Source organism: Paractinoplanes hotanensis, assembly GCF_023717965.1.
Classification (GTDB): domain Bacteria; phylum Actinomycetota; class Actinomycetes; order Mycobacteriales; family Micromonosporaceae; genus Actinoplanes; species Actinoplanes polyasparticus.
In genome coordinates this window covers 1-214,145 of the sequence record NZ_JAMQOL010000037.1, presented here as the reverse complement: position 1 = coordinate 214,145, position 214,145 = coordinate 1, and the positions used below count along the sequence as shown (strand labels likewise).

The following is a 214,145-nucleotide window of genomic DNA, read 5'->3' as shown; positions in this document are numbered from 1 at the left end:
CCATGCGGGCTGCCCATTCATTGCGCCCGCCCTTCACGCGGGCTCCACAGGTCAGGAGTTCACCATGGTCGACCAGGCACCGGGACACGATCATCGCGTCGTCGTGGGCGTCGACAGTTCCGCCGGCTCGGCTGAAGCGCTGCGCTGGGCACTGGCGTATGCACGGCTGACCGGCGGCTCCGTCGAAGCTGTCACGGCGTGGCAGGTGCCGCCCATGTACGCCTACGCCTACGGATGGACACCAACCGGCATCGATGACGCCGGCATCATCCGGTACGCCGAGAAGAGTCTGGCTGAAACAGTGGCACAGGTGCGGGGCAAGGATGACCACCCTGTTCCACTCACCACCCGGGTCCTGGAAGGCCCCGCGGCGCAGGTCCTGCTGGATGCCGGCAAGGGTGCGGAACTGATGGTCCTCGGCAGCCACGGTCACGGCGCCTTCTCCGGAATGCTGCTCGGGTCGGTCAGCCAGCACTGTGTCCAGCACGCCACCTGCCCCACCGTCGTCATCCCGAAATAGGCGAGGCCCGACAGCCGGCTGTCGCACAGAATCGAGATATCCCGTGACTGGGATCCGCGTTCAGTTCGCCCGGTGGCTGTACCAGCACGGCCGCCCCAATCGGCTGGCCCGCATCCTGAATCGGATATCTGCCCTCCAGTTCCGTAGTGGGAGACTGGCGCCACGCAACTGGGTGACGTTGGAGGTTCCCGGACGCCGCAGCGGCAAGCCCGTGACCTTCCCCCTCGTCGTCGCCGACCATGGGGGCGAGCGCTACCTCGTGTCGATGCTGGGGGTTCACGCGAACTGGGTGGCCAACGTGCGAGCCGCAGGCGGTCACGCCGTCATCCATCACGGGAGACGCGAGGACGTCCTGCTCACAGATGTCGAGACCGATGCACGCGCCCCGATTCTGCGCCGCTATCTCGCTCTGGCACCCGGCGCCCGGCCGCATATGGCCGTCGACCCGCGAGCGCCGCTGCCCGACTTCCACCGGGTGGCCGCCCAATTCCCGGTCTTCCACGTCACCCACGATCCGTTGCAAGAGACGGAACAGCCCGCGGCGGTACGCACGGGAAGCCGGCTGCTCGGCGCCGGCCTGATAGTTGTCGGTGCGGCGGTGGCGGCCGTGGCGGTGCTGGGACCACTGGTGTCGGGTGTGCTGCGTTACCGCACCTCCCCGACCAGCCTGCATCAGATCATCGGCGGTGATGCGGCCGCGCTTGGCGTCGTCGCCCCGATCACGGTCGCCGTCGGGGTCCTGGCGTTGCGTGGGCATCCGGCCGGCGTGCAATACCTGTCCAGCCCCACCGCCTTCTGGCTGGTCAAATTCATGGACCTGGGTATCGTCGTCCCCGCGCCGCGCCGGCTCGTCCGTGGTGGGCGCGGGTGCTGCGGGCGCGCCGGCTCGTCGCCGAGCGCTGACGATGTCGCCGCCGAAACCCACTCACACCCCACCCGCCGACGTGACGCTGTACTGGCTACCGCTCGGCGCCGGCGGCCACTGCATCCGCCTCAACGGGCGCATCTTCGAAGCCCTGCAAGCACGTCACCAGCATCGACCCGTACGCGACCTCTACCACTCCGCGCTCCAGGTACGGCTGGGCGCGCAACGCTTCGTCATCGAGATGACCCCGGTGCCGGGCGGCCCCGCCACGGATCACGGAGTCGTCCGCGAAGGCCCGGTCGGTTCCCGGCTTCTCGGACGTTCACCGCTGTTCCGGTACGAGGTGAGGAGGTGGCGCGACGGCACCATCCCCGACCTGGCCGAGGCCGTCACCGGCCCGCACGTCGTCAGCGCCGACGCCACCCGGGCACGGGAGGTGTTGCGCCTGGCCCCGCTCGTTCCCGCGCTCGTCTGGGGCCGCGACGAAAGCCGTACCGGCGAGATGTGGAAGTCCAACTCCCTGACCGCCTGGCTCCTCGCCGGCAGTGGTCACCGGATGGAGGCCGTCGGCCCGCCCGCCCACGGCCGCGCACCCGGATGGCACGCCGGCCTGGCGGTAGCCGCCCGGCGCAACGCTGCCGCAATACTCCCGACCTGTCCCGGGTGACCGTCACGACTGGTGACCGCTGAACCATCGGTTGCGGCGTCAGGGCAGGTCTCCCTCGCCTCACAGCGCGGCCACCAGGCAGACCAGCGCTGCGGTGAGCAGGACGCCACCCACGCCGAGCCCGTTCACCGCGCTCACGGGACGTGCTCGGGACCTCGCCACCGGCACGGCCACCAGCGCGGCGATCGTGACGAGAGCGCCGACCAGGTAGATGAGCGGAAATTCGAGCAGCGCCGCGACGGGGAACAGGTGGAGGCCGACCACGAGCGCGATCCACACCGGAACCAGGTCCCGACGGCCCCGAACGTGCAGGACGACCGCGCCGGCCCCAGCCAGGAGCACCTCGAGCCCGACGACGATGCCGAACGACCTGCTGGTGTCCTCGTCGAACGCCGTCGTGGCATCCCGGTTCAACCAGGTCAGCACGGCTCCGGCGACCATGGTCAGCAGGGCCGTGACGGACCCCGTGAGCAGCCAGGGCCGCCAGGTCGCCGGCGGGTGCTCCTGAGCCCAGCCGAACCACCCCGAGGCGAAGAACCCGAAGATGGCGGCTGTCGCGGGGACATCACGAACCGCCTCCGTCAGCATGCCGCCGCCTGGCGGCATCCGGCGTCAGACGGGTACATCGAAGGGCGCTTCCGGCCTGAGCGGCGCGGGGCGCCTGCCATCTCAACGGTCATGCGACACGCCTCCTCGGGCGATAGAACTCAAGGGTGGCCTCAAGAGCCTCGTCGACGGGGGTAGGTGCGATGCCGAAGGTGGACTCGAACGCCGAGGAATCGACCACGAAGGGCCGGTCGGACTGATATCGGGTCTCGCGCACCATCGGTGAGAACACCCCGACGGCGTTCATGGCTGAGCCCGCCGACGCTCTCGTCGTGGAGGCGGCGCTGGCCGACCTGGCCCGCATCGACGCGGACAAGGCCGCCGCGGCTCGGGCCGGTTTCGACTCGTTGACCTGGGGCGAAGGGCTCGCCGCTGTGACCGGGCATGCTCTGGCCGACTTCCTGTGGTAACAGCTGCCGACGAAATGGAGGTGCGACCTCGACGAGAAACAGCGGGTCGCTGCTGCTCTCGGCGAGTTGTTCCACCGGTTGGGCCGCACCCGGTACGCCGACATGTGCGGCTCGGCCGCCACTGCCGACATCCTGGCCGTCTGCGAACACGACGGCGGCACGGCCGGATTCAAGGCCTACCGGTCCGCGCTGGCGGCCACCGGACTGCAAACACCCGACCTGCGCGGCGTGCCCGAGTGGGGATCGGTCATGGGCAGCGACGAGGCCAGTGCCTACGCGTCGGCGTCGCTGGCGCTGAAACACGCCATCGACAACGGCGAGCTGCGACCCGGCCAGCCGGGCTGGCGCAAAGCCGCCGACCAGATCACTCGCGCCTTCCTAAACAGTTCCCGCGACGACCTCACCGGCAGCACCTGGCTGCAATGGGTGTACACCGAACGGCTGCAGAACTGGGCCGAAGGCCGCGGCGCCGAACACCGGAGTCTCGCCACGGCGATCACCAACCAGCCCGTGGCCACCGCGCAGAAAGCCGGATGTACGGCGGTGGTCGCCGGCTGGGACGGCCACGCCCGAGGAGTCCTCACCGTCGCGGACGCAGTCAAACCCACCAGCCGGGCCGCAATCACCGCCCTCCGCGAACTCGGACTGACCCCGGTACTGCTCACCGGTGACCACGACAACTGCACCGGATAATATCTGCATCTGCGGTTTAAGCAGTGCAATCTCCTCCCGTTCGGAGAACGACTGGTAGCGGCTGGAGGGCTCGGCCAGGCTCAACGCCGGCATGCCGCCGCACGCCAACGACGAGAGTCCGACACCGAGACCGCCTCAGCCATTACAGACACCGCGGCTATCCACTCAGGGTAAGCGCGGTGGCAGTACTAAGCCGCTTCGATTGCCGGCGGCTCGACCACGGTCAGCAGCCGACCTCCGACCTGCCGCGCGTACTCGTCGTCGATGTCTCGCTTCAGGGTGCGTAACCGGTCGGGGTGGCGTTCATCGATGAGGCGGCAGATCTCCAGCAACGGACCCAGCTCCAGCGCTGGCTGCGGCACACCCTCGAACTCCTGGTGCGGGTGCGGTCTGTCGTCGCCGGTCGGCCAGGGCGCGGCCGTGACGTTGCCGGCCATGCGGTGCAGGCTGCGAACTCGGAGGATGAAGCCCTCCCAGGCCGACAGCATCTTGATGCGCAGCAGCCCGACCAGGTCATCGCGCAGGGTCCGCAGGTCGCGCCAGGCCGAGTCGTAGGCCCCGATCAGTCGGTCGGCCTGATAGGCGAACAGGCGGTACCGGCGCCGTTGCCAGTTCAACCGGCGACGGGCGGCGGAGATCTTGTCGGCGACGTCGTCGTCGGCCAGCATCTTGACCACTATCGTGCCCAGCGCGAGCAGCAGGATTAGCAGGATCACCGACGGCTGCGGATAGCCGTTCGGGGGTGCCGTGCTGTATTTCGCCCGCAGGGCCGACCAAATGGCGATCACGCTGAGCACGAAGAGCACGAACAGCACCGGCAGAAGCCACCAGACCAACCGGAGGAACCAACGGCCGATGGCGCCCAGCCCTCGCAGCAGCCGACGCCCCCGGCTGACCTTCTCGCCCTCGCCGATCGGCTCGGGCTTGCGGAACGCGGCGGCCTTCCACGCCCGCAGGGGACGCAGCAGCAGGTCGGCCGAGGCCGCGATCACGATGGCCAGGACCAGGCCGGGGACGACCGCGACGAGGGTCTCCAACATCGCGTAGACCTTTGCCATGCCCCCGGACGTGGCGTCACCGGTCTGTGAGGTGAGGAACCGGAAGACCTGGCTGAAGTACCAGACGTCGAAGAAGCCGATGCCGATCACCGTCGGCCAGCGCACCAGCCGCAGCCAGCGGGGTCGGCGAGGCTCGGTGCTTTCGTCGGCCGACCGTTCCGCCTCGGCGACCTTCGCCGCGGCGGCTTCGACCTGTCCCTCGGCCAGGGTCGTCCGCATCCGGTTGAGGTGGCGCTCGGCCTTGTCGTACCTCGAGGTGGCCGCGTGCCGGCGGACGACGAGCCGAGGATCGGACCGGACGGTCTCGTAGCCGTCGCGGACGGCCACCAGCAGCGACCGCATCTCCGTCGCATCGACCTCGTCAGCCGACCGCTCGCCCTGCTCGGCCTGCCGCGCGACGAGTTCCCGCACGCCGCAGACGCATCCAGAGGGGCAGTGCGAGAACAGATCACGCGACTCGCCCCGCGACATTTCACTCATCGGATCTCCGAATCAGGTGTAGACGAGGATTTCGACGCGCCGGTTGCAGGCCATCGCTACCCGGTCCGGCTGGCCGTTGCGGTATTCGGGCTGACAGCGGGGGCTGTCGGAGGCGTAGCCCTTGGTCGTGACGTTGCCGAAGTCGCGGGCGCGCAGCTTGTCGGCGATCGTCTCGGCCCGCTGACGCGACAGCTTCCGGTTGTGTTCCGGCGTGCCGGTCGAGTCGGTGTGGCCCCGCACCTCGATCCGCTTCGCGCGCAACTGGCCGAGATTGGCGTAGACGTCCTGCAGCGCGTCCTGGGCTCGGTCGGCTAGGACCCACTTGTCGACGTCGAACAACAGAGACGCCGGCACGGTGACGGTCACCGGGTTGTCCTTCACCACCGTGATGGTGGGCATGGGTACGTCGTTGTCCGCGCTGGTCTCCGCGCCGTCGACCTCCATGATCTCGGGCTTGGCCGAGTCGGGCGCCGGGCAGGTCGCCTGGGTGGCCTCGCAGAGCCGTTGCCAGAGCGACGCTATCCAGGTGCGTTGCGGGGTCTTGATGTCCGTCCAACCGGCCGAGGAGTTTCCGACGCCGAGGAACTTCACGGTGAACGACTTGTCCAGCTTCGGAAGCTCGGGGGCGCAGGCCTTGACCACCTTGTCGAGGTCCGACGGATCGCCGATCGAGGCGGCCCGCAGGTCGGCGCAGCCGGTGTTGCTCAGGCCGTCGGTGGCCAGATAGATCGACTTGGGCCCGGGCCACTTGCGTACGTAGTCGGCGCCTTCGGCGAGAGCTCGTAGAACGTCGGACTGCGGCTTCGACGGGGTAGCCTTCATCGCCTCGGACATGTCGTCGGTCAAGCACTTCCGGGTGTCGTCGAAGTCGATCTTCGTACGTTGCGGGTCGCGGCTCTTGGCCGGCGTGATCACCTCGGTGCGCCAGTCGACGGCCCCGCCGAACAGGCCGATGGCGACCAGATCGCCGCCGTTGGCCGGCAGGTGCTCACCCAGCTCGGCTCCCCAGTCGCCCCGCCGGGTCGGCTCGGGACGGGTGAAGGCCGACGCCGACCCGTCGGCAAGGAGCACCGTCACGCTGCCCGGCTTGGAGGCTTGCACCGGCTTCTTGAGCAGCTCGGTGCAGCGGTCGACGGCTTGTGGATCGTCCTCGCCGAGGAAGAAGCCGAGATCACAACCGCCGGTGGCGAGGGCCGAGGTCAGCAGGACCACCAGTCCGGCTCGGGTACGCCCGTTCATCCGACCTGCTCCTGAGGGGTGTCGAAGAGGGAGTCGCCGCCGGCCGGCGGAGGCACGATGCCGAGAAGCTCGTGGGTCTTGCGCAGGGCGCTGTCAGTCGCGTAGGCGAAGTCGAGCAGGTCCATCCGCTCGGTGCCCACCGTCACCTGAGCGACCACGTCGACGAGTTTCTCGGCCTCCTCCTTGCGGTCCTTGCGGAGCGTGAAGAGAGTGGCCGAGGTCTGCGCGGGCTGCTGCGCCATGTGCACCGCGTACGGGGTGTTCCACTTGTCCAGGCCGTCCTCGATGAACTTGCTCCACACGTCGCGCAGCTCACCCAGGCGCAGCGCGGCCTGCTCGCTGTGCTCATAGCGGGCGTCGAGCTTGACCTGCTCGTCGATCATCTGGCGTTGCAGGTCACGAACGGCTTCCGGCATGTCGACCCGGACCCGGGTGCCGGCCTGCAGCGACGTGCCCTGCTCGTCCGGCACGCCGACCAGCGCTTGCCGGACGGCTGCCTCGATCTCGGCCGCGACCTGGGGCTCGGCCGCGCCGGGGCGAAAGATCGGATGTCTCCGCGCCTCCGGGCGAGCAGCCGCCTTGACCTCGGCGACTAGGTCGGGCAGCCGGTGGGTGAGCACGGAGTCAAGGTCCTCACCGGTCTGCTGGCCGGTGGCGCACAGGCAGACCTCGACGGTGACGGTGAAATCGTACGCGTCACCCTTGGCCGGCGTGGTGAAGACGATCGTTTCCATCCGGCTCGTCGTGCGGGTCACCGGCAGGATCAGGCGGTGCTCAACGGTTCTCTCCTCGCCGATCAGGCCTCGAAGGACCTTCCCGAGCCAGCGCCGCACCCGCCCCCGGCGGGGCTGCGAAGGGTCGGCGGAGTGGTAAGCGGTCATCGGTGCGTCTCCTCGGTCGGGCCGGAACGCCTGCGGCGTTCGTCGCGGAAGGTCCAGATCCGCTGGTGGAAGTCGAGATGTTTGGCGATGTCGGTGCTCTGCGAGCGCAGGTCCTGCTCCAACCGGTCGACCAGCGCGACCAGGGATCTGGCGCTGTCGTTGCCGCGTAGCTCCGTGGCCTGATCGAGCCAGCGGCGCAGTCCGTGCCACGAGGCCTCGTCGCGGTGCTTGGCGTCGAGCGCGTTGCGCCACAGCTTGAGCACGGCGTCATAGGTGCGTTCCTGCACGGCCGAGAGTTCGACGAGCAGAGGCCACGGTCCGGAACCGTCCTTGCGGGCCAGCTCCAGCAGCCCGCGGGCCGCGGCCCTGCGCCAGCGCCAGCTCGGCACTCCGGCCCAGCCGGCCAGCGCCTGGATCACCTTCTCCTGGGCACCCGCGGTGAAGACGTCGATCACCGCCCGCTGCACGATGTTGGCCAGCCCTTGCTCGGCCTGCTCGGCCGCCCGCCGGTGACCGTCGATCCGGGACACCCGGGCCCCGGCGATCTCCCGCATGCGGGAGAGCGCCTCGTCCGGATCCTTGGCCCCCAAGAACGTGCCGTACGCGGCGACGGCCGCCGCCAGCAGCGCGACGTTGTTGCTACGGGCCCAGCCCTGCACCTGACCCCGGACCCGCTTGGCGAAGCGGCCGTCGGCCGCCACGGCGAGCGCCTCGAGCTCCATGGCGCAGCTCTCGCGCGAGCGGAACCGGCCGTCGAGCGCCCACACCTGCAGGACCTCACGCATGACGACGTCGAAGTCGTAGCAGGCCAGCTGCGCGACGGCCTGCGCCGCTTTCACCCGCACCCGCTTGTGAGGGTGCAGACCAAGGTTGTAGAGCCAGGGAAGCAGGACGTCCCGCTCGCCGACGTGCTCCTCCCAGACCACCCGCAGCAGCGGGACCGCGAGCCGGGGATGCGACAGCCGTACGATCCGGCCGGAGCCCTCGCTCGGCGCCTCGTCGAACTTGATCGACTCAGCCCACCGCTGCGCGCCGGTGAACCACTCGACCTTTGGCCCTTCGCTCTGGACACCGCTCGGCTTGTGCATCTCGGCCAGCCGAAGCGCCTCCCGGGCCACCGTGCCGGCGGCCAGGTCGGCCATGACCGTGGCCGCCACCAGCAGGATGCGGTTCCAGAGCTCGCTCTCCTGCAACTCCTTCTGGGCGGTGGCCACGTGGTCGAACGGCTCGCCGGAGAGCAACTCGCTGTCGGGCAGGCCGCGTTCGACCCCGTCGAGCACCTCGACGGCCAGCAAGGTGGCCTCGCGCGGGCTGCGGCAGCGCCGCACGCTGCGGCGCACCTCGTCGAGCCCTGCGATCCGGTCGACCTGCCAGGCCGGCAGGCGCCCGATGTGGCTGCGGAACACCGCTTCCGGGTCGGGTGCTGCATAGGCGACGCTCAGTTCGTCGCGCAGCACCGCCGAGCCCGTCGGCGTCTGCACGCTGACCACGATCAGGACGCTGTCGCGGTCGCGGAACGTTTTGCCCATCGCCCCGAACCACGCCACGTCCGGCGCCGGGGCATCAGTGGGGAGGGTGAGGATCAGGGTCTTGCGCCTGGGCACGGTGTTCTCGGTGACAGCGGCGAGCCCGCTCTCCGCGGCCAGGATGTGGACGTTGCCGTCCGCCTTGATGCCGCGCTCGCGCAGGTATCTGATCGCGACCGCGATCGCGGTGGTGGTGCGGCCCTGACCGGCCGGTCCGACCAGGCACAACACCGAAGCCACACGAAGCATCTCGCCCAGGCGGGGCGCCGACGTGGTCTCGACATAGGAGCTCTCGAGCCGACGCAGGACGGTGCCGGGAACAGGACCGTGCAGGGGAACGGCGGACGGTTCGCCGCCGTAGAAGTTCATCTGGTCGGCCTGGAACGACCGGGCGTGGCTGCCGGTCGACAAGGCCATGATCGAGGCGAAGCCACGCCGCCGATCGCTACGTGCGGCGTCCTCGTCGGCCGGTCGGGGTTCGGGGTCGGCGTCCTCGAACGTGTTGGCCTCTCCGGGCGGTTCCGGGCCCGCCGTCTCCCGGTCGGCCGGCGGATCGCCCGGCTCGGCCGTTGTGTCGTCCTTGGCCTCCGTGTCGACCACGGGGTCGGACTTCGAGGGCTCGCTGCGCGGGGCCTCCGGGTCGGTCTCCGGCGTGCTCATTCGTCCTCGAATTCCCCGTGGACGTTCATTTCGTAGGCCTGGAAACTCTTTGCATGCTCACCGGTCTGGTGATTGGAGAAGCTCACTCCGCCGGGTGCCGGTCGGGTAGTCGGCGGCTCGACCGGCTCGTCCCGGCCGTAGTCCGCGTAGTCCTTGTCGTCCGGGGTCAGGCTCTCATCGCCACGCATGATCTTCTCCTTCAAGACCTGCAACTCCCTTGTTGGTTTGCTGCCGTAGAGCAGCTCGTCGATGGCGGTCTGGTGCCGCTCGTATACCGCCAGGGCGTCGTGCGACCGCCCGGCCCGCACCAGGGCAAGCATGTGCAAGCCGGTGAGGTCCGCGTCTTCGGCGCCGTACTCGTCGGTGCTGAGCCGCGCGAGATCGGGTAGCAGCTGCCGGTGCCGGCCGCACCGCAGCGCGGCACGGATCCGGAGCAGGGTCACCGACCGGTGCTCCTGCTGCAGCGAGCTGGTGATCGCCTCCAGCCGGCTGTCGGCCAGCGGGTTGCCGCCGCGCAGTCCGGTCGCATGGCGCCACTGCGTCAGCGCACGCTCGGCCAGCCGGGCGGCGGTTCCGGGATCTTTGTCCTCACACGCCTCGGCCTGCGCCTTGAGCCGGGCGAAGCGGTGCCGGTCGACCTGCTCCGGCGCAACCGTCAGCTCGTAGCCGACTCCGCGGACGGTGCGGATCAGCTTGTCACCGCCCGGAGTCGTGGCACGCAACGCCGTGCGCAAACCGCGGACGTACCCCTGGATCTGGTCTTGCGGGTCGACCGGCAACTCGTTCTCGTGCCATAGGCACCGCATCAGCCGGCTGTATTCCACGACGTGCAGATCGTGCGCGAGAATGGCCAGGCAGAGGCGCTGCCGACGGTCACCGAGCTGCACCTTCACCTCGCCGGCCCGCACCTTGATTTCACCAAGAACGGTGATGTCGATCGACATTCGGAAAACCTCCGGATCAGGCCGGTTGAGATTCGGAATCGTGGCGGATCGTCTTCCTCATCGAAAGCAGCACCCCACCGATGAGGAGAAAGAAATGACTGACGGAAAGACTCTGGAGCCGGAATTCCGCAGCGGCTGCGAGGGCGGCAGCACGTGCGTCGAAGTGGCGTTCGTGATCCTGGTCCGCGACTCGAAGAACCCGGACGGCCCGGTTCTCGGGTTTACCGAGGCCGAATGGCGCGATTTCACCGCCGGTGTCAAACGCGGTGAATTCGACCTCGGCTGAGCGCCGGGGAGCCGGGGCGGGCCCGCCAGCCCGCCCCGGCACCCGCCCGGTCGCGGCGACGTCATGCGGATTGCCGCATCTCGTCGGCCAACCGGTGAAGAAAGCCCCGCGCCTCGTCGTCGCGAACCGCGTTTCGTCCGAGCGACTCCCAGCGGCGGCGATAGGCCGCGACATCGGCCCCGACCAGAACCTGGAGGTTGCCGTGCACCATCTCGACGTTGACGAACTCCTCGCGCTCGGGGCTGCCGGGCTCGTAGATGGTGAAGGCGTGCGAATGCGGCACGACGGCCTGGTCGGCCAGCGGCAGCAGACCCACCTCGACGTTGCTGAGCGTGCTCAGCGAGCCGATCCGGTCGAGCTGCGCGGCCAGGAGCGACATCGAGCCCGGGCGCCACCGCAGCGCCCCTTCGGTGATCATGAACTCGAAGCTGCGCGTCTCGTCGAACAGAAGCAGCTGCCGATCGAGCCGGGCCTTGATGGCGGCGTACAGCTCGTCGGGCTCGTAGGGCCGTTCCTCGAACATCCGGAAGACGAGTCGGGCGTACTCGGCGGTCTGCATCAAGCCGGGCACCACCGAGGGCTGGAAGATCAGGATTCGCCGGGCCTCGCGCTCGGTCTGCTCGATCTGGTCCTGGATGTGCGGCCGGCCGGCCAGGTCGGCCCGCCAGCGGAGCACGTTGGTGTGCGTCGCCTGGGTCAGGGCCAGGAGGTATTCGCGCAGGTCGTCCGAGGCCTCGACGGCCTCGGCCCACGCCCGCACCTCGGGCAGCGACGGCACCGTGACGCCCGACTCCACCCGGGACACCTTCGACTGGCTGATGTCGATGCGCTGGGCAAGCTGCCGGCCGGACAGGCCGGAGATCGAGCGGGCCTGCCTCAGCTCGTCGGCGAGCCGCTGCCGGCTCTCGCCGAGCGTCCAGGCGAGGAACGGCCCGCTCATGAAACCTCCGAAGAAAGGAATGAAGATCAAATTTCTCGGCGCGCTGATGCCATGCGATCCAAAGATCGACTCACCACTGAGGAGTGATTCACTGTGAACCACTTTGATGCAGGCTGTCAATCCGCTCTCGAGCCCAATTTAGTGATCATGTGGCGCCGCTCGGGTCCGGCCGGATCGGGTGAAGCGAATCCGATCTTGATCAGCGAGAAGATGACTATTCAGGTCGGTCATGTCCGGGCGGGAGCGCCGGACGCCTTCGATGATCGAATGCGTCCGGCAACCGCGGTTCCCACAACGGGCGAACCTCGTCGGCTGCGCCTGAGTTCCACTCGCATTTCCATCTGGGCCGCCGTCATCACCGCAATGGGGGCGATTGTGGCCGGCGCATTCACACTCTTTGATTGATCGACCGAGAGGGCGGGGGCCGCCGATCATCCGCGTGACGACGGCCCCTCATCGTGACGACAATTCGGCATAGCGACATGGTGGGTGCAGACTCCGCATCCGGGTACCAGATGTCCGTCCACTAGCGACATCATTTCGCGCCGAAAGGCTGACTGTTCGGCGGAGTTACGAATCGCACGGCGGCGGCCGGCGCACCGACAGGCCTCGTGCCGCCGACCGCTCGACGGGCGATCGCGAACGATCCCCCTAGCCCGATCGGGCGGCGGTACGGGCACGAAACCTGCGCTCGGCGACCAGTTCGGACAACAGCTGTCGGCGTTCTCCGGCGGGATCGCGTCGCCGTCATCGTAGGTTCGGTGGCGTGGCGAGCCTGCGGCTGAAGGCCGTGTGTTGCCGCCATCCGACCCGTGGCTATTCGGCCTCGATGGCGGTCGGACGTCGCTGAAGGAGCTCAGAGCGTTCGGCGTCCGGAAGCATCATCGACTCGGCCAGCATGGCGACGAGCGCATCCACGTGAGCCCGATCTATGTCGGCCGGGAACGCCCACCGGATGTTCTCCTCGCGGGTGATGAGGTCGATCGTCGAACGTCCGTCCTTGTCCTGGGCGCCCTGACTCGGACGTAGCGCACCTGATCGATCGGGATGTCCTGGCGGATCTCGCCTTGCTCGAGAAACGCGCCCGCCTTGGTGACGATGATCCGGCGACCAGCCCCTTCGGCGCCATCTTGTCCTTCGACCCTCCCAGGATGATGCGTGACCGCGCCGATCTTGGCGTGGTAACTCACCTAACTCTTCACGAACTCGCCGTGGCGGGCTCTGCCCCGTGGCGCCCGCCGGGCGAGGTCGTGTCGGTCTGCGAGAACCCGCAGGTGATGCAGGCAGCGGTGCGAGCGGCAACGACAACGCCGCTCCTCTGTCTCTCCGGTAATCCGGCGAGCGTCGGCACGCGGTTGCTGCATCGCCTGATCGAGTTGGGCAATCCTGTCCGCTATCACGGTGACTTCGACTGGCCCGGCGTGTCGATCGCGGGGCGTGTCATGAAGCAAGGTGCCGCTGCCTGGCGGATGTCCGCCCAGGACTACATCACAGCTGTTGCCGCGCTCGACGCCGACCACGCCATCGCGCTGACCGGCCGGTCCGTGCCGACACCATGGGACCCGGGCCTGGCTGCAGCCATGGCCGCGCACGGTCTGACCGTTCACGAAGAGTTCGTACTCTCCGATCTCCTGGGAGACCTCCAGGGCCAGTGATCCACCTCCCTACCGGGGCCGGCCGCAGCACTTCTTGTATTTGCGTCCGGAGCCGCACCAGCAGGCGGCGTTGCGTTCCGGCGGCCAGCTGATCGTCAGGTGGTCGGGTGCGGTCTCGCAGTAGCGCCGTTTGGTGTTCGCGTCCGTCGGTGAACCGCCATGCTGCCGGGCGAACTCGATGAGATCGTCGACCTGGGCGGCGACGACGGTGATCGATGGCACCCCGCCGTCGCGTACCTCGCGCCACCGGTGTTCGGCGGCGTCGTAGTACTCGTCTTCCGGTTGTTCGTAGACGCCGGGCCACTGCTGCTGCGCGAGTCGACGTTGGTCGCGTTGGAAGGTGAGCATGCGGGTCTGCCGGGGGATGTAGCCGGAGTTCATCAGGTCGAGAACGTCCTCCGCAGTCGTCGGCTCCTCCGGATCCTGCAGCTCGAGAACGAGGGTGTCGAGCAGGTCGGCAGAGTGTCCGAGCTGCTGACGCAAATGTTGCCGGTTGCGCAGCATGATGGTGGTGCCGATGGTGAGCAACTGGTCACGGCGGCGCAGTGCGTCGAGTTGCTCCTCGGTGAGGCGGGCGGCGGCGCGGTCGTACCAGCGGACGGCCTGGTCGAGGTCGCCATGAGCGGCGAGAAGTTCCGCGGCGAGTTCGCACTGCCGTTCGCCCAAGGCGGGATCTTTCGCTGCGGCATTCAGTTCGGCGTACGCCATCTCGGTGTCGCCTGCCCGCAGGTGCAGGTCGGCCAGTTGAATGCGGGCGTCGCACCCGTATTCGCCGCCGCTCTGGATGAGGTCGTCGAGGATGGCGCGGGCACGGTCCGAGCGCCCGGCCCGCTGCCAAGTGTCGGCGGCCTCCAGCAGGATTTCCGAGCGTTCCTCCGGGTAAGTGTCGGCGTCGGTTTCGAGCTCTTCTGCCAGCTTCGTGTCGGCACGGGCCATGTCGCGGATGGTACTGGCCGAAGAGTGCCAATCAACACCGGCGGTCGCCCGACCGGGTAAGACCGCAGTCGGCCGACCGGGGTTCCAGTGGGGCGGCAACACCGGCGATCTGATGCTGCTGCTGGGATGGGCCTCCGAAGACCTGCCGCGGCGTTAGGGCGCCAGCGCGGCGGCCGAGCGGGCACAAGAGGTGCAGGTGCAGGTGCAGATGGGCATTGGCGAGAAGGTGTAACGGCACCCGGTGGGGCGCGGCTACTGCACATGCCGCGTCCCGCTTGGCCGTCTCTGACGAGCCCAAATGATTGATGATCGTCGTTATGGCCGTGGCGCTGCGGGAAGCGGCTGTGAATGCGGATACCGGTGCATCCATGCTGTGGCCTGGGTGGATCATGTGGTGGTGGACTCAACCGGGGGACAGCTGCTGGCCGGATTGCTGTTGATCGTTGTTGTCTTCGCCGCTGTCGGCCTGGGAATCGCTTTGCTGCTCTGGGCGCCGATGAACGACCCGGCGTCGCCGGGGACACCGTCTCGACGGCTGTCAGCGTTCAGCGGGCTGGTTCGTGCTGGTGGGCGAGGTTTCCGCCGCCGCGTCCAGCGGGCGATGGGGTTCGTGTCACGGTGGCGCCTGCCAGGAACGGCGGTCGGGCGACTGAAGCACACCGTCGGACATCCGGCCCGGCTGGTGGTGCTGGGGTTCGCAGCGGCGGTGCTGGTCGGATCGCTGCTGCTGATGCTGCCGTTCGCCACGGAGAGTGGTCGGGCGGCCGAGCCGATCACCGCGTTGTTCACGGCGACCTCAGCGGTGTGCGTGACCGGCTTGGTGATCGAGGACACGGGCACGTACTGGTCGGGGTTCGGCGAGGCGGTGATTCTGGGGCTGATCCAGATCGGCGGGTTCGGGATCATGACCTTGGCGTCGTTGCTGGGCCTGTTGGTGGCTCGCCGGCTGAGGATGCGGTTGCAGTTGAGCGCGCAGGCCGAGACGAAGACGATGGGCGTCGGCGACGTGCGCCGGGTGGTCCTCGGCGTCCTGCGGATCAGTGTGCTGGTCGAGTTGGTCGTGGCGGTGCTGTTGACGTGGCGGTTCGCCGACGGATACGGCTACGGCTGGGGGCGGGCGACCTATCTTGGGGTGTTCCATGCGGTGTCGGCTTTCAACAACGCCGGTTTCGGCCTGTTCCCGGACAGCCTGATGCGGTTCACCACCGACCCGTTGATCTGCCTGCCCATCTCCGCGGCGGTGATCATCGGCGGGCTCGGGTTCCCGGTGCTGTTCGAGCTGCGCCGTGAGTTGCGCACGCCGAGGAAGTGGTCGCTCCACACCAAGATTACCGTCGGGATGACGGTAATGCTGTTGGCGGCCGGTTGGGTGGCGATCAGCGCCGCCGAGTGGACCAACCCCGACACGATGGGTCCGCTGAGCCTGGGCGGGAAGCTGCTGGCGGGGTTCGTCGCGGCGGTGATGCCGCGTACCGCCGGGTTCAACAGCTTGGACGTGGGACAGATGAACGACGTCACCTTGCTGATCCACAACGTGCTGATGTTCATCGGCGGTGGCAGCGCCGGCACCGCCGGTGGTATCAAGGTCACCACCTTCGCGCTGCTCGGCTTCGTCATGCTGGCCGAGATCCGCGGTGAGCCGAGCGTGCACGCCCTCGGCCGGCGGCTGCCCGCCGGGGTGCAGCGGCAGGCGTTGACGATCGCCCTGCTCGGGGTGGCTGCCGTCGCCTCCTCCACCCTCGCCCTGCTGGCCCTGACCCCGCTGAAACTGGACCAGGTGTTGTTCGAGGTCACCTCGGCATTCGGTACCGTCGGGCTGTCGACCGGTATCACCGCCGACGTCGGGACCGCGGGCCATGTCATTCTGAGCGTGCTGATGTTCATCGGCCGGCTCGGCCCGATCACCTCGGTCACCGCGCTGGCGCTGCGGGAACGGACCCGCCGCTACGAACGACCCGAGGAGCGACCCATCGTTGGCTAGAAAACCTGCTGACAGCAACCGCATCGTGGTGCTCGGCCTCGGCCGGTTCGGCAGCTCACTGGCCCTTGAGCTGGCGCGCCAGGGATGGGAAGTCGTCGGTATCGACGCTGACGCCTCGGTGATGCAGTCCTACGCCGACCAGCTCTCCCACGCCGCCGTCGCCAACACCACCGACGAGCTGGCCCTGCGCCAGCTCGGGGTGCACGAGATGGCCCACGCCGTGGTCGGCATCGGTACCGACCTGGAAGCCAGCGTTCTCACCACCTCGCTGCTGGCCGACTTCGGCGTGCCGAACATCTGGGCCAAGGCCGTCAACCGGCAACACGCCCGCATCCTCGAACGCGTCGGGGCGCACCATGTCGTGCTGCCCGAACACGAGATGGGTGAACGGGTGGCTCACCTGGTGACTGGCCACATCCTGAACTTCATCGAGTTTGAGGACGACTACGCCATCGTCAAGACCCGCGCTCCGGACGAGACCTTCGACCGGACCCTCGCTGACGCTGCTCTCCGCACGAAGTACGGCATCACCGTCGTGTCGATCAAACGACCCGGTGAGGACTTCACCTACGCCACGGCCGACACCACCGTCTACGCTGGCGACATCCTCATCGTCGCCGGCAAGACCCGCCAGGTCGAGGCCTTCGCCAGCCTGAGTTGAGGGTGCCCCGGCAACGGCGCCGGCGTGGCCGGCCACTGGGCCGGAGCGGGCGGGCCGGACGCCCCGCCCGCTCCGTTCTTGGGTGGCCGTGATGTGTTCGTCGTGTGCGGGACCGCGGCTGTGGGCCGCCTGGGGTCAGGGGCCGCCGGTCACGTCGCGGCGCCGGAACATCGTCACCGCGGTCCAGGTGAGAAGGCCGGTCAGGAGGGCGAGCACCAGGATCGCGACCGCGCTGATCCGTTCCAACGGGTATCTTCCGATGTGTTCGAACGGTGACAGCCGCACCAGGCTGCCGGGCAGGTCGAGGACTGGGGCGAAGTATCCCGCGACCAGTCCCCAGGCGGGCGCCACCCAGATCACCGGCAACCATCGGGGAACTGCCGCGTACAACAGGGCAGCGGCGCTCAGGACGAGCCAGACCGCCGGGGTGAAGGCCAGATGGCCAAGCAGTACGTCCCCGGCCAGGCCGGCGTCGCCGGTGCTCGCAGCCGTTCCGATGCCCATGCCGAGTCCGGCGACCAACAGCAGCCAGGGCACACCGGCGGCTACCACGGCGACGTGGCCGCCCAGCCACGCCGGGCGGCTCACCCCGGTAGCCAGCACAGGTTCGGTACGACCTTCGTTCTCCTCGGTGCGCAACAGGTGGGCAGCGAGCACCGCGTAGACCGCGACCGCCAAAGCCATGGTCAACGCCATGACGCCGAGGTATCCGGCCAGCATGTTGTCCCGGCCCCCCATGACCGCCACCATCTGTTCGGGGGCGTCGGCGAATCCGTCGATCAAGGGCTGGGTGAACGAGCCGTAGGCCAGCCCGGCGACGAGCAAGGCCGCGCTCCAGCCGATCAGATTCGCCCTGTGCAGCCGTAGGGCCAGCGTGAACGGCCCGGCCAGCCAGCCGGCGGCCCGCGGCGGTCCCGGCCGGGGTGGCACCAGCCCGGCGCCGAGGTCCCGGCGCCCGGACAACGTGTACGCCGCCGCGGTGGCCGCCGCCGCGAATGCCAGCGAGAGGCCCAGCGGCCACCACCGGTCGAGGACGTACGGCGCGGTCTGCTGCGACCAGCCGATCGGTGACAGCCAGGACAGCCAGGACGGGCCGCTGCCCTGCACGGCTGCCATGTCGCCCAGGCCACGCAGCACGAACGCCGCACCGAGCAGAGCGCCGGCGGTGCCGGAAGCGGCACGCGGATACTCCGAGAGCTGGACAGTCACCGCCGCGATGCCGGCGAAGACCACTCCGACCGCACCGACCGACGCGCCGAACAGCAGCGACCCCGCGGTGTCGTAACCCCGGCCGGCCATCACCGCGCCGATCAGCACCGCAACGACTACCGACATCACGGCGCCGAAGATCAGCGCGGCGGTGAGCTGGGCGTGTCGCCCGACCACGTTCGCGCGTACCAGTTCGGCGCGGCCGGAACGCTCCTCGGCGCGGGTGTGCCGCACCACGGTCAGAAGCCCCATCAGACCTGCACCGATCGCCACGTACAGGCCGTACTGTCCGGCCAGGAACCGTTCGACAGTGAGGTCGTCAAATCCGAAACCAGGACCGCCGAACAAGGCCCCGGCGGGGCTTCCGGTGAAGGCGGTCAGCCCCTCGAGATCGGATGGGCTGCTTACCATGCTGTCCAGCGCAGTGGCGAAGTAGGTCATCAGGAGCGTCAGGCCCAGCGTCCAGGCGGGCAGGCGGATCCGGTCCCGGCGCAGCATGAACCGCAGCAGGGTGCCGGTCCCGGCCAGAGTCGCCCCCCGAGGGCGCGGCGTCGTGGTCGGCCGGCTCAGCACCGTCGTGGTCATCACGCCACCTCCGTCGCGCCACTGTGGACCAGCTGGTCACCGTAGTGGCGCAGCAGCAGCTGCTCCAGTGTTGGCGGCCGGACCGTCAACGCGTGCACGTCGAGCTCACCCAACCGGCGAACGGCGGCGGCCAGGTGGTCGCCGTCGACCTCGAACTGGACATGGCCGTCCGTGGACTCCAGGCCGTGCACCCCGGGGAGGGTGGCGAGGGCGTCCGCGGGCCGGTCGGTGACCGCGTCGACCGTGGTGCGGGTGAGGTGGCGCAGGTCGGTCAGTGAGCCGGTCTCGACGATCCGTCCTTGCCGGATGATGGAGATCCGGTCGGCCAGGACTTCGACCTGCGCGAGGACGTGGCTGGACAGCAGCACAGTGCGCCCGGACTCCTTGGCCTCCCGGATGCATTCCTGGAACACCGCCTCCATCAGCGGGTCCAGCCCGGCGGTGGGCTCGTCGAGCAGGAGCAGTTCCACGTCGACGGCCAGGGCGGCGATCAGAGCCACCTTCTGCCGGTTGCCCTTGGAATACGTGCGGCCCTTCTTGCTCGGGTCGAGGTCGAAACGCTGGCACAGCTCGTCGCGGCGCACCGGGTCGGCGCCGCCGCGCAGCCGGGCGAACAGGTCGATCGCCTCACCGCCGGTGAGGTTGGGCCACAGCACCACGTCGCCGGGTACGTAGGCGAGCCGGCGGTGCAGGGCGACCGCGTCCGCCCACGGGTCGCCGCCCAGCAGCCGGGCCTGGCCGGCGTCGGCGCGCAGCAGTCCGAGCAGGATGCGGATGGTGGTGGACTTACCGGCGCCGTTGGGGCCGAGGAAGCCGTGCACTGTGCCCGGTTCGACGCTCAGGTCGAGCCCGTCGAGCGCGTTGACATGGCCGAAGGACTTCTCGAGGTGGTGGATGTCGATTGCAGCAGTCATCGTCGTAGACCTCGTTCGAGGTAAGGCCCAGCCAAGGCCGGGGTCTGATGTCGTCGATCGCGGTGGAACTCACGCGAGGAAAGGGTCACGCCGGGGCGTGATGGCTAGCGCGCAGCGTTGTCTGCGTCGCCGGCCGGCGGATCCGGGACGTACATCAGGTACTCGTCGAGCATCGACCGGTCGACCAGGAGCCCTTCGGTGAACAGCTCCAGGGCGGGCAGCGCCAGGTCGTCCATGTAGCGGCGGAAGAGCTGCGGGAACTCCTCGGGTTCGGCGTTCGCGCCGTGCAGGGTGAACCACAGCAGCATGCTGCCGGTGTTCTGGTAGGACAGGTATCGGGCGCGGGCCGCCCGGTCGCGGCCGGGCCGGACGACGCCGGCGGCCTCACCCGCGGCCAGGTACTCCTCGGCGTCGGCGGTCATCTGCTCGATCAGCTTCGCGGCCAGGTCCCCGCCCGCCTGCATGCTGCGTAGCAGGTACTGCACCATCGGCGCGTACTGCTCGACCATGGCCATCTGGGCCAGCAGCATTGTGCCGCTGCCGTCGGTCAGCGCCTTCGTCTTTTCCGCGCGCACGGTGGCCAGCACCTGGTCGTCGCAGGCCCGACGCAGTCCGTCCTTGGAGCCGAAGTGGTGCACCACCAGACCTGCAGTCACACCCGCGTCGACAGCGATGGCACGCAGGCCGACCCCGAAGCCGTCCCGGGCGAAGCGGGCGATGGCGGCGTCACGGATGCGGCTCACGGTGGCCGACTCGCCACCCCGAGCTTCCCGCTCCACGCCCTCTGACGTCACGAACACAGATTAAACACGTGTTCAATGCGTCCGCAAGAGGCTGCGCCACGCGCCCGTTTTATTCGCCAAAGGCAGGTATCAAGCTACGTGCATCGGCTGCCCGACGGATCGGACACGCAGCATCGACGACCGAGTCGACAGCCATGCCGCGGTTGAGCACATGTCTGTTGCCTTGGCGGTGCACTGCACGCCGCATCGCAGGTGCATAGGGCGTGGCATCGGTGACGAGGCTGGCGCAGCCGAAATCCCGGGGAGTGGTGGGGGAGGGTCAAGGGGGACAGCCGCGGACAGCTACCGCCCCTTGCACCGCAGCTCGGATGATCGATGACCGCCGCGCACGCGTCTGCCGCCAACGCCGGCGTGGCCGGCACGGTCCCCGCGACAACCAGCGTGGTCGCCACACCGATCGCCATCCACCGCCGAAGTCTCCTCATTGACTCTCCACTTTCCTTCAGGGGCTTCGGAACGGACCCGATGGGGACGCCGGAACAGCCGACGTTGACGACGGTGCGCATGATGGGAGCCCGCCCCTCGATTCCGGGACGCCGGCCGTCGCACGGGACGAAGAGGAAGGCCGACACGTCCGGGACTTGAACGACGACGACAGGCGGTAGAAAACGTTGGCGACAGCCATCAACAAGCCCTCCGCGACAGTGATCTCGTTCGACACGCGCGCCGATGACGTACGGTTCCCGAACGCCCTCCGCCGGAGGCATGGGAATCCCGGCGACGCCGTTCGGGTGCCCGCGCACGGGGCGCGACCATGGCCGGCGTCCGGATCCGTTGTCGGGCCTGCCGTGTCGACGATGTCGTCTTCAGCGACGTCGACACCATGACAGCGCTCAAGACCCCTGACGCCGGGATCGAAGCCGCCCGCACCACGCTGGTCGAACTGGGCAAGGCGGTGGTGCGCGGCCGGGTCGACGCCGGGGAGCCGCTGCTGGCGCCCGCGTTCGTGCAGGCGGCCAAGAACCTGGTCGAACGGCGGCTCATCGCCCCGGCCCTGTCGGCGGTGACGCCGGCCCGGCACCTGAGCGCCTCGGTCCGTACGTTTCAGCGCGCGTTCGTCCTATCTGTTCTATGGAGGATTTGTTGAAAGCCACCACGCGGATCTCGGCGGCACGAGCTTTCGGGCAGTTCCGGCGTGATCCCCTCGCGCTGTTCGCGCAGATCGCCGACCAGCCCGACGGTGTCGCCCTGAGTTCGGTGGCCGGGCGGCGCCTGTTGTTCATCACCCATCCCGACCACGTGGCTCGGGTATTGCGGGACAACCATCGTCAGTACAGCAAGGACGCGCCGGTCTATCGGGCCGCCCGGCCCTTCCTCGGTGACGGGCTTACCGTCGCCGCCGGTGGAGAGGACTGGATGCGACGGCGTCGGCTTGTGCAGCCGGCCTTTCATCGCGACACCCTCGGCGCTGCCGCCGCCATCGCCGTGGACTGTGTCGGCGACCTGGTGACGGCGTGGTCCGAGCCGGCGCGCCGGAACGAGGTCGTGGACGTGGCGCCCGCGATGACGGATCTGACGATGCGGATCTCCTGTCGCCACCTCTTCGGGATGGATCTGACCAGCGGCGCCTCCGAGGTCGCGGCCGATCTGCGGATGGTGTGCGACTTCGTGGTGGGCTTTCTGGCTCGGCCGTTCCCGCCGCCGGGTGTGCCGACGCGCCGCAACCGCGAGTTCAGGGCCGCGATGGGACGCATCCGGGCCTTCATCGGGGAACTGGTCGCGCATCCGGCGACCGACCTGGTCGCGGCGCTCGACGCCGAGGCGCGGAGCGGCGGTTCCACGCCGGAGCAGGTGGGCGACGAGTTGCTCGGCCTGTTCTTCGCGGGACATGAGACGCTCGCGCACACGCTGACCTGGTGCTGGTCGTTGCTTGTTACGCATCCGGAGGTGGCGGAACGGCTGCATGGAGAGGTGACGCGGGTGCTGAGCGGGCGCCCGGCCTCAGCGGACGACCTGCCCGAGCTGAGCTGGACGAGGGCGGTCGTGGACGAGGCGATGCGGCTCTACCCGGTGGTCTGGATCATGATGCGCCGGGCCCTCGGACGCGACGAGATCGACGGCCATGAGGTGCGCGCGGGAGACCTGATCGCCTGGAGCCCGTATGTCGGCAACCGCCACCCGCAGGTGTGGCGCAGGCCCAGTGAGTTCCTGCCGGAACGCTGGCATTCTGCCGGTGACCGCGGACCGGACTGGGCCCGGCACTCGGTGGCGCCGTTCGGTCTTGGGCCGCGGGCCTGTCTGGGCTCGGGCGCAGCGGTGATGCAGGCCTGCCTGATCCTGGCGACACTGGTCCAGGCATACCACCTGGAACCCGTCGGCGACGGGCCCCCGCGGCCGAATCCCTCCCTCACACTGCATGCCGCGGGTGGGTTCCCGGCTCGGCTGCGGCGCCGATGAGCCGGTTTCTGGCCGGTGAGTTCCGTCCGCTGCAGGGCGAGCACACCGAGACCGGGCTCAGGGTCGTCGGCCACCTGCCCGTGGAACTGGACGGTCTGTTCACCCAGATCGGTCCCGCGCCGGCCGGTTCTCCGCGGCGTGCCTGGGGCGGCCACTATCCGTGGTTCATGCAGGACGGACTGGTGTGCGGGGTTCGCTTGCAGGACGGTCGGGCGAGGTGGTTCCGCAACCGCTGGATCCGGTCACGCCGGGCGGCCAAGTCACTGGGGATGAGTCCGGCCGAGGGGCCGCGGCACTTCCCGCACGACTCGGTGAACACCAACATCGTCGCCCATCACGGTCTGCTCCTGGCCCTGGTCGAGTCGGGCTGCCTGCCGGTCGAACTCAGCGCGACCCTCGACACGGTGCGGTACACCGATCTCGGCGGGCAGCTCCCGCGGGGCTTCGCGGCGCACCCGAAGATCGACGTGTCCACCGGTGACATGCACCTGCTGGCGTACTCGCCGGTGCGGACCTGGGCTGAGCACATCGTCATCACGGCGTCCGGGCGGGTGTCCAAGATGGACCGGGTGGACCTGGGCGGGCGACCACTGGTGCACGACATCGCTCTTACGCCCGGACACGTCGTCTTCTTCGACACGCCCGTACGCTTCCATCTGAGTTCGGGGCTGGCGGGTGGCTTCCCGTACCGCTGGCGCGATTCCCACCAGGCCCGCATCGGCGTGCTGCCGCGCGGCGGGGGCCCCGTACGCTGGGTTGCCGTCGACCAGTGCTTCCTCTACCACTTGGTCGGCGCCGAGGAGACGCCGGGCGGCGGTCTGGCCGTGCGCGGCATCCGGTACGAGCGGCTGTTCGACCGGCGGAACAGCGACCCGCTGGCGGGCCCGGCGACGTTGTGGGAGTGGCGGATCGAGCCCGGCCGCGACTTCGCCCACGGCCAGGAGATCGACGACCAGCCGCAGGAACTGCCGCGTAGCGACCCGCGCCGGCAGGGGCTGGCGAGTCGCTACTACTACGCGGTCACCAACGAGCCCGGCAACGACAAGCACGGACTGCTCAAGTACGACTTCCAGCGGGGCGCCGCCGAGCACCGACGCCTGGAGAGTGACCACGTGCCGGGCGAGACGGTGTTCGTGCCGTCGGCAAGCTCGGTGGCCGAGGACCACGGATGGCTGCTGCTTTTTCGGTACGACGCCGCACGTGACGCCAGCGACCTGGTCGTCCTGGACGCCCGTGACATCGCGGGCTCGCCGGTCGCCGTCGTCCAGCTGCCGGTCCGCGTGCCGGTCGGGGCGCACAGCAACTGGATCACAGCCGGCGAGCTGCCCGGACCGGAGAACCCATGAGCGAGCTCCGCACCTTCCTCACCTTCGTCGCGGGTATCCGGCGGCGCAAGCTGACGTTCGCCCGCGACGGGTACCTGCGGGGTGACCTCAACGCGCGCCTGCACCTGGCGGTCGGCCGCGAGGACCCGTACGCCCTCTATGACCGCGTCCGGGCCGCCGGACCCCTCGTGCGTACGCGGTCCGGCGATTGGGTCACTGCCGACCATCAGGTCTGTGACACCGTGCTCCGGCACCGCGCGTTCGGCGTGCGACCGAGCAAACTCACCGTGGACGACGCCCTCGCCGACCAGTTCGAGGTGTCGTTCCTCGGGATGGACCCACCCGACCACACTCGGCTACGCCGCCTCGTCCAGCCGTTCCTCGGGCCGGCTCAGGTGACCGGCTATGCGCCGCTGATCGAACGCGCCACCGACCGGCTGCTCGATGAGGCCGGGCCGGGCAACACGATCGACCTGATGGCCGCCGTCGCCGGTCCGTTGCCGATGGCCGTGATGATGGAGATGTTCGGCGTTCCGGCCGACCGGCGCGACGCGTTCAGCCGCAGCGCCGCCGTAGTCGGCAGCGCGATCGACGGCATACATTCCCTCACCCACGCGGCCCGGTTGCGTGACGCCTCCCTCGAATTGGAGCGACTGTTCACCGACCTGTTCGCCCTGCGCTCGCGGGAGCCCGCCGACGATCTGATCAGCCACCTCGTCGTCCAGCCGCCGGGCCGCATCGAACCGGCCGAGTTGCTGCCGCTGGTCAACCTGTTACTGGTGGCGGGGTTCGAAACCACAGTCAATCTGATCGGCAACGCGGTCCTCGCCCTGATGGTGCACCCCGGCTGTTGGGACGCCCTGTGCGCCGACCCAAGGGGCGAGGCGGACGCCGTCATCGATGAGACCCTGCGCTATGACCCGCCAGTCCAGCGGGCCGGACGGCTCGCGCTGGAGGACGTCGAGGTCGCCGGCCGGCACGTCGGAGCCGGCGAGTACATATTCCTGCTCCTGGGTGGCGCCAACCGTGACCCGGTGGCCTTCCCGAATCCCGCCCGCTTCGATCCCGGCCGGCCAAGGACCACAGCCCATCTCGCGTTCGCCAGCGGCATCCACTACTGCGTCGGACAGCCACTGGCCCGGCTGGAAGCCACCACCGTCCTGCGCAGGCTGGCCGAGCGACTGCCCGGCATGAATCTCGCCCGCCCGGTACGCCGCCGCACCTCCGGGATGGTCCGCGGCCCACGCGAACTTTGGATCCGGCGCCACACGTGAGCAGCCGCATGGCTCGCAGTAAAGCCGCCCAGGCGCCAGGCGCCAGGGCGGCTTCAGCTGAAGGCGATCAGCAGTTCGTGGCTCCCGGGCTGACCCGAGTCCACTTGCAACTGTCGAGAACGGCGCCGCTCGGGGTGTAGAGCTTGGCGGTGTCGCCGGGGTTGTTCCAGATGTAGTTGCCCGAACCCCAGTAACGGTCCCAGCTGTTCGGCGCACCTGAGGAACCCCGGCCGGTGTGCACGACGATGGACGACTTGGGTGCGACCACCGTTGACACCGCGAACTTGTAGGTCTTGCCCGCCGCGTCCTTCACGCTGAAGTTGCGTAGCTGCTGCGGCTTGGTCGTCGAGTTGGTCAGCTTGAACCACTCCGCGTTCAGGCTGGCCGCGCTGCGGGTATCGCTACCCGGCGAGTCGTACTGGATCCGGGAGAAGTAGAACACCGGCAGAGCGGCCTGAGCGGGACTGACGACACCGAAGACAGCGGCCGGTACGGTGGCCATGACCAGAGCGAGAAGTCGCTTCACGGAGAACCTTTCTACGGTGAATGTGCTCGTACAGGTGTAATGGATCTGAGTTGTGGTCGGGCACCCGCCGTCCGGTGATTGTTGTCGGCCGATTGGGTGTCGCTACAGTCCAGCCGCCCGAGCCTCTATTGCATGTGTTGGATGCAGGGTGTGGGCGCGGGCGAAGGCCGAAGCCGAATCCTTCGATACGAGCTTTGGCCATATCTATTCCTCATCGGCAATCTAATACGCCAGGACCCGGACGTACCCTCAAATCAAGCTTTCCCGTCGCTGCTTCACCGGGGGCAGCCGCGCGTCCTGCTGGGCCTGCACCGCCACTCGTCCCCGTTACCCCGGGGCAGCGAGAGCTACGAGATGTTGCGGCTGCTCGCCGCCGGCCGGGATTCAGGCGGTGATGTCGTGGAACTGCGGCGCGGCGGTGGCGACCGAACTGATGAAGGTCGTCCACGCCCGGGTGTGGGCCTGGTCCTTGTGGGCCTGGTGCTTGTCCCGGCTTTCCCAGATCTCCAGCAGGCGCAGGTTGCCGGGCTCGTCGATCTTCCAGGAGAGCTGGTATTCGAGGCAGCCGTCCTCGGCCTTGGAGGCCTTCTGGAAGGTGGCGCCGGCCTCCTCGATGTCGCCGATGCGGGAGGGGTCGACGGTGATGCCGCCGTGCACGATGATCATTTGTTGCTCCTTTGTTCGAACGAACTGCGCAGGGCGGGGAGGACTTTCCGGCCGATCAGTTGGAGGGCGGCGGCCGGGTCGGGGCCGACCGGCGGGCCGAAGGAGATGTGCCGGACGCCCGCGTCGATCAGCGCCGCGCACTGGTCGATCACGTCGTCGACGCCGCCCACGATGCCCAGCTGCAGCATCGATTCGGTGACCGAGGCGATCGCTTCCTCCTCGTGGCCGGCCAGCATGAGTTCCTGAGTGTGCGCGAACTCGGCCGGGTCGAGCCCGTTGGCGGTGAGCGCGTCGGTCGAGAGCGAGCCGCTGTAGAGGGCGATGTGCCGGGCCAGCAGGCGCCGGGCGGTACGCCGGTCGTCGGAGATCGAGGCCCACACGCAGGCGGCCACGTCCAGGTCGTCGAGGGTGCGGCCGGTCTTCGCGGCGCCCGCCGACAACTGGTCGATCACCCCGTACACGTGGCGTGGGGGGAGGCAGAGCGGGAGCGCGCCGTCGGCGATGCGGCCGGTGAGATCGAGCATTCTCGGGCCCATGGCGCCGATGTAGATGGGTGTGGGCCGCCACGATCGCAGGACGGCCTGGGGCGTCCAGCCGTCGGCGACGCCGGGCACGTCCGCCGGGCTGCGACCGTTGACGAGCTCGCGGATGGCGAGCACGGCCTTGCGCGTACGGACGACGGGTTTCTCGGGATTGAGGCCGCCCCAGCGGAAGAAAATGTCGGAGCCGGCGCCGATCCCGAGCAGGAACCGGTCGCCGGAGAGCTCTTGGAGGCCGGAGGCGAACATGGCGATCTGCGCGGGGTGCAGCGACACCGGGTCGATCACGCCGGAGCCGAACCGGATGCGGCGGGTTCTGAGCGCGATCGCGGCCAGGGTCACCAGGCCCGGTTCGCCGAAGATGTCGTTGCCGGTCCAGACCTGGTCGAAGCCGGCCTCCTCGACCAGCAGAGCCTTGTCGACGACGGACAGCACGCCGTGGCCGCCGATGCGGGCGCTGAACACGATGGGTCTCATTGTTCCCCCTCGACGATCGGCTCGATCCTGATGTGCAGGTTCTCGGGCGGGTCGGGACAGGCCAGCAGGGGCCGGCCGCGCAGGTAGGCGTCCGGCTGGTCGGTGTCGAGCCGGCCGAGTACCGCCGGGATGACGGAGGCGATGGCGAAGTAGCAGAACCGTCTTCCCTCCGGGACGGTCACGCCGGTCGGGGACAGCTCGAACGAGTCGCCGACGGCCAGACCGCACGCTGAGTAGTTCATGCCCTCGACCGTGCAGCGCACCCTCACGGCAGGGCCTCCAGCCGCAGCACCACGCCCTCGGACGCGTCGGGGCAGCAGAGGTACGGCTTGCGCACCAGCCAGTCGTCGGCCGGGATGGGGTTCTGCCGCATTCCCAGCACCGGTAGCACGCCCATCAGCGCCAGCGGGCAGAACGGTTTGCCGCCGGTCGACAGTCCCGGCCCGTCCACGTCGACGGCGTCACCGACCTTGATGCCGCAGCGAGGAGCGTCGGCGCGCTCGACCACGATCCGTACGCGCGGGCAGGCCGGCAACAGGTTGTCAGCCACCGATCGGCTCCCCGCCGGTGACCCACAGCGTCTGCCCGGTCAGCGCGGGCGACCGGACGAGCGTCAGCACGGCCGCGGCCACCTCGGCGGGGGTGGGGAAGGTGGGCAGGGCCATCCGCTCCAGCAGCCGGGCCGAGAGGGCGACCTGCGCGGGGGTCAGTTCGTCGTCCTCGTCAGGATCGACGACCCGGCCCGGCGCCACCACGTTGGCAGTGATCCCGTGCCGGCCCTCCTCGAGGGCGAGGTAGCGGGTGAGTACGGTGGCCGCGGCCTTGGCCGCGCCGTAGGCGCCCAGACCCGGGGCCGGCCGGGACATCAGCGCCCCGGAGATGTAGACGATCCGGCCCCAGCCGCGGTCGCGCATGCCGGGGACGACCTGCGCGCAGAGCGCGGCGTGGGCCTGTACGCCGGACAGTTGGGCGGTGAGGTCGGTCGTGGTCGTCCCGGCCACGGGCGCGGACGTCCGCAGGGCCGGGTGCGCCGCGTTCACCAGCACCGCGACCGGCCCCACCTCGTCGCCGAGCCGGGACACCGCGGCTGGGTCGCCCAGGTCGGCCCCGACGGTCACGTGGTCGCCGGTCAGTCCGGCGACCACCTTCTCGGCCACCTCGGGCCGGCTGCGGTAGTGCACCGCGATCCGGAACCCCTCGTCGGCCAGCGCGATCGCGACGGCCCGGCCGATCGGGCCGGTACCGCCGGCTATCAGAGCGACCGCGGTCATCGGAGCACCGCCGCCAGGAACGCCTGCGTGCGCTCGTGCCGCGGTGTCACCAGCACGTCCTCGGGCGTCCCCTGCTCGACGATCCGGCCGTCGTCCATGAAGATCACCCGGTCGCTGACCTCGCGGGCGAAGCCCATCTCGTGGGTGACCACGACGACCGTGATCCCGCCGGTGGTGGCCAGGTCCTTTATCACCGCGAGGACCTCGCCGACGAGCTCCGGGTCGAGCGCGCTGGTCGGCTCGTCGAAGAGCATGACCTGCGGCCGCATGGCCATGGCGCGGGCGATCGCCACGCGCTGCTGCTGCCCGCCGGAGAGCTTCGACGGGTACGCGGACGCCTTGTCGGCCAGACCCACCCGGGCCAGCAGCTCCCGGCCGTACTCGCGGGCCGCGCGCGCGTCCTGCTTCTTCACCTTGATCGGGGCGAACGCGACGTTGTCCAGCACCGTCATGTGCGGGAAGAGGTTGAACTGCTGGAAGACCATGCCGATGCCGAGCCGCTGCCGGCACGCCTCGGACTCGCGTAGCTCGTGCAACCGCCCCCGGTGCTCGCGGTAGCCGACCAGCTCGCCGCCGACCTCGATGCTGCCGGCGTTGATGTCCTCGAGGTGGTTGATCGTGCGCAGCAGCGTGCTCTTGCCGGACCCGGACGGCCCGATCACGCAGACCGTCTCGCCCTGGCGCACCTGCAGGTCGACGCCGCGCAGCACCTGGTGCGAGCCGTACCACTTGTCGACGCCGCGAATGTCGATCATGACCTCGGTCAGCGCATCGGTCATCGTTCGGCCGCCCTTCGCTCCAGGAAGAATTGCGCGATCGAGTAGACCGAGATCACCAGCAGGTACCAGATGGTGGCGACGATCAGCATCTCGATCGTGCGGAAGTTGATGCCGGAGATGCCCTCGACGACCGTCAGCAGGTCGCCGCCGGCGATGACGGAGACAATGGCCGAGGCCTTGAGCATCCCGATCGACTCGTTGCCGAGCGGTGGGATGATCACCCGCAGGGCCTGCGGCAGCACGATGTGGCGCAAGGTCTGTGCCCGGTTGAGCCCGAGGGCCTTGGCCGTCTCGTGCTGGCCCCTGCCGACCGCGAGCAGCCCGCTGCGCACGATCTCGGCCATGTATCCCGATCCCGCCAGCGACAGGCCGATCACCGAGGCCACGAACGGGGTCACCACCTGGCCGACCGGAGCGGACCAGAACACCACGCCGGTGAACGGGATGCCGAGCGTGAAGCTCTTGAAGAACAGGCCGAGGTTGCCGACCACGATGAGCAGCACGATCAGCGGGACGCCGCGGAAGAAGAACACCCAGGCGGCCGCGACGCCGGCGATGACCCGGCTGGGCGACATCCGCATCACGCCGATGACGACCGCGAGCACGAGCGCGATCACCATGCCGATGGCCGTCATCTCCAGGGTCAGCAGCAGGCCCTTGAGCACGGTCTTCGCGAAGAGGTACTGGCCTACGACGCTCCACTCGAAGTTCGGGTTGGTCGCGAAGCTGTAGGCGGCGCCGAGCACCAGCAGCACGACCACGGCGGCGCCGGTCATCCGGCCCCAATGGCGGACAGGGACGACGTCCCGCTTCGGCGCCGCGCGGGTCGCGGTGGTGGTCTGAGTCATCGGCTCTCACCCATCGCCACGAGCGTTTGGCCCACGGAGGTCCAGCGGCTGCGCCAGGTCGAGGCGTGGGCGGTGACGCCAGTGCTGTCGCGTACCAGCCGCTCGAACGGAAAGCTCTCGTACACCACCTGGGAGCCGAGGATCTCGCCGCAGCGGTCGAGGACCACGCGGGTGAATTCCTGCGCCATGGGGGCGTCGCCCCGGGCCATCGTCAGCTCGTCGGGCGTCGTTCCCTCGGTGAAGATCTGCTCGTCGATCGCCCGCATGCCGTCGAGTACGAGCGAGCGCGCGGCCCGCACGTACGACACGGCCTCGCCCAGCAGGGTCAGCTGCCGCTCGGTCGCCTTGCGGTCGCGCAGGTGGCCGGTGGCGAGGTCCACGGCGTGCTGCGCGATGCCCACCGAGATGCCGGCCATGCTGTAGAAGGGCAACTCGACGTGCTTGTTGAGCGGCTCGGCGTCCGCGGTCGGCGCGAAGAACCGGTCGAACGAGTGGTCGGCCGGGACGAAGACGTCATCGACCGTGTAACCCTGGCTGCTGGAGCCGCGCAGCCCGATGACGTGCCAGTCGTCGAGCAGCGACACCTGCTCCTTCGGGAGCCAGACACCCAGCGTGAGCACGCTGCCGTCCGGCTTGCGCACCGGTTCGCCGTCGCGCTGCACTTCGACGCCGGCCACGATCCGGTCGGCCGAGCGGATGCCGCTGCCGAACTTCCACCGGCCGGTGACCCGGTATCCGCCCGGCACCTCGACCGCCTTGCCCTTGGGGTGGAACGAGCCGCACGTGGGCAGGTCGAGCTCGGGATACAGCTCGGCGAACGCGGCGTCGCCCAGCCGGCCGGCGTAGAAGCCGGTAGCGGCCAGCACGGCAACGTTCCACGCGATGCCGGCGTCGGCGGTGGCGACCGCCTCGACCATGCGGGTCTGGTCGGTCAGGCTCATCTCCGGACCGCCGCGGCGGCGCGAGAAGCCCACCCGGTACGCGCCGGCCGCCCGCAGCGCCTCGCGCATCCGGTCGGTGAGGAACGCTTGCGCCTGGGTGGCATCGGCCTGCTCACGGACGACCGGCGTGAGCGCACGGACGTTGGCCAGGATGTCGGCGGCGGTACGAGGCTCGCGCAACGCCGGCAGCTCGTCGGCCGATGCGGTGACGGACGTGGGGGTGGCAACCATGGTGACTCCGATCAGAGGTGGGGTAGGACGTGGCGGCCGAGCAGCGCCACGGCCTCGACGAGCGAGCCGCCCAGCGGCTGGCCGAACGACAGATGGCGGACGCCCGAGGCTTTCAGCTCCAGGCAGCGGTCGATGACGTCGTGGACGTCGCCGGCGATGCCCAGGCGCAGCATGTCGTCGTCGACCGCGGCCGTGGCGGCGTCCAGGTCGCCCGCCGTGACCAGCGACTGGACGTGCTTGAAGCGCTCGAGGTCGAAGCCGGCGGCGGCCAGGGAGTCCTGCGCCAGCGAGCCCGAGTAGGCCGCGATCTTGGCAGCGAGCCGGGCCCGGCCGGCGTCCCGATCGTCGTCGATCGAGACCCAGAGGCAGCAGGCGAGGTCGAAGTCGGGCTTCGACGCCGTGTCGCCGACCCGGGCGGCGAACCAGTCGATCTGGGTGGGGGGCAGGCAGAGCGCGAGGACGCCGTCGGCCTCGCGCCCGGCCAGGGCCAGCATCTTGGGACCCATGGCGCCGAGGTAGATCGGTGTGGGCGCCGGCCCGTCCTTCAGCGCGGCCCGCTCGTGCCAGCCGTCCGGTACGCCGCCGGTGAGCAGGGTGCGGACCGCCCGCAACCCCTCACGCGTACGTCGTACCGGCGCCGCCAACTGCAGGCCGGCCCAGCGCAGGAACACCTCGGAGCCCGCGCCCAGGCCCAGCAGGTACCGGCCGCCGGAGAAGTCCTGCAGTCCCGCGGCGATCATGGCGATCTCCGCGGGGTGCAGGCTCACCGGGTTGAGCACACTCGAGCCCACCCGGATCCGGCTGGTCGCGGCCAGGGCCACCGTCACCGGCACGATCCCGGAGCGGCGCAGCAGGTCGTTGCCCGTCCAGATCTGGTCGAATCCGAGTTCCTCGGCGGCCACGGCACAGTCCCGGAACACCTTCGCCGGGGTGCCGCTGCCCAGCCGTACGCTGAATCGCATTTGTCTATGGCCTCAGGAAGCGGCCTTCTCGCCGATCGCGGTCCTGGAGACCGGATTGGCGACCAGCTCGCTGCTGGTGATCGCGGCCGAGGACATGTCGTACTTCGCCATGATCTTGTCGTAGGTGCCGTCGGCGACGATCTTCTGCATCGCGCCCAGCACCGCCTTGGTGAGGCCGGGCTGGGCCTTCCCGATCGCGATCGTGGTGTACTGCGCCGGGAACTCGCCGGCCGGCACCTCGACGATGCCGAAGGTGGAGCCGCTCTTCTTGAGCACAGCCTCCTGACTGGTGGTCGAGTCCATCCAGGCGTCGACCGTGCCGGCCCGGACCGCGCTGATCGCGGCCGTGGCGCCGGAGTACTCAGCCAGCTTGATCGGGTTGCTCGAGCAGGAAGCGGCGCTGACCTTCTTGACCGTGTCGGACTGGATCGAGCCGACCGGCAGGCCCACCCTCTTGCCGCACATGCCGGCCAGGGCGGTCACGCCGGAGGTCTTGTCACTCAGCATGAGCAACGCCATCGTCGACTTGTAGAAGGGCACCAGGTCGACGACGCCCTTCTCCCGCTCCTCGGTGGCCGAGACCTGGCCCCACAGGGCGTCGACGCTGCCGGACTGCACGCCCGGCAGCTGGGCCGGCCACTGCATGTTCTTCCAGACCATCTTGACGCCGAGCACCGGTGCGATGGCAGCGGCCAGATCGGGGGCGATGCCGACCGGGGTCGAGGTGTCGGTGGTGGTGACACTGATGACCGGCGGGGTCTCCCAGAGCGCGCCGAGGCTGATCTGCTGGGACGACTTGACGCCGTCGGGCAGTTCTGCGGCGAGCGTGCTGTCGACCGCGGCCGACGGGACGTCGGCGGCCGGGGCCGCTGCGTCGTCGGTGGGTGTCGAACATCCGCCCAGTAAGGCGGCGGCGAGAGCTATCAGGCAGAGACGCGAACGGGAGAGACGCATGGGCATCCAATCAATAAATAGCTCGATATATACGTCTTCTGATGAGTGGGTTGGTGCGCCTGATCGCCGTCGCGGCGTTCAGACAGGGAGGGTGGTGAGGATGAGGGCGCAGCCCTCGGCGGTGCAGGCCTCGGCGACGGCGTCGTTGCTGTGCGCCGGGGCCAGGACGATGACGGTGTACTCGTGTCCGTAGCGCTCGATGAAGTAGGCGGCGTCCCCCGGACGGGTGGCCGCCTCGCCGGGCCGGGGGCGGAGGTGGGCCAGCCGCCGGGCCGGGGCAGCGCCCGCGTCCCGCAGGATCTCCGCGATCCCGTCGAGAAGGCCGCGCGGGGCGGGCATGCCGACCGCGATGCCGAGCCGGCGGCCGACCGGCCGATGCGCGGCGCGGACCCGGTCCAGGATCGTCACGCGACCTCCAGGCGGCGGAACGCCGAGCCGTGGAATATCAGCGGGTCGACGGCGTTGTCCTGCCAGAGCTGATGCACCTCGAGCAGCACGACGCGGTGGTCGCCGGCCGGGATCTCGCCGAAGACCGAGCAGTCCAGCCAGAGGGGCGAGCCGGCGAAGAGTAGCGCACCCTCGCTCGTGCGCTCGATCGGGTCGTCGCCGAAGCGGGCGCCCCGATCGCGGCCGGCCAGGCGCCGGCAGAGCTCGGCCTGGTCGGCGCTGAGCAGCGAGACGCCGACTCGGCGGCTGTGGCGCAGCCGCGGCCAGGTCGTGGACTCGTTGCGCACCGAGAAGAGCACCAGCGGTGGGTCGAGCGAGACGCCGACCGTGAACGACGAGGCCACCAGGACAGCGGGCTGGCCGCCGGCGTCCGCGGCCAGCGCCACGACGCCCGAGGGAAACCGGCCGAACGCCGAGCGGATCAGGTCGGTGTCGCCGCGATGGGACGTGAGAGTCATGCGGCACCACTGGAGGTGACCTGCTCGACGTACGCGTGGGCGTGCGGCAGGAGGCGGTCGCGCAGCTCCTCGAACAGCGGCAGGCTCCGGCGGGCCGGCCAGTCGTCGGGCAGCAGCGAATCGGGCAGGCCGGGATCGACGTACGGAATCGGCCGCCAGCTGTCCAGCCCGCGGATCGCGACCGCGAAGGCGCGCTGTGGCGTCGGGTCCTTCACCGCCGCCTGCACGTCGTCGGCGTGCACAGCGAGGAAGTCGTCATGCAACGCCCGGATCGCGTCGAGGTCCCACCAGAGCGCGACCGCGACCGGGGCCGGTTTGTCGCCGCGAATCTCGTCGGCCAGAAAGACCGTGGCCCGCGCGTTGAGCCCGAGGTCGGCAAGGATCTCCTCGACCTCGTCGACCAGGAAGCCCGGGCAGATCCACAACGCCGGTGAGACCGAGCCGCAGCCGATCCAGGACAGCCGGCGGCGCAGCTGGTGGCGCAGGTCGCGTTGCTCCTCGGGAACCGAGTAGGAGATCAGACACCAGCGGCCGTCGTGGGTCATGAACCGCGGGCGGTAGAGACGCTGCTCGCCGCGCTCGATCATCGGCACCGCGTCCGCAGACAGTCGGTAGCCGGTGACCTTCCCACGAGCGTCGGGGATGAGCAGGCCTTTGGCCTTGAGCCGGCTCAAGGCGTTGCGCGTGCGGGGGTCGGGGACGTCGATGGCGCGCATCAGCGTGATGAGATCGGCGACGGCGATCCAGCCGCCGAGGCGGCGCAGCGAGGTCGCGACGATCGTGCGCAGCAGAGACGTCGTGCTTCCGGGTGCCGCATCGAGGTCGTCCAGTTGCGGCCTCATACCACAAAATCCCTGTTCACAGCTCCTCCACCGGATCGGGGGTGACCTGGAGCATATCGTGAACGTGACGATCGGCAAGATGGTGATATGTAAATTTGCGATTTCTGGCAGCCGGGCGACCGCCGCGAGCGGGTGTGGGTCGGTTGAGGATGTTCGGGCCCACGCCCAGCAGGCGCGGTGAGCGGGTGGAGCTACACCCCTGTGGTGGCTGCCTCGGCGGCGTCGATCGCCGACTTGAAGTCGGGGCCGGCCCCGATCTGGGCGAGCAGCACGTTTGCCGCGTTGTAACAGTTGAAGCTCTCGATTTTTCCGTCACGGAGATGCCAGAGATCTGCCGTCGGCACGTCGATACGGCTACCGGTCGGCGGGATGTCGCCGATCGGAGTCGGGAACTTGCCGAGATGCGTTCCCTGAATTCGCAGTTCGACGGCAACAACGTCACCGAACGCGTGCACTTCGAGGAGCTCACGGTGGACGTCGGGGAAAACGCCGGCGAAGCCCGCCAGCGCCTGAGGAATCTGGTCCCCGCGGAAGGTCAGTGAATTCGGCATGTCGTTGAACGTGCCGTCTTCGGTGAACAAGGCGCGAAAGCCATCTCCGTCGAGGACGCTTCCTTCCGACAGCCGGTATGCCTCGCGAACAACCTCTTCGTTGGTTTTCACTTCTGCTCTCCCTTGGTCCTTGGTGCTGCTACGACGGGGTCTCACTGGTGCGCGCCTCAACCAAGCTAACAGGTTTTTGACCGTATGGTCAATAACGTAGGCTTGGTCACATGCCCCGTCCCCGCAAGTTCCTCGAGAGCGATGTCGTCAGCAGCGCCAGTGAGGTGTTCGCCGTGCACGGCCTGGCCGCTGCGACGCTGGATGACCTGGTGCGGGCGACCGGCCTGGGGAAGCAGAGCTTGTACAACGCGTTCGGCGGGAAGCGTGAATTGTTTTTGCGGGCGCTCTCCGAGGATCGGGAGGAGGCGACGCGCGCCGTTTCGGAAGCGCTCGGGCACGATGACGCTTCGCCGCTGGAACGAATTCGGGGTCACCTGCTCCGGATGGCGATCGAGTTCAGCAGCAGCGATCGGCGGGTCTCGCTGGCCACGCGTGCGCTGGTCGAATCGACCGGTGCGGAGGATCCACTTTCGACGGCCACGAAGACCGGCATCGAACAGCTCGCCGGTGTCTATGCCCAATGTCTGGAACACGCGCGGGAGAACGGGGATCTCCCGGAAGACGCGAACGTGCAATCACTGGCGGTCTACTTCGTCGCCGTCACCCGGGGGATGGAGTTGCTCGGCCGCGCCGGCATCGGCCGCGGCGTTCTCACCGCGGTCGCGCTCGACGCGCTTCGCGTGCTCCACGGTCAGCGGATGGAAGAGGCCAACGATTTCCCCGGGCGTCTCTAAAGGCGCGCTCCGGACCGGCTCGTCCCACTCGATGTGGTGGTCGTAGACCCACTGGCTCGGGTCGTTGCCGGTCCGGGCCATCCGTTTCATGGCCAGGCTCATGATCAGGTCGCGGGGTAGCCGGGCAATCGGGCCGAGCGCCTTCCAGCCGCCGGTTCGCTGGCCCTGCTCGACGACGCGCTCCACCCGCGCCCGGCGCCGCTGCTCGTAGGCGGCGAACGCCGACTCGATGGTGCCGGAGTCGCGCAGACTCTGGGCCGGCACCACCGCGTTCGAGCAAGCCGGCAAGTGGCCCGGTGTCAGAGGCGCGTCAGCGCCATGACCGTTCGGTGTCAGCGCGGCGGGCGATCGTTTCTTCGTGGCCGGCCATCGACCACATCCACATTCGCGGTAAGCGCCCCGTCAGCGGGGACGAACCTCAGGAGAGCATGATGCAGACGTTCGAAACCCCGGCTCCGATCGCCGCCGTCCTGGACATCCCCGCGGGAGGCGTCCGGTTCGCCGCCGCCGACCGTGCCGACACCACAGTCGAAATCGCGCCCTTGGACGCCTCGAGGAGCCGCGACGTGAGGGCTGCTGAGCAGACCACCGTCGAATACCGCGACGGCGTTCTGCACATCGAGACCCCGGCCCAGAACCAGATCCTCGGCCGGTCCGGATCCATCGCGGTGACGGTGCACCTTCCCGCCGGCTCACGGGTCGAGGCCAAGGCGGCCGCCGCCGAGTTCCGCGCCACCGGGCGGCTCGGCGACGTCGTCTTCGACGGCGCGCACGGCACGATCGAGCTCGACGAGGCCGCGAGCGTACGCCTCACCGCTCACGCCGGCGACATCTCGGTCGGTCGTTTGGACGGCCCGGCGCAGATCAGCAACCAGAAGGGCGACATCCGCATCGCCGAGGCGGTGAGCGGCACGGTCGTGTTGCGTACCGAGCACGGCACGATCTCAGTCGGTGTGGCTCCCGGGGTCTCGGCCACGTTGGACGCCGGTACTTCCTCCGGCCGGATCCGCAACACCCTGCAGAACACCGGAGGCGCCACCGCTCCAGTCGACATCCGCGCCACCACCGGCTACGGCGACATCACCGCCCACAGTCTCCCGGCAAAGCCGTAAGACCTTGACCGCCACCCATCCGTCTGTTCGATCGAAGGAGCAAACATGTCCGTCACGGTCACCGAAGAGCGCAGCGGCTTCCGCGAAGCGGGGCTGGGCGGCTCGGGAAGGATTCCCGGTCTCGTAGCCCTGGTCAGCCGGGGCGACGAGACCCACGTCGGCTGCCGGACCTCCACCCTCTACCAGGCCATCGACGACTGATGAGGTGGGTCAGGCGGCTCCGGCGGGTGACGGCTTCGGAGCTCCGGCGAGCAGCAGGGCCGTCGCCTCGTTCGGTGGCACCGGCCGCGAGAACAGGTAGCCCTGACCGAGCCGGCAGCCCAGGGCGACCAGATCGGCGTGCTGCTCCGGCGTCTCGATGCCCTCGGCGACCACGGTCAGGTTCAGCGACTCCGCGATGGCCAGCACCGCGCGGACGATGCCCCGGTCGGTAGCGGTGTCCGGCAGGCCGGCCACGAACGAGCGGTCGATCTTGACGGTTTCGACCGGGAGCCGCTTGAGGTGGCTGAGGCTCGAGTACGAGATGCCGAAGTCGTCGAGCGCGAAGTGGACGCCGGCCGCGCGTAGGCGGGTGGCGAACTCGTTGACGTCGATGCGGATGGCGCTGTGTTCGGTGGTCTCCAGCCACACGTCCGCCGGATCGGCGCCGCTTTCCTCGATCACCTTCAGCGTACGGGCGGCAGCATCCGCCTGGTGCAGTTGCACCGGCGACAGATTGACGCTGATGCCCAGCCGCTCCCCGGAGAGCAGCCGCCGCCACTCGGCGAGCTGGCGGCACGCCTGGCCGAGCACCCACTCGCCGATGTCGGTGATGGCGCCGCTCTCCTCGGCGAGCGGGATGAACTCGTCCGGCGGCACCAGGCCGCGCACCGGGTGGTGCCACCGGCAGAGCGCCTCGAACCCGATGATCCGGCTGTTGCTCAGCTCGACTATCGGCTGGTAGTGCACGGCGAGCTGGCCGCGGGCGGACGCGAAGGCGAGGTCGGAGCGGAGCTGGAGCCGGTCCAGGCTGCGGCGGGAGGCCGCGTCGTCGAACACCTCGGCGCGGCCTCGTCCGGCGTGCTTGGCCGCGTACATGGCGGCGTCCGCGTCGCGCAGCATGGTGGCCGGGTCGGCGTGACCGCGGACGCCGAGCACGCCGCCCACGCTGGCCGAGATCTCGACCCGCTCGTCGAGCAGCGCGAACGGGACCTCCATCGCCGCCACGACCCGGTCGCCGACGGCACGGACGTCGTCCAGGTCGGCGACGCCGTCGAGCAGGACGACGAACTCGTCGCCGCCGAACCGGGCCAGCAGGTCGCCTTGGCGCATGCAGCCGCGCAGCCGGTCGGCCGCCTGCACCAGCAGCTGGTCGCCGGCGTCGTGGCCGAGCCGGTCGTTGACGTCCTTGAACTTGTCGAGGTCGCAGAAGAGCAGGCCCACGTGGTCGGCGGCGCCCACCCGGGCGAGCGCCGCGTTGAGCCGGTCCGCGGTGAGCGTGCGGTTGGCCAGGCCGGTCAGGGGATCGTGGGTGGCGCGCCGGCGCAGCTCGTCCTCGAGGCGGCGGCGCCGGTCGATGACCCGCGACGACAGCACGACGGTGTTGTCGGCCGCTACCGGGCGCAGGGCGCTCTCCACCCACACCCACCGGTCCTCGCCGGTGAACAGGCGGTACTCGATCGTCGGGGTGTGGACCGGGCCGGTCAGGGCGGCGGCGACCGCTACCCGGTCGCTGGGGTGCGCCAAGGCGGTGACCGGGGTCCCGAGCAGCCGGCCCGGCGGCAGCGCCAGCTCGCGCTCGTACGACGGCGACGCGTACACGAAGCGGCCGGAGTCGTCGACCACCGCGATGAGGTCGCTGATCGAATCGGTGATCAGGCGCAGGGAGTTCTCGCTGGCCCGCAGCGCCAGGTACAGCTCGGCGTTGTTCATCGCGACATCGACGTACGTGCCAAAGAGGGTGCCGGCCTCGGCCGCCTCCGAGCGGAACGGCACGCCGTCGTACCGGAAGGCGTACAGCACAGCGGCGGGGATGCCCTCCCGCATCACCGGAACGGCGAGCACCGAACCGCCCACCGGGAACCCGTCGTGCACTCCGGCGTACGTTTCGCCGACGCTCAGGGTCTCCCAGCCCCACAGCTTCCCGGACGGCAGCGAGTGGCCCACGGGCAGGACATCGAGACGGGTCGCCGCGCTGAGCGTCGCGACGCCGTCCTCGATCGTCACCACACCGCCCTCGAGGCCGTCCACCAGGATGGGGAGGAGCCGCGCGGATTCCTCGAACAGGGTCGGCAGGTCGAGGCAGCTCGTGAGGCGGTGGCCGAGCCGGGCGAGGGTCTCCACCGTCGCGCTGCGGCGGCGAGCCTGCACCGCGAGCCGGAGCCGGGACGCCACCGACCGCAGGACCGGCAGGTCGGCGGACGGGAAGCCGTCGGGGCGGGACCGGAACATCATCAGCAGCTCGTCAGCCGTACCGTCCTCCCCGGCCGGCACCCAGACGGCCGAGGCGGGCGCCAGGCCGGCGATCGAAGGCGGGAAGTCGGCTTCGGGGTCCAGAGCGGCGCCCGTACGCGCGATCGCCTGCCCGGCCGCGATGGCCTCCGCCGCGGCGCCGGCGAGCGGCCAGCCGTCCGTGTAGGCGGCGTCGTCCTCGGGGATGCCGCACGTGCCGGTGAGCTGGAGCCGGCCGGCCACGACCCGCGCCGACACGGTGACGTCGGCCGCGTAGACCTGCGACAGCACGGCGAGCGTCTGCTCCACGAGCTCCGTCGGCGAGGACGGCTGCCCCAGCACAGTGAGCACCCGGATCAGCCGCGAGGTCTGCCGGTACGCGTCGGCCGCGGCCGCGGTGGCGCCCGCCAGCTTCTCCCTGAGCCTCTCGCCGGCCTCGTCGGGTGCGATCTTGTCCATCGATACCCCGCTCAGAGGGCCAGAGCGGTGATGGTGGCGTTGTGGTACCCGGAGACGCCGACGGACCGGGCGAACTCCCCGTACGTGTAGAAGCCGAACGTGGCGACCGGACCGGCGGCCTTGTGCAGCCGGGCCGCCTCCTCGCCCTCGCGGTCGCGCAGCAGGTCCAGCCGCGCGATGCAGCTGAACGTCAGCATCACGGCCGGTTCGTCGATGTCGCCCAGCGCGTCCTCGACCACGTTCTCGATGACGTCGAGCAGGCCATCCTGGTCGGCGGAGACGATCTGCACGGCGCAGTACTCCGGGAGCGGGGTGAAGGTCCGCACGGCGCCCTGCTCGTCCAGCAGCGCGCCCCGGACGACCTGCGTGCCGTCCGGCTCGATCAGGCCGAACGAATGCGCGGTGCGCCAGTCGGAGCGGGCGCCCACCGGTGCCGTGGTGTCCTGCACGAGCCCCTCCTGGTATACGTCGGCGGCCGGGCGCCCGTCGATCTCGTGCACCAACTGGCCCTCGACGCGGGTGACCAGCATGGGCAGGCCCTGGGGCTGCCAGCCGTGCCCGGACACCACGCGCAGCGGCTGCTCCGAGCCGATCCAGACCGCGACCGCGCCGTTGGCGACCACCTCACCGCCGTGAAACACCGACGAGCCGGCGAACGTACGGTCGTCCCCGGCCGCACCGCCGACCACCGGGACCTGAGCGCCGGTGACCCGGTAGAGCCCGTTCAGCAGTCCCTGCATGTCGCCCGCCATGCCGTCGGCCAGCAGCAACAGCGCGCCGTACGGGGTGGGCTCCGAGCCCGCGGCGTCGCGAGCCCGGCGGGCCAGATCGCGGCCGGCCGCGGTGGTGTCACTGCTGATGCCGCCGACCACTGCCGAGCCGAAACGGTACCGGCCCCCACCGAGGATCATCACGCTGACCGCGGGTCCCGGCGGGATGAACTCGCCCTCGGAGAACTGCCCACTGGTCGTAGCGCCGACCAGTGGCGTCTCTCCGGTGACGGCACGGACGCCGTCGAGCAGCGCGGCCAGGTCGTACCGGATCGAGGCGTACACGATCACCAGGTCGGCGGCGGCGCCGTCGAGCCCGGCCAGGGCGGCACGGGCGGCGGCGGTTCCCGCAGCGGTGGCGTCTTCGTGGCTGCTCCGGCCCGACCCGAACGGCATTCTCGTCATATCGGGGAAATCGGCCGCCGGTGGTCCGACCTTAAGACTCGGACGGTCCGACCTCAGCTCATGTCACCACGTGACCGCCCTCGCTCGCCGGCCGGGCCCGCGCAAACAGCGAAAGGGCCCCGCCGCGTGGTGCGGCGGGGCCCTGGCGTCCGGTTGTCAGGAAGTGATGGACACCGGCTCGCCGTCGTCCGACTGGGCGGCGGCCACCTTCGCCACTGCTTCCAGGGGCTCCATCGGGGCCGCCACGGGGTAGGGCTTGGCGATGAGGTCGTCGAGGGCGTCGTTGAAGCGGGTCAGCGGGTCCGGCTCGTCGGGGCCGAGCAGGTAGTGGCGCAGGGCCTCGCGGCGTTCGGCCATCGGGTCGACTGGCTCCGCCCGCTGCAACTTCTGGACCAGGTCGGACAGGCCTTCGGCCTTGGAGCCGAGCAGGTATGCGCCGCCGGCCACCGTCTGGGCGGTGCGGAACGCGGACTCGTCCTGGTTGTAGATGTTGGTCACGACGTACGGTTTGCCGCTGCCCACGAAGTCGGAGACCACGGCCGAGATGTCGGCGATCATCATGTCGGCCTCGTTGAAGCACGAGTACAGATCGGGGCGGGGACCGGTCACCGTGCGGTGGGCCCACCAGCCGGCTGCGTCCCAGTGCGCCCGCTGCCAGTCCTGTTCGGCTTTCAGCAGTTTCGCGTGCCGTTCCGGGTCGGGGGTGCCGTTGTCGCGGGCCGTCTGGGCCGAGTCCGGGCCCTGGGAGCCGGACAGCTGGTCGATCAGGCGCTGCAGCTCGGTCAGCCGGCCCTTGCTGGCGGTGCGCTCGGCGGCGTTGGCGGCGACGATCTTGGTCCAGGCGGGGTCGGCGGCCCGGAGTTTGTTCGCCGTCTCCAGCATGTCGATGATCTGCTGGTTGATCTGGCGGGTGATCTTGTCCTGGTAGCCGGTCAGCGGGTGGGGCTTGTAGATGACCCGCACGTTCGGCGACAGCGCCAGCAGCGTCTTGACGATCTTGACGCCCATCACCGGTACGGAGCTGAGCGCCAGGTCGTTGCTCCAGCCCTCCCAGGTCGGGGCGTACAGGACCGTGAAGATCCGCCGGTCCTGGCGCGGCGGTTCCAGGGCGGCGAGCTGTGGGCGGCCGACTTCGACGATCGAGGCGTCCGAGACGGCCCCTCCCGCCCGGCGGTACCGGTCGCGACCGGCCCGGCCGGCGACCCACACTTCGTCGTAGACCCGGCTGGCCGGGTTGGTGCTGGCGACCTTGTCGCTGTCGCCGTGCCCGACGAAGATGTGCCGGATGCCGTTGTGGCGGAGCATGTGGAGGTTGTTGCCGACGTTGCCCACGTACATGACGACCTTGAGATCCGGCAGGTCGAGGTCCATCACTTCGGGCCCGCGGGGCATGCTGATGATCGGCAGGTCCGTCGGACCGATCCGGGGGACGTGTTTGTGCTCGCGGACCAGGATCATCGCCTTGTGCCGCAGCTCGGCCAGCGTGGTGAGCCAGGAGTCGACCTGGTAGCTGGTGCCGCTGGCCTCGCCGAGGCTGAAGTAGAGCATGACCTCGGGCTGGTAGGCCCGCACCTGCCGCAACACCTCCGCGCGCACCTCGTCCCGGTCGCCGAGGACCCGGTTGCGGCGGTAATGGACCGCGACGACGGCCAGCATCCCCAGCGTGTAGAGGGCCGATACGGCGAGGCCGAGTACGGCGAAGTAGTTCGTACCGGCCGCTGCGTCGATCACCACGCCCACCGCCAGCGGGATGGCTACCTGCGTCAGCGGGGTCGGCGCCCCGAGTCGCAGCCAGGCCGGGGGCGCGTCCGGGATCCGCAGCCGGGAGAGATCCAGGTTGCGGGTCGAGTGCGGCAGCTGGCGCCGTTGGTTCAGCAAGCGCAGCAGAGCGGTGAAGACGCCCCGCAGCAGGTACAGGGACGGTATCGCCAAGGTCAGAAGGCCCAGCTGGGCGACATCGTATTCGCCGGAGCGGGCGATCAGCACCAGGACTGCCGCGTCGCGGATGATCGAGCGAGGCACCGTGCCGAGGTGGACGCGCCGCAGCGCGATGGTCAGCGGCGTTCGCTGGATACCCCACAGTTCGGCGACGAGGACGGCCACGAGGCCGGCCGCGAACACGATCGGCCACGGTACGAAGGCGCCCACGTAGAGCACGGGGTACGAGATGCCGAACAGGACGTACCGGACCAACGTGTCCGGTCGGCTGATGTCCAATTTCGCCGCGACGTTCACAGCGACCCTCTCACTTGGTGGTCGTCACGGCCGCGGGGGCGGCACGCCGTACGTCGATGATGTGGCCGGTCATGCTGGAGATCAGCACGTCCACGGAGGTGCTCGCCACCTCGTCGGCGGTGAGCATGGAGGCGGCCGGTTCGTCGCCGAAGGCCTGCCGTCGCATCGGGGTGCCGGTGCGTTCGGGATTGATGCAGTTGACCCGGACGCCGACGTCCGACCACTCGTCGGCCAGGGCCTGGACGAGGTTGACCGTGGCGGCCTTGGTCGACGAGTAGAGGCTGTAGCCGGCCCGGCCCCGCGTGTAGGAGCTCGAGGTGTACAGCAGCAGTCCGCCCTGCGACTCGGCCAGGTACGGCGCGGACGCCCGGGCGATGTGGACCGGGCCCAGGTAGTTGACCCGCAGGGCTTCCTCGATCACCGCGTCGTCGGTGTCGGCCAGCTTGCCGATCCGGAGCACGCCGGCGGTGTTGACCACATAGTCGATCCGCCCGGTCTCCGCGTTGGCCTGCTTCAGCGCCTCGGCCACGTCCCCCGCGTTCTCGACGTGGGTGCCGGTGGTCGAGCGGCTGAACGACAGCACGGTGGCGCCGTGGGCGGCCGCGAGGTCACCGGTTGCCTTCCCGATGCCGTAGCTGCCGCCGAAGACGACCATCGTCCTGCCGGTGAGCAGCTCGGCCCGCTCCGCGCCGGAGATCTCGGCCGGCATCGGGTTGGAGTTGAGCTGGAAGAGCTTGTCGGCGAGGTGGATGTCGATCGGGTGCGTGATCTTCAGGTTGTTCTCGTCGCCCGGGACCACGTGGATCGGCACGTCCGGCAGGTAACGCCGCACCACGCCGCAGTCGTCGGTGGCGGTGAAGTCCGGGTCGACGGCGGCCAGGTCGTACGCCCTGCGCAGGGTCGACATCCGGAAGCCCTGGGGGGTCTGACCGCGGCGCAGCCGGGACCGGTCGGGGATGTCCGAGATGACCTCCTCGCCGTCGATGTCGTCCACCGAGATGATCGTGTCCGCCGATGGGATCGCCACGTCGATGGCCTCGAACCGGTCGAGAGCGCGCACGCTGTCGGCGATGATGCGCTGCGACACCAGAGGCCGTACGGCGTCATGGATGATCATCTTGCATTCGGCGCCGCCCATGGCCGCGATGGCCTTCCGGGTGGTCTCGCTGCGGGTCCGCCCGCCGGCGATCACACCGCTGACCTTGGTGAAGCCGGCCCGCGCGACGATCGCCTCGACCTCGTCGAGGTAACCGGGGGCCATCAGGATCAGCACTTTGTCGATGACGGGCGATTTCTCGAAGGCGGCCAGGGTGTGTTCCACCACCGTCTTGCCGGCGATTTTCACGAGCTGCTTGGGCATCTTGAGGCCGAGCCGCTCCCCGACGCCGCCCGCGAGCACGACGGCGACTGTCGGCATGACACTTGACGTGACTGTCACTACCACCGGATCTCCTGTGATGGACGCCCCGATGAACCAGCCCGGGTTGACCATGATTCGGATGAATGCCGGGCGACGTTAACAGCAGGGCAACCGCAGGCACAACGTGCGTTCGGCTGGAGGACACCCGACATGCATCTGCGCCATGCTCCGCCATAACGGACACGTCATTGCGAGGACTCCTGGCGTTAACAGAGGCGTGGCAGGCGTTGACGTGGCCCGATGTACGAAATTGTCTATCTAAGGGGATTTTCGACCGGTACGAACCCGCCGAAATGGGCACCCTCGTCGACCCGGGTAAACCCGCGAACATTGGCTGGCAACGTTGTCCACCCCATCCGTTAAGGTGTCGCGCATGAAGGCGTTAGTGCTCTCCGGCGGGGCAGGGACCCGGCTGCGGCCGATCACCTACACGTCGGCCAAGCAGCTCGTTCCGGTCGCGAACAAACCGGTGTTGTTCTATGGCCTGGAGGCGATCGCCGAGGCGGGAATCACCGACGTCGGGATCATCGTCGGTGACACGGCCGACGAGATCCGGCAGGCGGTCGGCGACGGGTCCGCCTTCGGGCTCGACGTCACCTACATCCCGCAGAGCGCACCGCTCGGCCTGGCGCACGCCGTTCTCATCGCCCGCGAATTCCTCGGCGACGAAGACTTCGTCATGTACCTGGGCGACAACTTCATCGTCGGTGGCATCCGCGACCTCGTGGAGCGGTTCCACCACGAGGCGGCGGACGCCCAGATCCTGCTGACCCGGGTCGCCGACCCGACGTCCTTCGGCGTGGCCGAGCTCGACGCCGCCGGCCAGGTGATCGGGCTGGAGGAGAAGCCGGCCTACCCGAAGAGCGACCTGGCCCTGGTCGGTGTCTATCTGTTCCGGGCCTCCGTGCACGAGGCCGTCCGTTCGATCGAGCCCTCCCGCCGCGGCGAGCTGGAGATCACGCATGCGATCCAGTGGCTCATCGACTCGGGCCTGGACGTGCGTTCCACCCTGATTCACGGTTATTGGAAAGACACCGGAAACGTCACCGACATGCTCGAGGTCAATCGGACCGTGCTGGAAACGCTCGACCGTGCCATTGACGGGGATGTCGACGGCGCGAGCGAGATCATCGGACGCGTCCGGATCGACCCCGGCGCCAAGGTGTCGGGCAGCCGGATCGTCGGTCCCGCGATCATCGGCGCCGGCAGTATCATCAGCGATTCGTACGTCGGTCCGTTCACGTCGATCTCGGATAATTGCCGGATCGAGGACAGCGAGGTCGAATACTCGATCGTGCTGAGCGACTCTTTGATCAGCGGGGTGCGCCGGATCGAGGCGTCCCTGATCGGCCGCAACGTCGAAGTTACTCCCGCGCCCCGGGTGCCCGACGCCCACCGGCTCGTTGTCGGCGACTACAGCAAGGTGCAGATCTCCTCATGACGACCCGGATTCTTGTGACCGGCGGGGCCGGTTTCATCGGCTCGCACTACGTCCGCACCGTGCTGGGAGCGGACGGTCCCGGCGAGGTGGAGATAACGGTCCTCGACCTCCTCACGTACGCCGGTAATCCCGCCAACCTCGACGAGGTGCGCGACCACCCGGGCTTCCGCTTCGTGCGGGGCGACATCTGCGACCCCGTCCTGGTCGCCCGGCTGATGGCCGAGCACGACCAGGTCGTGCACTTCGCGGCCGAGTCGCACGTCGACCGGTCGATCGACGGCGGCGCCGAGTTCATCCGGACCAACGTGGTCGGCACGCACACGCTGATCGACGCCGCGTACCGGGCGGGGATCGCGACGTTCGTCCACATCTCGACCGACGAGGTGTACGGCTCGATCGACGAGGGGTCCTGGCCCGAGAGCCATCCGCTGGCGCCCAACTCGCCGTACTCGGCGGCCAAGGCGTCCAGCGACCTTGTGGCGCTGTCCTATCACCGCACCCACGGTCTCGACGTACGGGTGACCCGCTGCTCCAACAACTACGGGCATCACCACTTCCCGGAGAAGGTCATCCCGCTGTTCATCACCAACCTGCTCGACGGGCGGAAGGTGCCGCTCTACGGCGACGGCGGCAACGTGCGCGACTGGCTGCACGTCGACGACCACGTCCGGGGCATCGAGCTGGTCCGCACCAAGGGCCGCCCCGGCGAGATCTACAACATCGGCGGCGGCACCGAGCTGTCGAACAAGGAGCTCACCCAGCAGCTGCTCGACGCGTGCGGCGCGGGCTGGGACAGCGTCGAGTACGTGACCGACCGCAAGGGCCACGACCGCCGCTACTCGGTCGACTGCACCAAGATCAGTGAAGAGCTCGGCTACCGTCCCCGCAAGGACTTCCCGACCGGCCTGGCCGAGACCGTCGAGTGGTACCGCGAGAACCGTGCCTGGTGGGAACCGCTGAAGGGCCGGGCCACGCTGTGACCTCCTGGTTGATCACCGGTGGCTCCGGGATGCTCGCGCAGGACCTGCTGTCCCGCCTGCACGCCGCCGGCCTCGACGCGGTGGCGCTGGCCCGCGGCGAGCTCGACGTGACCGACCCGGTCGCGGTGACGGTCGCCCTCGAGCGGCACCACCCCTCGGTCGTGGTCAACTGCGCCGCGTGGACGGCCGTCGACGACGCCGAGGAGCAGGAGACCACCGCTCTCGCCGTGAACGGCGCCGGCCCCCGGAACCTCGCGGTGGCCTGCCGCGAGACCGGAGCGGTGCTGCTGCACCTCTCGACCGACTACGTCTTCGCCGGGGACGCGACCTCGCCGTACGCGGAGGACGCGCCGACCGCACCGAGCAGCGCGTACGGACGCACCAAGCTGGCCGGCGAGCAAGCCGTGCTCGAAGTGCTTCCGGAAGCCGGTTATGTCGTACGCACCGCGTGGCTGTACGGTGCGGGCGGCGGCAATTTTGTCGCGACCATGCTCAAGCTCGAGGCCTCGCGGGACACCCTCGACGTCGTGGATGACCAGCGCGGCCAGCCCACCTGGACGGTCGACCTGGCCGACCAGCTGTTCCGGCTCGGCTCGGCGGCGCTCGCCGGCTCCGCGCCGGCCGGGGTCTACCACGGGACGAGCTCGGGCGAGGTCACCTGGTTCGGGCTCACCCAGCAGATCTTCCGGCTGATCGGCGCGGATCCGGGCCGGGTGCGTCCCACCACCAGCGAGGCCTTCCGCCGGCCGGCGGCCCGCCCGGCGTACAGCGTGCTGGGCCACGATCGCTGGGCGGCGGCCGGCCTCGAGCCGATCCGCCCCTGGGGTGACGCCCTCGCCGAGGCCGTTCCGCACCTGCTCGCCACCTCTCACGCTCGTTGAACGGGGCTCCCAAGATGCCGCTGAAGGTCAGCGTGGTCGTACCGGTCTATAACCCCGGCCCGTACATCGAGGACTGCATTCAGTCGCTGGTCTCCCAGAGCCTGCCCAAGGACGAGTACGAGGTCTGGTTCGTCGACGACGGATCGACCGACGAGACCCCGGCCCGGCTCGACGAGCTCGCGCTCGAGCAGCCGAACGTCCACGTGATCCACCAGGAACCGTCCGGGTGGTCCGGCAAGCCGCGCAACGTCGGGATCGACGCCGCCCAGGGCGAATACATCATGTTCGTCGACAACGACGACTACCTCGGCGCCGAGGCGCTGGAGCGGATGTACGACTACGGCGTCGCCAACGGCGCCGATGTGGTCGTCGGCAAGATGGCGGGCAAGGGGCGGCCGGTGCCGCGGGACCTCTTCCGTAAGAACCGCCCCCGGGCCGGCGTGCAGAACGCGCCGCTCATCGACAGCCTTACCCCGCACAAGATGCTGCGGCGCGAGTTCCTGGCCAAGACAGGCCTGCGCTTCCGCGAGGGCCGTCGCCGGCTGGAGGACCACGTCTTCGTCACGGAGGCCTACCTCCGGGCCGAGAACGTGTCCGTCCTGAGCGACTACGTGTGCTACTACCACGTGAAGCGCGACGACGCCTCGAACGCGGGCTTCCGGCCCATCGAGCCGGTCGGGTACTTCGGCAACCTGCGTGAGGCCCTCGACATCGTCGATCAGCACACCGAGCCCGGCCCGCTGCAGGACGGACTGTTCCGCCGCTGGCTGCGCAACGAGATCGTGGAGCGGCTGCGCGCTCAGCGGCTGCTCAACATGGACCCGGAATACCGGCGCGAGATGTTCCGCGAGATGCGCTCGGTCGCCGTCGACCGCTTCGGCCCCGGCGTGGCGGCCGGCCTGTCGCCGATCCAGCAGGTCGTGGCCGGACTGCTGGTCGCGGACCGGCTCGAGGACGTCGAGACGCTGGCCGGGTGGGAAGCCACGGTCAAGCCGATCGCCGAGCTGCGGACCGTGGCCTGGCGGGACGGCGCGCTGCGGGTCGCCTTCACCGTCGAGTACGCCGCCGGGGACGAGCGCCTGACGTTCGTCCAGGCCGGTTCCGATGTCGCGCTCGCGCTGCCGATTCCGCAGGGCAGCCGCGAGGCGGTCCCGCTGCTCGAGGCCGGCATCTCCGCCCAGTCCGAGAAGTCGAAGGTCGACCTCGTCATCCGTGAGCGCTCGACCGCCGCCGAGTTCTTCCAACCGATGGAGTTCGAACGGGTTCGTGTGCCGGCCGCGGATCCCGCCGAGGTCCGGCTGCGGATCGACGCCACCGCCACCGTTGATCCGCGTACGGCGGCTGGTGGGGGCCCGGTCGGCTCCGGGATCTGGGACTTCTACGTCCGGTACAGCCTCAGCGGCTGGGCCAAGGAGATCCGGCTCGGATCCGTCCGCGAGCCCGCCGCCGACAGCGGCCGGCGGCTCGGCATCGTCGACGGGGTGACCGTTCTTCCCTACTGGACGGACCCCCACCAGAATCTCTCGATCGACGTCAACGGGGCCACGAACCGCCTCAAGCACGACCTGTCGGTGGTGCGGGCCGCCGACGTGACGGTCGAGCCGGGCCGCCTGCGCCTCTCGCTTCCGGTCTACTCCGCCGGGGACTCCGCGGGTAGCTCGGTGCGGTTGACCGACGCGGCGACGGGTGCCGTGCACAACTTCGGCGCCGCGATCAGCCCCGCCGAGGGCGGCTCGGTCCTGGAGTCGACATTCGGCGGGCAGTCGATCGCCGCCGGCCGGTACAAGCTCGCGGTCGGCCTCGGGCAGAGGTCCACCGCCCTGCGACTGGGGCTGGTGGTCGACGGCCGGGGTGCGATCTCGGTCCAGTCCGTCGAGGAGATCGCCCGCCAGGTGGCCGCCAAGCCGCCACCGCGCAAGCGGCCCTTTGTACGCCGGGCTCTGCGAAAGATCAAGAAAGCCCTCGGGGCGTAGGGGAGAGGGAAGAGATCGGGATGCGGGAACTCGACATCGTAGGCGCGTGGGTGTTCGAACCGAAGGTGTTCGGCGACGAGCGCGGCAGCTTCCACGAGTGGTTCAAGGCGCCGGCGTTCAGCGAGTCGCTGGGCCACCGGTTCGACCTGGCCCAGGCCAACTGCTCGGTCTCCCGCCGCGGCACAGTGCGCGGCCTGCACTACGCCGACGTGCCCCCCGGGCAGGCGAAATACGTCAAGTGTGTGCGGGGCGCGGTGCTCGACGTGATCGTCGACATCCGGGTCGGTTCCCCGACGTACAAGAAGTGGGAGATCGTCCGCCTGGACGACACCAACCACCACTCGGTGTATCTGGCTGAGGGTCTGGGCCACGGTTTCATGGCCCTGACCGACGACGCCACGGTCGTCTACCTCTGTTCGGAGGGGTACGCGCCGGAGCGCGAGCACGGGATCAACCCCCTGGACCCGGAACTCGCGATCCCGTGGCCGGACGGCCTGGAGCCGGTGCTGTCGGGCAAGGACGCGATCGCGCCCAGCCTGGCCGAGGCCGAGGCCGCCGGTCTGCTGCCGAATTGGGAAGACTGCCAAAGCTTTTACGCCGAGCTCCGCAAGGGCTGACTACTCATACAAGGAGTCCAGTTGAAACGGCACGAGTTCCTGCGCGAACTGCACAAGGTCAGCGCCAACCGCAACTACCTGGAAATCGGCGTCAACGACGGCCGCAGCCTGAGCCTGTCCCGGGTGCCGAGCATCGCGATCGACCCCGCCTTCAAGGTCGTCACGGAGCTGAAGTGCGACGTCCACCTGGTGAAGGCCACCAGCGACGCCTTCTTCGCCCGCAAGAACCCCTTGGGGCACCTCAAGAGCGGACGCCACCCGTTACGCAACATGCGCCGGGGCCGCTCCCTCACCGGTTACTGGCGGGGGACCACGCTCGACCTGTCGTTCATCGACGGCATGCACCTCTTCGAGTACGCGTTCCGCGACTTCATCAACGTGGAGAAGCACTCGGACTGGTCCAGCGTGATCGTCCTGGACGACATGCTGCCGCGCAGTGTGGACGAGGCCGCGCGCGACCGGCACACCGACGCCTGGACCGGCGACGTCTACAAGATCATCGAGGTGCTCGCGCGGTACCGGCCCGACCTGGTGACCGTGCTGGTGGACACCGAGCCCACCGGCCAGCTGCTGGTCTTCGGCGCGGACCCGGGCAACACCGTGCTCAAGGACAAGTACGACGAGATCATGGCCGAGTACCTCGTGGAGGACCCGCAGAAGGTGCCCGAGGCCATCCTGGAGCGGTCCGCGGCCGTGTCGCCGCAGAGCCTGCTCCAGGCGGGCTTCTGGGATCAGATGGTCAAGGCCCGCAACCGGGGCCAGAGCCGCTCCCGTGCCTGGGAGCCGATGCGCCGCGCTCTGGAGCAGGTCGGCATCAGCCGCTGACGGTCGCAGCCGTGGCCGCCGGTCCGGACCGGCGGCCCGGCCCGCAGGATCGAAGCAGGATCGGGACAGTGCCCGGGCGGCTCACAGGATGATTCCGCCGCTGTACCAGATGCCCAGTAGGAAGAGAGCGAGCGGCAGTGTCGGCCGCAGCAGCCCGGCCGGCGCCGCGGCCAGGTGCCGCCGCGGACGTCGCTCGTCGCCGGGCAGCCAGGCGAGGATGGTGCCGGAGTGGCGCATCAGCCCGATCGCAGCCGCGACCCAGATGACCGTGTAGTAGACCAGTCGCAGCGGGGTCAGCTCCACGAAACCGATCAGCGCCCACACCGCCGTGATGAGGAACAAGGCCAGCATGCCGGTTTCCAGCACTTCGCGCCGCACGGCCCGCCGGCCGAGGCCGTACGCGAGGGTGAGGGCGATGACGGCCAGCGCGACGGCAATTCCGGCGCGGAGACGCAGCAGGAAATCGGCGCTGCCCGGCAGCTCCGGGTAGTCCGGATTCTTGATCACCCGGGGTTGCGGCGACTGGGACGGCAGGGTCGGCACGACGAATCGGCAGTTGTACCGGAGCAGGAGTCCGAGATCCGCCGGTACCGAAGTCGCCGGGGCCGGCGTCGCGATCCCGGGGGTGGTAGGTGTGGTGCGGACACCGGGCATCATCGATGGAAGCGGTCGAGTCAGCACAGGTCCGCAGCGCGTCAGCGGGCGGGCCGGGGTGTACGTGATCAGCGGCCCCGGATTGGGGATCATTCGAGGTTCCTGCGAGTGCACCCGGTATTCGCTGGACGGCGCGACGCCCGCCGTGAAAGCCGCCGACAGGGCGAACACGGCAGCCGCCGCGACCAGGCACTCCAGGAAGATCTTGGCGGGGCGTGGTGCGTCGAAGGCGTCGGCCGCGCGCGGCACCGCCGGGGTCGGCAGTGCTTCATCCGGTGCTCGCTCGCCCGGATGGACCAGCGATCTCGCCAGTGCTCGAAGCCGGTCGTCGTTCCCGTCGCGGTAGTCGACCCACTGGATGCGGCGCAGTTCGTCGGCCCCCTCCGGTAGCCGTATGCCGCAGACCAGCACGGCGATCGAGCGGCCCGAGCGAAGGGCCTCGGCGGCCTGCTCCCAGGTGGTGGCGTTGCTGATCACCACGAGGCGCAGGTCCGCGTTCCCTTCACCGTTCGCGGACCGGGCGCCCGCCGACCGGAAAATCGCCGAGATCGGCTCGGCGACGTTGGCGTCCGCCGGGGCGTAGTCCATGGCTACGGTACGGATCGGCGCGGCGGTCGCTTGCCGGCGCGGCTCCACCCCGGTGTCGAAGCGGGTCGCCAGCCGCCGCGGTCCCTCGCCGGGTGGCAGCCAGCGCAGCACCGCCGGCGAGCGGTACAGCACCAGCAGGGCCGCCACGTTCAGCGCCAGCAACGGCAGGCACATGAGGACGTACGGCTCGGTGAAGTCGCCGCTCGGTGACGCTCGGGCGATGCTGGTTCCGCCGCTGTTGACCACGGCGACCAGCGATGTCAGCACAGTCCACGCGTAGAGGAGAAGGACCGGGGTGCCGTACAGGGGCAGCAGCAGTGAGATCATCCGGGCCCGGCCGCGGCAGAAGGCGCGCAACGGCTGCACCAGCCAGCCCGCATAGATCAGGCAGGCGGCCCCCATGACCGCCGCGGCCGGGCGGTGCCGGTCGGGAACCGGATAGTCCAGGTCGACCGCGACGGCCGCGAACAGGCCGGCCACGGCCAGCGCGGTAAGGCACAGGGCGGCGGCGACCACAAGGACGCTTGCCGGCCACGCCGTGACCCGCCGCCGGGGCGCCGGGAGGGCGGGTCCGCCGGCCAGCGCCGCTGCCAGCAGGGTGGCGCCCTGGTCGAAGCGCCGGCGCAGGTCGAACCGGGACGCTCCGATCAGTTCGGCCGGCAGCCGGGTGCCGCGGACCTCCGCGACGTACACCGGGATGTTCCGGTCGCGGGCCCGGCGCCATTCCCGCGTCACGTAGGGGGAGGCGACCGAGTCGGCGGAGGCGACGAGCACCAGGGCCGCGGCCTCGTCGATGGCCTCGTCGATGGTGGCGGCCCAGTCCGTGCCGGGCACCAGCCGCTGTACGTCGAACCAGGCGTCGATGCCGTGCCCGTGCAGGGCGGCGGTGAGTTGCCGCGCAGCGTGGAACTGCCGCCGGGAGTAGCTGACGAAGACCTGACCGGTCTCCGTGCGAGGGGCCATTCGTCCATTGTGGGCCGCAGTGTCCAGCGGTCCCTGCGGCGGGACCGGAGCGCTGAGAAACGGTCGGAGTCGGTCGGGTTCCGCCGTGCGGGTTCGCCGGGACGCGATGATCGACGTGGATGAGCGGGAACGGGCGGCTGAACGGGGGAACGATGGCACACGTGGCTTCAGGCGTTGCGCCGGGTGGTTATGGCGTCGTCGTTCGGCTGCTCGTTTCGCTCCGGCGGCCCGCCAGCAGGGTGCGGATGCCATCGGCTTCGTACATGTCGTGCTCGATGTAGAGGTGCAGCGCACGCTCGAAGAACGCGAGGGCGGAGGCCTTGTCGCCCTGGCGCTCGAGCGTGTGGCCGAGACCGGTGTACGCCCGGGCCCGCTGCTCGGCCATCCCGCTGTCGCCGGCGATGGCCAGTGCTGCCTCGAAGTGGGCGACCGACGAGTCGAGCCGGCCGGCCGCGTGCGCCGCCTCGCCGAGCCCGTTGAGGATGTCGGCCTCGGAGACGCGGTCGCCGGCCTCGCGTTTGATCGTCAAGGCTTGCTCGTGATGGTCGATGGCGCGATCAGGCTCGCCGCGGCGGGTGTACACCAGGCCGAGGGCGTCCAGCACGTCCGCTTCGATGCTGCGGTTGCCGAGCCGGCGGCCCAGGGCCAGCGCTTCCCGGCAGTGTCCCTCGGCCTGGTCGAGCCGGCCGCTCCGCGCCTCGATGGTCGCCATGTTGCTCAGCGCCTTGGCGGCGCCGTGGAGGTCGCCGACCTCCACGTGGACCGCGAGTCCCCGGGTCAGGAAGTCGATCGCCTCGTCGAAGTTGCCGAGCGTCCCCTCGCTGTATCCGAGGTTGTCCAGGGCCCGGGCCTCGCCGATCCGGTCGTCGGCCTCCCGGTACAGGGCGAGCGACTTCTCGTAGTGAACCTTCGCCGCGGCCGGGCCGCGGTGGTAGAACTCGACGTTCGCCCGGTTGATGACCGCGTGGGCCTGACCGCGGATGTCGTTGACGCTCCGGAACAGCTCGGCCGATCGTTGCAGGCGATCCGCCGCCGGTTCGGCCCGGCCGATGTTGGTGTAGGCGACGCCCATGGCGTTCAGGGCGTAGGCCTCGGCGCGGGAGTCACCGACCGACCGGGCGGCTGCGGCCGCACGGTCGTTCATGGTGAGCAGGTCGCGGTAGCTGGTGTTCAGGAGGTGGCGGAACAGCACCTCCGCGAGGCGGCTGGTGTGGGTCGGCCATCCGTGGTCGGCGGCGTACGCGGCCACGGCCATCAGCGTGGAATGTTCGGCGCTCAGCCACGCCGAGGCGGCATCCGGGCCGGACAGGGCGGGCGCCGGTGTGGTCGTCCCCGGGGCCTGGGGCCGGCGGTCGGCGCCCGTGGGATACAGGATCGTCATCGCGGCCACGGCGGTGGCCAGGTAGTGGTCGAGCAGACGGGTCAGGGCCGCCCGGCGCGCGGCCGGACGTTCCTGTTCGTGGGCACGCTCGGCCGCGTGGATGCGGATGAGGTCGTGCTGGGTGTACCGGTCGTCGCCCGCGAGCGTGATCAGGTGGTCGTCGTACAGCTGCCGCAGCCCGGTGCGGACCGTGTCCAGGTCGCCGCCGGTCAGCGCGGCCGCCGCGTACGCGTCGAAGTCCTCCGCCGGGTGCAGCGCCACCAGCCGGAGCAGCCGCTGCCGGTCGGCGTCCAGGTTCTGATAGGACCGGTCGAGGGCGAGGGTCACGCCGTCGTCCAGGCGCCCGGCTCGGCGACGCTCGTCGAGCCATTCCGCGTGGTCGGCCAGCGACCAGCCCGGTTTCGCCCGTACCTGCGCCGCGACCAGGCCGAGCGCGAGCGGCAGCCGTCCACAGAGCTCCGTGATGCGGGCCGCGGCGTCCGGGTCTTCGCGTACGGCCGTCGTGCCGGCCTTATCGGTCAGGAACCGCAGCGCCTCCGGCCGGCCGAACACGTCGAGGGTCAACGCGACGGCCGGGCTCAGCGCGTCGAGACTGCGGCGGCTCGTGACCAGGACCGAACAGCCTGGGGCGGTCGGCAGCAGTGGCCGGACCTGGTCGGCGTCGACTGCGTTGTCCAGCACGATCAGCGTACGGGCGCCGGCGAGCCGCTCGTTGTAGAGCCGCCGGCAGGCCTCGAGGTCGTGGGGCATGTTCGAGCCGGACACCCCGAGCAGCCGCAGAAAGCCGTCCAGCACCGCGACCGGGTCGGCGGGCGGGTGGCCGGGGTCGGGGTCGAAACCACGCAGGCTGACGAAGAGGGTCCGGTCGTGCGGAAGCAGGTGGGCAGCCCGTACGGCCAGTTGGGTCTTCCCGACTCCGGCCATGCCCTGGATTGCGGCGATCACGACCGGGCCGTCCGGGGTGAGCGCGTCCCGCAGGTGGCGCAACTCGGCCGTACGGCCGGTGAACAGCGGCAGCTCCGGCGGCAGGGTGCCGTACGCGCGTACCTGGGCCGCCGCCCGCCGCTGACCGGCGACCGCCTGCAGCGCCTGCTGCCATCGCGCCAGGTATCCGGGATCGGGGTGCAGCACCTGGACGATCGACGTCACCAGGTCCGCGCTGAGCCGGCGTCGCCCGGGCCGGAAGCAGTCGCCCACGGTGGTCCGGCCGACCAGCTCGCTGCTCGGCCGGCCGGTCCGGCGCCAGGCGGCGTTGACCAGGGTGGTGATCCGCGCGTACGACGGATCGCCGGCCCAGATCTTGAGCGCGAAGAGCCGTTCGGCCAGTTCGTCCACCGTCATCGCGACACCGGGGTCGGGGGGTTCCAGGCCGTCGCCGCGCGGCGACGGCGCGTCCGCGGCCAGAGCGCGAGTCACGGCCCGGTGCAACGTCGCCAGGCTGGGCACGCGCGCGCCGCCGGCATTCGCCACCATTTCCCGGTGCAGGGCTGACACATTGCCACCCCAATGGGTCAGCCGATCGAGCAGCGCGGCATCGACGACGAACTCAACGCGATCCAACAGTGGCAATCCCATGATCGACCTGGCCGGGCGGCTCGAACGAAACTCTTTCACAACAGTGCCGGGCGCGCGTACCCGGCAGCGTTCCTCGCGATGAGAGCATGATCACCGGTGTTGGCCTCTTCCCCGGAAGATCCTCCCTGGTGAACTGTGGTCCGCGACGACGCATGACAGGAGCTCGCAATCATGGGCGATGCCCCGGCTGGTGGCTATGTACAGCTGCTCACCCCTGACGGCGAACATGCCGGCAGCGTTACCACCGAGCAGGGCGTCACGTACTCGGTCGGGTTCACCGACGAGGAGTATCGCGATCTCTACCGCGACCTGGTGACGGTGCGCCGGCTCGACGCCGAGGGGGTCGCTCTGCAGCGGCAGGGCGAGCTGGGCCTGTGGGTGAGCCTGCTGGGGCAGGAGGCCGCGCAGGTCGGGTCCGGCCGGGCGCTGCGGCCGCACGACATGGCGTTCCCCAGTTATCGCGAGCACGGCGTGCTCTATGCCCGCGGCCTCGACCCGATCATGCCGTTCAGCCTGTTCCGGGGCATCGATCAGGGCGGCTGGGAGGTCGGCGAGCACCGGTTCAACAACTACACGCTCGTGATCGGGGCGCAGACCCTGCACGCCACCGGCTATGCGATGGGTGTCCGGCTGGACGGCAAGGCCGGCGGGCCGGACGGTGAGGCGGTGATCGCCTACTTCGGCGACGGCGCGACCAGCCAGGGCGAGGTCAACGAGGCGTTCGTCTGGTCGTCGGTGTTCGGCGCGCCCGTCGTCTTCTTCTGCCAGAACAACCAGTGGGCGATCTCGCTTCCGCTCGAGCGCCAGACCCGCAACCCGATCCACCGGCGGGCTGACGGTTTCGGCTTCCCCGGCGTACGGGTCGACGGCAACGACGTCCTGGCCAGCTATGCGGTGACCCGCGCGGCCTTGGACGACGCGCGGCAGGGCCGGGGGCCGACGCTGATCGAGGCCTACACGTACCGGATGGGCGGGCACAGCACCTCCGACGACCCGAGCCGTTACCGGACGGCCGGCGAGGTGGAAGCGTGGAAAGCCAAGGACCCGATCAGCCGGATGAAGGCGTTCCTGGGCAAGCAGCAGCTGGCTGACGACGACTTCTTCGGCCAGGTCGACGCCGACGCCGGCAAGATCGCCCTCGACCTGCGCGAACGCGTCATGAGCCTGCCCGACCCGCAGCCGGTCACCATGTTCGACAACGTGTACCCGGAAGGCTCGCCCGAGACGGACCGGCAGCGCGCCGGGTTCACCGGCTACCACGACTCGTTCCGGGGCTGAGCCGCCCGGCGCGGCGGTAGCGCTGGGTACACGCCGATCTCGCCCGACTCCGGCCCGCCAACGACTACCGCTACGCTTGCCCGCTGACCGGCTTGGGCTGGTCGGCGCCGGCTGGCTGGGGCTTGCCTGCGCCGACGGACCGCGGTTTGCCGGCCAGGAGCAGGCCCAGCAGCGCGCCGAGCGTGCAGAGGGCCGCCGTGATCAGGAAGATCTCCCGGTATTCGGTCTGCAGGGCGGCCTTGAGCGCGTCCTCGTAGGCGGCGAGCCGGGCTTGGTACTCGGCCGGCTCGACGCCGAACGGCAACGGGGTGTCGAGGTTCGCGGTCAGTTCCTGGAAGCGGTGCAGGCCCCACGCGGTGAGGGCGGCCACGCCGAGCAGCATGCCGACCATCCGGGCGACGACCGCTGCGGCGGAGGCGATGCCGTGGCGGTCGGGGGGTGTCACGCGAAGCACGGCGGCGGTGAGCGGGGCGATGACCAGGCCCAGGCCCAGGCCGGCAATGGCGAGGTCGGTGTCCAGACGGGGCAGGATTCCCGCGTGTCGGGCGGCGAGGACCTCGGCCGGCCAGTAGGCGATCAGCGCGTACCCGCAAGCGGCCGTGAGAAGGCCGATCAGGGTGACCAGACGCTCGCCCAGGCGGGTGAGTATCAGGCCGCCGAGAACGGCGCCGATCGGCAGCGCGATCAGGAAGCGGGTCAGCAGCAGTGTGCCGCCGAACGCGTCCCGGCCCAGCAGGGTCTGGGCGACCAGCTGGACGTCGACCAGCGTCACCATCAGCGCGGCGCCGGTGCAGAAACTCGCGCCGAGCGCGGCGAGAAAAGGCGTCAGGTGTACGCCGGTCGGGTCGAACAGCTTGGTGCGGGCTCGCCTTTCCCACAGGGCGAAAAGCACGAGTACGGCCACCGCCGCGCCCAGGGTGGGCAGGCCCCACGACGGCAGCACCGCGCGGTCGGGTTCCGGGTTGTAGAGGCCGACGACGAGCAGGGCCAGGCCTGCGGCGAGCAGGATGCCGCCGAGGACGTCGACCGGGCGGCGGTGTGGCCGGGCGGTGGTCTCGCGGGGAAGCGCGAACAGAACGGCGACGGCGGCCAGCGCGGCCAGCGGGATGTTGATCCAGAAGATGCCGCGCCAGCCGATCAGGGCGGCGGTCGCGCCACCGTAGAGCGGGCCCAGGACACTGCCGAGTTCCTGGGCGGCGCCGACCGTGCCCAGGGCTACCGCGCGGCGGTGCTGTTCCGTCCACAGGTCGCCGGCCAGGGCCATGGTCACCGGCAGCAGCGCGCCGCCGGCCAGGCCCTGCAGCACGCGGCCGGCCACCAGCCACTGGATCGACTCGCCGGAGGCCGCGGTGATCGCCGAGCCCGCGGCGAAGCCGGCCAGGCAGGCGACGATGACGGCACGGCGGCCGAGCCGGTCGGAGAGCGAACCGAGCAGCGGCATTCCGGCCACGTACCCGAGCAGGAAGCCGGTCACGATCGGTGTGGCGCGCTCGAGGTGGTTGAGCGGTATGTGCAGGTCGCCGAGAATGTCGGTCAGGACCGTGACCACGACGTACGCGTCGAGGGCGGCGAGCAGGACGGTGGCGCCCCCGACACCGATCGCCAGGTTACGGCGCACTGATCGTTACCGGGGCGTCGAACTCCTTGAACGTGACCGTGACAGTGCCCCCGGACAGGGTGAACGTCGCCTTGAGCAGCCGCCTGTCGGCGTCGGCGATCCACAGCTCGGCCGGGATGTTGTTGGTCATGCCGGGGATCAGCCCGGCCAGGTCGGCGCCGGTCGTGGTGGCCGCGATGCGCCAGGCGTCCTTGCCGTCGACCGGCTCCGACGCCTCGGTGGTGGCGCCGGTCGCCGATCCGAGCACCTTGGCGATGCCGCGGTCGGGGTCGAGGATGGCCGACGGGTCGTAGACCGAGGAGGCCAGCGTGAGCGGCAGCGTCTGGTAGCCGCCGGTCGGTCCCTTCAGGTGGATCTTGTCGCCGACGATCACGAACTCGAGCTCGACCGGCGTGCCGGACTGCTCGACCTGCGCGGTGCCCTTCGCGCTGCCTTCCTTGGTCAGCGTGCCCTCGGCCCGGCGCAGGCTGAGCCCGGCGATCTCACCGTCGGCCTCGATCAGGAACTGCGTGGTCTTGATCTCGCGCATGGCGGCGGCCGAGTCTTTCACCAACGTGTCGCCGGGCGGCAGGTTCTCGCTGCTCTCAGCCTTGTCGGGGGTGCACGCGACGAGCGCGAACAGAACGGCGGACAGCGCGAGGACCGGGCGGAGTCGGGACATACCGCGAATGCTAGACGGGCGCGCAAATCTACGATCGTCGGGAATCTCGTGCAGGAGGCGCCTCGATCATCAACACCAGCTCGGTGAACTACGCCAGCCCAAGCCGACGCTGCTGCCGTACGCCACCACCAAGGGCGCGATCGCCAACTTCACGGCGGGTCTGGCGCAGTTGCTCGGCGATCGGGGTATCTGGGTGAACGCCGTCGCCCCGGGCCCGATCTGGACGCCGCTGATCCCGTCCACCATGCCGCCGGAGCAGGTCGAGGAGTTCGGCAAGAACACCCCGTTGGGCCGGCCGGGTGAGCCGAAGGAGTTGGCTCCGGTGTACGTCCTGCTCGCCTCGGACGAGGCCAGCTACATCATCCTCCGAAGGGGAGCCGCACCGGCAAGCGGATGAGTTGAACGTGCTCCGTGGAGCCTTCCCGCACCGTGTCAATCGGTTCGCAGGTGGATCGCGTCGCCCGCGCCGGAATCGCTTCGGTGCTGGAGGGTGGAGATGAGGGCCAAGGTGGATTCGGCGCCCTGGTTCAGGTTGGGCCCGTGCAGGGTCAGTCCGTCGTAGCCGCCACCGGTTGCCGGGTCCCACATGGCGTAGCCGATGTCGTTGGCGCCGAGGAACCAGTCGACGGAGCGGCGTACTCCGGTGTGCCAGGTCTCCTCGCCGGTGATCGCCGCGGCGGTGGCGCAGGCGTCGGCCAGCGCGGCCACTTCGATCGGTTGCTGGTCGTGCCGCAGCCGGGGGCCGCCCGACTGCCAGCCTGACGACGGGAGCACCGAGAGGTGGTTGTCGCGGGTCTGGATGTTCAGCAGCCAGGCCAGCATCCGCAGGCCGGCGGCCAGGATCGGTGGGTCGTCGAGGAGGTCGCCGGCGACGACGAGGGCTTCGGCGAGGGCGGCGTTGGCGTAGGTGAGCCGTTGCTCCGGCCACGGCCAGCCCGGGTCGGGTCCGGGACGGCCGATGACGGCGGCGGCATCGGCGAGAAGAGCGATGGCCGGCTGGTTGCCGGGGTCGGCGCGGACCACTTCGGCGGCGCCGAGCGCGGCGAAGGCCATGGAACGGGGGGCGGTGGCCCGGCACCAGGCACTCTGGTTGAAGGCGAGGAGGGCCTCCTGGCGGATCCACGGTGCCGGGCAGCGGGCGGCGGCGGTGCCGAGACCCCACAGCGCGCGCCCCCACCAGTCCCCGAGGGCGGGCTGGTCCGTCCAGTTCCGGTGGAACGTGAGCCGGTTGTGGAAGGCCCCCTGGGCGTCCTGGGCGTGGGTGAGGAAAGTCAGATAACACTCCGCGAGGCGGAAAACCTCGGCCGAGGGGGCGGGCTCGCGGCTCGTGACCACGAGGCCGCGGGCGACGTCGTCGGTGCAGTAGCCGTGCTCGCGTCGGGCTGTGGCGTTGCGTGCGTGCTCGAAGAGACCGGTGTCGTCGGTGAGCCGGGCCAGATGCGCGAAGGTGGGGGCCGGAGCGGTCCGGCCGGTTCTCGGCGCGACGATGGCTGTCCTGACGGTCACGGGCCGGCCACGGAGACCGGGCCGGCGGTGACGGAGACCAGCTTCGCGGCCACGTCGTGATACTGCTCTGCGACGGCCGGCCATCGTAACGCCGGTCCGCCGTGACCGTTGCGCTCGAGCAGAGTGGCGGCCAGCGTGGGCTTGGTGATTATCCGCCGGATGGCAGCCGCCAGGGCGACCGGTTTCCGGTGCGGTACGAGCAGACCGGGCCCGTCGGTGAGCAGTTCCACCGCGTGCGGGAAAGCGGTTGCGACGACCGGGATCCGGGCCGCGACCGCCTCGACGAGGACACCCGAGGTGACCTGTTCGGTGGAGTCGTAGGGCAGCACCACGACATCGGCGGAGCGGACGAGCGCTGCCAGCGCCGCGTCGTCGAGATAGGCCGGCTCGTAGCGCACCCGGTGCGCGATGCCGAGGGTCGCGCCGAGCTGGTGCAGGCCCGCCCGGTAGGCCTCGCCGTGCAGCTCGACCACCTTGGGGTGGGTGCGGCCGGCCACGGTGTAGACGGGCGCCGGCTCGAGGTCGTTCAGCAGCGCGAGGCCGCGTAGCGCCCACTCGATGCCCTTGCCCGGGCCCAGCAGGCCCCAGGTCAGCAGGTGAGGCTGGGCGGGCCGGGGTTCCGCGGCGCCCGCGTAGTCGGAGGCGCCGTGCGGGATCACAGAGACCTTGGTGGCGTCGACGGTATAGCCGGTGAGCAGCCGGTCGTACGCGGACTTGGTGATGGCGACGACCGCGCCGGCTGCCGCCACGATTTCCTCGAGCAATGACTTCTGGCTCGGCGTGGGGCGGGACAGCACGGTGTGCAGGACAACGAGGCTCGGCACGGTGAGCCGGCGCATCACCGAGAGGACCTCTCCACCGTCGCGGCCGGGGTAGATGCCGTACTCGTGCTGGATGACGGCGACGTCGAAGGTGTTGAGCACCTCGGCGGCCTCGCGCCAGCCGGCGGGTGTCGTCGCCGCCCAGGTGTGCACCACACCGGGTGTGGGTGTCAGGTCGTCGCCGCGGGCCGTGACGCGCACGACGCCGCCGGATATGCCGGTCGTGCCCAGGTGGGCGGCCAGCGCGGAGTTGAAGGTCGCCAGGCCGCAGCGAGTCGGCGGGTGAGTGCTGAGGAATCCATACCTTATGGTCATGTGCCGTACCTTTCGGTCATCGGCCCGCAGCGGTTTGTCCCGGACCGGGTCGAGAGAACGGACCGGGTCAGCGACTGCTCGGGGAAAGGTGAGCGATGACCTGCGTGCCGCAGATCATGGATTCCACCGTCGACAGACCGAACGGCTCGTCGAGTCGAGCCGGCCCCCAGGGGGGCCGGCATTCACGCGGGCTCGGAACCGGCCAACTCGGCCAACCCGGCCGGATCGAGGTGGAGGGTGGCCAGCAAGCCGCCGTGCCGGGACGGGTCGATGCGGTCGGGTAGCTCCCGGTCGACGAAGTCGGCCCGGGCGTGCTGACCACGCTCACGAAGAACGGCGAGCACAACTGCCTTGGAGATGGTCATTGTCTGCTTCCTGAAGGTGCCTGCGGCGCGCGATGAGGCCGCCGGGTTCCGGAGCGACAGGTGCAGCGTACGCCTGCCGACGAGACCGGGCCGTGTTCGGTGACTTACGACGCTCGCGGGGGCGATGCGATGGAGTGGCATACCGGAAAGAGGCGGCCCCGCATCGCCCGGAAGGCCCGGGTGTCCACCTCATGGCTGGTGCTGTTCGATGACCTGGGCGGCGGTTTCGGTCAGGGACGTGCCGGTCTTGGCGGCCCGGTCGCACAGAACCGGGTAGCCGTGGCCGGGGCCCGCCCCGTCGGCGGACAGGACGGCGATGGCCCGCTGGATCATGGTCCGTACGGCGACGGCGCTGATGAGACCCGCGGTCAGCTCCCGGGCGCCGGCGTCAAGCGCGTCGTGGTCCCAGTGATCGGTGGTGTCCGGGTCGTATGCCGCCCACACCGCGGTGGTCAGCGTCGACAGAGCGCCGGCCCGGCGGCTGTAGAGGTTGAGCGCCGCGATGGTCGTGCCGGAGCCGGCGAACAGCGGGATCGACAGGGACGTCGTGAGGCCGAACCGGGCGGCGGTGTCGCGGAAGCCCGGCCAGGTCACTGTGGCGGCGATGTCCGGTACGGCAGCCGGGTAGTGCGCCTCGAGGGCTTCGAGGCAGGGGCCGGCCTTGTCCTCGTACTGTGCCTGGTCGACGGCGACCGCGAGGTCGTCGCTGGCGGCGACGGTGGCGTAGGCGCCCGCGTCGCGGCTGGTCACCGAGCAGCAGTCGACCGCGGTGATCAGCTTCGCGGCCAGTTGAGCGACCACGATGAGGTCGGTCCCGATGCGGAAGCTGTGGTCGGGTGTGCCGGCCAACGCCAGCAACCGGTCCTGGAGCAGGCCGGTCGGCTGCGCATGCCCAAGCGGCGAGGCCACAAAAGTTCTCCTTGTCGGAGCGGAGGAAGCGCGCTGCTGGACCGCGCAGCCGGCGCGTCGTCCTCGTGCACCGTCGCCGGCCGTGCATACCACGACGATCACCACGTAAACGCCCGTCGACGACGGGCCCGCGGCGGGTGATGGCGCGGGCGATCAGCCGGCGTCTGATCGAGGAGAAGGGGCTCCTCCGGCTCAGCAGTTGTCCGTTTCCGCCGAACGTGCACAGGGAGGCGCCGTCTGACGGCTGCTGTCGAGGACTCGGGAGAGCCGTATGAGCGCATCAGCGAAGACACCGCGGGCAGGCAGCCGCCTCAACGACCTGGGCGTGGGTGCCAAGGTCATCCTGGCGGTGGCCGTGGTCGCCCTCGTCGCTGTGGTGACGGCCGGCGTCGCCTGGGCCCGGCTCGGATCGCTCGACGATCGGATCCAGAACCTGCGGACCACCAACATCGCGCGGCTGGACGCGCTGGTCACGTTGCAGGACGGCATGTCGGACATGTACCGGGGGCTCTTCCTCTACCAGGGCGCCCAGACAGCCGCCGAGCGGACCACCCACAAGGACTCCGTCAAGGCCGGGCAGGCGGCCGTGGATGCCGCCGGTGACCAGTACGTCTCCGCCCCCGACCCGTCGACCACGTGGAAGACGCAGACGCAGGCGTTCGGGGGCGCCTGGGCCAAGTACAAAGCGCTGGTGAACCTGCTGCTGTTCAAGGAGGCCCCGCCGCCGGGGGTCGAACTTCCCACCGCGCAGGCCGAGCAGTATGCCCTGTGGGGCGATGCTGAGAAGACGATGAACACCGCCGTCGACCAACTCATGACCCTGGAGCGATCGCAGGCGGCGCAGAACAGCACCGCAGCCCATGACGAGGCTGACGGCGCCGGGCGCACCATCCTGATCCTCGTGCTCGTCGGCGTCGCGCTCTCCGTCGCGATGGCGATGATGATCGGCCGGAACATCTCCCGCCGCCTGGCCGGCGTTCGTGACGTGCTCGATGCCGTCGCCGACGGCGATCTGACCAGGAACGCGACCACCGCCGGGCGCGACGAGGTCGGGATGATGGCGGGGGCGGTGAACCGAGCCACGACCTCGATCCGGCAGACCGTCGCGGCGCTCGCGGACTCCTCACGCCTGCTGGCCGAGTCGTCGCACCAGTTGTCGGCGTCCGCGGAGGCGATCGCCGGCAACGCTCACGAGACCTCTACCCAGACCGGCCTGCTCGCCACCGCCTCCGAGGGCGTCTCACGCAGCGTGCAGACAGTGGCGGCCGGCACCGAGGAGATGGGTTCGGCGATCCGGGAGATCTCTCAATCGGCCAACGACGCGGCCGGTGTCGCGTCGCAGGCGGTCACCGAGGCTGCCGCCACCAACGCGACCGTCGCCAAACTCGGCGAGTCCTCGGCCGAGATCGGCAACGTGGTCCGGGTGATCACCGCGATCGCCGAGCAGACCAATCTGCTCGCGCTCAACGCGACCATCGAGTCGGCCCGGGCGGGCGAGGCCGGCAAGGGCTTCGCCGTGGTGGCCAACGAGGTCAAGGACCTGGCCCAGGAGACGGCGAAGGCCACCGGCGACATCTCGCAACGGGTGGAGGCGATTCAGGCCGACACGGACGGCGCGGTCGCCGCGATCGGGCGGATCTCGTCGATCATCGCGCAGATCAACGACTATCAGACGACCATCGCTTCCGCCGTGGAGGAGCAGACCGCCACCACCAACGAGATGAGCCGGTCCATCGGCGAGGCCTCGACCGGGTCGAGCAGCATCGCGGACAACATCGCCGGTGTCGCCGCTGCCGCCCGGACGACAACCGCCGCGGTCGCCGAAACCCAGCGATCGGCTCAGGATCTGGCCCGGATGTCGAGCGAGCTCGAGTCCGTCGTGGCCCGGTTCCGGGTATAGAGAACGCGGCCGCGAGGTCCGCGAGCCGTCAGACCACGGCACCCCGGGGCGCGACCTCGATCGCAGCGACGCCCCGGCCGTAGAGCACGACGAGCCGCTCGCCGTGCTTCGCGCGCAATGCTCCGGAATCCTCGGCCAGGGTCGAGATCACGTGTTCCACCAGCTCGTCCTCGCCGGAGATGCCGGGTTCGTTGCACGTTATGTCCATCCGGTCGCCGCCGACCAGCCGTACGCGTAGCACCGTAGTCGCCATGTCCTGACGCTACTCGTCTCGCGCCGCCGGCCTGCCGGCGCGGAGCACGCGCCACCACCGAGGTCAGCATCGACAGCGCCGAGGACGGCGCCGTTGTGGCCCGCAGCTGGTACACACAATCGCCGCCGCGTGGGGGCTGTGCCCACGCGCAGCGGCAAGGTGGTGTGGGCCACCCTGGCGCAACTGTTCATCGCGGCTTTCATCCTTTGGTGAGCGGCGGTCGCCAAACCCTTGAGATAGCGTTGGCGTGGTGGGAAGTTCCTTCCCGGTCCAGCTGCCCCGGTCCCCGGTAGCGCCAAATACGGCAACAAGGCCTGGGAGCAGCTATGGGCGTCGGCAACTGTCCTCGAAACGACCATCTATGATGCGGCCGGGTGGCCGCGCCGCGCGAGTCGCCCTCACTCTGTGACCGCCGCGGGTGGCGGAATGCAGAAGCACCCGATCACTTCCCCGTATTTGCTCACCGCCGTCGCTGAGGGGCACAGCCCGCGAGTATCCGTGACGGGTGACGCCGGCATGGCGGTGGTCGAGATGGCGGTGCACGGTCGGTGGTCGCCGCACCTGGGTCAACAGGTTTCCGCCGCGCTGCGTATGTGCCTGGCCGGTCCGCCGACCCCTATCGTCGTCGCTTTGCACGACTTGGACGATCCCGCCGGGGCGAGTCTTTCGTTCTGGCTGGCGTTGTGGCGACAGGCCCGGCTCGACACCGTGCCGGTGCACGTGGCGTTCAGTGTCGCGAGCACGACCGTGCTGAGCCGGCGCCTGCGCTATCTGCGAGGACCGCAGCCACGCGTCTACTCCACCGTGGCCGAGGCGCGCGCGGCATTCGCCGCGCGGAGGTACCGCACCGATCGTCTGCAGGCCTGGCTGGAGCCCCGACCGGCGTCGGTCGAGGCCGCCCGCACCCTCGTCACGCGGGCCTGCGACGACTGGGACCGGCCGAAGCTGCTGCAGGACGCCTGCCTGATCGCCTCCGAACTGGCCACCAACGCGGTCGAACACGCCCGCACCGATTTCATCGTCACCGTGGCGCGCAGCGATACCCGACTGCACCTGTCGATTCACGACTGTGTCAGCAGGTTTCCGGCCGCGAGCGAACTGAGGCTCGCCGACCAGCCGGCCGAGCTCGGTGAACGAGGCCGGGGCCTGCGGCTCGTACACGCGACAGCCGCCGTGTGGGGAGCGGTGCCGACACGGGACGGCAAGGTGGTCTGGGCCGCCGTGGCGTGAGCGCGTACTCGTCGCAGCTCGGGCGTGGCTGTCAGACCGGTTCGGGCTTGACCAGCTCGGACGGATCGAGGTGGAGCGTGGCCAGGAGACCCCCGTGCACAGTGGGGTCGATGTCGTCGGGTAGCTCGCGGTCGACGAAGTCGGCCCTGGCGTGCTGGCCACGCTCGCGGAGGACGGCGAGGACGGTTGCCTTCGAAATAGTCATCTGTCTGTTCCCCTGACGGATAGGGCCGCCGAGGTCCGGAGCGACAGTCACCACAGTACGCCCCGTACCGGGAAGGTAGCGGCGTAGCCCACGGCCGCGCGGGTATCTGGAATCCAGTGGCAGGTCAACGTCGGGTGTCAACGGTCGGCGGCTTCTGGTAGACGCTGCGTCACCGCGTCGGGTGGCTGGACCATCTTGTCCGGGCAGGCATCCGGTACGACCGGGCCGGCGGCGGCCGGCCGGCTGCCGCGGTGACGTACTACTCGTTCTTTGCCTCGTTCGTCTTGGGACTGCTGGCCGTCCGGGTACTCGTGGACCTTCTGGTGCTGGTCGGGCTGGGGCTGCTGGTGGCCCTCGGGGCTGGAACTGCTCAAGACGCTCGGTGGTCTCTACGTGCGGGGCTCACCGAGGCCAACCCGGCCTATCTGCTCGTCGCGGGTTCGGTGGGGCTGCTGGTCTTCCTGAATGCGATCAACCAGCTGTTCCTGTTCGCCGCCGCGCTGACAGCGACCAGCACCGCCGGCCACCCGTTCGACCTCGCAGTCGAGGACGAGGGCAACAGCGGGACCGCGGACGATTGTCGTGCCTCCGTGCAGGGGCGTCCGGTCGAATCCGGCCCAGGTGCCCAACGGCCGTAACGCAGACCGGCCGCCTCGCCCGCAGGGGCGGAGGCGGCCGCCGGTTCAACTGTTCGGCCGTCAGCGGCCCAGCACGCCGGAGAACTTGCGGGCCACGCCACCCCACATCTGGCCTGGACGCTGTTGTTCGCCCTGCTGTGCCCCCATCGCGATCATCGTGCCGGTCAACGCCGGGATGGCCCACTGCAGAAGGCGTTGCTGCTTCAGCGTCGCCGCGACGTCGTCCGGCGTGTTCTGAGCCGGCTCGGAGCCTCCCTCGGCCGGCACCCGGCCGGCCCGGGCGATCCGCGCGCCGAGCAGCCCGCTGTACGCGGTGGTGCCCACGGCCGCGACGGTCACCGCGGTCTTGATGACCGTGTTCGCGGTGACCCCGGACTGGCCGGCCGCCCGGCCCCGGTTGGCGATGAGCAGGCCCAGCCCGCCGGCCAGATGGGCGGCGATCGCGGCGGCCGACACGGGGGCCCACCGGGCCCAGCCGCTGGACGCGATCCGCGTACGGTCGCCCGCGTCGGCGACGTCCTGCGAGGCGCCGTTGAGGCCGACCGCGCCCATCAGCGAACCGCCCATCCAGACTGCGGCGCCGACGTCGTGCAGGGTTCGGATCGTGGTGTGACGGTTGTTCATCCGGTACTCCTTGATTGGTGTGTCATCGGCGGCAGCCGACCGGGCATGGTTGCGAGTGGCATCGGCCACGTGTGCGTATGCGGTGAGGACGCGAGGCGGAAGAGGATCAGCACCCGCGCTGAGTCGTTGCCGGCTGCCGCTCGATGACCGCGTACTTTCGCAGCGGTGCGGAGCCAGGCGTTCCGGACCTGAAGTCTGGGGGCCGCCTCGAGCTGCCCGCACCACCCTGGGTGCCCTCGCCGGACCGGTGCAAACGTCGGTGGCGCCGGTGCTATCGCGGCGACTTCCGCGCGGCGACGGCTTCGCGGATCTCGTCCGCTTCGCGGCGGGCCGCACCGGCGTCGTGGGCCAGGTCGGGGTCGGTATCCGGTTGCGGCACGCAGAGCAGGAGCGCTTTCGGCCGTACGGTGACCAGCAGTTCCCGGCCGGGGTCGATGAGGTCGCCGTCGAGCTGGCGGGGCTGGATCCGGTTGCTGCGGATCTGCACGCGGGTGGCGGTGAAGGTCTCCATCCGGGCGACGGTTTTCCGGCGGCGCAGGAGACCCCAGCCGAGCGACACCCAGTGCCGCAGTGTCCGGGGGCTCAGGACGGCGACGTCGAGCAGCCCGTCGTCGGGGCGGGCATCGTTGAGCAGTCGCATGCCACCCTGCAGACGACCGACATTGCCGACGATCACGGTGCGGGGGCGGCGGGTGAACGAAGGCTGGTCGTCGAGGGTGATGCGGGTCCGCATGGGACGGTCGCGCAGGTGCTTGGCCGCTCCCGCCGCGTAGGCGAGCCAGCCGACGTGTTTCTTCGCCGTGCTGTTGGTCCCGTCGAGCATGTGGGCGTCGAAGCCCATGCCGGCCATCACGGCGAAGCTCTGCTCGCCGACGACGCCGACGTCGATGCGGCGCCGTCCGCCCTGCAGGACGACCTCGACGGCGGTCGCGACGTCGCCGGTGAGGCCCAGGTTGGTGGCCAGCAGGTTGCCGGTGCCGGCGGGCAGGACGGCCAGGGCGACGTCGGTCCCGGCGAGGGCGGTCACGCAGGCCATCACCGTGCCGTCGCCGCCGCAGGCGAAGACGAGCTGGGCGCCGTCCCGGGCGGCCTGAACGGATTGCCCGGCGCCGGGGTCCTCGGCCGTGGTCTCCAGCCAGATCGGCTCGGGCCATCCGGCGGCGCCCAGGGCGCCGGTGATGGTGTCGCGCAGTTCGTCGAGGTCGGGCACTTTGGTCGGGTTGACGACGACGGCTGTCCGCAGAACGCCGGATTGCAGCGGCCGGGACGAGGTCGGTGCACGCATGGCGGTGTGTCCTCGCGGTCGGTGGAACTGGCGGGAAACAGCGAGCGCCGCCGCCCCGGAAATCGGGGCAGCGGCGCCGGCCGGTGCGATCAGGAGTTGTCGGCGGCGCGGGTTCCGGCCTTGGCCAGACCGCGGCTCACCATGTAGCCGATGGTCAGCATGGTGATGTAGAGCCAGGCCCGGTCGGCGCGGAAGTAGTCGCCGCTGCTGCCGTTGTCGCCGTTGCCGTTGCCGTCGGCCACCAGCGAGGCGATCAGAATCGCCACCGTGATGACCGCGTACGCGATGAACTCGGTGGTCTTGAAAGCGGCCTTGGTCTCGGCCGGCCGGCGACGCTTCTCCCCGTTGACCGAGGTGACGTCGTTCCGGGAAGTTTCCAGATTGGGACTGGTCAAGAGAATCTCCAAAGGCCAGGACCGCGGACCAGAACGTCGTTGAGCGACGGGATGCGGCTGGCGGAAGTAGTGGGCCGGTTGGACCGGCCGGTCAACGACGGTAATTCGTCGCTGTCGATGAGGGGATACCCGGGCGGGCCGGGTTCAAACGGTCATCCAGCTGCGCGCCGGCGCCACGGTCGGTTCAGGGCAACCGAGGCGGCCGATCGGGGTGATTCGACGCTGACGGTCAGGTCGCGCTCCAGGGGAGTTGCTCCTCGTCGTGGACGACGAGGCTGTCGGTGCCGGTAGCGATCATGACGAGCCGGGTCTGCGGCGAGGCGTGCTGCATGAGGATCGGCGCGCCGGGAAGGTTGCGGTGTATCTGCTCCAGAAAATGGCAGAGCGCGGCGCCCGCGAACGTGACCCCGGCGAAGTCCAGGATCACGGCGCCCGGAGCCAGCCTGCTCAGCTGAGTGGTGGTAGCGGCCAGGGCCGGTCTGGCGTCGATGTCGAGCGCGCCGATGAGACGCACCCAGACGGCACGGTTGCCGCGCGCAACGACGGTGACGACGCACGCGCTGTTCTGTGGCGCCACGATCACACCTCGGTGAGAATTGATCGATTCCTGCGGCCGGCACAGCCGTTGCCCGGGTCGATCGCGTGCCGTAGCTGTCGCAGCGAGCGAGCGATCAGCCGTGAGACGTGCATCTGGGAGATCCCGACCTGGCCGGCGATCTCGGCCTGGGTCTGATTGCCGTAGAAGTGCAGGATCAGAATCGTCCGATCCCGCCGGTCGAGGAGGGACATCGCGAGCTCGAGCGCGGCCCGGGCCTCGACCAGCTCGTACTCGTGGTCGTCGCCACCCAGGGTGTCGCCGAGTTCGAGGCGGTCGTCTCGGCCGACCGGTTCGGACAACGACACCGCGTTGTAGGCGAGGCCGCCTTCGAGACCTTCCAGCACCTGCTCCTCGGTGGTGCCCAGGTGCGTGGCGATATCGGCCACGGTCGGGGACCGGCCCAATTTCTGCGTCAGCTCGTTCTGAGTCGCGCTGATCCGGAGTCGCATCTCTTGGAGGCGGCGTGGCACCCGCACGGCCCAGGCCCGGTCGCGGAAGTAGCGTCTGATTTCGCCGAGGATGGTCGGGATCGCGAAGCCGGCGAAGACGACCCCGCGGTTCGGATCGAACCTGTCCACCGCTTTGATCAGACCCACGGTGGCGGTCTGGACCAGGTCGTCGATGGGCTGCCCGTAGTGGCGGTAACGGGAGGCGAGCCGTACGGCCATGGGCAGCCAGGCCTCGATGGCCTGGCCACGCAACGCCGGCCGCGAGGGATGCTCGAGCGGAAGAAGGGATAGCGCCGTCAGTAGATCGGACGGCGAACAGTCAGGCGGGCGGGTGACGCCCGAGGCGTAGCCGCCGTAAGCACCAGGCATGAGGTTCCCTCGTTGAGGAGAGTCGTCGATGCCGAAGTCTGGGGCAGCCGCCCCCTTACGGAGGCTCGCGTGCCTCAGTGTAGACCCGTTTGCGCGCTTCAGCCCCCGGAGCAGGATGCCGGTGTCCGGGCTCCCACGGTCCGGGGGAGACGCGGACGATCCCTCGGGGCGGTCAGCCTGTGTGCTCGACCCCGGCCAGCAGTTCGGGCGTGTGCCGGTTGTCGGCCGGGTCGGCCGCGGCGCTCAGCGCGGTGTCGGCCGACACCTGGCTCGCATCCGGCGGAACGACCAGCAGATCGAAACGGTCGTTCCCGAAGTCACTCATGACGGTGATCAGGCCGGACGGCTGAGAGGTGAACCAGCCGAGCCGCACCGCCCGGCCATCCACCGGGACCCGGCGCGGATGCGGCTCGTCCCACTCGGCGGTGTTCAGCAGCACGTGCGTGACCTCACCGCGCAGGCCGGCCAGGGCCTTGACCAGAGCGGGAAGCTCCGCGACCGCGTCGGTCGACCGGGGCCACCAGGCGCCGTCGAGGACGGTGGTCCGGGAGGGTTCGGGGTCCATGCGCAGGCGTACTGCGTCGTCCGGTGCTCGTGGGGTGCGGGTCATGGTGGCTCTGGTCATCGGGGTGCCCTCCTGTTGGCGACATCCGCGCCATCAAAGGGCGGGCGCGTTGCGCTCGTCGGAGGAGACGTCGAGAAGCCGGTGTGTCTCCACAGTACGCGCCCGGTTCCCGGCAACGCGTACCGTGGAAGTTGACCGGTGCGCAATCATCGGTGCCGGCTCCGGCCGGCGCGCGCGGCCGAAGGCCGTGTGCCTCACGGCCTCAGTGAGCCTCGTCCTCGCCTGTTCCGCGGGTCGGACCCGCGCCTGCGGTGGTCCCGGACGACGGGATAGACAGTGACACCTCTGGAACATCGGCCCGATTCGGCGCCCGGTCCTCGAACGGGGCTCGAGCCGGTCGGCGACCACGACCTGCTGCTCGACCGCAGCTCGTGGCCCGGTCCGGGCGACCTCGGCGCGCAGTTGCGGGTTCTGCTGCCCGCTCTCGACCAGATCCGCGGCCCGGTGGGGCGTCTGCTGCTCGGCGCCGCGGGCTGGACGGCCCGTCCGCATCAGGTGGTGCTGGCCGATCGCACGGTCAGCCTCGGCTATCTTGCTGATCAGCCGTCGTCGATGATCACCGTTCGCTGCCTCGACGGCGGCACCTTCACCATGCGGGTCGCGCCGTCCGGCCCGGTAACCCGGTTTATCGCCCCGCTGGGCGGGTAGTTTCTTCGTATTGCACCTACCGCCTTCGGCGGAGATGTATCCGGCCGTCCAGACTCCGCGGCCTCATCGTCAGTTTCATGCTTGCCGGCTTCTCGACGTCGTCGTGCCGGTGAGCAGGTTCTTAGGAGTCGCGCGATGAGCGCATCAGTGATTCAGCGGCCGAAGACGGCCGGTAGTGATTTTTCCGTTCTGAACCGGCAGATCGTCGAGGCCGGGTTGCTCGAACGGCGCCCTGCCTACTACGCCGTACGAGCGTGTGTCGTGTCCGCGCTGTTCGCGGGCGCCTGGGTGTTGTTCTTCCTGCTCGGCTCGTCGTGGTGGAACATCGCGGTGGCCGGGCTGCTGGGACTGGTCTTCTCGCAGGCGGCCCTGCTGGCCCACGACGTGGCCCACAGGCAGGTGTTCCGCACGAAACGGCCCAGTGAGATCGCGGGCAGAATCGTGGCCAACGTCGCGGTCGGGATGAGTTACGGCTGGTGGATGGACAAGCACACCCGCCATCACAACAACCCGAACCACGACGAGCTGGACCCGGACGTACAACCCGAGGTGCTCATCTGGGCCACCGAGTCGGCGTGGGGCCGGCGCGGGGTGAAGGGCTTCGTCACCCGGCACCAGGCCGGGCTGTTTTTCCCCCTGCTGACGCTGCTCAGCATCGACCTGCGCATCTCCAGCATCAAGGCGCTGCGACGGCCGGGCATGAAGCGCCGCGGGCTGGAAGCAAGTTTGATGGCGCTGCACCTGGTCGCCTACGTGGCCGCGCTGCTGCTGGTGCTGTCCCCGCTGCAGGCGCTGGTGTTCTTCCTGGTGCACCACGCGGTGTTCGGGGTGTACCTGGGGATGACCTTCGCACCGAATCACAAAGGCATGCCCCACCCGGACGGCAACGAGGACTACCTGCGCAAGCAGGTGCTGACCTCGCGCAACGTCAAAGGTGGCCGGCTGACCGACGTGGCCCTCGGCGGGTTGAACTATCAGATCGAGCATCACCTGTTCCCGGCGATGCCCACCCCGAATCTGCCCAAGGCGCAGCCGATCGTCCGGGCGTACTGCGAACGGGCCGGGGTCTCGTACGAGGAGACCAGCCTGATCATGTCGTATCGGCAGGCCCTGCGTCATCTGCACGCCGTTGGAGCCCCGCTGCGAGCGACGCGCCGTGAACGGCGAGTTGACGTCGACAGTTACACGCCGGCGTCCCGCTGACGTCGGCTCGTGAACTTTGCTCGGTAGCTGGTCGGTCCTGCGGGCCACCGTCCGAGGGGGACCGGTCGGCCCGCAGGACCACCGCCAGCGCTGTGCGGCTTGATGCATCCGTCCCCGGACGGGGGATTCGGGTGGTTTCGCCGAACGCGTGGACGCGGCCCTGGCGGGCCCCGGACCCAGTTTCAGCGAATTGGAGATCGCGTCCCTGCTCCGGCGGACCATCGGCAACCTGTCGCAGGCGTGAGCCGGCACCGCAACGTGGGAAAGAGGCTGCTATCACTGATATCCGACTCAGGGACATGCGCGCTAGGCGGCCGGGGCGCCTCGGCGTTCCGGACCGTCGCGCGGCCCTGGCCGCACCCGGCGAAGCGGACGGCTTCGTCAGCCGGCTGGAACATGCCGGCGGCCGGCAGTTGCACCTACGCCGTCGGCTCGGCGACCCGGCCGCGACGCCCTGGGTGATGCTGCATGGCCTCGCGGTGTCGCACCGCTACCTGATGCCCACCGCACGCCGTCTGGGACCGGGCTCGGTGTCCGTGCCGGACCTGGCCGGCTTCGGGCTTTCCGGCAAGCCGGCGACCGTGCTGAACGTCGGTGAGCACGCCGAGGCGGTTGCCGGACTGATGGACACGCTCGGCATCGACCGGGCCGCGGTTCTCGGCAATTCCTTCGGCTGCCAGGTCGCCGCCGAGCTGGCCGTGCGCCGCCCGGACCTCGTCGGCGCGCTCATCCTGGTCGGACCCACCACCGACCCGGCGGCAGCCACCGTCTGGGGGCAGACCAGGCGGCTGTTACGCGATCTGATCCACGAGGACGTGCGGCAGGCGCCCATTCTCGCCCGGGACATCCGAGAGGCGGGGGCTCGGCGCATCCTCACCACGCTCGGCTACGCGGTCGCCGACGACATCTACGGCAAGCTGCCGGCGATCCAGGCGCCGGCCCTGCTCCTGCGCGGCAGCCGGGATCCGATCGCACCGCAGTCATGGCTCGAACGCATGGCCGAACGCCTGGCCCGGGTGTCGGTGGTGACCATCGACGGCGCCGCCCACAACGTCGTCACGACGGCCGGCGCCGAGACGGCCGCCGCGGTCCGCGGTTTCGTCGAATCCCATGGCGGCGGCGCGACGTCGGCGCCGAAGCCGCCCGCCTGAACGGTCAGCGACCGCTCAGGTCCGGGAGGCCCGGCAGGTCGGTCACGATGGTCTCGGCGACCTCGCTGAGGCGGCGGTTGTTCCGGCGTGCGAAGTCACGGATCAGGGTGAACCCGTCGTCCGGGCTCACGCCGCGCGCCTGGGCGACGATGCCTTTCGCCTGCTCGATGACGATGCGGCTGTTGAGAGCGCCTTGCAACTGGCCGGTGAGCACCTCGCCGCGGTGAATAGCGCGTTCCTGCAGGAGGCCGATGACGGCGACGTCGGCCAGGGACTGCACGATGTGGGCGTCCGCCTCGTCCAGTTCCGTGGAGCGGCCGAACACGCCCATCGCACCGATCACCTCCTTGCGCAGGCGCAGCGGGAAGGCATGCACCGACTCGAAGCCGGCCTGGGTGGCACGTGGTGCGAACTCGGGCCACATCTGCGTCGCCTCGGCCAGGTTCACATTGGTCACCGGCCGGGCTGTGCGGAAGGCGTCGAGGCACGGACCGTCGCCGTACTGCAGCTGGAACAACTCCATGAGCCGGGCGCTCTCGTCGGAGGCGGCCATGAAGGTCAACCGATTGCGATGGTCCGCGAGCATCAACCCGGCCTCACCGGTGTCGAACAGGCCGGCCACCCGTCGAGTGAGCATCTGCAGAAACTCCACGACGTCGAACTCGTCGACGAGCGTGTCGGCGACATCGACGAACAGCGTCGCGAGCCGCTCGGCGGAAACGGTGGTCACAGCGGTCTACCGCCTTTCTCCGAATACCGGACCGACGGCGGTCACGACTGGCCGCTATCGAACGAAACCCTACGCGCCACGACGTCGCGCGCCACCTCTCCCAATGCCCTGTCCTCGGCATACGCATACGCGCGGAGCCGGGCCAAAGCATCGGCCAGGGAGACGCCCAACTGCACGGCCACCATCCCCTGTGCCTGGAACAACTCGGCCCGCTGCCCCACCACCTCGTCGTCCAGCCCGTCAGCGGCCGCACCGGGCGCCGCCCGGGCCTGACCGTCGAGCAGCGTCGTCACCGCTATGTCGGCGAAGGTCAACGCGTTCCGGAACTCATCGGCCGTCAGAGAGCCCACCTCATCCCGGAAGACGTCGAGGGCGCCCAGACGCGCCGCGCCGATCTGCAGCGGAAACGCGAACACGGCCCGCACCCCTCTGTCGTGCAGCGCCGGCGCGTACCCCGGCCATCGGCCCATCGCCCCGTCCGAGAGATCGGGCACGAGCACGGGCTGACGGCTGGCGAACGCGTCCAGACACGGACCCTCGCCCAGCGAGAACTGCAACTCCTCGAGTGGTTCGTAGGCCGGAGCGGAAACCGCAGCCACGCCCCGCATCCCGCCGGCGGCCAGCACGCTGACCCCGGCGCCGTTGGCGGACAGAGCCCGTTCGGCGGCGCTGCACAACCGGCGCAGCATTCCCGCGACGCCATGGCCGTCGCCCGGCCGAGCCGGCTCGTCTGCTACCAGGCGAGTCACCCGGACGATGAACTCATCCACGACGGCCATCAAGGGTTCGGCCGCGCTTGAGCAGCACGGCTCCCGAATGTGAGCGCCCTGTCATGGCTGCACCTCTTCCTGGCTCGGGAACCGCCGAGGACCAGGGCAGCAGCATGTCCGATAGTACGACTGTGTGTCTTACACTACGCTGAAACGGTGTCCACGTCGCGGCGTGGTTACACGGGCCCGCTCAGGCGGGCCGGTCGCCCGTGCCGCCGACCGTGGGACTCGCGGTGAGCTGGGAGCCACCGGGACGCACCGGACCGGCGGTGTCCCGGACGCTGTCGCGCGCGGCTGCGGCGACGGCATCCGGGGTGATGCCGAACTCCTGGTAGAGCCGCTGGTAGCCGGCGGAGGCGCCGAAGTGTTCCAGGCTGACGATGCGCCCGGCGTCGCCGACGATCTCGCGCCAGCCCTGGCCGATGCCGGCCTCGACGCTGACCCGGGCCCGCAAGGCGGGCGGCAGGACCTCGTCGCGGTAGGCGGCCGGTTGCTGGGCGAACCACTCCCGGCACGGCATCGAGACCACCCGGGCGGTGACACCGTCGCCGGCGAGCAGCTCGCGGGCGTCGAGGGCGATCTGCACTTCCGAGCCGGTGCCGATCAGCAGCACGTCCGCGTCGGTGTCGGCGCCGGCCACGACGTAGCCACCTCGGGCGGCGCCGTCGGCCGGGGCGTACGCCTGCGGGCCGCGCTCGAGGACGGGCACATTCTGCCGGGTGAGGACCAGGCCGGCGGGCCGGTCGGTGTGCTCGAGGATCGTTCGCCAGCAGACCGCGGTCTCGTTGGCGTCGCCCGGCCGGACGACGTCGAGGCCGGGGATGGCGCGGAGCGCAGCCAGGTGTTCGACGGGCTGGTGGGTGGGGCCGTCCTCGCCGAGGCCGATGGAGTCGTGCGTCCAGACGTAGGTGGCGGGCAGCTGCATCAGCGCGGCCAGCCGGACGGCCGGTCGCATGTAGTCGCTGAAGACCAGGAACGTGCCGCCGTAGGGCCGGGTCAGGCTCTGCAGGGCAATGCCGTTGAGGACGGCGCCCATGGCGTGCTCCCGGATGCCGAAGTGCAGCGTCCGGCCGTACGGGCCGCCGGACCAGTTCCGGGTCTGCCGGTCGGCCGGGATGAACGACGGTTCACCGGTCATGGTGGTGTTGTTGCTCTCGGCGAGGTCCGCCGAGCCGCCCCACAGCTCCGGCAGCACCGGCGCGAGCGCGGACAGGACCTCCCCGGAGGCCTTACGGGTCGCCATCCCCTTGGCGTCGGGGGCAAAGGTGGGTAGCGCCGCGGTCCAGCCGTCGGGCAGCTGCCGCTTGAGCAGCCGATCCAGCAGGGCGGCCCGGTCCGGATGAGCGGTCCGCCAGGCCTCGAATCCGGGCAGCCAGTCCCGGTGTACGCGTGACCCGCGCGCGACGACCGCACGAGTGTGCTCCAGCAGGTCGTCCTCGACGGTGAACGTGGCCTCCGGATCGAAGCCGAGCAGCCGCTTGGTCGCGGCGATCTCGTCGGCGCCGAGGGCGGATCCGTGCGCTTTGCCGCTGTTCTGCAGCGTCGGGGCGGGCCAGCCGATGATGGTGCGCAGTTTGATCAGCGACGGCCGGCCGGTCTCCGCCTTGGCGGCCTCGACAGCTGCGTGCAAGGCGTCGATGTCCTCGACGTACTCGCCGGTGCGGGTCCAGTCGACGGTCTGCACGTGCCAGCCGTACGCGGCGTAGCGGGCCGGGACGTCCTCACTGAAGGAGATGTCGGTGTCGTCCTCGATGGAGATGTGGTTGTCGTCGTAGAACATTACGAGGTTCCCGAGTTGCTGGTGACCGGCCAGCGAGCTCGCCTCGGCGGTGACGCCTTCCATGAGGTCGCCGTCGGAGGCGATCACGTACACGTGATGGTCGAACGGGCTGGTGCCGGGCGCGGCGTCCGGGTCGAGCAGTCCGCGCTCGCGGCGGGCGGCCATGGCCATGCCGACGGCGCTGGCCAGGCCCTGACCGAGCGGCCCGGTAGTGATCTCCACGCCGCGGGTGTGGCGGTATTCGGGGTGTCCCGGTGTGGCGGAATCCCACGTGCGCAGGGCACGCAGATCCTCGAGTTCCAAGCCGTACCCGCTGAGGTAAAGCTGGGTGTAGAGGGTGAGGCTGGTGTGCCCGGCGGACAGCACGAAGCGGTCCCGGCCGAGCCACTGGTCGTCGTTCGGGTCGTGCCGCATGACGTCGTGGAACAGCAGATAGGCCAGTGGCGCCAGGCTCATCGCCGTACCGGGGTGACCGTTGCCGGTCTTCTGCACGGCGTCAGCGGCCAGGAGCCGCACGGTGTCCACGGCCCGGACGTCTAGGCCGGTCCAGCCTGTGACGTCGGCGATCGGCGCCGTCACCTGCCGGGGAAGCGGGGGCGTGGACGGGCTGAGCTGGGTCATGCCGATCTCCTCAAGTGCTGCGGTGATGCCCGCGGGCAGGATGGAGACGTGCGCGGACCGACGACGCCTGTCAGCAGCGTGCCCGCTGCGCGGGCCGGTAAACCCGCGATCTCCTCGACACCGCCCGGCGCCTGACCAGGAGGCGACGCGCTCATACCCCGGATGAGAGACTCGACGGGTGAAACCACCAGGACATCCGGTCACCGAGTGCGTCCGCGCATAGTGTGGCCGCTCGGCCGCCGGTCCTACCGCCGGGGCGAGCCGGCGCAACAGCCGGCCCCGTCCACCGGCGTGTTTCCGGCTCTGCTCGAGGACGATCTTGGCGACCTCTACGACGAAGCGCCCTGCGGCTTCATCTCCACGCAGCCGGACGGCACGATCGCGAAGGTCAACACCACCCTGCTCACTTGGACGGGCTGGGCCCGCGCGGACCTGATCGGCCGCCGCCGCTTCGCCGACCTGCTCGCACCCGGCAGCCGTCTGCTCTACGAGGCCCGGTACGCGCCGCTTCTGTACCTGCAGGGCGAGGCCAAAGGCGCCGCGCTCGAGTTGCGTACCGGTGGTGACCACCCCCTGCCGGTCCTGATCACCTCCACCGTCAAGGTCGGACGCAGCGGCGCTCCGTTGCTGATCCGGACGACTGTCTTCGACGCGCGCGAGCGGCGTGCGTACGAGAACCAGCTGCTGGAAGCCCGGCAGGCGGCCGACCGCGAACGGGACCGGCTCCGCCTGCTGGTCAGCGGCCTTCAGCGCAGCCTGCTTCCGGCCTCGTTGGCGGCTCCGCCCGGCATGACGACGGCGTCCCACTACCACATGGCCTCCGACGACGAGGTCGGCGGCGACTTCTACGACATCTTCCCCCTGTCCGGCGACCGGTGGGGTTTCTTCCTCGGTGACGTCCGCGGAAAGGGGGTGGCCGCGGCAGCGGTGACCGCCGCCGCCCGCTACACGTTGCGCGCGGCCGCCGTTTACGATTCCGAGCCGGTCGCCGTGCTCCGGAACCTCAATACCGTCCTCTACCAGGAGTACGCCGCGCCGGGGCACAGGCACTGCACCGTCATCTTCGGCGTCCTCGAACGGCGGGGCAGCGGCTACACCGCCACGGTGGCCTCCGGCGGCCACCCGCCGGCCCTCGTGGTGCGCGCCGACGGTTCCGCCGCGTACCACTCGACCGACGGTGGCGCGCTGGTCGGCATCCTGGCCGAGCCGCGTCTGGTCGCCCGGACGATCTCGCTGGGGGCGGGCGACACCCTGATCCTGTACAGCGACGGGCTGACCGAGGCGCGCACCGGGCCAGGTGAGCGGTACGGCGAAGAGGCGTTGCTCGAGTTCGCGAAGGGACAGGGTCCGACCAGCGCCCCGGCCGTCGTCGAGGCGCTCGCCGGCCTGCTCACCACGTTCACCGAGGTCGACGACGACGTCGCGATGATCGCGCTTACCGTGAACGGCTCGGCCCGGCCGTCGGCGTGAACCCGGTCGCTGGGTGTCGTGCGGCAACGCCCCCACGGGCCTACGTCCGAATCGCGCCGGGACGTAGGCCCGTGCTAGATTGGTCCGGTTGCAGTATTGATTTCCTTGGACGTTTCCCGACGCCTGATGGGTCTCAACCCGTCAGGCGTTTTTTGTTTCGTCGGTACACGGTGATCAGCGCGGCGACGCGGGGCGGCGCACAGTGCGCCTCTCACGAGTCGACAGGAGAAAAACATGGCCACCGGTACCGTCAAGTGGTTCAACGGCGACAAGGGATTCGGCTTCATCGCTCAGGACGGTGGCGGCGCTGACGTGTTCGCGCACTTCTCGGCCATCGCCTCATCCGGCTTCCGCAGCCTCGAAGAGAACCAGCGGGTCGAGTTCGACGTCGAGCAGGGCGCCAAGGGCCTGCAGGCGGCGAACATCCGCCCGCTGTAACAAGACGGCCCGGCGCTCCTCGAAGAGCCGCCGGGCTTGGTGGCGGCCGGTTGCCCACGGTTGTAGATCCGCGTTCGCTCGCGTGATCTCCCCTGGTCAGCCGGCCGTCTCCGTTCGACCGCCGGCGGCAGCGGTCACCGGGTCGCACACGATGTTGTGCTCCCGGCGGCGGCGTTGCTCTCCGAGGTGAGGGTCACCGTTGCCCGGCGGGTGTTCTTCGTCCAGACTTCCACCGGTGCCGTCCGGCCGGCGGGAATGCCGACCACGGTGCGGGGGAGTGTGGCTCCCGGGGCCGTGACGCGGAAGACGTCGGCGGCTCGGCCGGTGTTGCGTACGCGAAGGGTGCAGCGCGCCCAACCGGTGTGGTCGGGGCGGGCCGTGGCCGGGTACGCCTTGACGCCCCGGGCGGACGGGCCGGCTCCGTCGAGGGAGCGGACAGCCACGTCGTACGACAGCACGCCCTTGTTGTTCCGTTGGCGGTCGAGAACGTAGAAGTGCAGGCGGTTCGGCGTGTCGACGTACTCGAACCGGCTGCCCGAGCCGGTGCCGGCGTGGAAGAGGGCGTCGGAGAGCTGGCGGTAGTCACCGATCGTCATCTTCTGCGGCGTGCCGTCCGGCAACACGAAGTCGACCTTGTCGATGTCCTGCGGATTGGCGTCGACGGTCCAGATGAACGGGGCGGCGTCCGCGTCCTTGGTCTTGGCCAGCAGCACGCCGGAGTCGGGCGTGAACGAGTCGAAGCCCATCCGGTCGACCACCTCGAGCGTGTAGTTGCCGTAGCCGCCGCCGTCGCAGAACGGATCGGTCGCGGCGTCGCAGGCGGGCGAGCGGTCGCCGCCGTCGAGCGTCACGTTGATGCCCGCGAGCCCCTGATCGACTGCTCGTGCCGTCACACGGGTCACGACCACGCCCGAGGCGGCCAGCGCTTCGCGGGAAAGGCGCAGCACCGCATCGGAGGAGACGATGCCGAGCTTCATCTTGTTCCGCAGCATGTGCTGGGCGCCCATCGACGAACCGGCCGTGCCCGGGATCAGCCAGCGGCTGTGCGGGCCGCCGGGACCGTTGAACGTGCCCCGGCTGAGCATTTCCCACGGTCCGCTGTAGTCGCGGCGGGCCGGGATTCCGTACGGGTTGTTGTAGTTGTCGCCGACCCCGAGGATGTGGCTGAACTCGTGGGCATACGTCGACATGCCCGAGCTCTCGGCCTGCAGCGAGCTGCCCTGGGTCGCGTTGGGCCAGATGTTGGCCGACGCCTGCCACGAGGTCCAATCGACGTAGCGGGTGGCGTTCCAGTTCGGCAGCGCGTCGTCCGGCGGCCCGAAGTCCTCGGACACGTCCTCTCTGGTGGTGAACTTCATCGGCCCGAACTCCTGCCAGGTGGCCGATTCGTCCTGCCCGGCCGACAGGAAGAAGACGAAGTCGTAGCGGGCTGCCTCGTCCTCGCCCACCGCGGCGATCCAGGCGGCGCGAGCGTCGGTACGCAGATTGCGGCCGCAGGTGTCACCGGCCGGGCAGCCCTGCCCGCGCTGCATCTGGGCCTCGACGCCGTACTCGTGGCTCTCGTTCGGCATCTGGTAGACGCCGAACGCGCTCAGCTCGATGCCGAACCGCCCGTTGGAGTCCTCCATCCAGTACTCGTGGATGGTGTGGCCGCGGTTGAGCCCGCCGGGCCGGTTGAGGAAGTCGCGGTAGAACTGTGGCACGTCGGCACGGGCGAGATTCTGGACGCCGGACGGGTTGCCGTAGATGGTGGAGTTCGCCGGCTGCGTGACGACGAACGGCTGGTTCGGATAGTCGACGAGCACGAGAGCGCCGTTGAAGTTGCGTTCCGACCCGCGTACGGCCGGATTCGCCCAGTCGGTGCCGGGCACCGGCCGGTAGTCCGACCACGTCATCGTGTCGGGGAGCTCGTAGCGCTGCGGATCGATCGGCTGCGGCCCGCCACCGCCGGGACGGCTCAGCGTGGCGGCCTCGTCGACCTGCCACGGCTGGGTCTGCGGCCAGTGCCGCATGCGCCAGGGCGTGTCCGGGTCGCCTTTCTCCGCGGCCGTGGCCGGGTCGACGTCGGCCTTCACCGCGGCCGTGGCCGGCGAGGCGGCGAGGGCGCCGGCCGCGGCCAGCACCACGACGGACATTGCCGAGACCAGGCGTCGCGCGCTCGTCATCACGCCATCCTGGCAGGGGGATCGACAAACATCAATGAGGTCGGTTGCGTCCCGGCGGCTCGTGGTGATTGCATAGCCGCGGCTGCCCCTCCGGCGCCTGTCAGGAGGGCGTCATGCTGGCTGGGCTAGGTCGTGCGATGTATGTGCGGCGCCTCGCTGTCATCGCCGTGTGGCTGGCCATCGCGGTAGCCGGCGCGGTGTTCGGTGGCTCTGTCTACGATCGCACGCAGTCTGTCGAAACTCTGCCCGCCGGCGCCCCGGCCGCCGTCGCGCAGGACCGTCTCGATGCGGTGGCGCCCGAGGGCGAGCGGGTCGTCGCGGTGATCTCCGGGCGCGACGTCGGCGCCATCGGCCTGATCGACAGCGTCACCCGGACCGCGTTCGAGATCCGGGCCATCCCCGGGGTGGCCGAGGTCGAGGATTCGTACACCACCGGTACGCGGAAGATCTCCACCGACAACCGCAGCTCCCTGGTCTCGGTGGAGTTGAAACCGGGCCTGAGCGACGACGAGGCGTTGCGGGTGGCCGACCAGGTGAGCGCCGCCCTGCGCCGCATCGACGCGTCCGAGATTCTCGTCGGCGGCGAGTTGCTGGCCGAGCGGGAGTTCGGCGACCAGGCCGTCCGGGACGCCGCCGTCGGTGAATCCGTGGCTCTGGTCTGCGTGGCGCTTCTGCTGATCGTGCTGCTGGGTGGTCTGGGGGCCGGCCTGCTGCCATTGGCGGCTGCCCTGGGCGCGGTCGCCGCCACGCTGCTGACGCTGACCGGGCTGGCCCGCCTGCTGCCGGTCAGCGAGTACGCGGTCAACGTGGTCACCCTGCTCGGCATCGGGCTGGCGGTCGACTACAGCCTGCTGATGATCGCCCGGTTCCAGCAGGAGCGGTCCGCCGATCCCGGCGCGTCGCCGGCCGATCTCATCGAACGTACGGTGGCCACCGCCGGCCGGGCCGTGCTGGTTTCCGGCGCGGCGGTCGCCGCCGCGCTGGTGGGGTTGTTCGCCTTCGGTGATCCGTTGCTGTCCGCGATGGCCATGGGCGGAGCACTGGTCGTCGTCCTGGCCACGGCGGCCGGGCTGACACTGGTGCCGGCGTTGATCGCCACCGCCCACCGGCGCATCCCCGCGCGCAGCCGATGGCGCCGGCGGGGCCCCGGCCTGCTGGCCCGACTGGCCGGGTTCGCTCAACGCCGGCCGCGTGCGGTGGCGCTGACGACGGCGGCCGGCCTGCTGGCGCTGAGCGCTCCGCTGTTCTTCGTGGAGTTCGCCAACTCCGACGTCCGCGTGCTGCCGAGAAGCAGCGAGGCACGCCAGGCGTACGAGGCGACGCAGCAGAAGTTCGCCGACCCGCCGAAGCAGCCGCTGACCGTCGTCGTCGAGGCGGGGCCGGAGCAGCCCGGCATCCCCGAGCTGTTCGCCGCCATGGAGGGGCTGCCGGGCGTATCCGACGTGTACGTGCGGTCGGAGCTGCCACCCGGGGTGAGCGTGGCCGACGTGGTGCCGAGCGGGGCCGCCGACAGCCGGGAGGCTCAGCAGCTGGTGACCGCCCTGCGGGCCCTCGACGCGCCCGCTCCCGTGCTGGTGGCCGGGCCCGCGGCGGAGCTGACCGACGCCAGACGATCGGTGGCCGAGCGCCTGCCCGTCGCCCTGACGATCATCGTCCTGGCCACCGGTGCGCTGCTGTTCGCCCTCACCCGCTCGGTGGTCGTGCCGGTCAAAGCCATCGCGATGAACCTGCTGACCCTGCTGGCGACCATGGGGGTGCTGGTCGCGGTCTTCCAGTGGGGCTGGGGCGCGAGCGTGCTGAACTTCGAACCGTGGGGTGCGCTCGACCTGACGACTCCGCTGCTGCTGTTCGTGTTCGCCTTCGGGCTGTCCATGGACTACGAGGTGTTCCTGCTGGCTCGCATCAAGGAGGAATGGGACCGCCGGACGGCCACCGACGCCGCGGCCAACGACCGCGCCGTCCTGGCCGGGATCACCGCCGCCGGTCCGGTCGTCACCACGGCCGCCCTGGCGATCGGGATCGTCTTCCTCGGCTTCGTCCTCGGCGGCCTGGTCGCGGTGAAGGAGATCGGCGTCGGCATGGCCGTGGCGGTCCTGCTGGACGTCACCGTCGTACGCGGCCTGCTCCTCCCGGCGACGATGTCGCTGCTGGGCCGGTGGAACTGGTGGCGGCCGGGCCTGACCACCCCGGCGCCGGCCCCGCGGATCCCCGTCGGCTGACCGTGAGGTCCTGGTCCGGGACTCGTTCGGCGGGCGCGTTCGGTCACCTGGGGCGATCTCGCGCAGAATCAGTTCGTGGTCGAGCGGTGACGCGAAACGGCGGCCCGCTGTGAAGCGGACCGCCGTTCGTGGAGCGCGTAAATCAGAGCGGGCGGATGTTCTCCGCCTGCGGGCCCTTCTGGCCCTGAGTGATGTCGAACTCGACCTTCTGGTTCTCGTCGAGGCTGCGGTAGCCACTCGTCGCGATCGCAGAGAAGTGGGCGAAGACGTCAGCGCCACCGTCGTCGGGGGTGATGAAGCCGAAGCCCTTGTCGGCGTTGAACCACTTCACGGTACCAGTCGTCATGTCTGCTCCCTTGCAGGCTGTTCGAGGCCGCACTGTGCGGACCCGTACGCGCCGCCGCGTTGATCACCCGCGCCGAACCGACACGACAAACGAAAGGCGCCGAGCGGGTTTGGACAACCCATTCAGGCGCCAGAAACGTCATGGAAATCAAAACTGCAACGGGAAAGACACTAGCATGACCGCTGTCACTCGTCGAGTGTCACTCGTCGAGTCGCAGATCGGGGTGTCGTCCGGCGACCGTGCGCAGGCGCCAGCGGTGGGGGAACAGAGCGAGCAGGGCGTCATCGCGTACGCGGGTCATGACCTCGACGTTCGACTCGGTGCGCAGGATCTCGCGGCCGGCCGCGTCGGTGCGGGCCGCCACCTCGTACGGCAGGTGGTCGAGCTTGACCTGGACGCCGAACTCGGCCTCGAGACGGTAGGTGGCCACCTCGAACTGCATCGGTCCCACGGCAGCCAGCACCGGGGCCTGGTCGCCCCGCTGCTCGGACCGCAGCACCTGGACCACGCCCTCGCCGTCGAGTTGCTCGATGCCGCGCCGGAACCGCTTGAAGGCCGAGGTGTCCGAGGTGCGCACGACGGCGAAGTGCTCCGGCGGGAACGACGGGAGCGGCGGGTACTGCACCGGGGTCTCGGTGTAGAGGGTGTCGCCGATGCCCAGCGCGGTCGCGTTGACCAGGCCGACCACGTCGCCCGGGAAGGCTTCGTCGATCGTGTCGCGGCCCTGCCCGAAGATCTGCTGGGCGTACTTGGTGGTGAAGGGGCGGCCGGTGACGCCGTGCTTGACGATCATGCCGCGCTCGAAACGGCCGGAACAGATCCGCATGAACGCCACCTGGTCGCGGTGGGCCCGGTTCATGTTCGCCTGGATCTTGAAGACGAACCCGGAGAACGGGCCGTCGACCGGCTGGTCCGTGCCGGCGACCGTGGGGCGGGCCGCGGCCGGCGGCGGCGCCAGCTCGACCAGCAAATTCAGCAGCTGCCGGACGCCGAGGTTGGCCACCGCCGCGCCGAAGAGCACCGGCGTGCTGGTCGCGGCCAGGAAGGTCTTCTGGTCGTGGTCGGCGCCGGTCATGGCCAGCAGGTCGAGCTCCTCGGCGGCGGTGTCCCAGTCCGCGCCGTAGCGCCGCGCCGCCTCGTCCGCGTCCATCTCTTCCTCGATGGCCAGGTCGGAGCCGCCGGGGGAGCGTTCCATGCGGATGAACCGGCCGGTGCGGCGGTCGACCACGCCGCGGAAGTGCCCGGCGACACCCACCGGCCACGTCAACGGGGTCGGTCGCAGCCCGATCCGCTGTTCGATCTCGTCGAGCAGCGCGAGGGCGTCGTGGCCGGGCCTGTCCCACTTGTTGATGAAGGTCATCACCGGGATCTGCCGCTGGCGGCAGACCTCGAACAGCTTGAGCGTCTGCGGTTCCAGCCCCTTGGCCGCGTCCAGCAGCATGACCGCGCTGTCGACCGCAGTCAGCACCCGGTAGGTGTCCTCGGAGAAGTCGGCGTGCCCGGGCGTGTCCAGCAGGTTGATCACGGTGTCGCGGTAGGAGAACTGCAACGCGGCCGAGGTGACCGAGATGCCACGCTGCTGCTCCATCGCCATCCAGTCGGACACCACGCCCTTGCGGTCGCCCTTGCCGTGCACCGCGCCGGCCTGCCCGATCACGCGCGCGTGCAGGGCGAGCGCCTCGGTCATGGTCGACTTGCCGGCGTCGGGATGGGAGATCACCGCGAACGTACGCCTCCGGCCCGCCTGAGCGGCCACACCCGCCGCCGACGCCAGCACGTTCTGACTCACGTTGCGCTCCCCATCCTTGACTCTGCCCAGGCCTCCATCGTGCCTCCGGTGGACGGCCTTCAGCACGGTATCTCCTCGACCCCGGCCCACGTTCGGTGACGTCGGCGACACAACGTAGCGGTACGCTCGCGTCTTTCCGCGTTCGGACAGGAGCGAGCATGCGCGACGCGTTCGGCGGCACGCTGGTCACCATGGCCATGGCCGCGCGGGAGGCGATGCGGCAGGCCAGCGCGGCCCTGCTCACCTCCGACAGCACGCTGGCCCAGCAGGTGACCGTCCGCGACGCCGAGATCGACGTGCTCTCCCGCGTCCTCGAGGACAGGATCTTCGACCTGGTCGTCCGTGAGCAACCGGACAGCGAGGACACGCGGGCCCTCCTGAGCGCGATGCAGGTGGCCGCTCACCTCGAGCGGATGGGTGACCTGGCCGTGCATGTCGCCCGGGCGACCTTGCGGCGGCACCCGGTGCCCGCGGCGGCGCCCGAGCTGGCCGAGATCCTGGGTCTGATGGGCGGCGTGGCCGACGGCCTGGCCGGGACGGTCGTGTCCGCCCTGGCCGACGGCGACGTGGTGCTGGCCGGCCGCCTCGACCGCGACGACGACGTGATGGACGAGCTGCACCGCCGGCTGTTCACCGTCATGCTCAGCAGCGACTGGCCGCTGGGCGTCGAGGCGGCCATCGACGGCGCCCTGCTGGGCCGGTTCTACGAGCGCTACGCCGACAACGCCGTCGACGTCGGGCGTCACATGGTCCGGCTGCTGGGCGACCCCCGGGGTCTCTAGGCTGGGGGGATGAAGGTTCTGTCCATCCAGTCGGCGGTCGCCTACGGCCATGTCGGCAACTCCGCGGCCGTGTTCCCGCTGCAACGCCTCGGCGTCGAGGTCGTCCCGGTTCCCACGGTGAACTTCTCGAACCACACCGGCTACGGCGCGTGGCGGGGGCCCCTCATCCCACCGCCGGATGTCGCCGAGATCCTGCTCGGGGTCGAGGAGCGGGGCGTGTTCCCGCGGATCGACGCCGTCCTGTCCGGATACCAGGGCTCGGTGGGCATCGGGGACGTCATCGTCGACGCGGTGCGCCGGGTGAAGGCGGCCAACCCGTCGGCGGTCTACGCGTGCGACCCGGTCATGGGCAACGCCAAGTCGGGGTGCTTCGTCGCGCCCGAGATCCCCGAGCTGCTGCGCGACAGGGTGGTGCCGGTGGCCGACATCATCACCCCCAACCAGTTCGAGCTGGGCTTCCTGACCGGCACCGAGCCCGCGAGCATCGAGTCGACGCTGGCCTCGGCCGACCTCGCCCGGGCCCTGGGCCCCTCGACCGTGCTGGTCACCAGCGTGGAGCGGCCCGACCGCCAGGAAGGCACGATCGAGATGCTCGCCGTCGACGACGCCGGCGCCTGGCTCGTGACCACCCCGCACCTGCCGTTCAAGGCCAACGGCTCCGGCGACGTGACGGCGGCCCTGTTCACCGCCCACTACGTCGCCGCCAAGGACGCGGTGGTGGCGCTGGAACGCACGGCCTCGAGCGTCTTCGACCTGATCGAGACCACCTACCGCTCCGGCGAGCGTGAGCTCCAGCTGATCGAGGCTCAGGAGTTCTACGCCACCCCGCGCATGCAGTTCAGCGCACGGCAGGTGCGCTGAACCGCAGCGGGTCCGGTTTAGGGTCTGTTTCGTAGTTGAGGCGGGGCTGCGGCGAGGCCCAGATCCCGCCTGGCGGCGTCCCGCGAAAACCCGGTTCCAACACCGGGAGCCGGGCTTCCACGGGCCACCACCAGACGAAATCTGGACCGCGCCTCGCTCCCACCCCAACTACGAAACAGACCCTAGGCGTACGGAGTGAAAGGGATGCCGGCCGGTTTGGCCGCGTTCAGCAGGTACTCGAACGAGCCGTCCTTGATCTTGATCGAGGCCGAGCCGAAGTCGGCCGTCATCAGCTGGCCGCGCAGCTCGAGGCTGGGCCAGCCGTTCCAGTCGACCAGGGGCGGGTAGCGCCAGTTGTGGTAGTGGTTCTCGGGCGGCTCGTCGTTGCTGTTGGCGAGCCGGAAGAAGTGGGTCGACGCGCCGTCCTTGTGGTAGACGGCCTTCGGGTGGCTGCCCTCGAAGCGCACCTGTGACCGGGGATAGGTCACCTGCGAGCCGTGCTGGGTGGTGCTGACGTACTCGACCTGGTTGGTGGCCTGGCTCACCCACGAGACGACGTGTTCCCAGTCGTGCCGGTGACCGCCGAGGCCGCTGCCGGCGACGGCCTGGTCCTTCTCGAAATAGCTGGCGTAGACGATCGCGCACCAGCCGTTGTTGCACTTGGACCGGGCGTAGGTCTGGGCGCTGTCGAGATCCCACTGGTCGCGGCAGCTGCCGTTGACCGCGCCGGTGGTCTTGAGCCCGGTGGCGATCGTGCCGTCGGGCCCGATGGCGGCCGTGGCGTAGCAGCCGTCGGTGTCGTAGTCGTAGGCGGGGGAGAACGTCTGCTCGTAGCCGCCCGCGTTCTGCGGGAGGTTGGGTGGGGGGTCGGCGTAGGCAGGGGCGGCCCACACCGCAACGAGGAGCGTGGTGAGGACGGAGGCGGCCCCGATCCGGGCCAGGGGACGGTTACGACGCATGAGTCGTCGCCCTTCGTTTCGGCCTGCCATGGGGCTGGCGGGTCGTAACGATCATCAGCGGCCGGATAGAGATCGGTCAATAGGCCCGCATTGTCCGGGCGAGATGCGCATCGGCACGGTCAGTTATCAAACTGTTACACGCCGATCTCTTGCTTGAAACGAAGCGCAGGGCCGAAGTTTGTACAACTGATAAACAAATTTCGATGCGTGTGCGCTACGGGGAGGCCATCGGCGGGCCGGCCCGGCTATCAACTGTCTACAAAGGACAAGGAGCACCCGTGCCCCGTCGACGTTCCCGCCACCCTGGGCGGAATCTACTGACCGCTGCCCTGATGTCGTGTGCCCTGCTGGCCGGCAGCCTGATCGGTCCGCCGGCCGCGCTCGCCGCGCCGGCTCCGGCGGCCGCCGCCGAAGAGCCCTACTCCGTCCTCGTCTTCTCCAAGACCGCCGGGTTCCGGCACGACGCGATCCCGGCCGGGATCGCCGCCATCCGGCAACTGGGCGCCGACAACGGGTTCAGCGTCGACGCCACCGAGGACGGGGCGGCCTTCACCGACGACAACCTCGCCAAGTATCGGGCGGTCATCTGGCTGTCCACGACCGGTGACGTGCTCGACCCGGGGCAGCAGAGCGCCTTCGAGCGTTACATCAAGGCCGGTGGCGGATACGTGGGCGTCCACGCCGCCTCCGACACGGAGTACAGCTGGCCCTGGTACGGCGAGCTGGTGGGCGCGTACTTCTCCGCCCACCCGGCCAACCAGCAGGCCACCGTCAAGGTCGAGGACCCCGCCCACCCGTCCACGGACGGGCTGCCGGAACGCTGGTCGCGCTTCGACGAGTGGTACAACTTCCGGTCCAACCCGCGCGGCGACGTCCACGTGCTCGCCAGCCTCGACGAGACCAGCTACACCCCGGGCGCCGGGGCGATGGGCTCCGACCACCCGACCGCCTGGTGCCAGGACTACGACGGCGGGCGGGCCTGGTACACCGGTGGCGGGCACACCCAGGAGTCGTACGCCGATCCGCAGTTCCTCGCCCACCTGCTGGGCGGCATCCGGAGCGCGGCCGGGGCGGTGGACGCCGACTGCGGCGCCTCGCTGACCGAGAGCTTCGAGAAGGTCACCCTGGACGCCAACACCAGCAACCCGATGGAGCTGGACATCGCCGACGACGGCCGGGTGTTCTATGTGGAGCGTGACGGCCGCGTCCAGATCGTCAAGCCGGACACCGGTCGTACGGTGACCGCCGTGGACCTCGACGTCTTCACCGGCAACGAGGACGGGCTGATCGGGATCCGGCTCGACCCGGACTTCGACGAGAACGGCTGGGTCTACCTCTACTACGCCCGCAACGACGGGGTCGCGCGCAACCTGTTGTCGCGTTTCACCGTGGCCGGCGACAGCATCGACCCGGCTACCGAGAAGGTCGTGCTGCAGGTCGACACGCAGCGCAACACCTGCTGCCACGCCGGCGGCAGCATGACCTTCGACGGCAACGGCAACCTCTACCTGGCCACGGGCGACAACACGAACCCGTTCGAGTCGGACGCGTTCACGCCGATCGACGAGCGGCCGGGGCGGCAGGACTACGACGCCCAGCGGACCGCGGGCAACACCAACGACCTGCGCGGCAAGGTGCTGCGGATCCACCCCGAGGACGACGGGACGTACACCGTTCCGGCCGGCAACCTCTTCGCGCCGGGCACCGCGCAGACGCGGCCCGAGATCTACGCGATGGGCCTGCGCAACCCGTTCCGGATCGGCACCGACCCGGCCACCAACACCCTGTACGTCGCTGACTACGGGCCGGACGCCAGTGCGGCCAACCCGAACCGCGGGCCCGAGGGCACGGTGGAGTGGAACATCGTCGGCGCCGCGGGCAACTTCGGCTGGCCGTACTGCGCCGGTGCGAACTACGCGTACAACGACTACCAGTTCCCGTCCGGGCCGAGCGGGGCCAAGTTCGACTGTGCGGCGCCGGTCAACAACTCGCCCAACAACACCGGTCTGACCACCCTGCCGCCGGTCGTCAGCGCGACGGTCGACTACGACTACAGCGGCAACCCGCGCTTCCCCGAGATCGGCGGGGGCGGCGCCCCGATGGGCGGGCCCGTCTACCGGTTCGACGCCGGGGTGCAGTCCGAGCGCCAGTGGCCGGCCTACTACGACGGCAAGGCCATGTTCGGCGAGTGGAACCAGTCGAAGATGTACACGATGCAGGTGACCGCCGACGGCAAGTCCCTGGTCGACATCAACCAGTTGCTGACCGGCATGACCTTCGTACGCCCGATGGACTTCGAGTTCGGCCCGGACGGCGCGCTGTACCTGATCGAGTGGGGCAGCGGCTTCGGCGGGAACAACGACAACTCCGGGATCTACCGGATCGACTACATCGCCGGTGAGCGCGCGCCGATCGCGGCCGCCAGCGCCACCCCGACATCGGGGCCGGTGCCGCTGACCGCCAAGTTCTCGAGCGCGGGCTCCCGCGACCCCGACGGCGGCACGCTGACCTACGCCTGGACCTTCGGCGACGGCGGAACCTCGACCGAGGCCAACCCCACGCACACCTACACCGAGGCCGGCGACTACACCGCGCAGCTCACCGTCACCAACCCCAAGGGGCGTACGGCGGTGGCCAACGTGCCGGTGACCGTCGGCAACACCATGCCGGCCGTGTCCATCGAGTTCCCGCCCGACGGCGGCTTCTTCGAGTGGGGCGACCAGGTGAAGTACACGATCAAGGTGACCGACCCCGAGGACGGCACGATCGACTGCGACCGCGTACGCCTGCAGGTGCTGCTCGGCCACGACGAGCACGCCCACCCGCTGGAGCAGCACACCGGCTGCACCGGCACCGTGCAGACCGCCCTGGCCGCCGGGCACGGCGCCGAGGCCAACGTCTTCGCCGTGTTCGAGGCGACCTACACCGACGACGGCGGCAGTGGCGGGGCCGGTCCGCTCACCGGCCGCGCGATCGAGCAGTTGCAGCCCAAGCGCAAGCAGGCCGAGTACTTCACCGCCACGGGCCGCGTGCCCGGCGGTGTCGGCGGCGGCGACGCGGGTGTGCAGAAAGAGACCACCAACGACCCGGCCGGCGGCGGCCAGAACATCGGCTTCGTCGAGGACGGCGACTGGTGGTCGATCGACCCGGCCAGCCTGACCGGCGTCGACTCCATCCGCTTCCGGGTCTCGTCGGGCACGGCCGGCGGACGGCTCGAGGTCCGCTCCGGCGCGCCCGACGGCCCGCTGGTCGCCACGGCCGACGTGGCGGGCACCGGCGGGTGGGGGAACTGGGCCGACGTCACGGCTCCGGTCACCGCCACCGACACCGAGTCGCTGTTCTTCGTCGCCCGCGACCCGGCCGGCGGGACGGGCTTCCTGTTCAACGTGAACTGGATGGACTTCCTGGGCCGGGGCGTCACCGAGAACGCGCCGCCCACGGTGAGCGCGGTCGCGACACCGGCCGCCGGCACCGCTCCGGTCACCGTCGCGTTCGACGGCACGGCCACCGACGAGGAAGGCGACACCCCGCTGACGTACGCCTGGGATTTCGGCGACGGGGGCACGGCCGACACTCTGGACGCCAGTCACACGTACCGGACGCCCGGGAATTTCACCGCCACGCTGACGGTGACCGACAAGCGGGGCGCCAAGGCCTACACCAACGTGCCCGTAAAGGTGGAGGCGCCGAACACCGACTGTCTCGGGGCGCGCTCGGACGACTTCACCGGTGATTCGCTGGCCCGCGACCGCTGGACGGTGGTCCGCGAGAACCAGACCTTCTCGGTCTCGGGCGGATCGCTGCGCCTGCCGACCGGCGTGGGTGACCTCTACGGCACCCGCAACGACGCCACCAACCTGGTGGTGCAACCGGCGCCCGCCGGCGCCTGGCAGGCCACCACGAAGATCACGCTGCCGGTCACCGCCAATTACCAGCAGGCCGGCCTGATCGTCTACGGCGACGACGACAACTACGCCAAGCTCGACCTCATCTACAACGGCGCCCGTACGGTGGAATTCATCCGCGAGACCGCCGGGACCCCACGGAACGAGAACGGTGACAGCACCGCGGCGCCCGCCGGTGAGGTCGTCTATCTGCGAATCAGCAGCGACGGGACGAACCTGACCGCGGAGGCCTCGGCCGACGGCCAGTCGTTCACCCCGGCCGGCCGCCCGGCTGCCCTGGCCGGCATCGTCAACCCGCGCGTCGGGGTCTTCGCCCTCAACGGCGGCACCACGGCGCCGGTGGTGGACGCGGCCTTCGACTGGTTCCGGCTCACGCCCGACGAGCCGGCCGGACCGGTCGATCCGTCGGACGAGTTCACCGCGGCCACGCTGGACAAGTGCCGGTGGGACGCGATCGTCCGCGAGGACGCGGCGGCCTACCGGGTCACCGACGGGTCGCTGCGGATCGACGTGTCCAACGGTGACATCTACACCGCGAGCAACACCGGGCCGACGAACTTCATGCTGCAGAACGCGCCGACGGGCGACTGGACCGTGCAGACGAAGGTCGACGGCAGCCTGCTCGACGAGCAGTACCAGCAGGCCGGTCTCATCGTGTACGGCGACGACGACAACTACATCAAGTTCGACTACGTCCTCGACAACACGGCCGGGCAACCGCTCAGCCGCAGGCTCGAGTTCCGCAGCGAGATCGGTGCGGCCGTGCAGGATCCGCAGCCACAGCTCGGCAGCCTGACCTCGGCCGTGTGGCACCTGCGGCTGGCCAAGGCGGGCACCACCTACACCGCGTCCTACTCGGCCGACGGCACCGACTGGACCACGTTCCCGGCGCTGACCAACGCGGCTGTCGGGGCCACGCCCAAGATGGGTCTCTTCACCCTCGGGGCGAACCAGACCGCCTCGAAGACCGCGGCGTTCGACTACTTCCGGGTCAGCACCGCGGCGAGCGACACCGAGGCGCCGGTCACCACGGCTGAGGTCTCCGGGACGCCGGTCGACGGGTGGCACACCGCGGCGGCCACGGTCACTCTGACCGCGGCCGACGAGGGCGGCGTGGCCGGCACCGAGTATCAGCTCGACGGCGCCACAGCCTGGACCGCCTACACCGCTCCGGTGTTGGTCAGCGGCGACGGCGCCCACGAGGTGCGTTTCCGGTCGACCGACGAGGCCGGCAACGTGGAGACGGCCAAGTCGGTCGCTGTCAAGATCGACAGCACGGCCCCGCTCACCACGGCGCAGTTCGCTCCGGCCAACGACAACGGCTGGCACGCGGGGGTCATCCCGGTCACGCTGACCGCGGCCGACGCCGGATCGGGAGTCGGCCGGCTGGAGTGGTCGCTCGACGGCGGCGCCTGGACGCCGTACACCGCACCGATCGACGTGACCGGGGACGGGCAGCACGAGCTGCTCTACCGGGCCACCGACAAGGCCGGCAACGCGGAGACGCTGAAGTCGGCGGTCCTCCGCATCGACGGCAGCAAGCCGACCCTGCTCGTCGCGGGGCTGGCCCACGGTCAGCTCTACGGCGACAGCCAGGACGTCCGGGTCTCCTGGCAGGCGGTCGACCCGAGCTCCGGAATCCAGAGCACCGCGGCCACCCTGGACGGGCAGGCGTACACCAACGGCGCCCTGCTGGCCCTGTACGAGCTGCCGCTCGGCCTGCACGACCTGACCGCGACCGCGATCGACAAGGCCGGCAACCGCACGACGACCACGGTGCAATTCTTCGTGGCCACCTCGTTCCGGGACATGCAGAACCTGCTGGACCGATTCAAGGCGACCAGCCGGCTCTCCAGCAAGGGGCACAAGGATCTGTCGAAGAAGCTTGACGCGGTACGCAAGGCGGAGGCGGGCGGCAAGGACGACAAGGCGATCAAGGAGCTGAAAGCCTTCAAGAAGCTTGCCGCCGACACCAAGCTGGTCACCGACACCGACGTCCGCGACACCCTGCTCCGCGACGCCGACGCGATGATCGTGCGGCTCGGCGGCACAGCCGGGTCGTTCGCCGGGAAGGCCGGCAACGGCTGGCTCAAGGGCGACCCGACCCGGAAGCCTCCGTCGAACCGTTCACGCTGACGCACCAGGGGGTCCGTCCCGCTCCGGGGCGGGCCCCTTGTGCCCGAAGAAAGGAAGTACTCGATGCGCCGTACGGGTGCCGCTGTGCTGACCGGACTGGTGCTGGCGTTCGTGCCGGTGGCCGGCCCCGCGTGGGCCCACGAGGGAAAGCTCAAACTCGAGGTGGCCGGCGACGGCGCCACCGGCGTCACCGTGCAGGCGAAGCACGCCGACGGCCACCGACTCGAGGCAGTGGTGCGACTGGTCGTCAGCGCCACCGCCGCGGACGGGCAGGCCGTCGGCCCGGTCCAGCTCGAACCGGCGGGGGAGGGGCAGGGTTTCTATGCCAGCGGCCCGATTCTGACCCCGGGGGACTGGCGGGTGACGGTTCGCGCGCCCGCCCCGTACACCAGCGAGGCGACCGTCGCGGTGCGGGCGAAAGCCGCCCAGACAGCCCCGGCTCCGGCGGTTCGCGGCGCTGCGCAGGCCTCGGCGGACACCTGGTGGAGCTGGTGGCCGTGGGCGCTCGGAATCCTCGCCGCCGTCATCGGCGCGGCCACGCTGTCGGCCCGGGCTCTGCGTCGCCGGCAGCCGTGAAGTCCGTCGCCGGCCCACCTCAATCTCGTCGGTATACACCCGTGGCGTGACGGCAATGGACGAACCGCGCGTGCGTTGCACACCTTGGTGCCCGCGCGCCGCCGTGCGCGGGCCCGGGCGAGACTCGTACTCGCGACTTCCGGCAGAGGGGCGTTGAGTCCGCCCACTTCGGTTGGTGTCCGTCGGCGCCTCCGCTGGATCCGGGCCGAGACGGATCGACGTGCATGATTGCGCTTGTGTGACCGGAACCGTACGATCGTGTTACCGACCGTGATGAAACGTTTCATGAATCAGCGATAGTCTTCGGGGCGCTTGGGCGTGCCGCGATGGCACGCGCCCGGTCGGTGGCCACTCCGTCACACGATCGATCGGGAGGGTGCGACTTGAAACGAACAATGGGACTTCGGCGGGCGGGCATCCGTCTGCTGGCTGCCGTCATGTGTGTCGCGGGCACGCTCACGGCTGTCACCGCGTCTCCAGCGGGAGCTGCGGGAGCTGCTGCGGCGGCGCCGGCCGTTACCGGGCTTACCGTCGAGGGCGTCTCGGGCGCGCTCGGCATCGACACGCCGAATCCGCGGCTGGGGTGGCTGATCGGCTCCTCGCGGCGCGGGGTCACGCAATCGGCGTACCAGGTACGGGTTGCCTCGACGGCGGCCAAGCTGGCGGCGGGCGCCGCCGATGTCTGGGACAGCGGGCGGAAGACGAGCGCGGAGTCGACCCAGATCCCGTACGGGGGAAGGACTTTGACTTCGGCGACCCGCTATCACTGGCAGGTGCGCGTCTGGGACGACGAGGGCCGAGGCTCGGCCTGGAGCGCGCCGTCGTGGTGGGAAACCGGGCTGCTGAAGGCTTCGGACTGGCACGCCAAGTGGATCGGGCGGGAACGGGGTGGCGCCACCTGGACTGACTACACAGTGGACGTACGTTTGACGGTCACCAGGGACGCGGCTGGGGTCTTCTTCCGGGCCCGGAACGTGAACGACGCGTACATGTGGCAGCTGGCCAACTTCAACGACGTTCCGGTGCTGCGGCCGCACGTTCGGGTCGGCGGCAGCTGGCAGCTTCTCAAGGAGGTGCCTCTCGCCATCGCGCCGGCGGACTTCAACCAGCCGCACGATCTGCGGATCGAGGCGACCGGCACGACCATCAGGACGTTCGTCGACGGCAACCTGGTCGACACCACCGTGGATGACAAGCGGGCGGGCGGAACCGTCGGGCTGCGGACGGCGGGCGCCGAGGCCGCCGTCGTCCACTCGGTCAAGGTCGTGGTCGGCGGCAGGACCGAGGTCGACGCCGACCTGACCGGTGGCGCCAACCCGTTCACCGCGGGCACGCCGACGCCGCGAGGGCTCGAGGTGTCCGGCTCGACCGAGACGTTGCTGGCCGAGACCGCCGGGAAACCGTTGCTGCGCCGCGAATTCCGTGTCGACCACAAGGTCAGCCGGGCCCGGATCTACTCGACCGCGCTCGGCGCCTACGAGCTCTCGCTCAACGGCGCCCGGGTCGGCGACCACCAGCACGCGCCGGGCTGGACCGACTACAACAAGCGGATCCAGTACCAGACCTTCGACGTCACCGACCGGCTGGTCGCGGGCGAGAACACCATCGGCGCGATGCTGGGTGACGGCTGGTACTCCGGTTCCATCGGCTGGTCCGGCGACAAGCAGTACGGCGACCGGCCCCAACTGCTCACGGAGCTGCGCGTCGACTACACCGACGGCACGTCGCAGACCGTCGTCAGCGACGGCAGCTGGCGCGCCGCCGATGGCCCGGTGCTGCGGGGCGACAACATCCACGGCGAGACGTACGACGCCCGCCTCGACCCACCGGGCTGGCGGGTCTCCGCCTTCGACGACGCCGGCTGGTCCGCGGCCACCGTGGGCAGCGACGCGCCGACACAACGCCTGGTGGCTCAGATCGACCCGCCGGTCAAGGTGACCCAGGAGCTGAGCGCGAAGACCCTCACCCAGCCCCGGCCCGGCGTGTGGGTGTTCGACCTCGGCCAGAACATGGTCGGCGCGACCCGGCTGCGGGTCACCGGCGCGGCCGGGCAGACAGTGCGGCTGCGGCACGCCGAGGTGCTCAACCCGGACGGCACCGTGTACACGGCCAACCTGCGGACAGCGCAGGCCACCGACTACTACACCTTGGCCGGTGGGGGCGCCGAGGTGTACGAGCCCCGCTTCACGTTCCACGGCTTCCGGTACGTGGAGCTGACCGGCTTCCCCGGCACGCCGACCCTGGCCACCGTGACCGGCCGGGTGATGGGCACGGCAGCGCCCTTCACCGGCGAGCTGACCACCTCCGACCCGATGGTCAACCAGTTGCAGAGCAACATCGTGTGGGGGCAGCGGGGCAACTTCCTGTCCATCCCGACCGACACCCCAGCCCGCGACGAGCGGCTCGGCTGGACCGGCGACATCAACGTCTTCGCCGAGACGGCCACGTTCAACATGGACTCGCTCAGCTTCCTCACCAAGTGGCTGGCCGACCTGCGGGACGCCCAGTCGGCCAACGGGGCCTACCCGGACGTCGCTCCGCGCAATTGCTGCGGCGACGGGGCTTCCGGCTGGGCCGACGCCGGGATCACCGTGCCGTACACGCTGTGGAAGCGTTACGGCGACACGAAGGTGCTGGCCGACCACTACGACTCGATGCGCCGATACGTCGACTACGTGCAGGCCACCAGCAGCGGCCTGCTGCGGCCGGCAGCCGGGCCGTACCTGGACTGGCTGAACCTGGACGACCCGACGCCGGCCGGCGTCATCGGCACCGCCTACGCGGCGTACAGCACCCGGCTCTTCGCCGAGATGGCGGCCGCGCTGGGTCGTACGGTCGACGCCGAGAAGTACGGCGCCCGGGCCACCGCGGTCACCGGCGCGTTCGCCGAGGCGTACGTCTCGGCCGACGGGCGGGTGCAGGGCGACAGCCAGACCGCGTACGTGCTGGCTCTCAGCATGGGTCTGGTGCCGGCCGACCGGCGCGAGGCCGCGGGGCAGCGGCTCGCGGACCGGATCGCCTCGCGTGGCTACCACCTGTCGACGGGCTTCCTCGGCACTCCCGATCTGCTGCCGGCGTTGTCCGACACCGGGCACCTCGACATCGCCTACCGGCTGCTGACGAACAAGGACTTCCCCTCGTGGGGCTACGAGATCGCCCGCGGGGCCACCACGATCTGGGAGCGCTGGGACTCCATCAAGCCCGACGGCAGCTTCGGCGACGTCGGGATGAACTCCTTCAACCATTACGCGTACGGCGCGGTCGGCGACTGGATGTACCGGACCGTCGGCGGTATCCGGCCCGACGACGCGGCGCCCGGGTTCCGGCACGTCACCATCGGACCCAAGCCGGGCGGCGGCCTCACCTCCGCCCGGGCCACCTACCGTTCCCGGTACGGCCAGTTCGTGAGCAGCTGGAAGCTCGACGCGGCCGGGCAGATGGCGCTCGACGTCACCGTTCCGGGCAACACCACAGCCACCGTGGAGATCCCGGCGGCCAGCCGCTGGGCGGTCACCGAAGGCGGGAAGCCGGCGTCCGAGGGCGTCACGTTCGTCAGGATGGCCGGCGGCAACGCGGTGTTCACCGTGGGCTCGGGCACCTACAGGTTCGCGGTCGACGCCGTCCGCGGCGACCTCGGCGAGGCCCGGGTCGCGGCGGCGTCGATCAGGAGACAGGCGCCCGTTCTGGCGGTCACGACGGCGGCCGCCGACCTCAGCTACGGCAAGGTTTCCCCGGCCGCGACCGCTACCGCCGTGCACCTCGCGCTGGCTGCGGCGGCCGACGTCGACCGGCGCACGGGCAACACCGGGTTGCGCGCGAAGGTGGCCGAGATCCGTACGCGTCTGTCGCGGGTCTCAGCCGCGCTGGTCGGCGCGGTCGCCTCGCTGACCGTGCCGCCCGGGGACCTCGTTCCCGGCGACGTCGTGCGCGTCGAGGCGGGGCTGCAGAACAAGGGCAGCACCGCGCTCACCGACGTCCGCATCGACCTGCCGGTCCCGGCCGGCTGGACGTCGACCAGGGTCGGGCCGGCCCCGGCGACCTCGGTGCGGCCCGGCGGCACGGTGACGGCAACTTATGACGTACGCGTCGGAGCGGGCCAGGCGCCGGGGCCGGCCGACCTGGCCGGCGCCGTGAGCTATCGGCGGCATACCGGCGCCGCCACGCTGCCGATCGGGGCTGCCCTCACGATTGCGCCGGCGGTCGAGATCACCGCGGGCTCGGCCGAAGTGGCGCCCGGCAGCATGACCGATCTCAGTGTGGTGGTGCGCAACCGCTCGACGATCCGGGCGCAGGGCAGCCTCACCGTGACCGGGCCGGCGGGATGGCCGACCGGACCGGCGCAGTCCTACGACGTCGCGGCCGGTCAGGAGAGCACGGTGGTGGTACCGGTGACCGCGCCGATCACCGTCACCGAGGGCCTGACGACGCTGACGGCCGCCGCCGGTGGCGCCAAGGCCTCCGCCGGCGTACGGGTCGTCCTCGCCGTCCCGCCGCCCGGCGCGACCGACCACGCCGATCTCGGGGACAGCGCCTCGGAACAGGCCCACAACCTGAAGGCCTCGGCCGAGTCGGGTGCCAGCACCGAGGCCGGGCTGACCCGGCGGTACACCTATCAGGGGGTTGCGGGCGGCTACTTCGAGTTCGACCTCGCGGTCGCGCCCGACGCGCCGTTCGTTCTGCGCGCGGTCGAGACCTATGACCGGGCGCAACTGAAGGACTACGACATCCTGGTCGACGGGGTCGTCGTCCACTCCCGGTCGTATCAGCGCGCCGAGGGCGGGGTGGGCGCGCTCAGCTACCAGGTCCTGGTCGACCGGGCCGACCTGACCGCCGACGGCAAGGTGCGGGTCCGGTTCCAGGAGGACGCCGAGGGACGCAACTACGACCCGTCGATCGCCGACGTGTGGTCGCTGCCGGTGACCACCGGCTGAGCCACCGGCCGTGGGCGGCAGTTCACACTGCCGCCCACGGCCCGGCTGAGGGCTGCGGAGAGCGCATGCGCCGTCGAGCAGCAGCACCGGCAGGTCGTAGTCGGTGCGCCGGCTCGTCTGCCGCCAGTACGTGAAGAAGCGCTGCAGCTCACCGGTCACCGTGGCCCGGGGAGCCTCGCGGCAGCACCGCGAAGCCGTCCTCGGCCGCCTTGACGGCCGGGTCGATGAGCGACGGCCGGCCCCAGCGCGGCAGCCGGGCGCCGATCTCGGCGTCGAGCCGCGCCGACAGCTCGGCGATCGGGCCGACGAGCGATGCACGTGTGGTCAGGTATCCGCAGGGACGCGCGGCGAAACGGACACATTCCACCCGGGCAGCCGCAGGTAGCGGCATAGCACTGCCGAGCCCGGCGCCCGCGGCCGGACCGGTGCTCGTGCCCGTCCGTTGGGGTGTCAGCTTCGGTGGGCCGAACGTTGCGCCATGCGAACCGCCTTGTGGTGAGCGGCGATCCGATGCCGCGCGTTCGAGGACCCCGCACCTGAAAGGACCTGCCGGCGCCCGAGCCGCGCGTTCCCGTTGTCAGGTCGCTCGCGCAAGTCAGCGAGTGAGGAAATCGATGATCGCGGAGCGGAAGTCCGGATTGCTGCCGACGACATCGTGCCCGCCGTCGACCAGGCACAAGCGAGCGCCGGTGATGGCCCCGGCCAGAACGTGTGGGCGCTCAGCCAGAGGATCGGTATCGCCGGCGATGACGAGTGTCTCGGCGGTGACGGCGGCGAGGTCGATGCCGGCGCGATGCACGGCGCGGGCCTGCGCGGCCAGCGACGGCAAGTCGCCACCGAGCATCTCGGCGTGCGTCCGCAGGCCGGCGATCTCAGGCGACAGGTCGTCCGGGTCTTCGGCCAGGAAGGCATGGGCCAGTCGGTCGCTCGGTAGCGCACGCGTGTCCACGCCGCCGACTTCGACAATGCCCGCGCCTACTCCACCGACGACGAGCCGGCGGATGGTGGGTCGCTCGGCCGCGGCGAGCAGGGCGACGACCGCTCCCATCGAGTAGCCGACGAGATCTATGGCGGGCGCATCGAGCAGCGCTACGACGTCGAGAAGGTCGTCGGCCATCCGCCGCTCGCCGTAGCGCGCGGCGTCAGGCGACTTACCGGACCGGCCGTGGCCGCGGGCGTCGACCCCCACAACACGACGTCCGGCGGCGGTGAGACCGGCGACCGTGCCCGGGATCAGCCAGTCAACCATCGTGTCAGCGGTGAAACCGTGCTGCAGCACGACTGGTACCGGGTGAGCTATGACGACGGCATCCGGCTCCCAGCAGTGATAGGCGATCGTGGTGCCATCGTCGACGACCACGGTGGCGGTACGCGGCAGGACAGAGGCGGCCGGCACGGACTCGATGGGAACGTTCGCCGAGATCAGGTCGTCAGTCACAGCGCCTCCGGGGAAAGCCGATGCGATGAAGAATCACAGCCCTCCGACAGTGCCGGACCTTCCAGAAGTCAGCAAGGAAACCGCGCTGCAAACGTGGAGGAGAATTGCCGCCCTCCGACCCCTGACACCCAAGCCGATCACCAGGACCGCCGGCTGCCGGCGGCGCGGAACCGGCATCAGTAGAGGATGGCCGGGAATTGCCTGTCGCCGCCTTGCGCTAGCGTTGCTATCAACGCCGACGACGAGGAGATGCGCCATGGCAGCCCTCAGCATCCGGGACTTGGACGACTCGGTCAAAGAGAAACTGCGTCTCCGAGCTGCCCGGCACGGCCGGTCCATGGAGGCTGAGATCCGCCTGATCCTCACCGCGGCCGCCGCCGAAGACGAACGCCCGAGAACCGATCTCTTCAGCGCGCTGACCGAGCGGTTCGGGCGGCTGGGCGGGGTCGACCTCGACGTTCCGGCCCGGACCACTCCACCCCGAGCGGCGGACTTCGGCGAGTGATGATCGTCCTCGACACCAACGTCGTCTCCGAACTCATGCGGGCCACACCAACTCCAGCGGTGCTCGCCTGGCTACAGCAGACGTCCAGCACCGGCCTCTACACCACGTCGGTCACGGTCGCCGAGATCCGCTACGGCATCGCGCGGTTGTCGGACGGCCGCCGCAAACACGACCTGCACCAGGCGGCCAACGAGATCTTCGCCGCCTTCCCCCGCCAAGTCCTACCCTTCGACCTCGCCGCAGCTACGGCCTACGCCGACGTGGTCGCCGGCCGCGAAGCCGACGGCAACCCGATCAGCGGATCCGGCGGCCAGATCGCCGCCATCTGCCGATCACAGGTCGCGACCCTCGCCACCCGCAACACCAAGGACTTCGTCGACACCGGGATCCCGCTCATCGACCCCTGGCAGCAGACAGCCGCCTGACGTCCCCAGCTCGAGTCTCGTGAACGCATCACGAACCCGGCTACCGGCCCAGCGCGGTTCGCGCAACGCCTCAATCGAGCTGACCGTCCGCACAGGTAACATGCGAACCACGCTACGGCCGTTTCCGGTAAACCGATGACGGGCCTTTACCCAGGTCACAGGAACGTCGCGGTGCGCGCCGAGCGCCGTCGTAATCGGCGTTACAGTTCGCTGCGGTCTTAAGCGGCCTCGAAACCCACTCTGAGCCGTACGTCCAATGCCGTCGCTAGCCGTTCCAGCACCGACAAGGTAGGAACCGTTCCGCCCGCCTCGAACCGGGCGACCGCGGACTGCGTCATTCCCGACGCCTTCGCCAGCTGCGTCTGGCTCCAGCCCCGGCGCTCGCGAAGTTCTCGAACAGAACGGCCGAGTTCAAAGGCCAAACGCGCAGCGTCGTAGGCCTCGACGGCGCCCGGCTCCGCCATTCGCCGCTCCCGCATCGCGGCCCAACCGCCACTTTCACTCATGACCCAGCCTCCTCGTCCACAACCTCGTGCGCCTCGTCGATGCACCGCGCCAACGCCCGGCGTGCCCGGTCGATCTCCCGCTCGTCCCGCATGCGCGTCTTGTGGAAGACCGTCAACAGAATGATCCTCCGGTCGGTCGCGATCCAGTACGTGATTCGGACCGAGCGCCGCTCCAGGTGGAACCGCAGCTCGCGCAGCTTCCGTTCAAGCTGCTTCGTGTACGGCTCACCCAGCAGCGGACCTTGCTCAGCAAGCAAGTCGACGTAGAACGCGGCGTGGGCGAACTGAGCGGTCGGCAGACTCTCCAGCCACTTCTCCACCTCCGGCTCAAGCTCGACAACACCCCAACGCATAGCAGCGATGCTATACCAGGGCGTGTCGTGATAGCCGGTTCGCGCAATGCCAAAGGCGCGGTCGAGCTGACCGCAGGTCAGAGCGTTGGTGGGCCGAACGTTGCACCATGCAAACCACGTGACCGTTGTGGCCGGAGGTTTACAAGGCGACCAATTGATCAGTTCACGCCATGGTCAAGCGGCTCCATTTATGCGCGGAGGTTGAACAAGCGACCGGCTGGGTCAACCGATGCGGCGGCGGCGCAGCAGAGACGCGACTTCAAGCCGGAACGGAAATGGCTCCTCGGAAGCCAGCACCTGGCCGGGACTGGCGACGTCACCCGAGACGTAGTGGTCGCCGTCCAGTCGTTGAAGGTGCAGCTCCACCGAGTCCTGGGGCTGCTCCACACGCAGATACCAGCCGATCCGCGCCGCCGCGTACAACTGAGGCTTGAGCAACCGATCCGTTCCAGCGTTGCTCGGTGAGACCACTTCAACGACCAGCTTGGTTTCGACGGCCTCCACTGTCGTACCGACGTCGTCGGTATCGGCCACGAGCAGGTCCGGCTGCAGGATGCGCCCGCCGGCCAGCCGCAGGTTGACGTCCTGCAACACGAGGAGCCCGGCTTGCTCGGCTGCGCCGTAGAGACCCATCGCCAGCAGGAAAGCAATGTGCTGGTGACGCTTGCTCGATGCGGGACTTACCCACAGGCTCCCATCGACCAGCTCGACCCGGTTCGAGGTCTCGCCGAGTGCGAAGAACTCGTCCTCGCTCCACGGCTCCGGATGCTCCAGCACTGCCACGCTCATCGGATCGCCTAACCGGTCGGCGGATGCTGTCCCCAGCGTCCCATGCCAAGCGCTACCCATGCGACTGCGCGGCCGCATCTGCGGTCTGACCTGCCGCCGCGACAAGCTCATCGGCCGCCGCGGTCGGTCACCTGTCAACTTGTCATGAGACCAGATATGCCGTCAAGGTCGGCCGTCGACGGCGTCCGAAACGGTAACTCAGCTGCCCAAGGATTCCGCAGTGGCGCGGCCCGCAGAGCCGCATGCGGAGTACTTACGAACTGAGCATCTCTACAACGAACCTCGACGCCAGCAGGCGGATGGTGTTGACGGTGAAGAGGCCGGCCGTAGGACGCAAGCCCGACGAAAGCGCGACCGACACGTCGACCGCGCCCACCGCACCGTGGGGTCTGGGGGTCGCCCCCCAGGGAAATACAGTGGACCTGCGGTATCAGATTGCGAAATCCGTGTTGATGGTCGCTGGTGAACCGCTGCCGGTACGAACTGCCCGGTCGCAAGCGTCGAACGAATGAGCCGGGCGGCATCCGTCTCGGCGAAGACCCGTAGGGAAAGGCTGGTTCATGCCACGTTGAGTTGGATGTTCCCGATCCGGGCGACGATGTCGAGGTGGCCGCCGAGGCCGACGACGTAGGCGCGCAGCGTGTCGAGCCCGACGGCGTCGCCGTTCTCGATCTGGCTGATCCGGGCCTGGGACAGCCCGGTCGCCTCGGCCAGTTGGACCTGGGTCAGCCCAAGTTGCTGGCGGATCTCGGCCAGTTGGGCGCCGCTGACGGCGGCGAGCATCTGTTCGCGCATCTGCTGACGCCGGACCACGCGCTCGGCGCTGTCCCAGGTCGGGTCGGCCGTGCGGGCCTTGGCCTTGACGTCGCGCCAGTTCGCGGGCTCGGTCATGACTGCTCCTCTGCTTTCAGGACGGCCAGGTGCTCGGCGAAACGGGCGTCGGCAAGCGAGATCGCCGACTGGTACCAGGTCTGCCATCGTCCCGACTTGTCGCCGGCGACCAGGAACACCGCCTCCCTCGCCGGGTCGAACGCGAAGATCATTCTAACTTCGGTCGAGCCCGCGGAGCCGGGTCGTAGCTCCTTCATATTGTGGTAGGTGCTGCCCTTCAACCGGTCCACCAGCGGGCGGCCGAGGGCCGGCCCCTGTTCGACGAGGACGTCGATCGCCTCTGCCACCAGGTCCGCGGTGGTCGCATCGGTTTGGCAGAGGTCAAGGAACCATGCCTCGACCTCCGGATGAAGCCGCACTTCCCACATCACCGCAGTATAAGTCAGGCTTATATTGGCTGGAAGTCAACTGCCTGATAAAGCGATCGACTTCCGGAGCCTTCGGCAGTCGCCGGGAAAGCAGAGGCCATCCTCACAACCGGGACAACCCTCCGCCTGGTTCGCAAAGATCGACGACGAACCCCGTCCACCTGGGTATCCGCTTCAGGGTCCTCATGGGTGTCCGTTTCGCTGGGTGGGCCGTCGGGGACTCGAACCCCGAACCCTCCGATCCCGAAAGTGAAGGAAGCGCCGCCATGACCGCGCGAGGCGGGGAGCGGACACGCTACTCAGCCGGATGCTCTGGCCAGTCGAGCTAGCGACCCGGAAAAATGTCACACGGGCCGGCCGGGCGGCGCGAACGGGTTTCGCCTGAGGGGGCGGCCAGGCCCGTGCGGTAGGCGACGACCACGGCTTGGACCCTGTCCCGCAGGCCCAGCTTGGCCAGGATGCGGGCCACGTGGGTTTTCACCGTGGCCTCGGACAGGTGCAGGCGGGCGGCCAGTTCGGCGTTGCTCAGGCCGTGGGCGAGCAGGCCCAGCACCTCGAGCTCGCGGGGCGTCAGGGCAGCCAGGTCGCGGTGCAGGGGCGGGGCTTCGGCGTCGTGGTGGGCGAAATGCTGCACCAGGCGGCGCGTGATGGCCGGGGCGAGCAGGGCGTCGCCGGTGCGGACCAGGCGGACGGCGCCGACCAACTGTTCGGGGGTGACGTCCTTGAGCAGGAAGCCGCTGGCGCCGGCGGTCAGGGCGGCGTACACGTAATGGTCGAGGTCGAAGGTCGTGAGCATGATGACGCGGGGGGCCTCCGCGGCGCCGGACAGGATCTGGCGGGTGGCGGTCAGGCCGTCCATGCCCGGCATGCGGATGTCCATCAGCACCACGTCGGGGCGGTGCTGCCGGACGGCGTCGACGGCCTCCGTGCCGTTCGTCGCCTCGGCCACCACCTCGATGCCGTCGGCGGTCAGGATCATCCGGAAGCCGGCCCGGACCAGCGCCTGGTCGTCGGCGACCACCACCCGCAGCGCCGCGCTCATGTCGTCTCCAAGGGGATCCGGGCCTTCACCCGGTAGCCGCCGGTCAGGCGGGGACCGGCCTCGAGCGTCCCACCGTAGACCGCGAGCCGCTCCCGCAGGCCGATCAGCCCCCGCCCGCCGCCGGCGGTGTTGGCGGTCGCGCCGGAGCGGCCGCCGGTGTCGGTGACCTCGACCAGCAGGTGGTCCCCGGCGTAGTCGACGAGCACGCGGACGGACGCCCCGGCCGCGTGTCTGACGGTGTTCGTCAGCGCCTCCTGCACCAACCGGTAGACGGTCAGCTCGACGCCGGACGGCAGCTCCCCTCGCCGGCCGTGCTCGACGAGCTCGACCTCGACGCCCGAGTCGCGCATCCGCTGAATCAGCGCGTCCAGGCCGTCCAGTCCGGGTTGCGGCGCCAGGTCCGAGGCGAGGATGTCGCCGTCCATGGTGAGCAGGCCCATCACGTGGCGCAGCTCGGTCATCGCGGCCCGGCCGCCCGCCTCGACCGCCAGCAAGGCCGCCCGGGCGTCGTCGGGGGTGGAGTCCATGACCTTGCGGGCCGCACCGGCCTGGATCACCATCACGCTGACGTTGTGGGTCACCACGTCGTGCAGTTCGCGGGCTATCCGGGCCCGTTCGAACTCGGTCGCCCGGCGCAGCGCCTCGATCTGCTCGTGCTCCATGGCCGCCATCCGGGCCCGGCCGTCGTCGGCGTGCTGCTTCCACCGCCGCAGTCCCTCGGCGGCGACCGCGATCGGCAGCAGGATCATGAACGGCACGGCGCTGTCGGAGACCGAACTGGCGTCCGACTGCAGCCCCGCGTGCAGCAGCGCGGCCACCGGCAGACTGGCCAGGGCCGGGATTTTGTACGGGCTGAAGACGGCCGCGCTGTAGCCGGCGATCACACAGGCGAAGAAGGACAGTCGCAGCGCGGCCGGGTTCTCGCTGACCATCACTCCCAACACCAGCACCACCCACAGCACCGTCAGCGGATACCGGCGCCGGAACAGCAGTGGCAGCGCGACCAGCATCAGCAGGACCACCGTGTCGCCGTTCCCCTCGTCCTCGACCGGCAGGAACGGCGGCCACACCGGGTCGGGCGGCAGCGGGGGCGGCCCGATGCGGGGATCGAACTCGATCTGGCGCGGGGCCGGCTGGTCGTTCTCGGCGCCGGCCTGGACCGCGACGAGGAAGAGCCCGAGCGCGACGAGCGCGTCGAACAGCTGCCCCCGGCGCGACAACGGCGGCAGCGGGCCGACCGGACGGGCCAGCGATCGCAACCCGGCCCGCAGCCTGGTGAGCATCATCGGTCGATTCTCGCCGCCGCGGCGCGCCGATGGCATCCGCCCGTACGACTACATCGCGAGGATGACGCCCGGCCGAAGATGCTTCCCGCTGCCGATGTGTCCGATCCGGACTCCTTCATAGCGTCAGCCTCGCCAGTTCACCACCGCGTGAGGAGACGGGGACATGACCGCAGCACTGATCGAACTGCATGAGGTGACACGCCGCTACGACGAGGGACGGCCGGCGCTGAACGAGGTGTCGCTGAGCATCGCGGCCGGCGAGGCGGTGGCGATCCTGGGCCCGTCCGGCAGCGGCAAGTCGACGATGCTCAACCTGGTGGCCGGGCTGGACCGGCCCAGCGCGGGCACGGTCACCGTCGACGGGGTCCGGGTCGACCGGCTCGGCGAGGCGGCCTCGGCCCGGTACCGGCGGGCCCGGATCGGCCTGGTGTTCCAGTTCTTCAACCTGCTCGACGACCTGACCGTGGCCGACAACGTCATGCTGCCGGCCCAGCTGGCCGGGATGGGCCGCGGCGCCGCCGAGCGGCGGGCGGCCGAACTGCTGGGCCGGCTCGGCGTCGACCGGCACGCCGCCGCCTATCCGGGGCGGCTCTCCGGCGGGGAACGGCAGCGGGTCGCCGTGGCTCGCGCGCTGATGAACAAGCCGGCGCTGCTGCTGGCCGACGAGCCGACCGGGGCGCTCGACACCGCCTCCGGTGAGGACGTCATGCGGCTGCTGACCGAGCTGCACGCCGACGGCCAGACCGTCGTCCTGGTCACCCACGACCTGGTGCTGGCCGAGAGGTGCGCGACCCGGACCGTCCAGCTCCGCGACGGCCGGGTCGCCACCGACACCGCGATGGAGCTGCTCCGATGAGCGCGCTGACGCGGGTGGTCCGCTCGGGAGTGGGCCGCAAGCGCGTCCAGACCGTCGTGATCGGGCTGGTCGTGGCGATCGCGGTGACCTCGGCCGTCCTCGGCGGCTCGCTGATGGCGGCCTCCCAGGGGCCGTTCGACCGGGCGTTCGGCCAGCAGCGGGGCGCGCACCTCACCGCCCAGTTCGACGCCGGCGCGGTCACCGAGGCCCAGCTGACCGCGTCGGCCGGCGCCGCCGGGGTGGCCGCGTCGGCCGGGCCCTTCACCAGCGCGCAGGTCGAGCTGACCGACGAGATCGGCCACCCGGTGCCGCCGGTCACCGTCGTCGGGCGGGCCGACGCGGGCGGAGCGGTCGACCGGGTTGTCATGGTCGACGGCCGGTGGGCCACCGGCCCGGGGGAGATCGTGCTGGCCTCGGGCGACCGCCTGCGGTTCGGGCCGGGGGTGGTCGGCCGGCAGTGGAAGGTCAACGGCGCGCCGGTGACCGTCGTCGGGATCGCCCGATCGGCCGGCGACACCGCCGGCGCCTGGACCACCCCGGCCCAGCTCGCCTCGTGGGCCGGCGACGGTCCCCGTACGTACCAGATGCTCTACCGCTTCTCGGCGGCCGGATCGGCTGAGGAGGTCGGCGCCGGCAAGACCGCCGTCGAGGCGACCGTCCCGGCCGGCTCGCTCACCGGCGCCGTGTCGTGGCTGGACGTCCGCCGGGAGGCGATCAGCGACACCATCCTGCTGGTGCCGTTCCTCATCGCGTTCGGCCTGCTGGGCGTGGTGATGGCGGTATTGATCATCGGTAACGTGATCGCCGGGGCGGTCTCGACCTCGACCCGACGGATCGGCATCCTCAAGGCGCTCGGCTTCACGCCGGCCCAGGTCACCCGGGCGTACGTGGCGCAGGCGCTCCTCCCGGCCACGGTCGGCGCGGTGCTCGGGGTGGTCGCCGGCAACCTGCTGACCATCCCGATCCTCGCCCAGACCAACCAGCTTTACGGTACGAGTGACAACGGTGTCTCGCTCGGGGTCGACGCGCTCGTGTTCGGCGGCGCCCTGGCCGTCGTGGCGCTGACCGCGCTGGCCGCCGCCGCTCGGGCCGGCCGGTTGCGCAGCGTCGACGCGCTGGCCGTCGGGCGCACCCCGCGGCCGGGCCGCGGTCGCTGGGCGACCCGGTTGACCAGCCGGCTGCCGCTCCCGCGGCCGGTGACGCTCGGCCTGGCCCACCCCTTCGCCCGGCCGGTCCGCGCGGTCAGCATCATCGCCGCCATCGCGTTCGGCGCCGCCGCGGTCACGTTCGCGATCGGGCTCGGCACGTCGCTGAACCGGGTGCAGGAGGTCGAGGACATCGCCGACGTCCAGGTCAACGCGCTGCGCGAGAGGGGACCGGGCGAGCCGGGACCGGGCGGGCCGGGGCCGGGCGGCCCGCGCGAGCCGGAGCCGTTCGACGACCCGGCCGCGATCGAGAAGGTGATCGCCGCCCAGGCCGGCACGGCCGGGTACATGGGCGTGGCCCGCGGCGAGATCACGGCGGCCGGGATCACCGGCGAGCTCGAGTCGGTCGCGGTCACCGGGCCCGATTCGGCGCGGTACTACCGGATGGTCTCGGGCCAGTGGCTGACCGGCCCGGGGCAGGTCATCGTGTCGACCCCCTTCCTGACCGCGGCCGGCAAGCAGGTCGGCGACAGCATCGCGCTGACGAGCAACGGCGTCAGGCTCACGGCCACGATCGTCGGCGAGGTGTTCAACACCGACAACGACGGCCTGCAGGTGGTCACCGACATGGCGACGCTACGCGCGGCCGAGCCAGAGCTGGCGCCGTCGATGTACTACGTCTCCGTCCGATCCGGCACCGACGTCGAGGGGTACACCCAGGCCTTGAAGACGGCCCTGGAACCGGCCGGCGCGGCCGCCGACAGCCTCAGCCGCGAACCCGACGAGATGGTCGTCGTCGTCAACGTGCTGACCGGTCTGCTCAGCCTAATGCTGATCGTCGTCGCCGGCCTGGGCGTGATGAACACGGTCGTGCTCGAGACCCGCGAACGCGTCCACGACCTGGGCGTGCACAAGGCGCTCGGGATGACCCCGCGGCAGACCACGGCCATGGTGATCGCCTCGGTCGTGGTCACCGGCCTGATCGGCGGCGCGGCCGGCACGGCGTTCGGGGTGCTGCTGCAACGCACGGTCATCACGGAGATGGCGGGCAGCGTGGGCTTCCGCCTGCCCAGTTCGGTCCTCGACGTGTACGGCTCGGGGGAACTGGTGTTGCTCGGCCTGGCCGGGTTGGTCATCGCGGTGGCGGGCGCGCTGCTGCCGGCGGGCTGGGCGGCCAGGACGCGGGTCGCCGTGGCGTTGCGGACGGAATAGCGGCCGACCACGTTGCGGTACGCCGGCGGATGAGGGCGGCGAGCGGGGCGGGGGCCGGGGCCCCGGCCGGCCGGGGGTCAGCGGGTCGCGCCGAGGGCGTTGATGCGGGTCAGTTGGCGGTGCTCGTGGGCCTCGATCTCGGCTGCCTGGGGTTCGGTGAGGATGTCGCAGATCCAGTGCCAGTGCAGGGCGACCAGGGTGCCGGGGGTGGGACTCGGCAGGAGGGACTGACCGTTGGCCGACCAGGTTGCCTGTTCGGTGGTGGCGGGGCCGGGGCTCAGGGAAGCGCCGTCCCAGCGCAGCGGGTGGCAGGTCACCTGCGCGGACTCACCGGAGACCTCGGTCACGGTGCCGGTGCGGATTCGGCAGCGGTCCAGGACTGAGGCGGCGCTGGGGTTTCCGGTGCGGCGTAGCAGGGCCGCCCAGGGGTAGACCTCGAAGACGTGGAAGCTGTGGTGGGCCACCGCCCGGTCGGCGGCCTGCTGCCAGGTGCCGCCGGCCTGGCCGGCGAAGCGTGCACGGAGGAACTCGTGCAGGTCGGCCGGGTCGGGCCGGCCGACCAGGGCGTTGCCTATCCAGTAGGCCTCGACCACCCGCTCGTCCAAGGGGTCGTCGACACCGGCTCGGGAGGCCAGGAACTCCAGGTAGGGCCAGGCGCCCTCGAACGCCTGGGCCCGGCGGGCGATCTCGTCGGCGGGGGAGGAGATCAGGGTGTCGCCGCTGGGTGGGCCGCAGTAGCCGAGCAGGTTCGGGGGATAGGCGTAGCGGGCGAACAACCGCGCCCCGGCGTCGCTCACGTCAGCAGATCCTCGGGAGTTGCTCGCCGATCGGCATGGTCACCACGCGGGTTCCGCCGAGAGCGGTGCGGGCCACGACCGTGCCGGGGTGGTCGGCCGTGCAGGCGCCGATGCGGCGAGCCCCGCGGCCGTACGGATGGTCCCGCATCGCGGCCAGCACGGCGTCGGCGCCGGCCTCGGGAACGAAGGCCAGCAGTTTGCCCTCGTTGGCCACTTGCAACGGGTCGAGGCCGAGCAGGCTGCACGCGTCGGCCACCGCGGCCGGGACGGGTAGGTCGCGCTCCACGAGGGAGATGCCGACCTGCGCGGCGCGGGCGATCTCGTTGAGCGAGGCGGCGACGCCGCCGCGGGTCGGGTCGCGCAGCACGTGCACCGGGACGTCGGTGGCCAGGATGTCGGCGACCAGGCCGTGCAGGGGTGCGGTGTCCGAGGTGACGCCGGTGTCGAACTCGAGGCCGGCGCGGACACTCATGACGGCCACGCCGTGCACCCCGATGTCGCCGCTGATCAGCACGGCGTCACCGGGGGCGGCCCGCGTCGGACGGATGTCCACCCCCGGCGCGACCACGCCCACCCCGGTCGTGTTGACGAAGACGCCGTCGCCACTGCCGTTGTCGACGACCTTGGTGTCACCGGTGACGAGCTGAACCCCGGCCGCCCGGGCCGCGGCGCCGATGGCCGAGGCTATCCGGCCCAGGTCAGCCAGCAACGTCCCCTCCTGGACGATGAAGGCGGTGGACAGATAGAGCGGCTGGGAGCCCGACATCGCCAGGTCGTTGACCGTGCCGTTGACGGCCAGGTCGCCGATCGAGCCCCCGGGGAAGAACATCGGCTTCACGACGTACGAGTCGGTGGAGAGGGCCAGCCGCCCGCCCGGGAACGGCAGCACGGCGCTGTCCGTCAGCTCGGACGGCGACGACCCGTAGGCGGGCAGGAAGAGGTGCTCCACCAGTTCCCCCGACATGGCCCCGCCGCCGCCGTGCCCCATCACGACGGCCGGGGTATCGCGCAGCGGAACCGGGCAGGTCCAGTTCTCGAAGTCGAGCATCAGAGCCGTACCAGGTCGAGCCGCCGGTAGGCGTAGTAGGCGGCGCAGGCCCCTTCACTCGACACCATCGTCGCCCCGAGCGGATTGCGCGGCGTGCACTGCTTTCCGAAGGCCTCGCACTCGTGCGGTTTCAGCAGGCCCTGCAACACCTCGCCGGACCGGCACAGCGGCGATTCCGAGGTGCGGACGTCGGTCACCGCGAACCGTTCCTCGGCGTCGTACTCCCGATAGCGCGACGACAATCGCCAGCCGCTGCCCGGAATCATGCCGATGCCGCGCCAGGTGCGGTCGGTCACCTCGAACACGTCCTGCAGCATGGCCAGGGCGGCCGGATTACCCTCGGCCCGCACCGCCCTCGGGTAGGCGTTGCTCAGCTCGTGCCGGCCGGCCTCGAGTTGCACGATCGTCTGCCTGATCCCCTCCAGGATGTCGAGCGGCTCGAAGCCGGTGACCACGATCGGCACGCCGTACCGCGAAGCCAGTGGAGGGTATTCGGACGTGCCCATCACGCTGCACACGTGACCGGCGGCCAGGAAAGCCTGCACGCGGCATCGGGGCGATTCCATGATGGCCGCGATCGCCGGCGGCACCAGAACGTGCGACACCAGCAACGAGAAGTTCGTGACGCCCAGGCGGCGGGCCTGATAGACCGTCATCGCATTGGCCGGGGCCGTGGTCTCGAACCCGATGCCGAAGAACACCACCGGCCGGTCCGGATTCTCCCGGGCCAGGGTCAGCGCGTCCATGGGCGAGTAGACCACGCGCACGTCGGCGCCCGCGCTCTTGACCGCGAACAGGTCGCGGCCGCTGCCCGGCACCCGCAGCATGTCGCCGAACGAGCAGAAGATGACGCCGGGCTGTTCGGCGATGGCGAGCGCCTTGTCGATGGTTTCCAACGGCGTCACACACACCGGGCACCCCGGCCCGTGAATCATTTCGACGCCCGGCGGCAGCAGTTGGTCGATGCCGTGCCGGATGATGGAATGCGTCTGCCCGCCACAGACCTCCATCATCGCCCACGGGCGGGTGGTGACCGCATGGATCTGGCCGACCAGGTGCCGCGCGAGATCAGGGTTGCTGAACTCCTCCAGGTATCTCATGACTGGCCGAACTCCTCCTCGAGATAGCCCATCCGCTCGAACTCGGCCAGTGTCTGCCGGGCCGATTCCTCGTCGAGTCGCTGAATCGCGAACCCGACGTGCACCACCACGTATTCACCGACCACGGCGTCCGGAATGTATTGCAGGCAGACGTTCTTGCGGACGCCGCCGAAATCGACCTCGGCCATCGGCACCCCGTCGGCCTCGGCGACGCTCAGCACGCGTCCCGGAACGGCAAGACACATGAGCCGGCCTCCTCACATCGATCCGATCACGATCTGTCCCAGCGCGATGCCACCGTCATTGGGCGGCAGCAGCCGGGGTGTCAGCACGGTGAAGTCCCGGTCGCGAAGCAACCGCGTGGCCGACGACACCAGCAGCGTGTTCTGGAAGACGCCGCCGCCGAGCACGACCACGTCGAGCCCGGTCCGGTCGCGACTCCGCACTGCCATCTCGGTGATCAGCGCGGCCACGGCCGCGTGGAAGCGCGCTCCCACCACCGCCGCGGGCACACCGGCGAGGACATCGGCCGCTATCCGGCGGATCATCGGGCTGGGATCGGCCCGGAACGGCCCGTCGTGATCCGGCTTCATCCCGAAGACGTACGACCCGTCGGGCCCCACCGGGGCCGTGCGGGCCACTCCTTCCAGCACGAGGGCCGCCTCCGCCTCGTACTCGGCGACCTGCCGCACGCCGGCCAGGGCGGCCACCGCGTCGAACAGCCGCCCCATGCTCGACGTCGGCACACACCCCACCCCGGTCTTGAGCTGCCGGTCGAGCACGTCCCGCTCGGCGGCCGGGCACGCCGCGACCGGCGGCAGGCCACGGTGCCACGGCACCCCGGCCGAGCGCAGGTGGGCCAGCGCCATCCGATAGGGCCGCCGGACGCCGGCGTCACCGCCGGCCAGCGGCACGTAGGCGAGGTGCCCGACCCGCGTGAACGACTTGTAGTCGCAGGTCAGGACCTCGCCGCCCCACACCGCGCCGTCCGTGCCGTAGCCGGTGCCGTCGAACGCCACGCCGATGACCTGTTCGCCCGGCTCGAGCCCGTGCTCGGCCATCACCGAGGCGATGTGCGCGTGGTGGTGCTGCACCAGCCGGACCGGCCGCTCGCCCGCGTGCCGTCGCGCCCATTCCCCGGAGCGGTAGCCCGGGTGCCGGTCGGCCACCAGCGCCGACGGCCGCACACCGGTCAGCTCGGTCAGGTGGGCCGAGGTGGCGGCCAGCGTGTCGATCGTGGCCAGGTTGTCCATGTCGCCGATGTGCTGGCTGACCCACGCGTACCGGCCGCTCGCCACCGCACACGTGTTCTTCAGATCGGCCCCCACGGCCAGCACCGGCGCCACCTCGAACGGCAGGACGATCGGCAGCGGCGCGTAGCCCCGGGACCGGCGGATCGGCAGCTCGGCCCCGGCCACGTGCCGGCTCACCGAGTCGTCGCAGGGCACCCGGATCGGCCGGTCGTGCCCGAGCCAGGCGTCGACCAGGGGGGCCAGTCGTTCCCGGGCCTCGTCGTCATCGGTCACGATCGGCTCGCCCGACAAGTTGCCCGAGGTCATCACGAGCACGTCCGGCCCGGGTGGGTCGTCCGGCAGCCCGAACAGCAGCACGTGCAGCGGCGTGTAGGGCAGCATCACGCCCAGATCCGGGGTGTCCGGCGCGACCTCAGCGGCCAACCCGGCGCCGGCCAGGCGGGGCAGCAGCACGATGGGGCGGCGGATGCCGGTCAGCAAACGCTCCTCGTCCGCGGTCAGGGTGACCAACCTGCGTGCGGCGTCGAGATCGGAAACCATGACGGCGAACGGCTTCCCGCCGCGCTGCTTGCGGCGGCGCAACTCGGCCACGGCGGACGGGTTCCGTGCGTCGCACGCCAGGTGGTAACCACCGAGCCCCTTGACCGCCACGATCCGCCCAGCCGCCAGCAGTTCGCGCGTGGCCCGCACCGGATCGGCCGAGGCGAGCGGACCGGCCGCGTCGACCGGCGAGAGCTGCGAATCGGGGGCGTCGGCCGGCGAGTGGCGCGGACCGGACGCGAGGCTCAGCGTGAGGCGGGGGCCGCACGCCGGGCAGGCGATCGGCTGGGCGTGGAAGCGGCGGTCGGCCGGATCCTCGTACTCCGCCCGGCATGCGTCGCACATCGGAAAGCCGGCCATGGTGGTTCTCGACCGGTCGTACGGAAGGGAAGTGATGATCGTGAAGCGCGGCCCGCAGTTGGTGCAGGTGAGGAACGGGTGCCGATACCGCCGGTCAGCCGGGTCGCGCAGTTCGCGCAGGCAGTCCTCGCACGTCGCCACGTCGGGCGAGGCGAGGGTGCGGGCCGGTCCACCGCGCGAGTCCTCGATGGTGAACCCGGTGCCGCCGCGGGCCGGCACCTCTTCCTCGGCCACCGCCAGCACCATCGCCAGCGGGGGAGCGTCGTGCCGCAGGCGCCGGCCGTACTCGTCGACCGCGTCGGGATCACCCTCGGCCTCGATGACGACCCCGTCGGCGGTGTTGGCCACCGAACCCGACAGCGCCAGTTCGGCCGCGGCCGCGTACGCGAAGGGCCGGAAGCCGACCCCCTGCACCAGGCCCGAGACGGTGAACCGGCGGCGCAGCCGGCGGGCTCGCCCCAGCAGTTCGAGCCCGGCCATCGCCTTCTCCGCCCCCGCGGCGTCGATGATCTCGACGGCGAAGCCGAGGTGGATCAGGACCCACGCCCCGGGCTCGGGCGGGGTGTCCAGCATGCCGATGTTGACGCTACGGCTCGCGCCGGCCACCTCGACAACCGCGACCTGACCGGCGTAGCCGTCGAGGACCCGGACCACCTGTCCGGGAATGCCCAGGCACATCTCACGCTCTCCCTTTCGAGACCAGCGAGCGGACCGCGTCGACGGCGGCCGGGATCGCGGCCTCGACCGGCGGCGTCAGGCCGATGCCGCCGGACACCGAAACGGCCCGGCACCCCACGACGTAGGTCGGGGGAAGCGTGCCGCCGAGCCGGCCCACCTGAGCGAGGACGGTGGCCGGATCCATGCCGTGCGCGTCGAAAGTTCCCGCGCCCAGGTCGTCGGCCGAGATCTCGAGGACGACGATCTCGGCCGGCGGCCCGCCCCGGCCCGGCAGCGCGTCGACCAGCACCAGGCGGTCGTAACCGGCCAGCAGGTCGTAGGCCAGGTGCATGCCGCGGATGCCGTAGTCGGCCACCCGCACACCCGGCGGCTGCTCCGACGCCGCGAGACGCCGGACGACCGCCGGGCCGAAGCCGTCGTCGCCCAGGAACAGGTTGCCGACGCCGGCCACCAGCACGTTCACATCGAGCGGATCTTGAGATAGCGGCGGATGTCGGGCACCGACGCGAGCAGGACGCTCGCCAGGTGGACCAGGATCAGCCCGGTGGCGACCAGCGTCAGGAAGCCGATCAATTTCAGCATGTATCCCCCTTGTGGGATGGCGTGATCATTCGGGCGGCGCCAGCGGTTCGAGCTCGTCGGGCGCGAAGTACAGGTAACGGCCGTACCAGTCGTGCAGGTCCGCCGCAGGGTCGTCGACCAGGACAAGGGCCACGTGGGTGTGACCGTCCACGTCCGAGACGACCGCGGTGACCCGGGCGACCTGGCCATCGAAGAACAGGTCCTGAGCGTCGGCCCGGCGGGTCGGGCGTACCCGGACGAGGCTGCCCTCGGCCACGCGGACGCCGTTGATCACGACGGACGGATCTTCCGGGGCGGCCAGCCAGGCGCCGTGCAGTTGTTCCAGCTCCGACGGGCCGAGCGATTCGCAGCGGTCCACGATCGCGCGGGCCCGCTCGTCGGTGGCCCGCGCCTCGGCCTTCTCGGCGTCGGTCATCGTCAGCACCCGCAGCGTCAGGATCTCGTCGATCTCGGTCAGGTCGAACAGCTCGCCCGGGCTCTGCGCAGCCACCTCCGGGTGGTCGTAGAGGATGATCGGCGCGCCCAGCAGCAGGTCGTCGTCCGGCCCGGCCAGCACCGGCCAGCACCGGTCCTGGTGGCAGCGGGCGGCGGCCCCGGCCGCGGCGGCGGGCGGGTCGATCAGCGAGACGAAGGTGGCGTCCTGGGCGGCCAGCAGCAGGTGGGCGCCGATCAGCGAGTGGCGGGTCGCCTCCTGTCCGGTGGCCACCGGATGCGGGTGTTCGTTGGTCACCGACACGGTCAGCCGCAGCAGGTCGCCGTCGGCCTCCACCGTCGTCCGCACGCGGGCGGTGAGTGGCCACCGCCGCCGCTGCCCGTCGACGCCGCCCGGCACGGCGACGGGGAACTCCGCGACGCCGGCCAGGGGGAGGCCGGGCAGGGTGATCTCGTGGTCGACCGCCTCGTCCCAGCCGGCCAGCGGCGGCTCACCGGCGACGGCCGAGGAGACCGGCGACTCCCGGGCCTGGATCTGCAGGAACCTGAGGTAGATGGTGACGTGTCCCCGGCGTACGCCCGGACGCAGCAGGCATTGCAGCGAGAGCGAGGGCGGCTCGGCCGACACCGCCGCCGGCGGGCCGAGAACACCGAACTGCCAGCGGGCGCGGTTCTTGATCGCGCTCGCCCGGTAGGGATAGAGCAGGTATCCCTCGTAGAGCACGGCGTCGGCCACCGCCCGGGCCGCGATGAGGGCGCTCACGGCTCGCCCCGTAGCAGGCGCCGGAGGGTCTCGTCCCAGCTGATCAGGTCGTGCCGGGTGCGGTACGCCGTGAGCTCGCCGAGCACGTCCGAGCTCACCCGCAGCCAGCCGCTGTTCGGGAAGTAGGACGCCATCATGTCGTGCCACACCGACACAGGCAGGGCGTACTGGGCCTCGCACACCCACGGAACCTGCTCGACCTCGAAACCGGAGTCGCCCCGCAGGAACACCGTGCCCGAGAACAGGAAGTCGAGCGGGATGTCCCCGGCCCCGACCGCGTGCAGATATCGCGTGCCGATCACATCGAGGTCGTACGTGCAGGGCAGCGGCAGATCCACCTCGGTCGCGCCGGTGAAGCCCTGGACGGTGGTGTTCGTCTGCATCCACTGGAACGGCTTGAGGGTGTCGCCCCAGCGGGCCGGCTCGCCGAACAGACCGCGCAGAGCGAGTTGCTCGGTGTCGTCGTAGCGGCGGCGCTGCGGTTCGACCCGGATCTGGCAGCGCAGGGCGATCGCGTGGATCCGCCGCCCGGCCGGTTCGGTGATGCGAAGGCGGGCAGTCAACTGGGGGACGACGGCGTAGGGCTCGGCGGCCACGTCGAGCACCTCGAAGGCGTACGCGCTCATGACGCGCGCTCCGCCAGTCCCACGAAGAACTCCTCGATCGCCGCGTGGGCCTCCTGCCCGCCGTCGAAACCCCGCCACAGCGTGCGCAGCCGGCCGGTCAGCTCGTAGCAGGCGTCGATCGGCACCAGGAACGCGTCCTGGCCGCGCCGGGCCAGCACTGCTTCGACGTCCGGCCGCAGCGTCCTCAGTTCGGGGTGTCCGGCCGCCAGCCGTTCCCAGGCCGGCAGCGGCAGTTCGGACTCGGTGGCGCCGGCGGGGCCCGGATAGAACGCGACCATCCGGTCCAGCTCGGAGTGGCGGAACAGGAAGGCGAGCCCGACCGGGATCTGCAGCTCGTCCCAGGCCCGCTCGTCGAGGACGGGATTCGGGAACGAGACGTAGCGCTCCGGGACGGCCCGGTAGCGCAGGTGCGCGTCGTCGTCGGTGAAGAGCAGGTAGCAGGGCCGGCAGGCGCACATCAGCTGCCGGGAACTCACATCGACGACGTGGGAGTGACCGGCGGTCACCGGGGCCGCGCACATGTCGCAGCGTTCCGCCGGCGGCGCGGCCCGGCTGCGGGCGATGCGGCGGAGGGTGCGGAACGGGGCATCGGTCATCAGCTCGGAGCCACTCGGGAGAAGAGGGCGGACACCGGGATGACCGGCGCCGGCTGGTCGAACACGATCCGCGTGACCTCGGGCGCCACCGCCTCGACGGCCTGCTCCAGACCGTGCGGGCGGTGCCCCGGCGGGATGCGCAGCCGGCACACCCCGTCCGGGGTCACCTCGACCAGTTCGGCCGTGGTGCCGGCCAGGGCGGCCTCGATCCGGGTGGCCGCGTCGTACGGATGCAGCCCGTGCACCAGCAGCAGCCCGGTCACCAGGTCGTCGCCGGCGAACGCGGCGGCCACCTCGTCGGTGAACACGCCCCGCTCATGCAGCAGGTCGAGCATGCGTTCCAGGCCGGCCCCGTAGAGGTCGGCCACCACGCGCACGAGTTCCTCAGCCTGCTCGCCCACGGCCAGCTTGTCGATCCGGGCGGCGGCCGACCGCCAGTCGTACTCGGTCACAGGTCACTCGATCCCGGCGGTTTGGGTGGGGGTGTGCAGCCGGTCGAGCTTCTTGCCGCCGCCGAGGTACATGTGCACGCCGCACGGCAGGCAGGGGTCGAAGCTGCGGACCGTCCGCATGATGTCGATGCCCTTGAAGTGCTCCCGGTCGTTCTCCTCGAAGATCGGCTGGCCCTGCACCGCGTCCTCGTAGGGACCCGGGGTGCCGAAGCTGTCCCGCGGGCTGGCGTTCCACGGCGTCGGCGGGTACGGGTGGTAGTTCGCGATCTTGCCGTCGCGGATCACCATGTGGTGCGACAGGACGCCGCGCACGGCCTCGGTGAAGCCGCAGCCGATGCCCTCGTCGGGCACCTCGAACGGTTCCCACGTCTTGGTGCGGCCGGCCCGGATCTCGGCCAGGGCCTTCTCGGCGAAATGCAGCGCGCAGGCCGCCGCGTACGCCTGGAAGTAGGTTCGGGCCCGGTTACGCTCGATGGTGTTGCTCCAGCGCGGGATCTTCCACTCCATCTCGACCGGGCCCTTGAGCGCCGTCTTGGGCAGATTGATCTGCACGCTCGAGCCGGTCGCCTTGACGTAGCCGATGTCGACCAGGCCGGCCAGCGCCGTCGACCAGAGCCGGGCGAGCGGACCGCCGCCGGTGTCGAGGGCGAGGTAGTTCTGGCCGTCGAACCAGCGCGGTGACATCACCCAGCTGTAGTTGCCGTCGAGGTCGCGCTTCTGCGGCTTCGGGTTGGTGTGCTGGTTCCACGGGTGTCGCCGGTCGACCGGGTTGCCCAGTGGGTCCCGGGTCACGAACATCTCCTGGTCGGACCAGTCGCCGTAGTAGGACGAGCCGAGCAGGATGCGGATGCCGAGGTTGATCTCGACGAGGTCGGTGGTGACCAGCTTGCCGTCGACCACGATGCCGGGGGTCACGTACATCCGGCGACCCCAGTCGGTCATGTCCTCGTACTTGAAGTTGCAGGCCTCCGGATCCTGGAACGAGCCCCAGCAACCGAGCAGGACACGCCGGTTCCCGACCTCCTCGTAACCGGGCAGAGCCTCGTAGAAGAAGTCGAACAGGTCGTCGTGCATCGGCACGACCTTCTTCATGAACTCGACGTAGCGCATGAGCCGGGTCAGGTAGTCGGTCATCAGCTGGATGGTCGCGACCGTGCCGACCCCGCCCGGATAGAGCGTGGACGGGTGCACGTGCCGGCCCTCCATGAGGCAGAACATCTCGCGGGTCATGCGACTGACCTGCAGCGCCTCGCGGTAGAACTCGCCGGTGAAGGGGTTGAGCGAGCGCATGATGTCGCCGATGGTGTGGTAGCCGTGGGCCGCCCCGCGCGGGCACTCGGTGCGGTTGGCCCGCTCGAGCACCCCGGGGTTGGTCTCGCTGACCATTTTCTCGCAGTAGTCGACCCCGACCAGGTTCTCCTGGAAGATGTTGTGATCGAACATGTACTCCGCGGCCTCGCCCAGATTGACGATCCACTCGCCGAGGTGCGGGGGCTTCACGCCGTAGGCCATGTTCTGCGCGTAACACGAGCAGGTGGCGTGGTTGTCGCCGCAGATGCCACAGATCCGGCTCGTGATGAAGTGCGCGTCCCGGGGGTCCTTGCCCTTCATGAAGATCGAGTAGCCCCGGAAGATCGAGCTGGTGCTCTTGCACTCGGCGACCACGCGGTTGGCGAAGTCGATCTTGGTGTAGATGCCGAGGCTACCGACGATCCGGGTGATCGGGTCCCAGGCCATGTCGACGAGTTCGGTGGTCATGGTCGTCCTCCCGTCACCAGGCGCGGGTAGCGCCGGTGGTCAGTTTCCGGCCGGGGCGCCGCCATTTCGGCTCGCGGTCGAGAGTCTGCGTGGTGAGGCCGCGCAGGCGTTTCACGGTGGTGCCGTACCAGCTGACGGCCAGGGTGGAGAACTTGCCGCCGGGTGGCTCGTCCATGAACGGCATGAACTTGTCGGGGAAGCCGGGCATCGTGCAGCCGATGCAGATGCCGCCCACGTTGGGGCAGCCGCCCACCCCGTTGATCCAGCCCCGCTTGGGCACGTTGCACATGACCACCGGGCCCCAGCAGCCGAGCTTGACGATGCACAGGGGCGAGCCGTACTCGTCGGCGAAGTCGGCCTGCTCGTAGTAGCCGGCCCGGTCGCAGCCCTCGTGCACCGTGCGCCCGAACAGCCATTGCGGACGCAGTTGGTCGTCGAGCGGGATCATCGGGGCCTGCCCGGACGCCTGGTACAGCAGGTAGGTCAGCGTCTCGGACAGGTTGTCGGGCTGGATCGGGCAACCGGGCACGCACACGATCGGGATGCCCGCCTCCGACTTCCACTGCCAGCCCAGATAGTCGGGCACGCCCATCGCCCCGGTCGGGTTCCCGGCCATCGCGTGGATTCCCCCGTACGTGGCGCAGGTGCCGACGGCCACGACCGCGAGGGCCTTGCGCGCGAGCCGGTCGAGCCAGTCGCTGGTCGTCCTCGGCTGCCCGGTCAGCGGGTCGTTGCCGAACCCGCTCCAGTAGCCCTCGGTGTGCAGCAGCTCGTTGGGGATCGACCCCTCGACGATCAGCACGAACGGCTCGAGTTCGCCCCGCTCGGCCTTGAAGAACCATTCCAGGAAGTCGTCGGCGCCGCCGGTCGGGCCGCACTCGAAGTCGATCAGTGGCCAGTGCACGGCGATCCGGGGAAGGCCGGGCAGCGCGCCCAGAGCGATCTCTTCGATGCTGGGCTGGGTGGCCGCGGTGAGCGCGACCGAGTCCCCGTCGCAGCTCAAGCCGGCGTTCATCCAGAGCACATGGATGACGGGATCAGGCATGACAGACCGCTTTCCGGGGTCGCCACCGACCCCTGCGACAGTCAGGGTCAAGGCTCGGCCCGGAGGTGTGAGACAGGTAACAGATTGGACCCCGTAGTGTAATGATGTCAATCCGTTCCGTGTCTTCGTACCCACCTGTGTCTTATGGGGACAGCCGATGCATGAGCTGGCAATCGCCCAGAGTGTCGTGGAGACCGTCTGTTCCCGGGCCGGCGGTCGCCGGGTCCACCGTGTGACCCTGCGGATCGGGGCCCTGACCGCCGTTGTCCCCGAGGCGATGTCGTTCAGCTTCGACCTCGCCACCGAGGGGACAGTTGCGTCCGGGGCGCGGCTCGAGATGCTGGCGGTGCCGGCCGCCGGACAGTGCCGGGCGTGCGGCGCCGCGGGCCCGATCGACGGCCTGCTCTGCCCCTGCGGGAGCGCCGACGTCGAGGTGACGGCGGGACGGGAACTGCAGATCGTGTCGATGGAGGTGGGTTGATCCGATGTGTGCCACCTGCGGGTGCGGCCACCCGCACACCGAGATCACGCTCGAGGAGCGGGTGCTGGCCAAGAACGACCATCTCGCCGCGCACAACCGGGAATGGCTGGCCGCGCGCGGCATCCGGGCGATCAATCTGATGAGCTCGCCCGGGTCGGGCAAGACGACGCTGCTGGAGCGGACCCTGCGAGCCCTCGGCGACCGGCCGGTGGCGGTGATCGAGGGCGATCAGGAGACGGCCCTGGACGCCGACCGGATCAGGGCCACCGGCTGTCCCGTCGTGCAGGTCAACACCGGCGCCGGCTGTCACCTCGACGCCGCGATGGTGCGCGACGCGGCCGAGCGGCTCGACCCGGCGCCCGGCGCCCTGCTGTTCATCGAGAACGTCGGCAACCTGGTCTGCCCGGCTCTGTTCGACCTGGGCGAGGACGCGCGGGTGGTGGTCGTCTCGGTCACCGAGGGCACCGACAAGCCACTGAAGTATCCGGCCATGTTCGCGGTGGCCGACCTGGTTCTGGTGAACAAGCTCGACCTGTTGCCGTACGTCGAATTCGACCTCGGCCTGTGCCGGAAGTACCTGGGCTCGCGCGAGGTGGTGGCGCTCTCGGCGACCCGGGGTGACCAGTTCGAACTCTGGTTGGAGTGGCTCACGCGCTGACCTCGGCCGTCCGTAGCACCCGGTCGGCGCGCAGGTAGCTGGCGATCTCGGCGGTCACGTTGTTCAGGGCGCCCGGGGCGGTGATCACCACGGGCAGGCAGCCCAGGTCGAGCAATCGCTCCACCCGGGCGGCGTCGCGCAGCAGGCTGCCGTGCCGGTGCCGGACGAACAACGCCACGATGCCGTGCCGGGGCAGGCGGTGGCGCAGCTCGTGCAGGAGTGTGTGCTGCGCCGCCCGCCGGCTCGATCCGAGGACCACCAGCAGTTCGTCCACGGTGGCCAGGGCGGCCAGGCGGGCCAGGGCGAACTGGTCGCTTTCGCGAATCGCGGCCACGGTCGTCGCCGACTGCGACCGCTCGGCCCACCACTGGGCCTCGGGCTCGCGGACCACCAGGGAGGCGTGGCCCCCACGCGCACTGCCGCCGCCTTCGACCGGTGCTTCGGTCAGCGTTCTTCGCGTCCATACTTGTCGCCACATCAGGGAATCCACCTCGTCACATGTTCGCCGGTTGCCGGCTAACACGTTGCCCGTCGACGCCACGGGTGCGCCAGACCCACTCGTGTCCGCTCCCATCTGACCGCCCGCGGGTCGCGTCGTCGCTGGTCAGGGCGGTGGCCGGACAGATGTGTCCGACCGGATCGGGTGATGTCCCGCGTCAACCACCGGCCACGCGGAGCGTGAAACCGCGCAGGGTGCGGACCAGCGGCGCGTACTCCGGCTCCCCGGCGCCCGGTGCGGCGGGCGGTTCCATGAACGGCATGAACTTGTCCGGGAACCCGGGCATCGTGCAGGCGATGCAGATACCGCCGACGTTGGGGCAGCCGCCCACGCCGTTGATCCAGCCCCGCTTGGCCACGTTGCACCGGACCACCTGGCCCCAGCAGCCGACCTTCACGAGGCACTTCGTCGAGCCGTAGTCGTCCGCGAAGTCGCTCGAGTCGTAGAAGGAGGCCCGGTCGCAGCCCTCGTGCACGGTGCGGCCGAACAGCCATTCCGGGCGCAGCGACTCGTCCAGCGCGATCGCCGGCGCCTGACCGCCCACCTGGTAGAGCAACTGGAGGATCGTCTCGGCCAGGTTGTCGGGATGGGTCGGGCAGCCGGGCACGCAGACGATCGGCAGGCCGGCCTTCGAGCGCCAGTCCCACCCCAGGTGGTCGGGCACGCCCCGGGCGCCGGTCGGGTTGCCGGCCATGGCGTGCACTCCGCCGTAAGCGGCACAGGTGCCGACCGCCATGATCGCGGTAGCCCGCGGCGCGAGACGGTCGAGCCACTCGGTGGCGGTGATCGGCTGCCCCGTGCGGGGGTCGTTGCCGAAGCCGCTCCAATAGCCCTCGGCCTTGTTCGTCTCGTCCGGCACCGAGCCCTCGACGATCAGGATGAACGGGTCGAGCTCGCCCCGGTCGGCCCGGTGGAACCACTGGATGAACCCGTCCTCGGCGTGGTCGGGGCCGCTCGCGAAGTCGAAGTAGGGCCAGTGCAGGGCGACCGGGGGCAGACCGGGCAGGGCGCCGGCGACGATCTCCTCGATGCTGGGCTGGGTCGCGGCGGTCAGCGCCACGGACTCGCCGTCACAGCTCAGGCCGCCGTTCATCCAGAGGATGTGCAGCACGTCGGGCACGTCCACATCGGCCATCGGGCGATGGTAGCGCCGCCGGGTGGTGGTCGCGGGTCACCCGATCGTGTTCCGTAGGCTACCTACCGTGTCCGAGAACATCGAGATACTCCCGCTCGAGATCGTGACAAGAACCTTTCCGACCCGTCCGGCCGCGCTGCCCGACGTGCGGGACTTCGTGCGCCGTCACCTGACCGACCGGCAGATCACGGACGACGACGTGCGGGTGCTGGGTGAGCGGGTGGCCGGGGTCCTGCTGGCGGGCGCGGGCGCCGCCGGCGCGATCCAGGTGTCCCTGCGGATCTTCCCGGACTCGGCCGAGGTCGACGTCTTGTTCGTTCCGCTCGAACGGAAGAAGCCGCCGCCGACGGTGCCCGCTCCGGACCCGCCGCCGAGCCAGACCTTCGCGGCCTGGCTGACCGACCGGCTGCGGGCCGACGGCCTGACGATCGAGGCGGCGGCGCGGCGGCTCGACGTGTCGACCAAGACGATCAGCCGCTGGATGTCCGGCACGACCGAGCCGCGGCTGCGCGATCTCTACCGCATCCGCGACTCGTTCGGCGAGCCGCCGTTCCACTGAGCTCAGGCGCGCGGTTGGACCAGGCCGTCGTCGTACGCGAAAATGACGGCCTGGATGCGGTCGCGGGCGCCGATTTTGGCCAGGACACGGCCGACGTGTTTCTTGACGGTGGACTCGGTGAGGGTGAAGCGTTCGGCGATCTCGGTGTTGGTGGCGCCCTGGCCGATCGCCTCGAGGACCTCGCGCTCGCGTTCGCTCAGCGTGGCCAGCAACGGATCCACGTGTGCGGGCGGGGCGGAATCCTGCAGGTAGGCGTTCATCAGCTTGCGGGTCAGGCTGGGCGCCACCACCGAGTCCCCGCCGGCGACGGCCCGGATGCCGGCGATCAGCTCCTCCGGGCGGGCGTCCTTGAGCAGGAAGCCGCTGGCCCCGGCGCGCAGGCCGGCGTACACGTACTCGTCCAGATCGAAGGTGGTCAGGATCAGCACGTGGGTGCGTGAACCGGCCCCGGTGATCCGGCGGGTGGCCTCGATGCCGTCCATGCCGGGCATGCGCACGTCCATCAGCACCACGTCGGGGCGGGTCTGCTCGACCATCCGCACCGCCTCGGCGCCGGCCGAGGCCTCGCCGACCACGGTCATGCCGGGGGTGCCGTCGAGCAGCATCTTGAAACCCAGGCGCTGCAACGGCTGGTCGTCGGCGATCAGCACGGTGGTCATGAGGGCTCCTTGAGGACGACGTCGACCAGCCAGCCTCGCTCGGCCGGCCCGGCCGTGACCACACCGCCGTACATGGCGGCTCTTTCCCGCATGCCGACCAGGCCGTGGCTGGGGGCAGCGGGGGCGCCGCGGCCGTTGTCGTGGACGCGGACCCGTACCTCTCCGTCGGAGGCGGCGAGGGTGACCTGCGCGGTCGCGCCGGGCCCCGCGTGTTTGAGGGTGTTGGTGAGCGCTTCCTGGACGATGCGATAGACCGCGAGTTGCACGCCGCGGCCGAGGGTCTGCAGCTCGCCCGAGGTCGAGTAGCTGACCGGCAACCCGGCCGCCCGCACGCTCGGCAGCAACCGGTCGAGGTCGTCGATGCCGGGCTGCGGGCTCAGCTGCGGATCGGAATCCTGGTCGCGCAGCACACCCAGCACGCGCCGCAGCTCGGCCAGCGCCTGCCGGCCGGTGGTCCCGATCAGCTGCAGCGGTTCGGCGGTCTTCTCGGCCCGCGAGGTCGCCAGCGCGGCGGCGCCGTCGGCCAGGCCCACGATCACCGACACGTGGTGCCCGACGATGTCGTGCATCTCGCGGGCCACCCGGGCCCGCTCCTCGGCCACGGCCAGGCGGGCCCGCGTGTCCCGTTCGACTTCCAGGCGGTCGGCGCGGTCCTCCAGAGCGACCAGGTACGCCCGGCGCGTGCGCACCGCGACACCGGACGCGACCGCACCCATCGTCGTGCCGAGCAGCAGGAACAGCGTGACGGTGCGGTTCTGGGGGACCGGATTCAGCCAGTAGATCTCGCTGATCGACAACGCCACCGTGATTCCGGAGGCCCAGGCCATAGCGCGCCACGAACCGCGCGAGGCCACCCCGAACAGCATCACGAGCAGGATCACCCCGGCCCCGACGCCGACGTCCAGCGAGGCCTGGATCAGCTCGGTGGCCGCGGTGACCAGGAACGCCGGGAACGGGTGCCGCCGCCGCCAGTACAGCGGCGGCAGCAGCAGCAGGGTCGCGATGGTGGCCGACAGCGGCTTCTCGATCAGGTTGGGGATGCTGAAGAGCACGATCGGGACGGCCACCAGCGTGTCCAGGACCCACGGGTGGCGCCGGTCGAACGCGCGCAGCCGCGCCTGCCGGTCCACCAGCCATCCCTGCGCGCTCATCAGCCGATTCTCCTCGTACGAGCCTTCAGGCGTCGGTCTTCTTGAGCCGGTACGCCGCCGCGACCAGGGTGACGATGACATAGCCGGCGAAGACCGCGAGACCGGTCCACGGGGCCAGGGCGCCCTCGGACTGGGTCAGGGCCATCACGGCGCTGCCCGCGTTGCTCGGCAGGTAGGGGGTGATCGCCTCGGAGATCGCGTTCGGCAGCAGCGCGGCCAGGCCGGGCACGATCAGCAGCAGGCCGGCCAGGATCGCGATGGCCCCGGCGCTGGAGCGTACGAGCATGCCCAGCGCGACGCCGAGCACCGCGACCAGGCCCAGATAGATCCCGGCCCCGAACAGGGCCCGCAGCACGCCGTCGTCGCTCAGAGCCAGGCTGCCGACCTCGTCGTTGAGCACCGCCGAGCCCACCGCGAAGGCGGCGAAGGCGCCCGCGGTCATCACGACGACGGCGGCGAGACCGGCCACGAGGCTCTTCGACCACAGCACCGGCAGCCGGCGCGGCACCGCGGCCAGGGTGGCCCGGATCATCCCGGTGGTGTACTCGCTCGCCCCCAGCAGGGCCCCGAGCACACCGACCGCGAGGGCGGCCAGGGTGCTGCCGGACAGGGCCAGGTCGACGGCCGACAGGTTGTCGCCCGCGAAGGAGGCCGAGGCGATCGCGCCGAACGCGATCAGCAGCAGGACCGAGATGCCGGTGGTGACCCAGGTCGAGCGCAGGGAGGAGAACTTGGTCCATTCGGCGGCGACGACGCCACCAGCGGTGATCTTCATCGGGCGGCCTCGTATTCGACAGCGTCGTGGGTCAGGTTCATGAACGCCTCTTCCAGCGAGGCGTTCTGCGGGCTCAGTTCGAACAGCGGGATTCCCCGGGTGGCGGCGGCCAGCCCGATCTCGCGGGCGGTGATGCCGGTGACGAACAGCTCTTCGGCGCCGGTCGAGGTGACCGTGACGCCGGTGGCGGCGATCACCCCGCGCAGCGCGTCGGGGGCGGCGGTGACGACCCGTACGCCCTCCGAGGTCACGAAGTCGGCCACGGACGTGTCGGCCAGCAGCTTGCCCCGGCCGACGATGACCAGGTGGTCGGCGATGAGCGCGACCTCGGTCATCAGGTGCGAGGACAGCATCACGGTGCGGCCCTCGGCGGCCAGGCCGGCCAGCAGGTTGCGGACCCAGAGCACGCCCTCGGGGTCGAGGCCGTTGACCGGCTCGTCGAGCATCACCACGGCCGGGTCGCCGAGCAGGGCGGCGGCGATGCCGAGCCGCTGACCCATGCCGAGGGAGAAGGCGCCGACCCGCTTGTGGGCCACGGCGGAGAGCCCGGCCAGGCCGAGGACCTCGTCGACGCGGGAGCGCGGAATGCCATGCGTACGGGCCATGGCGAGCAGGTGGCTGACCGCGGTGCGGCCCGGATGCACGGCCTTGGCCTCGAGCAGCACGCCGATCTCCCGCAGCGGCGCGGGCGACGACGCGTACGGCTTCCCGTTGACCAGCACGTCGCCCGAGCTCGGCGCGTCGAGGCCGACGATCATCCGCATGGTCGTCGACTTGCCGGCGCCGTTGGGCCCGAGGAAGCCGGTGACCTGCCCGGGCTGCGCGGTGAACGACAGGTGGTCGACGACCGTCTTGGCGCCGTACCGCTTGGTTACCTCACGTACCTGAATCATGGTCACAACGCTAGGTTCGCGCGGAACCAAGATCGTGGTACCAGGGGCGGCACTTCCGGACCGCTGGTGGTACCCAGGTGCTATGTCAGGCCGGCCGGGCCGTAGACGTTGACGTCGTAGAGGGAGTAGCCCCACTGCGTGGCGCGCTGGGTGCCCAGCACGCGGACGAAGCGGCCGGTGGCGGTGACCGGGACGTCGTCGATGCCGCCGTTGCCGGTGGTGGTGGAGTAGACGGTGGTCCAGGTGCGGCCGGTGGGGGAGGTCTGGATCTGGTAGGCCCGGGCGTACGCGGCCTCCCAGGTCAGCTTGACCCGGTTGACGGTGCGGACCTGGCCCAGGTCGAGCCGGATCCACTGCGGGTCGCTGTGGGCGCTGCCCCAGCGGGTGCCCGCGTCGCCGTCGGTGGCGTTGGCTGCCAGGTGCAGGCTGCCGGGCTCCACACTGGACGCCACACCGCGTACGCCTCGGGCCAGATCGACGCCGGGCGGCTGGGACGGGCCGTCGGTCTTGATGCGGATGTTGCGGTAGCTGATGTCCAGGCCGGCGCCGTCGTTCTGGACGCCGATGTAGCCGTTGGCGATGTCGCGGTTGCTCAGGTAGTCGTTGACCTGCACGCCGTTCAGCCAGATCTCGACCCGTTGGCCGTGCACCGCGATCTCGTAGGTGTTCCAGGATCCCGGTGGATTCAGCGCGGCGTCGCGCACCGCCGGGTCGGGTGCGGCGAAGCTGTAGACGCTGCCCGTGGTGCGCGACGGGTCGCCGTCGGTGGCGTCGATCTGGATCTCGTGGCCCTGGTCGACCGGCTTCCACGGGTCGCCCTGCGGATCGGGGAAGCCGATGAAGACGCCGCCGTTGTCGTCGCCGGGCATCATCCAGTCGAGCTTCAGCGAGTAGTTCGCGAACGTGCGCACGGGATACCACAGCAGGCCCATGCCGCCCTGCGAGCTGATGGTGCCGTCGGTCAGCGTGAAGCCGCCCGGGCCGGCCTGCCGCCACTGGTCGAGGCTGGCCCGGGTGCCGTCGAACAGGGGGGTGTAGCCGCTCTCGGGCCGGCAGTCGGCCGGGCGGTGGCCCGCCGCGATCTGGATGCCCCCGAGGATCTGGCGCAGGAAGTTCTGTTCCGCGTACGACTCGTCGGTGTGCCCCAGCCCGGTGTACCAGGCCCGGCCCGCACCCACCGTCTTGCACCAGGTGATCGGATGATCGGCGCCCATGTTGCCGCCGGAGTAGGAGCTCTCGTCCAGGGTCGCCAGCACCTTGGCGCCGCCGTCACGCGGGTTGGTGCGGTAGTTGTACCACTCGTCGTAGCGCGACCAGGACTGCGGCAGATGCGCGGTGGAGGCGTTGCCGCGGTCCTCGACGTGGACGGTCGCGGTCTGGTTGGCCGGGTGCGAGTGGAAGTACGCGCCGACCAGATTCTCGTACCAGGGCCAGTCGTACTCGGTGTCGGCCGCGGCGTGGATGCCGGCAAAACCGCCGCCGTTGTTCATGTACGCCTCGAAAGCGGTCTGCTGGGCCGGATCGAGCACGTCCCCGGTGGTGGAGAGGAAGACCACCGCCTGGTAGCGGGCGAGGTTGGCCGGGGTGAACTGGGCGGCGTCCTCGGTCGCGGTGACGCTGAAGCCGTTCTGCGTGCCCAGTTGCTGGATGGCGGCGATGCCCCGGGGGATGGATCCGTGGCGGAAGCCGGCGGTCTTGGAGAACACGAGGACTTCGGTCAGCGGGCCCGCCGCGGCGGCGGGGGCGGCCGGTACGGCGAGCGTGGCGCCCGCGAGCAGGAGGGCGGCGGCGGCTCTCGACCAGTGCATGGGGATGCTCCAACCAGCTGCTCGGGGAAGGCGGCGGTGACCCCAGTAAACATGGGATGACTGTTGGGGTCAATCACGTCGATCAATGCCCGGACGAGGATGCCAGTGACTCCCAGAGGAGGAGCTGGCGGTGGTGGGTGAAGCCGTTGCGGACGTAGAAGTCGACGGCGCGGCGACCGGAGTGGACGGTCACGTGCTCCAGGGCTCGGGTGCGGGCCTCGGCCAGGATCGCAGCGATCAGGGCAGCGCCGATGCCTCGGTTGCGATGGGCCTCGCGCACCATGACCGACTGGATGTCGCCGAAGCGGCGGGTCGTCGCGTCGCTGCCGGGTACGCGTTCGGCGATCAGCAGCCAGGCCGAGCCGACCACGTGGCCGTCGACCTCGGCCACGAAGGGCACGTGGGACTCGGCGTGGGTGGCCATCCAGGCGGCGAACGGGCCGGGGTCGGTGATGTCGCGCAGTTCGGCCAGCGCGGCCACGTCGGCCGGGCCGGCCTTGCGCACGATCACGGGGCGGCCTGGTTGATCAGGGGTTGGAGCAGGGTGGACATGGTGGCCGCGGCCCGGTCGGGGTCGCGGTCGACGATGGCCGTCACCAAGTCGGCGTGCAGTTGGGCCAGGTCGTCGGTCTCGCCGGCCACGTCGTGCAGCTGGACCTCTTCGAAGACGCCGAGCAAACCCTCGTACACGTCCTCCAGCAACGGGTTGTGGGTGGCGCACACCACCGCGCGGTGCAGGGCGGAGTCGGCTCGTACCCGCTCGTGCAGGTCGTCGCTGGTCCAGGCGGCCTCCCGTTCGGCCAGCAGGGAGCGGAGGCGCTCGGCGTCGGCGGCGGTGCGGCGCTGGGCGGCTATGCGGGCCGAGGCGGCGTCGAGGGCCAGGCGCAGCTCGAGGCTGTCGCGGCGGGAGGTGGCCGCCACCCGGCGCGAGACCGACGAGCGCAGGTCGGACGCCGAGACCACGAACGTGCCGCGGCCCTGCTCGCGGCGCAGGATGCCCGCGGTGACCAGAGCGCCGATCGCCTCGCGGACCGTGTTGCGGCCGGCGCCGCTCCACTCGACCAGCTCGGGCTCGGTCGGGATCTTGCTGCCCACCGGCCAGCGGCCGTCGGTGACCTGGGAGCGGAAGAGTTCGGTCACGCGGGTGCCGAGTCCGGCGCGGTCGAGGGGCACGGGGTGCAGCCTAACCGGCGGCCGGCGCGACCGGGCGGCACGCGGCCCGGCCGGCGACCAGGGTGACGACCAGGGTGGCCGCGAGCAGCGCGTACGTCAGGTTCCAACCGTCGGCGGCCTGGTGGATCGCGCCCAGCGCCAGCGGCCCGACGCAGCCGATGCCGTAGCCGACGCCCTGGACCAGACCGGACAGCCGGGACGCGCTCTGCGAGTTCGCCGCGCGGGCGCCGATCAGGGTCAGGCACAGCGGGAAGGTGCTCACCCCCAGCCCGAAGGCAGTCGCCCAGACGAAGGCGCCGGCTGCCGGTGCGGCGAGCATGCCGGCGTAACCGACGCCCATCAGCGCCACACACACGACGACGATGGGGAACGGGTTGGCCAGGCGGGTGGTCAGCGGGGGCACGACGAAGGCCGCGATCAGTCCGAGGCCGGCGAACCAGGACAGCAGCAGCGCGCTCGCGGTAGCGCTCAGCCCGGCGTCGGAGAGCATGGCCGGGAACCACGTCACCAGCGTGTAGACGTGCAGCGTGGTCATGGCCATCAGGCCGATGAGGCCCAGAACCAGCGGCGTACGCCAGGAGACGCTCACCGGCGCCGGCGGGGCTGCCTCGGACCGGGCGCCCGGGCGTGGCATCGTGACGAACCACAGCACGGCCGCGGCCGCGGTCACCACGGCCCAGCCGCCGGCGGCCGTGCGCCAGCCGTACGCGCTGGCCAGCGGCAACGCGAGCAGCGGGGCCGCCAGCTGGCCGACCTGCAGCAGCACCATGTACATCGTGCTGACGGCGTGCAGCCGCTGCGGAAAGTGCTGCTTCACGATCGGGATCAGGATGACGTTGCACGCGCCGACCCCGGCGAACGCGATGATCGTCGCGACGATCATGACGGCGGGCGACCAGGCGGCGGCCCGCAGCAGGATGCCGGCGGTCGTGGCGGTCACCGCGAGCGCGGCGGTGCGTTCCAGGCCGAAGCGGCGGGCCAGCGGGGGAGCGGCGAACGCGGCCACCGCGAAGCAGGCCGTCACGATCGTGCCGATGGCGCCCGCGACCACCGGGCCGAAGTGCAGGTCGTCGCCGGCTTCGCCGGTCAGCACGCTGAATCCGGTCACCGCGGTGCGCAGGTTGAGGGCGGTCAGCGCGACGGCGAGCAGGATGCCGCGGTGCAACCTGGCCGGGGCGGGGGCGAGGGCAGTCGTGGACACCGCGACAGTCAATCATGGGATGATGGGATGAATCCAGGACGGCCTCGAATCGACAAGTTTCTCAGCGAGCACGACCGTCCGGCCGGACCACATATCGACTTTCACCCATGTACTGTCGCCTCCGGCGAGCCACCGGCCGCCGCCGTACGACAACAACGGGGACAAGTTGACTCACCTTCGGGGCCTGCGGCCCAAACCCATGCTTCTCATCGGCCTGACGGGGGCTGTGCTGGCCGGGCTCGCGTCCGCGACGCCGGCCGTCGCCGTCGGCGGCGAACCCGTCACGGACGCCGCCTACAACTTCGTCGCCAGTGTGCACACCGGCACGGGCGAGAACGACCTCGGCTGTACCGGCGCTCTGGTGGCGCCGCAGTGGGTCGTGACCGCCAAAGAGTGTTTCACCGGTGGAGCGCCGGTGGCTCTCGGCGCTCCGGCCCGCCCCACCACCGTGACCGTCGGGCGCACGGACCTGACGGCCACCGGCGGCCACACCGCGCCGGTCGTCCTGCTCGTGCCGCATCCCGGCCGCAACGTCGTGCTGGCCAAGCTGGCCACCCCGGCCGCCGGCACCACCCCGGTGCCGGTCTCCTCGGCCGCCCCGGTGGCCGGCGAGCGCCTGACCGCAGCCGGCTTCGGCCGCACCCGCACACAGTGGGTGCCCGACCGCCTGCACGGCGGCGCCTTCGACGTGACCGAGGTCGGCGCGTTGAGCCTGACCCTCACCGGCGCCACCGCCGACTCCGTGGTCTGCAAGGGCGACGCGGGCGGACCGACCGTGCGGACCACCGGCTCCGGCCCGGAACTGGTCGCGCTGCACGACCGTTCGTGGCAGGGCGGCTGCCTGGGTGAGACCGAGACCCGGCGCGAGGCCGTCGAGACCCGGCTGGACGACCTGGGCGGCTGGATCCGGCAGAGCGTGGCCGACGTCAACATCTTCGGCGCCACCGCCGACGGCAGGCTCACCTGGTCGGCCACCGACTCGGCGAGCGGCGACCGGGTCGGGGCCACCGTCACCTCGGCCCAGACGCTGGGCTTCACGCCCAAGGCGATGGCCACCCTCAACGTCAACACGGTGCTGGTCACCAACGGCTCCGGCGTGCTCTACCGGGTCGACATCACCGGCGCCACCCCGACACTCACCTTCGGTGCGCCGGTCGAGGTGGCCCGGGGTTATACACACGACCGGCTCACCTTCGACGGTGACGGCTCGCTGTACGGCATCGCGGGCGACACCCTGCGCCGGTACACCGTCACCACGGCCAAGCCGGGCCCGGGGAACATCATCAACAACACGCTGGTCGGCTCGGGCTTCTCGCTGCAGTCGCTGACCGCGACCGGCCCCGACTGGATCCTCGGCGCGACCAGTGCCGGTGTCCTGCGCTCGTACCGGATCGACGCGGCCGGCAAGTGGACCGGCGCCTCGCTCGCCACCAGCGGCTGGGCCGGCTACACCCACCTGGTGTCGCCCGGCAACGGCATCTACTACGGGCGCACATCGGCCGGCCGCCTGGCCCGCTTCGTCGACGCGGCGCCGTTCGACGGCAAGGGCACCGACATCGCGACGTTCCCCAACGACCCGGTGGACGCGAGCGGGTGGGACCAGGCGTTGCTGTCGGCCCTGCCGTTCCGCGCCTTCCCGCAGAGCCCGGCCGACGTGTCGGTCTTCGGCGCCGACGCCGCGGGTCACCTGACCTACGCCGCGATCGACTCGGCGTCCGGCGACCGGGTGGCCACCGTGACCTCGGCCGCCACCCTGGGCTTCGAGACCAAGGCGATGGCCACCCTCGACCACGACACGGTGCTGGTCACCTCGACCGCCGGCCGGCTCTACCGCGTCGACGTGCAGACCACGCTGCCGGCTCTGACGTTCTTGGCGCCGGTGAACCTGGCCGGCGGCTGGACCCACGACCGGCTCTCCTACGACGGGTACGGGTCGCTCTACGGCATCGCCGCGGGCGTGTTGCACCGGTACGAGATCGGGGCGGCCAAGCCGGTCGCGGCCGACATCACCGGTCACGTCACCGTCGGCACGGGCTTCGGCCTGACCACGCTGACCGCCACCGGCCCGGACTGGATCCTCGGCACCACCAGCGCCGGCGTCCTGATCGCGTACCACGTCGACGAGGCCGGCAAGTGGACCCGGTACGAACTGGCCGCGAGCGGCTGGACCGGGCTCACCCACCTCGTCTCGCCGGGCAACGGTTTCTACTACGCCCGCACCACCGCCGGTGGCCTGAACCGCTACGAGGACGCCTTGCCGTTCGACGGCAAGGGCACCGACATCCAGCGGTTCGACAACGACCCGGTGGACACGGCGGGCTGGACGCAGAAGCTGCTCTCCGCGCAGCCCTTCACCGCCTAGTCCCGAAACGACCGGAGCCGCACACCCCGACGGGGTGTGCGGCTCTTGTCTTCCCTCAGGATGCGAGCGGGTCAGCCCTTGATGCCGTGCACCGGGGGAACGGTCAGCGTCCGCGCCTCCGGGGTGCCGCCCAGGATGATCTGGCGCAGCGCCGAGTTGTTGGTGGTGTCCAGCTCGGCCAGCTTGTTCTCCGGGTTGGCCAGCGTCTGGATGTAGTAGGTGCCGTTGGGCAGGTCGGTCACCTCGAACGACTGACCCGGCCGGTACTGGCTGTAGGTGTCGCCGTTGCCGATGTCGAGCACCTCACGCACCGCGATCACGGTGTTGGCGCCGCACGAGGTGGACAGGTCGGTGTTCTCCGGCCGCCACTTCGCGCCCGGGATGGTGAAGTCGACCGCGTCCGTGTTGGCCAGGCAGAAGGCTTCCTTGCCGCTGCGCACCGAGAGCTTCTGGGTCGAGTCGAGCAGGTTGTACTGCGCGAAGTCGGTGAAGTGCCAGTGCAGGTGGCCCTCCCGGTTGTCCCACTCCATCGTGCCGGCCGGCCGGCTGCCGACCTGGTTGCCCTTGGCGTCGAAGAAGTACTGGTACGCGTCCATCAGCTCGGTGCCGGTGCGGCGGAACCCGTCGACCAGCAGCGGCGACGTGCCGGCGTTCCACACGGTGGCGCCGAAGTTCACGTACCACTTGCCGTCCTCCTGCTCCAGCGCGATCTCCCACGCGGGCAGCGAGCGCAGGTCGGGCCGGGGGCCGCCGGTCGGCGTGGCCTTGAGCGGGGTCGGCCGCTTGGCCGGCGCGCGCAGCTCCGGCACGAACGCGGAGACCTGACGCTTGGCGTCACCCTCGGCAGTGTGGATCGAGTGCTCGTCGGTCTTCTCGGTCCGGCCGGCGTCGGCGGCCTTGATCCGGGCCAGGCCGGCCCGGTCGGTGTCGCCGTCGACCACGGTCACGCCGACCTTCGCCGTGCCCTGCTCCGCGGGGATGCCGAAGAGCTGCTTGTAGACCGGGTTCACCGTCGCGGTGGCCGTGTACTGGCCGACCGGCAGGTCGAAGGGCTCAGCCTCGTCGTACTCGGGCTGGTCGTCGACCGTGGCGTCCCAACCGGCCTGCACACCCCAGACCGCGCCGAGCGTGAACGGGTTGTAGCCGCCGCAGCCCTGCGGGTACGGGTTGGCCGCGGGAGCGTCGGGCCGGGTCCGCCCCGACGAGTACGAGTTGCCGCAGAACGCCGTCTTGTACTCCTTGACCACCGTGCCCGCCGAGTCGGCGATCGAGATGGTGGTGAAGTCCTTGAGGCCGTTGAAGTCGGGGACCATCCCGGCCGGCAGCTCGACCTTCTTCTTCTTGCCGTTCTGCACCACGACCCGCTCGGCCTTGATCGGCTTGTCGTAGCCGGTGCGCTTGGCCCAGATCTCCAGCGGGTCCTTGCCCGCGATGACGTGCAGGCCCAGGTCCAGGGAGAGGTAGATCTCGCCGTCGTAGTCGTAGCGCTCGGCGGTCACCTGTCCGGTGGCGGCGACGAACGACAACGGGGGTGGGGTGGCGGCGGCCTGGGCCACCCCCACGCCGGCCGCGGTGAGGCCCAGCGCGGCGGCCACGGCGCCGTACGTCATCAGGCGTGAACGCCGGCGGCGCTTCTTCAGCGGATCGGTCATGGGGTCCTTCCGGTCGGGGCCGCCCCGGGGGAGCGGCCGCTGCCGGACCATCCAAAGGAGAGCGCTGTGAGGTTCCTGTGAAATCGACGCCCGTCGGCACGAATCCGTGAGGAATATCCATCTATCGACATGCATGAGATCGCTGCGCATCGGCCGAAAGTCGGATACGCGTTTCCGGCTTGTTTCTTGACAACGTTGTCAGCGCGGGCAAGGCTGTCGATCTCCGTTCCGGGCGCGCACGCCGCGCCCGCTCCCCCTGGAGTTACCCATGAAGTGGATCCTGGCCGCCGCCGGGGCTTTGCTCGTTCCGGTGGGACCTGTCGCCGCCGTGTCCCCGGCGCACGCCACAGTGAAGCCCGGCAGCTTCAGCTCGTCCTTCGAAACCGCCGACCAGCAGCCCGCGCCGAGCACAGTGGAGCTCGACGCCAAGGGCAAACCGGTGCAGGGCAACCTGACCGGCAACTTCCGCGTCGCGCTGCCGGGCAGCCTGCTGGAACGTGTCAGCGCGGTCACCGCCAGCGCCGAGAACCCGCCCGGTGAGACCGCGGTCAAGCTGACCGACGGCGACAGCTCGACCAAGTGGCTGGCCTTCAGCCGTACGGGCGCCGTCACCTACCAGCTGGCGAAGCCCGTGGCCGTCGTGAAGTACTCGCTCACCTCGGCCGACGACGCCCCCGGGCGCGATCCCCGGGACTTCACCGTCCAGGGCTCGGCCGACGGTTCGGAGTGGACCGACCTCGACCGGCGGACCGGCCAGAGCTTCGTCGGCCGGCTCGCGACCAACACCTACACCTTCACCAACCCCACCCCGTACGCGTTCTACCGGCTCAGCATCATTGCCAACTCCGGTGACTCGATCGTGCAGCTGGCCGAATGGGACATCAGCGACGGCTCCGACGTCCGGCCGCCGGCCACCCCGATGGTCAGCGAGGTCGGCTCCGGCCCGACGCGGGGCGCCAACATGCTGCCGCGGGCCGGTTTCACCGGAACTGCCTCGCTGCGGTACGCCGGTGGCGCCGTGGGCGACGGACGGGCGTACGGAACCAACAAGCTCTTCGACGTGAAGATCCCGGTCGGCCCGCGTACGCGGCTGAGCTACCGGATCTTCCCCGAGCTCACCGGCGGGAATCTGCAGTACCCGTCCACGTACGCGGCGGTCGACCTGCACTTCACCGACGGCACCTACCTCAGCCGGCGGTCCGCGATCGACCAGCACGGCTACGCGCTCACCGCGGCCGGGCAGGGTGCGTCCAAGGTGCTCCTCGCCGACGAGTGGAACGCGGTCCAGTCCGAGCTGGGCGCGGTCGCCAACGGCAAGACGATCGACCGCATCCTGCTCGCCTACGACAACCCGGCAGCCACCGCGGCGACCCGTTTCCAGGGGTGGATCGACGACCTGACAATCGTGGGCGCGGCCACGCCGATCGACGACTCGCGGCTCACCAACTTCGTCGACACCCGCCGCGGCACCAACTCGTCGGGCGGCTTCTCGCGCGGCAACAACCTGCCGATCACGGCGGTGCCCAACGGCTTCAACTTCCTGACGCCGGTCACCGACGCCGGCTCGGACTCGTGGGAGTACGTCTACCAGCGCGACAACAACCCGGCCAACCTGCCGCTGCTGGCCGGCCTGGCCATCTCGCACCAGCCCAGCCCGTGGATGGGCGACCGCAACCAGATGTCGGTCATGCCGGTGCCGGACGGCGGCGCCGCCGGGCCCCTGCCCTTCAGCCACAACGACGAGGTCGCCCGGCCCGATCTCTACAGCGTCAAGCTGCAGAACGGCCTGACCGCCCAGATGTCGCCGACCGACCACGGCGGCGTCATGCAGTTCGGCTTCGCCGGGCAGACCACCGGAACGCTGGCCTTCCGCAACGGCACCTTCGCCATCGGCACGGACGGCACGGTCACCGGCTGGGTCGACAACGGCAGCGGCCTGTCCGCCGGGCGAAGCCGCATGTTCTACGCGGGCACGTTCGACCGGGCGCCGGCCGGGACGTCGCCCACCTCGGCGACCTTCGACCTCGCGGCCGGCACGCAGCTGACGCTGCGCTTCGCCACGTCGTTCCTCTCGGTCGACCAGGCCCGGCGCAACCTCGGCCTCGAGGTGACCGGCCGCAGCTTCGAGCAGATCCGGGCCGCCGCCACCGCGGCCTGGAAGGACCGGCTGGGCCGGGTCGAGGTGCGCGGGGCGAGCGAGACGCAGCTGGTCACGCTCTACTCGAACCTGTACCGGCTCAACCTGTATCCGAACTCGCAGTCGGAGAACACCGGCACGGCCGCGAAACCACGCTGGCAGTACGCGAGCCCGGTGTCGCCCGCGGCCGGCGCGTCCACGCCGACGCAGACCGGCGCGAAGATCGTCGACGGTCAGATCTATGTGAACAACGGGTTCTGGGACACCTACCGCACGGTGTGGCCGGCCTATTCGCTGCTCTACCCGGACATCGCGGCCAAGATCGCCGACGGGTTCGTGCAGCAGTACCGCGACGGGGGCTGGATCGCCCGCTGGTCGTCACCCGGCTACGCCGACCTGATGACCGGCACCAGCGCGAACGTCGCGCTCGCCTCGGCGTACCTCAACGGGGTGAAGTTGCCCGACGCGCAGAGCGCCTACGACGCGTCGGTGAAGGACGCGACGGTGGCCTCGGGGCGGAGCGCCGTGGGCCGCAAGGGAATCGAGACGTCGCTGTTCCTGGGCTACACGCCGACCAGCACCGGTGAGTCGGTGTCGTGGGCCCTCGAAGGGTTCATCAACGACTACGGCATCGGCAACATGGCGGCCGAACTGGCCAAGGACCCGTCCACCCCGAAGGCCAAGCGCGACCGGCTGAAGGAGGAGTCGCAGTACTTCCTGCAGCGGGCCCGCAACTACGTCAACCTGTTCGACCCGAAGACCAAGTTCTTCCAGGGACGCGACGCCGCCGGCACGTTCCTCAACGGTGACCCGCTCGACTGGGGCGGCGTCTACACCGAGACGAACGGCTGGAACTTCGCCTTCACCGCCCAGCAGGACGGCCAGGGCCTGGCCAACCTGTACGGCGGGCGCGCCGCGCTGAAGAAGAAGCTCGACCAGTTCTTCGCCACCCCGGAGAAGGCCGACCGCCCCGGCGGCTACAACGGCATCATCCACGAGATGCTGGAGGCCCGGGCCGTGCGGCTGGGTCAGCTCGGCATGAGCAACCAGCCCTCCCACCACATCCCGTACATGTACAACTACGCCGGAGCGCCGGCCCGCACGCAGGCGATCGTCCGCGAGATCCTGCAACGGCTCTACGTGGGCAGCGAGATCGGCCAGGGCTACCTGGGGGACGAGGACAACGGCGAGATGTCGGCCTGGAACATCCTCAGCTCGCTCGGCCTCTACCCGCTGCAGGTCGGCTCGTCCGACTGGGCCATCGGCTCGCCGCAGTTCAGCCAGATGACCGTGCATCGCAAGAGCGGCGACATCATCGTCAAGGCGCCCGGCAACAGCACCAGGAACGTGTACGTGCAGGGCCTCAAGGTGAACGGCCGTAAGCAGCACAGCCTGTCGCTCGACTCGTCCGCGCTCGTCCGGGGCGGCACGCTCGAGTTCACGATGGGACCGAACCCGTCGTCGTGGGGCGCCGTTCCCGACTCGCTCACCCGGGGCAACGAGGTCCCCAAGCCGTTGCAGGACATCACCGGACCGGGTCTGGGCACCCCCACAGCGGCCGCGTTGTTCGACGACTCGTCGTCCACCCAGGCGACGTTCCCCGACGGCGCCCCGACCATCACCTGGGTCAACCGCGGGGGCAAGCAGGCGCCGACCTGGTACACCCTCACCTCGGGGGCGGCCGCGGGCGACCCGGCCGACTGGAAGCTGCAGGGCTCCCGCGACGGGATCGCCTGGAGCACGCTCGACTCCCGCCGGGGCGAGGCGTTCGCGTGGCGCAACCAGACCCGTCCGTTCAAGATCGACCGGCCCGGCCGCTTCACGCAGTTCCGGGTGGTCGTCAGCCGGACTGCCGGTTCGCCCCAGGCCAACCTGGCCGAGATCGAGCTGCTGGCCGGCGGGGACGTCCAGCTCGGGGGCGGCGCGGTCGCCGTGACCGCGTCCTCCGAGGTTCCGGCGCTCTCGGGGGTTGCCCTCTCGAGTCCGCTGGCCACTGTCACCGGAGGCACGGCGGCTACGTACAAGGCGACCATCGACTGGGGTGACGGCACGCCGGTCAGCGAGGGCACGACGACGCTGGGCTCGCGGGCGGTCTGGAACGTGAGCGGGTCGCACACCTACGCCCAGCCCGGCTACTACCAGGCCGCGGTGACGGTGACCGACGGGACCAGCCAGGACTCGGCCACGGTCGGCGTCGACGTGGCCTACGCGCCGGCCGGTGGCCTGCTCGCCGCGTTCGACAACACGTGCATCGGTGACGACGGGGTGCGCGCGGCCGACTGCGACGCCAAGTCGTGGGCGTACTCGCGCGCTGCGCTGGCCACGGCCGGCGTCTCGCCGGGCAAGCCGGTGCCGGTGCCGGGGACTGCGCTGCGGTTCACGCTGCCGGTGGTGCCGGCCGGGCAGCCGGACAACGCGACCGGCAACGGGCAGACGATCGCGCTCGACCTGCCTTCGGACGCCCGGAGCATCTCGTTCGTCGGCGCCGGCACACAGGGCAACCAGAGCACGACCGGCACGGCCCGATTCAGCGACGGCAGCACAGCCCCGCTCCCGATCCAACTGAGCGACTGGACCCTCGGGGGCAACCCCGACGGCACCCCGTCGTACGGGAACGTGATCGTCGCCAAGGCCCCGTACCGACTGCTGGGGACCAACCGCGACAACGCCCAGCCGTTCCTGTTCGCCACCGCGCCCTATCAGATCCCGGCGGGCAAGACGCTCGTCGCGGTGACCCTGCCGGCCCAGAGCGGCGACCCCGCCTCGGCCGGGCGGATCCACGTGTTCGCGGTCGCCGACGACGGCACGCCCCGGCCGCCGCTGGAGTTGACGGCCGGACCCGACCGGACCGGCACGGCCGGCCAGGAGCTGTCGGCCCAGTTGGGATCGGCGCCGGGCGCTTCCCATGCCCGCGTGCAGTGGGGTGACGGCACGGTCCCGCAGGATGCGACGGTCGACCCGGCCGGGCTGCTCTCCGGGAAGCACACGTACGCGCAGCCGGGCGTCTATCGGGTGCACGTCACCGCGTGGGACGGGGTTTCCAGCCGTACGGCGACCTTCAGCGTGACGATCGCTCCGGCCTCGGCCCCGGCGGCCGTGACGACCACCGTCGTCGCCGCCGAGCGTCCGGCCCAGCCGGTGTTCCACCCGCGGGTGAGCCTCTCGGTCACCTCGGGCCCCCGGGGAACCGCGATCACGGTGGACGGCGCCGGGTTCGCCCCGAACGAGACCGTCAGCGGCGTCCTGGGCGGCCTGGCCGTCCCCGACCTGCGAGCCAACGCCGACGGCGTCATCTCGGACGCGATCGTGAGCGTGCCGGGTCCGGTGTCGCCGGGAGCCACCGGCGTCACCCTGACCGGCGCCTCGTCGGCGGCCACGGCCGAGGCGCCGTTCACGGTCACCGACCACAACTGAGGTCAGGCCCCCGCCGGTCCGCCAGCCGGCGGGGGGCTGTCGTCTCCGGCCCCCGCCGGGCGAGCCACCCGCTCGCCCGGCGGGGGTCTTGTTGTGCAGCCGGCTCGGTCGGTGGGTCACCTGCCAACCGGGCGGGGCCGGCCGATGTCGGCGAGAATCCCGGTATGAGCCAGCGCCGACGTCTGCCCTTCCTGCTCGCCGTCGCCACCCTTGCCGGCGGGCTCACCGCCGGCTGCACGATCCGGCAGGCGATCTGCCGCTCGGGGGAGTACCCGGTCGCCGCCGTCGACAGCACCACCGGTCGCGCGTGTGTTGCTGACGGTGAGCAGCCACCGACCGGCTTCGTCCGCTTCCCCGAGGGCAAGGAGCCGAAGCACGTCGACGACGAGTGGGACGTCTACTGGCGCGACCACAAACTCGACGAGCGCGGCGTTGAAATCGCCTGACCTGGATCTACGCCGCCTGGCGTGGCCACGCCTCGACGGCTGCCGGCATCCGGTGCTCGGGGACGGATCCCGTGTCGAACGCCAGAGACGGCGGTGGATTAATCTGGAGATCACCTATCGGGGAGAGATGCATGTTCGTCACAAAACTGGTCCGGGTGGCGGCTGTCGCGACGCTGGCCATCGGCGCCGTCGCGGGCTGCGCCAAAGAGGACACCGGCGGCACCACCGAGGGTGGCGTGACACTGGTCAAGTCGGGCGCCCTGACCACCTGCACCCACCTGCCGTACGCCCCGTTCCAGTCGAAGGACGACAGCGGCAAGGTGGTCGGCTTCGACGTCGCGCTGATCGACCTGGTCGCCACCCGGCTCAAGGTCGAGCAGGAGATCGTGGACACGCCGTTCGAGGGCATCAAGTCCGGCGCCGACCTCAACTCCGGCAAGTGCGACGTGGCGGCGGCCGGCATGACCATCACCGACGAGCGCAAGAAGGTGCTCGACTTCTCCGACCCGTACTTCGACGCCACCCAGGCTCTGGCCACACAGGCCGGCAAAGAGGTCAAGACCCTGGAGGAGCTGGCGGGCAAGCGTCTCGGCGTGCAGGGCGGCACCACCGGCGAGGACTACATCAAGACCCAGGTGCGGGAGAAGAGCCTGAAGATCGAGGTCGTCTCGTACAAGGATCTGGCCGCGTTGCAGCAGGCGCTGGCGACCAACCAGGTCGTGGCGGCCGTCAACGACCTGCCGGTCTGGAACGAGTACATCAAGGCCAACCCGGGCAAGGTCGTCGTGGCGGCCGGCTTCGACACCGGCGAGCAGTACGGCTTCGCGGTCAAGAAGGGCAACGCCGAGCTGCTCAAGGAGGTCAACGCGGCCCTCACGGCGGCGCGCGGCGACGGCAGCTACGACAAGATCTACGCGGAGTGGATCGGCGAGAAGCCGGCCGCATGACACTGACTCCCCGCCGGCGGCGACGGATCATCCGCGTCGCCGGCTACGTCGTCTTCGGGCTGGTTCTGGTCGGCGCCATCGCGGCGGCCGACTGGGGCCGCCTGTCCGACGCCTTCTTCCGGTCGGACGTCGCCGGCAGCATGTTCCCCGAGGCGATCACCATCGCCCTGCGCAACACGATCGTCTACACGTTGCTGGCGTTCGTCTTCGGGCTGACGCTCGGGCTGGTGCTCGCGCTGATGCGGCTGTCGTCGATCCTGCCCTACCGCTGGTTCGCCACCGCCTACATCGAGCTGTTCCGCGGTCTGCCGGCCCTGCTCGTGCTGTTCATGGTCGGCTACGGCGTCCCGCTGGCGTTTCCCGACCGCGAGATCCCGGGCGGCGTGTACGGCTCGGTCACCGTCGGCCTCGGGCTGACCGCCGCCGCGTACATGGCCGAGACGATCCGCGCCGGCATCCAGGCCGTCCCCAAGGGCCAACTCGAAGCGGCCCGGACGCTCGGCATGTCGCACGCCCGGGCGATGGTCTCGATCGTGCTGCCCCAGGCGTTCCGCATCGTCATCCCCCCGCTGACCAACGAGATCATCCTGCTGACCAAGGACACGTCCCTGGTGTACGTCCTCGGCGTCACCTCGACGACGATCGAGCTCACCAAGTTCGCCGGGGACACGCTCAACACCAAGGTCAACCCGACCCCGCTGGTGGTGGCCGGACTGCTCTACCTGGTGATCACCCTGCCGCTGTCGCAACTGGTGCGCGGGCTCGAACGCCGGGCCGCGAGGGAGAGGTGACCGGGATGCCGGCGATCGAGATCACCGCGCTGCACAAGTCGTTCGGGAGCCTGGAGGTGCTGCGCGGCATCGACCTGACGGTGGCGGCGGGCGAGGTCGTCTGCGTCATCGGGCCGTCCGGATCGGGCAAGTCCACCCTGCTGCGCTGCGTCAACCTGCTGGAGGAGCCGACCAGCGGTTCGATCCGGGTCGCCGGCATCGAGGTTACCGACCCCGACTGCGACATCGACGCCGTACGCCGGGGTGTCGGCATGGTCTTTCAGCAGTTCAACCTGTTCGGGCACCTGACCGTCCGGGAGAACGTGACCATCGCCCAGCGCCGCGTGCTCAAGCGCAGCCGGGCCGAGGCCGACCGGATCGCGGCCGAGAACCTCGACCGCGTGGGCCTGGCCGACAAGGCCTCGTCCTACCCCGCGCAGCTCTCCGGCGGTCAGCAGCAGCGCGTCGCCATCGCGCGCTCGCTGGCCATGGAACCGCAGCTGATGCTGTTCGACGAGCCGACCAGCGCGCTCGACCCGGAACTGGTCGGCGAGGTGCTCGCAGTCATGCGGGGCCTGGTCGCCGACGGCATGACCATGCTCGTGGTGACCCATGAGATGGCCTTCGCCCGCGAGGTGGCCTCGCGGGTCGTCTTCATGGACGACGGCGTGATCGTCGAACAGGGCCCGCCGGCCGAGGTCTTCGGGAAGCCCCGCGAGGAGCGCACCCGCGAGTTCCTGCACCGCGTGCTCGAACCGGCCCGGGTCAGCGAGACCGAGATCGGAGCCCACCTCACGGACGGAACCGCTTGACCTTGACACCGTGACAAGGTCTTCACTGAGGTCATGGTTCTGAACGCGCTGAAGGCGAACGAGTCCTCGACCCGGCTCCAGGCGGCCCTGGCGGCCGGGACCCGAGCCGACCCCGAGCTGCTCGAGGCGCTGGTGGAGCGGTGCGCGGTCGAGCCCGACTTCTTCGTGCGGGACATGCTCACCTGGGCCCTGACCCGCCTGCCGCCCGGGCTCACGGTGCCCCGGCTGGTGGCCGAGTTGCGATCCCCGATCGCGCAGGCCCGCAGCCAGGCGTTGCATACGCTGTCGAAGGTGGGCGACCAGGACGCCTGGCCGGCCGTCACACGGTCGCTGCTGCGCGACGCCGACGACGAGGTCGCGCGGGCGGCCTGGCGGGCCGCGGTCGAGCTGGCGCCGGAGGGTGAAAGGGAGGGGCTGGCGGTGGAACTGGCCACACAACTCGGACGCGGCGACCGGAACGTGAAGCTGAGCCTGAGCCGGGCCATCGTCGCCCTCGGCTTCGAGGAAGCTCTGCAGGCGGGCCTGGCCAGCGCCGACCCGCAGGTGCAGGCCCACGCCCGCGCCACCGAGACGCTGCTGCGCGATCCGGAGGCGGGCTTCGACGCCGCTGTCGCGGAGGCCACCCGGGTGGTCGCCCTGGGGCCCGACCGGTGCTGATCGGCGACGTCGCCCGCCGCTCCGGGGTCAGCACCCGGATGCTGCGGCACTACGACCGGCTCGGGCTGGTGCGCCCGACCGGTCGTACCGTCGGCAACTACCGCGAGTACTCACCCGACGACATCCGCCGGATCTTCCACGTGGAGAGCCTGCGGTCGCTCGGCCTGTCGCTGCGCCAGATCGCGTCCGCCCTGGAGGACCCCGGCTTCACCCCGGCCGCGCTGGTCGGCGACCTCATCCGGTGGGCCGAGGAGCGGCTCGAGCGGGAACGGGAGTTGCTGCAACGGCTGCGGGCGGTCGACGCGACGGCGCCGTCCGACTGGCAGGACGTGCTGCGCATCGTCGAACTGATGCACGGGCTCGACTCGCCCGACGCCGCCCGGCGCCAGCAGGCCGTCATGGCGCCGGCCGAGGACGTGCCGGTTCCGGTCGAGCTGCTGGCCGGGGCGGTGCTGGCCGAGTCCGACCCGAACGTAGCCGGGGCCCTGCGGTGGGCGCTGGCCCGGGCCGGCAACGAAGGCCTGACCGGCCTGGCCGCGGGCGTCCATTCCCCGGACGTCGAGATCCGGCGGCGGGCGGTGGTGGCGATCGCCGAACTGCCCGGCGACGAGGCGACGGCTGTGCTCGCCGACGCCCTGGGGGACGAGGATCCGGTCGTACGGGGGAATGCCGCTCTCGCCCTCGGCCAGCGCGGCGTGACCTCGGCCGTGCCGGTGCTCGTCGACATGGTGGTCGAGGGCGTGAAAGACGTGGACGCGGCCGAAGCGCTGGCGGCCCTGGAACCTTCCAGCGGGGAGCGGATCATCGCCGCTCTGGTCGACGCGCTGGCAGCCGGGGACACCGCGGTGCGGATCCGGCTGACCCAGGCGCTGGTCGAGTTGCCGGGCCCAGCCGCGGACGAGGTGCTGCGCCGGCTGACCCACGACGAGGACCAGTCGGTCGCCCGCGTGGCCTCCGCGTTCGTGAAGCTGAGAACGTAGGGCGGGCTCTTCAGCGGCCGGTGGCGCCGTCCAGTTGTTCGCGGAGGATGTCGGCGTGGCCGGCGTGGCGGGCGGTCTCCTCGATCATGTGGGTGAGGGTCCAGCGCATAGTGGGGGCCGCGGCTCGGCCGCCGGGGCGGGGTGCGGGGCGGGACAGGTCGCTGTAGGTGTCGATGACCTCGTTGGCCTGGCGGGTGGCTTCCCGGTAGTCGGCGAGAAGTTGGTCGAGCGTTTCGGTGCGGGCGGGCCTCAGGGTCCGGCGCAGGTTGGTGATCGGCCGGCCCAGGAAGTAGAAGCGCTCCACGTGGGCCAGGTGTTTGATCAAGCCGAGCAGGTTGGTGCCGGAGGGAACGCCGGGGGTGCGGACCTGAGGTTCGGGGACGCCGGCGGCTTTGGTGGCGATCGCCTCGCGTAGGTAGTCGAGGAAGCCGAGCAGGGTGGCCTTCTCGTCGGTGTCCGTCCACGGCGGGCCGGTGTCTCTCATGCGGGGGCCCGCTGGATCAGCAGGACGTTGTCGGTCACCGTGGCAGTTCGGCCGCCGGGTCCGGTGGCGCGGCGCTGGGGCCGGTCGGCTCGCACCACGGACCACTGCCGGGGGTCCAGAGCCATCCCGGCGGCCACCTCGGCCGGGGTGGGGAAGTGGGTGCCGGGGTCCTGGTTCCACGACCAGGGGGCGATGGAACCGTGGTCGACCACCAGGAGCAGGCCGCCGGGGCGCAGCGCGTGGGCGGCTGTGCGCAGCACCTGGGCCCGGTCGAGCGGGAGCGGGGTCTGGAAGTACTGGGCGGAGATCAGATCGAAGGCGCCGGCGGGGAAGCTCACCGCGAGGTCGTGCTGCTCCGCCGTGATCGGCAGGCTGTGGGCCCGCACCTGCTCGACGGCGGTGGGGGAGACGTCCACGGCGGTGACCTGCCAACCGTGCCGGGCCAGCCAGATCGCGTCACCGCCGGCGCCGCAGCCCAGATCGAGGGCGGCGCCGGGCTTCAGCGGGGTCGCGACCTCGACCAGCAGCGGGTTGGCGGGGCCGCCCCAGGATTGGCGGGCGCGATAGTGCTTCTCCCAGAACAGTTCGGCTGTCATGCGGCCAGCGTGGCCGACGCCGTTCCAGTCTTGCAAGAAAAGTTGCGGATCCGCATGATGAGCGGATGGGCAAGGTGGAAGAGGATGTGCTGGCCGGGGTGGGTTCGCGCCTGCATGAGCTGCGGCGGGCACGCGGCACGACGCTGGCCGAGCTGGCGGCCGAGACGGGGCTGACGGCCAGCACGCTGTCGCGGCTCGAGAACGGCAAGCTGCGACCCACGCTGGAACAACTGCTGCCGTTGGCCCGGGCGCACGGGGTGCCGCTCGACGATCTGGTCGCTGCCCCGCCCACCGGCGACCCGCGCATCCATCTGCGGCCGATACGCCGGTTCGGGCTGACGATCGTGCCGCTGACCCGGCGGCCGGGCGGGGTCCAAGCCTACAAGGTGGTCTACCCGCCGGCGGGTCGTGCGCAGACCAGGAAGCTGCAGAGCCACGACGGGTACGAGTGGTTCTACGTGCTGAACGGCAACGTCAGGTTCCGGCTGGGCGAGCAGGAATACGAGCTCGGCCCAGGCGAGGCCGCCGAGTTCGACACCCGTACGCCGCACTGGATCGGCAGTGTCGGCGCCCAGCCGGCCGAACTGCTGACCCTCTTCGGAGCGCAGGGCGAGCGCGCCCACCTGGCCGCGCCCGCCCCTTGAGCCGCCGGGACCGTCAGCTGGTCGGGGGCGCTGTGGCGTAGACGGTTGGATCGCCCTGCTTCAGCCAGATCTGCGGGTTGTCGATCGGGGTGAAGGCGCGGTCACCGCCGGGCTCGCGAGTGGTGGGCACGGTGTCGCCGTTCGGGAGATGCATGATGAAGTTGATCGGCTTCGTGTCGTCGACGAGCGGAATTTCGTACGATGCCCAACCGCCCTCCACCCGCGTCGGGGGCCACGGCTGGTCCCAGGCGATCTGGGCCAGCGCAGCCGGATCGACGGCCTCGCCCCACAGGTGCAGGCCCCAATCCGTGTAGTCGCCGGCCGGGCGGAAGTAGTTGACCGTGGCCGTCGTCAGGGGTGGGCCCGCGTAGCGGACCGTGCGGATCGGGCTGACCACCGAGGGATCGCGGAGCACGGCCCGGTAGCGGATCTGCGTGCCCGCGGCCAGGTTGAGCGGCGCCAGGTCGTCGAAGACCGTGTACGCGGGCGACGAGTCGTCCCGGCCGATCGTCGTCCAGGCGCCACCGGCGATGCTGCGCTCGAACCGCACCACGTGGCTCGCCCGTTCCGGGTCGGCCACCGCCCGCACCTCGACCCGGCCACGCACGTTGGCCGCCTCGGCCGGGGCCTCGATGGTCAGGGATGGCGCGGGCACCCGGGCCGAGCGCGACGAACTCGTGCGGGTGTGCCCGGCGTTGTCGAGCACCACGGCCCGGTATTCGACCTGCGTGCCGGTGGGCAGGCCGGACACGTCGTGGAACACCCGGTACGGCGCGTTGTCGTCGGTGCCGATCGGCGTCCAGCCGCCACGTCCCGTACGGGCATAGAAGCTGACCTCGGCGAACGACGAGCCGCTCAGCGAGGCGGAGACCTGCATGCGGCCACGCGATTCGGCGGACGGGGAGGGCGCCGCCAGGGACACCGCCGGAGCGGCCTTCGAGGCGGGGATCCGGCCGACCGAGGCGTAGACGACCGTGGACAGCGGCGGAACGGTGACCGACAAGGCCCGGTCCGAGCGCGAGGTTGCCGTGGACGGCCCGGCTCCGTACACCTTCTCGAACCTGCCGCCGGCGATGTAGGTCGGGACAGCCGCCGTCTGCGCGACAGTGCTGTTGTTGAGCGCGACCACATATTCGCGCTTGTCGGTTCGGGAGAACGCGTAGATTCCGGGCCCCGAGGCGGCGTACCGGTGCTGGTGCGCACCGTCCCGCAACGTCGGATGCCGGGACGTCAGCGCGGCCAGGCCGGCGATCCCGGCGTACAGGGGATGGCCGGTCACGAAGTTGTCCTGGGCGTGCGTGGCGGCCGTGCCGATCAGGTCGTCGTCGAGATACTCGGGCACGCGGCTCGCGAACATCGTCTGCCGGGCGTCCTGGTCGCCGCCGGGGCCGGTGAAGCCCTGCTCGTCGCCGTAGTAGATGACCGGGTTGCCGCGCGAGAAGTACATGAGCTCGTGCGCGAGCCGGTCGCGGGCCAGCCAGGCGGCGTCGCCCGCGCCCGGGTTGTCGGCCTGCACGAAGCTGCCGATGCGCCCCATGTCGTGGTTACCGAGGAACGTGGGCAGTTGGTAGACGTTGGAGTCGGCGTCGGTGTACCAGTCGTCGCCGGCGAAGAACTGTTCCAGCGCGGCCGCGGACTGCCCGCGCGAGGCGTAGTTGCGGGCCGCGTCCTGGAACGGGAAGTCGAGCACCGCCTGCATCCGGTCCTTCGTGGTGAACTGCGAGGTGAAGCTCTTCGAGGTGTCGAAGACCTCGCCGAACATGAAGAACTCGGGCTTGCCGTGCCGGCGGGCGAACGCGAGCACCTCGGGCCCGAACTTCTGCCAGAACTCGTCGCCGACGTGCTTCATGGTGTCGATCCGGAAGCCGTCGATGCCGAAGTCGGCGATCCATTTCCGGTAGACGTCGATCATGCCGTTGACGACGCGCGGGTGCTCGGTGAAGAGGTCGTCGAGGCCGAAGAAGTCGCCGTAGAGGGAGTTCTCGCCGACGAAGGTCGTGTCGCCCCGGTTGTGATAGAGCGTGGTGTCGTTGAGCCAGGCCGGGACCTTGAGGTTCTTCTCGGCCTCGTCGAGCACCGGCTCGTACGGGAACGACGTCGACGGGTCGAGCGCCGGGAAGCTGGACTTGCCGGCGTAGTCACGGTCGTCGAACGGGCGTCCGGTTGCGGTCCGATAGGGCGAGACATCCTTCGACACGTACGGCTGCCGCGCGCCCGACTCGTAGCCGATCACGTCGGCCGTGTGGTTGGTGATGATGTCGAAGTAGACCTTCATGCCCCGCTGGTGGGCCGCGTCGATCAGCGACTTCAGCTCGGCGTTGGTGCCCAGGTGAGGGTCGATCTGGGTGAAGTCCGTGATCCAGTAGCCGTGGTAGCCGGCCGACGGCCCGTCCTCGAGTTGCACGGCCTTGTTCTTGAAGCTGGGCGTCAGCCAGATCGACGTGGTGCCCAGGCCCTTGATGTAGTCGATGCGGCGCAGCAGCCCGGCCAGGTCGCCGCCGTTGTAGAAGCCCTTCTTCGCCGGGTCGAAGCCCGACACCAGCGGGTCGGCGCCCAGACCGCCCTGGTCGTTGGCCGTGCTGCCGTTGTCGAACCGGTCGGCCATGACGAAGTAGAAGTTCTCGTCGGTGACCGGCGAGCGCAGCGAGTGGCGACCCTGGAGGCCACCACCGCCGGACGCGTGGGCCGGGGCGCTGATCACCCCGCCCGCCAGCACCGCGGACAGAAGGACGGCAAGTTTGCGGCGTATGTGCATCAGAACTCCTGAAGAAGCAGGATTTCGCCGATGGCGGTGAACAGTTCGTTGTCCAGATCGAGGGCCTGCAGCGAAGAGAGGCGGACCGCGAGCGGGCGGTCGGCCGTGGCTGCGTCGAGCACCCGGGTCTTGGTTGGATACTCGATCTGCGCCCGGTCGAGCAGCGTGAAGACCAACCCGGCCACATCGTCGCGGCGCAGGCCGGGACGGGCGCCGACGGAGATCCGTAACGTGGCCGTAGCAGGCACGTCATGGACTGTAGTGGATGTTCGAGTTTCGCCACGGCGAATGCCGGTCGGGACTGGCAGGTCGTCCACGGTTGCGACCGGATCGACGCCGGTGAGTGCCGGAACGGTGGTTGTGAGGGCGAGGGGCGTCTAGGCTGCTGCTCCGTGACCAGTTTCAGTTCAGCTCTGGGAACGCACGTATGAACAGCCTTCGGGGTTCGGGGATGGCCCGGCCTCCGGCCCTGGTGTGGATGGTGATGCTGGGGGTTGCTGCTGTGTTCGTCGTCGGCTTGGTTGCGCTGTGGGCAGTGCCGCTATGGCTGACGCGTCATCCCTCGGTCGGGCTCGGCGCGGCCGAACGTCTCAAGGCCGTCAACGATGCTCGAGGCTCCGTCATCGCTTTCCTCGTAGTGATGGGGACGGGCGGCACCCTGGTCTTCACCGCCCGCACGTTCCAGCTGAACAGGGCGGGCCAAGTGGCCGAGCGATACACCCGGGCTGTTGACCAGCTTGGCGCCGAGACCCTTGAGAAACGAATCGGCGGCGTCTATGGCCTCGAGAGCATCGGAGTCAACTCCGTTACGGCCAGACGCACAGTCATCTACGTATTAGGGGCCTTTGTTCGGAGCCGATCGGCGTGCAGCCGCGGGCCCGAGGAAGAACCGGCCGAGGACGTCTATGCCGCCCTGCGGGTTGTCAGCCGGTTGGCGCCTGAGACCGATGTAGTAGTGAATCTCCGCAATGCTGATCTGCGTAATGCGCGACTGCTGTTCATGAACCGGGTGAACGTCCGCCTTGATGGAGCCGAACTGACCGGTGCCGTTCTTCCCGACACCTGGACGGCTCTGGTCGCTCCGCTCGGCCATTCCGCCGATTCCGGTGACCCCGAGACCGTTGCATCATCATCGGAATCCTCTTGATCGACCGGTTGCCGCACTGCCGTGCCCATCGGGCCGTCCGTCCGGTCAGGCGTAGGTGGCTGACGGGGCTGAGGCCTGGGCGCGGACCAGCCAGCAGGCGGCGGTGAATCGTACGTCGGAGCCCTTGACGTAGGGGGCGAAGGCCGGGCGGACGGCGTCGATGACCTTGGTGCGGATCGGGTCGTCGGCGTCGGGGAGGGCCAGTCCGACCGGGCCGAGGCGGGTGAAGTAGCCGACCAGGTCGGACTCGGGGAAGGCGCACTCGACGTCGACGGGGTCGATGGTGATGCCGGCCCAGCCGGCGGCGTCGAGGATGGTGCGGACCTTGGCGGCGTCGGCGAAGGCGAACTGGCCGGGGCCCTCGACGCGGCGGGGCGGCAGGTTCGGCAGCAGCGGGGCGGCGGCCCGTTCGGCGGCTGTCATGAACGGGTTCTCCTCGATGGCGCGCCACGCCACGAAGGTCAGGTCGGCTTCGGGGGTCGCGGCCCGGCGCAGGTTGCTGAACGCGCGTACGGGGTCGTCGAAGAACATGACGCCGAAGCGGGAGATCACGGTGTCGAACGAGTCCGCCGCCCACTGGTGTTCCTGCACGTCGGCGCAGAGGAACTCGGCGCCGGCGCCGCGGGCCTCGGCGGCAGCGATCATCGAGGCCGAGATGTCGACGCCCACGCAGCGGCCCCCGGGAGCGAGCCGCTCGGCCACGGCGACGGTGGTGACGCCGGTGCCGCAGCCGACGTCGAGGACGCCGCGACGACCCGGGTCCACGGTGCCGACGAGCAGATCCTCCAGCGGGCGGTACATCCCGTCCATCAGTGACTGGAGTTGCACCCAGGCCTGGCCGGACGGCCCGTTCCAGCGGGTGGCGCCTCCGTAGCCGGTCGTGCTGCTCATGCCGTGCCTCCCCGTTCCGGTGGTGTCGGGCAAACGGTAACGCGGACCGGCCCGGCCTCAGTGCGTGACCGGCTCCAGGCAGCCGAACTCGCCGTTCGCTCCGGTGACCTCGACCAGTACCCGTTCCGGGCGGACGTCGCCGATCACACAGCCGGCCTCCGGGAACCGCACCTCGAAGACCGCCCCCGGCGGTTGCCGCATCTCGCTGACGCCCACGTCGTCGGGGCGCAGCCCCAGGTCGAGCAGGGCCTTGCGGGTGGACGCCGGGTCGAAGTCGCCGGCCTTCCGCAGAGCGGTCAGCTTCGGGCGGATCCGCGCCGCGAGGGCGTCCCCGGTGCTCTGCTCGCTGGGGGTGAGCTCGTGCCGCTGCTTCCATCCGTTGTTCTCAGCCTGATGCGGCGCCCCGTCGCCCGGCGGCGGCCCGGCCGCGACGTCCGGTGGCGCCGACGCGGTCACGGACGGCGTCGGAAGCGGCGCCGCGTCCCCGTCGCCCGCCCCGGGTCGCGCACACCCGAGCACGAGCAAACCGAGCACAGCCGCCGTCAGCCATCGGTAGCGCATCATCAACCCCCGTCGCGGAATCGTACGGGGAGTTGTCCAGGCGCCGGGGCTGCGCCGGGGCGTGTGCGGCTGGGCGATCAAGGCGGGATGATCTGGGGTCGAAGGAACCGGTGGGGATTCGGCTGTTCCGGGCGGCGATGACGGACGACGGCAGGACTGTCGAATCGAAGTCGCAAGGAATTCAGGCACGGCTGTCCCGTCGGCGACGTTTCGTAATCGCGACGGCCAGGGTCGTCGCTCAGCTACGACGCTGTGCGGGCCGTGTTGCGGCGGATGAACGCCCGCCGTCTCCGCCCGGGTCGTCGCCGTGACGCCCGACCACCTCTTCGGGCGCGTGCAGAGCATCCGGCAGCTCGTCTCCCGGGTCGCCGCCCCCTTCGGCTCGCTTCTGGCCGGCCCCGGCTCGGGCACGTTCGGTGGCGGCGCTGGTCGTCGTCGCCCTGTTGGTGGCCGTCGCCGGCCACCTCTTCCACGGCTTGCAGAAGGCTGGTCCACCCGAGCACCTCGATGATGCGCCGGATCGGCAGCGGGCATCCGGCGAACAACAGACGCCGCCCGTCCGAACGCAGAGCTGAAGCGGCCCGCGCGAACACCCGCAGCCCTCCGACGTCGATGAACGTCAGCCCTGACACGTCGACGACGACATCCCCCGGGCAGTAGCGCAGCACATCGGCGACCAACTCCAGCGTCGGCAACTCGCTCATGTCGGCTTCCCCGCGCAGGCGCACCCCCGGCGGCGCCGTCGTCGCGGTGACTTCCAGTTGTCCCTCCATGGAATCCAACGGTGGCCTACCCCGGCCTCCGTCGACATCGCGCAAATGTGTGACCTATCGGTCGGCGGCCTGTGTTCGGGCTGATTGCCCGGCCTGAGGTCTGGCGGTAATGGTTCGCTACATCACACAGCGGCGCCGGAACATTTCGGCGGCCAGTCGCCTCTTCGATTTCCGCCGTGGCCGGCGGTGAGCCTGACACATCAGGTCCCACGCTCTGGCCTGGGGATACGTGGCCGGAGTTCATCTTCAATTCTTAATTCCGGACAACACTGAAGCGCTCTTATATCTATCTTCACGAATGCCGTGGTTGGGTCCCGGGTTGCTTATGCGATGTGCGGACGGGAGGCGAGTGATGTGGGGTGCTGGACACGAAATCTACCTTTCGAATCGCGGGTGACAGACCCGCCGTGATCTCAGGGTCACGCAACTTCGCCGGGATACCGGCACCACCGTAGGGAAGATCCGATGAGCGTACTGATCCGCGACGACCTGGTGCTCTCGCAGGCTGTGGTCACCGCTGACGTGAACGCACCGTTCGAGCACGTCGACATCGAGCAGTGGCTGAAGACGCTGCCGACCCACGAGTACCAGCGGTGTGCTCCCGGTGACCACAAGGCTGCCGGCTACACCGTTGACGACGACGGCACCCCGATGTCCATCAACATCGAGATGATCGGTACCGGTCTGGTCATCCAGCAGTACCGCTTCGAGGTGGCGACCCCGCACTACTGCAAGATGGTCTCGCTCTCCGATGTGCTCACGCCGGGCGGCTGGACCACCACGCAGGTCATCTGGGAGCTCGGCATGGAGCAGCTTCAGGACGACCAGCTGCGGTACGTCAACACCGTGACGTCGCACCCGACCGAGGACTTCCTGAAGTTCATCATCGCCAGCGGTCAGACGTTCGAGGACGCCGCCGCAGCCCGTCAGCAGGCCTCCGGCGAGCACTGCAAGCTCGAGACCCCGCACTACGCGCGGAGCATCGCGAACTTCGCGAAGGCCCGGGCCGCCGAGGCCACCGCGTGACCGGCGAGGACGCGCACCCGCACCACCACACGGTGGAGGTGCATGAGCACGGCGACGGCTGTGGACACGAGGCGGTCGTGCACGGCGACCACCTCGACTACATCCACGACTCGCACCGGCATGCCGTGCACGACGGTCACTACGACGAGCACTGAGGTACCGGGTGACCGGCGGGAGCCGGTCACCCGGACCGACGAAAGGAAGACCCGATGTCCTCAGCGATACGGTTCGACCACCCAGGCCCTCCGAACGTCCTGCGTTCGGTCCGAGTGCAGCGGCCCGAGCCTGGGCCGTGCGAAGTGCGCATCGAGGTGGCGGCGGCGGGCGTGAACAACGCCGACCTTCTCGAACGCCGGGGCCAGTACCCGGTGCCGCCGGATGCGCCGCCCGGGCTCGGTCTCGAATGCGCGGGAACGATCACCGCTGTAGGGAGCGAGGTGACCACCTGGCAACCGGGGGACCAGGTTTGCGCCCTGCTCGCCGGGGGCGGCTATGCGCAGGAGGTGATCGCCCCCGCCGCGCAGGTGATGCCGGTACCAGCCGGCCTGAGCATGGTCGAGGCGGCCGCGCTGCCAGAAGTCGCCTGCACCGTCTACTCCAACCTCGCCATGATCGCCCGTCTTGCCCGCGGGCAGGCCGTGCTGATCCACGGTGCCGGCGGAGGAATCGGATCGTTCGCGATTCAATGGGCGACGGCGATCGGCGCCCGGGTCGTCAGCACCGCGGGCAGCAAGGCCAAGACGGAGGCCGCGTACGGGCTCGGCGCCGTCGCCGCGGTCAACTACCGAACCGAGGATTTCGTCGCCGCGACGCTCGACGCCACTGACGGCCGGGGTGTCGACGCCATCCTCGATGTCGTCGGAACACAATATGTGCGGCGCAATCTGCAGTGCCTCGCGCCGGACGGGCATCTGGTGATCATCGGAGGCTCGGTGCGGCCGGTCTCCTTTGATCTTTGGGAGTTGATGTCGCGGCGGGCCAGCGTGTCGGCCACCCTTCTGCGTGGCCGGCCGGCTGATCAGAAGGCGGCGATCGTGGCCGGTGTGACCCGCGACGTCCTTCCCCTCGTCGAAGCCGGCGCCATCCGCGCCGTCGTCGACACCGTCTTTCCGCTGGATCAGGCCGACCAGGCGCACGAGCTGCTGGAGGCCGGCCGAACCATCGGCAAAGTGGTCCTCGAGACGTGAGCATCTCGGAACAGGACCTGGTCGGCGCCTGGCGACTGGTCAGCGCCGTCGAGGTGTACAGCGACGGAGAACGGCGGCCGGAGTTCGGTCCCGCGGCCGACGGCTACCTCAGCTACAGCCCCGACGGCATCGTCTCGGCAACGCTCGGGAGCACGCGACGCCCGCCCAGCGAGGCGTCCGACCCGCAGCGTGCGTCCGACGACGACCTGGTGCGCATGGCCCGCGATTTCATCGCTTACGCCGGTCCATTCACGGTCGACTCGGCAGGCGACACCGTCACCCATCACATCGACGTCTCGACAGCATGGGGCATGTCATGGTGCCCGCCGACCGCTACTGGGGTGCGCAGACGCAACGTTCCCTGCAGCATTTCTCGATCGGTCACGACCGCATGTCGATCGAGGTCTACCGCGCCTACGAAGTCGTGAAGAAGGCCGCCACGCTCGTCAACGAGCAGGCCGGCCGGCTGCCGGGCTGGAAGGCCAAGGTGATCGTGCAGGCCGGATCGGCGCGCACTCGCCGGCGGCGACCACCGTCCTACTCGCAGCGCAAGCCGCGCTGCTCGCGGTTGCGGCCGCTCTGTCATTCACCATGCACGCGTCCGTCCACCCCTCAGCGGGCCCAGCCGTCCTGATCGGCATGTTCGCCGTCTGCGCGATGGCCGTCCAAAACGCCTATCTGCATCTGGTCCCCGCGACCGCGCTGTCCACCGCCGTGATGACCGGCAACCTGGTCGCGGCGACGACCGCCGCCACCGACATCGTGCGCTCGCGGGGCCGGGACAGGGCCGCGCGGCAACGGTGGAGCCGGAGCTGGCCGCTGCTTGCGGGATTCGTCGGCGGCTGCCTGATCGGGGCGGCGGCGGCGACCCTGCTGAGCGACCGGGCGGCCGCCGTCCCGGCCGTGTGCGCCGTCGCCCTGCTGATCGGCGTGCTCAGACAGCGTTCGTCCGCTGGGCGAAAAGGCGGGCCAACTCCAACCGGGAGTTGACCTCCAGCTTGGTGAAGGCGTGCCGGAGGTGGGTGTTGACGGTGTGCGGGGACAGGAACATGGCGTTCGCGACCTGCCGATTCGTGGCACCTCCGGCGACCTTCTCGACAACCATGAGCTCGGTGGCGGTGAGCTGTGACCAGCGGTCGCCCGGCCGGCTCGGCGCCCGCCGGCCGCGCCAGCGCACGCCGACCTTGCGTAACGCACCCCGGACCCGGGCGGCGTCCCGGAGCGCGCCCGTCTCCTCGTAGATGGACAACGCTTCCTCGAGCAGGCGCCGGGCCTCCTCCGGTGCGGCGGTGCCGGCGGCCAGGGCGGCCGCATCCTCAAGCGCCGCGGACAGCGGCAACGGACGGGCGTACTGCCGGTAGACGGCGATCGCCTCGGCGACGGCGCCGGCGTCGCCGGTCAGCAGCCCGCGCGCGTGCCGGGCGGTGGCGGTCAGAAAGGGAAAGCCCGGATTGGCCGCGGCCCGATCCTCGGCCACCACCACCGCGCGCTCCGCCCAGGCTTCCTCGCCGATCGCGCGGGCGATCCGGACGAACGCGACGTCGTCCGCCGGGTCGGCGGGCGAACCGAGCGCCGGGCCGACGCTCCCCATGGCGACGGCGCCCTTGGCCAGCAATTCGCGGATTCGCCCGGGGCCACGGCGGTGAGCGACCGCGACCAGCACGCTCAGCCATAGGCCGGCCCGGCGGACCAGCGGAGCCCGGTCGGTCCGCATCCGTTCGGCCTCGGCGTCGTAGCGGTCGGCGGTGGCCAGGTCGCCGGTGTGCAGGGCCACCCGCGCCGCGGTCATCAGCGCGGTGCAGTCCGCGTAGTTGCCGGCGCCGAGCTCGTCGGCCATGGCGAGCACGCCCTCGGCCTCCGCCCGGGCGTCGGCGAGCCGGCCGGCGTCATAGAGCAGCCGGCAACGGTCCAGGCTCCACTGGCGTACCAACCAGGCCTGCCCGTCGCGCTGGGCCACCCGTGTGCCCTCCACCGCCGACCGCAACGCCAGGTTCGGCCGCCCGCTCAGCGAGTCCAGCCAGCTTCGCCACTGCACCGCGCCCCACATGATCTGGTCCGAGCGGACCGTCCGGGAGATCGCCACCGCCTCGTCGGCCAAGTCCATGGCTTGCTGCCAGCGGTGGTGATACATCGCGGAGACCGACGACGAGGCCACGCAGAGCGCCCGAGCGCCGTCGTCGCCGGCCTCGACCGCCGCGGCCATCGCCCGGCCGAGCACCTCGTCAGCCCGGGCGAAGTCGCCGACCATGGTCAGGTTCACGCCCATCAGCGCGAGCGCCTGCGCCCGTCCAGCCGGCGGCAGGCCGGCGACTCCCACCGCGAGCTCGCATTGCCGCACCGCCTCGGCGAACGAGTACTGACTGCTCGCCGCGGCGATACCGAGCCGGGCCACCGCCTCGGTCGCGGAGTCGACGCCGTCGGCCAGCAAGGTGTGCCCCAGCGCGGTCGCGTCGGCGGAACGCCCGGCGAGCCAGAGCAGCCGGATCGTCTCCACGGTGATCTCCCGGTGGGCCGGCGTGTGGTCCGCGGTGAGCGTCAGCGCGCGCCGGCTCAGGTCGGCGGCCCGCGAGGGCGCCCCGGCGGCCAGCTCCGCGGCGGCTCGCCGCAGGGTCGAGATCGCCTCCCCGTCGCCCGGTTCCGCGCTGTCCGCCAGCAGTGCGGCGACCTCGGCCGGCGAATGGCCGAATCCGGTGGCCAGGTCGGCCGCCTCGCGCCGGATCGCCCGGGCCACCGCGGCCGGAACGGTCATCCGGATGGCCTCGCGGATCAGGTCGTGCCGGAATACCAGATCCCCGCCGTCGGCTTGAACAAGATCCTCGACCTGGGCTTCCCGCAGGGGAGCGACCAGCGTGGCCGGGCCGCGGTGCAGCACCGCGGCCAGGAATGGCACGTCGAGCCGGCGTGACATGACCGCGGCGACCTCGAGAACCGCCCGCGCGTCGGCGCTGAGCCGGGCGAGCCGGCGGGCGACGAGGCCGCCGAGCCGGGCCGGCAGGTCGGCCCGGCCCGCCTCGCGGATGCCGGTCATCAGCTCGCTGATCAGCAGCGGGTTGTTGTCGGCCTCGCCGGCCAACGCGAGCGCCTCGGCCGAGGCAGCCTCGCCGAGAACATCGCGCACCATCTGTGCAGCCGCGTCGTCGGCCAGACGATCGAGGACCACGGTGGTCGCGCCGTCCGCCGCGAGCCGAGCCCGCGTCTCGGTATAACCGGCCGTGTCGTCGCCTGATCGGCCGGCAAACAACCAAGCCACCGCCACGCCGGACATCCGCCCGGGCAACGCCCGCAGGCCCATCATCGTCAAGTCGTCGCACCACTGGAGGTCGTCGACGAGCATCAGCACGGGCCGGCGCGAGGCCAGCTGTTCCAGACCCTCCTCGACTTCCTGCAGCAGCCAGTAGCGGTGATCCGGCCGTGTGGCGAGGGCCCGGGCCCGGTCCGCGTCGAGCACCGGCTCGGACCCTGCGAGCATGCCGCGCAGCAGCCCGTCGCCCGGCATCACCGCGGCATCTGGTTCGCCGGCCACCCGAAGGACCCGAAGCCCGTACCGCCGGGACAGTCGCTCCGCCTCGTGCAGGAGCCGGGACTTGCCGGTGCCGGGCGCTCCGGTGACCACGACGGTCGAGCCGCGCCCGCCGGCCAGCGCGTCGAGGCGCTCGGACAGCACCGCGATCTCGGAATCGCGGCCGCGCAGGGGATAGCTGTGCGGATCTCTGTTCATGCTGACGCCGCCTCACGGATCACGCCGGCGACCTGTTCAGGGTGGGCGAGCATCACCGCGTGCGAGGAGTCAATCTCCACCGTCCGGATGCGCCCCCGCTGGTATCCGAAGCGGGCGACGTCTGGGTTGACGATGCCGTCGCCGGTTGCGATCACGCCCCAGGACGGCTTCACCCGCCAGGCCGCGACCGCCGCCCGCTCGGCCAGAGCAGTGGCGGCCAGCGGCCGTTGGGAGACCGCCATGACCCGCGCCAGCGCGGGATCGACGTCGTGTGCAAACACGTCCGGGAACTTCTCGATGTCCACGCTGAGGTCGGTGCCAGGCTCGGTGGATCCTTCCAACGGGTACGGGGTGTGCACCAGCGCCGAGGCCAGCTCCGCATCGGGGAACCGGCCCTGCAGCTCGGCCACGCTCTCGCCCTCCCGCAGCGCGAAGCCGCAGAGGTAGACCAGGGCCCGGACGTTCGACTCGGCCCCGGCCACGGTGATCACCGCCGAGCCGTACGAGTGCCCGGCCAGCACCACCGGCCCGGCGATCGAGCGAAGGACCGAGCGAAGGTACGCGGCGTCGCCCGCCAGCGAGCGGTTGGGCACCGGGGGAGCGAGCACCCTGAACCCGGCGTCGAGCAGCTGCGGCACGAGCCGGGCGAAGCTGGAGGCGTCGGCGAAGGCGCCGTGCACGAGCACGACTGTGGGGTTCATCTCAGGACCTCTTCCTTGGTGATGACCCGAGCAGACCAGAGATCAGTGCAAAATCATTTACCACCCTTCGCACTGGCCGGCTCAGCGAGGACGCGGTCGATGTCGGCCTGCTCCTTGGCCAGCTTCTCGGCGCTGAAGGTCTCGGCGAGGGCCTCCTCGTGGCGCCGGGCGAGCTCGCCGAAGAGATCCGCCGCCGTGCGCGCCCGGACCGCATCACCGAGGCGGTGATAGACCTTGGCCAGCAACCAACTGGCCGAGTAGAGCGTCAGAATGTTGCCCGGCGGCGAATGCGCCATCGCCCACTCACCCACCTCGACCGCCAACGCGTCCTCGGACATGTCATAGGCCCATGACGCTCGTTGCAGAGCTACGTTGATCTGGAAATCCGTCATGCCGGCTTCCTCGGCCAGGGCGTAGGCCTCCGCGATCGCGGCAGCACCCTCATTCATGAAGCCGGAATCGGTCAGCACGATCGACAAGACGTTCAGCGCATAGGCCAGCACACTGGGGTCGCCGCCCTGCCGGGCCGCAGCCACGGAACGTTCCGCGTAGTCCCGGTGGCGGTCCTGACCGGACGTCGTGGGCGACGAGGCCAGCACCCGCAGGACGTGCGCCTGGCTGATGAGGTCGCCGCGACGCTCCGCAATAGCGAGGGCCCGGAACAGGTATTGGTGGGCACTCGCCCGGTCGACGTGCTTGAGCTGGATTGCCATCTCGCGCAGCATGAGAGCCTCGAGCTCGAGGTCACCCAGGGCCTCGATCCCGCGCAGTGTCCGCTCCCCCGGCCGGCGATCGTCGGCGGTCAGATCCAGGCGGACCGATCTGACCGGCCGGAGATGCAGCTGGATCAGGGCCGCCTCCCGGAGCCAGCCCCGGTTGAGGGCCAGCTCGACCGCGCCCAGCACGGCCGCGCGCTCCCGGTCGTACCAGTCCAGCGCCGCCGCCACGTCCGGCACGAACGCGGCAAAGACGTCGTCCGGCGGCGGATCGAGGTCCAGTGGCGGCCGGAGCCGGAACGCCACGTACGAGTTGCGCGCGGAGTGCACGTAATGCACGACCAGCCGGCGTTCCGCCTCGAGCCGGTCCCGCGCGTCGTCGTTCAGCAGTTCGGCCGCGTACGCGTGCAGCAGATCGTGCATGGTGTTCCGGCCCGCGCCGAGCGGGGTGATCATGTTGGCGGTGGCCAGCTCGGTCAGGGCCGCCCGCACGTCGGCTCCCGCGATGCTGTTGGCCACGCCGGTCGAGATCGCCGCGGCCGGATGAACCGCGAGCAGCCGGAAGAGCCGGGCCGCGGGCGCGGTCAGGATGGTGTAGGACCAGGAGAGGGCGGACCGGACGTCGTCGTTCTGCTCACCGGTGGCGAGCCCGTCCAAGCGGCGGCCCGCGGGTGCCAGCTCGGCCGCCACGTCGTTCAGACTCATCCGCGGGCTGACCGCGATGCGGGCCGCCGCGATGGAAAGCGCGAGGGGGAGACCGGCGCAGAGCCGGACCAGCCGGTCGGCGGCCGCCGGCTCGCCGGCCAGGCGGGCCGCGCCGAGCCGCAGCGCGAGCACATCCTTCGACGCCCGGGAGCTGAGCCGGTCGACGTGCACCGGCCACGCCCCCTCCCGGGCCACCAGGCTCGGCATCCGGTTGCGGCTGGTGACCACGACCAGGCAGCCCGGCGCGGCCGGAAGCAGTGGGCGCACCTGGGCGGAGTCCCGGGCGTTGTCCAGCAGGACGAGCATGCGCTGCTTCGCCATCACCGACCGGAACTGGGCGCCGAGCGCACTCGGATCCGCACTTCCGTTCGGGGTGGCTCCCACGGAAAGCAGCAGCGTCGCGAGCGCCTCGACGGGCCGAAGCTGCCGGCCGCCCGGTTCGAAACCCCGCAGGTCGAGGTAAAGCTGACCGTCCGGGTAGTCGCCGGCGATCCGGTGAGCCCAGTCCACGGCGAGCGCCGTCTTGCCGGAACCTCCCATACCGTTCAACACGATCAAGCCTGATCCACGGCCGGCGGCCATTCCGTCGGCCAGATCCGGGCGAGGGCTGAAGGCGGCCACGCGCAGCGGCAGCTGAGCGGGCCGGGCCGGGTCCGGTGTCTCCGGATCGGTCACCGCGTCGAGGTGGGCCGCCCGCAGCTCGGTCCCGGGGTCGGCACCCAACTCGTCGGCGAGCCGTCGGCGTATCTCCTCGAAGTGGGCCAGCCCTTCGGCCCGGCGCCCGGCGGCCGTGAGTAGCCGGACCATCCGGGCCTGCAGCGGCTCGTGCAGGGGCGCGGCGGCGGCGTAGGCCTGGAGCAGCGGGAGCAGGTGATGCGCCGGTGGTTCGCCGAGGGCGGCGTCGGCCGCCTCCACGGCCGCCTGGACGCGGGCCGTCTCGATCGCCCGGAACGCGGGCAGGCCGGTCAAGGCGGGTGGCAGCTCGGCGAAGGGCTGGTCACGGGCGAGCCGCAGCGCCTGCTCGTACTTCTGGGCCGCGTCCGCGCCGGCCGCGGCGCGCGCTTCGTCCACCAGAGCGAAGAACGCCGCCAGGTCGGAGACTCGCGCGTCCAGGCTCAGCCGGTACCCGTCGCCCATCGGCTTGACCCACGCGCCGTCCTCGCGGTTCGGCAGGTCCGGCTCGAAAAGCCGGCGAACCTGCCCGATCAGACGCCGGACCTGGTTCACCGCGCTGTCCGGCGGACGATCGCCCCAGATGGCGTCGACGAGCTCGGACGTGCTCACCACTGTTCCGCGCGCCGCCAGCAGAACGGCGAGCACGGCCCGCTGCCGTGCCGGGCCCAGCTCGACCTCGATCCCGGCCCGCCACAACCGCAGCCCGCCGAACACCCGGACGCGCATCGTGATCATGCAGCATGATCTCTCGGCGCGGACCTCCACCGCAACGTTTCCGCAGGCCGGACCGTCTTCGCCTACCGTGCCCGGGTCGGGCGGCGCCACCGGGCGAGGACGTGCCGCTCGACGAAATGACGGAACGGGACCTCTACGGCACTCTCAGGGTGCTGCTCCAGCAGATCGCCCTGGTCTCGAAGCGTGACAGGTGGGCCATGCGCACCCTCGTGACCGGCGCCGAGCGGCGTCTCGGCTGATCGGTCAGGCGAGCAGCTCCCACTCGGCCAGCTGGGTCGCGGCGCCGCCGTGGTTGGCGGTGATCTGCAGGCGGTAGCGCGAGTAGGCCGTCGTGGCAGGGATGACGAAGGCGCGGGTCTGGCGCCGGTCGGCGAAGTCCAGGTTCGAGCGTGTGTCCACCGTCGTCCACGTGGCGCCGTCGTTGGAGCCCTGCAGCGTCCAGCTTCGGGGGTCGCGTTCCGGGGCGTCGTCGGCCGAGGTGAGCGTGTACTGCTTCACGGCCGCGGCGGCGGGCAGGCGGTACTCGAGCGTGCCCGTGCCGGCGAACGTCAGCCACTTGGTGAGCGAGGTGTCGTCGACCAGCTTGGCGGCGGTCTCGTTGGGGGCGTTCTCGCCGCTGGCGCTCACCGTGCCGCCGGTGGCCTTGTCGGACAGGGGCCGCGGGGCCGCGGCGCCCGTGGTCAGCGAGGGCGGTACGTCGCTGGCGCCGGTGCCCCACGAGGACGGGTTGGGGCCCATCACGAAGCTGAGCGTTCCGCCCGCCTGCAGGTCGGCGTGCGTGAGGTAGTTCTTCGTGTAGGCGGCCCCGTTGAGCGTCGCACTCTGGATGTATCTGTTCGTGTCGCTCACGCCCGGCGCCGACACCGTGAACGTGCGGCCGTTCTCGAGCGAGACTGTCGCCGAGGGGTGCAGGGGCGCGCCGATGGTGTAGTCGGTGCTGCCCATGCGGGCGGGATAGAAGCCCAGCGCGCTGAACACGTACCAGGCCGACATCTGGCCGTTGTCCTCGTCGCCGAGGTAGCCGCCGCCGTTGCCCGCGCCCGATCCGTACAGCTTGGTCAGCACGTCGCGGACCCGGTTCTGCGTCTTGGCGGGAGTGCCGGCGTAGTTGTACATGTAGAGCATGTGATGGATCGGCTCGTTCGGGTGGGCGTACTGGCCCATGTTGGTGTCGTAGGCCTCCCGCATCTCGTGGATGACACCGCCGTACGAGCCGGGCAGGTAGTCGCGGGACGCCGCGAACACCGAGTCGATTTTCGCCGACAGTTGCGCCCGGCCGCCGTACAGGTTGGCCATGCCCTGCGGGTCCTGCGGCGCGGGCGTCGCATAGTGCCAGGGCGCGCCCTCGGTGAACTCGTAGCCCCATTCGTTGGGGCGGAAGGACGAATCGGCCGTACGCCAGGAGCCGTTGGACTGCTTGCCGCGGAAGAACCCGGTCGACGGCGACCACAGGTTCGCGTAATCGAGGGCCCGGTTCTCGAAATAGGCGGCGTCCTCGGCGAATCCGAGCGCCCGTCCCAGTTGCGCGATGCCGAAGTTGTTGTTGGCGTCCTCGAGCGTCCACGAGGCCGCCTCACCGCGGACGTCGGTCGGCACGTACCGCTTGAACGTCGACACCTCGATTCCCTTGCGGCCACGCGAACCCGACGACGAGTACACCGCCGCGTTCTTCACCATCGACGCGTACGCGGCCCGGAAGTCGAAGTTCCGCACGCCCTTCACGTACGCGTCGGCGAAGGCCAGATCCTGGTTCGTGCCGACCATGATGTCGATGTAGCCGGGTCCCGACCAGCGCGGTGTCCAGCCGCCGTTCTTGTAGGCGTTGACGAAACCGTCGAGCATTTCCCCCGTACGGGTGGGAGTGAGCAGCGTGTAGAGCGGCCACACCGCCCGCGCCGTGTCCCAGAAGCCGTTGTTCACGTACATCTGCCCGTCGTGCACGGTGTTGTCGTACGGGCTGAAGTACTTGCGGACGCCCCCCACCGTCTCGGACATGTTGTTCGGGTACATGAACGCGCGATACATGTTCGAGTAGAACGTGACCTGGCGGTCGGTCGAGGCGCCGTCGAGCCGCACCTTGCCCAGCGTCGTGTCCCACAGGGCGGCGGCCTCCTCGCGTACGGTGTCGAAGGTCTTCGAACCGACCTCCTGCGAGAGGTTGGCGGTGGCCTGCGCGACGCTGATGTACGAGGTGGCCATCTTGAGCGTCACCTGCTCGCCGGCCGTGGTGGCGAACCGGATCCAGCTGGTGACGCCCTGCCCGCTCACGTTTCCGGTGGCGGCGATGGCCTTGTCGACGGTCGCCGAGAAATAGAGCCGGGGGCCCTTGTGGTCGAGGTGGCCGGTGATCGTACGGGCGCCGCTGTTGACGGTGATCGAGCCGCCCACCTTGTCGATGGTGTCGAACACGATGACCGACTCGGACGCGGCCGGATATTTGAAGCGCAGGACGCCGGCGTGATCGGTCGGCGTCATCTCGGCCGTGATGCCGTACGTGTCGAGCTGGGTCTTGTAGTAGTGCGCCTGGGCGATTTCGTTGCTGTGGCTGAAGGCCGACTTGCGCGCGTCCGGCGTCGTCTTGATCGAGCCGGTCATCGGCATCACCTGGAGCTGGCCGTAGTCGCCGATCCACGGGCTCGGCTCGTGGCTGACGCCGAAGCCCTGCACGGTGCTCGAGTTGTACTGATAGAGCCAGCCGTCGCTGTTGCCGTTGGTGATCGGCGTCCAGAAGTTGAAGCCGTTGGGCACCGTCGAACCCGGGAACGTGTTGCCCCGCGAATAGCTCACGTCGGAGTTCGAGCCGCGACGGGTGTCGACCAGATCGGACAGGCGGGCGGCCGGAGCGGCGGCCGTGATGGCGAGGTCGTCGACATAGCCGCGGAACGTGCCGGTGTTGGCCGGCTGGTCGTAGCCGATGAGGATCCGGTCGACCGTCTTTCCGGCCACCCACTGGCCGATCGACGACGTGACGAAGTTCCACCGGTCGAACCCGAGAACCGAACCGTTGCCCTGGAACGACGGGTGCACCCGGATGCCGTTCTGATCGACCGCGCCCGTGTCGCGCAGCCGGCTCCCGTCGGTGAAGACCAGGTCGACCGCGACGTCGAGGTGGCCGCCGGACTGGGGAAAGACCCAGTACGAGAGCGTGGTCGCCGCGGTCACCGGCAGATCCACGTCGAAGATCCGGTTGTACGAGTACGACGCGGTGGTGCTCGTGTCGTTGCCGGAGTACATCAGGGCGGACGCGCCCGCGTGGGCCGTCTCGGTGCGGAGGGCGCTCTCCATGCCGGTCAGCCCGCAGCAGTAGCCGCCGACGCCCGAGCTGCTCTCGACGCTGTTCTGCCAGGTGGGCTGGGGATCGCCGGTCTCGAAGCCGGTCACGAAGTCGCCGGGGGCGGCGGCCGCGGGGGTGGCGACCGCGACGCCCAGTCCGGCGGTCAGCAGGAGGGTGGCGAGCCAGGAAGTCGTACTTCTGCGCATGGCGTGACCTGCCGTTCGGGGCCGGGCGGGTGACAACGATGTCAACGTTTCGGGATCGTAAACTTTCCAATAGAAACTCGTCAATGGATGCTTCGGTACTATGCCCGGGTGCTCACGTACACCGCCGGATTTCTGCTGTTTCTGCTCGGCATCTGCCTCTCGCTCGCGTGGCACGAGGCGGGGCACATGCTCGCCGCGCGCGCGTTCGGCATGAAGGTGCGGCGCTTCTTCGTCGGTCGCGGCCCCACGGTGTTCTCGTTCCGCCGCGGCGAGACCGAGTACGGGCTGAAGGCCCTGCCGATCGGCGGTTTCTGCGACATCGCCGGGCTCACCAGCCTCGACGAGCTGAGCCCCGACGAACAGCGGCGCGCGATGTGGCGCTACCCGGCCTGGAAGCGCACGACGGTGATGCTGGCCGGCCCGGTCATGCACGTCGTGCTCGCGGTCGCGATCCTGTACGCCATGGCGGTCACCCTCGGCCTGCCGAACCTCAAGCCGGTGACCGAACCCGTGGTCGCGGCCACCTCATGCGTCGGCGCGGTCTGTCCCGCCGCCGAGGCCGGTCTGCGCCCGGGCGACCGGATCGAGGCCGTCGCCGGAGCGCCCACCCCGCTGTGGCGCGACGTCATCGCGGCCGTGCAGTCCGCCGACGGACCCACCGAAGTGACCGTCCGGCGCGACGGGTCGGCGCTGACGCTCACCGTCGACGTGGCCCGCGTGCCGCAGGCAGGCGGCGAGGTCGGCATGATGGGTGCGACTCCCGTGCCGCCGCCCGCCTATTTCCGGTACGACGCGATCGCCGCAACCGGCGCCACGGCGGCGTTCACCGGCGACCTGATCTCGGGCACGGTCACCCAGCTGGCCGCGTTCCCCGAACGGATTCCCGCGGTGGTCGAGGCGATCGGCGGCGAGCGCGACCCCGACACCCCGATCAGCATGGTCGGCGCCAGCCGCCTCGGCGGCGAGGCAGTCGAACGCGGCCTGTGGGGCACGTTCCTGCTGCTGCTGGTCAGCCTCAACCTGTTCCTGGCGGTGTTCAACCTGCTGCCGCTGCTGCCACTCGACGGCGCCCACATCGCGGTGGTGTGGTTCGAGCGAATTCGGGACGCCGTCCGTCGCCTGCGCGGCCGCCCCGCCGGCGGCCCGGTCGACTTCACGCGACTGGTCCCGGTCACCCTGGTGCTGATGGCCATCGGCGGTGTGGTGATGGCCCTGACCATCACCGCCGACATCGTCAACCCGATCCGGCTGTCGTAGGCCCGGGGTCAGGCGGCGGGCACGGTGACCGGGACGGCGATCACGCTGCCCTCGGTGGCGGCGCGGCGGGCGTGTTCGAAGAAGTCGGGGGCGGCGCAGGCGAACAGGGTCGTGCCGCTCAGTGCGCAGGCGTAGACGTTCGTGCCGGGCCGTACCTCGTCGGTGATGGTGCCGCCCTCGACCACCCGGATCAGGCGGCCGCCGACGGCGTCGGCCACCCACAGGGCACCCTCGGCGTCGAGGCAGGCGCCGTCGGGCGCCACCGTGAGCTGGGCGATCGCCCCGGCCACGGTGAGGTCGGTGGGCAGGGGGCCGAACTCGGCCCAGATCCGGCGGTTGACCAGGGTGCCGTCCGGCGTCAGGTCGAAGGCGGTGATCCGGTTGCCGAAGGTCTCGTTGACCAGCACCGTGCCGCCGGGGGTGAGGGCGATGGCGTTGGGAAACCAGAGGCCGGTCGCCAGCTCGGTCACCGTGCCGTCGGGGTCGGCGCGGTGCAGTGCGGCCGGCTCGATCGGGTCGCCGGCCATCAGGTCGAAGCCGAAGTTCCCGACGTACGCGCGGCCCTCGGCGTCGACCGCCATGTCGTTGAGGTGGCCGGTGGCGTGCCCGCTCAGGTCGGCGTGGGTGACGAGGGTGCCGTCGGGCTCGCGGCGCAGGATGCGACGGTCGCGCATCGACACGATGAGGAGCCGGCCGTCGGGCAGCCAGCCGAGCCCGGACGGCTGCTGCTCCACGGTCGCCTCGAGGCGCAGGTCGGCGCCGTCCGCGCGGGCCGACATGACCCGGGACGAATAGAAGTCGGAGAACCACAGCCGCCCCTCGTGCCAGCGGGGCGCCTCGGTGAAGGTGAAGCCGTCGAGCACGGTGGTGACCTTGTCCGTCATCGCCCGATGATGTGCCCGCACCGGGCCCGCACGCAAGGACCGTCGTGACCGGGCCGGTCCGTGTGGTGGTGGACACGTATTGGTCATTCACTCGTCATCGTTCATCTTCTGCCCGTAACTTTGAGCGCTGCCCCCGGGTGGCTCGCTGCCGTGCGCCTGGCGACGGTGACGATGTGGTGGAGATGGAGTACGCCCGGTGACGGTGACGACCGACCTGCAACTGATCGACCTGCCCTCGTTCGGCGTCGCACCGGAGGCTCCGGCCCTGTTCCGGTCGCGGTCGGCGCCGCTGCGGCGCACCCTGGTCGACATCTTCGACGCCACCGTGCAGGCGCACGCGAACAGCCGGGCCATCGACGCCGGCGGCGCGACTCTCACCTACCGCGAGCTGGCCGACGAGGTCGAGAAGCTGCGGGCAACCCTCAGCGGGCACGGCGTGGGCGCGGGCGACCGGGTCGGGATCCGGGTCTCCTCCGGCACGGCCGACCTCTACCTCGCCATCCTCGGCGTGCTGGCGGCCGGCGCGGCCTATGTGCCGGTCGACGCGGACGACCCCGAGGAGCGCGCAGAGCTGGTCTTCGCCGAGGCGGGCGTGGCGGCGGTGCTCGGCGACGGGCTGAGCGTGACGATGCGCCGTCCACCCGAAGAAGAAAGCCGTACGCCCGAAGAAGGCCGTACGCCCGAAGAAGAAAGCGGAAAGACCGGTCGGCCCGGACCGGACGACGACGCCTGGATCATCTTCACCTCCGGCTCCACCGGCACCCCGAAGGGCGTGGCCGTCACGCATGCCGCGGCCGCCGCGTTCGTCGACGCCGAGGCCCAACTGTTCCTGGCCGACGACGACGCCGAGTCGATCGGGCCGCGCGACCGGGTGCTGGCCGGGCTTTCCGTGGCCTTCGACGCCTCGTGCGAAGAGATGTGGCTCGCCTGGCGGCACGGCGCCTGCCTGGTGCCGGCCGCGCGGTCGCTCGTGCGCAGCGGCGTCGACCTCGGCCCGTGGCTGGCCGAGCAGCGGATCACTGTCGTCTCGACCGTGCCCACCCTGGCCGCGCTGTGGCCGGTGGAGGCGCTCGACGACGTCCGGCTGCTGATCTTCGGGGGCGAGGCCTGCCCGCCCGAGCTCGCGGAACGGCTCGCCGTCGAGGGGCGCGAGGTCTGGAACACGTACGGCCCGACCGAGGCCACCGTGGTGGCCTGCGCGGCCCGGCTGACCGGCGAGGGCCCGGTGCGCATCGGCCTGCCGCTCGCGGGCTGGGAGCTGGCCGTGGTCGGCCCGGCCGGCGCGCCGGTGGCGATGGGCGGGACGGGCGAGCTGGTGATCGGTGGCGTCGGCCTGGCCCGCTACCTCGACGCCGCCAAGGACGCCGAGAAGTTCGCGCCCCTGCCCTCGCTGGGCTGGGAGAGGGCGTACCGCAGCGGCGACATCGTGCGCGCCGAACCCGCGGGGCTGCTGTTCCTGGGCCGCGGCGACGAGCAGGTCAAGCTGGGCGGGCGCCGGATCGAGCTGGGCGAGGTCGACGCCGCGCTGCAGGCGCTGCCGGGTGTGGCCGGCGCGGCCGCCGCGATCAAGCGCACCGCCGCCGGCAACCAGCTGCTCGTGGGGTACGTCGTGGCGCGCGAAGGCTTCGACGCTGCCGCTGCGGCTCTGCGCATCCGGGAACAGCTGCCGGCCGCCCTCGTGCCGCTGCTGGCCGAGGTGGACGACCTGCCGACCCGTACCTCCGGGAAGGTCGACCGGGCGGCGCTGCCCTGGCCGCTGACCACGGGCTCGGGCACGGCCGAGGCCGAGCTGACCGCGACCCAGGCCTGGCTGGCCGACGGCTGGGAGCAGATTCTCGGCGTACGTCCCGCTGCGGCCGACGCCGACTTCTTCAGCAACGGCGGCAGCAGCCTCAACGCGGCGCAGCTGGTGGCCTGGATCCGCCGGGCCCACCCGCAGGTGGCGGTGGCCGACGTCTATCAGCACCCCCGGCTGTCGCAGATGGCCGCCGCGCTCGACGCGCTTGTCGCCACCGAGACGGTTCGCCGCGAGGTGCGGCCGACGCCGCGCTCGGCCGGCTTCGTCCAGGGCCTGCTCATGCTGCCGATGGTCGCGCTCGTCGGGCTGCGCTGGCTCACCGTCCTGGCCGCACTGGCCAACCTGGTGAGCTGGGCGCCGCACGTCTCCTGGTGGTGGATCGCGGCGAGCTGGCTGGTGCTGTTCAGCCCGCCCGGCCGCATCGCTGTCGCGGCCGGCGGCATCCGGTTGCTGCTGCGCGGCGTCGGCAAGGGCGACTATCCCCGCGGCGGCCGGGTGCACCTGCGGCTGTGGGCGGCGGAGCGGCTGGCCGAGCTGACCGGCGCCACCAGCGTCACCGGGGCCAGCTGGATGATCACCTACGCCAAGGCGCTCGGCGCGCAGATCGGCCCGGACGTCGACCTGCACTCCGCCCCGCCGGTCACCGGCCTACTCAAGCTGGGCCGGGGCGCGGCCGTCGAGCCCGAAGTCGACCTGTCCGGCTACTGGGTCGACGGCGACATCGTGCGGGTCGGCAAGGTGCGGATCGGCGCCGGGGCCCGGGTCGGCGGCCGGAGCACGATCATGCCCGGCGCCCGGATCGGCAAGAACGCGCACATCAGCGCCGGCTCGACCGTGACCGGCGCGGTCGCGGCCGGCAAACGGTGGCCCGGCAAGTCGGACGGGGTGACGTGGCCGTCCCAGCGACCCCCGCGCCGGTCCCGGTTCTGGGTGGTCGCCTACAGCCTGACCGCTCAGCTGCTCGGGCTGCTGCCGGTGGTGGCCGCGCTCCCCGCCCTCGCGCTGCTCGGATGGACGCTCGCCGACGGGCCCGACCTCGGCGCCGCGCTGCTGATGGCGCCGGCGGCGGCGGTCGCCTGGTTCCTGTCGTACGCGCTGCTCGTGCTCGTGGCGGTCCGGGCGCTCGGCATCGGGCTGCGCGCGGGCTGTCACCCCGTACGGGGAAGGATCGCCTGGCAGGTCTGGACGACCGAGCGGCTGATGGGGATGGCCCGGATCGCGTTGTTCCCGATCTACGCCAGCCTGTTCACGCCGGTGTGGCTGCGGCTGCTCGGCGCCAGGATCGGGCGTAACGCGGAGCTGTCCACGGTGCTGGCGGTGCCGTCGATGACGACCGTCGAGGACGGCGCGTTCCTGGCCGACGACACGATGGTGGCCACCTACGAGCTGAACAACGGCTGGCTGCGGGTCGCTCCGGCCCGGATCGGCAAGCAGGCGTTCCTCGGCAACTCCGGCATCGCCGCCTCCGGCCGTACGGTGCCCAAGCGCGGCCTGGTCGGCGTGCTCTCGTCGGCGCCGCGCAAGGCCAAGAAGGGCTCGTCGTGGCTGGGCGCCCCGCCCATGCCGCTGCGCCGCACGGTCGAGGCGGGCGACGCCGGCCGTACCTACGAGCCGCCGCTGCGGCTCAAGCTGGCCCGCGCCGCGATCGAACTGTGCCGGATCATTCCGGTGATGCTCGCCGTCGCCCTGGCCGTCCTGGTCGTGGCCGCGGTCGAGCAGGTCTGGAGCGCCTTCGGGCTGGGGGCGGCCGCGCTGGCCGCCGGACCGGCGCTGTTCGCCGCCACGATCGCCGGCGCGCTGCTCGCCACCGCCGCCAAGTGGCTGCTGGTCGGGCGGTTCCGGGTCGCCGAGCACGCGCTGTGGACCTCGTTCGTCTGGCGCAACGAGCTCGCCGACACGTTCGTCGAGGTGCTCGTCGCGCCCTGGCTGTTCCGCTTCGCGACCGGCACACCCCTGCTGAACCTGTGGCTGCGCACGGTCGGCGCCAAGATCGGGCGCGGCGCGTGGCTGGAGACCTTCTGGCTTCCCGAGTACGACCTCGTGCGGCTCGGGCCGGGGGCCACGGTCAACCGGGGGTGCGTGGTGCAGACCCACCTGTTCCATGATCGGATCATGGCCATGGACGAGGTGACTCTGGGCGCGGGCGCGACGCTCGGCCCGCACGGGATCGTGCTGCCCGGCGCCGGCATCGGTGCGCGCACCACGGTAGGACCCGGCTCGCTGGTGACCCGCGGCGACGCGGTGCCGGCCGACAGCCGGTGGCTGGGGAACCCGATCGCGAACTGGTTATGACCCCTCCGGGCGTCGACCACTCGTCCGACTCGTACCTTCCCGGGCACGGCAACGGCGGGTACCGCGTGCTGCGGTACGACCTCGACCTCGACTACCGCGTCGTCTCCAACCGGCTCGCCGGGAAGGCGACGATCACCGCGCAGACGGTGCAGGGCCTGTCCCGGTTCAGCCTCGACCTGGGCCAGTTCCGGATCCAGGACGTCCGGGTCGACGGGCGGCGCGCGACGTTCACGCACCGGGCCGGCAAGCTGCGCGTCAAACCGGAGAAGCCGATCGGCTACGGCGCGACGTTCAAGGTCGAGGTCCGGTACGCCGGCACGCCCGTGCCGATCTCGGGCCGCTGGGGCGACATCGGCTGGGACGAACTGACCGACGGCGTGCTCGTGGCGAGCCAGCCGATCGGGGCGCCGTCCTGGTTCCCGTGCAACGACCGCCCCGACGACAAGGCCACGTTCCTGGTGACCCTCACCGCGGCCACGCCGTACACGGTGGTGGTGACCGGCGACCTCGTCTCCAAGCGGCGCGGGGCGGGCACCACCACGTGGGTCTTCGAGCGCAACGAGCCCACCGCGCCCTACCTGATGAGCGTCCAGATCGGCCGGTACGAGCTGGTCGACCTGGCCCCCGGGGGCGGCGTGCGGCAGCGGGCGGCGATCCCGCCCCGCCTGCGCCCGGTCTTCCGGCACGACTTCGGCCGGCACGGCGAGATCATGTCGGCGTGCGAGCGCCTGTTCGGGCCGTACCCCTTCCGCGAGTACGTCGTGGTGGTGGCCGACGACGACCTCGACGACCCGGTCGAGGCGCAGGGCATGGCCGTCTTCGGCCGCAACCACCTCGACGGGCGGCGCACCCACGAGCGGCTGGTCGCCCACGAGCTGGCCCACCAGTGGTTCGGCAACAGCCTCACGGTGGCCGACTGGCGCCACATCTGGCTGAACGAGGGCTTCGCGACGTATGCCGAGTGGCTGTGGTCCAGCGTCTCGGGTGGCCCGTCGGCCGACATCCACGCCGCCCGCTGGCACATCTGGCTGCTGGCCCACCCAGCCACCGTCAGCATCGCCGACCCCGGCGTGGACCGGATGTTCGACCCGCTGGTCTACAAGCGCGGCGCCCTCACGTTGCACGCCCTGCGCACGACGATCGGCGACGCCGCGTTCTTCGCCCTGCTGCGCTCGTGGGTGGCCGAGAACCAGCACCGCACGGTGACCACCGACCAGTTCCGCCGCCACGCCCAGCGCTTCTCCGCCGCACCGCTGGACGACCTGTTCACCGCCTGGCTGGACCGCCCGGCGCTTCCCCCACTACCGCGCACTCCCATGGGATGATGCGGGTCGCCTGACGGGGGAGTGGAGCGAGGATGGCGCCGGCGCTGTATGTGGCCCACGACGACAAGCTGGTGATCGTGTCGACCCTTCCGCTCGAGATCGTCGGTGGCCGGGGCGTGACCTTCGGCTGGGGCAGTGTCCTCGAAGTCACCCCGGCCGATCCGCCGGGTGACCTGGGTCCGATGACCGGGGTGGTCTTGGGGCTCGGGGTCGTCGGCGCGGCCCTGCTGCTCGGGGGCGCCGCGGCGGTGGGCGGCGGCCTTCTTGTCATGGGCCTCGTGGCCGGTCTCGGCTCCGGCTGGCATCGCTGGCGCAAGCGGCCCGGAGTCATCTCGGCCCCGCAGCTGCAGAGCAACCGCGACCAGCACCACGTTCTGGTCGACGAGGCGGATCGGAAGGCGTTGTCGGACGCCATCGACCTGTGCCAGCGCACGTCGGAGACGTGGCCGTCGCTGGGGGCGCTCATCGATGTGCCGCTGGCCCAGCGACAGCTCGCGCACGCCCTGTTCGACCTGGCGGGAGCTCTGGAGAGGCGGCAGGAACTCCAGGAGCTGCACGCGGAGCTGGCCGAGCACGACGGCGCGTTCGAGCTGGCCCCGCGGATGGCGAAGGCCACCACCGCCCTGGCCGCGCTCGACGACGAGGTGGCCAGGCGCCTGGCCACGCTGAACACCGTGGCGGTGGCGGGCGAGGAGTTGATCCGCGACGAACAGATCGACGCGCTGGGTCGGCAGGCGGACGAGACGCTCGCCCGGCTGACCTCAGCCGAGCCGTCGACCGTCCCGGATGCCGGCTCCGAGCTGGCCGAACGCACCGAGGCCGTGCTGCGCGCCTACCGCGAACTCATGTGACGACCCGCCCGCCGCTGCGTTCCGGTCCGGCGGCGTGGAAGATGGGTCTGATGCTTGCTTCGATGGAGGCCGTGCGGCGGCTCATGGATCTGCGACACCGGGGGCGGGCTGAAGACCTGCCGGCGGTGCTGGCGGCGGCCGCGCCCCTGCTCGGGGCCGAGGCGGCGATCGTGCTGCTGGTCGACTACGCGCAGGAGGCTCTGCACCCGTTGCGCGGGACTGTTCCCGATCGGGTGACGTCCTCGGCCGTCGACGGGACGCCGGCCGGGCTGGCCTTCACCACGGCCCGGCAGCAGTGGGCCGACGGGGTCCTCTGGCTGCCGTTGCTGCACGGCTCGGAGCGGCTCGGGGTGCTGGAGTTCCAGGTCGAGGACTATCCGTCGGAGTCGGTCCGGCACGACCTCGAAGTGATCGCGGCGCTGGTCGCCGAGCTGATCGCCAGCCGGCGGTTCTACGGCGACGCGGTCGAGCACACCCGGCGGCGGCTGCCCATGCAGCTGGCGGCGGAGATCATCTGGAACCAGCTGCCGCCGCTGACCTTCGCCGTGGACGGCACCATGGTCACGGCCGTGCTCGAGCCCTGTTACGACGTCGGGGGCGACGCCTTCGACTACGCCGCGAACGGGGACATTCTGCACGTCGCGCTGTTCGACACGGTCGGTCACGGGATCAGCGCCAGCGCCCTGACCACGTTGACGTTGAACACCTACCGCAATGCCCGCCGGTCGGGGCTGTCCCTGACCGACACGTACCGGTCGATCGACAAGTGGATCCGTTCGCAGTACCCCGCCGCGTTCGTCACGGCGCTGCTGGCCGAGCTGGACATGGAGACCGGGGCGTACCGCCGGATCAGCGCCGGCCATCCGGCCGAGCTGCTGCTGCGGGACGGGCGGTCGCTGCCCTCGCTGCCCACGCCGAACGCGCTGCCGCTCGGCCTCGGCGCCATGCTGGGGCGGCCACCGACAGTGATCGAGCAGCAGCTGGAGCCGGGGGACACGCTGGTGCTCTACACCGACGGCATCACCGAGGCCCGGGACGCCGCCGGGACGCTCTTCGGGGCCGAGCGGCTCAGCGAGTTCCTGATCGGCGCGATGCGGGACGGCGCCCCGGCTCCCGAGACGATGCGCCGCCTGATCCAGACCATCGTCTCGTACGAGGCGGGCGAGCTCCGCGACGACGCCACGGCGGCCATGCTGCAATGGCGCCGTCATCCGTAGAGTTGGCCCATGGGAATCGACTTCGCCCCATCGGAAAGATCGCGCCTAGGGGTCGAGTGGGAGATCGCCTGCGTCGACCGGCGCAGCGGTGAGCTCAGCCCCGCGGCCCCGGAACTGCTGGCCAGACTCGGCAGCGCGGAGTCGTTCCCGCACGTCACCAACGAGCTGCTCACCAACACGGTCGAGGTGGTGAGCGCGCCCCAGCGGCGGGTGCGGGACGCCGTCGCCGATCTCACCCGGCTCGTCGACCGGGTGGCCGAGCTGGCCGAGCCGATGGGCGTCGACCTCATCTCGTCGGGCACCCACCCGTTCAGCCAGTGGTTCCAGCAGCAGGTGACGCCGGGCAAGCCGCGCTACGACACCCTGATCGACCGCACCCGCTGGTGGGGCCGGCAGATGATGATCTGGGGCGTGCACGTGCACGTCGCCGTGGAGGACCGGCGCAAGGTCCTGCCGATCATCGACGGGCTGCTCACCTACCTGCCGCACTTCCAGGCGCTGAGCGCGTCGAGCCCGTTCTGGGCGGGCGAGAACACCGGGTACGCCTCCAACCGGGCGCTGATGTTCCAGCAGCTGCCGACGGCCGGGTTGCCCCCGCAGTTCACCGAATGGCGGCAGTACGAGGCCCTGGTGGCCGACCTGCAGCACACGGGCGTCATCGAAGAGCTGAACGAGCTGCGCTGGGACATCCGCCCGTCGCCCCGATGGGGAACGATCGAGGTGCGTACGTTCGACGGCATCTCCACCGCGGGCGAGATCGGCGCGATCGCGGCTCTGACCCAGTGCCTGGTCGAGCACTTCTCCCGCGAGCTGGACGCCGGCCGCGAGGTGCCGATGCTCCAGCCGTGGTTCGTGCGCGAGAACAAGTGGCGGGCCGCCCGCTACGGCATGGAAGCCATCATCATCCAGAACACGGCCGGCGACGAGCTGCTGGTCACCAAGGACCTGGAGGAGCTGCTGCCGCTCCTGGCCCCGATCGCCGAGTCGCTGGACTGCGTGGGCGAACTGGCGAAGACGCAGGATGTCATCGACGGCGGCGCCAGCTATCAGCGCCAGCTCCGCGTGGCCGCCGCCAACAACGGCAGCCTCAAGGCCGTCGTCTCGTCCCTGGTGCGCGAACTGCGAGACGGCCACCGGGGCTGAGCGACCCCCTGCTCAGGCGGCCGGGAGGGGCTCGTCGAGCAGAAGTTCGATCGAGGCCGGGTCGACGGGACGGCCGAAGAGGAAGCCCTGGCCGAAGTCGCAGCCGAGGCGGCGCAGGGCCGTCCACTGGTCGTCGGTCTCGATGCCCTCGGCGACGGTCTGCATCCGCAGGGCCTGGCTCAGGCCGACCACGGCGTCGACCAGGGCTTTGTCCCCGTCGTCGGTGGCGACCTGGGTGACGAAGGCGCGGTCGATCTTGATGATGTCGACGGGCAGGCGCTTGAGGTAGTTGAGCGACGAGTAGCCGGTTCCGAAGTCGTCGATCGCCAGCCGCACGCCGAGCCGGCGCAGCGCGTGCAGGGTGTCGGTGGCCGCGTCGATGTCCTGCAGCAACATCGACTCGGTGATCTCCAGCGTGAGGCAGGCCGGGTCGACGCCGGACTCGGCCAGCGTGTCGCGGACGTCGGTCACCAGGGCCGGGTCCTGGAACTGGCGGGCCGACAGGTTGACGTTCATCTTGAAGCCGGGCCGCTGCCAGCGGGCCAGCTGCCGGAGCGACTCGCGCAGCACCCACCGGCCGAGCGGAACGATCAGCCCGCTCTCCTCGGCGGTGTCGATGAAGTGCTGCGGGGCGAGCAGTCCCCGCTCCGGGTGCTGCCAGCGGACCAGCGCCTCGACCCCGGTCAGCCGCTGGGTGGGCAGGTCGACCACGGGCTGGTAGTGGACGACGAACTGCTGTCCGGTCAGCGCCGTCTCCATCTCGGCGCGCAGCTGGGCCTCGTTGACCAGGCTGGCGTACATCTCGGGGTCGAAGAGCGCGTACGCGTTGCGCCCCTGACGTTTGGCCGCGTACATCGCCAGATCGGCGTTGCGCAGCAGCTCCTCGCCGCTCTCGCCGCCGGCTGCCACACCGATGCTGGCGGTGCGGCGGATCTCGTGGCCGGCGACGCTGATCGGCTTGCGCAGCTCGTGCAGCAGCCGTTCGGCCAGGGCGCCCGGGTCGCGGCCGTCGAGATCCTCGATGAGCACGGCGAACTCGTCCCCGCCGAGCCGGGCCAGCGTGTCGCCGGGGCGGACGTTGTCGCGCAGCCGGGCGGCCAGCGCGGTCAGCAGTTCGTCGCCGGCGCTGTGGCCGAGGTTGTCGTTGACGCTCTTGAAGTCGTCGAGGTCCACGAGCAGGACGGTCACGTCGGCGTCCCGGCGCGCGGTGGCGTGCTCGAGGCGGTCGCGGAACAGCGCGCGGTTGGACAGGCCGGTGAGCGGGTCGCAGAAGGCCTGCCGGCTCAGCTGCTGCTCGAGCGCCTTGCGCGGTCCGACGTCGCGGACGCTGAGCACGATCGCCTCGAGGTCGGGGTCGTGCAGGCAGTTCGTGCCGATCGCGTCGAGCAGGGCCCAGGAGCCGTCGGCCCGCCGCAGTCGCGTCTCGATCTCGGCCACCGTGCCCGGCGGCGACGAGCGCAAGGTCGCCATCCAGCCGCGCAACTGCGGCCGGTCGTCCGGGTGGGTGAGCGTGATGAGCAGCGTGCCGGTCACCGACTCGGGGGTGTGACCCAGCACCGTACGCATCGAAGGGGTGGCGTACCGGACCTTGTCGTTGCGGCCGATGGCGACGACCACCTCGGGGGAGTTCTGCAGCAGGGCTTCGGAGCGCCGTTCGGCGACGCGGCGCCGGTCGTCGAGCCGGCGCCGGTTGTGCGCGATGATCACGGTGATCAGCACGACGCAGCCCATGACCGACAGCAGACCGGCGACCAGCACCGAGCTCGTGCCCGGGTGACCGGGCAGCAGCGCGAAGAAGCCGGCCACCGCCAGCACCCCGAGGCCGGCCACCGCGCTGGCCGGGTAGAGGGCGGTGGCCAGGATGACGATCAGCATGGCGCACGGCAGGTAGTAGACGACGCCGTTGGGGTCGAAGTACGCGAGGAACGCGAGCGTGGGAATCTCCAGCACCCACCACACGAACAGTCCCGACCGTACCCGCGGGTGCCGCACCCACCGGCGCCAGGGCAGCGCGGCCAGGACCGCCTGAGCGAGAGCGGCCGCCGCGACCGGGATCGCCCACCACCGGCGTTCCGGCGCCCAGACGAAGACCACCTGCAGGGCGCCGAGCAGCGTGACCAGCGTGGCGATGAGCGCACCGACGCGGATCTGGCGGGTCCAGTAGTCGACCCCGTGATCGTCCAGGCGCGGTAGTGGCATGCCCCGTCCATCGGCAGCCGGACCGGCCGGCTGAGACCAATCTCCGGGCTGTCCGGCGAGGCGGTGGTCTGGAAGAGTGGACGGCTGCCGAGCGTGCAGTGGGCGCGAAAGTCGGCCGAGGGCATTGGTCTGCGCCAATGTTCGCCGAGCCAAAATGGGAACGCTCCCACGAGGGACTTTCCTCCGGAACGCCTTTACTTCCATCGATGTGCGTCATAAGTTGCTCACATCAGACCGAAGTTTTGATTTCTCTGAGAAAAGTCCGAAACACGCGCGTACGGCGGCCATGGCGGCGGCCGGCCGGACGCGGGCAGCGCCGTGCCCGGAAGCCGGCGGCTGCCGACAGGCGCCCGCACGCCCACCCTCGACAGCAATGGCGTTCCGGCCCGGCCGGTGACGTTGGAGGACGCGCATGAACGACAACGTTGTCAACCGGGACGGGGAGAACCATCTTCGCCGCCGTTCCCTGCTCGCCGCGGCCGGAGTGCTCGGCCTGACCGGCGGCGCGGTCGCGGTGACCCGGGGCGAGCCGGCCCGGGCCGCGGCCGCGGTCACCAAGAAGATCACGATCTATGCCGAGAACCTGCCGGGCGGGCTGATCGGCTACGGCCTGACCCGGGGCGGCGCCACGGTGCCGGGGCCGATTCTGGAGATGTACGAGGGCGACACGCTCGAGATCACCCTGGTCAACACGACCACCCAGCGGCTCTCCATCCACCCGCACGGCGTCGACTACAGCACCGAGTCGGACGGGTCGCCGTTCAACGACTCGTTCAACGCGCCGGGCGAGACCCGCACCTACACCTGGCGCTCGCACGAGATGACCACGGTGGCCGGACGCCGGTTCATGCCCGGCAGCGCCGGCTACTGGCACTACCACGACCACGCGCTGGGCACCGACCACGGCACCGGCGGCCTCGCCAAGGGGTTGTACGGCGCGCTGATCGTGCGGCGGCGGGGCGACGTCCTGCCCGACAAGCAGATCACCGTCGTGTTCAACGACATGCTCATCAACAACAGGACGGCGCCGAACACGCCGATGTTCGAGGCCAACCTGGGCCAGCGGGTGGAGTGGATCGCCATCGGCCACGGCAGCCTGTTCCACACCTTCCACCTGCACGCGCACCGCTGGGCCGACAACCGCACCGGCATGCTCGAGGGCCCGTCGGATCCCAGCTTGGTCATCGACAACAAGGACCTCAACCCGGGCAGCGCGTTCGGGTTCCAGGTGCTCGCCGGTGAGGCCGTGGGGCCGGGCGCGTGGATGTACCACTGCCACGTCCAGTCGCACTCGGACACCGGCATGGCCGGAATCTTCCTCGTACGCAACGCCGACGGCACCATGCCGCCCGGCGCGCAGGAGGCGATCGACCGGTTCCAGGGCCACCAGCACAAGGCGGCGTCCTCGGCGGCGGCCGCGACAGCAACGGCACCCACGCACGTACACGGAGGGACTGGCTCATGAGGCTCAGACCGGCCGCAGCGACGGCTTTGGCCGCGCTACTGGCGATCGGCATAGCGCCGCCCACACAGGCGGCGGCGACTCCGGAAGCCGCGAAGGCCGCGGCGCCCGCCAAACCCAAGGTTCTCGTCTTCTCGGGAACGGCGGCGGCGCAGCAGGACCCGGTGACCCGGGCGACCCAGACCATCAAGGAACTCGGCGCGGCTCAGGGGCTCGACGTCGCGTCGAGCACCGATCCGGCCGTGTTCAGTCCGGCCGGCCTGGCGGCGTACCGGGCCGTCGTCTTTCTCTCGGCCGACGGCGTGCCCCTGTCCGCCGGACAGGAAACCGCCCTCAAAGCCTTCGTGAACGCGGGCGGCGGCTTCCTCGGGGTCGGTGACGCGGCCCGGGCCCAGCTCGACTCGACCTGGTTCACCGGCCTGATCGGCACCCGTCCCGCCGGCGCCATCCCGGTCTCGCACCCGGTCGCGGCGGTCACCGCGAGCGGTGAGAACCCGCCGAACGAGACCGCGGTCAAGCTCAACGACGGCGACTCCGCCACCAAGTGGCTGGTGTTCGCGCCGACCGCCTGGATCCGGTACGAACTGGCCGCCCCGGCCCGGATCACCGGCTACGCCCTGACGTCGGCCAACGACTCGTCGGGCCGCGACCCCAAGGACTGGACCCTGCAGGGCTCGGCCGACGGACAGCAGTGGTCCGATGTGGACCGGCGTACGAATCAGACCTTCGGCGACCGCTTCCAGATCCGGCGCTTCGACGCGACCACGCCGGGCGACTACAAGTTCTATCGCCTGAACATCACGGCCAACAGCGGCGAACCGCTGACCCAGCTGGCCGACCTGCGGCTGTTCACCGGCAGCACAGAGACGCCGGCGCCGCCCGCGGTGAACCGGGCTGTGGTGAACATCCTCGACCGGCAGCACCCGGCGACCAAGGACCTGGCGCTGAACGTCACCCGTGAGGACCGCTGGTACAACTGGGCCACCAACCCGGTCGGCGCCGTGCACACGCTCGCGCAGGTCGAGGAGCGCCACTACAACCCGGGCCTGGGCTCGAACGGCCCGTTCCACCCGATCTCGTGGTGCCGTGACTACGACGGCGGGCGTTCCTTCTACACCGGCATGGGCCACACCGAGGGCTCGTACGGCGAGGAGGCGTTCCGCAAGCACTTGACCGGCGCGCTCGGCTGGACCAGCGGCATCGTCCGCGGTGACTGCCAGGCCACCATCGCCTCGAACTACAAAGTCGAGCGGCTCACCGCGACCAACCAGACCGGTCAGCTCGACCAGATCGGCGAGCCGCACGGCCTGACCATCGCTCCCGACGGCACTGTCTTCTACGTCGGCAAGGCCGCCTGCCCGACCGCGCCGGTCGTCCCGTGGACCGACCCGAACGTGGGCCTCGGCTGCGGCACCATCCACGCCTGGGACCCGGTCGCCAAGACGGCGAAGCTGCTCACCACCCTCAAGGTGATGGGACACCGGGGCAGCGGCGACGAGCTCCAGAAGAACGAGGAGGGCCTGCTCGGCATCGTGCCGGACCCGAAGTTCTCGGAGAACGGCCACCTGTTCGTCTACTGGATGCCGCACGAGTCGATCGACCGCGACAAGCGGATCGGCCAGCGCACGGTCTCCCGGTTCACCTACGACAGAACCACCAAGACGATCGACCAGTCCACCCGCAAGGACGTCCTCAAGTGGCCGGTGCAGATCCACAGCTGCTGCCACGCGGGCGGCGGCATGGCGTTCGACGCCAAGGGGAACCTGTACGTCGGCTCAGGTGACAGCAACTCCTCGGGCGGCTCCAGCGGCTACTCGGGCAACAACTGGACGCAGGACTGGCAGGGCGTCTCCTTCCAGGACGCGCGCCGCACCTCGGGTAACACCAACGACCTGAACGGCAAGATTCTCCGTATCCACCCGGAGGCGGACGGGACGTACACGATCCCGCCGGGCAACCTGTTCCCGCCGGGAACAGCGAAGACGCTTCCCGAGATCTACGTGATGGGTGTCCGCAACATCTCGCGCCTGCAGATCGACCCGAAGACCCAGTGGCTGACCGCCGCCTGGGTCGGGCCGGACGCCTCGGCGCCCAGCCCGGAGCTCGGCCCGGCGAAGTACGAGACGGCCACGATCATCACCGAGGCCGGCAATCACGGCTGGCCGTTCTGCATGGGCAACCGGCAGCCCTACCGCGACCGCAGCAACACCGATGCGTCGCAGCTGACCGGCTGGTACGACTGCGACGCCCCGAAGAACAACTCGCCGCGCAACACCGGCCTGGTGGACCTGCCGCCGGTCAAGGACAACATGATCTGGTACTCGCCGGACGGCGGCGGCCCGGTCTTCCCGAAGCGCGAGGGCAGCGACATCCCGACCTACAAGGCCGCGGATGCCACCTACACCCAGCCCTACCTGCGCGGCGGCGGCCAGGCGGTCATGTCGGGCCCGACCTACCACCGCGACCTGGTCGACCCGAAGAGCACGGTGGCGTGGCCGTCGTACTGGAACGACAAGTGGTTCATCGGCGACCAGTCGAACTCCGCGAACCGCGTCGCGGTCACCGTCGACCCGGACGGCGTCTCGACCGGCAAGCCCCCCGTGCACGCCGAGACGCTTCGCGCGATCATCCCGGCGGGCGGCAGCAGCACCACGCTGCAGTCCTGGATGGACGCCAAGTTCGGCCCGGACGGCGCGCTCTACCTGCTCGACTACGCGGGCGGCTTCTTCAGCCTGCACGCCAACCAGAAGTTGATCCGGGTCACCTACCAGGGCGGGGCGCACACGCCGGCGCCGAGCGCGACGTCGGTGGCGGTGCAGAACAAGCCGCTCACGGTGGCCTTCAACGGATCCCGCTCGGGCGGGCTGTCGTACAAGTGGACGTTCGGCGACGGCGGCACCTCGACCGAGGCCAACCCCACCCACACGTACGCCGAGGTCGGGAAGTACACGGCGACACTGACCATCACTTACGCGGGCGGGGTCACGTCCACCGTTTCAACGGCGGTCACTGTCGGCTGCGCAGTGCCGGACACGTCCACGACCGTACGGCTGGACGCCGTTGACACTGGGGTAGCCAACCGGGTCGTGGGCGAGGGCTGCACGATCGACGACCTCATCGACGACGAGAGCACCTGGGCCACGCACGACGCGTTCGTCCGCCACGTCACGGCGGTCGCCTCCTCGTTGAAGGCCGACGGCGTGGTGAACGACCGTGAAGCGGGCGCTCTGACCCGGTTCGCGGCGTCCTCGAAGATCGGCACCGCCGGCCACACCGGCTACGTGTCCATCTACAACGGCACGCCGGAATCGCTGCAGGACTGGGCGCAGGCGCCGACCGGCCAGTTCACGATCCAGCCCGACGGGTCGCTGCGACCCAGCGGCGGGCTCGGAATGCTGTATTACACGAAGCCCTTCAAGGACTTCTCAGTCACGATGCAGTTCCGCGACGTCGCTCCCGGCACGGGCCGGGCCAACACCGGAGTCTTCACCCGCTTCCCCGACCCGCGGATCCCGCTCGACCAGCGGCCGGACGGAAGCTGCGGCACGGTCGGTTCGGCCCGCACCTCGCAGGCCTGGGTGGCCATCTACTGCGGCCACGAGATCCAGATCTACGACGGCGAGACCGGCGAGACCCAGAAGACCGGCTCGATCTACAACTTCGATCCCAACCCGCTCTCGGCGGCCGGCGCCACGCCCAAGAACGTGTGGAACCGGTACGAGATCAAGGTCGTCGGCCAGCACTACACGATCATCCGCAACGGCACGGTCATCAACGAGTTCGACAACACGCCGGGCAAGCAGAGCTCGCGCGCCGGCGACCCACCGACCGACCTGCGGCAGTTCACGGAAGGACTGATCGGACTGCAGAACCACGGCGACAACGACATCGCGGAGTTCCGTGACATCCGGGTGCGTGCCCTGTGAAACGAATCCTCGTCGTACTCCTCGGATTGCTGCTGACCTTCACCCTGGCCCCGGCCCTGCCCGCGGCGGCCGCCCAGACGCTGAACTGGACGGCCGACGGCGACGTCACCCGATACAAGTCGGCGCCGGCCACCGCCGGCGCCGGCGAGACCACCATCGTGTTCGAGAACAGCGTGGCGACCGGCAACAACGTCGGCATGCCGCACACGCTCACCTTCGACACGTCGACGCCGGGCTACAACCACGACGTCACGCTCAACATCCTGGCCAACCCGTTCGACGCCAACGACGGGCGGCACGAGGCGACCGTCACCCTGACCCCGGGGCGCTACCGCTACTTCTGCGCCATTCCCGGTCACGGCACGATGGTCGGCGAGTTCGTGGTCACCGACGGCAACCCCGATCCGGACACGACGCCGCCGACCGTCACGGCGGCTGCGGCCGGAACGCAGGACGGGGACGGCAACTATGTCGGCTCGGCGACCGTCACGGTCACCGCGTCCGACAGCGGGTCGGGCGTCGACACCGTCGAGTACTCGCTCGACAACGCGGCGTTCCAGGCCTACACCGCGCCGGTGGCGGTGACGGCGGTCGGCACGCACAGCTTCCGCTACCGGGCCACCGACAACGACGGCAACGTCTCCGCGATCGGGACGCTGTCGTTCGCGGTGGTCGAGCCGGAGCCGGACGAGGACGTGACGCCACCGACGGTCAACCACGCATTGGCCGGTACGCAGGACGACGAGGGCAACTACCTCGGGCAGGCCACCGCCACCCTGACCGCCGGCGACGCCGACTCGGGCGTGGCCCGCATCGAGTATTCGCTCGACGGCGGGGCCTTCACGGCGTACGCGAACCCGGTTGTCGTCAGCACGCCCGGGATGCACATGCTGCACTACCGGGCGACCGACAACGCCGGCAACACCTCGGCCGAGCAGATGGCCCACTTCACGGTGCTGCCCGCCGAAGAGCCGGACACCACGCCGCCCACGGTTCTGGCCGAGGTCGACGGGGAGCAGAACGACAACGGCGGATACCTCGGCTCGGCCACCGTCACCGTGACGGCGAACGACACCGAGTCGGAGGTGGCCTCGATCGAGTACGCCCTCGACGCGGGCGCCTGGACCGCCTACACCACGCCGGTCGTGGTCAGCGGGCTCGGGGCGCACACGGTCAAGGCCCGGGCGACCGACACGGCGGGCAACCGGTCGGCCGAGAAGTCGGTGGCGTTCACCGTCGTGTCCTCCGGCGGAGGCGAGGCCTGCGAGGTTCCCGACACCCGCGCCACCGTGGTGATCGACGGTGACGACACGGGCGTCAGCAACTACCCGCTGGCCGACGGGTGCACCGTCAACGACAAGATCGCCGAGCACGGCGAGTACCGCGACCACGCCGCGTTCGTGCGGCACGTCGAGACCGTCACGGCCGCGCTGGTCACCGGCGGCACCCTCACCAAACGGCAGCAGGGCACGATCGTCCGCGCCGCCGCCCGATCCGACATCGGCTCATGAGAGGCCCCTTCATGCGTAAGCGTCTTTCCCTCGTCGTCGCCGCCGGTGTCCTGGCCGGCCTGACCCCCGCCATCCCCGCCAGCGCGGCGCTGGTCACCCACTGCATCGGCACCGGCGGGGCGGTCACCGTCCCCAACGACCTGTACGTCCCGGCCGGCGAATCGTGCTCGCTCACCGGCACCATCGTCACCGGCAACGTCAGCGTCGCCGCGGGCGGCAACCTGGTCGTCGCCGGCGGCAAGTTCTCCGGCGACGTGCGCATCGCCGGCAACGGCTACTTCGACGCCTCCGACACCGAGGTCGCCGGCCCGGTCGTGCTGGCCGCCGGCGGCTACGGCGTCTACCTGCGCGACGCCGCGACCGGCGCCGTGACCGTACGGGCCAAGGGCGCCACGACGGTCGACAGCTTCCTCTTCACCGAGAGCGCGACGGTGACCGGCAGCGTCAACGTGCAGGCGGGCGAGGTCCGGCTCGACAAGAACACGTCGGTCACCGGCAACGTCACGAGCACCGGCACCTACTACACGGACGTGCACGACTCGTTCGTCGACGGCGCCCTGTCGGTGCTGAACAGCGGCACCGGCAGCGTCGTCTGCGGCAGCTCGATCCGCGGCAAGGCCACGTTCGCCGGCAACCTGGGCGCCGTGCAGCTGGGCCCGAACGGCCCGCTGGACTCCTGCGCCTCCGGCGGCTTCTGGGGCAAGGACGTGAGCGTCACCAGCACCACCGGCGGCGTCACGGTCGACGACAACATCATCGACGGCACCCTGACCGCCACCGGCAACACCCCCGTGGCCCAGATCGCCGACAACAACCGCATCCGCCGCGGCGTCGTCACCGACCCGCCCGCCGCCGCGGCCCGCTCGGCGGCCCGCCCGGCCGCCCAGCCCCGCACCGACGACACGGCGAAGGCGGAAGAGCGCCGCACCGGCGCCGTCCAGGAGGCTGTCGCGGCAGGCCCCGCGGACCTCTGATCCCTTCCCACCAGGACGGCCCCGGACTGCTTTCGGTCCGGGGCCGTCTTGCCTTCGACGCCGGCGGCAGCTGTCTGAACCGGAAACCAAGACACGGTGAGCCCGGCCGTGGGTTCCCCCCGCTTTACGGAGTCGGCAGCCCTTGCCGCCACAACTTCGCGGATTCGTTGGGTCACAACGAACCCTGTCGTGGGCAATGATCATGCCAGCTCCGCAACCGAGCTGGAGCACGACGAAGAAAGTGAGAAAACTGTGCCGAAGATCCTGCGTCGCCCTCGCGCCCGCAGTCTCGTCGCCGCCGTGGTAGGCGGCGGTCTGGTGCTCGGCCTGGCCGCACCCGCGCACGCCAACTACATCAGCCCGAAGTTCAAGACGAAGGCAGCGTGCAACGCCGCCCGGCCGACATACGTCTCGTCGTGGACCTCGCCGGGGCCGTGCTTGCGGCAGTACGACGACACCAACGGCAAGGTGACCAAGTGGTGGGACTTCATCGTGACCACCCGCTACTGAGGTCTGTCAGCCGGCGGTGGTCGCGACACTCGACCGTGGGTCGCCCGGTCGGGGCGGCCCGCGTACGGTGATCCACGTACCACTCGTGCACAAGTGGCGTAGTAATCCCCGCCGGCTCGTGTACGCCGAGCCTGGAGCCGTGCCAGGGAGCAGGGCCCCACCCGTTACAAATGGACGGTGCTCTTGCGTTTCGACCTCCTTGGCCCGCTGGTGGTCTCCCGCGAGGGTCGGCCGGTGCCGCTGGGCTCGGTGAAGCAGCGCCTGCTGCTGGCGGCCCTGCTGTTGCAGCCGAACGAAGTAGTCAGCACCGATGAGCTGACCACCGTGTTGTGGGCCGACGAGCCACCCCCGTCAGCGGCGGCGAACCTGCGTACCTACGTGCGGGGGTTGCGGCGATCGCTGGGTAGCGGCGAGTCGTGGGAGGGGATATCCGCCGCGGCTGGTGGCTACTTGCTCCGGGTGGGGCCGGACGAGCGGGATCTGGACCGGTTCGACGCGGCTGCGGCCCGCGGCCGGGACGCTCTCGCCGCCGGAGACGCGGCCCGGGCCGAGGCCGAGCTCGCCGCCGCCGTCCGCATATGGCGTGGGGCGGCGCTGTCCGACTTGCCGCTGCACCCGCAGTTGGCCCGGCGGGTCGGGCAGTTGGGGGAGCGGCGGCTGGTCGCCGAGGAGGATTACGCCGAGGCGATGCTGGCACTCGACTTGTCGGCCGAGGTGGTCCACCGGCTACGTGCCCTTCTCGACCGGCATCCGCTGCGGCAACGGGCATGGGGCCAGTTGATGGTCGGCCTGTACCGCATCGGCGATGTGGCGGGCGCTCTGGACGCCTTCCGGCAGGCCCGGCAGGTGCTGGCCGAGCAGACCGGTCTTGACCCGGCGCCGCACCTGACCCAATTGCACAACGACATCCTGCACCACCGCCCGAGCCTGGCTGCGGGACCGGTGACCGGTCCGGACGAGCCGGCACGCGACGCCGCACTGTCGGACCCGCTCAGCGGACGTCCCGAGCAACTGCCTCTCGCGGTGCCGGGATTCGTCGGCCGCAGCGCCGAGCTCGCCAGCCTCGACGCGCTCCTCGAGGAGGGGGCGCAAAGGCCCACGACGGTGGTCATCTCCGCAGTGTCCGGCATGGCCGGGGTCGGCAAGACCGCCCTGGCGCTGCACTGGGCGCACCGGGTGGCCGGGCACTTCCCCGACGGCCAGCTCTACGTGAACCTTCGCGGGTACGACGAAGCCGACGTGGTGTCCCCGGCCGATGCCCTACTCGGCCTCCTCGAGGCGCTCGGCGTGCCTCAGGCCCGGATTCCGTCCAGCGTGGAGACCCGGACCGGGCTCTACCGCGGACTGCTGGCCTCCCGCCGGATGCTCGTGGTGCTCGACAACGCACGCGACTCCGCTCAGGTGCGCCCCCTGCTACCCGGTGCCGGCGGTTGTGCGGTTGCGGTCACCAGCCGCGATCGGCTCAGTGGCCTGGTCGCCGCTGAGGGCGCCGTGCCCCTGACGCTGGACGTGCTCACTACCGAGGAATCGGTGAGCCTGCTGGCCAGCCGGCTCGGGTTCAACCGACTCGCCGCCGAGCCGGTCGCGGTCGCCGGCATCATCGCCGCCACCGGTCGGCTCCCACTTGCCCTGTCGATGGTGGCGGCCCGCGTCGCCACGCACCCCTCGTTCTCCCTCGACGCCTTCGCCGCCGAGCTGCATTCGGCCGAAGCGAGACTGGACGTCCTGGCCGACGGGGATGCCCGGCGCGTCTTCTCCTGGTCATACCTTGCTCTTGGCTGGGAAGCGGCACGGTTGTTCAGATTGCTGGGGTTGCATCCGGGCCCCGACCTGACCGCCGACGCCGCCGCCGCGCTCGCCGGGCTGTCCGTAGCGGCCGTCGTACCGCCACTGCGTGAGCTGACCCGGCTCCACCTGTTGACCGAACACGTGCCAGGCCGGTACGCCTTCCATGACCTCCTTCGAGGCTACGCGGCCGAGCTTGCGCAGTCGTCGGAACATGCCGACGAACGATTGGCCGCCCAGCACCGGTTGTACGACCACTACCTGCACAACGCCTATCCAGCCGCCCTGTTGCTCCAGCCGCAATGGGCGCCCATCGACCCGTTGGCGCCGTTGCCGGCCCGCGTGAACAGCCCGCCGAGCGATCACGACACAGCGCTCGCCTGGTTCACAGCGGAGCACCGCGTACTGCTACGCCTGGTCTCTCAGGCCGCCGAGACAGGATTCGACGCGTATGCCTGGCAGACCGCCTGGACGTTGAACGCGTTCCTCGCGCCGCGCGGCCTCTGGCAGGACCAACTCGCCGCCCAGCAGGTCGCGCTCGCGGCCGCAGAGAAGATCGACGACGTCGCCGGGCAGGCCGCAGCCAATCGGCTGCTGGCCCGCGCGTTCACCCGACTCGGCCAGCACGACACCGCCGAGTACCGACTGAGGCGCGCACTCGATCTGCACGAACGCCTCGGCGATCCGACCGGCCAGGCGCAGACTCTGCACAACTATTGTGAACTCTGCTACATGCGCGGCCGGCTGGACGAGGCGCTGGCGCATGCCCGCGAAGCACTCCGGCTCTACCGGCTGGCCGGTAACCGCTCCGGCGAAGCACGGACGCTGAACGCGATCGGCTGGTTGTACGCCAGCACGGGCGACTACGCCCAAGCCATCGCGAGCTGCACGGAGGCACTCGCCCAGCAGGAACACAGCGGCGACAGCAACGGCCAGGCGGCGACGCTGGACAGTCTCGGCTTCGCGTATGACCGCCTCGGCGAACACGGCCGGGCATTGCGCTGCTACGAACAGGCGGTCCAGCTCTTCCGCGACTCCGCAGACCGATACCACGAGGCCGAAACCCTCATCCGGCTCGGCGAGACGCGCGAAGGTTTGGCCGACCTGTCCGGGGCGGTTGCCGCGTGGCGGCGAGCGGCGCAGATCTACGACGAACTGGGCGACAAGGCAGCCGAGGACGCCCGTCGCCGTCTTCAACGCCTGGGCTGATCCTCCGGGCAGCCGTGGACGGGCCGGGGCGCCGGCACCTACCCGGTCGCGTGAGCCGCCTGCAACCGGCAACTGTCAACGGCATCCCGAATCCCGGCCGAACTTGACGGCGCGGCAACGCCGCCGCAGACCGGTCGTTGAGGAACGCGCTGCTATCGAACGGGTGGGCGTTCGACTCTGCCACGCTGTTGTCAGCGGCCGTTCCAAAGTGGTTGTACATCGACTGTATTCATCTTGTACGGGTAGGTGGCGATGCCTCATCTACATTGCGTCGATCAACCAAATGTGACGATGCAGGCCCAATGTAGAGGGGTGTCGCTGCGATGAGGCTCAAGATTGCGATCATCGATGATCGATCGGTTACGTTCCGCGGGTTGATCGACGTGCTCAAGGACGCGGCGAGCCTGGAGTTGGCCGGCGTCTTCGCCGCCTTCGCGGATCCGCTGCTGCTCGCGTACCCGCAGGACGCCCTCATCGCGGTCGGAGATCCGTTTGCCCAGCCGGTCCGCCGGCCTCTCCTGCTGCCGGAGAACCTCCCCGTGGTGATCATGTCGAACTCGACGGACCCTGACGATGTGCGGGCGGCACTGCGCGCCGGCGCCCGAGGCTACCTGTCCAAGGGGGCCAGCGTGACCAGCCTCGTCCAGGCCATAGGCGCGGTCGCCGCCGGCGACTTCTACCTCGGAAGCAACCTCTGCCCCGTCCTCGCGAGCGATCGCTCGCCGGCCGAGCAGCCCGGCGACGGCTCGGCCCGGACCGTCGGCGATGTGTCAGCCCAGGTGCTCACGCCACGGGAGCGGGAGGTGCTCACGCTTGTCGCCCAGGGACTTACCCACAAGCAGATCGGCCAGCAGCTCGGCCTTTCCAAGCCCACTGTGGACACATACCTCCATCGGGTACGGCGGAAGGTGCGGGCGCCCAACAAGGCGGGGCTGACCCGGGCCGCCATGGAACTGCGCCTCATTCCGGGAAGCCGAACCGTCGCGGTTGACGATGCCCGTATGACGGCGACCGTCTCTCAAGAGACGACCACCGGAATGTGACGTATCCGAGGCCCACTGATGCGGGCTACCTTCTGCCCGTGAAGCGTTCCGGTCACGCGTAACAGTCCCCACACAACGGGACCGTCGTTGGCTGCCGGCTCGACGGGCGAACGGGGAGGGTGCGATGCGACCGGCCGTGCGTACAGCGGACCCGGGTCCGGACGGTGGTGTTGCCGAGCGGCTCTCCGAGGCCGAGGTGACATTCCGGGTGCTTGGTCCGCTGGCACTTGCCAAGGGCGCGGGGGCGGTTGTGTTGCCGCCGTCCCGGGTGGCCAACCTGCTCGCGGCGCTGCTGCTGCGCCCCAACGAGGTGGTCTCGGTGGGCGCCCTGCAGGAGGCGATCTGGGGCGACGACCAGCCGGCCGCCGCGAAGGGGGCGCTGCAGACCTGCGCCATGCGGCTGCGCCAGTTGTTCGTCCGGCACGGGATCACCGCCACGGCCATCGAGACGGTTCCTGGCGGATACCGGGTGCGCGCGTCCGCCGAGACGGTCGACCTCGTCCGGTTCCGGGAGCTGGCCAAGGCTGCCGATTCGCGGCCGCGGGACGATAGGCAGCTGGTGCTCCTCGAGGCGGCCCTGGCGCTGTGGAACGGTCCGGTGCTGGCCAACGTGCCTTCGGAAACGTTGCACCGCGACGCCGTGCCGAGGCTGAACGAGGAGCGGCTGCGGGTCCTGGAGCGGCTCTGCGACCTGAAGATCCGGCTGGGGTTCACCGCGACCGCCCTGGTCCAACTGTGGGAGGCCACGCGCGCCTATCCGGGGAACGAGCGCTTCGCCGAGCAGCTCATCGAGGCGCTGTACCGGACCGGCCGGCAGACCGAGGCGGTGGCCGAGTACCGAAGGATCAAGGACTACCTCTCCGGCGAGCTGGGCGTCGATCCCATGCCTCGCCTGCGCCGGCTCGAATCGAGCATCCTGAGTGGACAGTTGCTGGACATGCGGGCCCAGATCACCACCTCCGTCCAGTCCGCCGGGGCGCACGACACGCCGGCGAGCGGGCCGGCCGTCCGGTCGCTGCGGGAGTTCATCGGGCGCGACGAGGCTGTCCGGGCAGTGACCGAAAGGCTCGTCACCGCGCCGGGCATCGTCGTGCTGACCGGCCCACCCGGCGTCGGTAAGAGCGCGCTGGCCCGCCGCGTGGCGGCACAGCTGAGGGGGGACTTTGCGGCCGGCCAACTCATGATCAGGATGTCGGCCGCGGGTGGCGAGCCACGGACCACCGACGAACTGGCCGCGCGGGTGGCGGGCTGGGCGCGCACCGGCGCAGCGCGACGCGGCCTGCTGATCCTGGACGATGTGGCCGACGTCCAGCAGGCGCTCACAGTCGCACCGATGTGGACGCCCGGGGACGCCGTCCTGCTCACCAGCCAGTTCAGTCTCGCCGGAGTTGTCGCGCGGTTCGGTGGTGGGATAGAGAGGCTGGAGGAGCTCAGCCCCGCCGAGTCCGTCGCGCTCCTGTCCACGCTCATCGGCGAGGAGCGGGTGGAGGCCGAGCCGACCGCCACGGCGGAACTCGCCGAACTGTGTGGCCACCTTCCGCTGGCGTTGCGGATTGCCGCCGGGCGGCTGCTCACCCGGACCAGGGCGAGCCTGGCCGAGTCGGTCGCCTGGCTCCGCGAAGATCCGATCATTCGGCTGGCGCTTCCCGGCGACCCGGGCATGTCGTTGCTCAGCCGGTTCGACACGGCGGTGAAGCGGCTGCCCCCGGCACTTGTGGACGCGTTCCTGAGCCTCGGTACGCACGACCGGGACGCGCTCGCGCTGCCGGACGTGGCGGACCGGCTGCGGATCACGCCCGACGTCGCCGAGGCGATAGTCGACCAGCTCGCCGACGCCAGCCTGCTCGACGAGCGTCCGGGGCACTACCGGATGCGCGAACTCTTTCGGCTCTACTCCCGTGCCGCCACCAACGGCCGGCGGCCGGACGCCGGCGCCGTTGTCACCCTAACCGCTTCAGGAACGGAGTTCTGATGACCGCTGTATACGAGTCCGTTGCTGCCACCCGGCCTCGGATCCGCCGCGACGTGCTGTTCACCGCCGCATACGACGGCGTTCTCTTTCACAACCCGGCCGGCGGCTTCCGGATCACCTCACCCAGCGCCTATCGACTGGCCAGCCTGCTGGTGCCGCACCTCAACGGACGCCGGACGGTAGCCGAACTCTGCGCCAAGCTGCCCGAGCCGCAACGCGCCATGGTCGGCGAACTTGTCAGCGCCCTCCTGACCCGCAAGCTCGCCCGCGACATCCCGCCCGACGAGGTGGAGCCGGCGACGGTCGTCGGCGCGGCGGTGGCGAAGCGGTTCGCCAGCCAGATCGGCTACATCGACCACTACGTCGATGGCGCGCCGCAACGATTCGCCGCCTTCCGCGACAGCACCGCGGCGGTCATCGGAAGCGGGCCGATCGCGTACGCCTGCGCCACCAGCCTGGTACGCAACGGGATGGCCCGGGTAGCGCTCGTCGGCAGGGGCGACGGAACCGCCGCCGCGGAAGCCGCGGAACTGCACTCCACCGGCGTACCGTGCACGGTGCTCGACTGGCCGGTCGGCGGAGACGAGCTGAGCTGGACCGACCTGGCCGAAGCCGACGTCGTACTGGTGGCCGGTGGCGACGGTGCCGCCCGGATGGCGCACCGCCTGCTCGCCGCCGGCGTTCCCGAGGGCAAGACGATGATTCCCGCGTGGACGTTCGGCAGCCGGGCGATCGTCGGCCCGGCCTGCGGTACCGGTCACCAGGGCTGTTGGTACTGCGCGATGCTACGGCTGACGGCCAACGCCAACGCCGACGGTGCCGCCGCCGACGTCTGGCGCCAGGTGGCGGTCGCCGCCGCCGCGCCGTCGGCCCTTCCCCGCCCGACCGGCCCGCTGGCTGCCATGATCGGCAACCTGCTGGGCTTCGAGGTGTTCCGGCTCACCACCGGCGCCTTGACCGCGGAGACCGACGGCAAGCTGATCGTGCAGGATCTGGACTCGCTCGACGTGGTCAGTGAACCGCTGTTGCCGCACCCACGGTGTGTCTACTGCCGGCCGGAACCACCGCGGATTCCGCTGGCCACCGTCGTCGACCCGCCGTCGCCCGCCCAGGTCGCCGACGAGGACGAGGCAGCCGACGCCGCGGCCGACGAGCTGGCAGCGCGGGACCTCCTGCTGCAGCCGCACGCCGGTGTGTTCCAGCGCTACGACGACGAGGACTGGGAGCAGACGCCGGTCAAGATCGGTACGATACGGTTCACCGACCCGTCGGGGACACCCCGGCGGATCAGTGCCTTCGACGTACACCATCTGGTCGGGGCCCGGTCCCGCGCGCTGGCGCTGGCCGCCGTCGCGTACGCCGATCAGCTCGGCGCGAGCGCGTACGACACAGGACCGGTCACCGGCGACTGCCTGATGAGCGACGCGCGGGTCGAACTGCCGCGGGCGGTGGTCGAGCCGTTCGGCGTCGCCAACGCGGACCGGGTCGTCGAGCCGAGCCGCGCTGGAGCCGGGGCCGGCTTCGACCCCGCCGAGGCGATTCGGGATGGCCTCGCCTCCGCCCTGGCGTTCGCCGCGCTGCGGGGCGCGATAGCCGGTATGCCGGTGGCGCAGGTGCCGCTGGATGCTCTCGGCGACGACCCGGAGCTGCGGTTTCTCGCCAGGTCAGCGGCGAATCTGGAGGTCACCGTCGACCTGCTCGACCTCACCGCGAGTGCCCCGGCTGGGGTACCCACACTGCTCGGCCGGTGCGTCGAGCCGCACAGCGGCGGAAAGCTCTGGTCGATCGCCGCCGACCCGTCGTGGCGGAAGGCCGCTGTGCGTACGCTGTGCGACCTGCTCGGGCGGGTCCAGCTTCGACAGCAGTCGGCTGACCCGGAGGCCACCGACGGTTGTGACCCGATGCTCGTCGACTTCGACGCCGACACCCTCGCGGTGGCCGGTACCGCTCCGGTCGGGCTCGACGCGGGTGGCGGTTGGCAGGGTGTGCTGGACGATCTGGCGAAGGCCGGCACGGATGTCGTGGTGGTGCCGATCGGCGGCGCCGATCTGCCGGCCGGTGGACTGTCCGCGGTCCGCGTCGTGCTCCAGGAACGGTCCTGTTGATGAGCTCGGCCGCCGTGGACCCGGGGCACCGGATCAGCGCGCTGCTGAACGCCGCCGACCCGTCGTCGCCCGTCGTCGTGTATCCGCTCGGCGTGCGCGACGAACTCGGCGTGCGCGACGAACTTCGTGTGCGCGACGAACTCGGCGCCACGGTGCCGGCGGGTGGCGCCCCGACAGTGCATCCGCAGGTACTGGTCTACGGCCGGTACGCCCTGCTCGCCCCGGAACCGGGCGGGGTTGGCTGTGCCCGTTGTCTCGCCCGCCGATGGCAGGCGCTCCGGCCGGCGGATCTGCGCGACGCCCTGGAGCTGGGTGGCGAGACCGCAGCCGTGGGGGACTCGCCCTACGCGACCCGGTTCGCCGCGGACGCCCTGCGCGCCCTGCGCGCGGCGGCCGGCACCGACGCCACCGACGCCACAGCCACCATCCACGTGCTCGACCTGGAGACGCTGCGGGTGAGCCGGGTACCGCTGGTCCCGGACGGCGACTGCACGGAGTGCGGCACCGCGGTGCCGGACGCGGCCACCGCACCGGAGCTGCCGGCGAGCCCCAAACGCGCGCCTGACTCCTTCCGGACCCGCGATGCCGCGGACTATCCACTCTCGACCGTCGCGCTGGTCAACCCGATCTGCGGGGTACTCGGCACCGGCCTGTGGCCCGACGTCACGTCACGGACGGCGTCGACGGTGCACGGAGTCTTCCAGGTGCGCGGCGGCGAGTACCTGCGGGACATGCTCCATGGTGGCCATGCCGACAGCTACGCGCGCAGCGCACGGTTGAGCCTGCTGGAGGGACTTGAGCGGGCCGCTGGGATGCGCCCGTCCGGCAAGCGCACCACGGTGGTCGCGACGCTGGACGATCTCGGGCCCGACGCGCTCGACCCGCGCGAGTGCGGGGTGTACGCGGACGAGTTCTACCAGTCGAACCGCTACATCAAGCGGTTCGCACCGGACCGGCCGATCCCCTGGGTCTGGGGATGGTCGATGCGTGACGCCCGGCCGATTCTGGTACCCGAGGTGCTGGTCTACTACCACCACGCGAGGGTGGAGGATCGCTTCGTCCAGGAGTGCTCCAACGGCTGCGCCTCGGGTGGCAGCCTGGTGGAGGCGGTGTATTACGGCCTGCTGGAAGCGATCGAGCGAGACGCCTTCATGATCGCCTGGTACGGCCGGCGGTCCCTGGCGGAGATCGACCCGCACACCAGTCGTCGCCCCGAGACCCGGCTCATGGTGGATCGGCTGGCGATGTACGGCTACCGGGCCCGGTTCTTCGACACCAGGTGCACGTTCGACATCCCCGTGGTCACCGGCGTGGCGGAGCGGATCGACGGAGGCTTCGGCACACTGGCCTTCGGCGGCGGGGCGAGTCTGGACCCGGAGACCGCGATGGCCGCGGCGCTGTGTGAGATCGCGGCCGACTCGATCCCGCTCAGGGGGCGCGCCGGTGGCGACGAGCCCAGGCTGCGCGAGATGGTCGACGCCTACGACAAGGTGCTGAACCTGCACGACCATCCACTGCTGTACGGGCTGCCGGAGATGCGCCGGCACGCGTCGTTCCTGCTGGATTCCGGCGCCGCGCCACGCTCGATGACCGAGACCTATGCCGGTGCCCGGCCGGCTCCGCCGCTCGCCGCCGACCTGCGCGACGACCTCGAACGATGTGTGTCGACGGTGACCGCGCAGGGCTTCGACGTGGTCGTGGTCGACCAGACCCGCGCGGAACAGCGGGACCTCGGCCTGCACACGGCCAGTGTGACGGTACCGGGGCTGTTGCCGATCGACTTCGGCTGGCAGCGGCAGCGGGCCCTGCACCTGCCCCGGCTACGGACCGCCCAGCGCCTTGCCGGGCTGGCCGACCACGACCTGCGCGATGACGAGATCCACCGGGTCCCGCACCCGTACCCCTGAGGTGAGGCGATGACAACAACCGACACTGCCGACAGCTACGCACACGAGTACGCGGCGGCAATCCTTTCGCGCAACCGGGTTCCGATGCCACCGGTCGACTTCAACCCTGACTGGTCGGACAAACCCCGGGCGACGAAGTACTACCCGGGTGCCCTGTCGCTCCCGTTGCCCGACATGCCACCGCCGCAGTCCGCCACGGTCGATGCGGGCATCGCTCCGGAGCCGGGCGACGAGGCGTTCAGCCTGCCGATGCTGGGCGCCATGCTCCGCGACTCCTACGGGCTGATCGGTCGCCGGCTCGGCCTCCAGGCCAACACCGATACACCCGGGTATCCGTCGTACGCACGGGCGACCTGGCACCGCGGCACCGCCTCCGGTGGTGGCCTGTACCCATGCAGCGTCTACTGGATCGCCGGGCCCGGGGCCGGAGTCTGCCCGGGGGTGTACCACTACTCCTGCCGGCACCACGCGATGCAGCGGTTGCTGGCCGGTGACGTGACGGCGAGGGTACGCGCGGCCGCCGACCTCCCGGCCGACTCCGCCCAGTTCCTGGTGGTCGGCGTCAAGTACTGGGCGAACTCCTTCAAGTACAACAACTTCTCGTATCACGCGGTGTCGATGGATGTGGGTACCCTGCTGCAGACCTGGCGGCTGTGGGCCGGTGGCCAGCGGCGGCGGATCGAGCCGAGGTTCTGGTTCGACCAAGCGGCGCTCAGTCATCTGCTAGGAGTGCCCCCGGACGAGGAAGGCCTGTTCAGCGTCGTACCGCTGACCTGGACGGCGGCCGGGGCGACCCACGCGCCGTCCCGGACGGCGACGGCGACCGGCGATGCCTCGGTGCTGCGGCGCGACAGCGAGCGGTCCCGCGTCGTACTGACCTTTGACGCGTTGCGGCGCGTGCACCGGGCGACGGCGGAGTCGGCGATGTCACGGCCCGAGCCAGGTGCCCTGGCCGCCGCCGCGGCCAGGTCCGTGCCCGATGGCGGCGACCGCGTGCCGCTTCCACCGGCGAGCACAATGGACATGCCGATCCGCACCGCGCTGAGCCGTCGGCGCAGCAGCTTCGGCCGGTTCGACGGCAGCGTGGCGATGGACGGAGCCGACCTGGCCGCGCTGCTCACCGCCGCGTGTTCCGCGGGCCCGCCGACCGAGATCACCAGCGACGACGGGGACCTCACGAAGTTCTATCTCTTCGTCAACCACGTCCGCGGAGTAGCACCCGGCAGCTACGAGTACGACCCGGCGCGCCACGAACTGCGCGCCATCCGGCCCGGCCCACCCGGCGCGTTCCTGCAGCGCAACTACTTCCTGCCCAACTACAACCTGGAGCAGGCCGCAGTGGTGATTGTGCCGACCATCCGGGTACCCGCGGTGCTGGACGCGGTGGGCCCCCGTGGCTACAACGTCGTGAACGCGACGATCGGCGCTGTGGCGCAGAACGTGTACACCGCCGCAGCGGCGCTCGACGTCGGCGGCGGTGTCGCGCTCGGGTTCGACGGCCTCTCGTACGTCGAGGAGCTGGGGCTCGACGCAACCGGCGAGACACCACTGCTGATCATGCTCGCCGGCCACGAGCGGAACCTGCCCGGCGACTACCGACACGAGCTGCGGTGAGCCGGGCCATGATGACGTTCCGCACAGCCGAGGAAGTCGCGCCACCCCGGCGCCGTCTGGGCACCCACTTCGCGGTACGGGTCGGCGGCCTGCCGTACGACACGGTGGCGGCGTTGCAATGCCCGGAGGCGGCCAGGCTGGCCGGCGAGCTCCTCGACCTCGAAGCCGAGCTTCGCGCCGACGCGGACCGCGTCAGCGACGTGCTGCACGACCTGGTCGGAGCCAACGAAGACGGCGAGTCCCGACGGCGGCTACTCGCCCTGCGCCGGCAGATCTTCAAGGGGGTGCTGCCCGCCGACCAGGAGGGCGCGCTCGCCGCGGTGGCTGCGGTCGACCCGACCGCTGTCGACCCGGTACGGGACTGGTTGACCCTCGCACAGCAGATGGCGTGGCTGCGGCAGGAGCTGGGCGCTCGGCTCGACAAGGAGGTCAACGGCTCCCGCGCCGAGCTGTGGCGCCTCTCCGGCGACCCGCGCCTGCGCGCCGGTATCCAGATCGCGTCACCGGCACTGGACGAGCAGCTTGTTGCCTTCGCAGGGCGTGACGGTGCGCCGCCGGCGGCGAAGAAGATGCGGCGGGTGGAACGGTCGATCCTGTCGTACCTCTACCGCACCGCGTGCAAGACCAGCCCCTTCAGCTCGTTCACCGGGATCGGGGTGGGCGAGTTCGACGCGGACGCGACCGGACCGGATCTCGCGGTGCCGGACCGGTGGCAGCGCTACGTCAGGCTCAACGTGGTGGTGGTGACCCGCATCGTGGATGCGATCAGCGCCGACCTCGGCCGCCGGGGCGACCTGCCGGTGGTGTTGAGCCCTGGCCTGCGTCAGGACGCCGAGCGGGTGCGGTACGTGCGGCGTTGGGTCACGCCCGGCGACGACAGCGCCTCGGTCAGCTTCGACTCGATCCAGGACGGGCTGTTCTACCTGCGTCGCAGTGGCCTGCTCGACCAGCTCACCGGCATGCTGCAGGACGGTGCCCGGCGTTGCGCGGACCTCGCCGCCTGGCTTCGGCAGCAGACCCAGGCGAGCCCGGAGCAGTGCGAGGAGTACCTGTCCATCCTGCTCCGGTTGGGCATCCTGCAGGTCGACGGGTTCGCCGTCGAGGTGCACACGCTCGATCCGCTGCGCAACCTCCGGGACTTCCTCAGCACCCTCGACCGGCCCTGGGCCGACGACCTGGCGGTACGCCTGGCCGAGCCGATCGCGCTCGTCGAGGCGTTCCGCGTCGGGCAGCTCGCGGACCGGCGGTCCGCCTTGCGCCGGTTGCGAGAGGCTCTGCGGGACATCCAGGTCTGGCTGGGAGCCGAGGCGGCGTCCCTGCCCCAGGCACTGCTCTACGAGGACTGCCGCGTCGATGAGGGATTGTCCGCACCGGACGATGAATGGCGGCGGCTGGTCGGCGGTGATCTCGCCGCGGTGGAAGAGGTGCTGCCGGCCTTCGACATGACGATGCCCCATCGGATCACGTTCCACGGCTTCTTCCTGGCCAGGTACGGCAGCGGCGGCCGCTGCGACGACCTGCTGCGCCTCGTCGAGGACTTTCACGAGGATCTGTACGAGCAGTACGCGTCCTACACCGCCGACCTGCGACCGTTCGCCGAGGACGGTACCTACCGGCCCGAGGAGAACTGGCTCGGCCGGCCGGAGTTGCCGGCGCTCGACCGGGCCAGGCAGCACTTCGCCGACTACCTGCGCTCGGCTGCCGCGGCGGCTCCGGACGCGCCCGAGATCATCCTCGATCCCACGGTGCTGAACAAGCTCAGTCGAGGCGTGCGCGACCTGCTCGGCGGGTTCCGGCCGCAGGCTCACCTCGTCCAGGTTGCCCGGCGGCGGGAAGGCCCCCTGGTGGTGCTCAACCAGTCCCTCGGTGGGCTGTCGTTCCCCTTCAGCCGCTTCACGCACTGCTTCGAGGACACGGCGCTCTCCGCGCACCTGAAGGCGCAGGCGGCCGCCGTCGCGCCGCCGGGAGCCGTCTTCGCCGAGGTGACCGGCGGCGCGGCGACCACCAACCTGAACCTGCACGCGCAGCTCACCGACTACGTCATCGTCTGTCCCGGGGAGACAAGCCTGGTGCCGGAGGCCGGCCAACTGCCCCTGGCCGACCTGTACGTGCAGCACGACATCGGCAGCGACCGGGTGGTGCTGCGTTCCCGCCGGCTGGGCAAGGAAGTGATTCCGGTATACCTGGGCTACCTGGTGCCGATGGCGCTGCCACAGCTGCACCGCACGCTCCTGCTGCTGTCGCCGACGTCGATGGCCCCGCTCGACCTGTGGCGGGGTGTGCCGAAGCCGCCTGCCGTGGACGGCGTCACCACGCGTCCACGGGTCCGTGTCGGCGACGTGGTGATCAGCCGGCGAAGCTGGTCGATGATGGCGGCCGCGCTTCCGCGTCGCGGTGATGGCGACACCGACACCGCCTGGTTCCTCGGCTGGCAGCGGTGGCGACGGGCGAACGGGTTGCCCGCCCGGATGTTCGCGACCGTGCACGGTGCGAGCGGTGGCCGGGCGAAGCAGAAACCGAAGCCTCAGTACGTCGACTGTGACAGCTACCTCTCGCTGCTGACCTTGGAGGCGTTGCTGGACGGCGACGAGGACCGCGTGGTGCTGCGCGAAATGCTTCCCGCCGGCAACGAGCTGGTTGCCGGCTCCACCCGCGGCGGCCATGTCGCCGAGTTCGCTATCGAGACCTTCCCGATCTCCCCGACGGACGGAGCCGGAGATGACTGAGACGGAGCCGGTGACAGCCGGACAGGCATCCACCGCCGAGCCCGGGCGATGGCTGGCCATTCACATCTTCTACGGCGGCAGCGCCCGACCGATGCTCACCGACTGCATCCGACCACTGGTCGAAGAGCTGCGTGGTCGGAACCTGCTGGACCGCTACTTCTTCATCAACTACTGGTTGGAGGGCCCGCACGTTCGGCTGCGTCTCAAGCCCCGTACCGTCGCCGACGAGCCCGCCGTACGCGCCGTGGCCGATGCGGCCATCCAGCGCTTCCTGACCGAACGACCGGCCCTGTACGAGATGAACGCCGGCTACCGCGCGGAGCTGTACAACCTCCTGTTCGACCTGGAGTTCCCGCAGGGCAAGCCGGCCGAGCTGGTCGGCCCGGACGGCAATGTGCAGATGCAGCCGAACAACTCCTTCAGCTACCGGCCCTACGAGCCGGAGTACGGCAAGTACGGCGGCCCGGCCGGTGTAGCCCTCGCCGAATGGCACTTCGAGTACTCCAGCGATGTGCTGATCGACGCGGTCCGCACGATGAACCTCCACCTGCGGCCGGTGACCCTGGGCACCGCGGCACAGTTGATGCTGGTGATGGCCGGCACGTTCCTGCCCGACCGGACCGACCTGGTCGAGTTCCTGGACACCTACTTCCAGTTCTGGCACCAGGCCTTCGCCGGCACCAACTTCGTCGAGGGAATCGAATACTCGACCATGTACGAGCGGATCGCGCCGGACCTGGACCGGCGGTTCCAGCCCATCCTCGGTGCACTGGACCGTGGCGAGCAGCACCGGTTGCCGGTGTTCCTGCGCGGCTGGGCCGAGCACGCCGGGCAGTTGCGGGAGCGGACGTGCCGGCTCGCCGAGTCGGGGCAGTTGGCGTTCGCATACCCGGAGGGCACCCCCACCGTCAGGGTTACCGACCCGCAGGCGGCTCTGGTACGACTGCTGTCGCCGTACCTGCACATGACGAACAACCGGCTCTACATCACGCTCCGGGACGAGGCGTACCTGGCGTACCTGCTGGGCAGGGCGTTGCGGGAGTCGTTGGCGGCGAAATGACCGACAGCGTGCAGAGCGACGGAGCGACGCTCCTCGCCAACCGGCCGCGGGTGCGGTCAGACCTGTTGATCTCCCGGGAGCTGGGCCGCGGGCCGGACCGGATCCATCTGGTGAAGATCCGTGGCGGCAAGGCGTTCGAGGTCGCCGCCAAGGAGCGCTTCCTGCTGAGCCGGATGGACGGGCAGCGGTCGCTGTCCGAGATCGGCGAGGAGTACGCGTCGCGGTTCGGGCGCCGGCTGGGCCCGGCACAGTGGTCGCAACTGCTGTGGCTGCTGCACCAACGCGATTTGCTGCGGCCGGCCCGCGGGCCTGGAGCGGCGGAGGCGGATGCCGGGGCGCCGGCCGGGAGCGCCGTCGCCCCGGCATCACGCGCGGTGGGCCGGCTCGCCGGCGCCTTGGGGTGGGTCTTCTCGGTCCCGTCCGGCGTCGTGATCGGTGTCGGGTTGCTGGCGATGTACGGCTCGCTCGCGGCAGCGGCTCCGGGACTGTGGCGGGCCGCCGCGCCGGCGTTCAGCGACTGGCGGTACGTGGTCGGGATCGCCGCGATCAGCTACCTCAGTGCGATGTTGCACGAGCTGGCGCACGGAGTCGCGGCGACGCATTTCGGCTGCCGAGTCGTCGAGCTCAAACTGTGGAGCTTCAGCTGCCGGGTGGAGGACTACCAATACCTGCCGGCACGCGGACAACAGGTGACCATCGCGGCTGCGGGCGGCGTGTCCAACAGCCTCTTCATTGTCCCCTTCGTGCTTGCCTGGCCGGCGACACCAGCCGACTCGGCCGGATACCGGTTCGCGGCGGCGGCGGTTGTCGTCGGCGTGGTGCAGAGTCTTGTCAACTTCGTCCCGGTCGCGCCGCTGGACGGGCACAAGATGCTCAGTCACCACGTCGGCATGATCGCTCTCGCCGAGGAGAGCCGCCGGTACCTCTGGTCGCGGCCCCGCTACTGGCTGACCCGACGCGGTCCGCGCTACCCACTGCGGGCCCGGTTGGTACTCGGGCTGTACGGCGTGGCGTGGCACGCCATGATCGCCGGGGCCGGCGCGGCCATCGCGTACGGCGTTGGCCACCTGTTGCGACCGCACCTCGGTCAGGCCGGGTACGCCGCATCGACGGCGGCCGTCGTGCTGACCATCACCATGTGGCTCGCCAGCCGGCCGCAGCGTCCCGTGCGGGCCGCACCAACCCAGCGAACCCCGCACCACCAACGAACCCAGTGAGAGGCAAGACGATGGAAACAGACGCAGAACCGGCCGTGGCGGTCACGGGGCTGACCAAGTCCTACGGTGAGGTGCGCGCCGTCGACGACGTGACCCTGACCGTGCCGCGCGGCGAGTTCATCGGGTTGCTCGGGCCGAACGGCGCGGGAAAGACCACCCTGATCGAAATCATCGAAGGACTGCGGGTGCCGGACTCCGGCACCGTCACGGTGCTCGGCCACCGCCCGGCGCCGCGCAACCTGGCACTGCTGACGCTGATCGGGGTGCAGACGCAGCAGTCGGCGTTCTTTCCGCGACTGACCGCGCGCGAGCACCTGGAGACGGTCGCGGCGCTCTACGGCCTGGACCGGCAGGTCGCGCAGCAGGCGTTGGACCAGGTCGGGCTGACCGATTCGGCCAATGTTCGGGTCACCGACGTCTCCGGCGGCCAGCGGCAACGGCTCGCCATCGCCTCTGCCCTGGTGCACCAGCCTGAGGTGATCCTTCTGGACGAGCCGACCGGCGCGCTGGACCCGCAGGCCCGCCGGGACCTGTGGGCCGTGCTGCGCCGGCTCAAAGGGGCTGGAAAGACCATCCTCTACACCACCCACCACCTCGACGAGGCGGAAGCGCTCTGCGACCGCGTCGCTATCCTGCACCGCGGTCGGATAGTGGCGCTGGACATGCCGCGTCAACTCATCAGCCGGGCCGCCGTGGGCAGCCAGCTGCTGCTGCCGGTCGGCCGGCTCGCGCCGGAGCAGGCCCTCGACGTCGACGGTGTCGACTCGGTGACGATGGAGAGCGACACGCTCATCCTGCACACCCAGCAGCTCCCCCAGGTCCTTGCCGCGCTCGGCACCACCACCGATCTGACGGGGGTCCAGACCAAGTCGGCCACGTTGGAAGACGTCTACCTCGAACTGATCGGAGCACAGTCATGACCGCCTTCGTGGCCCTGACTCGGGCCACCCTCAAGGCGAGCAGCCGGGACACGGCAACGGTCTTCTTCACCTTCGCCTTCCCGTTGCTCTTCCTCGTCATCTTCGGCCTGATATTCCAAGGCCAGGAGGTCGAGGAGACTGGTAACAAGTACATCGACTTCATCGCCCCGGGTGTGCTCTCCTGGGGGTTGGGCAACGCGGCGGTGTTCGGGATCGCCTTCATGCTCGTGCAGTGGCGCAGGGACGACCTGTTGCGGCTGATCCGGCTCACGCCCGCCAGGGCCTCCAGCGTGGCGCTCGCCCGGCTCGTCGTCGCCGTCGTCATCGCGGTGGCCCAGTGCCTGCTGTTCATCGCGGTCGCGATGCTTCCGCCGTTCAACATGACGGTGGCCGGACCCTGGCCGCTCGCGCTGCCCGCCGTGCTGCTGACCGTCGCCGCCTTCCTGGCGCTGGGGCTGGTCATCGGTTCGGCGGCGAAGACCCCCGAGGCGGTGGCAGCCGTCACCAACTGCGTCGTCATACCCATGGCGTTCCTGTCCGGTGCGTTCATCCCGCTCGAGCTCATGCCGGGTTGGCTGCAGAACATCTCGTACGCGATGCCGTTGCGCTACGTCGACGATGCCCTGGTCTACTCGCTCGCGGGCGCCGGTGAGGCACAGGCGTACTGGGTGGCCTGCCTGGCGCTGCTCGGGTTCGCCGCCGCCTTCGCCGCGGTCGGCCTGCGCCTGTTCAAATGGGGCAACGAGGAATGACGCGCGCACTCCAGACCGCGCCGGATGCGCCGCTGGCCGCCGCCGCGGTACAGCTCCAGCGCGACCTCGAAGCCCGATGGTCGGCAGGTCAGATACCCGGCGGCGAGCCGCCCGTGGTGGTCACGCTCGGGGCCGTCGACGTCACGCGCGCTCCCGACCCGGTACGCTGCAGCGCCAACGTCCACCTGGCCGGTGACGCGGTACTGCTCGGGCCGTGGGGCGGTGCTCCGGGGCGATCGAAGGCATGCGGGCATTGCCTGGGTGTGCGGTGGCAGCGCCTGCGTGGTCGCACCGAACGCGACGCGTTGGAGGTCTGTTCCGGGCTCAACAGCGCCGGCACCTGGCCGGAGCTGCCTGAGTACCTCGTGGACGCGGTGTGGAACGTGTTCTGCGTGCTCGTAGACTCGCCGCCCGCGGAAGGCGCCTACCTCGACCCGGACAGTGCCGCGCTGTCCCGGATCACCTCGGTGGATCTGGGCGGCCTGCGCTCGTACTCGGTTCCGCTGCTCCGCGAGCCGCTCTGCCCGAGCTGTGCCGGTGCCGAACCGGACGGCGCGCCGCCGTTCGAGGCGCCGCGATCGCGCCCGAAATCCCAGCCGGACCAGTATCGTGTGCGCGGCCTGCGCGACTACGACCTGCCGGTCGGCGCGTTGGCGAACCCGGTGTCCGGCGCCATCGGGGCCGGCGCGTTGATGAACCCGCTACTGCCGACGACCTCCGCGGTGACCGGCGGCGTCTTCAACCGTGGCTACGCAGGCCTGCTCGACATCGCCTGGAGCGGACACGCCAACAGCTTCGCCAACAGCCTTCGCCTCGCGTACCTGGAGGGGGTGGAGCGCTATGCCGGCACCCACCGGCGCCGCCCGGGCCCACCGCTGGTCGCCCCCTACGCCGAGGTCGCCGACCGGGCACTCGATCCGACCTCCTGCGGCGTGTACACCGACGAGACCTACGACGCCGACCCCATGGTACGGCGCTTCGACCCCTCCCGGCCGATTCCCTGGATATGGGGACACCGGATGCGCAGCGGCGAACCGGTCCTGGTTCCACGCCGGTTCTGCTTCTACCTGTCAGCGGCGGACGGGGACAACTTCGTTCTCTCCTCGTCCAGCGGCTGCGCCACCGGCGGCTGCCTGGAGGAGGCGATCCTCTACGGGCTCCTGGAGCTCATCGAACGGGACGCCTTCGTGCTTGGTTGGTACGGCCGGGAGCGGTTGCGCCGCATCGACCTGGACTCGTGCGACAGCGCCGCGGTGCGCACGATGGTCGACCGCGCCACGCTCGCGGGCTACGACGTGCTCGCCTTCGACAACCGGATAGACCTGACCGTGCCGGTGGTCACCACGGTAGCGGCGCGCCGCGACGGTGGGACGGGGCTGTTGTCGTTCGCTGCGGCGGCGCACCTGGCGCCGGAGCGCGCCGTCGCCGCCGCGCTGTCCGAAACGCTGACCTACATTCCACTCAAGCGGAGGACGACCCTGCGACGGCGGCGCCAGCTGGAGGCCATGGCCGAGGACTACGCACTGGTCGAGACCGTGCACGACCACGCCGACCTGTTCGGCCTCCCGGCGATGCGCGAATTCGCCGAGGACTATCTCGTCGATCGCCCGCTCGAGTCGATGGCCGAGCTGTACGGCACACCCCGGCCGCCCGATCCCGACCTGCGCCAGGATCTGCAGGGGATACTGGACGAGTTGTACGGCAAGGGCTACGACGTGATCGTTGTCGACCAGACCACCCCGGAGCAGTTCGGGATGGGCCTACGGACCGTCTGCACGATCGTACCCGGCCTGCTGCCGATAGATTTCGGCTGGCGTCGCCAACGGGCCCTGACGATGCCCCGGCTGGAGCGAAGGTTGCGCGAGCGCGGCGCTGCGGCCGACGGCCCCCGGCTGGTCCCCCACCCGTTCCCATAGTTGCGCCCTCCGTCACGGCGGTGGCCGGCAAGCTGGATGCGCTTGTCGGCCACCGCCGTGTCAACCATCGTTCGCGGTCAGGCGCTCGTGGCGGCGCACGAGGTGGAGCTCGTGCAACTGCAGCTCGACGTCGTGGCACACGAGGTCGAGGCGAGAATCGCCTCGGTGACGTCGGTGTAGTCGGCTATCGCGAAGGTCTCCGTCTCCAGGGCGAGAATCTCCTCGGCCAGGAGGTCGAGGTCGTTCTGCACGTTCATGGGTTCTCCCAGGTGTGGCGGTGGGTGGCCGCCGCGTTCGACCGCGACGGCCACCACGGTTCACTGTGCTGCTGGTCGGCGGGTCAGCCGCAGCAGGAGGTGGAGGAGTTGCTGCTCGTGCACGACGTGGTGCTGCTCGTGCACGAGGTGGTGCCGGAGGAGGAAGTCGAGGCGAGAACCGCCTCGGTGACATCGGCGTAGTCGGAGATCGCGAAGGTCTCCGTCTCCAGGGCGAGAATCTCCTCGGCCAGGAGGTCGAGTTCGTTCTGCGCGTTCACGGGTTCTCCCAGGGGTGGTCGGCGGGTCAGCCGCAGCAGGAGGTGCAGGAGTTGGAGCTGGTGGACGACGTGGTGCTGCTCGTGCACGAGGTGGTGCCGGAGGAGGAAGTCGAGGCGAGAACCGCCTCGGTGACATCGGCG

The 214,145-nt window shown here is 70.4% G+C and carries 185 protein-coding genes, 1 tRNA gene and 4 pseudogenes; 87 read left to right on the top strand and 103 right to left on the bottom strand.

Translation table 11 applies throughout. The annotated features are described in order from the left end of the window. From LXN57_RS26250 to LXN57_RS26240, 3 genes and pseudogenes are all read left to right on the top strand, one after another. On the top strand, window positions 1–520 hold a 520-nt coding region (locus LXN57_RS26250; RefSeq protein WP_251800872.1), incomplete at its 5' end, for a universal stress protein. Then, window positions 477–863: pseudogene (locus tag LXN57_RS48205) on the top strand (nitroreductase/quinone reductase family protein); the annotation flags it as partial. The gene LXN57_RS26250 and the pseudogene LXN57_RS48205, both read left to right, overlap by 44 nt. Window positions 864–1,425: 562 nt before the next feature. After that, window positions 1,426–2,052, top strand: a complete 627-nt coding sequence (locus LXN57_RS26240; RefSeq protein WP_251800871.1) for a hypothetical protein — start codon at window positions 1,426–1,428, stop codon at window positions 2,050–2,052. A gap of 60 nt (window positions 2,053–2,112) precedes the next feature. Here LXN57_RS26240 and LXN57_RS26235 read toward each other — a convergent pair whose 3' ends face one another. Then, window positions 2,113–2,640, bottom strand: a complete 528-nt coding sequence (locus LXN57_RS26235; RefSeq protein WP_251800870.1) for a hypothetical protein — start codon at window positions 2,638–2,640, stop codon at window positions 2,113–2,115. A 263-nt stretch (window positions 2,641–2,903) separates the two neighbouring features. Between LXN57_RS26235 and LXN57_RS26230 the strand changes: the two genes are divergently transcribed. Continuing rightward, window positions 2,904–3,068: a hypothetical protein gene (locus LXN57_RS26230; protein WP_251800869.1), complete on the top strand. Its 165-nt coding sequence runs from the start codon at window positions 2,904–2,906 to the stop codon at window positions 3,066–3,068. A gap of 66 nt (window positions 3,069–3,134) precedes the next feature. After that, window positions 3,135–3,761 (top strand): hypothetical protein, encoded by a 627-nt coding sequence (locus LXN57_RS47990; protein ID WP_369077292.1) that lies wholly within the window; start codon window positions 3,135–3,137, stop codon window positions 3,759–3,761. 188 nt (window positions 3,762–3,949) lie between these two features. Here LXN57_RS47990 and LXN57_RS26220 read toward each other — a convergent pair whose 3' ends face one another. From LXN57_RS26220 to LXN57_RS26200, 5 genes are read right to left on the bottom strand one after another with little or no spacing between them, the layout of a single operon-like run. Continuing rightward, complete coding sequence (locus tag LXN57_RS26220; RefSeq protein ID WP_251800868.1) at window positions 3,950–5,299, bottom strand: hypothetical protein; 1,350 nt, start codon at window positions 5,297–5,299, stop codon at window positions 3,950–3,952. 12 nt (window positions 5,300–5,311) lie between these two features. Then, window positions 5,312–6,538 (bottom strand): OmpA family protein, encoded by a 1,227-nt coding sequence (locus tag LXN57_RS26215; RefSeq protein WP_251800867.1) that lies wholly within the window; start codon window positions 6,536–6,538, stop codon window positions 5,312–5,314. After that, on the bottom strand, window positions 6,535–7,419 hold the full coding sequence (locus LXN57_RS26210; RefSeq protein ID WP_251800866.1) for a hypothetical protein: 885 nt from the start codon (window positions 7,417–7,419) through the stop codon (window positions 6,535–6,537). Before LXN57_RS26210 ends, LXN57_RS26215 begins: the two co-directional genes overlap by 4 nt. Next, window positions 7,416–9,605: a hypothetical protein gene (locus LXN57_RS26205; protein ID WP_251800865.1), complete on the bottom strand. Its 2,190-nt coding sequence runs from the start codon at window positions 9,603–9,605 to the stop codon at window positions 7,416–7,418. The genes LXN57_RS26210 and LXN57_RS26205 overlap by 4 nt, the downstream gene beginning before the upstream one ends. Continuing rightward, window positions 9,602–10,549, bottom strand: a complete 948-nt coding sequence (locus LXN57_RS26200; protein ID WP_251800864.1) for an AfsR/SARP family transcriptional regulator — start codon at window positions 10,547–10,549, stop codon at window positions 9,602–9,604. The genes LXN57_RS26205 and LXN57_RS26200 overlap by 4 nt, the downstream gene beginning before the upstream one ends. Here LXN57_RS26200 and LXN57_RS48630 point away from each other — a divergent pair. Continuing rightward, window positions 10,536–10,835 (top strand): DUF397 domain-containing protein, encoded by a 300-nt coding sequence (locus LXN57_RS48630; protein ID WP_438872914.1) that lies wholly within the window; start codon window positions 10,536–10,538, stop codon window positions 10,833–10,835. The two genes, LXN57_RS26200 and LXN57_RS48630, sit on opposite strands and share 14 nt — an antisense overlap. A gap of 61 nt (window positions 10,836–10,896) precedes the next feature. Here LXN57_RS48630 and LXN57_RS26190 read toward each other — a convergent pair whose 3' ends face one another. Then, the gene (locus tag LXN57_RS26190) at window positions 10,897–11,775 is read right to left on the bottom strand and encodes a helix-turn-helix domain-containing protein (RefSeq protein ID WP_251800863.1); all 879 of its coding nucleotides are present in this window, start codon (window positions 11,773–11,775) and stop codon (window positions 10,897–10,899) included. A 93-nt stretch (window positions 11,776–11,868) separates the two neighbouring features. On the opposite strand from LXN57_RS26190, the gene LXN57_RS26185 reads away from it, so the two are divergent. Both LXN57_RS26185 and LXN57_RS26180 read left to right on the top strand, forming a co-directional pair. Next, window positions 11,869–12,180 (top strand): hypothetical protein, encoded by a 312-nt coding sequence (locus tag LXN57_RS26185; protein ID WP_251800862.1) that lies wholly within the window; start codon window positions 11,869–11,871, stop codon window positions 12,178–12,180. A 662-nt stretch (window positions 12,181–12,842) separates the two neighbouring features. Continuing rightward, window positions 12,843–13,430, top strand: a complete 588-nt coding sequence (locus tag LXN57_RS26180; protein WP_251800861.1) for a DUF2399 domain-containing protein — start codon at window positions 12,843–12,845, stop codon at window positions 13,428–13,430. 9 nt (window positions 13,431–13,439) lie between these two features. Here LXN57_RS26180 and LXN57_RS26175 read toward each other — a convergent pair whose 3' ends face one another. After that, entirely contained in the window at window positions 13,440–14,366 is a 927-nt protein-coding gene (locus LXN57_RS26175) for an SEC-C metal-binding domain-containing protein (RefSeq protein WP_251800860.1), read from the bottom strand. 397 nt (window positions 14,367–14,763) lie between these two features. Between LXN57_RS26175 and LXN57_RS26170 the strand changes: the two genes are divergently transcribed. Together LXN57_RS26170 and LXN57_RS26165 are read left to right on the top strand one after the other, a co-directional pair. Then, on the top strand, window positions 14,764–16,347 hold the full coding sequence (locus tag LXN57_RS26170; RefSeq protein WP_308206658.1) for a TrkH family potassium uptake protein: 1,584 nt from the start codon (window positions 14,764–14,766) through the stop codon (window positions 16,345–16,347). Beyond that, window positions 16,340–17,008, top strand: coding sequence for a potassium channel family protein (locus LXN57_RS26165; protein ID WP_251800859.1), 669 nt, complete (start codon window positions 16,340–16,342; stop codon window positions 17,006–17,008). Before LXN57_RS26170 ends, LXN57_RS26165 begins: the two co-directional genes overlap by 8 nt. A gap of 135 nt (window positions 17,009–17,143) precedes the next feature. On the opposite strand, the gene LXN57_RS26160 is transcribed toward LXN57_RS26165, so the two are convergent. The 4 genes and pseudogenes from LXN57_RS26160 to LXN57_RS48620 all read right to left on the bottom strand — a co-directional run. After that, window positions 17,144–18,802, bottom strand: a complete 1,659-nt coding sequence (locus LXN57_RS26160) for an ABC transporter permease (protein ID WP_251800858.1) — start codon at window positions 18,800–18,802, stop codon at window positions 17,144–17,146. Continuing rightward, the gene (locus tag LXN57_RS26155) at window positions 18,802–19,716 is read right to left on the bottom strand and encodes an ABC transporter ATP-binding protein (protein WP_251800857.1); all 915 of its coding nucleotides are present in this window, start codon (window positions 19,714–19,716) and stop codon (window positions 18,802–18,804) included. The genes LXN57_RS26160 and LXN57_RS26155 overlap by 1 nt, the downstream gene beginning before the upstream one ends. Window positions 19,717–19,820: 104 nt before the next feature. Next, a complete protein-coding gene (locus tag LXN57_RS48625) occupies window positions 19,821–20,291 on the bottom strand; it encodes a hypothetical protein (protein ID WP_438872916.1) in 471 nt (156 codons plus the stop codon). Window positions 20,292–20,324: 33 nt separating this feature from the next. Further along, window positions 20,325–20,459: pseudogene (locus LXN57_RS48620) on the bottom strand (helix-turn-helix domain-containing protein); the annotation flags it as partial. A gap of 883 nt (window positions 20,460–21,342) precedes the next feature. On the opposite strand from LXN57_RS48620, the gene LXN57_RS26145 reads away from it, so the two are divergent. From LXN57_RS26145 to LXN57_RS26130, 4 genes are read left to right on the top strand one after another with little or no spacing between them, the layout of a single operon-like run. Next, on the top strand, window positions 21,343–21,606 hold the full coding sequence (locus tag LXN57_RS26145; protein WP_251800855.1) for a hypothetical protein: 264 nt from the start codon (window positions 21,343–21,345) through the stop codon (window positions 21,604–21,606). Next, window positions 21,603–22,916 (top strand): cytochrome P450, encoded by a 1,314-nt coding sequence (locus LXN57_RS26140; protein ID WP_251800854.1) that lies wholly within the window; start codon window positions 21,603–21,605, stop codon window positions 22,914–22,916. The genes LXN57_RS26145 and LXN57_RS26140 overlap by 4 nt, the downstream gene beginning before the upstream one ends. Further along, the gene (locus LXN57_RS26135; protein WP_251800853.1) at window positions 22,913–24,262 is read left to right on the top strand and encodes a carotenoid oxygenase family protein; all 1,350 of its coding nucleotides are present in this window, start codon (window positions 22,913–22,915) and stop codon (window positions 24,260–24,262) included. The genes LXN57_RS26140 and LXN57_RS26135 overlap by 4 nt, the downstream gene beginning before the upstream one ends. Continuing rightward, a complete protein-coding gene (locus LXN57_RS26130; RefSeq protein WP_251800852.1) occupies window positions 24,259–25,515 on the top strand; it encodes a cytochrome P450 in 1,257 nt (418 codons plus the stop codon). Before LXN57_RS26135 ends, LXN57_RS26130 begins: the two co-directional genes overlap by 4 nt. Before the next feature lie 67 nt (window positions 25,516–25,582). Here the strand turns inward: LXN57_RS26130 and LXN57_RS26125 are convergent, their stop codons facing one another. The 15 genes from LXN57_RS26125 to LXN57_RS26055 form a co-directional block, all read right to left on the bottom strand. Beyond that, a complete protein-coding gene (locus LXN57_RS26125; RefSeq protein ID WP_251800851.1) occupies window positions 25,583–26,041 on the bottom strand; it encodes a lamin tail domain-containing protein in 459 nt (152 codons plus the stop codon). Between the two features lie 384 nt (window positions 26,042–26,425). Beyond that, window positions 26,426–26,707 carry a putative quinol monooxygenase gene (locus LXN57_RS26120; protein WP_251800850.1) on the bottom strand — a complete coding sequence of 94 codons (282 nt, stop codon included), beginning with the start codon at window positions 26,705–26,707 and terminating at the stop codon, window positions 26,426–26,428. Next, complete coding sequence (locus tag LXN57_RS26115; RefSeq protein WP_251800849.1) at window positions 26,704–27,723, bottom strand: LLM class flavin-dependent oxidoreductase; 1,020 nt, start codon at window positions 27,721–27,723, stop codon at window positions 26,704–26,706. The genes LXN57_RS26120 and LXN57_RS26115 overlap by 4 nt, the downstream gene beginning before the upstream one ends. Beyond that, entirely contained in the window at window positions 27,720–27,965 is a 246-nt protein-coding gene (locus LXN57_RS26110) for a hypothetical protein (protein ID WP_251800848.1), read from the bottom strand. The genes LXN57_RS26115 and LXN57_RS26110 overlap by 4 nt, the downstream gene beginning before the upstream one ends. A gap of 23 nt (window positions 27,966–27,988) precedes the next feature. Further along, window positions 27,989–28,273, bottom strand: coding sequence for a TIGR04076 family protein (locus tag LXN57_RS26105; protein ID WP_251800847.1), 285 nt, complete (start codon window positions 28,271–28,273; stop codon window positions 27,989–27,991). After that, complete coding sequence (locus LXN57_RS26100; RefSeq protein ID WP_251800846.1) at window positions 28,266–28,994, bottom strand: SDR family NAD(P)-dependent oxidoreductase; 729 nt, start codon at window positions 28,992–28,994, stop codon at window positions 28,266–28,268. The genes LXN57_RS26105 and LXN57_RS26100 overlap by 8 nt, the downstream gene beginning before the upstream one ends. Beyond that, window positions 28,991–29,773, bottom strand: coding sequence for an amino acid ABC transporter ATP-binding protein (locus LXN57_RS26095; protein WP_285904677.1), 783 nt, complete (start codon window positions 29,771–29,773; stop codon window positions 28,991–28,993). Before LXN57_RS26095 ends, LXN57_RS26100 begins: the two co-directional genes overlap by 4 nt. Further along, a complete protein-coding gene (locus tag LXN57_RS26090; RefSeq protein ID WP_251800845.1) occupies window positions 29,770–30,621 on the bottom strand; it encodes an amino acid ABC transporter permease in 852 nt (283 codons plus the stop codon). Before LXN57_RS26090 ends, LXN57_RS26095 begins: the two co-directional genes overlap by 4 nt. Further along, window positions 30,618–31,793 carry an acyl-CoA dehydrogenase family protein gene (locus LXN57_RS26085; protein WP_251800844.1) on the bottom strand — a complete coding sequence of 392 codons (1,176 nt, stop codon included), beginning with the start codon at window positions 31,791–31,793 and terminating at the stop codon, window positions 30,618–30,620. The genes LXN57_RS26090 and LXN57_RS26085 overlap by 4 nt, the downstream gene beginning before the upstream one ends. An 11-nt stretch (window positions 31,794–31,804) precedes the next feature. Continuing rightward, window positions 31,805–32,755 (bottom strand): LLM class flavin-dependent oxidoreductase, encoded by a 951-nt coding sequence (locus tag LXN57_RS26080; protein ID WP_251800843.1) that lies wholly within the window; start codon window positions 32,753–32,755, stop codon window positions 31,805–31,807. 12 nt (window positions 32,756–32,767) lie between these two features. Beyond that, entirely contained in the window at window positions 32,768–33,715 is a 948-nt protein-coding gene (locus tag LXN57_RS26075; RefSeq protein ID WP_251800842.1) for a transporter substrate-binding domain-containing protein, read from the bottom strand. A 72-nt stretch (window positions 33,716–33,787) separates the two neighbouring features. Next, complete coding sequence (locus LXN57_RS26070; RefSeq protein ID WP_251800841.1) at window positions 33,788–34,117, bottom strand: hypothetical protein; 330 nt, start codon at window positions 34,115–34,117, stop codon at window positions 33,788–33,790. Then, complete coding sequence (locus LXN57_RS26065; RefSeq protein WP_251800840.1) at window positions 34,114–34,614, bottom strand: flavin reductase family protein; 501 nt, start codon at window positions 34,612–34,614, stop codon at window positions 34,114–34,116. Before LXN57_RS26065 ends, LXN57_RS26070 begins: the two co-directional genes overlap by 4 nt. Next, window positions 34,611–35,456: a PaaX family transcriptional regulator gene (locus tag LXN57_RS26060; RefSeq protein WP_251800839.1), complete on the bottom strand. Its 846-nt coding sequence runs from the start codon at window positions 35,454–35,456 to the stop codon at window positions 34,611–34,613. Before LXN57_RS26060 ends, LXN57_RS26065 begins: the two co-directional genes overlap by 4 nt. Window positions 35,457–35,647: 191 nt before the next feature. Beyond that, entirely contained in the window at window positions 35,648–36,118 is a 471-nt protein-coding gene (locus LXN57_RS26055; protein WP_251800838.1) for a nuclear transport factor 2 family protein, read from the bottom strand. Between the two features lie 110 nt (window positions 36,119–36,228). On the opposite strand from LXN57_RS26055, the gene LXN57_RS26050 reads away from it, so the two are divergent. The 3 genes from LXN57_RS26050 to LXN57_RS26040 all read left to right on the top strand — a co-directional run bounded on the left by LXN57_RS26050 (window position 36,229) and on the right by LXN57_RS26040 (window position 38,165). After that, window positions 36,229–36,852 (top strand): TetR/AcrR family transcriptional regulator, encoded by a 624-nt coding sequence (locus tag LXN57_RS26050; protein ID WP_251800837.1) that lies wholly within the window; start codon window positions 36,229–36,231, stop codon window positions 36,850–36,852. 431 nt (window positions 36,853–37,283) lie between these two features. Further along, a complete protein-coding gene (locus LXN57_RS26045) occupies window positions 37,284–37,964 on the top strand; it encodes a DUF4097 family beta strand repeat-containing protein (protein ID WP_251800836.1) in 681 nt (226 codons plus the stop codon). A gap of 45 nt (window positions 37,965–38,009) precedes the next feature. Then, a complete protein-coding gene (locus tag LXN57_RS26040) occupies window positions 38,010–38,165 on the top strand; it encodes a hypothetical protein (RefSeq protein ID WP_251800835.1) in 156 nt (51 codons plus the stop codon). Window positions 38,166–38,174: 9 nt separating this feature from the next. Here LXN57_RS26040 and LXN57_RS26035 read toward each other — a convergent pair whose 3' ends face one another. From LXN57_RS26035 to LXN57_RS26020, 4 genes are all read right to left on the bottom strand, one after another. Continuing rightward, complete coding sequence (locus LXN57_RS26035) at window positions 38,175–40,853, bottom strand: putative bifunctional diguanylate cyclase/phosphodiesterase (protein WP_251800834.1); 2,679 nt, start codon at window positions 40,851–40,853, stop codon at window positions 38,175–38,177. An 11-nt stretch (window positions 40,854–40,864) separates the two neighbouring features. Beyond that, a complete protein-coding gene (locus LXN57_RS26030) occupies window positions 40,865–42,028 on the bottom strand; it encodes an FIST signal transduction protein (protein ID WP_251800833.1) in 1,164 nt (387 codons plus the stop codon). A gap of 156 nt (window positions 42,029–42,184) precedes the next feature. Next, window positions 42,185–44,263, bottom strand: coding sequence for a CDP-glycerol glycerophosphotransferase family protein (locus tag LXN57_RS26025; protein WP_251800832.1), 2,079 nt, complete (start codon window positions 44,261–44,263; stop codon window positions 42,185–42,187). Window positions 44,264–44,273: 10 nt separating this feature from the next. Further along, window positions 44,274–45,680: a bifunctional cytidylyltransferase/SDR family oxidoreductase gene (locus LXN57_RS26020; protein WP_251800831.1), complete on the bottom strand. Its 1,407-nt coding sequence runs from the start codon at window positions 45,678–45,680 to the stop codon at window positions 44,274–44,276. 376 nt (window positions 45,681–46,056) lie between these two features. Between LXN57_RS26020 and LXN57_RS26015 the strand changes: the two genes are divergently transcribed. The 6 genes from LXN57_RS26015 to LXN57_RS25990 are packed head-to-tail and all read left to right on the top strand — an operon-like array spanning window position 46,057 to window position 52,400. After that, window positions 46,057–47,124 carry a glucose-1-phosphate thymidylyltransferase gene (locus LXN57_RS26015; protein WP_251800830.1) on the top strand — a complete coding sequence of 356 codons (1,068 nt, stop codon included), beginning with the start codon at window positions 46,057–46,059 and terminating at the stop codon, window positions 47,122–47,124. Beyond that, on the top strand, window positions 47,121–48,104 hold the full coding sequence (rfbB, locus tag LXN57_RS26010) for a dTDP-glucose 4,6-dehydratase (RefSeq protein ID WP_251800829.1): 984 nt from the start codon (window positions 47,121–47,123) through the stop codon (window positions 48,102–48,104). Before LXN57_RS26015 ends, rfbB begins: the two co-directional genes overlap by 4 nt. Next, window positions 48,068–48,985, top strand: a complete 918-nt coding sequence (gene rfbD, locus LXN57_RS26005; protein WP_438872915.1) for a dTDP-4-dehydrorhamnose reductase — start codon at window positions 48,068–48,070, stop codon at window positions 48,983–48,985. Before rfbB ends, rfbD begins: the two co-directional genes overlap by 37 nt. A 14-nt stretch (window positions 48,986–48,999) precedes the next feature. Next, on the top strand, window positions 49,000–50,958 hold the full coding sequence (locus LXN57_RS26000) for a glycosyltransferase family 2 protein (RefSeq protein WP_251800828.1): 1,959 nt from the start codon (window positions 49,000–49,002) through the stop codon (window positions 50,956–50,958). A 14-nt stretch (window positions 50,959–50,972) separates the two neighbouring features. Beyond that, window positions 50,973–51,575 (top strand): dTDP-4-dehydrorhamnose 3,5-epimerase, encoded by a 603-nt coding sequence (gene rfbC, locus LXN57_RS25995; protein ID WP_251800878.1) that lies wholly within the window; start codon window positions 50,973–50,975, stop codon window positions 51,573–51,575. 21 nt (window positions 51,576–51,596) lie between these two features. Then, the gene (locus LXN57_RS25990; protein WP_251800827.1) at window positions 51,597–52,400 is read left to right on the top strand and encodes a class I SAM-dependent methyltransferase; all 804 of its coding nucleotides are present in this window, start codon (window positions 51,597–51,599) and stop codon (window positions 52,398–52,400) included. An 81-nt stretch (window positions 52,401–52,481) separates the two neighbouring features. Here the strand turns inward: LXN57_RS25990 and LXN57_RS25985 are convergent, their stop codons facing one another. Further along, entirely contained in the window at window positions 52,482–54,605 is a 2,124-nt protein-coding gene (locus LXN57_RS25985; RefSeq protein ID WP_251800826.1) for a toll/interleukin-1 receptor domain-containing protein, read from the bottom strand. A 187-nt stretch (window positions 54,606–54,792) separates the two neighbouring features. Further along, window positions 54,793–57,546 (bottom strand): ATP-binding protein, encoded by a 2,754-nt coding sequence (locus LXN57_RS25980; RefSeq protein WP_251800825.1) that lies wholly within the window; start codon window positions 57,544–57,546, stop codon window positions 54,793–54,795. 186 nt (window positions 57,547–57,732) lie between these two features. Between LXN57_RS25980 and LXN57_RS25975 the strand changes: the two genes are divergently transcribed. Next, on the top strand, window positions 57,733–58,839 hold the full coding sequence (locus LXN57_RS25975; protein ID WP_251800824.1) for a thiamine pyrophosphate-dependent dehydrogenase E1 component subunit alpha: 1,107 nt from the start codon (window positions 57,733–57,735) through the stop codon (window positions 58,837–58,839). A 70-nt stretch (window positions 58,840–58,909) separates the two neighbouring features. Here the strand turns inward: LXN57_RS25975 and LXN57_RS25970 are convergent, their stop codons facing one another. Then, the gene (locus LXN57_RS25970; RefSeq protein WP_251800823.1) at window positions 58,910–60,457 is read right to left on the bottom strand and encodes an MFS transporter; all 1,548 of its coding nucleotides are present in this window, start codon (window positions 60,455–60,457) and stop codon (window positions 58,910–58,912) included. Beyond that, the gene (locus LXN57_RS25965) at window positions 60,447–61,118 is read right to left on the bottom strand and encodes an LppX_LprAFG lipoprotein (RefSeq protein WP_251800822.1); all 672 of its coding nucleotides are present in this window, start codon (window positions 61,116–61,118) and stop codon (window positions 60,447–60,449) included. Before LXN57_RS25965 ends, LXN57_RS25970 begins: the two co-directional genes overlap by 11 nt. A 56-nt stretch (window positions 61,119–61,174) precedes the next feature. Between LXN57_RS25965 and LXN57_RS25960 the strand changes: the two are divergent. Continuing rightward, a pseudogene (locus LXN57_RS25960) lies at window positions 61,175–61,515 on the top strand (SDR family oxidoreductase); the annotation flags it as partial. Between the two features lie 35 nt (window positions 61,516–61,550). Here LXN57_RS25960 and LXN57_RS25955 read toward each other — a convergent pair. The 4 genes from LXN57_RS25955 to LXN57_RS25940 all read right to left on the bottom strand — a co-directional run bounded on the left by LXN57_RS25955 (window position 61,551) and on the right by LXN57_RS25940 (window position 65,034). Then, on the bottom strand, window positions 61,551–62,624 hold the full coding sequence (locus LXN57_RS25955; RefSeq protein WP_251800821.1) for a glycosyltransferase: 1,074 nt from the start codon (window positions 62,622–62,624) through the stop codon (window positions 61,551–61,553). Further along, entirely contained in the window at window positions 62,621–63,760 is a 1,140-nt protein-coding gene (locus LXN57_RS25950; protein WP_251800820.1) for a glycosyltransferase, read from the bottom strand. Before LXN57_RS25950 ends, LXN57_RS25955 begins: the two co-directional genes overlap by 4 nt. 182 nt (window positions 63,761–63,942) lie before the next feature. Beyond that, on the bottom strand, window positions 63,943–64,125 hold the full coding sequence (locus tag LXN57_RS25945) for a hypothetical protein (protein ID WP_251800819.1): 183 nt from the start codon (window positions 64,123–64,125) through the stop codon (window positions 63,943–63,945). Between the two features lie 189 nt (window positions 64,126–64,314). Beyond that, a complete protein-coding gene (locus tag LXN57_RS25940) occupies window positions 64,315–65,034 on the bottom strand; it encodes a GAF domain-containing protein (protein ID WP_251800818.1) in 720 nt (239 codons plus the stop codon). Between the two features lie 271 nt (window positions 65,035–65,305). Between LXN57_RS25940 and LXN57_RS25935 the strand changes: the two genes are divergently transcribed. Next, on the top strand, window positions 65,306–66,934 hold the full coding sequence (locus tag LXN57_RS25935; protein WP_251800817.1) for a methyl-accepting chemotaxis protein: 1,629 nt from the start codon (window positions 65,306–65,308) through the stop codon (window positions 66,932–66,934). A 28-nt stretch (window positions 66,935–66,962) separates the two neighbouring features. On the opposite strand, the gene LXN57_RS25930 is transcribed toward LXN57_RS25935, so the two are convergent. Continuing rightward, the gene (locus tag LXN57_RS25930) at window positions 66,963–67,187 is read right to left on the bottom strand and encodes a hypothetical protein (protein ID WP_221380318.1); all 225 of its coding nucleotides are present in this window, start codon (window positions 67,185–67,187) and stop codon (window positions 66,963–66,965) included. A gap of 498 nt (window positions 67,188–67,685) precedes the next feature. Here LXN57_RS25930 and LXN57_RS25925 point away from each other — a divergent pair, with 498 nt between their 5' ends. Next, entirely contained in the window at window positions 67,686–68,417 is a 732-nt protein-coding gene (locus LXN57_RS25925) for an ATP-binding protein (RefSeq protein ID WP_251800816.1), read from the top strand. Between the two features lie 31 nt (window positions 68,418–68,448). Here LXN57_RS25925 and LXN57_RS25920 read toward each other — a convergent pair whose 3' ends face one another. Continuing rightward, complete coding sequence (locus LXN57_RS25920) at window positions 68,449–68,622, bottom strand: hypothetical protein (protein WP_251800815.1); 174 nt, start codon at window positions 68,620–68,622, stop codon at window positions 68,449–68,451. A gap of 251 nt (window positions 68,623–68,873) precedes the next feature. Between LXN57_RS25920 and LXN57_RS25915 the strand changes: the two genes are divergently transcribed. Beyond that, a complete protein-coding gene (locus LXN57_RS25915; RefSeq protein ID WP_251800814.1) occupies window positions 68,874–69,260 on the top strand; it encodes a hypothetical protein in 387 nt (128 codons plus the stop codon). 60 nt (window positions 69,261–69,320) lie between these two features. On the opposite strand, the gene LXN57_RS25910 is transcribed toward LXN57_RS25915, so the two are convergent. The 6 genes from LXN57_RS25910 to LXN57_RS25885 form a co-directional block, all read right to left on the bottom strand. Continuing rightward, window positions 69,321–69,884 carry a hypothetical protein gene (locus LXN57_RS25910; RefSeq protein ID WP_251800813.1) on the bottom strand — a complete coding sequence of 188 codons (564 nt, stop codon included), beginning with the start codon at window positions 69,882–69,884 and terminating at the stop codon, window positions 69,321–69,323. A gap of 271 nt (window positions 69,885–70,155) precedes the next feature. Continuing rightward, window positions 70,156–71,169, bottom strand: coding sequence for a diacylglycerol/lipid kinase family protein (locus LXN57_RS25905; protein WP_251800812.1), 1,014 nt, complete (start codon window positions 71,167–71,169; stop codon window positions 70,156–70,158). Between the two features lie 89 nt (window positions 71,170–71,258). Beyond that, window positions 71,259–71,564 (bottom strand): hypothetical protein, encoded by a 306-nt coding sequence (locus tag LXN57_RS25900; protein WP_251800811.1) that lies wholly within the window; start codon window positions 71,562–71,564, stop codon window positions 71,259–71,261. A gap of 229 nt (window positions 71,565–71,793) precedes the next feature. Further along, on the bottom strand, window positions 71,794–72,141 hold the full coding sequence (locus LXN57_RS25895; RefSeq protein ID WP_251800810.1) for an STAS domain-containing protein: 348 nt from the start codon (window positions 72,139–72,141) through the stop codon (window positions 71,794–71,796). Window positions 72,142–72,143: 2 nt separating this feature from the next. Next, entirely contained in the window at window positions 72,144–72,980 is an 837-nt protein-coding gene (locus tag LXN57_RS25890; RefSeq protein ID WP_251800809.1) for a SigB/SigF/SigG family RNA polymerase sigma factor, read from the bottom strand. 172 nt (window positions 72,981–73,152) lie between these two features. After that, window positions 73,153–73,605, bottom strand: coding sequence for a DUF5994 family protein (locus LXN57_RS25885; protein ID WP_251800808.1), 453 nt, complete (start codon window positions 73,603–73,605; stop codon window positions 73,153–73,155). A gap of 276 nt (window positions 73,606–73,881) precedes the next feature. Between LXN57_RS25885 and LXN57_RS25880 the strand changes: the two genes are divergently transcribed. From LXN57_RS25880 to LXN57_RS25870, 3 genes are all read left to right on the top strand, one after another. Further along, window positions 73,882–74,253 (top strand): DUF5994 family protein, encoded by a 372-nt coding sequence (locus tag LXN57_RS25880; protein ID WP_251800807.1) that lies wholly within the window; start codon window positions 73,882–73,884, stop codon window positions 74,251–74,253. 135 nt (window positions 74,254–74,388) lie between these two features. Further along, window positions 74,389–75,456 (top strand): fatty acid desaturase family protein, encoded by a 1,068-nt coding sequence (locus tag LXN57_RS25875; RefSeq protein WP_251800806.1) that lies wholly within the window; start codon window positions 74,389–74,391, stop codon window positions 75,454–75,456. Window positions 75,457–75,755: 299 nt separating this feature from the next. Next, window positions 75,756–76,607, top strand: coding sequence for an alpha/beta fold hydrolase (locus LXN57_RS25870; RefSeq protein ID WP_251800805.1), 852 nt, complete (start codon window positions 75,756–75,758; stop codon window positions 76,605–76,607). 4 nt (window positions 76,608–76,611) lie between these two features. Here the strand turns inward: LXN57_RS25870 and LXN57_RS25865 are convergent, their stop codons facing one another. The 3 genes from LXN57_RS25865 to tkt all read right to left on the bottom strand — a co-directional run bounded on the left by LXN57_RS25865 (window position 76,612) and on the right by tkt (window position 80,508). Then, window positions 76,612–77,337: a GAF and ANTAR domain-containing protein gene (locus LXN57_RS25865; protein ID WP_251800804.1), complete on the bottom strand. Its 726-nt coding sequence runs from the start codon at window positions 77,335–77,337 to the stop codon at window positions 76,612–76,614. 41 nt (window positions 77,338–77,378) lie between these two features. Further along, window positions 77,379–78,116, bottom strand: coding sequence for a GAF and ANTAR domain-containing protein (locus LXN57_RS25860; RefSeq protein ID WP_438872913.1), 738 nt, complete (start codon window positions 78,114–78,116; stop codon window positions 77,379–77,381). Between the two features lie 181 nt (window positions 78,117–78,297). After that, window positions 78,298–80,508 carry a transketolase gene (tkt, locus tag LXN57_RS25855; protein ID WP_251800802.1) on the bottom strand — a complete coding sequence of 737 codons (2,211 nt, stop codon included), beginning with the start codon at window positions 80,506–80,508 and terminating at the stop codon, window positions 78,298–78,300. A 207-nt stretch (window positions 80,509–80,715) separates the two neighbouring features. On the opposite strand from tkt, the gene LXN57_RS25850 reads away from it, so the two are divergent. Both LXN57_RS25850 and LXN57_RS25845 read left to right on the top strand, forming a co-directional pair. Continuing rightward, entirely contained in the window at window positions 80,716–81,978 is a 1,263-nt protein-coding gene (locus tag LXN57_RS25850; RefSeq protein ID WP_251800801.1) for a SpoIIE family protein phosphatase, read from the top strand. A gap of 234 nt (window positions 81,979–82,212) precedes the next feature. After that, complete coding sequence (locus tag LXN57_RS25845; protein WP_221380327.1) at window positions 82,213–82,416, top strand: cold-shock protein; 204 nt, start codon at window positions 82,213–82,215, stop codon at window positions 82,414–82,416. 134 nt (window positions 82,417–82,550) lie between these two features. Here LXN57_RS25845 and LXN57_RS25840 read toward each other — a convergent pair whose 3' ends face one another. Beyond that, complete coding sequence (locus tag LXN57_RS25840; RefSeq protein ID WP_251800800.1) at window positions 82,551–84,581, bottom strand: M6 family metalloprotease domain-containing protein; 2,031 nt, start codon at window positions 84,579–84,581, stop codon at window positions 82,551–82,553. Window positions 84,582–84,718: 137 nt separating this feature from the next. Here LXN57_RS25840 and LXN57_RS25835 point away from each other — a divergent pair, with 137 nt between their 5' ends. Beyond that, entirely contained in the window at window positions 84,719–86,800 is a 2,082-nt protein-coding gene (locus LXN57_RS25835) for an MMPL family transporter (protein ID WP_251800799.1), read from the top strand. Window positions 86,801–86,942: 142 nt separating this feature from the next. Here LXN57_RS25835 and cspE read toward each other — a convergent pair whose 3' ends face one another. Both cspE and LXN57_RS25825 read right to left on the bottom strand, forming a co-directional pair. Beyond that, window positions 86,943–87,146 carry a transcription antiterminator/RNA stability regulator CspE gene (cspE, locus tag LXN57_RS25830; RefSeq protein WP_184995226.1) on the bottom strand — a complete coding sequence of 68 codons (204 nt, stop codon included), beginning with the start codon at window positions 87,144–87,146 and terminating at the stop codon, window positions 86,943–86,945. Window positions 87,147–87,345: 199 nt separating this feature from the next. Beyond that, window positions 87,346–88,935, bottom strand: coding sequence for a peptide chain release factor 3 (locus LXN57_RS25825; protein ID WP_251800798.1), 1,590 nt, complete (start codon window positions 88,933–88,935; stop codon window positions 87,346–87,348). 158 nt (window positions 88,936–89,093) lie between these two features. Between LXN57_RS25825 and LXN57_RS25820 the strand changes: the two genes are divergently transcribed. Next, window positions 89,094–89,717, top strand: coding sequence for a phosphate signaling complex PhoU family protein (locus LXN57_RS25820; RefSeq protein ID WP_251800797.1), 624 nt, complete (start codon window positions 89,094–89,096; stop codon window positions 89,715–89,717). A gap of 9 nt (window positions 89,718–89,726) precedes the next feature. Further along, the gene (gene pdxY / locus LXN57_RS25815; RefSeq protein WP_251800796.1) at window positions 89,727–90,578 is read left to right on the top strand and encodes a pyridoxal kinase PdxY; all 852 of its coding nucleotides are present in this window, start codon (window positions 89,727–89,729) and stop codon (window positions 90,576–90,578) included. 182 nt (window positions 90,579–90,760) lie between these two features. Here pdxY and LXN57_RS25810 read toward each other — a convergent pair whose 3' ends face one another. Next, a complete protein-coding gene (locus LXN57_RS25810; protein WP_251800795.1) occupies window positions 90,761–91,537 on the bottom strand; it encodes an NPP1 family protein in 777 nt (258 codons plus the stop codon). 332 nt (window positions 91,538–91,869) lie between these two features. Here LXN57_RS25810 and LXN57_RS25805 point away from each other — a divergent pair, with 332 nt between their 5' ends. The 4 genes and pseudogenes from LXN57_RS25805 (at window position 91,870) to LXN57_RS25790 (ending at window position 103,085) form a co-directional block, all read left to right on the top strand. Further along, window positions 91,870–97,578: a ThuA domain-containing protein gene (locus LXN57_RS25805; RefSeq protein WP_251800877.1), complete on the top strand. Its 5,709-nt coding sequence runs from the start codon at window positions 91,870–91,872 to the stop codon at window positions 97,576–97,578. Window positions 97,579–97,641: 63 nt separating this feature from the next. After that, the gene (locus LXN57_RS25800) at window positions 97,642–98,154 is read left to right on the top strand and encodes a hypothetical protein (RefSeq protein ID WP_251800794.1); all 513 of its coding nucleotides are present in this window, start codon (window positions 97,642–97,644) and stop codon (window positions 98,152–98,154) included. Between the two features lie 24 nt (window positions 98,155–98,178). Then, window positions 98,179–98,382, top strand: a pseudogene (locus LXN57_RS48615) (Fic family protein); the annotation flags it as partial. A 167-nt stretch (window positions 98,383–98,549) separates the two neighbouring features. After that, window positions 98,550–103,085, top strand: coding sequence for a family 78 glycoside hydrolase catalytic domain (locus LXN57_RS25790; RefSeq protein WP_251800793.1), 4,536 nt, complete (start codon window positions 98,550–98,552; stop codon window positions 103,083–103,085). A gap of 148 nt (window positions 103,086–103,233) precedes the next feature. Here the strand turns inward: LXN57_RS25790 and LXN57_RS25785 are convergent, their stop codons facing one another. After that, on the bottom strand, window positions 103,234–103,452 hold the full coding sequence (locus LXN57_RS25785; RefSeq protein ID WP_251800792.1) for a hypothetical protein: 219 nt from the start codon (window positions 103,450–103,452) through the stop codon (window positions 103,234–103,236). Between the two features lie 228 nt (window positions 103,453–103,680). Beyond that, window positions 103,681–104,523 (bottom strand): alpha/beta fold hydrolase, encoded by an 843-nt coding sequence (locus LXN57_RS25780; protein ID WP_251800791.1) that lies wholly within the window; start codon window positions 104,521–104,523, stop codon window positions 103,681–103,683. Window positions 104,524–104,779: 256 nt separating this feature from the next. On the opposite strand from LXN57_RS25780, the gene LXN57_RS25775 reads away from it, so the two are divergent. Further along, window positions 104,780–105,028 (top strand): FitA-like ribbon-helix-helix domain-containing protein, encoded by a 249-nt coding sequence (locus LXN57_RS25775; protein ID WP_251800790.1) that lies wholly within the window; start codon window positions 104,780–104,782, stop codon window positions 105,026–105,028. Next, complete coding sequence (locus LXN57_RS25770) at window positions 105,028–105,453, top strand: type II toxin-antitoxin system VapC family toxin (protein WP_251800876.1); 426 nt, start codon at window positions 105,028–105,030, stop codon at window positions 105,451–105,453. Before LXN57_RS25775 ends, LXN57_RS25770 begins: the two co-directional genes overlap by 1 nt. A gap of 218 nt (window positions 105,454–105,671) precedes the next feature. On the opposite strand, the gene LXN57_RS25765 is transcribed toward LXN57_RS25770, so the two are convergent. From LXN57_RS25765 to LXN57_RS25730, 8 genes are all read right to left on the bottom strand, one after another. After that, window positions 105,672–105,959, bottom strand: a complete 288-nt coding sequence (locus LXN57_RS25765; RefSeq protein WP_251800789.1) for a helix-turn-helix domain-containing protein — start codon at window positions 105,957–105,959, stop codon at window positions 105,672–105,674. Further along, window positions 105,956–106,312, bottom strand: a complete 357-nt coding sequence (locus tag LXN57_RS25760; RefSeq protein ID WP_251800788.1) for a type II toxin-antitoxin system RelE/ParE family toxin — start codon at window positions 106,310–106,312, stop codon at window positions 105,956–105,958. The genes LXN57_RS25765 and LXN57_RS25760 overlap by 4 nt, the downstream gene beginning before the upstream one ends. 222 nt (window positions 106,313–106,534) lie before the next feature. Continuing rightward, window positions 106,535–107,101, bottom strand: coding sequence for a Uma2 family endonuclease (locus tag LXN57_RS25755; protein ID WP_251800787.1), 567 nt, complete (start codon window positions 107,099–107,101; stop codon window positions 106,535–106,537). 558 nt (window positions 107,102–107,659) lie between these two features. After that, on the bottom strand, window positions 107,660–107,992 hold the full coding sequence (locus LXN57_RS25750; RefSeq protein ID WP_251800786.1) for a helix-turn-helix domain-containing protein: 333 nt from the start codon (window positions 107,990–107,992) through the stop codon (window positions 107,660–107,662). After that, on the bottom strand, window positions 107,989–108,360 hold the full coding sequence (locus LXN57_RS25745; RefSeq protein WP_251800785.1) for a type II toxin-antitoxin system RelE/ParE family toxin: 372 nt from the start codon (window positions 108,358–108,360) through the stop codon (window positions 107,989–107,991). Before LXN57_RS25745 ends, LXN57_RS25750 begins: the two co-directional genes overlap by 4 nt. Window positions 108,361–108,562: 202 nt before the next feature. Then, window positions 108,563–108,696: transfer RNA gene (locus LXN57_RS25740), tRNA-OTHER, on the bottom strand. Then, window positions 108,686–109,402, bottom strand: a complete 717-nt coding sequence (locus LXN57_RS25735) for a response regulator (RefSeq protein ID WP_251800784.1) — start codon at window positions 109,400–109,402, stop codon at window positions 108,686–108,688. The genes LXN57_RS25740 and LXN57_RS25735 overlap by 11 nt, the downstream gene beginning before the upstream one ends. Beyond that, window positions 109,399–110,688: a sensor histidine kinase gene (locus LXN57_RS25730; RefSeq protein ID WP_251800783.1), complete on the bottom strand. Its 1,290-nt coding sequence runs from the start codon at window positions 110,686–110,688 to the stop codon at window positions 109,399–109,401. The genes LXN57_RS25735 and LXN57_RS25730 overlap by 4 nt, the downstream gene beginning before the upstream one ends. Before the next feature lie 163 nt (window positions 110,689–110,851). On the opposite strand from LXN57_RS25730, the gene LXN57_RS25725 reads away from it, so the two are divergent. Next, entirely contained in the window at window positions 110,852–111,544 is a 693-nt protein-coding gene (locus LXN57_RS25725) for an ABC transporter ATP-binding protein (protein ID WP_251800782.1), read from the top strand. Continuing rightward, window positions 111,541–113,901, top strand: coding sequence for an ABC transporter permease (locus LXN57_RS25720; RefSeq protein ID WP_251800781.1), 2,361 nt, complete (start codon window positions 111,541–111,543; stop codon window positions 113,899–113,901). The genes LXN57_RS25725 and LXN57_RS25720 overlap by 4 nt, the downstream gene beginning before the upstream one ends. A 77-nt stretch (window positions 113,902–113,978) precedes the next feature. Here the strand turns inward: LXN57_RS25720 and LXN57_RS25715 are convergent, their stop codons facing one another. The 13 genes from LXN57_RS25715 to LXN57_RS25660 are packed head-to-tail and all read right to left on the bottom strand — an operon-like array spanning window position 113,979 to window position 125,931. Then, complete coding sequence (locus LXN57_RS25715) at window positions 113,979–114,698, bottom strand: DUF6390 family protein (RefSeq protein ID WP_251800780.1); 720 nt, start codon at window positions 114,696–114,698, stop codon at window positions 113,979–113,981. Between the two features lies 1 nt (window position 114,699). Then, a complete protein-coding gene (gene hypE / locus LXN57_RS25710; protein ID WP_251800779.1) occupies window positions 114,700–115,746 on the bottom strand; it encodes a hydrogenase expression/formation protein HypE in 1,047 nt (348 codons plus the stop codon). Then, entirely contained in the window at window positions 115,746–116,846 is a 1,101-nt protein-coding gene (gene hypD / locus LXN57_RS25705) for a hydrogenase formation protein HypD (protein WP_251800778.1), read from the bottom strand. The genes hypE and hypD overlap by 1 nt, the downstream gene beginning before the upstream one ends. Further along, the gene (locus LXN57_RS25700; protein ID WP_251800777.1) at window positions 116,843–117,091 is read right to left on the bottom strand and encodes a HypC/HybG/HupF family hydrogenase formation chaperone; all 249 of its coding nucleotides are present in this window, start codon (window positions 117,089–117,091) and stop codon (window positions 116,843–116,845) included. The genes hypD and LXN57_RS25700 overlap by 4 nt, the downstream gene beginning before the upstream one ends. Window positions 117,092–117,103: 12 nt before the next feature. After that, entirely contained in the window at window positions 117,104–119,677 is a 2,574-nt protein-coding gene (hypF, locus tag LXN57_RS25695; protein ID WP_251800776.1) for a carbamoyltransferase HypF, read from the bottom strand. Between the two features lies 1 nt (window position 119,678). Next, a complete protein-coding gene (locus LXN57_RS25690; RefSeq protein WP_251800775.1) occupies window positions 119,679–120,140 on the bottom strand; it encodes a hydrogenase maturation protease in 462 nt (153 codons plus the stop codon). Continuing rightward, window positions 120,137–120,259 (bottom strand): DUF6893 family small protein, encoded by a 123-nt coding sequence (locus tag LXN57_RS47985; protein ID WP_285904675.1) that lies wholly within the window; start codon window positions 120,257–120,259, stop codon window positions 120,137–120,139. Before LXN57_RS47985 ends, LXN57_RS25690 begins: the two co-directional genes overlap by 4 nt. Window positions 120,260–120,284: 25 nt before the next feature. Next, window positions 120,285–121,454, bottom strand: a complete 1,170-nt coding sequence (locus tag LXN57_RS25685) for a hypothetical protein (RefSeq protein ID WP_251800774.1) — start codon at window positions 121,452–121,454, stop codon at window positions 120,285–120,287. Next, window positions 121,451–122,080, bottom strand: coding sequence for a DUF6084 family protein (locus LXN57_RS25680; RefSeq protein WP_251800773.1), 630 nt, complete (start codon window positions 122,078–122,080; stop codon window positions 121,451–121,453). Before LXN57_RS25680 ends, LXN57_RS25685 begins: the two co-directional genes overlap by 4 nt. Then, window positions 122,077–122,676, bottom strand: coding sequence for a DUF5947 family protein (locus LXN57_RS25675; protein ID WP_251800772.1), 600 nt, complete (start codon window positions 122,674–122,676; stop codon window positions 122,077–122,079). The genes LXN57_RS25680 and LXN57_RS25675 overlap by 4 nt, the downstream gene beginning before the upstream one ends. Then, a complete protein-coding gene (locus LXN57_RS25670) occupies window positions 122,676–123,128 on the bottom strand; it encodes a NifU-related iron-sulfur-binding protein (protein WP_251800771.1) in 453 nt (150 codons plus the stop codon). The genes LXN57_RS25675 and LXN57_RS25670 overlap by 1 nt, the downstream gene beginning before the upstream one ends. A 3-nt stretch (window positions 123,129–123,131) precedes the next feature. Beyond that, window positions 123,132–124,886: a nickel-dependent hydrogenase large subunit gene (locus LXN57_RS25665; RefSeq protein WP_251800770.1), complete on the bottom strand. Its 1,755-nt coding sequence runs from the start codon at window positions 124,884–124,886 to the stop codon at window positions 123,132–123,134. A 13-nt stretch (window positions 124,887–124,899) separates the two neighbouring features. Continuing rightward, on the bottom strand, window positions 124,900–125,931 hold the full coding sequence (locus tag LXN57_RS25660; protein WP_251800769.1) for an NADH-quinone oxidoreductase subunit B family protein: 1,032 nt from the start codon (window positions 125,929–125,931) through the stop codon (window positions 124,900–124,902). A gap of 157 nt (window positions 125,932–126,088) precedes the next feature. Here LXN57_RS25660 and LXN57_RS25655 point away from each other — a divergent pair, with 157 nt between their 5' ends. Both LXN57_RS25655 and hypB read left to right on the top strand, forming a co-directional pair. Further along, the gene (locus LXN57_RS25655) at window positions 126,089–126,412 is read left to right on the top strand and encodes a hydrogenase maturation nickel metallochaperone HypA/HybF (protein WP_251800768.1); all 324 of its coding nucleotides are present in this window, start codon (window positions 126,089–126,091) and stop codon (window positions 126,410–126,412) included. A 4-nt stretch (window positions 126,413–126,416) separates the two neighbouring features. Further along, window positions 126,417–127,070, top strand: a complete 654-nt coding sequence (hypB, locus tag LXN57_RS25650) for a hydrogenase nickel incorporation protein HypB (protein WP_251800767.1) — start codon at window positions 126,417–126,419, stop codon at window positions 127,068–127,070. On the opposite strand, the gene LXN57_RS25645 is transcribed toward hypB, so the two are convergent. Together LXN57_RS25645 and LXN57_RS25640 are read right to left on the bottom strand one after the other, a co-directional pair. Continuing rightward, window positions 127,060–127,548 (bottom strand): hypothetical protein, encoded by a 489-nt coding sequence (locus LXN57_RS25645; protein ID WP_251800766.1) that lies wholly within the window; start codon window positions 127,546–127,548, stop codon window positions 127,060–127,062. The genes hypB and LXN57_RS25645 overlap by 11 nt on opposite strands. 178 nt (window positions 127,549–127,726) lie before the next feature. Then, the gene (locus tag LXN57_RS25640) at window positions 127,727–128,704 is read right to left on the bottom strand and encodes an NADH-quinone oxidoreductase subunit B family protein (RefSeq protein ID WP_251800765.1); all 978 of its coding nucleotides are present in this window, start codon (window positions 128,702–128,704) and stop codon (window positions 127,727–127,729) included. A gap of 67 nt (window positions 128,705–128,771) precedes the next feature. On the opposite strand from LXN57_RS25640, the gene LXN57_RS25635 reads away from it, so the two are divergent. After that, window positions 128,772–129,263 (top strand): helix-turn-helix domain-containing protein, encoded by a 492-nt coding sequence (locus tag LXN57_RS25635; protein WP_251800764.1) that lies wholly within the window; start codon window positions 128,772–128,774, stop codon window positions 129,261–129,263. A gap of 2 nt (window positions 129,264–129,265) precedes the next feature. Here the strand turns inward: LXN57_RS25635 and LXN57_RS25630 are convergent, their stop codons facing one another. The 8 genes from LXN57_RS25630 to LXN57_RS25595 form a co-directional block, all read right to left on the bottom strand. Beyond that, window positions 129,266–129,922 carry a response regulator gene (locus LXN57_RS25630; protein ID WP_251800763.1) on the bottom strand — a complete coding sequence of 219 codons (657 nt, stop codon included), beginning with the start codon at window positions 129,920–129,922 and terminating at the stop codon, window positions 129,266–129,268. Beyond that, window positions 129,919–131,073: a sensor histidine kinase gene (locus LXN57_RS25625; protein ID WP_251800762.1), complete on the bottom strand. Its 1,155-nt coding sequence runs from the start codon at window positions 131,071–131,073 to the stop codon at window positions 129,919–129,921. The genes LXN57_RS25630 and LXN57_RS25625 overlap by 4 nt, the downstream gene beginning before the upstream one ends. A gap of 25 nt (window positions 131,074–131,098) precedes the next feature. Then, window positions 131,099–131,848 carry an ABC transporter permease gene (locus LXN57_RS25620; protein ID WP_251800761.1) on the bottom strand — a complete coding sequence of 250 codons (750 nt, stop codon included), beginning with the start codon at window positions 131,846–131,848 and terminating at the stop codon, window positions 131,099–131,101. Further along, window positions 131,845–132,741: an ABC transporter ATP-binding protein gene (locus LXN57_RS25615; RefSeq protein ID WP_251800760.1), complete on the bottom strand. Its 897-nt coding sequence runs from the start codon at window positions 132,739–132,741 to the stop codon at window positions 131,845–131,847. The genes LXN57_RS25620 and LXN57_RS25615 overlap by 4 nt, the downstream gene beginning before the upstream one ends. A gap of 80 nt (window positions 132,742–132,821) precedes the next feature. Beyond that, on the bottom strand, window positions 132,822–134,549 hold the full coding sequence (locus LXN57_RS25610; protein WP_251800759.1) for a ThuA domain-containing protein: 1,728 nt from the start codon (window positions 134,547–134,549) through the stop codon (window positions 132,822–132,824). An 82-nt stretch (window positions 134,550–134,631) separates the two neighbouring features. Beyond that, a complete protein-coding gene (locus LXN57_RS25605; RefSeq protein ID WP_251800758.1) occupies window positions 134,632–135,060 on the bottom strand; it encodes a GNAT family N-acetyltransferase in 429 nt (142 codons plus the stop codon). Continuing rightward, the gene (locus LXN57_RS25600) at window positions 135,057–135,722 is read right to left on the bottom strand and encodes a FadR/GntR family transcriptional regulator (protein ID WP_251800757.1); all 666 of its coding nucleotides are present in this window, start codon (window positions 135,720–135,722) and stop codon (window positions 135,057–135,059) included. Before LXN57_RS25600 ends, LXN57_RS25605 begins: the two co-directional genes overlap by 4 nt. A 10-nt stretch (window positions 135,723–135,732) precedes the next feature. Further along, window positions 135,733–136,923, bottom strand: a complete 1,191-nt coding sequence (locus LXN57_RS25595; protein ID WP_251800756.1) for an MFS transporter — start codon at window positions 136,921–136,923, stop codon at window positions 135,733–135,735. A 199-nt stretch (window positions 136,924–137,122) separates the two neighbouring features. On the opposite strand from LXN57_RS25595, the gene LXN57_RS25590 reads away from it, so the two are divergent. Next, a complete protein-coding gene (locus LXN57_RS25590) occupies window positions 137,123–139,285 on the top strand; it encodes a trypsin-like serine protease (RefSeq protein ID WP_251800755.1) in 2,163 nt (720 codons plus the stop codon). 71 nt (window positions 139,286–139,356) lie between these two features. Here the strand turns inward: LXN57_RS25590 and LXN57_RS25585 are convergent, their stop codons facing one another. After that, window positions 139,357–140,937: a lysyl oxidase family protein gene (locus LXN57_RS25585; RefSeq protein WP_251800754.1), complete on the bottom strand. Its 1,581-nt coding sequence runs from the start codon at window positions 140,935–140,937 to the stop codon at window positions 139,357–139,359. 268 nt (window positions 140,938–141,205) lie between these two features. On the opposite strand from LXN57_RS25585, the gene LXN57_RS25580 reads away from it, so the two are divergent. From LXN57_RS25580 to LXN57_RS25550, 7 genes are all read left to right on the top strand, one after another. Continuing rightward, entirely contained in the window at window positions 141,206–146,488 is a 5,283-nt protein-coding gene (locus LXN57_RS25580; RefSeq protein ID WP_251800753.1) for a GH92 family glycosyl hydrolase, read from the top strand. A 164-nt stretch (window positions 146,489–146,652) separates the two neighbouring features. Continuing rightward, on the top strand, window positions 146,653–146,934 hold the full coding sequence (locus LXN57_RS25575) for an SCO0607 family lipoprotein (protein ID WP_251800752.1): 282 nt from the start codon (window positions 146,653–146,655) through the stop codon (window positions 146,932–146,934). A gap of 131 nt (window positions 146,935–147,065) precedes the next feature. Continuing rightward, window positions 147,066–147,881, top strand: a complete 816-nt coding sequence (locus LXN57_RS25570) for a transporter substrate-binding domain-containing protein (protein WP_251800751.1) — start codon at window positions 147,066–147,068, stop codon at window positions 147,879–147,881. Next, window positions 147,878–148,672 carry an amino acid ABC transporter permease gene (locus LXN57_RS25565; protein ID WP_251800750.1) on the top strand — a complete coding sequence of 265 codons (795 nt, stop codon included), beginning with the start codon at window positions 147,878–147,880 and terminating at the stop codon, window positions 148,670–148,672. The genes LXN57_RS25570 and LXN57_RS25565 overlap by 4 nt, the downstream gene beginning before the upstream one ends. A 5-nt stretch (window positions 148,673–148,677) precedes the next feature. After that, on the top strand, window positions 148,678–149,463 hold the full coding sequence (locus tag LXN57_RS25560; RefSeq protein ID WP_251800749.1) for an amino acid ABC transporter ATP-binding protein: 786 nt from the start codon (window positions 148,678–148,680) through the stop codon (window positions 149,461–149,463). A gap of 33 nt (window positions 149,464–149,496) precedes the next feature. Next, the gene (locus LXN57_RS25555; RefSeq protein WP_251800748.1) at window positions 149,497–150,120 is read left to right on the top strand and encodes a HEAT repeat domain-containing protein; all 624 of its coding nucleotides are present in this window, start codon (window positions 149,497–149,499) and stop codon (window positions 150,118–150,120) included. Beyond that, on the top strand, window positions 150,114–151,100 hold the full coding sequence (locus tag LXN57_RS25550) for a HEAT repeat domain-containing protein (protein ID WP_251800747.1): 987 nt from the start codon (window positions 150,114–150,116) through the stop codon (window positions 151,098–151,100). Before LXN57_RS25555 ends, LXN57_RS25550 begins: the two co-directional genes overlap by 7 nt. Before the next feature lie 10 nt (window positions 151,101–151,110). On the opposite strand, the gene LXN57_RS25545 is transcribed toward LXN57_RS25550, so the two are convergent. Next, complete coding sequence (locus LXN57_RS25545) at window positions 151,111–151,584, bottom strand: DinB family protein (protein ID WP_251800746.1); 474 nt, start codon at window positions 151,582–151,584, stop codon at window positions 151,111–151,113. Then, entirely contained in the window at window positions 151,581–152,180 is a 600-nt protein-coding gene (locus LXN57_RS25540) for a class I SAM-dependent methyltransferase (protein ID WP_251800745.1), read from the bottom strand. The genes LXN57_RS25545 and LXN57_RS25540 overlap by 4 nt, the downstream gene beginning before the upstream one ends. Window positions 152,181–152,245: 65 nt before the next feature. On the opposite strand from LXN57_RS25540, the gene LXN57_RS25535 reads away from it, so the two are divergent. After that, window positions 152,246–152,824 (top strand): helix-turn-helix domain-containing protein, encoded by a 579-nt coding sequence (locus LXN57_RS25535; protein ID WP_251800744.1) that lies wholly within the window; start codon window positions 152,246–152,248, stop codon window positions 152,822–152,824. A gap of 13 nt (window positions 152,825–152,837) precedes the next feature. Here the strand turns inward: LXN57_RS25535 and LXN57_RS25530 are convergent, their stop codons facing one another. Both LXN57_RS25530 and LXN57_RS25525 read right to left on the bottom strand, forming a co-directional pair. After that, the gene (locus tag LXN57_RS25530) at window positions 152,838–155,579 is read right to left on the bottom strand and encodes an alpha-amylase family glycosyl hydrolase (protein WP_251800743.1); all 2,742 of its coding nucleotides are present in this window, start codon (window positions 155,577–155,579) and stop codon (window positions 152,838–152,840) included. Continuing rightward, on the bottom strand, window positions 155,579–155,827 hold the full coding sequence (locus tag LXN57_RS25525) for a hypothetical protein (protein WP_251800742.1): 249 nt from the start codon (window positions 155,825–155,827) through the stop codon (window positions 155,579–155,581). The genes LXN57_RS25530 and LXN57_RS25525 overlap by 1 nt, the downstream gene beginning before the upstream one ends. Window positions 155,828–156,057: 230 nt before the next feature. Between LXN57_RS25525 and LXN57_RS25520 the strand changes: the two genes are divergently transcribed. Beyond that, the gene (locus LXN57_RS25520) at window positions 156,058–156,726 is read left to right on the top strand and encodes a hypothetical protein (protein WP_251800741.1); all 669 of its coding nucleotides are present in this window, start codon (window positions 156,058–156,060) and stop codon (window positions 156,724–156,726) included. Between the two features lie 45 nt (window positions 156,727–156,771). Here LXN57_RS25520 and LXN57_RS25515 read toward each other — a convergent pair whose 3' ends face one another. The 3 genes from LXN57_RS25515 to LXN57_RS48370 form a co-directional block, all read right to left on the bottom strand. After that, window positions 156,772–157,617, bottom strand: a complete 846-nt coding sequence (locus LXN57_RS25515; protein WP_251800740.1) for a class I SAM-dependent methyltransferase — start codon at window positions 157,615–157,617, stop codon at window positions 156,772–156,774. Between the two features lie 57 nt (window positions 157,618–157,674). Continuing rightward, window positions 157,675–158,181 (bottom strand): hypothetical protein, encoded by a 507-nt coding sequence (locus tag LXN57_RS25510; protein WP_251800739.1) that lies wholly within the window; start codon window positions 158,179–158,181, stop codon window positions 157,675–157,677. 239 nt (window positions 158,182–158,420) lie between these two features. Then, on the bottom strand, window positions 158,421–158,882 hold the full coding sequence (locus tag LXN57_RS48370) for an STAS domain-containing protein (RefSeq protein ID WP_369077291.1): 462 nt from the start codon (window positions 158,880–158,882) through the stop codon (window positions 158,421–158,423). 534 nt (window positions 158,883–159,416) lie between these two features. Between LXN57_RS48370 and LXN57_RS25500 the strand changes: the two genes are divergently transcribed. The 6 genes from LXN57_RS25500 to LXN57_RS25480 are packed head-to-tail and all read left to right on the top strand — an operon-like array spanning window position 159,417 to window position 162,154. Beyond that, window positions 159,417–159,977 (top strand): hypothetical protein, encoded by a 561-nt coding sequence (locus tag LXN57_RS25500; protein WP_251800737.1) that lies wholly within the window; start codon window positions 159,417–159,419, stop codon window positions 159,975–159,977. Then, window positions 159,974–160,132, top strand: coding sequence for a hypothetical protein (locus tag LXN57_RS25495; protein ID WP_251800736.1), 159 nt, complete (start codon window positions 159,974–159,976; stop codon window positions 160,130–160,132). The genes LXN57_RS25500 and LXN57_RS25495 overlap by 4 nt, the downstream gene beginning before the upstream one ends. Before the next feature lie 54 nt (window positions 160,133–160,186). Beyond that, the gene (locus LXN57_RS25490) at window positions 160,187–161,164 is read left to right on the top strand and encodes an NAD(P)H-quinone oxidoreductase (RefSeq protein WP_285904674.1); all 978 of its coding nucleotides are present in this window, start codon (window positions 160,187–160,189) and stop codon (window positions 161,162–161,164) included. After that, window positions 161,161–161,592, top strand: coding sequence for a lipocalin-like domain-containing protein (locus LXN57_RS48365; RefSeq protein WP_369077290.1), 432 nt, complete (start codon window positions 161,161–161,163; stop codon window positions 161,590–161,592). Before LXN57_RS25490 ends, LXN57_RS48365 begins: the two co-directional genes overlap by 4 nt. Further along, the gene (locus LXN57_RS25485) at window positions 161,481–161,798 is read left to right on the top strand and encodes a lyase family protein (protein WP_251800883.1); all 318 of its coding nucleotides are present in this window, start codon (window positions 161,481–161,483) and stop codon (window positions 161,796–161,798) included. Before LXN57_RS48365 ends, LXN57_RS25485 begins: the two co-directional genes overlap by 112 nt. Further along, window positions 161,723–162,154: a DUF1275 family protein gene (locus LXN57_RS25480; protein ID WP_251800875.1), complete on the top strand. Its 432-nt coding sequence runs from the start codon at window positions 161,723–161,725 to the stop codon at window positions 162,152–162,154. Before LXN57_RS25485 ends, LXN57_RS25480 begins: the two co-directional genes overlap by 76 nt. On the opposite strand, the gene LXN57_RS25475 is transcribed toward LXN57_RS25480, so the two are convergent. The 3 genes from LXN57_RS25475 to LXN57_RS25465 are packed head-to-tail and all read right to left on the bottom strand — an operon-like array spanning window position 162,099 to window position 168,414. Further along, complete coding sequence (locus LXN57_RS25475; RefSeq protein ID WP_251800734.1) at window positions 162,099–164,882, bottom strand: helix-turn-helix transcriptional regulator; 2,784 nt, start codon at window positions 164,880–164,882, stop codon at window positions 162,099–162,101. The genes LXN57_RS25480 and LXN57_RS25475 overlap by 56 nt on opposite strands. Then, window positions 164,879–165,583 (bottom strand): alpha/beta fold hydrolase, encoded by a 705-nt coding sequence (locus LXN57_RS25470; protein ID WP_251800733.1) that lies wholly within the window; start codon window positions 165,581–165,583, stop codon window positions 164,879–164,881. The genes LXN57_RS25475 and LXN57_RS25470 overlap by 4 nt, the downstream gene beginning before the upstream one ends. Window positions 165,584–165,636: 53 nt before the next feature. Beyond that, on the bottom strand, window positions 165,637–168,414 hold the full coding sequence (locus LXN57_RS25465; RefSeq protein ID WP_251800732.1) for an AfsR/SARP family transcriptional regulator: 2,778 nt from the start codon (window positions 168,412–168,414) through the stop codon (window positions 165,637–165,639). 116 nt (window positions 168,415–168,530) lie between these two features. On the opposite strand from LXN57_RS25465, the gene LXN57_RS47980 reads away from it, so the two are divergent. Further along, the gene (locus LXN57_RS47980; protein ID WP_285904673.1) at window positions 168,531–168,653 is read left to right on the top strand and encodes a hypothetical protein; all 123 of its coding nucleotides are present in this window, start codon (window positions 168,531–168,533) and stop codon (window positions 168,651–168,653) included. 4 nt (window positions 168,654–168,657) lie between these two features. On the opposite strand, the gene LXN57_RS25460 is transcribed toward LXN57_RS47980, so the two are convergent. Beyond that, complete coding sequence (locus LXN57_RS25460) at window positions 168,658–171,894, bottom strand: GH92 family glycosyl hydrolase (RefSeq protein WP_251800731.1); 3,237 nt, start codon at window positions 171,892–171,894, stop codon at window positions 168,658–168,660. 108 nt (window positions 171,895–172,002) lie between these two features. On the opposite strand from LXN57_RS25460, the gene LXN57_RS25455 reads away from it, so the two are divergent. Further along, a complete protein-coding gene (locus LXN57_RS25455; protein WP_251800730.1) occupies window positions 172,003–173,151 on the top strand; it encodes a M50 family metallopeptidase in 1,149 nt (382 codons plus the stop codon). Between the two features lie 8 nt (window positions 173,152–173,159). Here LXN57_RS25455 and LXN57_RS25450 read toward each other — a convergent pair whose 3' ends face one another. Beyond that, on the bottom strand, window positions 173,160–174,035 hold the full coding sequence (locus LXN57_RS25450) for an SMP-30/gluconolactonase/LRE family protein (protein WP_251800729.1): 876 nt from the start codon (window positions 174,033–174,035) through the stop codon (window positions 173,160–173,162). Between the two features lie 196 nt (window positions 174,036–174,231). Between LXN57_RS25450 and LXN57_RS25445 the strand changes: the two genes are divergently transcribed. The 5 genes from LXN57_RS25445 to LXN57_RS25425 are packed head-to-tail and all read left to right on the top strand — an operon-like array spanning window position 174,232 to window position 182,661. After that, window positions 174,232–178,125, top strand: a complete 3,894-nt coding sequence (locus LXN57_RS25445; RefSeq protein ID WP_251800728.1) for a Pls/PosA family non-ribosomal peptide synthetase — start codon at window positions 174,232–174,234, stop codon at window positions 178,123–178,125. Next, entirely contained in the window at window positions 178,122–179,450 is a 1,329-nt protein-coding gene (locus LXN57_RS25440; RefSeq protein ID WP_251800727.1) for a M1 family metallopeptidase, read from the top strand. The genes LXN57_RS25445 and LXN57_RS25440 overlap by 4 nt, the downstream gene beginning before the upstream one ends. Before the next feature lie 32 nt (window positions 179,451–179,482). Then, window positions 179,483–180,301, top strand: coding sequence for a hypothetical protein (locus tag LXN57_RS25435; protein WP_251800726.1), 819 nt, complete (start codon window positions 179,483–179,485; stop codon window positions 180,299–180,301). A gap of 50 nt (window positions 180,302–180,351) precedes the next feature. Further along, window positions 180,352–181,518 (top strand): PP2C family protein-serine/threonine phosphatase, encoded by a 1,167-nt coding sequence (locus LXN57_RS25430; RefSeq protein WP_251800724.1) that lies wholly within the window; start codon window positions 180,352–180,354, stop codon window positions 181,516–181,518. A 9-nt stretch (window positions 181,519–181,527) separates the two neighbouring features. Then, window positions 181,528–182,661 (top strand): glutamate--cysteine ligase, encoded by a 1,134-nt coding sequence (locus tag LXN57_RS25425; RefSeq protein WP_251800723.1) that lies wholly within the window; start codon window positions 181,528–181,530, stop codon window positions 182,659–182,661. A 12-nt stretch (window positions 182,662–182,673) separates the two neighbouring features. Here LXN57_RS25425 and LXN57_RS25420 read toward each other — a convergent pair whose 3' ends face one another. Then, the gene (locus LXN57_RS25420) at window positions 182,674–184,860 is read right to left on the bottom strand and encodes a putative bifunctional diguanylate cyclase/phosphodiesterase (protein ID WP_251800721.1); all 2,187 of its coding nucleotides are present in this window, start codon (window positions 184,858–184,860) and stop codon (window positions 182,674–182,676) included. Window positions 184,861–185,272: 412 nt separating this feature from the next. Here LXN57_RS25420 and LXN57_RS25415 point away from each other — a divergent pair, with 412 nt between their 5' ends. From LXN57_RS25415 to LXN57_RS25335, 17 genes are all read left to right on the top strand, one after another. Next, complete coding sequence (locus LXN57_RS25415) at window positions 185,273–186,325, top strand: multicopper oxidase domain-containing protein (RefSeq protein ID WP_251800720.1); 1,053 nt, start codon at window positions 185,273–185,275, stop codon at window positions 186,323–186,325. After that, on the top strand, window positions 186,322–190,248 hold the full coding sequence (locus LXN57_RS25410) for a ThuA domain-containing protein (RefSeq protein WP_251800718.1): 3,927 nt from the start codon (window positions 186,322–186,324) through the stop codon (window positions 190,246–190,248). The genes LXN57_RS25415 and LXN57_RS25410 overlap by 4 nt, the downstream gene beginning before the upstream one ends. Continuing rightward, entirely contained in the window at window positions 190,245–191,759 is a 1,515-nt protein-coding gene (locus LXN57_RS25405; RefSeq protein WP_251800717.1) for an OmpL47-type beta-barrel domain-containing protein, read from the top strand. The genes LXN57_RS25410 and LXN57_RS25405 overlap by 4 nt, the downstream gene beginning before the upstream one ends. A gap of 11 nt (window positions 191,760–191,770) precedes the next feature. Continuing rightward, window positions 191,771–192,733: a hypothetical protein gene (locus LXN57_RS25400; RefSeq protein WP_251800715.1), complete on the top strand. Its 963-nt coding sequence runs from the start codon at window positions 191,771–191,773 to the stop codon at window positions 192,731–192,733. A gap of 252 nt (window positions 192,734–192,985) precedes the next feature. Then, complete coding sequence (locus LXN57_RS25395) at window positions 192,986–193,243, top strand: hypothetical protein (protein WP_251800713.1); 258 nt, start codon at window positions 192,986–192,988, stop codon at window positions 193,241–193,243. Between the two features lie 177 nt (window positions 193,244–193,420). Beyond that, window positions 193,421–196,237, top strand: a complete 2,817-nt coding sequence (locus LXN57_RS25390; protein WP_251800712.1) for an AfsR/SARP family transcriptional regulator — start codon at window positions 193,421–193,423, stop codon at window positions 196,235–196,237. Between the two features lie 383 nt (window positions 196,238–196,620). Further along, a complete protein-coding gene (locus LXN57_RS25385) occupies window positions 196,621–197,280 on the top strand; it encodes a response regulator transcription factor (RefSeq protein WP_251800874.1) in 660 nt (219 codons plus the stop codon). Window positions 197,281–197,404: 124 nt separating this feature from the next. Beyond that, window positions 197,405–199,252: an AfsR/SARP family transcriptional regulator gene (locus LXN57_RS25380; RefSeq protein ID WP_251800711.1), complete on the top strand. Its 1,848-nt coding sequence runs from the start codon at window positions 197,405–197,407 to the stop codon at window positions 199,250–199,252. Further along, window positions 199,252–201,357: a TOMM precursor leader peptide-binding protein gene (locus LXN57_RS25375; protein ID WP_251800709.1), complete on the top strand. Its 2,106-nt coding sequence runs from the start codon at window positions 199,252–199,254 to the stop codon at window positions 201,355–201,357. Before LXN57_RS25380 ends, LXN57_RS25375 begins: the two co-directional genes overlap by 1 nt. After that, entirely contained in the window at window positions 201,357–203,264 is a 1,908-nt protein-coding gene (locus LXN57_RS25370; RefSeq protein WP_251800708.1) for a TOMM precursor leader peptide-binding protein, read from the top strand. The genes LXN57_RS25375 and LXN57_RS25370 overlap by 1 nt, the downstream gene beginning before the upstream one ends. A gap of 9 nt (window positions 203,265–203,273) precedes the next feature. Next, window positions 203,274–204,878: a nitroreductase family protein gene (locus tag LXN57_RS25365; RefSeq protein WP_251800706.1), complete on the top strand. Its 1,605-nt coding sequence runs from the start codon at window positions 203,274–203,276 to the stop codon at window positions 204,876–204,878. A gap of 8 nt (window positions 204,879–204,886) precedes the next feature. Further along, entirely contained in the window at window positions 204,887–207,604 is a 2,718-nt protein-coding gene (locus tag LXN57_RS25360) for a lantibiotic dehydratase (protein WP_251800873.1), read from the top strand. Further along, window positions 207,597–208,664 (top strand): lantibiotic dehydratase C-terminal domain-containing protein, encoded by a 1,068-nt coding sequence (locus LXN57_RS25355; RefSeq protein WP_251800704.1) that lies wholly within the window; start codon window positions 207,597–207,599, stop codon window positions 208,662–208,664. The genes LXN57_RS25360 and LXN57_RS25355 overlap by 8 nt, the downstream gene beginning before the upstream one ends. Further along, a complete protein-coding gene (locus LXN57_RS25350) occupies window positions 208,661–209,881 on the top strand; it encodes a zinc metalloprotease (RefSeq protein ID WP_251800702.1) in 1,221 nt (406 codons plus the stop codon). Before LXN57_RS25355 ends, LXN57_RS25350 begins: the two co-directional genes overlap by 4 nt. Further along, complete coding sequence (locus LXN57_RS25345; protein ID WP_308206656.1) at window positions 209,878–210,801, top strand: ABC transporter ATP-binding protein; 924 nt, start codon at window positions 209,878–209,880, stop codon at window positions 210,799–210,801. Before LXN57_RS25350 ends, LXN57_RS25345 begins: the two co-directional genes overlap by 4 nt. Then, window positions 210,798–211,553 carry an ABC transporter permease gene (locus LXN57_RS25340; protein ID WP_251800699.1) on the top strand — a complete coding sequence of 252 codons (756 nt, stop codon included), beginning with the start codon at window positions 210,798–210,800 and terminating at the stop codon, window positions 211,551–211,553. Before LXN57_RS25345 ends, LXN57_RS25340 begins: the two co-directional genes overlap by 4 nt. Continuing rightward, window positions 211,550–213,469, top strand: a complete 1,920-nt coding sequence (locus LXN57_RS25335) for a TOMM precursor leader peptide-binding protein (RefSeq protein ID WP_251800697.1) — start codon at window positions 211,550–211,552, stop codon at window positions 213,467–213,469. The genes LXN57_RS25340 and LXN57_RS25335 overlap by 4 nt, the downstream gene beginning before the upstream one ends. 77 nt (window positions 213,470–213,546) lie before the next feature. Here the strand turns inward: LXN57_RS25335 and LXN57_RS25330 are convergent, their stop codons facing one another. Then, complete coding sequence (locus LXN57_RS25330; RefSeq protein WP_251800696.1) at window positions 213,547–213,726, bottom strand: thiazolylpeptide-type bacteriocin; 180 nt, start codon at window positions 213,724–213,726, stop codon at window positions 213,547–213,549. An 83-nt stretch (window positions 213,727–213,809) separates the two neighbouring features. Continuing rightward, window positions 213,810–214,004, bottom strand: a complete 195-nt coding sequence (locus LXN57_RS25325; RefSeq protein WP_251800695.1) for a thiazolylpeptide-type bacteriocin — start codon at window positions 214,002–214,004, stop codon at window positions 213,810–213,812. Window positions 214,005–214,145: the final 141 nt, after the last annotated feature.

What these genes read in the sequence shown, in the direction of transcription:
- LXN57_RS26240 (WP_251800871.1), top strand. Translation starts at nt 1,426, where the DNA reads ATGTCGCCGCCGAAACCCACTCACACCCCACCCGCCGACGTGACGCTG.
- LXN57_RS26235 (WP_251800870.1), bottom strand. Translation starts at nt 2,640, where the DNA reads ATGCTGACGGAGGCGGTTCGTGATGTCCCCGCGACAGCCGCCATCTTC.
- LXN57_RS26230 (WP_251800869.1), top strand. Translation starts at nt 2,904, where the DNA reads ATGGCTGAGCCCGCCGACGCTCTCGTCGTGGAGGCGGCGCTGGCCGAC.
- LXN57_RS26220 (WP_251800868.1), bottom strand. Translation starts at nt 5,299, where the DNA reads ATGAGTGAAATGTCGCGGGGCGAGTCGCGTGATCTGTTCTCGCACTGC.
- LXN57_RS26215 (WP_251800867.1), bottom strand. Translation starts at nt 6,538, where the DNA reads ATGAACGGGCGTACCCGAGCCGGACTGGTGGTCCTGCTGACCTCGGCC.
- LXN57_RS26210 (WP_251800866.1), bottom strand. Translation starts at nt 7,419, where the DNA reads ATGACCGCTTACCACTCCGCCGACCCTTCGCAGCCCCGCCGGGGGCGG.
- LXN57_RS26205 (WP_251800865.1), bottom strand. Translation starts at nt 9,605, where the DNA reads ATGAGCACGCCGGAGACCGACCCGGAGGCCCCGCGCAGCGAGCCCTCG.
- LXN57_RS48630 (WP_438872914.1), top strand. Translation starts at nt 10,536, where the DNA reads ATGTCGATCGACATTCGGAAAACCTCCGGATCAGGCCGGTTGAGATTC.
- LXN57_RS26200 (WP_251800864.1), bottom strand. Translation starts at nt 10,549, where the DNA reads ATGTCGATCGACATCACCGTTCTTGGTGAAATCAAGGTGCGGGCCGGC.
- LXN57_RS26190 (WP_251800863.1), bottom strand. Translation starts at nt 11,775, where the DNA reads ATGAGCGGGCCGTTCCTCGCCTGGACGCTCGGCGAGAGCCGGCAGCGG.
- LXN57_RS26175 (WP_251800860.1), bottom strand. Translation starts at nt 14,366, where the DNA reads ATGGCCCGTGCCGACACGAAGCTGGCAGAAGAGCTCGAAACCGACGCC.
- LXN57_RS26160 (WP_251800858.1), bottom strand. Translation starts at nt 18,802, where the DNA reads ATGACCACGACGGTGCTGAGCCGGCCGACCACGACGCCGCGCCCTCGG.
- LXN57_RS26155 (WP_251800857.1), bottom strand. Translation starts at nt 19,716, where the DNA reads ATGACTGCTGCAATCGACATCCACCACCTCGAGAAGTCCTTCGGCCAT.
- LXN57_RS26145 (WP_251800855.1), top strand. Translation starts at nt 21,343, where the DNA reads ATGACAGCGCTCAAGACCCCTGACGCCGGGATCGAAGCCGCCCGCACC.
- LXN57_RS26135 (WP_251800853.1), top strand. Translation starts at nt 22,913, where the DNA reads ATGAGCCGGTTTCTGGCCGGTGAGTTCCGTCCGCTGCAGGGCGAGCAC.
- LXN57_RS26130 (WP_251800852.1), top strand. Translation starts at nt 24,259, where the DNA reads ATGAGCGAGCTCCGCACCTTCCTCACCTTCGTCGCGGGTATCCGGCGG.
- LXN57_RS26120 (WP_251800850.1), bottom strand. Translation starts at nt 26,707, where the DNA reads ATGATCATCGTGCACGGCGGCATCACCGTCGACCCCTCCCGCATCGGC.
- LXN57_RS26115 (WP_251800849.1), bottom strand. Translation starts at nt 27,723, where the DNA reads ATGAGACCCATCGTGTTCAGCGCCCGCATCGGCGGCCACGGCGTGCTG.
- LXN57_RS26110 (WP_251800848.1), bottom strand. Translation starts at nt 27,965, where the DNA reads ATGAACTACTCAGCGTGCGGTCTGGCCGTCGGCGACTCGTTCGAGCTG.
- LXN57_RS26100 (WP_251800846.1), bottom strand. Translation starts at nt 28,994, where the DNA reads ATGACCGCGGTCGCTCTGATAGCCGGCGGTACCGGCCCGATCGGCCGG.
- LXN57_RS26095 (WP_285904677.1), bottom strand. Translation starts at nt 29,773, where the DNA reads ATGACCGATGCGCTGACCGAGGTCATGATCGACATTCGCGGCGTCGAC.
- LXN57_RS26090 (WP_251800845.1), bottom strand. Translation starts at nt 30,621, where the DNA reads ATGACTCAGACCACCACCGCGACCCGCGCGGCGCCGAAGCGGGACGTC.
- LXN57_RS26085 (WP_251800844.1), bottom strand. Translation starts at nt 31,793, where the DNA reads ATGGTTGCCACCCCCACGTCCGTCACCGCATCGGCCGACGAGCTGCCG.
- LXN57_RS26080 (WP_251800843.1), bottom strand. Translation starts at nt 32,755, where the DNA reads ATGCGATTCAGCGTACGGCTGGGCAGCGGCACCCCGGCGAAGGTGTTC.
- LXN57_RS26075 (WP_251800842.1), bottom strand. Translation starts at nt 33,715, where the DNA reads ATGCCCATGCGTCTCTCCCGTTCGCGTCTCTGCCTGATAGCTCTCGCC.
- LXN57_RS26065 (WP_251800840.1), bottom strand. Translation starts at nt 34,614, where the DNA reads ATGACTCTCACGTCCCATCGCGGCGACACCGACCTGATCCGCTCGGCG.
- LXN57_RS26060 (WP_251800839.1), bottom strand. Translation starts at nt 35,456, where the DNA reads ATGAGGCCGCAACTGGACGACCTCGATGCGGCACCCGGAAGCACGACG.
- LXN57_RS26050 (WP_251800837.1), top strand. Translation starts at nt 36,229, where the DNA reads ATGCCCCGTCCCCGCAAGTTCCTCGAGAGCGATGTCGTCAGCAGCGCC.
- LXN57_RS26045 (WP_251800836.1), top strand. Translation starts at nt 37,284, where the DNA reads ATGCAGACGTTCGAAACCCCGGCTCCGATCGCCGCCGTCCTGGACATC.
- LXN57_RS26040 (WP_251800835.1), top strand. Translation starts at nt 38,010, where the DNA reads ATGTCCGTCACGGTCACCGAAGAGCGCAGCGGCTTCCGCGAAGCGGGG.
- LXN57_RS26035 (WP_251800834.1), bottom strand. Translation starts at nt 40,853, where the DNA reads ATGGACAAGATCGCACCCGACGAGGCCGGCGAGAGGCTCAGGGAGAAG.
- LXN57_RS26030 (WP_251800833.1), bottom strand. Translation starts at nt 42,028, where the DNA reads ATGACGAGAATGCCGTTCGGGTCGGGCCGGAGCAGCCACGAAGACGCC.
- LXN57_RS26020 (WP_251800831.1), bottom strand. Translation starts at nt 45,680, where the DNA reads ATGCCGACAGTCGCCGTCGTGCTCGCGGGCGGCGTCGGGGAGCGGCTC.
- LXN57_RS26015 (WP_251800830.1), top strand. Translation starts at nt 46,057, where the DNA reads ATGAAGGCGTTAGTGCTCTCCGGCGGGGCAGGGACCCGGCTGCGGCCG.
- rfbB (WP_251800829.1), top strand. Translation starts at nt 47,121, where the DNA reads ATGACGACCCGGATTCTTGTGACCGGCGGGGCCGGTTTCATCGGCTCG.
- LXN57_RS26000 (WP_251800828.1), top strand. Translation starts at nt 49,000, where the DNA reads ATGCCGCTGAAGGTCAGCGTGGTCGTACCGGTCTATAACCCCGGCCCG.
- LXN57_RS25985 (WP_251800826.1), bottom strand. Translation starts at nt 54,605, where the DNA reads ATGGCCCCTCGCACGGAGACCGGTCAGGTCTTCGTCAGCTACTCCCGG.
- LXN57_RS25975 (WP_251800824.1), top strand. Translation starts at nt 57,733, where the DNA reads ATGGGCGATGCCCCGGCTGGTGGCTATGTACAGCTGCTCACCCCTGAC.
- LXN57_RS25965 (WP_251800822.1), bottom strand. Translation starts at nt 61,118, where the DNA reads ATGTCCCGACTCCGCCCGGTCCTCGCGCTGTCCGCCGTTCTGTTCGCG.
- LXN57_RS25950 (WP_251800820.1), bottom strand. Translation starts at nt 63,760, where the DNA reads ATGACCATAAGGTATGGATTCCTCAGCACTCACCCGCCGACTCGCTGC.
- LXN57_RS25945 (WP_251800819.1), bottom strand. Translation starts at nt 64,125, where the DNA reads ATGACCATCTCCAAGGCAGTTGTGCTCGCCGTTCTTCGTGAGCGTGGT.
- LXN57_RS25935 (WP_251800817.1), top strand. Translation starts at nt 65,306, where the DNA reads ATGAGCGCATCAGCGAAGACACCGCGGGCAGGCAGCCGCCTCAACGAC.
- LXN57_RS25930 (WP_221380318.1), bottom strand. Translation starts at nt 67,187, where the DNA reads ATGGCGACTACGGTGCTACGCGTACGGCTGGTCGGCGGCGACCGGATG.
- LXN57_RS25920 (WP_251800815.1), bottom strand. Translation starts at nt 68,622, where the DNA reads ATGACTATTTCGAAGGCAACCGTCCTCGCCGTCCTCCGCGAGCGTGGC.
- LXN57_RS25910 (WP_251800813.1), bottom strand. Translation starts at nt 69,884, where the DNA reads ATGAACAACCGTCACACCACGATCCGAACCCTGCACGACGTCGGCGCC.
- LXN57_RS25905 (WP_251800812.1), bottom strand. Translation starts at nt 71,169, where the DNA reads ATGCGTGCACCGACCTCGTCCCGGCCGCTGCAATCCGGCGTTCTGCGG.
- LXN57_RS25890 (WP_251800809.1), bottom strand. Translation starts at nt 72,980, where the DNA reads ATGCCTGGTGCTTACGGCGGCTACGCCTCGGGCGTCACCCGCCCGCCT.
- LXN57_RS25885 (WP_251800808.1), bottom strand. Translation starts at nt 73,605, where the DNA reads ATGACCAGAGCCACCATGACCCGCACCCCACGAGCACCGGACGACGCA.
- LXN57_RS25875 (WP_251800806.1), top strand. Translation starts at nt 74,389, where the DNA reads ATGAGCGCATCAGTGATTCAGCGGCCGAAGACGGCCGGTAGTGATTTT.
- LXN57_RS25870 (WP_251800805.1), top strand. Translation starts at nt 75,756, where the DNA reads ATGCGCGCTAGGCGGCCGGGGCGCCTCGGCGTTCCGGACCGTCGCGCG.
- LXN57_RS25860 (WP_438872913.1), bottom strand. Translation starts at nt 78,116, where the DNA reads ATGGCCGTCGTGGATGAGTTCATCGTCCGGGTGACTCGCCTGGTAGCA.
- tkt (WP_251800802.1), bottom strand. Translation starts at nt 80,508, where the DNA reads ATGACCCAGCTCAGCCCGTCCACGCCCCCGCTTCCCCGGCAGGTGACG.
- LXN57_RS25845 (WP_221380327.1), top strand. Translation starts at nt 82,213, where the DNA reads ATGGCCACCGGTACCGTCAAGTGGTTCAACGGCGACAAGGGATTCGGC.
- LXN57_RS25840 (WP_251800800.1), bottom strand. Translation starts at nt 84,581, where the DNA reads ATGACGAGCGCGCGACGCCTGGTCTCGGCAATGTCCGTCGTGGTGCTG.
- LXN57_RS25835 (WP_251800799.1), top strand. Translation starts at nt 84,719, where the DNA reads ATGTATGTGCGGCGCCTCGCTGTCATCGCCGTGTGGCTGGCCATCGCG.
- cspE (WP_184995226.1), bottom strand. Translation starts at nt 87,146, where the DNA reads ATGACGACTGGTACCGTGAAGTGGTTCAACGCCGACAAGGGCTTCGGC.
- LXN57_RS25820 (WP_251800797.1), top strand. Translation starts at nt 89,094, where the DNA reads ATGCGCGACGCGTTCGGCGGCACGCTGGTCACCATGGCCATGGCCGCG.
- pdxY (WP_251800796.1), top strand. Translation starts at nt 89,727, where the DNA reads ATGAAGGTTCTGTCCATCCAGTCGGCGGTCGCCTACGGCCATGTCGGC.
- LXN57_RS25810 (WP_251800795.1), bottom strand. Translation starts at nt 91,537, where the DNA reads ATGCGTCGTAACCGTCCCCTGGCCCGGATCGGGGCCGCCTCCGTCCTC.
- LXN57_RS25805 (WP_251800877.1), top strand. Translation starts at nt 91,870, where the DNA reads ATGTCGTGTGCCCTGCTGGCCGGCAGCCTGATCGGTCCGCCGGCCGCG.
- LXN57_RS25800 (WP_251800794.1), top strand. Translation starts at nt 97,642, where the DNA reads ATGCGCCGTACGGGTGCCGCTGTGCTGACCGGACTGGTGCTGGCGTTC.
- LXN57_RS25790 (WP_251800793.1), top strand. Translation starts at nt 98,550, where the DNA reads ATGGGACTTCGGCGGGCGGGCATCCGTCTGCTGGCTGCCGTCATGTGT.
- LXN57_RS25775 (WP_251800790.1), top strand. Translation starts at nt 104,780, where the DNA reads ATGGCAGCCCTCAGCATCCGGGACTTGGACGACTCGGTCAAAGAGAAA.
- LXN57_RS25770 (WP_251800876.1), top strand. Translation starts at nt 105,028, where the DNA reads ATGATCGTCCTCGACACCAACGTCGTCTCCGAACTCATGCGGGCCACA.
- LXN57_RS25765 (WP_251800789.1), bottom strand. Translation starts at nt 105,959, where the DNA reads ATGAGTGAAAGTGGCGGTTGGGCCGCGATGCGGGAGCGGCGAATGGCG.
- LXN57_RS25760 (WP_251800788.1), bottom strand. Translation starts at nt 106,312, where the DNA reads ATGCGTTGGGGTGTTGTCGAGCTTGAGCCGGAGGTGGAGAAGTGGCTG.
- LXN57_RS25755 (WP_251800787.1), bottom strand. Translation starts at nt 107,101, where the DNA reads ATGAGCGTGGCAGTGCTGGAGCATCCGGAGCCGTGGAGCGAGGACGAG.
- LXN57_RS25750 (WP_251800786.1), bottom strand. Translation starts at nt 107,992, where the DNA reads ATGACCGAGCCCGCGAACTGGCGCGACGTCAAGGCCAAGGCCCGCACG.
- LXN57_RS25745 (WP_251800785.1), bottom strand. Translation starts at nt 108,360, where the DNA reads ATGTGGGAAGTGCGGCTTCATCCGGAGGTCGAGGCATGGTTCCTTGAC.
- LXN57_RS25735 (WP_251800784.1), bottom strand. Translation starts at nt 109,402, where the DNA reads ATGAGCGCGGCGCTGCGGGTGGTGGTCGCCGACGACCAGGCGCTGGTC.
- LXN57_RS25730 (WP_251800783.1), bottom strand. Translation starts at nt 110,688, where the DNA reads ATGATGCTCACCAGGCTGCGGGCCGGGTTGCGATCGCTGGCCCGTCCG.
- LXN57_RS25725 (WP_251800782.1), top strand. Translation starts at nt 110,852, where the DNA reads ATGACCGCAGCACTGATCGAACTGCATGAGGTGACACGCCGCTACGAC.
- LXN57_RS25720 (WP_251800781.1), top strand. Translation starts at nt 111,541, where the DNA reads ATGAGCGCGCTGACGCGGGTGGTCCGCTCGGGAGTGGGCCGCAAGCGC.
- hypE (WP_251800779.1), bottom strand. Translation starts at nt 115,746, where the DNA reads ATGCTCGACTTCGAGAACTGGACCTGCCCGGTTCCGCTGCGCGATACC.
- hypD (WP_251800778.1), bottom strand. Translation starts at nt 116,846, where the DNA reads ATGAGATACCTGGAGGAGTTCAGCAACCCTGATCTCGCGCGGCACCTG.
- LXN57_RS25700 (WP_251800777.1), bottom strand. Translation starts at nt 117,091, where the DNA reads ATGTGTCTTGCCGTTCCGGGACGCGTGCTGAGCGTCGCCGAGGCCGAC.
- hypF (WP_251800776.1), bottom strand. Translation starts at nt 119,677, where the DNA reads ATGTGCCTGGGCATTCCCGGACAGGTGGTCCGGGTCCTCGACGGCTAC.
- LXN57_RS47985 (WP_285904675.1), bottom strand. Translation starts at nt 120,259, where the DNA reads ATGCTGAAATTGATCGGCTTCCTGACGCTGGTCGCCACCGGGCTGATC.
- LXN57_RS25680 (WP_251800773.1), bottom strand. Translation starts at nt 122,080, where the DNA reads ATGAGCGCGTACGCCTTCGAGGTGCTCGACGTGGCCGCCGAGCCCTAC.
- LXN57_RS25675 (WP_251800772.1), bottom strand. Translation starts at nt 122,676, where the DNA reads ATGACCGATGCCCCGTTCCGCACCCTCCGCCGCATCGCCCGCAGCCGG.
- LXN57_RS25665 (WP_251800770.1), bottom strand. Translation starts at nt 124,886, where the DNA reads ATGACCACCGAACTCGTCGACATGGCCTGGGACCCGATCACCCGGATC.
- LXN57_RS25660 (WP_251800769.1), bottom strand. Translation starts at nt 125,931, where the DNA reads ATGCCTGATCCCGTCATCCATGTGCTCTGGATGAACGCCGGCTTGAGC.
- LXN57_RS25655 (WP_251800768.1), top strand. Translation starts at nt 126,089, where the DNA reads ATGCATGAGCTGGCAATCGCCCAGAGTGTCGTGGAGACCGTCTGTTCC.
- hypB (WP_251800767.1), top strand. Translation starts at nt 126,417, where the DNA reads ATGTGTGCCACCTGCGGGTGCGGCCACCCGCACACCGAGATCACGCTC.
- LXN57_RS25645 (WP_251800766.1), bottom strand. Translation starts at nt 127,548, where the DNA reads ATGTGGCGACAAGTATGGACGCGAAGAACGCTGACCGAAGCACCGGTC.
- LXN57_RS25640 (WP_251800765.1), bottom strand. Translation starts at nt 128,704, where the DNA reads ATGGCCGATGTGGACGTGCCCGACGTGCTGCACATCCTCTGGATGAAC.
- LXN57_RS25630 (WP_251800763.1), bottom strand. Translation starts at nt 129,922, where the DNA reads ATGACCACCGTGCTGATCGCCGACGACCAGCCGTTGCAGCGCCTGGGT.
- LXN57_RS25625 (WP_251800762.1), bottom strand. Translation starts at nt 131,073, where the DNA reads ATGAGCGCGCAGGGATGGCTGGTGGACCGGCAGGCGCGGCTGCGCGCG.
- LXN57_RS25620 (WP_251800761.1), bottom strand. Translation starts at nt 131,848, where the DNA reads ATGAAGATCACCGCTGGTGGCGTCGTCGCCGCCGAATGGACCAAGTTC.
- LXN57_RS25615 (WP_251800760.1), bottom strand. Translation starts at nt 132,741, where the DNA reads ATGATTCAGGTACGTGAGGTAACCAAGCGGTACGGCGCCAAGACGGTC.
- LXN57_RS25610 (WP_251800759.1), bottom strand. Translation starts at nt 134,549, where the DNA reads ATGCACTGGTCGAGAGCCGCCGCCGCCCTCCTGCTCGCGGGCGCCACG.
- LXN57_RS25590 (WP_251800755.1), top strand. Translation starts at nt 137,123, where the DNA reads ATGCTTCTCATCGGCCTGACGGGGGCTGTGCTGGCCGGGCTCGCGTCC.
- LXN57_RS25585 (WP_251800754.1), bottom strand. Translation starts at nt 140,937, where the DNA reads ATGACCGATCCGCTGAAGAAGCGCCGCCGGCGTTCACGCCTGATGACG.
- LXN57_RS25580 (WP_251800753.1), top strand. Translation starts at nt 141,206, where the DNA reads ATGAAGTGGATCCTGGCCGCCGCCGGGGCTTTGCTCGTTCCGGTGGGA.
- LXN57_RS25575 (WP_251800752.1), top strand. Translation starts at nt 146,653, where the DNA reads ATGAGCCAGCGCCGACGTCTGCCCTTCCTGCTCGCCGTCGCCACCCTT.
- LXN57_RS25570 (WP_251800751.1), top strand. Translation starts at nt 147,066, where the DNA reads ATGTTCGTCACAAAACTGGTCCGGGTGGCGGCTGTCGCGACGCTGGCC.
- LXN57_RS25565 (WP_251800750.1), top strand. Translation starts at nt 147,878, where the DNA reads ATGACACTGACTCCCCGCCGGCGGCGACGGATCATCCGCGTCGCCGGC.
- LXN57_RS25560 (WP_251800749.1), top strand. Translation starts at nt 148,678, where the DNA reads ATGCCGGCGATCGAGATCACCGCGCTGCACAAGTCGTTCGGGAGCCTG.
- LXN57_RS25555 (WP_251800748.1), top strand. Translation starts at nt 149,497, where the DNA reads ATGGTTCTGAACGCGCTGAAGGCGAACGAGTCCTCGACCCGGCTCCAG.
- LXN57_RS25545 (WP_251800746.1), bottom strand. Translation starts at nt 151,584, where the DNA reads ATGAGAGACACCGGCCCGCCGTGGACGGACACCGACGAGAAGGCCACC.
- LXN57_RS25540 (WP_251800745.1), bottom strand. Translation starts at nt 152,180, where the DNA reads ATGACAGCCGAACTGTTCTGGGAGAAGCACTATCGCGCCCGCCAATCC.
- LXN57_RS25535 (WP_251800744.1), top strand. Translation starts at nt 152,246, where the DNA reads ATGGGCAAGGTGGAAGAGGATGTGCTGGCCGGGGTGGGTTCGCGCCTG.
- LXN57_RS25530 (WP_251800743.1), bottom strand. Translation starts at nt 155,579, where the DNA reads ATGCACATACGCCGCAAACTTGCCGTCCTTCTGTCCGCGGTGCTGGCG.
- LXN57_RS25520 (WP_251800741.1), top strand. Translation starts at nt 156,058, where the DNA reads ATGGTGATGCTGGGGGTTGCTGCTGTGTTCGTCGTCGGCTTGGTTGCG.
- LXN57_RS25515 (WP_251800740.1), bottom strand. Translation starts at nt 157,617, where the DNA reads ATGAGCAGCACGACCGGCTACGGAGGCGCCACCCGCTGGAACGGGCCG.
- LXN57_RS25510 (WP_251800739.1), bottom strand. Translation starts at nt 158,181, where the DNA reads ATGATGCGCTACCGATGGCTGACGGCGGCTGTGCTCGGTTTGCTCGTG.
- LXN57_RS48370 (WP_369077291.1), bottom strand. Translation starts at nt 158,882, where the DNA reads ATGAGCGAGTTGCCGACGCTGGAGTTGGTCGCCGATGTGCTGCGCTAC.
- LXN57_RS25500 (WP_251800737.1), top strand. Translation starts at nt 159,417, where the DNA reads ATGAGCGTACTGATCCGCGACGACCTGGTGCTCTCGCAGGCTGTGGTC.
- LXN57_RS25490 (WP_285904674.1), top strand. Translation starts at nt 160,187, where the DNA reads ATGTCCTCAGCGATACGGTTCGACCACCCAGGCCCTCCGAACGTCCTG.
- LXN57_RS25485 (WP_251800883.1), top strand. Translation starts at nt 161,481, where the DNA reads ATGGTGCCCGCCGACCGCTACTGGGGTGCGCAGACGCAACGTTCCCTG.
- LXN57_RS25475 (WP_251800734.1), bottom strand. Translation starts at nt 164,882, where the DNA reads ATGAACAGAGATCCGCACAGCTATCCCCTGCGCGGCCGCGATTCCGAG.
- LXN57_RS25470 (WP_251800733.1), bottom strand. Translation starts at nt 165,583, where the DNA reads ATGAACCCCACAGTCGTGCTCGTGCACGGCGCCTTCGCCGACGCCTCC.
- LXN57_RS25465 (WP_251800732.1), bottom strand. Translation starts at nt 168,414, where the DNA reads ATGATCACGATGCGCGTCCGGGTGTTCGGCGGGCTGCGGTTGTGGCGG.
- LXN57_RS47980 (WP_285904673.1), top strand. Translation starts at nt 168,531, where the DNA reads ATGACGGAACGGGACCTCTACGGCACTCTCAGGGTGCTGCTCCAGCAG.
- LXN57_RS25460 (WP_251800731.1), bottom strand. Translation starts at nt 171,894, where the DNA reads ATGCGCAGAAGTACGACTTCCTGGCTCGCCACCCTCCTGCTGACCGCC.
- LXN57_RS25450 (WP_251800729.1), bottom strand. Translation starts at nt 174,035, where the DNA reads ATGACGGACAAGGTCACCACCGTGCTCGACGGCTTCACCTTCACCGAG.
- LXN57_RS25440 (WP_251800727.1), top strand. Translation starts at nt 178,122, where the DNA reads ATGACCCCTCCGGGCGTCGACCACTCGTCCGACTCGTACCTTCCCGGG.
- LXN57_RS25435 (WP_251800726.1), top strand. Translation starts at nt 179,483, where the DNA reads ATGGCGCCGGCGCTGTATGTGGCCCACGACGACAAGCTGGTGATCGTG.
- LXN57_RS25430 (WP_251800724.1), top strand. Translation starts at nt 180,352, where the DNA reads ATGCTTGCTTCGATGGAGGCCGTGCGGCGGCTCATGGATCTGCGACAC.
- LXN57_RS25425 (WP_251800723.1), top strand. Translation starts at nt 181,528, where the DNA reads ATGGGAATCGACTTCGCCCCATCGGAAAGATCGCGCCTAGGGGTCGAG.
- LXN57_RS25420 (WP_251800721.1), bottom strand. Translation starts at nt 184,860, where the DNA reads ATGCCACTACCGCGCCTGGACGATCACGGGGTCGACTACTGGACCCGC.
- LXN57_RS25415 (WP_251800720.1), top strand. Translation starts at nt 185,273, where the DNA reads ATGAACGACAACGTTGTCAACCGGGACGGGGAGAACCATCTTCGCCGC.
- LXN57_RS25410 (WP_251800718.1), top strand. Translation starts at nt 186,322, where the DNA reads ATGAGGCTCAGACCGGCCGCAGCGACGGCTTTGGCCGCGCTACTGGCG.
- LXN57_RS25400 (WP_251800715.1), top strand. Translation starts at nt 191,771, where the DNA reads ATGCGTAAGCGTCTTTCCCTCGTCGTCGCCGCCGGTGTCCTGGCCGGC.
- LXN57_RS25380 (WP_251800711.1), top strand. Translation starts at nt 197,405, where the DNA reads ATGCGACCGGCCGTGCGTACAGCGGACCCGGGTCCGGACGGTGGTGTT.
- LXN57_RS25375 (WP_251800709.1), top strand. Translation starts at nt 199,252, where the DNA reads ATGACCGCTGTATACGAGTCCGTTGCTGCCACCCGGCCTCGGATCCGC.
- LXN57_RS25370 (WP_251800708.1), top strand. Translation starts at nt 201,357, where the DNA reads ATGAGCTCGGCCGCCGTGGACCCGGGGCACCGGATCAGCGCGCTGCTG.
- LXN57_RS25365 (WP_251800706.1), top strand. Translation starts at nt 203,274, where the DNA reads ATGACAACAACCGACACTGCCGACAGCTACGCACACGAGTACGCGGCG.
- LXN57_RS25360 (WP_251800873.1), top strand. Translation starts at nt 204,887, where the DNA reads ATGATGACGTTCCGCACAGCCGAGGAAGTCGCGCCACCCCGGCGCCGT.
- LXN57_RS25355 (WP_251800704.1), top strand. Translation starts at nt 207,597, where the DNA reads ATGACTGAGACGGAGCCGGTGACAGCCGGACAGGCATCCACCGCCGAG.
- LXN57_RS25350 (WP_251800702.1), top strand. Translation starts at nt 208,661, where the DNA reads ATGACCGACAGCGTGCAGAGCGACGGAGCGACGCTCCTCGCCAACCGG.
- LXN57_RS25340 (WP_251800699.1), top strand. Translation starts at nt 210,798, where the DNA reads ATGACCGCCTTCGTGGCCCTGACTCGGGCCACCCTCAAGGCGAGCAGC.
- LXN57_RS25335 (WP_251800697.1), top strand. Translation starts at nt 211,550, where the DNA reads ATGACGCGCGCACTCCAGACCGCGCCGGATGCGCCGCTGGCCGCCGCC.
- LXN57_RS25330 (WP_251800696.1), bottom strand. Translation starts at nt 213,726, where the DNA reads ATGAACGTGCAGAACGACCTCGACCTCCTGGCCGAGGAGATTCTCGCC.